This is a genomic window from Ekhidna sp., assembly GCF_040223195.1.
Taxonomy (GTDB): domain Bacteria; phylum Bacteroidota; class Bacteroidia; order Cytophagales; family Cyclobacteriaceae; genus Ekhidna.
This window is the reverse complement of record NZ_JAVKDX010000015.1, coordinates 56,825-287,510: the sequence shown is the minus strand read 5'-3', so window position 1 is coordinate 287,510 and position 230,686 is coordinate 56,825. Positions and strand designations below refer to the sequence as shown.

General features: G+C 42.5%; 190 protein-coding genes and 4 tRNA genes (2 of these 194 cut by a window edge). 91 read left to right on the top strand and 103 right to left on the bottom strand.

The window, feature by feature from the left end:
• Nucleotides 1-1,544: the 3' portion of an AAA family ATPase gene (locus RLN88_RS08520; protein WP_350220967.1), read on the top strand. It extends 682 nt beyond the left edge of the window; 1,544 of the gene's 2,226 nt are visible here — the last part of the coding sequence; the start codon falls outside the window, past its left edge; it ends in the stop codon at nucleotides 1,542-1,544.
• An 88-nt stretch (nucleotides 1,545-1,632) separates the two neighbouring features.
• Here the strand turns inward: RLN88_RS08520 and RLN88_RS08515 are convergent, their stop codons facing one another.
• From RLN88_RS08515 to RLN88_RS08500, 4 genes are all read right to left on the bottom strand, one after another.
• A complete protein-coding gene (locus RLN88_RS08515; protein ID WP_350220966.1) occupies nucleotides 1,633-2,163 on the bottom strand; it encodes a hypothetical protein in 531 nt (176 codons plus the stop codon).
• 501 nt (nucleotides 2,164-2,664) lie between these two features.
• On the bottom strand, nucleotides 2,665-3,456 hold the full coding sequence (locus tag RLN88_RS08510) for a hypothetical protein (RefSeq protein ID WP_350220965.1): 792 nt from the start codon (nucleotides 3,454-3,456) through the stop codon (nucleotides 2,665-2,667).
• Complete coding sequence (locus RLN88_RS08505) at nucleotides 3,450-4,145, bottom strand: AAA family ATPase (protein ID WP_350220964.1); 696 nt, start codon at nucleotides 4,143-4,145, stop codon at nucleotides 3,450-3,452. The genes RLN88_RS08510 and RLN88_RS08505 overlap by 7 nt, the downstream gene beginning before the upstream one ends.
• Nucleotides 4,142-6,100, bottom strand: a complete 1,959-nt coding sequence (locus RLN88_RS08500) for an integrase catalytic domain-containing protein (protein ID WP_350220963.1) — start codon at nucleotides 6,098-6,100, stop codon at nucleotides 4,142-4,144. The genes RLN88_RS08505 and RLN88_RS08500 overlap by 4 nt, the downstream gene beginning before the upstream one ends.
• A gap of 141 nt (nucleotides 6,101-6,241) precedes the next feature.
• Between RLN88_RS08500 and RLN88_RS08495 the strand changes: the two genes are divergently transcribed.
• Nucleotides 6,242-6,652 (top strand): helix-turn-helix domain-containing protein, encoded by a 411-nt coding sequence (locus RLN88_RS08495; protein ID WP_350220962.1) that lies wholly within the window; start codon nucleotides 6,242-6,244, stop codon nucleotides 6,650-6,652.
• Nucleotides 6,653-6,715: 63 nt separating this feature from the next.
• Here RLN88_RS08495 and RLN88_RS08490 read toward each other — a convergent pair whose 3' ends face one another.
• Entirely contained in the window at nucleotides 6,716-6,964 is a 249-nt protein-coding gene (locus tag RLN88_RS08490; RefSeq protein ID WP_350220961.1) for a helix-turn-helix domain-containing protein, read from the bottom strand.
• A gap of 236 nt (nucleotides 6,965-7,200) precedes the next feature.
• Here RLN88_RS08490 and RLN88_RS08485 point away from each other — a divergent pair, with 236 nt between their 5' ends.
• Nucleotides 7,201-7,665, top strand: a complete 465-nt coding sequence (locus RLN88_RS08485; protein WP_350220960.1) for a hypothetical protein — start codon at nucleotides 7,201-7,203, stop codon at nucleotides 7,663-7,665.
• A 20-nt stretch (nucleotides 7,666-7,685) separates the two neighbouring features.
• Here RLN88_RS08485 and RLN88_RS08480 read toward each other — a convergent pair whose 3' ends face one another.
• From RLN88_RS08480 to RLN88_RS08460, 5 genes are all read right to left on the bottom strand, one after another.
• Nucleotides 7,686-8,117: a hypothetical protein gene (locus RLN88_RS08480; RefSeq protein ID WP_350220959.1), complete on the bottom strand. Its 432-nt coding sequence runs from the start codon at nucleotides 8,115-8,117 to the stop codon at nucleotides 7,686-7,688.
• Nucleotides 8,118-8,350: 233 nt separating this feature from the next.
• A complete protein-coding gene (locus RLN88_RS08475; RefSeq protein WP_350220958.1) occupies nucleotides 8,351-9,274 on the bottom strand; it encodes a hypothetical protein in 924 nt (307 codons plus the stop codon).
• A gap of 134 nt (nucleotides 9,275-9,408) precedes the next feature.
• The gene (locus tag RLN88_RS08470) at nucleotides 9,409-10,191 is read right to left on the bottom strand and encodes a hypothetical protein (RefSeq protein ID WP_350220957.1); all 783 of its coding nucleotides are present in this window, start codon (nucleotides 10,189-10,191) and stop codon (nucleotides 9,409-9,411) included.
• 98 nt (nucleotides 10,192-10,289) lie between these two features.
• On the bottom strand, nucleotides 10,290-10,865 hold the full coding sequence (locus RLN88_RS08465; protein WP_350220956.1) for a hypothetical protein: 576 nt from the start codon (nucleotides 10,863-10,865) through the stop codon (nucleotides 10,290-10,292).
• Between the two features lie 21 nt (nucleotides 10,866-10,886).
• Nucleotides 10,887-12,788 (bottom strand): AAA family ATPase, encoded by a 1,902-nt coding sequence (locus RLN88_RS08460; RefSeq protein ID WP_350220955.1) that lies wholly within the window; start codon nucleotides 12,786-12,788, stop codon nucleotides 10,887-10,889.
• Between the two features lie 191 nt (nucleotides 12,789-12,979).
• Between RLN88_RS08460 and RLN88_RS08455 the strand changes: the two genes are divergently transcribed.
• The 5 genes from RLN88_RS08455 to RLN88_RS08435 all read left to right on the top strand — a co-directional run bounded on the left by RLN88_RS08455 (nucleotide 12,980) and on the right by RLN88_RS08435 (nucleotide 22,616).
• On the top strand, nucleotides 12,980-14,404 hold the full coding sequence (locus RLN88_RS08455) for an AAA family ATPase (protein WP_350220954.1): 1,425 nt from the start codon (nucleotides 12,980-12,982) through the stop codon (nucleotides 14,402-14,404).
• Nucleotides 14,405-14,409: 5 nt separating this feature from the next.
• Nucleotides 14,410-14,976: a recombinase family protein gene (locus RLN88_RS08450; protein ID WP_350220953.1), complete on the top strand. Its 567-nt coding sequence runs from the start codon at nucleotides 14,410-14,412 to the stop codon at nucleotides 14,974-14,976.
• A gap of 245 nt (nucleotides 14,977-15,221) precedes the next feature.
• Nucleotides 15,222-21,263 (top strand): P-loop domain-containing protein, encoded by a 6,042-nt coding sequence (locus tag RLN88_RS08445; protein WP_350220952.1) that lies wholly within the window; start codon nucleotides 15,222-15,224, stop codon nucleotides 21,261-21,263.
• Complete coding sequence (locus RLN88_RS08440; protein ID WP_350220951.1) at nucleotides 21,220-21,927, top strand: hypothetical protein; 708 nt, start codon at nucleotides 21,220-21,222, stop codon at nucleotides 21,925-21,927. Before RLN88_RS08445 ends, RLN88_RS08440 begins: the two co-directional genes overlap by 44 nt.
• 221 nt (nucleotides 21,928-22,148) lie before the next feature.
• A complete protein-coding gene (locus tag RLN88_RS08435) occupies nucleotides 22,149-22,616 on the top strand; it encodes a YHS domain-containing (seleno)protein (protein WP_350220950.1) in 468 nt (155 codons plus the stop codon).
• Nucleotides 22,617-22,669: 53 nt separating this feature from the next.
• Here RLN88_RS08435 and RLN88_RS08430 read toward each other — a convergent pair whose 3' ends face one another.
• The 7 genes from RLN88_RS08430 to RLN88_RS08400 all read right to left on the bottom strand — a co-directional run bounded on the left by RLN88_RS08430 (nucleotide 22,670) and on the right by RLN88_RS08400 (nucleotide 29,008).
• A complete protein-coding gene (locus tag RLN88_RS08430; RefSeq protein WP_350220949.1) occupies nucleotides 22,670-23,101 on the bottom strand; it encodes a DUF1801 domain-containing protein in 432 nt (143 codons plus the stop codon).
• Between the two features lie 2 nt (nucleotides 23,102-23,103).
• Nucleotides 23,104-23,487: a VOC family protein gene (locus RLN88_RS08425; protein ID WP_350220948.1), complete on the bottom strand. Its 384-nt coding sequence runs from the start codon at nucleotides 23,485-23,487 to the stop codon at nucleotides 23,104-23,106.
• A 5-nt stretch (nucleotides 23,488-23,492) separates the two neighbouring features.
• The gene (locus tag RLN88_RS08420) at nucleotides 23,493-24,764 is read right to left on the bottom strand and encodes an alpha/beta hydrolase (RefSeq protein WP_350220947.1); all 1,272 of its coding nucleotides are present in this window, start codon (nucleotides 24,762-24,764) and stop codon (nucleotides 23,493-23,495) included.
• A gap of 39 nt (nucleotides 24,765-24,803) precedes the next feature.
• Nucleotides 24,804-25,460 carry a hypothetical protein gene (locus RLN88_RS08415; RefSeq protein ID WP_350220946.1) on the bottom strand — a complete coding sequence of 219 codons (657 nt, stop codon included), beginning with the start codon at nucleotides 25,458-25,460 and terminating at the stop codon, nucleotides 24,804-24,806.
• A gap of 3 nt (nucleotides 25,461-25,463) precedes the next feature.
• Nucleotides 25,464-25,970: an RNA polymerase sigma factor gene (locus RLN88_RS08410; protein WP_350220945.1), complete on the bottom strand. Its 507-nt coding sequence runs from the start codon at nucleotides 25,968-25,970 to the stop codon at nucleotides 25,464-25,466.
• Between the two features lie 649 nt (nucleotides 25,971-26,619).
• Nucleotides 26,620-27,318, bottom strand: coding sequence for a LytR/AlgR family response regulator transcription factor (locus RLN88_RS08405; protein ID WP_350220944.1), 699 nt, complete (start codon nucleotides 27,316-27,318; stop codon nucleotides 26,620-26,622).
• Nucleotides 27,319-27,322: 4 nt separating this feature from the next.
• The gene (locus RLN88_RS08400; protein ID WP_350220943.1) at nucleotides 27,323-29,008 is read right to left on the bottom strand and encodes a histidine kinase; all 1,686 of its coding nucleotides are present in this window, start codon (nucleotides 29,006-29,008) and stop codon (nucleotides 27,323-27,325) included.
• Between the two features lie 151 nt (nucleotides 29,009-29,159).
• On the opposite strand from RLN88_RS08400, the gene RLN88_RS08395 reads away from it, so the two are divergent.
• The gene (locus tag RLN88_RS08395; RefSeq protein WP_350220942.1) at nucleotides 29,160-30,860 is read left to right on the top strand and encodes an alpha/beta hydrolase-fold protein; all 1,701 of its coding nucleotides are present in this window, start codon (nucleotides 29,160-29,162) and stop codon (nucleotides 30,858-30,860) included.
• A 231-nt stretch (nucleotides 30,861-31,091) separates the two neighbouring features.
• On the top strand, nucleotides 31,092-32,012 hold the full coding sequence (locus RLN88_RS08390; RefSeq protein ID WP_350220941.1) for a hypothetical protein: 921 nt from the start codon (nucleotides 31,092-31,094) through the stop codon (nucleotides 32,010-32,012).
• 346 nt (nucleotides 32,013-32,358) lie between these two features.
• On the opposite strand, the gene RLN88_RS08385 is transcribed toward RLN88_RS08390, so the two are convergent.
• Complete coding sequence (locus RLN88_RS08385; RefSeq protein ID WP_350220940.1) at nucleotides 32,359-33,228, bottom strand: hypothetical protein; 870 nt, start codon at nucleotides 33,226-33,228, stop codon at nucleotides 32,359-32,361.
• 596 nt (nucleotides 33,229-33,824) lie between these two features.
• On the opposite strand from RLN88_RS08385, the gene mraZ reads away from it, so the two are divergent.
• The 14 genes from mraZ (at nucleotide 33,825) to ftsZ (ending at nucleotide 49,951) form a co-directional block, all read left to right on the top strand.
• Nucleotides 33,825-34,268 (top strand): division/cell wall cluster transcriptional repressor MraZ, encoded by a 444-nt coding sequence (mraZ, locus tag RLN88_RS08380; RefSeq protein ID WP_350220939.1) that lies wholly within the window; start codon nucleotides 33,825-33,827, stop codon nucleotides 34,266-34,268.
• 98 nt (nucleotides 34,269-34,366) lie between these two features.
• Nucleotides 34,367-35,338 (top strand): 16S rRNA (cytosine(1402)-N(4))-methyltransferase RsmH, encoded by a 972-nt coding sequence (gene rsmH / locus RLN88_RS08375; RefSeq protein ID WP_350220938.1) that lies wholly within the window; start codon nucleotides 34,367-34,369, stop codon nucleotides 35,336-35,338.
• 66 nt (nucleotides 35,339-35,404) lie between these two features.
• Complete coding sequence (locus tag RLN88_RS08370) at nucleotides 35,405-35,788, top strand: FtsL-like putative cell division protein (protein WP_350220937.1); 384 nt, start codon at nucleotides 35,405-35,407, stop codon at nucleotides 35,786-35,788.
• Between the two features lie 153 nt (nucleotides 35,789-35,941).
• The gene (locus RLN88_RS08365) at nucleotides 35,942-38,041 is read left to right on the top strand and encodes a PASTA domain-containing penicillin-binding protein (RefSeq protein WP_350220936.1); all 2,100 of its coding nucleotides are present in this window, start codon (nucleotides 35,942-35,944) and stop codon (nucleotides 38,039-38,041) included.
• Complete coding sequence (locus tag RLN88_RS08360) at nucleotides 38,041-39,492, top strand: UDP-N-acetylmuramoyl-L-alanyl-D-glutamate--2,6-diaminopimelate ligase (RefSeq protein WP_350220935.1); 1,452 nt, start codon at nucleotides 38,041-38,043, stop codon at nucleotides 39,490-39,492. Before RLN88_RS08365 ends, RLN88_RS08360 begins: the two co-directional genes overlap by 1 nt.
• Nucleotides 39,493-39,595: 103 nt before the next feature.
• Nucleotides 39,596-40,771 (top strand): phospho-N-acetylmuramoyl-pentapeptide-transferase, encoded by a 1,176-nt coding sequence (gene mraY / locus RLN88_RS08355; protein ID WP_350220934.1) that lies wholly within the window; start codon nucleotides 39,596-39,598, stop codon nucleotides 40,769-40,771.
• Complete coding sequence (locus RLN88_RS08350; RefSeq protein ID WP_350220933.1) at nucleotides 40,771-41,139, top strand: hypothetical protein; 369 nt, start codon at nucleotides 40,771-40,773, stop codon at nucleotides 41,137-41,139. Before mraY ends, RLN88_RS08350 begins: the two co-directional genes overlap by 1 nt.
• Nucleotides 41,139-42,518: a UDP-N-acetylmuramoyl-L-alanine--D-glutamate ligase gene (murD, locus tag RLN88_RS08345; RefSeq protein WP_350220932.1), complete on the top strand. Its 1,380-nt coding sequence runs from the start codon at nucleotides 41,139-41,141 to the stop codon at nucleotides 42,516-42,518. The genes RLN88_RS08350 and murD overlap by 1 nt, the downstream gene beginning before the upstream one ends.
• Nucleotides 42,515-43,666, top strand: coding sequence for an FtsW/RodA/SpoVE family cell cycle protein (locus RLN88_RS08340; protein WP_350220931.1), 1,152 nt, complete (start codon nucleotides 42,515-42,517; stop codon nucleotides 43,664-43,666). Before murD ends, RLN88_RS08340 begins: the two co-directional genes overlap by 4 nt.
• Before the next feature lie 26 nt (nucleotides 43,667-43,692).
• Nucleotides 43,693-44,775: an undecaprenyldiphospho-muramoylpentapeptide beta-N-acetylglucosaminyltransferase gene (gene murG, locus RLN88_RS08335; RefSeq protein WP_350220930.1), complete on the top strand. Its 1,083-nt coding sequence runs from the start codon at nucleotides 43,693-43,695 to the stop codon at nucleotides 44,773-44,775.
• Nucleotides 44,772-46,172: a UDP-N-acetylmuramate--L-alanine ligase gene (gene murC, locus RLN88_RS08330; protein ID WP_350220929.1), complete on the top strand. Its 1,401-nt coding sequence runs from the start codon at nucleotides 44,772-44,774 to the stop codon at nucleotides 46,170-46,172. The genes murG and murC overlap by 4 nt, the downstream gene beginning before the upstream one ends.
• A complete protein-coding gene (locus tag RLN88_RS08325) occupies nucleotides 46,165-46,923 on the top strand; it encodes a cell division protein FtsQ/DivIB (protein ID WP_350220928.1) in 759 nt (252 codons plus the stop codon). Before murC ends, RLN88_RS08325 begins: the two co-directional genes overlap by 8 nt.
• Before the next feature lie 110 nt (nucleotides 46,924-47,033).
• The gene (ftsA, locus tag RLN88_RS08320) at nucleotides 47,034-48,329 is read left to right on the top strand and encodes a cell division protein FtsA (protein ID WP_350220927.1); all 1,296 of its coding nucleotides are present in this window, start codon (nucleotides 47,034-47,036) and stop codon (nucleotides 48,327-48,329) included.
• 71 nt (nucleotides 48,330-48,400) lie between these two features.
• Complete coding sequence (gene ftsZ, locus RLN88_RS08315) at nucleotides 48,401-49,951, top strand: cell division protein FtsZ (protein WP_350220926.1); 1,551 nt, start codon at nucleotides 48,401-48,403, stop codon at nucleotides 49,949-49,951.
• A gap of 117 nt (nucleotides 49,952-50,068) precedes the next feature.
• On the opposite strand, the gene RLN88_RS08310 is transcribed toward ftsZ, so the two are convergent.
• From RLN88_RS08310 to RLN88_RS08290, 5 genes are all read right to left on the bottom strand, one after another.
• The gene (locus RLN88_RS08310; RefSeq protein ID WP_350220925.1) at nucleotides 50,069-50,224 is read right to left on the bottom strand and encodes a hypothetical protein; all 156 of its coding nucleotides are present in this window, start codon (nucleotides 50,222-50,224) and stop codon (nucleotides 50,069-50,071) included.
• Nucleotides 50,225-50,582: 358 nt separating this feature from the next.
• A complete protein-coding gene (locus tag RLN88_RS08305; protein ID WP_350220924.1) occupies nucleotides 50,583-51,209 on the bottom strand; it encodes a hypothetical protein in 627 nt (208 codons plus the stop codon).
• Complete coding sequence (locus tag RLN88_RS08300; RefSeq protein WP_350220923.1) at nucleotides 51,206-52,273, bottom strand: GmrSD restriction endonuclease domain-containing protein; 1,068 nt, start codon at nucleotides 52,271-52,273, stop codon at nucleotides 51,206-51,208. The genes RLN88_RS08305 and RLN88_RS08300 overlap by 4 nt, the downstream gene beginning before the upstream one ends.
• Before the next feature lie 339 nt (nucleotides 52,274-52,612).
• Nucleotides 52,613-53,338: a lysophospholipid acyltransferase family protein gene (locus RLN88_RS08295; RefSeq protein WP_350220922.1), complete on the bottom strand. Its 726-nt coding sequence runs from the start codon at nucleotides 53,336-53,338 to the stop codon at nucleotides 52,613-52,615.
• A gap of 119 nt (nucleotides 53,339-53,457) precedes the next feature.
• Nucleotides 53,458-55,917 (bottom strand): ABC transporter permease, encoded by a 2,460-nt coding sequence (locus RLN88_RS08290; RefSeq protein ID WP_350220921.1) that lies wholly within the window; start codon nucleotides 55,915-55,917, stop codon nucleotides 53,458-53,460.
• A 179-nt stretch (nucleotides 55,918-56,096) separates the two neighbouring features.
• Between RLN88_RS08290 and RLN88_RS08285 the strand changes: the two genes are divergently transcribed.
• Nucleotides 56,097-57,260 carry a thioredoxin family protein gene (locus tag RLN88_RS08285; protein WP_350220920.1) on the top strand — a complete coding sequence of 388 codons (1,164 nt, stop codon included), beginning with the start codon at nucleotides 56,097-56,099 and terminating at the stop codon, nucleotides 57,258-57,260.
• Between the two features lie 28 nt (nucleotides 57,261-57,288).
• Here RLN88_RS08285 and RLN88_RS08280 read toward each other — a convergent pair whose 3' ends face one another.
• From RLN88_RS08280 to RLN88_RS08265, 4 genes are all read right to left on the bottom strand, one after another.
• On the bottom strand, nucleotides 57,289-59,697 hold the full coding sequence (locus RLN88_RS08280; protein WP_350220919.1) for an ABC transporter permease: 2,409 nt from the start codon (nucleotides 59,695-59,697) through the stop codon (nucleotides 57,289-57,291).
• A gap of 173 nt (nucleotides 59,698-59,870) precedes the next feature.
• Nucleotides 59,871-60,632, bottom strand: coding sequence for a succinate dehydrogenase/fumarate reductase iron-sulfur subunit (locus RLN88_RS08275; protein WP_502880103.1), 762 nt, complete (start codon nucleotides 60,630-60,632; stop codon nucleotides 59,871-59,873).
• A 7-nt stretch (nucleotides 60,633-60,639) separates the two neighbouring features.
• Nucleotides 60,640-62,649, bottom strand: a complete 2,010-nt coding sequence (locus RLN88_RS08270; RefSeq protein WP_350220918.1) for a fumarate reductase/succinate dehydrogenase flavoprotein subunit — start codon at nucleotides 62,647-62,649, stop codon at nucleotides 60,640-60,642.
• Nucleotides 62,650-62,661: 12 nt separating this feature from the next.
• A complete protein-coding gene (locus RLN88_RS08265; RefSeq protein WP_350220917.1) occupies nucleotides 62,662-63,330 on the bottom strand; it encodes a succinate dehydrogenase cytochrome b subunit in 669 nt (222 codons plus the stop codon).
• A gap of 213 nt (nucleotides 63,331-63,543) precedes the next feature.
• Between RLN88_RS08265 and RLN88_RS08260 the strand changes: the two genes are divergently transcribed.
• The 11 genes from RLN88_RS08260 to RLN88_RS08210 all read left to right on the top strand — a co-directional run bounded on the left by RLN88_RS08260 (nucleotide 63,544) and on the right by RLN88_RS08210 (nucleotide 74,798).
• Nucleotides 63,544-66,357, top strand: a complete 2,814-nt coding sequence (locus RLN88_RS08260) for a T9SS type B sorting domain-containing protein (protein WP_350220916.1) — start codon at nucleotides 63,544-63,546, stop codon at nucleotides 66,355-66,357.
• Nucleotides 66,336-66,752, top strand: a complete 417-nt coding sequence (locus tag RLN88_RS08255; protein ID WP_350220915.1) for a thiol-disulfide oxidoreductase DCC family protein — start codon at nucleotides 66,336-66,338, stop codon at nucleotides 66,750-66,752. Before RLN88_RS08260 ends, RLN88_RS08255 begins: the two co-directional genes overlap by 22 nt.
• 39 nt (nucleotides 66,753-66,791) lie before the next feature.
• Complete coding sequence (gene fabD / locus RLN88_RS08250) at nucleotides 66,792-67,670, top strand: ACP S-malonyltransferase (RefSeq protein ID WP_350220914.1); 879 nt, start codon at nucleotides 66,792-66,794, stop codon at nucleotides 67,668-67,670.
• A 145-nt stretch (nucleotides 67,671-67,815) separates the two neighbouring features.
• On the top strand, nucleotides 67,816-68,481 hold the full coding sequence (cmk, locus tag RLN88_RS08245) for a (d)CMP kinase (protein ID WP_350220913.1): 666 nt from the start codon (nucleotides 67,816-67,818) through the stop codon (nucleotides 68,479-68,481).
• Nucleotides 68,471-69,361, top strand: coding sequence for a 4-hydroxy-3-methylbut-2-enyl diphosphate reductase (locus tag RLN88_RS08240; protein ID WP_350220912.1), 891 nt, complete (start codon nucleotides 68,471-68,473; stop codon nucleotides 69,359-69,361). Before cmk ends, RLN88_RS08240 begins: the two co-directional genes overlap by 11 nt.
• Nucleotides 69,362-69,501: 140 nt before the next feature.
• Entirely contained in the window at nucleotides 69,502-70,860 is a 1,359-nt protein-coding gene (locus RLN88_RS08235) for a Na(+)-translocating NADH-quinone reductase subunit A (protein ID WP_350220911.1), read from the top strand.
• A gap of 8 nt (nucleotides 70,861-70,868) precedes the next feature.
• Nucleotides 70,869-72,059 (top strand): NADH:ubiquinone reductase (Na(+)-transporting) subunit B, encoded by a 1,191-nt coding sequence (locus RLN88_RS08230; protein WP_350220910.1) that lies wholly within the window; start codon nucleotides 70,869-70,871, stop codon nucleotides 72,057-72,059.
• Entirely contained in the window at nucleotides 72,046-72,786 is a 741-nt protein-coding gene (nqrC, locus tag RLN88_RS08225; protein WP_350220909.1) for an NADH:ubiquinone reductase (Na(+)-transporting) subunit C, read from the top strand. Before RLN88_RS08230 ends, nqrC begins: the two co-directional genes overlap by 14 nt.
• Nucleotides 72,787-72,789: 3 nt before the next feature.
• A complete protein-coding gene (locus RLN88_RS08220; protein ID WP_350220908.1) occupies nucleotides 72,790-73,503 on the top strand; it encodes an NADH:ubiquinone reductase (Na(+)-transporting) subunit D in 714 nt (237 codons plus the stop codon).
• A gap of 25 nt (nucleotides 73,504-73,528) precedes the next feature.
• The gene (nqrE, locus tag RLN88_RS08215) at nucleotides 73,529-74,140 is read left to right on the top strand and encodes an NADH:ubiquinone reductase (Na(+)-transporting) subunit E (protein WP_350220907.1); all 612 of its coding nucleotides are present in this window, start codon (nucleotides 73,529-73,531) and stop codon (nucleotides 74,138-74,140) included.
• A 106-nt stretch (nucleotides 74,141-74,246) separates the two neighbouring features.
• The gene (locus tag RLN88_RS08210) at nucleotides 74,247-74,798 is read left to right on the top strand and encodes a porin family protein (protein WP_350220906.1); all 552 of its coding nucleotides are present in this window, start codon (nucleotides 74,247-74,249) and stop codon (nucleotides 74,796-74,798) included.
• 214 nt (nucleotides 74,799-75,012) lie between these two features.
• Here the strand turns inward: RLN88_RS08210 and RLN88_RS08205 are convergent, their stop codons facing one another.
• The 3 genes from RLN88_RS08205 to RLN88_RS08195 form a co-directional block, all read right to left on the bottom strand.
• A complete protein-coding gene (locus RLN88_RS08205) occupies nucleotides 75,013-75,735 on the bottom strand; it encodes a DUF547 domain-containing protein (RefSeq protein WP_350220905.1) in 723 nt (240 codons plus the stop codon).
• A gap of 96 nt (nucleotides 75,736-75,831) precedes the next feature.
• The gene (locus RLN88_RS08200) at nucleotides 75,832-76,161 is read right to left on the bottom strand and encodes a CPBP family glutamic-type intramembrane protease (RefSeq protein ID WP_350221368.1); all 330 of its coding nucleotides are present in this window, start codon (nucleotides 76,159-76,161) and stop codon (nucleotides 75,832-75,834) included.
• Nucleotides 76,162-76,292: 131 nt separating this feature from the next.
• Nucleotides 76,293-76,457, bottom strand: a complete 165-nt coding sequence (locus RLN88_RS08195; protein ID WP_350220904.1) for a hypothetical protein — start codon at nucleotides 76,455-76,457, stop codon at nucleotides 76,293-76,295.
• Between the two features lie 126 nt (nucleotides 76,458-76,583).
• Between RLN88_RS08195 and RLN88_RS16745 the strand changes: the two genes are divergently transcribed.
• Nucleotides 76,584-77,801 carry a thrombospondin type 3 repeat-containing protein gene (locus RLN88_RS16745; RefSeq protein ID WP_502880102.1) on the top strand — a complete coding sequence of 406 codons (1,218 nt, stop codon included), beginning with the start codon at nucleotides 76,584-76,586 and terminating at the stop codon, nucleotides 77,799-77,801.
• A 307-nt stretch (nucleotides 77,802-78,108) separates the two neighbouring features.
• On the opposite strand, the gene sucC is transcribed toward RLN88_RS16745, so the two are convergent.
• Nucleotides 78,109-79,320, bottom strand: a complete 1,212-nt coding sequence (gene sucC, locus RLN88_RS08185; RefSeq protein ID WP_350220903.1) for an ADP-forming succinate--CoA ligase subunit beta — start codon at nucleotides 79,318-79,320, stop codon at nucleotides 78,109-78,111.
• Between the two features lie 195 nt (nucleotides 79,321-79,515).
• On the opposite strand from sucC, the gene RLN88_RS08180 reads away from it, so the two are divergent.
• From RLN88_RS08180 to RLN88_RS08170, 3 genes are read left to right on the top strand one after another with little or no spacing between them, the layout of a single operon-like run.
• Nucleotides 79,516-80,163 carry an ABC transporter ATP-binding protein gene (locus RLN88_RS08180; protein ID WP_350220902.1) on the top strand — a complete coding sequence of 216 codons (648 nt, stop codon included), beginning with the start codon at nucleotides 79,516-79,518 and terminating at the stop codon, nucleotides 80,161-80,163.
• A gap of 28 nt (nucleotides 80,164-80,191) precedes the next feature.
• Nucleotides 80,192-81,007 (top strand): DMT family transporter, encoded by an 816-nt coding sequence (locus RLN88_RS08175; protein ID WP_350221367.1) that lies wholly within the window; start codon nucleotides 80,192-80,194, stop codon nucleotides 81,005-81,007.
• Nucleotides 81,008-81,061: 54 nt separating this feature from the next.
• Nucleotides 81,062-81,772 carry a YebC/PmpR family DNA-binding transcriptional regulator gene (locus RLN88_RS08170; RefSeq protein ID WP_350220901.1) on the top strand — a complete coding sequence of 237 codons (711 nt, stop codon included), beginning with the start codon at nucleotides 81,062-81,064 and terminating at the stop codon, nucleotides 81,770-81,772.
• Nucleotides 81,773-81,958: 186 nt separating this feature from the next.
• Here the strand turns inward: RLN88_RS08170 and gap are convergent, their stop codons facing one another.
• Nucleotides 81,959-82,960: a type I glyceraldehyde-3-phosphate dehydrogenase gene (gap, locus tag RLN88_RS08165; protein ID WP_350220900.1), complete on the bottom strand. Its 1,002-nt coding sequence runs from the start codon at nucleotides 82,958-82,960 to the stop codon at nucleotides 81,959-81,961.
• A gap of 170 nt (nucleotides 82,961-83,130) precedes the next feature.
• Between gap and RLN88_RS08160 the strand changes: the two genes are divergently transcribed.
• The 5 genes from RLN88_RS08160 to RLN88_RS08140 all read left to right on the top strand — a co-directional run bounded on the left by RLN88_RS08160 (nucleotide 83,131) and on the right by RLN88_RS08140 (nucleotide 87,805).
• A complete protein-coding gene (locus tag RLN88_RS08160) occupies nucleotides 83,131-85,983 on the top strand; it encodes a M16 family metallopeptidase (RefSeq protein ID WP_350220899.1) in 2,853 nt (950 codons plus the stop codon).
• A 109-nt stretch (nucleotides 85,984-86,092) separates the two neighbouring features.
• Nucleotides 86,093-86,164, top strand: a tRNA-Glu gene (locus RLN88_RS08155).
• A gap of 121 nt (nucleotides 86,165-86,285) precedes the next feature.
• A complete protein-coding gene (locus RLN88_RS08150; protein WP_350220898.1) occupies nucleotides 86,286-86,642 on the top strand; it encodes a sll1863 family stress response protein in 357 nt (118 codons plus the stop codon).
• A 122-nt stretch (nucleotides 86,643-86,764) separates the two neighbouring features.
• The gene (locus RLN88_RS08145) at nucleotides 86,765-87,358 is read left to right on the top strand and encodes a hypothetical protein (protein WP_350220897.1); all 594 of its coding nucleotides are present in this window, start codon (nucleotides 86,765-86,767) and stop codon (nucleotides 87,356-87,358) included.
• On the top strand, nucleotides 87,359-87,805 hold the full coding sequence (locus RLN88_RS08140; RefSeq protein ID WP_350220896.1) for a hypothetical protein: 447 nt from the start codon (nucleotides 87,359-87,361) through the stop codon (nucleotides 87,803-87,805).
• Between the two features lie 304 nt (nucleotides 87,806-88,109).
• On the opposite strand, the gene RLN88_RS08135 is transcribed toward RLN88_RS08140, so the two are convergent.
• Nucleotides 88,110-88,183, bottom strand: a tRNA-Ile gene (locus RLN88_RS08135).
• Nucleotides 88,184-88,408: 225 nt separating this feature from the next.
• Here RLN88_RS08135 and RLN88_RS08130 point away from each other — a divergent pair.
• Together RLN88_RS08130 and RLN88_RS08125 are read left to right on the top strand one after the other, a co-directional pair.
• Complete coding sequence (locus RLN88_RS08130) at nucleotides 88,409-89,044, top strand: HAD family hydrolase (RefSeq protein WP_350220895.1); 636 nt, start codon at nucleotides 88,409-88,411, stop codon at nucleotides 89,042-89,044.
• Nucleotides 89,037-90,257 carry a site-2 protease family protein gene (locus tag RLN88_RS08125; RefSeq protein ID WP_350220894.1) on the top strand — a complete coding sequence of 407 codons (1,221 nt, stop codon included), beginning with the start codon at nucleotides 89,037-89,039 and terminating at the stop codon, nucleotides 90,255-90,257. The genes RLN88_RS08130 and RLN88_RS08125 overlap by 8 nt, the downstream gene beginning before the upstream one ends.
• Here RLN88_RS08125 and RLN88_RS08120 read toward each other — a convergent pair.
• From RLN88_RS08120 to RLN88_RS08090, 7 genes are read right to left on the bottom strand one after another with little or no spacing between them, the layout of a single operon-like run.
• Entirely contained in the window at nucleotides 90,254-90,553 is a 300-nt protein-coding gene (locus tag RLN88_RS08120) for a rhodanese-like domain-containing protein (protein ID WP_350220893.1), read from the bottom strand. The two genes, RLN88_RS08125 and RLN88_RS08120, sit on opposite strands and share 4 nt — an antisense overlap.
• Nucleotides 90,550-92,412 carry a T9SS type A sorting domain-containing protein gene (locus RLN88_RS08115; protein ID WP_350220892.1) on the bottom strand — a complete coding sequence of 621 codons (1,863 nt, stop codon included), beginning with the start codon at nucleotides 92,410-92,412 and terminating at the stop codon, nucleotides 90,550-90,552. Before RLN88_RS08115 ends, RLN88_RS08120 begins: the two co-directional genes overlap by 4 nt.
• Complete coding sequence (locus tag RLN88_RS08110; RefSeq protein ID WP_350220891.1) at nucleotides 92,409-93,260, bottom strand: PASTA domain-containing protein; 852 nt, start codon at nucleotides 93,258-93,260, stop codon at nucleotides 92,409-92,411. The genes RLN88_RS08115 and RLN88_RS08110 overlap by 4 nt, the downstream gene beginning before the upstream one ends.
• A gap of 34 nt (nucleotides 93,261-93,294) precedes the next feature.
• The gene (locus RLN88_RS08105; RefSeq protein ID WP_350220890.1) at nucleotides 93,295-96,234 is read right to left on the bottom strand and encodes a M43 family zinc metalloprotease; all 2,940 of its coding nucleotides are present in this window, start codon (nucleotides 96,232-96,234) and stop codon (nucleotides 93,295-93,297) included.
• A 7-nt stretch (nucleotides 96,235-96,241) separates the two neighbouring features.
• Entirely contained in the window at nucleotides 96,242-96,520 is a 279-nt protein-coding gene (locus tag RLN88_RS08100; protein ID WP_350220889.1) for a NifU family protein, read from the bottom strand.
• Between the two features lie 3 nt (nucleotides 96,521-96,523).
• Complete coding sequence (locus RLN88_RS08095; RefSeq protein ID WP_350220888.1) at nucleotides 96,524-97,618, bottom strand: Mrp/NBP35 family ATP-binding protein; 1,095 nt, start codon at nucleotides 97,616-97,618, stop codon at nucleotides 96,524-96,526.
• 30 nt (nucleotides 97,619-97,648) lie between these two features.
• On the bottom strand, nucleotides 97,649-98,959 hold the full coding sequence (locus tag RLN88_RS08090; protein ID WP_350220887.1) for a hypothetical protein: 1,311 nt from the start codon (nucleotides 98,957-98,959) through the stop codon (nucleotides 97,649-97,651).
• Between the two features lie 85 nt (nucleotides 98,960-99,044).
• Here RLN88_RS08090 and RLN88_RS08085 point away from each other — a divergent pair, with 85 nt between their 5' ends.
• Genes RLN88_RS08085 through surE form a run of 6 tightly spaced genes read left to right on the top strand, consistent with a single transcriptional unit; the run spans nucleotide 99,045 to nucleotide 104,122 of the window.
• Nucleotides 99,045-99,278, top strand: a complete 234-nt coding sequence (locus RLN88_RS08085) for a DUF433 domain-containing protein (protein ID WP_350220886.1) — start codon at nucleotides 99,045-99,047, stop codon at nucleotides 99,276-99,278.
• A complete protein-coding gene (locus RLN88_RS08080) occupies nucleotides 99,275-99,622 on the top strand; it encodes a DUF5615 family PIN-like protein (protein WP_350220885.1) in 348 nt (115 codons plus the stop codon). The genes RLN88_RS08085 and RLN88_RS08080 overlap by 4 nt, the downstream gene beginning before the upstream one ends.
• Nucleotides 99,619-101,547, top strand: coding sequence for a DNA primase (dnaG, locus tag RLN88_RS08075; RefSeq protein WP_350220884.1), 1,929 nt, complete (start codon nucleotides 99,619-99,621; stop codon nucleotides 101,545-101,547). Before RLN88_RS08080 ends, dnaG begins: the two co-directional genes overlap by 4 nt.
• 3 nt (nucleotides 101,548-101,550) lie before the next feature.
• Nucleotides 101,551-102,750: a bifunctional 3,4-dihydroxy-2-butanone-4-phosphate synthase/GTP cyclohydrolase II gene (locus RLN88_RS08070; RefSeq protein ID WP_350220883.1), complete on the top strand. Its 1,200-nt coding sequence runs from the start codon at nucleotides 101,551-101,553 to the stop codon at nucleotides 102,748-102,750.
• Nucleotides 102,747-103,349: a hypothetical protein gene (locus RLN88_RS08065; RefSeq protein WP_350220882.1), complete on the top strand. Its 603-nt coding sequence runs from the start codon at nucleotides 102,747-102,749 to the stop codon at nucleotides 103,347-103,349. The genes RLN88_RS08070 and RLN88_RS08065 overlap by 4 nt, the downstream gene beginning before the upstream one ends.
• Nucleotides 103,350-103,351: 2 nt before the next feature.
• Complete coding sequence (gene surE, locus RLN88_RS08060) at nucleotides 103,352-104,122, top strand: 5'/3'-nucleotidase SurE (protein ID WP_350220881.1); 771 nt, start codon at nucleotides 103,352-103,354, stop codon at nucleotides 104,120-104,122.
• Here surE and RLN88_RS08055 read toward each other — a convergent pair whose 3' ends face one another.
• From RLN88_RS08055 to RLN88_RS08045, 3 genes are read right to left on the bottom strand one after another with little or no spacing between them, the layout of a single operon-like run.
• Complete coding sequence (locus RLN88_RS08055) at nucleotides 104,123-105,649, bottom strand: carbon-nitrogen hydrolase family protein (protein WP_350220880.1); 1,527 nt, start codon at nucleotides 105,647-105,649, stop codon at nucleotides 104,123-104,125.
• A 45-nt stretch (nucleotides 105,650-105,694) separates the two neighbouring features.
• The gene (locus RLN88_RS08050) at nucleotides 105,695-106,393 is read right to left on the bottom strand and encodes a LytR/AlgR family response regulator transcription factor (RefSeq protein WP_350220879.1); all 699 of its coding nucleotides are present in this window, start codon (nucleotides 106,391-106,393) and stop codon (nucleotides 105,695-105,697) included.
• Entirely contained in the window at nucleotides 106,393-107,448 is a 1,056-nt protein-coding gene (locus tag RLN88_RS08045) for a sensor histidine kinase (protein WP_350220878.1), read from the bottom strand. Before RLN88_RS08045 ends, RLN88_RS08050 begins: the two co-directional genes overlap by 1 nt.
• A gap of 118 nt (nucleotides 107,449-107,566) precedes the next feature.
• On the opposite strand from RLN88_RS08045, the gene RLN88_RS08040 reads away from it, so the two are divergent.
• Nucleotides 107,567-108,301, top strand: coding sequence for a DUF3108 domain-containing protein (locus RLN88_RS08040; RefSeq protein WP_350220877.1), 735 nt, complete (start codon nucleotides 107,567-107,569; stop codon nucleotides 108,299-108,301).
• 126 nt (nucleotides 108,302-108,427) lie between these two features.
• On the opposite strand, the gene RLN88_RS08035 is transcribed toward RLN88_RS08040, so the two are convergent.
• The 3 genes from RLN88_RS08035 to RLN88_RS08025 all read right to left on the bottom strand — a co-directional run bounded on the left by RLN88_RS08035 (nucleotide 108,428) and on the right by RLN88_RS08025 (nucleotide 109,964).
• Entirely contained in the window at nucleotides 108,428-109,000 is a 573-nt protein-coding gene (locus RLN88_RS08035) for a hypothetical protein (protein WP_350220876.1), read from the bottom strand.
• Nucleotides 108,990-109,499, bottom strand: coding sequence for an RNA polymerase sigma factor (locus tag RLN88_RS08030; RefSeq protein ID WP_350220875.1), 510 nt, complete (start codon nucleotides 109,497-109,499; stop codon nucleotides 108,990-108,992). The genes RLN88_RS08035 and RLN88_RS08030 overlap by 11 nt, the downstream gene beginning before the upstream one ends.
• Before the next feature lie 105 nt (nucleotides 109,500-109,604).
• Nucleotides 109,605-109,964 carry a cupin domain-containing protein gene (locus RLN88_RS08025; RefSeq protein WP_350220874.1) on the bottom strand — a complete coding sequence of 120 codons (360 nt, stop codon included), beginning with the start codon at nucleotides 109,962-109,964 and terminating at the stop codon, nucleotides 109,605-109,607.
• Nucleotides 109,965-110,103: 139 nt separating this feature from the next.
• Between RLN88_RS08025 and RLN88_RS08020 the strand changes: the two genes are divergently transcribed.
• From RLN88_RS08020 to RLN88_RS08010, 3 genes are read left to right on the top strand one after another with little or no spacing between them, the layout of a single operon-like run.
• The gene (locus RLN88_RS08020; protein ID WP_350220873.1) at nucleotides 110,104-111,660 is read left to right on the top strand and encodes an NAD(P)/FAD-dependent oxidoreductase; all 1,557 of its coding nucleotides are present in this window, start codon (nucleotides 110,104-110,106) and stop codon (nucleotides 111,658-111,660) included.
• 51 nt (nucleotides 111,661-111,711) lie between these two features.
• The gene (locus RLN88_RS08015) at nucleotides 111,712-112,077 is read left to right on the top strand and encodes a hypothetical protein (protein WP_350220872.1); all 366 of its coding nucleotides are present in this window, start codon (nucleotides 111,712-111,714) and stop codon (nucleotides 112,075-112,077) included.
• A 2-nt stretch (nucleotides 112,078-112,079) separates the two neighbouring features.
• On the top strand, nucleotides 112,080-115,142 hold the full coding sequence (locus RLN88_RS08010) for a T9SS type A sorting domain-containing protein (protein ID WP_350220871.1): 3,063 nt from the start codon (nucleotides 112,080-112,082) through the stop codon (nucleotides 115,140-115,142).
• Between the two features lie 54 nt (nucleotides 115,143-115,196).
• On the opposite strand, the gene RLN88_RS08005 is transcribed toward RLN88_RS08010, so the two are convergent.
• Nucleotides 115,197-115,811: a DUF6252 domain-containing protein gene (locus tag RLN88_RS08005; RefSeq protein WP_350220870.1), complete on the bottom strand. Its 615-nt coding sequence runs from the start codon at nucleotides 115,809-115,811 to the stop codon at nucleotides 115,197-115,199.
• Between the two features lie 146 nt (nucleotides 115,812-115,957).
• Between RLN88_RS08005 and RLN88_RS08000 the strand changes: the two genes are divergently transcribed.
• The 4 genes from RLN88_RS08000 to RLN88_RS07985 are packed head-to-tail and all read left to right on the top strand — an operon-like array spanning nucleotide 115,958 to nucleotide 125,736.
• On the top strand, nucleotides 115,958-121,435 hold the full coding sequence (locus RLN88_RS08000; RefSeq protein ID WP_350220869.1) for a beta strand repeat-containing protein: 5,478 nt from the start codon (nucleotides 115,958-115,960) through the stop codon (nucleotides 121,433-121,435).
• A 2-nt stretch (nucleotides 121,436-121,437) separates the two neighbouring features.
• On the top strand, nucleotides 121,438-122,643 hold the full coding sequence (locus tag RLN88_RS07995; RefSeq protein WP_350220868.1) for a T9SS type B sorting domain-containing protein: 1,206 nt from the start codon (nucleotides 121,438-121,440) through the stop codon (nucleotides 122,641-122,643).
• Nucleotides 122,640-123,680: a PorP/SprF family type IX secretion system membrane protein gene (locus RLN88_RS07990; protein WP_350220867.1), complete on the top strand. Its 1,041-nt coding sequence runs from the start codon at nucleotides 122,640-122,642 to the stop codon at nucleotides 123,678-123,680. Before RLN88_RS07995 ends, RLN88_RS07990 begins: the two co-directional genes overlap by 4 nt.
• Before the next feature lies 1 nt (nucleotide 123,681).
• Nucleotides 123,682-125,736, top strand: a complete 2,055-nt coding sequence (locus RLN88_RS07985; protein WP_350220866.1) for an OmpA family protein — start codon at nucleotides 123,682-123,684, stop codon at nucleotides 125,734-125,736.
• On the opposite strand, the gene RLN88_RS07980 is transcribed toward RLN88_RS07985, so the two are convergent.
• Together RLN88_RS07980 and RLN88_RS07975 are read right to left on the bottom strand one after the other, a co-directional pair.
• The gene (locus RLN88_RS07980) at nucleotides 125,737-128,625 is read right to left on the bottom strand and encodes a CHAT domain-containing protein (RefSeq protein WP_350220865.1); all 2,889 of its coding nucleotides are present in this window, start codon (nucleotides 128,623-128,625) and stop codon (nucleotides 125,737-125,739) included.
• A 105-nt stretch (nucleotides 128,626-128,730) separates the two neighbouring features.
• Nucleotides 128,731-129,255: an NADPH-dependent FMN reductase gene (locus RLN88_RS07975; protein WP_350220864.1), complete on the bottom strand. Its 525-nt coding sequence runs from the start codon at nucleotides 129,253-129,255 to the stop codon at nucleotides 128,731-128,733.
• Between the two features lie 131 nt (nucleotides 129,256-129,386).
• Between RLN88_RS07975 and gldA the strand changes: the two genes are divergently transcribed.
• The 5 genes from gldA to dnaN all read left to right on the top strand — a co-directional run bounded on the left by gldA (nucleotide 129,387) and on the right by dnaN (nucleotide 135,032).
• Entirely contained in the window at nucleotides 129,387-130,286 is a 900-nt protein-coding gene (gene gldA / locus RLN88_RS07970; protein WP_350220863.1) for a gliding motility-associated ABC transporter ATP-binding subunit GldA, read from the top strand.
• A gap of 134 nt (nucleotides 130,287-130,420) precedes the next feature.
• Complete coding sequence (gldF, locus tag RLN88_RS07965) at nucleotides 130,421-131,149, top strand: gliding motility-associated ABC transporter permease subunit GldF (protein WP_350220862.1); 729 nt, start codon at nucleotides 130,421-130,423, stop codon at nucleotides 131,147-131,149.
• Nucleotides 131,146-132,825, top strand: coding sequence for a gliding motility-associated ABC transporter substrate-binding protein GldG (gene gldG / locus RLN88_RS07960; RefSeq protein ID WP_350220861.1), 1,680 nt, complete (start codon nucleotides 131,146-131,148; stop codon nucleotides 132,823-132,825). The genes gldF and gldG overlap by 4 nt, the downstream gene beginning before the upstream one ends.
• Complete coding sequence (locus tag RLN88_RS07955) at nucleotides 132,822-133,709, top strand: DUF4340 domain-containing protein (RefSeq protein WP_350220860.1); 888 nt, start codon at nucleotides 132,822-132,824, stop codon at nucleotides 133,707-133,709. The genes gldG and RLN88_RS07955 overlap by 4 nt, the downstream gene beginning before the upstream one ends.
• A gap of 198 nt (nucleotides 133,710-133,907) precedes the next feature.
• Nucleotides 133,908-135,032, top strand: coding sequence for a DNA polymerase III subunit beta (gene dnaN / locus RLN88_RS07950; protein WP_350220859.1), 1,125 nt, complete (start codon nucleotides 133,908-133,910; stop codon nucleotides 135,030-135,032).
• A 36-nt stretch (nucleotides 135,033-135,068) separates the two neighbouring features.
• Here the strand turns inward: dnaN and RLN88_RS07945 are convergent, their stop codons facing one another.
• The 4 genes from RLN88_RS07945 to topA form a co-directional block, all read right to left on the bottom strand.
• On the bottom strand, nucleotides 135,069-135,581 hold the full coding sequence (locus RLN88_RS07945; RefSeq protein ID WP_350220858.1) for a GNAT family N-acetyltransferase: 513 nt from the start codon (nucleotides 135,579-135,581) through the stop codon (nucleotides 135,069-135,071).
• Nucleotides 135,582-135,879: 298 nt separating this feature from the next.
• Entirely contained in the window at nucleotides 135,880-136,476 is a 597-nt protein-coding gene (locus tag RLN88_RS07940) for a DUF8845 family protein (protein WP_350220857.1), read from the bottom strand.
• A complete protein-coding gene (locus RLN88_RS07935) occupies nucleotides 136,469-136,945 on the bottom strand; it encodes an RNA polymerase sigma factor (RefSeq protein WP_350220856.1) in 477 nt (158 codons plus the stop codon). Before RLN88_RS07935 ends, RLN88_RS07940 begins: the two co-directional genes overlap by 8 nt.
• 49 nt (nucleotides 136,946-136,994) lie before the next feature.
• Nucleotides 136,995-139,325, bottom strand: coding sequence for a type I DNA topoisomerase (topA, locus tag RLN88_RS07930; protein ID WP_350220855.1), 2,331 nt, complete (start codon nucleotides 139,323-139,325; stop codon nucleotides 136,995-136,997).
• A 137-nt stretch (nucleotides 139,326-139,462) separates the two neighbouring features.
• Here topA and RLN88_RS07925 point away from each other — a divergent pair, with 137 nt between their 5' ends.
• Nucleotides 139,463-139,951 (top strand): SixA phosphatase family protein, encoded by a 489-nt coding sequence (locus tag RLN88_RS07925; RefSeq protein WP_350220854.1) that lies wholly within the window; start codon nucleotides 139,463-139,465, stop codon nucleotides 139,949-139,951.
• Nucleotides 139,952-139,954: 3 nt separating this feature from the next.
• On the top strand, nucleotides 139,955-140,965 hold the full coding sequence (locus RLN88_RS07920; RefSeq protein ID WP_350220853.1) for an agmatinase family protein: 1,011 nt from the start codon (nucleotides 139,955-139,957) through the stop codon (nucleotides 140,963-140,965).
• Here RLN88_RS07920 and RLN88_RS07915 read toward each other — a convergent pair.
• Nucleotides 140,948-141,523 carry a TlpA family protein disulfide reductase gene (locus tag RLN88_RS07915; RefSeq protein ID WP_350220852.1) on the bottom strand — a complete coding sequence of 192 codons (576 nt, stop codon included), beginning with the start codon at nucleotides 141,521-141,523 and terminating at the stop codon, nucleotides 140,948-140,950. The genes RLN88_RS07920 and RLN88_RS07915 overlap by 18 nt on opposite strands.
• 136 nt (nucleotides 141,524-141,659) lie before the next feature.
• On the opposite strand from RLN88_RS07915, the gene RLN88_RS07910 reads away from it, so the two are divergent.
• The 3 genes from RLN88_RS07910 to RLN88_RS07900 all read left to right on the top strand — a co-directional run bounded on the left by RLN88_RS07910 (nucleotide 141,660) and on the right by RLN88_RS07900 (nucleotide 153,507).
• Nucleotides 141,660-143,465 carry a hypothetical protein gene (locus RLN88_RS07910; protein ID WP_350220851.1) on the top strand — a complete coding sequence of 602 codons (1,806 nt, stop codon included), beginning with the start codon at nucleotides 141,660-141,662 and terminating at the stop codon, nucleotides 143,463-143,465.
• Nucleotides 143,455-143,886, top strand: coding sequence for a hypothetical protein (locus RLN88_RS07905; RefSeq protein WP_350220850.1), 432 nt, complete (start codon nucleotides 143,455-143,457; stop codon nucleotides 143,884-143,886). Before RLN88_RS07910 ends, RLN88_RS07905 begins: the two co-directional genes overlap by 11 nt.
• 117 nt (nucleotides 143,887-144,003) lie before the next feature.
• Nucleotides 144,004-153,507 (top strand): T9SS type A sorting domain-containing protein, encoded by a 9,504-nt coding sequence (locus RLN88_RS07900; protein ID WP_350220849.1) that lies wholly within the window; start codon nucleotides 144,004-144,006, stop codon nucleotides 153,505-153,507.
• 2 nt (nucleotides 153,508-153,509) lie between these two features.
• On the opposite strand, the gene RLN88_RS07895 is transcribed toward RLN88_RS07900, so the two are convergent.
• The gene (locus RLN88_RS07895; protein WP_350220848.1) at nucleotides 153,510-154,208 is read right to left on the bottom strand and encodes a 16S rRNA (uracil(1498)-N(3))-methyltransferase; all 699 of its coding nucleotides are present in this window, start codon (nucleotides 154,206-154,208) and stop codon (nucleotides 153,510-153,512) included.
• Between the two features lie 137 nt (nucleotides 154,209-154,345).
• Here RLN88_RS07895 and RLN88_RS07890 point away from each other — a divergent pair, with 137 nt between their 5' ends.
• On the top strand, nucleotides 154,346-156,508 hold the full coding sequence (locus tag RLN88_RS07890) for a glutamine synthetase III family protein (RefSeq protein ID WP_350220847.1): 2,163 nt from the start codon (nucleotides 154,346-154,348) through the stop codon (nucleotides 156,506-156,508).
• A 50-nt stretch (nucleotides 156,509-156,558) separates the two neighbouring features.
• Here RLN88_RS07890 and RLN88_RS07885 read toward each other — a convergent pair whose 3' ends face one another.
• Nucleotides 156,559-158,940: an ABC transporter permease gene (locus tag RLN88_RS07885; RefSeq protein WP_350220846.1), complete on the bottom strand. Its 2,382-nt coding sequence runs from the start codon at nucleotides 158,938-158,940 to the stop codon at nucleotides 156,559-156,561.
• Nucleotides 158,941-159,050: 110 nt separating this feature from the next.
• Between RLN88_RS07885 and RLN88_RS07880 the strand changes: the two genes are divergently transcribed.
• Both RLN88_RS07880 and RLN88_RS07875 read left to right on the top strand, forming a co-directional pair.
• Nucleotides 159,051-159,485 carry a peptidylprolyl isomerase gene (locus RLN88_RS07880; protein ID WP_350220845.1) on the top strand — a complete coding sequence of 145 codons (435 nt, stop codon included), beginning with the start codon at nucleotides 159,051-159,053 and terminating at the stop codon, nucleotides 159,483-159,485.
• Between the two features lie 104 nt (nucleotides 159,486-159,589).
• Nucleotides 159,590-160,354, top strand: a complete 765-nt coding sequence (locus RLN88_RS07875) for an MBL fold metallo-hydrolase (protein ID WP_350220844.1) — start codon at nucleotides 159,590-159,592, stop codon at nucleotides 160,352-160,354.
• Between the two features lie 324 nt (nucleotides 160,355-160,678).
• On the opposite strand, the gene RLN88_RS07870 is transcribed toward RLN88_RS07875, so the two are convergent.
• The 6 genes from RLN88_RS07870 to RLN88_RS07845 all read right to left on the bottom strand — a co-directional run bounded on the left by RLN88_RS07870 (nucleotide 160,679) and on the right by RLN88_RS07845 (nucleotide 167,513).
• On the bottom strand, nucleotides 160,679-161,761 hold the full coding sequence (locus tag RLN88_RS07870; protein WP_350220843.1) for an HNH endonuclease family protein: 1,083 nt from the start codon (nucleotides 161,759-161,761) through the stop codon (nucleotides 160,679-160,681).
• Nucleotides 161,758-162,816, bottom strand: coding sequence for an adenine-specific methyltransferase EcoRI family protein (locus tag RLN88_RS07865; protein ID WP_350220842.1), 1,059 nt, complete (start codon nucleotides 162,814-162,816; stop codon nucleotides 161,758-161,760). Before RLN88_RS07865 ends, RLN88_RS07870 begins: the two co-directional genes overlap by 4 nt.
• Nucleotides 162,817-163,065: 249 nt before the next feature.
• A complete protein-coding gene (locus RLN88_RS07860) occupies nucleotides 163,066-165,609 on the bottom strand; it encodes a zinc-dependent metalloprotease (RefSeq protein WP_350220841.1) in 2,544 nt (847 codons plus the stop codon).
• 140 nt (nucleotides 165,610-165,749) lie between these two features.
• Complete coding sequence (locus tag RLN88_RS07855; RefSeq protein WP_350220840.1) at nucleotides 165,750-166,088, bottom strand: hypothetical protein; 339 nt, start codon at nucleotides 166,086-166,088, stop codon at nucleotides 165,750-165,752.
• 9 nt (nucleotides 166,089-166,097) lie between these two features.
• Nucleotides 166,098-166,307, bottom strand: a complete 210-nt coding sequence (locus RLN88_RS07850; RefSeq protein ID WP_350220839.1) for a cold-shock protein — start codon at nucleotides 166,305-166,307, stop codon at nucleotides 166,098-166,100.
• Between the two features lie 18 nt (nucleotides 166,308-166,325).
• On the bottom strand, nucleotides 166,326-167,513 hold the full coding sequence (locus RLN88_RS07845) for a DEAD/DEAH box helicase (RefSeq protein ID WP_350220838.1): 1,188 nt from the start codon (nucleotides 167,511-167,513) through the stop codon (nucleotides 166,326-166,328).
• Between the two features lie 324 nt (nucleotides 167,514-167,837).
• Here RLN88_RS07845 and RLN88_RS07840 point away from each other — a divergent pair, with 324 nt between their 5' ends.
• Both RLN88_RS07840 and RLN88_RS07835 read left to right on the top strand, forming a co-directional pair.
• Nucleotides 167,838-170,705: a PD-(D/E)XK nuclease family protein gene (locus tag RLN88_RS07840; RefSeq protein ID WP_350220837.1), complete on the top strand. Its 2,868-nt coding sequence runs from the start codon at nucleotides 167,838-167,840 to the stop codon at nucleotides 170,703-170,705.
• Nucleotides 170,706-171,481: 776 nt separating this feature from the next.
• The gene (locus RLN88_RS07835) at nucleotides 171,482-172,219 is read left to right on the top strand and encodes a pentapeptide repeat-containing protein (RefSeq protein WP_350220836.1); all 738 of its coding nucleotides are present in this window, start codon (nucleotides 171,482-171,484) and stop codon (nucleotides 172,217-172,219) included.
• A 67-nt stretch (nucleotides 172,220-172,286) separates the two neighbouring features.
• Here RLN88_RS07835 and arsS read toward each other — a convergent pair whose 3' ends face one another.
• Entirely contained in the window at nucleotides 172,287-173,321 is a 1,035-nt protein-coding gene (gene arsS, locus RLN88_RS07830) for an arsenosugar biosynthesis radical SAM (seleno)protein ArsS (protein ID WP_350221366.1), read from the bottom strand.
• Between the two features lie 6 nt (nucleotides 173,322-173,327).
• Entirely contained in the window at nucleotides 173,328-173,663 is a 336-nt protein-coding gene (locus RLN88_RS07825) for an arsenosugar biosynthesis-associated peroxidase-like protein (protein ID WP_350220835.1), read from the bottom strand.
• Nucleotides 173,664-173,748: 85 nt separating this feature from the next.
• Here RLN88_RS07825 and RLN88_RS07820 point away from each other — a divergent pair, with 85 nt between their 5' ends.
• Nucleotides 173,749-174,762 carry a quinone oxidoreductase family protein gene (locus RLN88_RS07820; protein ID WP_350220834.1) on the top strand — a complete coding sequence of 338 codons (1,014 nt, stop codon included), beginning with the start codon at nucleotides 173,749-173,751 and terminating at the stop codon, nucleotides 174,760-174,762.
• 199 nt (nucleotides 174,763-174,961) lie between these two features.
• Nucleotides 174,962-175,417: a hypothetical protein gene (locus RLN88_RS07815; protein WP_350220833.1), complete on the top strand. Its 456-nt coding sequence runs from the start codon at nucleotides 174,962-174,964 to the stop codon at nucleotides 175,415-175,417.
• A gap of 7 nt (nucleotides 175,418-175,424) precedes the next feature.
• On the opposite strand, the gene RLN88_RS07810 is transcribed toward RLN88_RS07815, so the two are convergent.
• Nucleotides 175,425-176,663, bottom strand: coding sequence for a tetratricopeptide repeat protein (locus RLN88_RS07810; RefSeq protein ID WP_350220832.1), 1,239 nt, complete (start codon nucleotides 176,661-176,663; stop codon nucleotides 175,425-175,427).
• 108 nt (nucleotides 176,664-176,771) lie between these two features.
• Nucleotides 176,772-176,942: a hypothetical protein gene (locus tag RLN88_RS07805; protein WP_350220831.1), complete on the bottom strand. Its 171-nt coding sequence runs from the start codon at nucleotides 176,940-176,942 to the stop codon at nucleotides 176,772-176,774.
• 202 nt (nucleotides 176,943-177,144) lie between these two features.
• Here RLN88_RS07805 and RLN88_RS07800 point away from each other — a divergent pair, with 202 nt between their 5' ends.
• Entirely contained in the window at nucleotides 177,145-177,576 is a 432-nt protein-coding gene (locus RLN88_RS07800) for a DUF4920 domain-containing protein (RefSeq protein ID WP_350220830.1), read from the top strand.
• Here the strand turns inward: RLN88_RS07800 and RLN88_RS07795 are convergent.
• Nucleotides 177,573-177,944, bottom strand: coding sequence for a hypothetical protein (locus RLN88_RS07795; RefSeq protein ID WP_350220829.1), 372 nt, complete (start codon nucleotides 177,942-177,944; stop codon nucleotides 177,573-177,575). The genes RLN88_RS07800 and RLN88_RS07795 overlap by 4 nt on opposite strands.
• Nucleotides 177,941-180,388 carry a penicillin acylase family protein gene (locus tag RLN88_RS07790; protein ID WP_350220828.1) on the bottom strand — a complete coding sequence of 816 codons (2,448 nt, stop codon included), beginning with the start codon at nucleotides 180,386-180,388 and terminating at the stop codon, nucleotides 177,941-177,943. Before RLN88_RS07790 ends, RLN88_RS07795 begins: the two co-directional genes overlap by 4 nt.
• A 99-nt stretch (nucleotides 180,389-180,487) precedes the next feature.
• Between RLN88_RS07790 and RLN88_RS07785 the strand changes: the two genes are divergently transcribed.
• Together RLN88_RS07785 and RLN88_RS07780 are read left to right on the top strand one after the other, a co-directional pair.
• Entirely contained in the window at nucleotides 180,488-181,090 is a 603-nt protein-coding gene (locus RLN88_RS07785) for a sugar transferase (RefSeq protein ID WP_350220827.1), read from the top strand.
• Nucleotides 181,087-182,193 carry an aminotransferase class I/II-fold pyridoxal phosphate-dependent enzyme gene (locus tag RLN88_RS07780; protein WP_350220826.1) on the top strand — a complete coding sequence of 369 codons (1,107 nt, stop codon included), beginning with the start codon at nucleotides 181,087-181,089 and terminating at the stop codon, nucleotides 182,191-182,193. Before RLN88_RS07785 ends, RLN88_RS07780 begins: the two co-directional genes overlap by 4 nt.
• Here the strand turns inward: RLN88_RS07780 and RLN88_RS07775 are convergent.
• From RLN88_RS07775 to rpsA, 3 genes are all read right to left on the bottom strand, one after another.
• Nucleotides 182,190-183,047 carry a DUF6089 family protein gene (locus RLN88_RS07775; protein WP_350220825.1) on the bottom strand — a complete coding sequence of 286 codons (858 nt, stop codon included), beginning with the start codon at nucleotides 183,045-183,047 and terminating at the stop codon, nucleotides 182,190-182,192. The genes RLN88_RS07780 and RLN88_RS07775 overlap by 4 nt on opposite strands.
• Nucleotides 183,048-183,342: 295 nt before the next feature.
• A tRNA-Cys gene (locus RLN88_RS07770) sits at nucleotides 183,343-183,413 on the bottom strand.
• A gap of 66 nt (nucleotides 183,414-183,479) precedes the next feature.
• The gene (gene rpsA / locus RLN88_RS07765; protein ID WP_350220824.1) at nucleotides 183,480-185,582 is read right to left on the bottom strand and encodes a 30S ribosomal protein S1; all 2,103 of its coding nucleotides are present in this window, start codon (nucleotides 185,580-185,582) and stop codon (nucleotides 183,480-183,482) included.
• Nucleotides 185,583-185,770: 188 nt separating this feature from the next.
• On the opposite strand from rpsA, the gene RLN88_RS07760 reads away from it, so the two are divergent.
• The 3 genes from RLN88_RS07760 to RLN88_RS07750 all read left to right on the top strand — a co-directional run bounded on the left by RLN88_RS07760 (nucleotide 185,771) and on the right by RLN88_RS07750 (nucleotide 189,747).
• Complete coding sequence (locus RLN88_RS07760; protein WP_350220823.1) at nucleotides 185,771-187,450, top strand: amidohydrolase; 1,680 nt, start codon at nucleotides 185,771-185,773, stop codon at nucleotides 187,448-187,450.
• Nucleotides 187,451-187,517: 67 nt separating this feature from the next.
• A complete protein-coding gene (gene murB, locus RLN88_RS07755; RefSeq protein ID WP_350220822.1) occupies nucleotides 187,518-188,534 on the top strand; it encodes a UDP-N-acetylmuramate dehydrogenase in 1,017 nt (338 codons plus the stop codon).
• 316 nt (nucleotides 188,535-188,850) lie between these two features.
• Nucleotides 188,851-189,747 carry a sterol desaturase family protein gene (locus RLN88_RS07750; protein ID WP_350220821.1) on the top strand — a complete coding sequence of 299 codons (897 nt, stop codon included), beginning with the start codon at nucleotides 188,851-188,853 and terminating at the stop codon, nucleotides 189,745-189,747.
• On the opposite strand, the gene RLN88_RS07745 is transcribed toward RLN88_RS07750, so the two are convergent.
• From RLN88_RS07745 to RLN88_RS07730, 4 genes are all read right to left on the bottom strand, one after another.
• Nucleotides 189,707-189,997: a rhodanese-like domain-containing protein gene (locus RLN88_RS07745; RefSeq protein ID WP_350220820.1), complete on the bottom strand. Its 291-nt coding sequence runs from the start codon at nucleotides 189,995-189,997 to the stop codon at nucleotides 189,707-189,709. The two genes, RLN88_RS07750 and RLN88_RS07745, sit on opposite strands and share 41 nt — an antisense overlap.
• Nucleotides 189,998-190,048: 51 nt before the next feature.
• Nucleotides 190,049-190,789, bottom strand: coding sequence for a tRNA1(Val) (adenine(37)-N6)-methyltransferase (locus RLN88_RS07740; RefSeq protein ID WP_350220819.1), 741 nt, complete (start codon nucleotides 190,787-190,789; stop codon nucleotides 190,049-190,051).
• 151 nt (nucleotides 190,790-190,940) lie between these two features.
• A complete protein-coding gene (locus RLN88_RS07735; RefSeq protein WP_350220818.1) occupies nucleotides 190,941-193,559 on the bottom strand; it encodes an ABC transporter permease in 2,619 nt (872 codons plus the stop codon).
• Nucleotides 193,556-193,882 (bottom strand): PadR family transcriptional regulator, encoded by a 327-nt coding sequence (locus tag RLN88_RS07730; RefSeq protein ID WP_350220817.1) that lies wholly within the window; start codon nucleotides 193,880-193,882, stop codon nucleotides 193,556-193,558. Before RLN88_RS07730 ends, RLN88_RS07735 begins: the two co-directional genes overlap by 4 nt.
• A 298-nt stretch (nucleotides 193,883-194,180) precedes the next feature.
• Between RLN88_RS07730 and RLN88_RS07725 the strand changes: the two genes are divergently transcribed.
• Nucleotides 194,181-194,390, top strand: a complete 210-nt coding sequence (locus tag RLN88_RS07725) for an RNA-binding S4 domain-containing protein (protein WP_350220816.1) — start codon at nucleotides 194,181-194,183, stop codon at nucleotides 194,388-194,390.
• Between the two features lie 2 nt (nucleotides 194,391-194,392).
• On the opposite strand, the gene RLN88_RS07720 is transcribed toward RLN88_RS07725, so the two are convergent.
• The gene (locus tag RLN88_RS07720; RefSeq protein ID WP_350220815.1) at nucleotides 194,393-194,758 is read right to left on the bottom strand and encodes a VOC family protein; all 366 of its coding nucleotides are present in this window, start codon (nucleotides 194,756-194,758) and stop codon (nucleotides 194,393-194,395) included.
• 56 nt (nucleotides 194,759-194,814) lie between these two features.
• Between RLN88_RS07720 and RLN88_RS07715 the strand changes: the two genes are divergently transcribed.
• Nucleotides 194,815-195,444 carry a 2OG-Fe(II) oxygenase gene (locus RLN88_RS07715; protein WP_350220814.1) on the top strand — a complete coding sequence of 210 codons (630 nt, stop codon included), beginning with the start codon at nucleotides 194,815-194,817 and terminating at the stop codon, nucleotides 195,442-195,444.
• Between the two features lie 291 nt (nucleotides 195,445-195,735).
• On the opposite strand, the gene RLN88_RS07710 is transcribed toward RLN88_RS07715, so the two are convergent.
• The 10 genes from RLN88_RS07710 to RLN88_RS07665 all read right to left on the bottom strand — a co-directional run bounded on the left by RLN88_RS07710 (nucleotide 195,736) and on the right by RLN88_RS07665 (nucleotide 202,753).
• The gene (locus RLN88_RS07710) at nucleotides 195,736-197,283 is read right to left on the bottom strand and encodes an amidohydrolase family protein (RefSeq protein WP_350220813.1); all 1,548 of its coding nucleotides are present in this window, start codon (nucleotides 197,281-197,283) and stop codon (nucleotides 195,736-195,738) included.
• A 154-nt stretch (nucleotides 197,284-197,437) separates the two neighbouring features.
• Nucleotides 197,438-198,277, bottom strand: a complete 840-nt coding sequence (locus RLN88_RS07705) for a LytR/AlgR family response regulator transcription factor (protein ID WP_350220812.1) — start codon at nucleotides 198,275-198,277, stop codon at nucleotides 197,438-197,440.
• 47 nt (nucleotides 198,278-198,324) lie between these two features.
• The gene (locus tag RLN88_RS07700; RefSeq protein WP_350220811.1) at nucleotides 198,325-199,401 is read right to left on the bottom strand and encodes a serine hydrolase domain-containing protein; all 1,077 of its coding nucleotides are present in this window, start codon (nucleotides 199,399-199,401) and stop codon (nucleotides 198,325-198,327) included.
• 111 nt (nucleotides 199,402-199,512) lie between these two features.
• Nucleotides 199,513-199,854, bottom strand: a complete 342-nt coding sequence (locus RLN88_RS07695) for an avidin-fold protein (RefSeq protein WP_350220810.1) — start codon at nucleotides 199,852-199,854, stop codon at nucleotides 199,513-199,515.
• Between the two features lie 2 nt (nucleotides 199,855-199,856).
• Nucleotides 199,857-200,669 (bottom strand): PhzF family phenazine biosynthesis protein, encoded by an 813-nt coding sequence (locus RLN88_RS07690; protein ID WP_350220809.1) that lies wholly within the window; start codon nucleotides 200,667-200,669, stop codon nucleotides 199,857-199,859.
• Nucleotides 200,669-201,091, bottom strand: a complete 423-nt coding sequence (locus tag RLN88_RS07685) for a DMT family transporter (RefSeq protein ID WP_350220808.1) — start codon at nucleotides 201,089-201,091, stop codon at nucleotides 200,669-200,671. Before RLN88_RS07685 ends, RLN88_RS07690 begins: the two co-directional genes overlap by 1 nt.
• A complete protein-coding gene (locus RLN88_RS07680) occupies nucleotides 201,088-201,525 on the bottom strand; it encodes a DMT family transporter (protein ID WP_350220807.1) in 438 nt (145 codons plus the stop codon). The genes RLN88_RS07685 and RLN88_RS07680 overlap by 4 nt, the downstream gene beginning before the upstream one ends.
• Nucleotides 201,522-201,968, bottom strand: coding sequence for a GNAT family N-acetyltransferase (locus RLN88_RS07675; protein ID WP_350220806.1), 447 nt, complete (start codon nucleotides 201,966-201,968; stop codon nucleotides 201,522-201,524). Before RLN88_RS07675 ends, RLN88_RS07680 begins: the two co-directional genes overlap by 4 nt.
• Entirely contained in the window at nucleotides 201,962-202,354 is a 393-nt protein-coding gene (locus RLN88_RS07670; protein ID WP_350220805.1) for a rhodanese-like domain-containing protein, read from the bottom strand. The genes RLN88_RS07675 and RLN88_RS07670 overlap by 7 nt, the downstream gene beginning before the upstream one ends.
• 90 nt (nucleotides 202,355-202,444) lie before the next feature.
• Complete coding sequence (locus tag RLN88_RS07665) at nucleotides 202,445-202,753, bottom strand: NIPSNAP family protein (RefSeq protein ID WP_350220804.1); 309 nt, start codon at nucleotides 202,751-202,753, stop codon at nucleotides 202,445-202,447.
• A gap of 129 nt (nucleotides 202,754-202,882) precedes the next feature.
• Here RLN88_RS07665 and RLN88_RS07660 point away from each other — a divergent pair, with 129 nt between their 5' ends.
• On the top strand, nucleotides 202,883-203,782 hold the full coding sequence (locus tag RLN88_RS07660) for a LysR family transcriptional regulator (RefSeq protein WP_350220803.1): 900 nt from the start codon (nucleotides 202,883-202,885) through the stop codon (nucleotides 203,780-203,782).
• A gap of 886 nt (nucleotides 203,783-204,668) precedes the next feature.
• Here RLN88_RS07660 and RLN88_RS07655 read toward each other — a convergent pair.
• The 5 genes from RLN88_RS07655 to RLN88_RS07635 form a co-directional block, all read right to left on the bottom strand.
• Nucleotides 204,669-205,742 (bottom strand): hypothetical protein, encoded by a 1,074-nt coding sequence (locus RLN88_RS07655; RefSeq protein ID WP_350220802.1) that lies wholly within the window; start codon nucleotides 205,740-205,742, stop codon nucleotides 204,669-204,671.
• A gap of 8 nt (nucleotides 205,743-205,750) precedes the next feature.
• The gene (locus RLN88_RS07650; RefSeq protein ID WP_350220801.1) at nucleotides 205,751-206,275 is read right to left on the bottom strand and encodes a hypothetical protein; all 525 of its coding nucleotides are present in this window, start codon (nucleotides 206,273-206,275) and stop codon (nucleotides 205,751-205,753) included.
• Nucleotides 206,276-206,417: 142 nt separating this feature from the next.
• On the bottom strand, nucleotides 206,418-207,974 hold the full coding sequence (locus tag RLN88_RS07645; RefSeq protein ID WP_350220800.1) for an anti-phage protein: 1,557 nt from the start codon (nucleotides 207,972-207,974) through the stop codon (nucleotides 206,418-206,420).
• Between the two features lie 130 nt (nucleotides 207,975-208,104).
• Nucleotides 208,105-209,304 (bottom strand): BaiN/RdsA family NAD(P)/FAD-dependent oxidoreductase, encoded by a 1,200-nt coding sequence (locus RLN88_RS07640; protein WP_350220799.1) that lies wholly within the window; start codon nucleotides 209,302-209,304, stop codon nucleotides 208,105-208,107.
• 3 nt (nucleotides 209,305-209,307) lie between these two features.
• On the bottom strand, nucleotides 209,308-209,439 hold the full coding sequence (locus RLN88_RS07635; RefSeq protein WP_350220798.1) for a hypothetical protein: 132 nt from the start codon (nucleotides 209,437-209,439) through the stop codon (nucleotides 209,308-209,310).
• Between the two features lie 14 nt (nucleotides 209,440-209,453).
• Here RLN88_RS07635 and RLN88_RS07630 point away from each other — a divergent pair, with 14 nt between their 5' ends.
• On the top strand, nucleotides 209,454-210,260 hold the full coding sequence (locus RLN88_RS07630) for an aminotransferase class IV (RefSeq protein WP_350220797.1): 807 nt from the start codon (nucleotides 209,454-209,456) through the stop codon (nucleotides 210,258-210,260).
• Between the two features lies 1 nt (nucleotide 210,261).
• On the opposite strand, the gene RLN88_RS07625 is transcribed toward RLN88_RS07630, so the two are convergent.
• Nucleotides 210,262-210,846: an ABC transporter permease gene (locus tag RLN88_RS07625; RefSeq protein WP_350220796.1), complete on the bottom strand. Its 585-nt coding sequence runs from the start codon at nucleotides 210,844-210,846 to the stop codon at nucleotides 210,262-210,264.
• Complete coding sequence (locus RLN88_RS07620; RefSeq protein ID WP_350220795.1) at nucleotides 210,803-211,192, bottom strand: hypothetical protein; 390 nt, start codon at nucleotides 211,190-211,192, stop codon at nucleotides 210,803-210,805. The genes RLN88_RS07625 and RLN88_RS07620 overlap by 44 nt, the downstream gene beginning before the upstream one ends.
• A 168-nt stretch (nucleotides 211,193-211,360) precedes the next feature.
• Here RLN88_RS07620 and RLN88_RS07615 point away from each other — a divergent pair, with 168 nt between their 5' ends.
• On the top strand, nucleotides 211,361-213,979 hold the full coding sequence (locus RLN88_RS07615) for a T9SS type A sorting domain-containing protein (RefSeq protein WP_350220794.1): 2,619 nt from the start codon (nucleotides 211,361-211,363) through the stop codon (nucleotides 213,977-213,979).
• Between the two features lie 5 nt (nucleotides 213,980-213,984).
• On the opposite strand, the gene RLN88_RS07610 is transcribed toward RLN88_RS07615, so the two are convergent.
• The 4 genes from RLN88_RS07610 to RLN88_RS07595 form a co-directional block, all read right to left on the bottom strand.
• Entirely contained in the window at nucleotides 213,985-214,764 is a 780-nt protein-coding gene (locus tag RLN88_RS07610; protein WP_350220793.1) for a hypothetical protein, read from the bottom strand.
• Nucleotides 214,765-214,773: 9 nt separating this feature from the next.
• Nucleotides 214,774-216,093: a T9SS type A sorting domain-containing protein gene (locus RLN88_RS07605; RefSeq protein WP_350220792.1), complete on the bottom strand. Its 1,320-nt coding sequence runs from the start codon at nucleotides 216,091-216,093 to the stop codon at nucleotides 214,774-214,776.
• On the bottom strand, nucleotides 216,090-217,478 hold the full coding sequence (locus tag RLN88_RS07600) for a phage tail-like protein (RefSeq protein WP_350220791.1): 1,389 nt from the start codon (nucleotides 217,476-217,478) through the stop codon (nucleotides 216,090-216,092). The genes RLN88_RS07605 and RLN88_RS07600 overlap by 4 nt, the downstream gene beginning before the upstream one ends.
• 113 nt (nucleotides 217,479-217,591) lie before the next feature.
• On the bottom strand, nucleotides 217,592-221,482 hold the full coding sequence (locus RLN88_RS07595) for a putative Ig domain-containing protein (RefSeq protein ID WP_350220790.1): 3,891 nt from the start codon (nucleotides 221,480-221,482) through the stop codon (nucleotides 217,592-217,594).
• Nucleotides 221,483-222,337: 855 nt separating this feature from the next.
• Here RLN88_RS07595 and RLN88_RS07590 point away from each other — a divergent pair.
• Both RLN88_RS07590 and RLN88_RS07585 read left to right on the top strand, forming a co-directional pair.
• Nucleotides 222,338-222,748 (top strand): hypothetical protein, encoded by a 411-nt coding sequence (locus RLN88_RS07590; RefSeq protein ID WP_350220789.1) that lies wholly within the window; start codon nucleotides 222,338-222,340, stop codon nucleotides 222,746-222,748.
• A gap of 27 nt (nucleotides 222,749-222,775) precedes the next feature.
• A complete protein-coding gene (locus tag RLN88_RS07585) occupies nucleotides 222,776-223,993 on the top strand; it encodes a sensor histidine kinase (RefSeq protein ID WP_350220788.1) in 1,218 nt (405 codons plus the stop codon).
• On the opposite strand, the gene RLN88_RS07580 is transcribed toward RLN88_RS07585, so the two are convergent.
• From RLN88_RS07580 to purL, 6 genes are all read right to left on the bottom strand, one after another.
• Entirely contained in the window at nucleotides 223,983-226,946 is a 2,964-nt protein-coding gene (locus RLN88_RS07580) for a hybrid sensor histidine kinase/response regulator transcription factor (protein WP_350220787.1), read from the bottom strand. The two genes, RLN88_RS07585 and RLN88_RS07580, sit on opposite strands and share 11 nt — an antisense overlap.
• Nucleotides 226,947-227,087: 141 nt before the next feature.
• Nucleotides 227,088-227,645: an aminoacyl-tRNA hydrolase gene (pth, locus tag RLN88_RS07575; protein WP_350220786.1), complete on the bottom strand. Its 558-nt coding sequence runs from the start codon at nucleotides 227,643-227,645 to the stop codon at nucleotides 227,088-227,090.
• A 64-nt stretch (nucleotides 227,646-227,709) separates the two neighbouring features.
• The gene (locus RLN88_RS07570; protein ID WP_350220785.1) at nucleotides 227,710-228,357 is read right to left on the bottom strand and encodes a 50S ribosomal protein L25/general stress protein Ctc; all 648 of its coding nucleotides are present in this window, start codon (nucleotides 228,355-228,357) and stop codon (nucleotides 227,710-227,712) included.
• Between the two features lie 31 nt (nucleotides 228,358-228,388).
• A complete protein-coding gene (locus RLN88_RS07565; RefSeq protein WP_350220784.1) occupies nucleotides 228,389-229,318 on the bottom strand; it encodes a ribose-phosphate pyrophosphokinase in 930 nt (309 codons plus the stop codon).
• Nucleotides 229,319-229,413: 95 nt separating this feature from the next.
• A tRNA-Gln gene (locus RLN88_RS07560) sits at nucleotides 229,414-229,486 on the bottom strand.
• 84 nt (nucleotides 229,487-229,570) lie between these two features.
• Nucleotides 229,571-230,686: the 3' portion of a phosphoribosylformylglycinamidine synthase gene (purL, locus tag RLN88_RS07555; RefSeq protein ID WP_350220783.1), read on the bottom strand. 2,556 nt of this gene lie beyond the right edge of the window; 1,116 of the gene's 3,672 nt are visible here — the last part of the coding sequence; its start codon lies beyond the right edge, outside the window; the stop codon is at nucleotides 229,571-229,573.

The following is a 230,686-nucleotide window of genomic DNA, read 5'->3' as shown; positions in this document are numbered from 1 at the left end:
GTAATCAAGATGTAGAGGTTGCAAGGATGATTGACGAATTGAATCTGAGTTCGTGGGTAGATGAAGGGCGTAAACAACTCCCAAATGGTCAAAAGGTCTGTCCTTTTTGTCAAAAACAAACTATAGACGATAATCTATTAAAGCAATTTGAGAATTACTTTGACAAAACCAGAGAAACCAAGATTAATATTATCAAGGAATTTAAAGCTAAATATGAGCAAGCAGCAGATGTTATACTGGATGGCTTAGTTCAACTTGATGGTAGTGTTGAAAATCCAAGTGAGGTTAAGCACTTGCGAAGTGAGCTTCAGAAAATAAAAAATTCATGTGTAGACATGATTGAAAAGAAATGCACAAAGCCCAATGAACGATTTTCGCTGGAAAGTTGGAATGACTTCTTCCCTGCCTACTCAAGGCTACTGGAGGAAATCGAAAAGCACAATGAGGATGTTAAAAGGATTGTTGATATCAAAACCCTAATATCCAATAGTATCTGGAATCTGCTGGCGGCCAGATCTAAGGATCATATCATTAAAAAGGGTAACGAGAAGAAAACCTTGCAGTTAGAAAACGATAAAAAGGAGAAGGAACTTGTCGATTACAGAATTGAGATAAAAGAGCTTGAAGAGGAAATCTTAGACCTACAAAAGAAAACTGTAAACACTGAGCAAGCGGTGAATGAAATTAATGCTCTATTGGACCTATGCGGGTTTGTTGGATTTAAGATTCAGAAGCAGGACGTTTCAGAGGACAATATTGTTCGATACTTTTTGAAAAGAGAAGATTCGAACGATCCTAACGTTTTTAGAACATTAAGTGAAGGCGAGAAAAATTTTGTGGCCTTCTTGTACTTCTTCAAAACCTGTACTGGTAATACTCAACAAAATGAAGGACTAAAGAAGAGAATAATCGTTATTGATGATCCCGTGACCAGTATGGATAGCCAGGCAATGTTCACAGTTTCATCAATTATTCGACTTTTATTGAAACCAAATGGCCGAAAGAGTTCAGATTTTGAAAGACCTGATTTAGCCCAAGTTTTTGTACTCACTCACAATATGTATTTCTACAAGGAAGTGTCATTCTTTCAAAGAATAATCAAGGAACAGGCACATTTTCTGGTGACAAAAATTGATGGCCAATCAGAAGTGATTTCCAAAAAGAACAGAACGTTTATTGAAAGTGATTATGTTTTGCTTTGGACAGTTATTAAAGGAGCGTCTGATGATCCAACGATGAGTGAACGAATATCCATTTTGAATGCCATGAGACGTATCATTCATAGTTATTTGAGCTTTAATCGGCTGGATAGTGAATGGGGCGTATTGGAAAAACTAGACATTGATTCCGGCACTAGAATTATTTTGAATTCTTTGCTATCAGAATTAAACGAAGGCAGCCATGGAGTATCATCGAGTGATGATTTGTACTATTCTCGAATTGCTGATGAATCCCTAGAAAAAATACTCAGTGCTTTTAAGTTGTTTTTCAGCGAAATTGGAGCTGAAAAACATTTTGAGAGAATGATGGAGGAGGAATCTTAAATCATATCTTCAGCCCTTGTTGGTGTTTTCAGGTACCTTCATATACGTGTTCGACCAAGAAAGGAGGGCAGAGCTTTGAAGGCATTTCTTAGTTTTTTAAAGTGGTGGTCAAAGAGTCCGTCTTGGTTGTATCCGATTTCAAGATGGGAATTTCTTTTGACTTTTCTTGTGGCTTGCTTTGTTGTTCTTTCTGTGATTGGTTTAACACTCCTAATACTATATTAGCTATTAGGGAAAGAAGAGCTATTATGGCGGCTCCAACCGTTATTAGCTGGTTTCTTTTGAAAACACTATTTGTATCTAGTAGCAATTGAAGATTTTCTCTTGCTGTTTGGTTTACGATTCTTTCCTCTTCTTCTCTGTTTGCTAGGTACTGCTCGTATCCACCCTCTTCAATTGCTTGGTGTGCTTTAGGAGCTAATACTAGAATGGTTTTACGATCATTGTGCATAAGTAATTCTAATGTGTATATCATCTTATACACAAGTATTCTTTCCATTGGTGATTCTACACCTTTTTGGTTGCGTAACCATTCACATAATGGAGATTCACCCCTTCCGCCAGTTTTTATAAAATCATCCAATATCCATTGAATAACTTCATTTTCATTCTCAAGCATAATATGAAGTTAAAAAATGAATCTAAATCTAATCCTTCTTATTGGGTTGTTTTTTGGATTGACCTTTCTTCTTATCATCAACAGATGCTTTGATGATCTTCCCAGCCAGTCCTAGCATATACTAAAACTGGTTCAAGCCTGCCTTTGTCGGCAGACAGGCGTCCGCTTGGATCTTTTTTCTGAAACTCTAGTCGTCCAACCACATTGAGTGGTGGGACGACTTTTTGGCTGTTGGTGTTCCCTAAATCATGAATGTTTGTTGAGAATCCCAATGCCTCGGTTTTTGTCTTCTGTCCCTAAATGATTTGTGAAGACACAAACCATGGACAAAGGAGCGGAAGCACTACAATTTAAATGGTGATACACTACATTTTAAATTGTGCTCTACACATGAACGTAACAATATAAAAAGTCTTTCTTCTAGCTAAAAGCTTTGCTTAAATTGTAGGTTATCAAAAAAAATAACACTCCAAAAAGTATTATAGTGACTGTGAATATGGGTTAGGCTTTTAGAAGCTGATCATAAATCTCAGCAAAGAATGGGTTATTTCTATATTCTTTTTCATCATGCAGATATCCAAGTATTCCATTAAGGTTAATCCAGGCTTTTCTATCTAATGATATTCTAAAACTGAATGTTTTAAATATTAGATTGATTCCTTTAACTATTTGTGTAGTAGATAGTTCCCTAATGATTCGAAATGCATAGTCTTCATCTCTTCTGCCTATTTGAGTACACATCATAAGACTATATGCGGTCGCGACTAGCTCTGATTTATTTGAAGGCAGCTGTTCAAAAAGCTCGAATTTCTTGTACTCCAAAAGCTCTAAATGATCAGTTTTCAATATTCTATATAAACAGCAATAAAGCACTAATTCAAGAGCAAGGTCAAATGGGATAAAAATCTTAAGAGGAGAATCGTTCATTAACTTATCTAAAGCCAACTCGAAATAACCAAGATCAGTGATGTCTACCTTAATTTTTTGTCTATTAAACATGGCACTTTTAATGCTAATTTTTAGACTGTTTTTTCTAGTGAAATTGAAAAGTCCTACATCCCAACCTTTAAATAAATCTATATACATGTTGAAAAGCAGACTTTGATCTATACCATCAATATTGCTATCGAGAATAGTAAATCGAGGTTTTAACCCCTTCTTCCTTATCATCCTTGACCACACATAGAATTCTTGACTCTTCCTTACCTCTTTAGGGATATGACCATATCTTAAGGTTAGGGCCTTGATTTCATCCTCAATTGGACATTCAATCGCGAAAATTTCACCTAACATATGTTTATCCGTCCAGCTTTGAAATCATTCACAAGTATTTCCAGGTCACGTATGCTTTTGGAATTTGAATGAAAGTAATTAATCTCAGAAGGATCATGAATGTTACTTTCGGAACAGAACAATTCTGTATCACGTAACTTATGAGATTCGAGAGTTAAGATTCTGTTACCCACCCTGGATAGCATTTCATGAATTCCAGTTCTATTCTCCAATCTCCATTTTTTAAGGTTATACATAAAGGAGAGTGGACCTGCTACTAGTACACCACAGTTCTGGTTTATATTATCCCATAATTGTCTAATATGCGGAAGGTATCGACTACTAAAATTTCCAGCTTCATCAATTATTATTAACTCAATATGTTTCCTCTCATTGACTTCACTGGAACATCTATCAATCAGATAAGTCAAGTAGCTAGATTTTCTGAGTTTATTTAAATCAATGTCTTTATTACCGATTAAGTCAAGTAATACTCTTGAGTAGAATATTTTGGAAGGCTCCTGATAGCCAACACGATAATACTTGACTTTAGTATCGAGCCTTTCTTCGTTTTTGAATGTTGTGGTTTTTCCATATCCAGGTTCACCAAAAACAATACCCAAGGACTTTGAACTTCTGATGAAAGAACTGAATTTCCTGGTTTTTAAAAAATTGGATAAGGGTAGAGGATAATTATCTGTAGCTTTCATAATATCAGATTTGGCAATTCATGTACATCTAAAGAATCATCTTCTACCATCTCACCTTCTAAATAGTTCTCATGGAAGAACCTCTCAAATTGTTGATTGCTTATTGTCTTGCTAGGTTCATAAACAAGATCTACAACGGGATCATTGTACTCTAATTCTTTAAGCTGTTTCTTATTTTCTTGATACTTTTTATTTAGATATCCTCTGTACATTTTATTAGATCGAATCTTACCAAACTTGGATGGATCTTCTTCTGAGTAAATTTTTTTGAGTTTAGCCTTTTCAATAAATCGTAGATTATCGAACAGGAATATGAATTCTTGAACATTAGGATGATAATAGATATCGATTATCTTATTATTCCACTTTGTTCTATTGTCGAAATCTGTTATTTCATATTCTGTGTTTCTAAATCTTACTCTTGATTTATTGACCTTGCATCTAGAATGCTTCCAGCATAGTCTGGCGGTTGTTTCTGGATTTATCTTCTTGGCATCTTTTATTCTTCCTTGTAAATGCTTTTGAAGGGGGGACCCTTTCCGCTTTATTGAGGTGTTCCATTCATTAATAAGCCCATATGCGAAATGAACTAATTCCTTTCTGGTCTTAAGCTTATTTTTATTCCTCTTCAAAAACTTTATATGCTCTTTTTTGATCTTGAAGTCGTGACTTTTTACAGTTATTCCAAGACCAACATAATCCACATATTTTCTTGCAATCTGAATATGGAAGTTTCTGAAAAAATTCTCCACGGTGCCTTTGGCATTGGGGTAGTCAGGTAGATGCTCTCTCCATAAGGTTCCATAAAGCAAATTTGTTATCTCCTTAAATTCTGTGAATTTGTTAGATGTGATAGCGGTTGATTTATCTGATACTATGCATGCAGGCACAACCTTATGAATCTTAAAACACATATGGAAGGCTTCTAGAACCATCTCAGTTGTTTCTTCTTCACTCAGTGAAAATCCAAGAATCATAGATGAGAATACATCAAGGATAACAAAGATTTTTAGGAATCTAATCTTTCCACGTTCATCCAAATAGACCATTTGAAATCGGCTACCATCGATTTCTACTACCTGGTATTTATAGTCAGGTTTCTTTCGCCTTATGTATGGCTCTAAGTATTTTTTATAGAAATCATATCCATATCTTTTTTCTGCAGTGATATTCTCAATTTCTGGAGAAATATTATTGAGTAATGTTGTGTATGAAATTTTATCCTTTGGATTACTTTGTTCATTGATTTTGTCTAGAATGACTTTTTTCAGATAGCCTTCACCCATTAGATCCATAATTTTTAACTTGTGCCAATCAGTTATTTTTCTTGGTTTACCATTGTTTACGGCTCTGTGCAATATTTCCTCTGACGGATTAGACGAATGAAGGAATATTCTAAATTTTTTTCTAAAAGCATCAAGGTTAGAGTAGTAATAAATACTCAGCTTCCTAAGACTATAAAAAATCTTTTTGATGATGCCACGCTTGCATTTATTTTCAATATATATTTCTGCACATCTACTGAAAACAGCTAGTCTGCGAGCGTACTTGATCCTTGTCGATTCAGTCGTGATTTCTTTATAGTTGTAGAGGTAGTCCTTGTATCCGATTTCATAGGCGTGAAGAATATCAATCAAGTACCTCCCTTTCAAGACTAAAAAATTAGGGACTTCAACATCTTTAATGTTGGAATTCTTGAATGATGCTAGTAGAGTATGATACTCCGTTGGAATGCTGTTTACATCAATAAGCGTTTCCGAGTCTGCTCCTAGGTTTTTATACTGCCAATGATTAGTTAGGCCGTCAAGTCGCTCACAAATACCTTTCTCAATTGCCTGCTTCGACAATCCGAGTTTTATTAAGAAATCTTTGGAAACATATGAACTGATGCTATTGTAAGATGAGTGATTTGAAGTCGGGAGATTGACTTCATTGGTTGAGTGTGAATTGATCATAATAGTCGCATTTTAAAAAAAAAGAAATGCGACTAATGGCGACAACAATTAGTATAATAAAATCATTTTTGTCAAGTTTTTTACTAAAAAAAATTAATTATGGATGATAAATGAATATTTTTAATAATAAAATTATTAAAAATGAAACAGGAATTTGGGGTTTTAGGTGAGAGACTAGAGCGTATGAGAATAGCTAAGGAAATTAAAAAGGGAGAACTTGCTAAAGCAGTGGAAAGACCTTCTAGTTACCTAACCAACTTATTAAAACCAGGTATTCATAAAGCTAATGGTGACTTGATATATAGATTGAGTAGAGTTCTGGAATGTCGATCAGATTATTTGCTGGAACTTAGCGATGATCATCTCACATATTCTTATACACAGGTTTTGGATAAATACTTTGCCGAGCTTCCTAAAGAAGATCAAGATCTATGTTTGAAAGCTTGTATTAAAATTTGTGAAGTGCATATCGAGAATAACAGAATGAAGGGCGCCAAACCGCTACCAACCAATTCATCGAATTCTAAAAGAAGACCTTTTTACTACAATTGATGCAATGTGATTTTGCTGGCTTTCCAACGGTCACTTCCGTTCAATGAGGGGGGGAATCAAAATCTAACTTAGATCTACCAACTCAGGAAGAGGAATATTAAGAGATTTGGAAAGGACTTCCAATGTACTTATTGTAGTGTTTACCTCACCTCGCTCTATTCTTGATACCTGGCTAATAGTGATGCCTGATAAATTGGCCAACTTCTCCTGAGATATCCCCTTTTGAGATCTCAAGAATCTCACTCGCTCTCCAAATCTTTTTAATAACTGTTCGTTCCTGATGCCAATCACGACCTCAAATTCGTGACTCACGAGAAAGTGTATATAAGCATATATGCCTATATTGCTATTGAATTCAACTTCTGCTCAGGTTATGAATCAAATTGCTGAAGGGCATACTGCAATATATAAAACATGTAAAAGGCATTTTTCTGGAACAATACTTCATATTTCAGGATCAAGTGTAATGATCGCCAGGCACGGGATCTGGCAAAATGTTGAAGAACATGAGTCAATTCCTTTAAGTAGCATTATTGAAGTTTTACCATATGAGTAAGCTATTGAGTCGAGCAGTTTATACACTACTGATTCTATTTGCATTCTATGCTGCATCAAGTCAAAGTTGGAACCCAGAAGCAGTGCTTGAGAATGCGATTTCCATAGTGGGGGATGACTCTAAAGCCTTGGATGATTTTATGTTTAAATCAAATCTCAGTAAGACTGAGGATGATGGGGAGAGAATTGTTCAGGTTTACACACTGTCTGATTCTACATTAATTTATGCTCTAATTGAAAGGGACAGTCTTTCTTCAATTACGATTCTTTGCGAATCAGAAATGGCTAACTCTTTTGCTGATCACCTAGAGCTAAATTATAGACTCGTAAGGGTTAAGGCTCCAACCTTATATTTCCGAAACCAGACCAAAACGCATTTTATCATTATAAGTAAAATGCTATCTAAGCCAGTTTACAAGATTGTAATAAGAGAGATTGAAAATGTTGACAATTATTGAGCATTTTGATTCACAGTGTACTAATCAAAATGGGATAAATTTTCTTTGATATTCCACACAAGATATTTTCCTAAACTCCAGAAAAGAAATCCTGCTAGAACAATCCAGAAAGTAAGTTCTAGCCAACTAATTGTTTTTGATAAAGAATAGAAACAAGAGGAAATTGCAGTTAACCATACTAAGAAGTACTGAAGTTCATCACTAAACCCAAAACGGCTAGCCTTCCAAGAAGCCCATATTGCACCAACAAAAATGATTATTGAACCAATTAGTATATATGATTGAATGGAAAATAACATTGGGATAGTGATCCCTTCTTCAGAAAAAGTAAGAATGTTGTTCGTGATAAAGTAGGTTTTAATTGCTTCTCCAATTGAACTAAACACTACGCTTGCTATAGCAGCAAAAAACAAAAGTGTTTTAATTACAAATTTTAGGTAATCTAGAAGCATAATAAAATCTGTAATTATGTGACTTCTTTACTATTCTCCTCATCTGAATCTCTTGCGAGGTTCACCTTACGGTTAGTGATGATTAGATAAACCAAACAACCTCCAAAGATCAAAAACCCCAATGAAACAATATACCACAACATAATCTATTTCTTAGTGTAATCAATTTACTGAAATTGGGTATATGAAGTTGAATTTTAAAAGTGGTTTTTTCTTTTGCCAACAAAGGGCATTCATGATTTATTACTGTGCTCCAGTAATTTGTATTTAGCAAGAACCTTTTGTCTGATTCCATTTTCTTCCAAAAATTCTCTGAGGAAGCTATCACTTAAGTCATCTAACTTCCATTCTTTTTTAATTCTATCCTTTAGATATCCATAGACTCTCTTACTGTTGGAATGATGTAAATGATTAGCATCTAAAATGTTTTTCTTGATACTTGAAAGAATAAAATATGATTCACCAAGGTGAATGAGTATATGACAATTTATCTCTTTGGATATTCTATAGCAAACGTCAGAATAAGTTATAGCGTGATGAGGATTTAATTCGATATTACCTTTTTTATCTATTTCTGGAGGTGGAGATAGCTTACGATTCTCTTTTACTGTAGGCCAATTTTCAATTGCTTTTTTAAACTCATTGGATTTTGCAATATCTATTAGTTCTGTGCTAGCCTTTCCCATATTGTGCACAATACAATGTCTCATTAAAGAATAGTAATTATATACTATTTCTAGATACGTAATTTGTGAAATATCCCAGTTGTAAGTACTGAATAAATTTCTCAATCTTTTTGATTCTCTAGGAGTATCTTCAGCAAGGTCTATGCTTGATTTTCCGTTTTTTTGAGAACACAAACTGTGTACATGATTAAGAAACACATCAAATGCTGAATAAACCCACATGACCCCAGTTTTGGTAAGTTGGACTCTTAGTTTATTTAGTTCAAATACAGGTTCTGATATATGAAACCCATTCCACTTTTCTTTTGCATTTCTTACTAATGAGTCAAGCCTATCTATAAAATTGCTTTCATTGGACTCGTTAAGTAAATTATCAATTGCTGCGGCGGATAATTTTATGTAATAGTTTAATTCAATATGAAAGTTTTTATATTGAAGGTAGGGCGAGGATTCAAAGTGTTTATGTTTCATAACTTTCGTTCTCCTTGTTTAAATGAAGATTTCATTTCCGGTTATGGGTTCGAGTCCCGTCACTTCCACAAATTCTTTTTCCTTTGGAAGTGTAAGTCTCAAGGGTAGAGCTGGAAACTCATTTTGCTCACAACCTATTTTATATGACTAATATTCTTCAGCAATAAATCATAATGTTCATTCCAGAACATATTATCACTTCCGACGGAGGGCAAGTCATTCAAGAACTTGTTGAACTTATTTTTTAACCAGCCATATTTAACCTTTATATCTGGTTGCTCGAATCTTTGCCCTGCTACAATGAGTTTTCTTAATTGTCTGAAATAAGATACTAGTTTTTCATCACGAAATAAGGTCAAAGCGCCCATGAAGTAATCGATATAAAGCTTTTCGTCTGTATCCCGGGTCAATATTGACATTACTTTTGGATCAAAACGGTTTTGCCTAAGGCTGTCATGCACATTGTTTTGGTAGTTTGAACGCAATTGATCTACTGTACGTCTGTCCAAAATAATTCTTGGATAAAGTGCAGCTCTAGATTCTGTTTGGTATGCCTCTATCAATGCTGGACCAAATAGGAATTCATCTGAATGAAAAAGTTTCCCATGCGAAATTCCACCTCTACAAAGAATTCCATGGCTTATGAGGTTAGTCACTAGACGAAGGGTTTCTTTGAAAAAGTTTATGAATTCTCCAATATCATCTTCTCTAAATGAAACCACTAGAGAATCTGAAAATTGGGATACTACTCTTGACTTAGTTGCGGAATCTTCATTTTGAAATCTAATAAGAGATAAAACACTATAGAGACTAGCAATTTTCTCTTTGTCATCTACTCCTTTTTCAACTGTTTTTGATATTATCCCTTCGAAACCCAGGATATCTAAGAATAACACAATCCTATTTTCGTATTTCATATTAAACAACTGATATGCCATTATGAAGTTACAAAAAGGATGATGAACACTTAAATTTTGAAGTTCAGGAGTTTTAACTTTTGATTTGCCTAATGTAGTTAACTGATAGTAAATTTGTTTTGTAAGAAAATTCTAATGAGTTCATCTTCCTTTAGCATTCTAAGGATTATTTCCTCTGTAAGAACCCCATCTCTTTTCATAGCCCCAACAATTACGCCGGTGAATTCCTTCTGTTTCTTTAATGATTTAGCAATTGGATACTTTGATAACGATTGGGTTTGAAAAGTGACATATTTCAAAAAGTTAGGGTTGGATTTAGGGGAGCTTACTCCGAGCTGATTTGCCATTGCCTCTATGTTATGATCAGACCTCAGTCCGACAAATTTCTCTCCATCGGAGTATACTTTACCATCAAATATTAATCTAGCCTTAAATGCATTTTCTATGGCTAATCCATAGAATAAAATTCTTGCATTAGCCAATGCACCCCAGTGTCCGATAGAATTGTGAAAGTGTTGTGAATCATATTCCATCTTCTTTTGAAGCGAAATAACTTCGTGGTTAGCACGCTGAATATTTGAAAATAAGTCATCTCCAACCGACATGTTATGGCTAGAATAAATAACCCATCTTTTATAATCATTTGCAAGCTCTTTAAATCTCTCGTGATCCATAAAGGTGAATTGATTCTTTTACTAGAGAAGAAGGATTTCCCTTATTCCTTTACTCAGCTCAAGGCTATTATAATCCACCTTAGTATCATCAAATGAATAGCCTGACTTTTCTAAAAGTCTATATATTTCTTTTCCTGGCAGCCACTTGACCTCATCAATTTCAATCAGCCTTTTTACCAACGATATTGCACGATCGTTCAATTCAGACTCCGTTTCAGCGACTTCCATAGCAATAATAAGTTTCTCATTCATCACGCTAACTTTCTTTTGTAAATCATGTTTCTTATTGGGTCTTGGGTACAAGGCTTTGTAAAAAACTTCCAAAAACTCCTTCGATAGAAGTGATATGTTTTTCTTGAGTAGTTTATGGAGGATAGAATTAGATAGAACCTTCCTTTTGAGTTTCCAACAGTGTAATATTTCTTCCATCAAGTAAAGATTCTCGATCTCCCAAAAATTGAAATAGAAATGTGGGTTAGCCTCTCTTTTCTTTTTATCAATTCGGATATATAAACCCTGAGAACCTGTCAATAGTGATATGAATTCATTCAGTTCTATTCTGCCAGATAGATATTGAATTAGTCTATCTTTTACCCAGACATCCCCATCACGGATTCCTTTGGAATTAATATCGGATGACTTCAAGAGTTCTTGAAGCGTGTCAGAGAATGATTGACTTTGCTCAACACTAGCGCCACTACCTATAGGTATTATGTTAGGTTTGTTATTTGGGTCAAAAAACTTTCCGTAAAAGTCCTTATGACTTGTTTCTCCTTTTCCTTGATTCTCGATATATAGATTGAACCTTTTTGAGAGCATTAATGGCGAAAACCAAACTCCATTTCTATTTAGGGCATTTATAAGGTCAATATCCTTATTAGAATTGCTTACTTCTCTTTTGTCATTGAAGACTATCAAGTTGATTTTTTCATCTCCGTAGTAAGCCAGCTTTTCAATTAAACTCGTTGAGTGAGTGGCTATAAGAATTCGAGTACTAGGATGGCCATTGGATAGTCGAATGATTTCTTGGACGAAGACTGAGACCATGTCGTCATGCATGTGTATTTCAGGCTCGTCAAAAGAAAGAACATCATATTGATCAATATCAGAAGAGGATAATTCAAAAACTATGTTTAAAAGGGCACCTTCTCCTAAACTTATATTTTCAGGCTTTATTTCATTATCCCCATCAAATAGGATTGGTTTGATATGCAAATAGTTTCGGGTACTTTTATGAAGTCTTATTTTTTTGTTTGTTATGCCGAAAAATGATCTGAGTTTTTCATTTATCAGCAATTCAAGCTCTTGAATTTTATTCTCAAATTCTTCACTGTTAAAAAAATCCAGAAATCGATGGTAGACAAATTCGTTGACCATCCCTATAGGCTCTTCGATCATCGAACTTATGTCTCTGTCTCTATTAGTTGAGAGAACATGAGTATTAAATGATCCTCCGAAATTTAATTCCAAAGTTCTATGACTACTATGTATGGGCTTTATTTTGAAGGTAGGTCCCTGTTTGATATTATGTATTTGACCAAGACTTTGTTCTCCAGGTTGGATAATATTCTCTAGTACCCGATCATCAGTAGTATCTTTTAATGCAATTGAGATGTATCCGTTATTGTCATTGAATGAATATTTAACTAATTCCATTTCACCCCATCTCTCTCTAATATTAGTCGATTCCTTTTTTAAGATATTCTTGGCCTTTTTTCTGAAAAATGAAGATTCAATTTTACTCTTAATATCGATCTCTTTTTGTGATAAGGAATTAACAAGTTGAAGTAGGTTGGTTTTACCACTTCCGTTTCTACCAACTAACAGATTTATTCCGGGTTTAAAATGAAGTGGCTCTCCATCCTGGAGACGAATACCTGAATAACCTTCAAGTTTTGTAATGATTAGATCCTTCTTTGACATACTATGATTGCGGTGTGTTGAATAAATGTAATCAACTATCAGGCCAGTTTGTAAAAAGTCTCGAAATGACCTTTATCAAACTTTGTTTTTTCAAACTAGTTTTTCGAACTTACTGGAATCTGATTCGGCTGGGTTTTAGGATTGCTTATATGGATTCGAAAAAACGGTCGTTTATTCGAACTACCTCAATTATGAATATTAAGGAAATTCATATCAAGAATTTTAGACTGTTCAATGCAAATAAAGGATTGTCAATAGATAGTATCAATTTACCTGATGGATCAGAAGGTAGTGGGTTGTCTGTTTTTTTAGGTGAAAACGGTTGTGGCAAATCTTCTATTTTGGATGCTTTTGCCCTTCCATTTTTATCATACAAAGCAGACGCTGTAGAAATTGATGATTTTCATGATCCAAATCAAAAAATTGAAATAGATGTTTTGTCCAGTGAGGAATTCTCGGTTGATGGAACTATGCCTAAGTCTACATTCATGTCAGTTGGTTTTAGGTTCGAAGCTGGTATTAGGTCAAGAGCAACTAAGGCGTATTTATCTTCTATGATAGTTAGCGATCAAAAATTCATTAAACCGGTAGGACAGGATAAACCTAAAGATGGAAGTCCGGATTTGAGAGTTAATGTCAATAATCCATTTAAAGGAAAAAGGTTTGATGAAAACGATTTTCTCTTCTTAGATAAGAATCGAACATTTCAAACTCGCTCAGGAACATATAACTCTACTAGATTCGATAGATTGATGGAGGACTTTGATTACAAGTATGTTCAGGGTCAAGAAGATCTAAAGGATTTGAATTCTCTTTTCGGAGAAATTGAAATTCAGAACGATTTCCTCACTCAAGCATTGGAGCAATTCAAGGAATTAAGTGGACTTGATTTGAGACTAGACTTTATCGATAACTTCCGACCTTTTCTTAAGTCTTTTTTCTCTCAGATCAAGGAGAATAATCAACAAATTAAACTTAGTAATCTTGGTTCAGGTTATGAAATGATCTTTTCTCTTATCTATTCTTTTTACTTGTCACAGCAAAGCGGTAAACAATTAATTGCTTTGATAGACGAACCTGAGCTTCATCTTCATCCAAGTATTCAGGAGAAATTTGTGGAGTTTCTCATAGGAGCTTCAAAGAATAATCAAATCATTATCACTACTCACTCGCCCCTGTTGGTGAAGCAACTTTTATATAATGATAGGATAAAGATATTTGGTCTTAAAAAGGGTAGCGAAGAGGTAGAATTATTATCCAACAGGTCCTTACTGCTACCATGGATTTCAGCTAATGAAATTAATTATTTGGCCTTCAAACTTCCAACTGAAGAATATCATAATGAATTATATGGGTACGCCCAGGAACTTTTCGAATCATGGACTGAAAAGGACATTGAAGAGACTTTAGAAATATTTACAGTTGAAAAATCCAAGCGTTGGCAAAGAGAAAGGGGGGGTACAATTAACGGAGAGCCATATGATGTAACCCTTCCAACTTTTATCCGGAATCAAATCCATCATCCGGAGAACAAAACAATGCAGGAATATAGGTACTCAAATTACGAGCTTATTGAATCAATTCAAATTCTTCGAGACTTAATAGAAAATGGGTAAATCAAATGAAATTTGGATATGCTAGGGTAAGTACAAAGGACCAGAGTCTCGACCTTCAGGTTGATGCCTTGAAGAAAGCTGGCTGTAAAGAGGTCTATTCTGAGAAACTTTCCGGAAGAAGTGCGAAGAAGCCAAAGCTTGAAGAGATGTTAAGTAAGCTCCGAGAAGGAGATACAGTGATAGTCTATAGCCTAGATCGGTTAGGGAGAACATCAAAAGAGCTCATCAACTTACTAACCGACTTTAAAGAAAAAGGCATTCAATTTAAAAGTCTCCAGGAAGGGATGTTTGATACTACTTCTGCTATGGGAGAAGCGGTCTTTCAAATAATTGCAATTCTTAAAGCAATGGAAGTCCAAGTTTTAAGCGAGCGTACGAAACACGGATTAAGCGCCGCAAGAGCAAGAGGCAAGAAAGGTGGACGACCAAAAGGATCTTACAATAGAGGTAAGGCTGCAGCAGCAGTTACCTTATATGGTAAGCAGCTACCAATAAGTGAGATAACATCAACTCTTGGAATAAGTCGATCTACACTTTATGAGTATTTGAGAAGAGAGGGGGTGAAGGAATAATGGACCTAATAAAGGAGAATAACAATCTAGTTTCGTACTCCCGCGCAGGTGATGTATTTCACTACCGATGGGCTGCAAGACGCTGTTTGAGGTTGATACAACCAAAGTCAAGTTTGGAGCTAGTTGTAATAGAAGGGTCAAAAGAAAGTAAGAAAGCTGGAGAGTACGTCATTGATGTTTCAGAGTACCATGATAGCTCTACTAGTTCTAAAAGCATTGATTATTACCAATTGAAGCACTCCACTGTGCAAAAAGACAAGCCTTTTACGTTGAGTGGGTTAAAGGGAACGATTGAAGGTTTTTCTAAACGGTATAAACAGCATGATAAAGAAAATACTCTTGGAGGAGTATCATTTACCATTATCGCAAACAGGAAAATTGCAGAGTCTTTTAAGACGAACATTGAAAAGATTATCAAAGAAGATGTAGTAAGTAAGCAGTTTATTCAAACCCTGAAAAAGTACACGAAGCTATCCGGTAAAAAGCTCATTGAGTTTTGCAGCCTGCTAAATCTGGAAGATGGTGAAGGTGACTACAATGTACAGAAAGAAGACCTGAGGGTCGAAATGACTCATCTGCAACCTGGAATCATAGACCCGAGCCAATTGGACAGCATCGTTTCCATGGTTCAAGAAAGGGTCTTGCCCAATTCTGATGGAAAGATTGTAAAAGAACATGTTCTAAAGCCGTTTCGTGTAACATCCGAAAAGGAGCTTTTCCCTGCCCCACCGCTTTTTGAGAAGGTAGATAAGCTCACGATTAGAGATGTTTACAGTGAACTGATTGATGAGATCAATAAATCCAATCAACCTGTGATCATACATGCAGAAGGTGGTGTTGGAAAATCTGTCTTTAGTCAGTATGCGATTCAGGCTTTACCGGAAGGGTCACTTGGTATTTCTTATGACTGCTTTGGTTCAGGTAAATATCGCAGTAGAAGTGAACACAGGCATAAGCATAGAGAAGCGCTAGTGCAGATAGCTAATGAGTTGGCATCATTGGGATTTTGTGATCCCATGCTCGTTAACAACACCACGCAGGAGGATATGATTATGCGAGGTTTTTTGAGTAGGGTAGCTTCAACGCTCAAAGTGCTGAAACAATCAAAAACAACAGCACAATTATTCATTTTGATCGATGCTGCCGACAATGCCGAAATGGCTGCCAGCGAATTCAGCGATAGCTGTTTTGCAAATGAATTATTAAGGGAACAATTCCCAAAAGATTGCCATGTCGTTTTGTTATGTCGCCCAGAAAGGATTCATCTCTTGAAACCACCCGGAGGCATACCTCAAATCAGTTTGCCACCATTCTCCACGGAAGAAACTTATGAGAACCTTAAAAAGTGGTTTCCGGCAGCAAGTGAAGAGGAAGGGAGTGAGTTTCACCGTTTAACCAATGGAAACCCAAGGGTTCAAATGAATTCGATAGCAGCCGGTCACACCTCGGTGAAGGAATTGCTGAGTTACTTAGGGCCTTTCGGCACCACAGTAGAAAAGCAAATCGAAATACAGTTGGAGTCTGCCGTTCAAAAAGTAAAAGATGCCACAACTGTAGAATACCAGAATCAGGTGGATAAAATCTCCACAGGTTTGGCTAGCCTACCCCCAAATATTCCGATTGAAGTATTAGCAAAAGCCTCCGGAGTTCAGGAAGAGGATGTTAGGAGTTTTGTTGCCGATATCGGGCGGTCGCTTTGGTCCTTGGACTCTTCAGTACAGTTTAGAGATGAACCGACTGAAACCTGGTTTCGAAAAACCTATCTCGCAACCGAAGATCATTTTGCCCAATATATAAAGGTGTTAGAGCCTTTGGCGGCAAAGCTTACCTACGTAGCTGAGGTACTTCCTCAACTTTATCTGCAAGCGGGTATGTATGACCAGCTTATCGAAATGGCACTTTCTGAACAGCTCTTGCCGGAACATAATCCAATAGATAAACGAAATGTGATGGTTTACCGTCTACAGTTTGCTTTCAAGGCAGCCCTGCGATCACAGAAATATGAAGATGCCATAAAGCTGGCTTTGAGAGCAGGAGAGGAAGTAGCAGGAGATCGGCGACAACAAGATCTTTTTCAGGCCAATACAGACATACTGCCTTTGTTACAAGACAAGTCGAAGGTTCAGGAAATTGCCTTTAAGAGAGTCTTAAGGAGCGGTTGGGAAGGCTCTGAAAATGTGTACACGGCATCTCTACTTAGCGGAATAGCGGAATACAAAGGAGAAGCAAGTGGATACCTGCGGTCAGCGATGAACTGGTTGATGATTCACATCGAACAAGTGAAAAAGGCTGACGATCAGATACGGGAGAACAAGGTAGAGCATAGAGATATTATTGAAATTGCATTTGCCCATCTCAACCTATTTGGGGCAGGGAAGTGCCTAAAATTTCTAAATAGCCTTCAGCCTAAAGAATTTATATTTAAAGACATGAAAGGCTTGGTAAATCGACTAATAGATGCCGGCCGTTTTGAGGAAATTGAAGAAATTCTAAAATCTGCTAGGAGAAGTAAATTCTACGTTGTAGCTATTGTCAGTGAGCTTGTAGAAGTGGGACGATTTCCAGAGGCAGAAAACTTAGAAAAGTGTCTAGACACACTGACGAACCCAAAGCAACGAATAAAGAAACCGAGCGACACGTATCATGACAATCTTACCCCGTCAATTGTTGCTTTCTTAGAGGCCTGCTTGCATCGGAAATTGAGTCATGGTAAAATACTTCAAGCATTAGATTATTACGTACCAAAACAAGCTACCATTGGAGTTGGGGCCACTTATGATTCAAGGGAGCGCGTGGTTTTTTTGAAAGCACTAGCCATAAGAAATATCTTATCCAAGAAATCAGCAATGGATTTGGATGCTATGATTCCAGAGCGCTATAAATCAGATGATAAGAAGAGAAGGTTCACGGAAGAAATTAAAGAATTTAAAGAGGTAGTAGGTAGCCTGATTCCCTGGTATACCTTTAGGATCTCTCTGATCTCGGGAGAAAATCAAAAGTTCATTGATCATGCAGCTCAGGTTACCTCACAATCAAAAAAAGCTCACGGAGGAAGATATCGATCACACGATATTCTCCCTATAGAGATTGCAGAAATCATCTCTTCCATTTTGATTTACTGCACCCATATAGAAAGCCCGGCAATTAAGAAATTCTACCAAGGATACCTCAGCGATAACTCCTCATTTAATATCCAGCATCGAATAAACGTCCTGCGTGCTGGAAGTAGATCATCCCACCTTGACCCTATTCTCCCTGAAATCGAAAATTCTACATACCATAGAATAAAAGAACTTAATGATGTTGGGCCTGAAGAGATTGCAGACCACTATATTTCGTTGGCTCGGACGGTGCTTTTAGAAGCCCCTGACGATGCTGCCGTTTATTTCGAAGAGGCCATAGACATAGTTTCCAAATTTGGAGATGAAATCGTTGAGCGTTGGGAGGCAGTGGTTTCGTTGGGAAGACAAGCAGGTAGAAAAGCTACTGACGAAATTGCCTACAGGTTCATCCGGTGTGCAGAGCTAGTTGGAGGATATGTAGCCCGAGAAAAGCATTGGAATAGATCAGATGCAGTAATTACCTGCGCAAAGATGTCTCCCCCAATTGCTATATCTACATTAAGTCGTTGGCGTGATCGTGAAATTGGTCGGTTTCATTACCAGATAGAGGACCTTTTGATCTATCTGGTAAAGTCAAGAACGGTCAATCCCACGTTGGCATGGTCGATGACGAGGTTGTTCGGAGATCATGTATCGGATTCTCTACTAACGGCTTGCTTAAAAAATGAAGATGATGAAAGGCACCAAAAGGAAATATTTGATGATGCTGTCTCTTTGCTAAGAATGGAGGGGGTTAACCCCGATTATTGGGTGCAGTTAAAGGCTATTGGTGATGAATACGAGGTTAAATCAGATGAATTGAACAGTGTTGTTTCTGCGACTAGTAGCAACTCTAAACCAGCAATCCATAATCATCCAAGTAAGCGGGCAACAGATAAGTCTGAGACTAAGAAGGAGGCTCAAAAATGGACACGCGTTTTCAACGACATAGACATTCTGAAGACGGGAGGATTAGCGAAGGTTCACCAAAGATTCTTACAGGAGTTCAGTGACAATGAAGATGATCGTTTTTGGAGAGTCAGTGATCTTTATTCGAAAACACTGGAGCAGATCAAGCCTAATCAGATACATGATCTTATTGATGAATTGTTGGACTTTGAAAAAATAAGTCAATACGATTTTGAGCAAGTGCTAAGTTCGATACCTGATGCCTGGAAAAATAAGGTGAGTTTTAAGAAAAAATGGCCAACTGTTCTTTACCGGTTTGGTGTTAAGTACGCACATAGACTTGCTAGTACCTATTCATTTCGGTCAGTAGTCCAGACTCATGCAATAGATGGAGAATTGGTGAATAAATTGAAAGAAGGTGTGTTCTATGGTCTTTCACAAGGGCAGGAATTAACTGATGCCAGTACACTCTTCGGTTTTGTGAGGCATGCAGCATCATTTGTAAATGCAGACATTGCCTCAGATTTAACACACTATGCTCTATCAAGATTTGAGTTGCACATTGAAGATGATTTTGGAGATGGGCCTTGGGGTAAATGGTTGCATGTTTCGAGCGATATAAATAATAATATAGCGGGATTTATTTGGTCAGCACTTGGATCACCACTCTCTGAAACTCGTTGGAGAGCTTGCCACACAGTTAAGAAACTAGCTGATTTTGGTTGCACCAAAGTTTTAAATTCGTTGATTGAATGGATGGAACATGACCTGGTTGAAGCCTATGGTAGCAACCAGTACCCATTCTACAATTTACACGCAAGACAATATTTACTCATCGCACTTTGTCGAGTGTCTATAGATAACCCCGAAATACTAGTCGACTATAAGGAGAAATTTCAGAAGCACTCTCAATTTGAGTCTCATGTATTGATCCAAAAGTTTTCATCAGAAATTGCTTTGAATATTGAAAAAGCCACTCCAGGAACTTATAGTAGCGGAGAGATCTCCAGCTTTGAAGACGTTGGCAAGAGCAAGCATGAAGTTAGGAAAAAGGAATATGGATATCGAACAGATAGTTACTTGCATCAAAGTGGAGAGGTTGATACTGACATAGATCGTCATTTTGGCTGGGACTTTGATGAATATTGGTATAAACCTCTAGGTGAAGTTTTTGGGATTCCTGGTAAACAAGTTCAAGACTTATGCGCAGAAGTGATTGTTAAGGAATGGGGGCTTGGGACAAAATCAGGATATAATAATGATCCCCGTGTTGGTCTTTGGAACCGGTCTCAAGATAGGAAAACATGGCATGACCATGGTAGTTATCCAAAAACTGACAATTTGGATTTTTATCTTTCTTATCATTCAATGCTGGTCGTAGCAGCCAAGTTGGTTGAAAATATGCCTGTCATCTCTTCAAGAGACTATTGGGATGAAGAAGATCCATGGGACTATTGGCTGTCTAGACATTCCTTGACAAGAATTGATGGTAAATGGTTATCGGATAGCAGAGGTAAACTTCCATTGGAACGGCCAGATTGGATAACTAAAGAAAATAAAGATGAACTGTGGAGAACTGATATTCAAGAGATCGATTTTTTAAAGAGCATAAAAGTTCGAAATGGAGAAGAAACTTGGCTTAACATAAAGGGGGGATGGACTGAAAAGCATAATTCACGATATGAAACTCAAACAGTTTCATCATCCTTGGTTTCCAAAGAAACCTCAATCGCTTTGATGAGGGCTCTTGCAACAACAAGTGATTATCACGATTACAAATTACCGGATTTTGAGGAAGATAGGGTAGAAATTGATTCAGGCATATTTAAACTTCGCGGGTTTATTTTTAATCCCTATGTATCCAAAGGGATCGACGAATTTGATCCTTATGCAGGGAGTATAAGCTACCCACCATTTTCGTTAGGAGAGCCTTTCAACAAAGAGTTAAATCTTTCACCAGATGTGAATGGCCTAAAATGGTTTGCTAACGATGGCCAAATTGTTCTCGAATGTGATATTTGGAGTAGTGAGCCACGCGTTTATGATGAAGAACCAGAGCAATCTGGCATGCGCTTAAGTGCATCATTACCACTACTCAAAAGACTCTGTCAAATCTATGATAGCAACTTGATTATTGATGTCAATATTAGTCGAGACATAGAATACAAATACAGATCAGACGAAGAAAAATACAAGTATTTAACTCATAATAACATTTACTTATTCACACCAGATGGAAGACTTAGAAGCATCTCAAAAAATTATAGACTTAGGTAAATCCATAGTCAAGGAACTGGAACTCGACCCAGGTGTTGATACACTTTCAAAGTGGATGGCACATTATGTAGCTGAAAAGATAGAGTTGTCGAAAAAACTAACTGGAAGCAAGAAATCTAAAGCAGAGAAAGAATGCTTTGAAATTATTCTGAAACTCTGGGAAAATAGATGGTCAGTTCCCCCGCTCAAAGATCATTTGGAAGAATTTAAACCACTATTGGAGACTTTAAAAAAGCTTAACCCTAATAAGGAAGGGACATTCTTTTATCCTGAACGAGTTGCAATTTTTTTGGATGAAGAGAGCAAAGATGATAAGTCTGATGAAGTTAAAAATCATCTTGATGTTGCCTTGGAGGTGGATAAGCTTGCAAGATCTATAATTTCGGATTTATTATATCGCGCATCATCTGAAATAGAACTCAATAATGAAAAAGCGGAATATATAAGAAATGCTATTGACTTAATTGATTACCCAGACACTACTATCATAAGGCTCACTTCAGATTATGATGAATATCTCAAAGGTCAAGAAGATGAAGAGCTGGATGAGACAAAAGAAAAAGTAGAGAAGCTAAAGAAAAGAATAGCAAATATTGAAGCATTCAATTCAATTAGAGATTCAATCTTAGAAACATACCAAAAAGAGCTTGATAAGCTCGGTTGAGCGTTAATACCTGCTACACTACAATTTAAACGGTGATACACTACTGTCTTGAGTAATTGAAAATGTTCACTTTTTGGAATTATTGTCACTTAAAATGTTCACAAAGCTGATTTCAATGGTACCAATATGTTCACTTCTGTTTATGATTAAATATGATGTAGTATTGAACTAAATTCAGAGGTGATAATCAAACAAATCAGTCCTGAATTAATAAGTGCATCATGCGGAGTAGCAATTCATCCATTTTGAACAACAATGGGATAGCGCTTAAGGGGTATGACCCTGTTGCTTTCTTTACAATGAACAAAGCAATAAGGGGTTCCAAACGCTACATGATTCTAAGGAATGATTTAGAATGGCGTTTTGTAAGCGAAGCTCATCGTCAAGCTTTTACAAGAAATCCTGAAAAGTACATACCAAAGTATGGTGGATTTTGTGCCTATGGAGCTTCTGAAGGATATAAAGCAACAAGTAGTCCAGAAGCATTCACTATTTTTGATGATAAACTCTATTTCAATTTTGCCAATTATGTAAAGCGCAAATGGCTGGAAAAGAGATCCGCCAAAATTGATCAGGCTGATGCTAATTGGTCAACAATTAAATACGCAACGACTATTAAAGCCAATCCGAGTTTAATATTTGTTAAGTATAAATTCCTACTGCTTTTTGGAAAAAATCTTTTTGAATGAAGCGCCATTATTTACTTATCCAGACACTTGTGTAAAACAAGCATCTGGGATGGTTATTTAATTTTTGAGATGGTAGCACCCACAACCGACGGATCCTTTTTCATTCCGTCCTGAGAATGGTTAATGGCGGACAAAATCAAAGACTCAATCTCAGGCTTGCGATAGTCATCGGGACCTCTAACCGGAATGTGTCTGATCAACTTGCCTGTGCCTTGTAAAAGGTTTTTAGGATCCGGGAGACATGTGCCTTGATTGAAGCCAAGATTCAGGTGACTGGTGTAAATAGGGATCATGCAGAATGCATCGGAAAGTTTATCAGAGAGCGAAAAGACCGAAGTAAGTGCATGAGTATGGTATAAGATCTCATTGCATGTAGGAGCCACTTCAAAAATGTAGTCGCGAAGATCTGCAAATAGCTTCACCAGCTCCATCTCTTTTAATTCAAGATGAAAAAGAAAGTCGGGATGTATGGGTCGGTCTTCCATGATTAGGATGCATTGGGATCAGTTTCCATTGCACATACCAGGTTTCCCTCCGTATCCAGAAACTTGGCGATCCAGCCCACATGAGGAATAGCCGTCCTTGGCATCACTACCTTGCCGCCGCTTTGTTCCACTTTAGCGATGACCTCATCCACATTTTCTACACCAATGGTGCACTCAAAACCTAAAACATTACCCTCTACCGGTGAGTAGGTTCGTGATTGTAGCGCACCTATCAGTTCACCGTTTTCTGAATCTTCATCGCTGATTTGGGCAAAGTCTGAGGGCCCATATGCACGGAACCCCCAGTTAAAAACCTCTCCATAAAAACCCTTTGCCCTTTCAAGGTCTTCGGTATGTATTGCGAAATGAATGAGCCTGTTTTTCATAGTTGTTATTTTAAAGCTGTAAGAAATTCAGTGACTGCAGTCCAATATTCTTCTGCACCTTCCTGGCCGATCCAAAGTACTCGCGAACCATGAAAACCGTTGGATTCCGGGATGAAATGCATTTGATTGTTTTTCATCTCTACACTTTCAAATGATTTTTTGAGTGGTTCGGCTTCCGTTTTTGATGAGGTGACAAAGTATGGCTTGTCTACCTTACCAAAGGTATTAGCTAAAGTGACCGCCTGGTCTCCAAAATAGTCACCGGGACTGAATGCCAGAGCAGCTTTCACTTTTTTGTTTTCGGCCAACTCAAACAAAGCGAGGCTGGAAGAGTATGAGCTACCCCACACGACTACTTTCTGCTTATACTTTTTGGCCAGGTAATTAACGGCAGCTTTTAAATCCTGACGGGCATCCAGCATGGTAGGTTCCTGTCCCATCTCCATGGCCTTGCTTGCAGTCTCATTTTGTTGTCCTGCAAAAGCCCCACCGGAGCGCTGATCGATAGCCAGGCAATTGAATCCCATTTCATTGAGACGGGGAGCTATGTCAGTATATTCGGCCTTGTTATAACCCGCCTGATGGCACAATAGAATTACAGGTGCTTCTTTATCAATCTCATACAGATTACCACTGATCGTAACTCCGTCACTGGCTGGGATGGTTACTGAAATTGGTTGGTATTTTTCTACTACCTCATTAGTGCCCGGCTGCTGCACGCTGGCCTGCATTTGCTTGCGCTGCTCCATCTCCATTTTGATTAGGTTTTCGATGAGCTCCACACGAATGATCTTTCCGTCTGAGTCAAAGTGAATGGCGGATGTGCGCTCTCCCAACCCCTGAAATTCATACTTGACAGTGGCAGTGTTTTCAGCAGTTTCGATAAGCTCAAGACTTATGAAAGGCAGCTTTGTGACAATATTATTCAATATAGGTCCGGTATTTTCGGCCGGCATAGGATCAAATTTCAGCTCGCTGCTCAGGTGAGGTTCGATGTATTTTGTATCCTTATTTTCAAAGCTTTGCTTCAGTGCATCTACCTGCTTGCTGTAATCCTGAGCGGATGCCGGGAGCATGGCAAAGAACAAGAGCACAGCGGCGGCCTGTCTAAGCGCCCTCTTACTTCTCCATTTAGGAAATAGCCAGAGCGCCAGCCCCACATCAAAAAGGAGTACCTCATAGTACCACGGGTATTGTTCTGGTATTACTGCAAATGATATGAGCATGATCACTACACCAGTGATGGTCATAATTTTAACGAGACTTGAGTTATTCATAAGCTTTTTGTTTAGTAGGTTGCAGGGCCTCCTTCAGAATTACACTTTTTCAGAATTTTCTTCCAGCGACTGTAAATAACCCTCCAGCCTGCTCACATAGCGACCAAACTTAAGGTGCTGGGCATACCGCTGGAAATAGTAGCTGAACAGCCCGATAGCCACTGGCAGCACGAATAGCACAAGGGATCGTACATCCCAGCCTATTGCTTGGTTTTTGAATGCATAGGTGTAATAGATCCAGGTAATGAACACTGGTGACATTAGCGCATCTGAGTAGATGTTGAAGTTCATGGCCTTGCGCATGGAGCGGGTAAAATTGCTCAGACCCTGCTTCAGGTTAGATACGCTTTCGTTTAGCTGTTTGATCTGCTTGTATGCCCGATGATTGACAGCAATCATGGCGCCCAGAGCGAGGGTAATGATGATGTAAAAGCCTAACGATTCGCTATGACTAAGAAAGTTGGATAGCGGGTTGAAGTCCGGAGCGAAATACATAGCTGCTGTCATCCCTAGCCCGATTAGCATGGTGACTGTACCGATGATGAATTTGTAATGCATGGATCTCTTAATGCTTGATATCTCTGATTTTGACTTCTGGTGAATGGAATTACCGATTATAGTCGGTTCCACAAAATCGTTTTTTATGACATTGTCATTGAATAATTGCCAGGTAGCTTGTAGTTCCAATAGTTCCATGTCTTAGCTTTTTAGTTTTTTAGATAATTTGATTTTGATGCGGTTCATTTTTACCCGCACATAGTTGGTGGTGATGCCCACGATCTGCCCGATCTCTTCATTCCTATGCCCATCTAGGTGCAGTAGCACGATGGCTTTGTCCAGCTTGTCCAGCTGCCCGATGGCCTGGTGCATCGCCCGAAATTTTTCGCTTTCCATCTCCGCTGGAGGTGTGGGATCTACCTGCTCGCTAAACTCATAGGCTTCCAACACGAGCAGCTTGCGTTTTTTTACTTTCCGAAAATCCTGGATGGCGACATTGAGTGCCACGCGATACATCCACGAGGAAAACTGCGCCTCACCTCGGTAGGTGTGGTAGGACTTCCACAGGTTAATCAGGATTTCCTGGAATAGGTCTTTGCGATGCTCCTCATCGTCGCAGTAGAGCCGGCATACCTTGTGTATGATGCCCTGCGACTGGTTGACCTGCTCGAGAAATTCCGCTTCGTTGGTAGATTCCTTGGTTTTCAAATGATAGCGCTTTACCCGTAAGTGTAGTCAAACCCTTCATAATTACAGTTTTTCGAAATATTTATTTAGGTCGATTGTCGTCTGCGTTGGTCTTTTTGGCTGTTAGCTATTAGCCGTTAGCTATTTGGAGCTTGGAGTTTATTTGAATTTTGTGATTTAGAATTTGTCACACCAAGGAGGGCGGAACACGCGTTACAGTCACCCGTTCTAACTTACTTGAAAAAGAAAACCTCAAAAAGTGTAATTCTTAAAAGCAATCGGCAACCTACCAGATGTCTATTTCAAAAATAAAAGCATGATACTATCTATTAAAACAATTAAAACCAACGCTAGAAAGCGTAAGGGATGGATCGCTCTAGGCAATACGCTCATAATAACAGGGTTTCTTAGTTTCAGCAATCATCCCAATTGGGGAGCTTGGTGCTCTGCCATAGGGTTTATTATATCTGCTACAGCACTTTTGAAAAAATAAATACGGTCATCCATAGGAGTTCATGCTCTGTCGTCTTCCAGTACCGTCATTGCGAACCCGTATGTGCTGCATGTGTGATGAGGAGTGGGTGAAGCAATCTCAAGGTTAGTTGCAAGTGGCAGGCTGCAAGTAAGTCTCTATCTAAAGTCTATCGTACAGCATCTAAGCCTTGAAGTACTATATCCACTTAGCTTTTAAGCTTTTGTATTTTGTTCGACCAACGGGGATTTGCACTCCGTTTTTCAATACGGCTAGGTACTTGCTTCCTGTTTTAACCGCAATTTCTTTGACTTCAGAAGCTTTTACCAAGTAGGATCGATGGACACGCTCGAACAAATAGGCTAGCAGTTGTTCAAGTTTTTCGAGTGATTTATCATGAAGTTCTTTTGACCCATCGGTCAGATAAAGTTCTGTATAGGACCCAGCTCCTTTTATATAGAGCACATGCTCAATCGGTATGATCTGTATCCTATTCCGCTTTTTCACCGCCAGAAATCTGGCCGGATTGATAGCTTTATTATCTTTTCCAATTGCGCGACTGAAGGCTTGTTCCAGCCTTTCCTTGTTGAAAGGTTTTGGCACAAAGTCCAACACCCCGTATTCAAATGCTGCGATCGCTTTTTCTTTATAGGCTGAGACAATGATGGTATGAAACGACCCTGCGACCACCGATTTAAGCAAGTCAAATCCACTTTCACCATTTAGATTCAAATCAAGCAACACAATATCCAGGGGGTTCTTTTCAAGAAACTCCATCGCCTCGTGCAGTGTCTCAATATGCATTAGCGACTGTAGTCGATCCCCCAGAATATCCCGGGTCATTCGCTCAAGTCGACTGGCGATTCGCGCCTCATCTTCCACGATTAAAATATTCATCTCTTCATGCATATATTCTAATGACGCTTTTCCAGCCGTGATCGGTCGGTTCAGAGATCAGGTCCCATTTAGAATGGTAACTTTCCGTCAATCTGGCTTTAATGTATTTTAGTCCGGTACCTTCCTTCACACTTTTGCCTTCCCTTACACTACGGGCAAAAGTCAGTAAAGTATAGCTTGTACATTCCTTACTTGATTCATAAGTCAGTGTGAATTTTATGCTGTTATCTTCCAGTGGCAAGCTGTGTGTGATTCCATTCTCCAGAAGTGTATGTAGAATTCCCGGTGGTATTTTTTGTTGAAGATCTATCCCTTCTTCCTGCCATGCATAATCTATTTCTTTTCGGTATTCCATAATCTGGAGGTGGTTACGGCATAGTGCTATCTCCTGAGAAATGGGTATTAAAGTTTGATCCTCAATTTTATTAAAAAGATCAAACTCCTTGGCTAGCGCTTCTATAAACAGAACACCCTTCTTTGGTGACTCTTCCACCCAGTCTATAAGTGAAGTCAGCGTATTCATCAGAAAGTGTGGCTGAATGTTCTTTTTCAACAATTCCAGGCGCAGGCGAGTCGACTGAACCAATGTGTTTTCGTACGCCAGTCGTTGCGCCTTGATATTAAGTGTCAATAGGTACAACATACCCAGCAGAATAAGTCCCAGCCCAGTGTATAAACTGATGACAAACCCGGTAGCAAGAAATACCAAAACAGACAGAACCAAGGTCACAAGAACAAGGCGTGCCCCTCTTACATTTTTATACACCCCATATGCCACTATCCCAAAAGAAAAACACCACATACTCAGCACCATGCTCACTGTTTTGAAATCAAAAGCATGACCACCTATTAGCCAAAAGAAAATGAGTAACACCGCATATACAATTAATGACAGTCTACGCCTTGAATAGGGAAACTGCATTGAGAAGTAGGTTGGAATCAAAAATGTAATACCCAGCAAAAACGAGTTGATGATCTGCAGTCTTATGACATGCACGCTGTAATGGATGGGCACATAATCTTTGCTAAATACAGTTATTACAAGCGCAAAAATGAGAAAGCAGCACACACTAAAAATCAGTGTAGGATATTCTTTTCTGTTGTTTAGGAATAGAAAAAGAAAATAGATGGATATGATAAGAAATGCTCCTGCAAAAACGTGCATATAAGAAGTTTCGATAAGCAGGTCGTTGAGCAAATCCTCATAATCCGCGATCTCTAGTTCATATTGCCCCACATGATCCGGAAAATAATAGTTACTTAATCGTAAGGCCAGCACATGTTCTCCTTCTGTTGACAGGTGCATAGGAATGCCATGTGTTATCCATAGTTCACCCTCTGGAGGAAGCTCGGCTTCCTGCCCCGGGTTTCCGTTTCTTCCAATCAGTACCCCATCCCAAAAGATTTCATATTCCCCATACGCATCGATCCGAAGGCCGTATGGTCGAAATTCTTCAGGAGCTTTTAGTATATCAATGCGGGTTCTGGACCAGAAAATTTCGCCTTTTGGAATACGTTCTATTCTGCTTTCCCAATTGCTATCATTTAAGACCTTCTTCGACCAGGTGGGATTGTCACCCACTTGAAATACAGTGCGGTATTCCTTGAATATCGCTGGCTTTTGCTCGCAGGAAGAAGCCAGTAGCAGGATGCTGATCAAAAGAAGAAAATGGGACGATTTCAACTTCATTTTGACGTAGTTAAGTGGTGCAAACTAATTGATAAAAACAGGTTTGCGGAGCAGTTCATTTATACATAGAGCAGTTGGCAAGTTAAACGATGCGCATCAACAACGCTACGCCATCCTTTGAGGTATAACCCTAAAAATTCAATCGAGATTTATGATCAACTCTGTCCAATTTAAATGTTTATGTGTAACAAGCCTGTTACTGATTGCGACTATACTTCCTTTTGATGCAGCACTTGCACAAGGACAAAATGAACCTCAGAATACTTTCCCCAATTGGGAAAACACCAACATTCAGGTCATCCCAATACAAGATTCTAAAACTGGGAGAAACTATGAACTTTACGTAGAGTTGCCAGAGGATTACTCTGAGAACAATGATAAAACGTATCCTGTCCTTTATTATACAGATGCTGCATGGCATCTCGAAGTACTATCCGCCGGCCAGGAGTACATCTTAGAAGATGTCATTTTAGTTGGCATATCCTGGCAAAAGGATATCGATCCGGCGCTGGTTGAGGAACATGGAGAACATGTAAGCCGATTCCGCGATTACACAATACGTCCATCAAGCAAACCGGAAATTCAAGCCAAATATCAATTAGGGCAAGCAAGCAATCATCTGGAATTCATTCTCAAAGATGTAATACCGTATGTTGAAAACAACTACCAAACCGATCCTCAAAACCGATCCTATTTCGGCTATTCCGCGAGTGGTTTATTTGGAGCATACATTTTATCTGAACGTCCCAAGACATTTAAGAACTACCTAATTGGAAGTCCGTCACTACGAGGGAATATCTCGTATCTCTCAGAGCTGATTGCTGATAAAGACTTAAATGCCAATGTCTTCATTTCGAATGGTACGGAAGAAATAGAGTTAAATGAGCTTGTCAGAGAATTTGTTGCCCTTCTCGAAAACCAGAATAGCGAAACCCTGCACATAACTCATGAAGAGATTCTGGGCGATCATCAAACGGCCTTCCCACGAATGGCTGTTCGAAGCGTAGGGTGGCTGGCTGAATTGAACAAACCCGAATTTCCTGTACTGACGGGTCCTTTAATGGGGCAAGAGCCTCCAGGGTTGATTGCTGAACCCTTCGCACCCGGAATCATTTCGAAAGATGCATGGGAACTGGAGGGTGTGTTTGCTCCGGGCATGAAGGAATTTTATTTTACCCTCGATCGGGGTATATACTCCGGGCCTAATGAGACAGGATTTCGACCTACAGTTATTGGATTTCGCCAGGAAAACAACGTATGGAAAAAATTTACGGAGTTTTTACGAACAGGGGAAGTTACATTCTCACCGGATGGCTCGCGTATGCACATGGCAAAGGGTTATAGGGATCGCGTAGGGGATGGATGGTCTGAGCGTAAGAGCCTTGGATCCATGTTCGACAGGAAAGAATGGGGGATAATGCGCTTGTCAGCATCTGAGAACGGCACTTATGTGTTTGATGATTTTAAAAGCGGTGATGTCATCCGCATCTCAACATTAAAGGATGGCAAGCATCAAGAACCTGTTAAAATGAGTTCTGTGGTCAACTCCGGGAAAATGACTGCTCATCCCTTCATTGCGCCAGATGAAAGCTACCTCATTTGGGATAGTGAGAGAGAGGGAGGGTATGGAGAATCTGATCTGTATATCAGTTTTCGACAGGAGGGCGGTACATGGGGTCCGGCTATCAATATGGGTGATCAGGTCAATTCGGCGAATGATGATTTCTACGCGAGTGTGACTCCTGATGGCAAGTACATACTTTTTAATAGAAAGATGGATGATACAGGAGATAATATAGATATCTATTGGGTGGACGCCCGGATCATTGACCAGCTACGAACAAAACAATAAGAAACGATACCATTTGAAACCAATGAAGAAAACTTATTACTGATGTCCGAGAAAGATTTTTCGGTTCGGAGGAATCAGCCCAAATACACCCGTTCCACGTCGGCCTTTAATTCCCTAAAGGGACATTCTTTACAACTCCCTTTAGGGTGGGGGAAGTTCTGGATATTAAAGAAAAATCCTTTCTCGGATGATCTAAACGCAATTTTTTCAACAAACTAAAATTTTAGTCGGATGACAGTAAAAATTCACTTGATATCAATCATTGCCGGAACGCTAGTATTCAATGCTTGTGAAACCAAAACAAAAGAGTCAGATGTGCTTGATCTACCACCTTTATCCGATCGCTATTTCGGCGAGGAACCACCAGGATTAATCCCCAAACTTTTTGAACCTAAAATTGTCTCTCCGGATGGACTTTTTGAAGGAGGTGGACTTTCAACAGATGGAAGGGAATACTACTTCTCCAGGAAAAATGGGAAATATAAAGAACGCACCTTTTTTGTCATTCGATACGAAAATGGTAGCTGGGGAAACGAGTCTGAGACAGACCTAAAATGGCCTAAATTTTCAAAAGGAGGTGATACGCTATATCGCGGAAATAAATACAAAATCCGAACGGACACTGGTTGGTCTGAATACCAAAGCCTGGGCGCACCTTTTTCGGATAAGCATATTATGGGGCTATCGTTTTCAGATAATAGAACTGCTTACTTTGATGAAATAGAATTTGATGAAAATGGAAAACCTGATACAGTAGGAGCTATCAGTTATTCCCGCTTTATAGATGGCAAATATGAACCCCGACAAAAATTAGGCAAGGAGATCAATACCGGGACATGGATCGCTCATCCCACTATTGCTAAAGATGAATCCTATTTGATGTGGGATGTCAGAAGAGAAGATGGATATGGTAGATCTGATATCTACATTAGTTTTCGAGACAAAAATGATTCCTGGCTACTAGCAATGAATATGGGGGATAAGATCAACACCTCATTAAGTGAAAGTGGCGCACGGGTGTCAGACGATGGAAAATACCTGTTTTTTACCAGAGGACAGTGGGAGGTGAAAGAAGATGGAAGTGAAAATTGGGTAGGAAAATCCTATTGGGTAGATGCTCAGGTTATTGAGAATCTCAGACCCAAATATTAATCAACACAAAAGGAGATGTCATGCCGGACTAGATCCGGCATCTTCGACTGTTATTTATATTTCCCCCTTTGAAGGGGGTGAGTTAAGATTCTTTCCGCCCTCGTTGGTGTTGTCACCAATGAGTATTTTATCTACATGGTTGTTGGTCACAAGACCAACAACGGCAAAGAAGGTGAGTTTTCACTCTCATTGAGTGAAAAACGAAAATGTATAAATCAAAATTTCACCGTAATATTTGATTAGGTAATAGGGCAGCTTTGAACTCAACAAATTCAAAGCTAGCATGGAAGGATTTCATCAGTAACGCAAAGGCTGAAAGGTCTATTTCATTATGATCAGATTCTGCTTAATTGAACAGATCACTCCAAATTTCCTCAAATAGGGGGAACCTATTTTTGTTTTCAACAAACAGATCAATCATTAAAAAATGATTCCATCTTTCCTCAAATTGTTTTTTGTAAAAACTTTTCTTAAACCTTTTAAATTCTCTTAAATTTCTGTTGTAGTTCTTACCGGGTAAAAGCTCTCTTTCATTCTTGAACAAATCATCAAGTTGAGCTGCGATTTTATTGGCATTTAAAAACTCCTCCTTAATAGTATGCATAATTTGGTGTACGAATGAATCTGTAGTTCTCAGGATGTTTAGTGAAGTGATCTCCTGCATTTTTTCCATTGCCTTTCCAAAATCCTTGGATATCAATAAATTTTGATAAAAAGAGCTGAAACCATATTTAATCTCATTTGATCCGATTTGCTCTTGGGGGCTTATATTGATAGCATAAGGACATCTAGTTTTACTTCTAAACCGATCTGCAAGGTCGAGATTTATATAATGGCCTTTGCAAATACCAAGAGAAAGGGTAATATTATTTTGAGAAGCTATGTTTATTTCAATTAGATGATCATTTAATTCTGACCAAGAGATCTCTTCCGTTGATTTAGCAACTTCAAAGCCTCTCTCATCTCCATGTGCCTCGATATGAATTATAGGAAGAATGCCATATGAATTAATCTCTCTTCTTATTTTATTGAGAATTTGGAAGAATTCTAACTTACTCTTGAATTCAAAGTATTCGATTCTTAATACATCATCCCTATAAGAGAATGCGACTATGTCCTCATAAAGCCATTTTCCAGTTTTCGTTTCATCCTCTAAAGATTCGATAATGTAGACTGCATTGCTGTAGACTTGATAGAAATAGGGTTTTGATTTCAACACTTGAATATTTACTTCCTAGCTTAAAAATAGCTTTACCTTTTTGAAAGAAGTGGAGAGTTATATTTTTTGATTTAGAAGGTGGGAAAGATTTTATCTAGCTTCTGATGGTGTTTGTTACATATCCCCCAACCAGTCCTAGCATATACTAAAAGCTGGTTCAAGCCTGCCTTTTTCGTTGAGAATCCAAATGTCTCGGGTTGTGTCTCCTGTCCCTAAATGATTTGTGAAGACACAAACCATGGCCAAAGGAGCGAAACACTACAATTTAAATGGTGATACACTACATTTTAAATTGTGCTCTACACACAACATTCTCACATCCATTTTCAATTCCTTCCCACCATCTCCCACCAAATCCTCCAAATCACAAATGTCAAGCACCAATTTCCAAAAGTCTTCAAAAAAAGTAGTCTAATCGCCTCGTTTTCATAACTCACTCATTCACAGAACATTCATTTAAAGCTTAAAATCATCGATTTAATGCACAAATACGCATTTTTTAATATTTTGTGTATGAAAGTGGGAGAGAGTGGGGGAAAATAGGAAAAGTTGATTACATTTGTTCCGGTGGTTTATATTTTTCAAGGCTCAGTATGGCGTTTTTTACAAGCGAGTATGAGTGTAAGTTGGATACTAAAGGAAGGTTGGTCTTGCCTGCAAAGATCAAGAACAACCTTCCGGAGGTCTCCACTGCAGAACTAGTCATTCGGAAGGGATTCGAGCCGAACCTAATCCTCTACCCAATGGTGGAGTATAAAAAGATACACCACAAGATCTCATCATTGAGTGAATTCGATCCCGAACAGCGAAAGCTGAAAAGGACATTTTTCAGGAGCATCGCGCAGGTGGAGCTGGATAATGCAAACCGCATCCTGATCCCAAAACAGATGCTCGCTCATGCACAGATAGACAAGGAGGTACTCCTCATCGGCACGGGCAACTATATAGAAATGTGGAATCCTGAAGTATTTGACAAGCACATGATCAGTGACGATAGCGAATACTCAGAGCTGGCACAGAAGTTCTTAGATGAATAATAGAAAGCTACAAGGTTCGAGCTACAAGCTTCAAGACCTGAAGTTTAGAGCGGAGTGGAGCAAGGCAACTTGCAGCTTGCAGCTAAAAACTTGCAGCTATGTATCATAACCCCGTCATGCTGAAAGAGTGCCTGGACGGGCTGGACATAAAACCAGATGGAGTATACGTAGACGTGACTTTCGGAGGTGGCGGTCACAGCAAAGCGATACTCGATCAGTTGACAACCGGCCACCTCATTGCTTTTGATCAGGATAAAGATGCTGAGCAAAATGCACAAGAACTTATCAACACTCCCTTCTCCTCGGGGAGCGGTCAGACGCTTCTGAGGGAAGGGGATGAGGAGAAAAAAGAAGCGAAAAGTTCTTTCACATTTATTGAATCAAATTTCAGATACCTGAAAAAATTCCTCAGGCTACATGGCATCACGGAAGTGGATGGCATCCTGGCGGATTTGGGAGTTAGCTCCCATCAGTTTGATGAACCATCGCGTGGATTCACCATCAGGGCAGAAGGTGTGTTGGATATGCGCATGGATCAGGCCGCTGCAAAAAGCGCCAGGGAGGTAGTCAACGAATACGAGGAAAAGGATCTGATACATATTTTGAGTGCGTATGGCGAAATCAGAAATGCACGAACACTCGCAAGAGAGATTGTGAATTTCCGGATGAACCAGCCCATCGAGACCAACGAGCAATTGAAAGCCATCGCCATGAAGAACGCTCCAAAAGGTCGGGATCTCAAATACCTCGCACAGGTCTTTCAGGCCATAAGAATAGAGGTAAATGAGGAGATGGAAGCACTCAGGGAATTTTTGGTACAGGCAGGCGAGGTGCTAAAGGCAGAAGGCAGACTCGTAGTGATGAGTTACCACTCATTGGAAGACCGGCCGGTCAAGAATTTCATCAATAAAGGAAACATTAAAGGGGTCGATGAAAAAGACTTTTATGGGAATCCAATCAGGGTGTTAGACCCGGTAAACCGAAAGCCCATCGTTCCCACAGCGGCAGAAATTAAAGAAAACAGCAGAGCGAGAAGCGCTAAGCTGCGTATTGGCAAGAAAAGAAGCTGAGTCATTTGAAAGCCTTTATTCCCCTTCTGGAAGGGGTGTAGGGGTAGGTTGACCTAAAAATTTCAAATGACGAAGCGGAATAGAACTATGAAGAACACCTACAAATTACCCCAAAGAGAAGAGCGAGGAGGCTTATTCCGTCTCATCAGTCGCTTTCTACGCATGGACTCATCCATGAGCGAGGTGATACACGTGCGTTTTCTTCCCCAAATTTTATTTCTGGCCTTTCTATGTCTGTTGTACATCGGCAACCGCCACTACGCAGAGAAAAAAATTCGTGACATCAACGATCTGGAAACAGAAGTTGAAGACCTGAGAGCAGACTATACTACCCTGAAGGCAGATTTCATGTATGAAAGCAAGCAATCAGAGGTGGCAAAACGAGCCGCAGAGCTCGGTTTAAAGGAGAGCAAAGAATCACCGGTATTGATTAGGGAAGTTGAAAATTAGTCAGAAGCCATATTGCAAGACCGGATCTGTCATCTCGACCAGAGGGAGAGATATTTATCATTTTGAAACGTTGGTAAAGATTTCTCGCGATGCTCGAAATGACATAAAAAATACTTTCCCCCTCTGGAAGGGGCTAGGGGGAGGAGTTTTATCATGAGCATAAAAAGAGACATAGTACTGCGCGTTAGAATCGCCTTTTTGCTCACCTTTTTGGTGGCAGGAGCGGTGGTTTTCCGCATTGCCAAAATCCAGTATATCGAAGGAGACAAGTGGAGAAGCATGGGTGAGACGCTTGGTATGCAGGTGATGAACGTAAAAGCGACGCGTGGAAACATCTATGCAGATGATGGTAGCCTGCTAGCCACTTCACTTCCATTCTATCGATTGGCGATTGATCCTTACTTACCATCCAATGGCCTGTATAAAAACAATATCGATTCGTTGTGCTACCTGCTATCGCGCTACTATGGAGATCTGACCCCAACGCAATACAAACGCAAGATCGATGGTGCCCGGAAAGATGGTCGCCGATACTTGACGCTCAATCGAAAGGAAATTGGCTATCAAGACAAAAAGAATATGGAACACTGGCCGCTCTTCCGGGAAGGCCGGTTGAAAGGCGGGGTGATTTTCGAAAAGGTGGAGCAGCGGTTTCTGCCATTTTCTCATTTAGGGATTCGTACCATTGGTAGTGTGGATGCCAGCGACCGTGGAACCGTAGGGCTTGAGTACAGCTTCAACAAACAGTTGGCTGGAGTCAACGGCAAGGGATTGTACCAAAAGATGGCCGGGGGAGGCTGGAGGCCTATTTATGACGGCACAGAAAAACGTCCGGTAGATGGCTATGATATTCAGACAACCATCAACGTAGACCTGCAGGATGTAACCGAATCAGCGTTGCTGGATGAGCTACAAAAGCATGATGCGGACTATGGAGTAGCTATCGTGATGGAGGTGAAAACCGGAGAGATCAAAGCGATTTCTAATTTGAGTCGAAATGCAGATGGCGACTACTATGAAAGATATAATTACGCCGTAGGTAGCCAGGGTTCTCGAGAACCGGGCTCTACGTTCAAGCTGGCAAGCATGATTGCGCTACTGGAAGAAACAGACATCAAGCTTTCCGATACAGTTGATACCGGAGATGGCAAACTGGAATTTTTTGATAAAACCATGCGTGATCATACGCCTGAAGGATTTGGAACACTGACTGTTCAGGAAGTATTTGAAAAGTCTTCCAACATTGGTGTGGCGAAGTTGATTTCTCGCTACTTCGGCAATGAGCCTGAGAAATACATCAATTACCTGAAACGCATGAACCTTCACCAACCACTTGATTTTCAGATGGTAGGAGAGGGTAAGCCATACATTAAAGATCCATCTGATAGCACCTGGAGTGGCGTTTCCCTTCCGTGGATGTCACACGGCTATGAGCTGAAAATGACTCCACTTCAAATGTTGACCCTTTACAATGCGGTGGCCAACAATGGTAAGATGGTCAAGCCGATGATCGTGAAAGGAGTGATGAAAGCCGATCGAATGGTTGAAGAATTTGAAACAGAAATAATCAATGACCGAATCGCTTCAAAAGAGACCTTGCGAAAAGTGAAGCTGATGATGGAGGGAGTGGTGGAGCGTGGTACAGCCAAAAATATCAATCACAGTCACTATAAAATTGCTGGTAAAACCGGCACTGCCAAGAAGGTTAGAAATGGCCGATACGTAAAAGAATACTACACCTCATTCGCAGGTTATTTCCCTGCCGAAGCACCAAGATATAGCTGCATCGTAGTAATTGATAATCCGAAAGGTTATCAGATATACGGTAGCGATGTGTCAGCTCCGGTGTTCAAAGAAATTGCGGATAAAATCTATTCCCTGGAGCTGGATATGCACGAAATTGGTACACAGGAGCGTACCTATGTGACCGGAGTTTTCCCCTACATCAAGGCTGGAAAGCGAGATGAATTAACCATGATTTGCAATCAGCTTGGCATCTCCAATCACGCAAAAGCAGAAACCGAGTGGGTCACTACAGATGTGATCAATGATGCGGTATATTGGAAGGGTAATCCTGTAAAATACGAAGTAGTGCCGGATGTACGAGGTATGACGCTTCGCGATGCAATTTATGTGCTGGAGAATCTGGGACTTGAAGTGAAAGTAGAAGGAAGGGGACGTGTGGCTACTCAGTCCATTACGCCGGGCGGCAGACTAACAAAAGGTTCAACCATAAAACTACAGATGAGCTAATGCAGACGCTGAAAGACATATTATTTGGCGTTTCGCTCCAATCCATCACTGGAAACAGGGAGGAAGAGGTGACTGGAGTAGCTTTTGATTCCAGAAAGGTGGAAAAGGCATTCCTGTTTGTCGCAGTGAAGGGGCTCACCGTGGATGGTCATGACTTTATTAAAGCCGCAGTTGAAAAAGGAGCTAATGTGATCGTGTGTGAGAGTGCTCCTAAGAATTTAGATGAGAATATCACGGTTGTTCAGACGGACAATTCAGCGAAAGCCCTGGGCATCATCGCTTCGAATTTCTACGGACGACCTTCAGAGAAATTGAAGCTCGTAGGCATAACAGGGACCAATGGCAAGACCACTTGTGCCACCTTGTTGTATGAGCTTTTTCAAAACCTGGGGTATACGGTGGGCTTACTTTCAACAGTAGAGAATAAGATTAACCATAAGATCTTAGACACCAGCTTTACCACTCCTGATGCGGTGCAACTTAACCAGCTTTTGGCTGAAATGGTCGAGAGCGGTTGCACGCATGCGTTTATGGAAGTAAGCTCCCACGCCCTGGTTCAGCATCGTGTTGCTGGTATTCATTTTACAGGCAGTGTATTCACAAATATTACCCATGATCACCTGGACTACCACAAGACATTTGATGAATATATCGCTGCGAAAAAACTCCTATTTGATGGCCTTTCATCCGAAGCTTTCGCTTTGGTGAATGTAGATGACAAACGTGGCGCTGTGATGATGCAGAATACGAAAGCCACAAAACATCGAATGGGTATCCGATCGATGGCAGATTTTAAGGTTCGTATCATCCACAACACCCTCCAAGGTTTGGAATTGAATTTCGATGGGGTGGATGTCTGGTTCAAGCTCATTGGAGAGTTCAACGCATACAACCTGCTCACGACCTACGCAGTTGCCATACTGCTGGAAGAAGAGAAGGAGCACATCCTGAGCGGATTGTCTACAACCTCTGGCGCCAGTGGCCGCTTTGAAAAAGTAGAAAATGCCGCAAATGTGATGGCTATTGTGGACTATGCACATACGCCCGATGCGTTGGAAAATGTTTTGAAAACCATTGATAACCTGCGAACCAAGAATGAGATGCTGGTAACCGTGGTAGGATGCGGGGGCGACAGGGACAAAACCAAGCGTCCAAAAATGGCAGAGATTGCCGCCCGATTTAGCGATAAGATCATCCTGACCTCCGATAATCCTCGTACGGAGGATCCAAAACAGATTTTGGAAGACATGAAAGCCGGCATCCCAAAATCGAAAGAACGAAACGTGATGGTAATTGAGGATCGAAAAGAAGCCATCCGAACGGCCTGCAATCTGATAAGCGATCAGGACATCATTCTGGTAGCAGGAAAAGGTCATGAGACCTATCAGGAAATTAATGGAGTGAGAAATCACTTCGATGATAGAGAGGTCCTAAAAGAAATTTTGAATTAATGAGGATAAACAAAAAATATCATAAGCAATTTATTCCTCTCCTTGGAGGGGTTAGGGGTGTGTTAATCCTCAATCTAAAATCTTATAAATCTACAATCGAGCAATGCTGAACTACTTATTTGAATATCTAAATCAAATAGACTTCCCGGGGGCGGGATTGTTTCAGTATATCTCATTCCGGGCGGGAATGGCGGCAGTATTATCCTTGCTGATCACCATCACTTTTGGAAAGTACCTGATCGAAATGCTAAGAAAATACCAGTTGGGTGAATCCATTCGCGATTTGGGTCTGGCAGGCCAGATGGAGAAGAAAGGCACTCCGACTATGGGAGGAATTATCATCATCTCCGCGATAGTGATACCAACCTTACTCTTCGCTGATTTAAGCAACATCTACATCATCCTGCTGATCATCTCTGCGCTATGGATGGGGTCGATTGGATTTCTGGATGATTATCTGAAAGTAAAGAAGAAAAACAAAGAAGGCCTTCGAGGTAAATTCAAAATCATTGGCCAGATAGGCCTTGGACTGCTCGTTGGCTTAGTGATGGTTTTTCATGAGGATATCGTAATCCGTGATTTTTCCGGGGAGGCATTCAAGGATGAAAGCACCTTGCTTACTACTATTCCATTCGTGGCAAACAATGAATTTAATTACGAATGGCTGTTGCCGGAATTCCTGTCTGATTATTCGTGGATACTCTATGTTGCAGTGGTCATTTTCATTGTCACAGCTGTGTCCAACGGAGCAAACATTACCGATGGCCTGGACGGCCTGGCTGCCGGCACCTGTGCTATCATCGGGCTCACACTGGCAGTGCTGGCTTACCTGTCCGGTAATGCCATTTTCGCCAACTACCTGAATATCATGTTTATCCCAAACTCCGGCGAGCTGGTAATTTTCTGTACCGCTTTTGTGGGGGCGTGCATCGGATTTCTGTGGTACAATTCGTATCCTGCTCAGGTCTTCATGGGTGATACGGGGAGTCTTTCACTCGGCGGCATCATCGCAGTGCTAGCGTTTGTAATTAGAAAGGAATTATTGATTCCGGTACTCTGCGGAATCCTGGTCATTGAAAATTTATCAGTGATCATTCAGGTGTCTTATTTCAAATACACCAAAAAGAAATACGGGGAAGGAAGACGCATCTTCTTGATGTCGCCGCTCCATCACCACTATCAGAAAAAAGGATTGCACGAAGCGAAGATCGTGGCTCGCTTCTGGACGGTGGGAATCCTATTGGCCATTTTCACACTTGCAACGCTAAAAATCAGGTAATGACAGTAACACAAATTCATGAATTGAACGAGAAGTTTCAGAAAGGTGCGGTACAGCTTTCTGAACTTATCCCCTCCGGCACGTTGGTGCAGGCCACTTCCATGTTGATCAGAAGTGCCCGAAAAATTGACGAGCTCTTTTTGAAGCTGTTGAAAGCTCCCTCCGAAGGAGAGTTCACCCGCATCATGGGTAAACTAGAAGACGAGTCGGATGAAGTGCTTTTCATTCTGGATCAGCTCGAAATGGCCAACAAAAAACAGAAGATCGCTTTGATCAATGACTTCCTGAAGGAAGGTTACGACTTGATGTCTATGTACTCAAGATGCTTTGATTACATCATCGACCAAAAAATAAAAGACGAGGAATAATGAACGAACGCATAGTCATATTAGGTGGAGGTGAAAGTGGCGTAGGAGCCGCTATGCTGGCCCAGCAAAAAGGCTATGAGGTATTCTTGTCTGACGGTGGGAACCTGGCTCCAGATCGTAGGCGAACACTCAAAAGTATCAAAATTGATTTTGAGGAAGGAGGGCATTCGGAAGAGCTGATTTTGAATGCTTCATTGGTGGTGAAAAGCCCGGGTATTCCGGATTCAGCCGCTTTGGTACAAAAGATATTGGGCAAAGGCATCCCTGTCATTTCTGAAATAGAGTTTGCATACAGATTTATAGATAAAGCGAAGGTGATCGCCATCACAGGTACCAACGGAAAGACCACAACTTCTCTGTTGACATATCACCTACTAAAAACAGCCGGATTCAAGGTTGCTTTGGGTGGCAATGTAGGAAGAAGTCTTGCCGGGCTGGTAGCTGAGGGTGGATTTCACTACTATGTCGTGGAGGTGAGCAGCTTCCAGTTGGATGGAATAAAAAATTTCCGACCGGATGTGGCCGTGTTGCTAAACATCACACCTGATCACCTGGATCGATACGATTACAATTTCAACAAGTATGTCACGTCCAAATTCAGAATTGTAGAAAACCTGACCAGCGAGCAGGCTTTCATTTACTGTGCCGATTCTGAGCCGGTGACCGAAGAGATAAGCAGGAGAAAAATTGAGGCCAGCATGTTTGCGATGACGGCCTCTAACAACAATAAGCTGAGTGCTTACTTGAAAGAAGAACACTTGATTTTCAACTTTCAGTTCAAGCGTGATTCAGCTCAATATAAGATTCCGGTTTCGGAAATCTCACTAATAGGAAAACATAATATGGTCAACAGCATGGCGGCTGTGCTCAGTGCGCTGTGCATGGAAGTACCGATGGAAAAAGTGCTAAAAGGCCTCAAGAATTTCAAGAATGCACCGCACCGACTGGAGTTTGTGACAGAGATAGATGGTGCAGCCTATATCAATGATTCCAAAGCGACCAATGTGGATTCAGTCTATTACGCACTTGATGGAGTGAAGGGAGATATCGTTTGGATTGCGGGAGGTATTGACAAAGGAAATGACTACTCGCAGATAGAGAAGCTGGTGAAGAAGAAGGTGAAAGCGCTGATCTGCATGGGTACAGACAATCGTCCATTGACCAGCTTTTTTGGATCGAGACTGGAGAAAATTGTAGAGGTAGATTCTGTTAAAAAGGCTGTCCAGCAGGCACACGATTGGGCGGAAGAAGGTGATGTGGTATTGCTGTCTCCGGCATGTGCCAGCTTCGATTTATTCAGCAATTATGAAGACAGAGGAGATAAATTCAAGCGAGCTGTAAGCAAGCTCAGCAAGAAACTTAAAGCAAAAGAGGCATGAACGAGATAAAAGATTGGGCATATCGAAACCTGAAAGGCGACCCGGTGATTTGGTTCATCGTACTGATCCTTTCCCTGTTTAGCATCCTGGTGGTATACAGCGCTACCGGAAGTCTGGCCTACAAAATGATGGATGGCAACACAGAGTATTATTTGATCAAGCACTCGGTTTTGGTAGTGGTGAGTTTGATAGCTATCTGGCTCGCACACCGAATTGATTATCGTTATTACTCTAAAATTTCGCGCCTTGTTCTATGGCTCTGTGTGCCGCTTCTGTTGTTTACCTGGTTATTCGGATCAACCATCAATGAAGCATCCAGATGGTTAACCATTCCGGTGATCAATCAGGCATTCCAGCCGTCTGATCTGGCAAAATTGGCTTTATTGGTAACACTGGCCAGCATGTTATCCAAGCGTCAGCAGTCTATTGATGATTTTCAAAAAGCCATTGTACCCATGCTTTTCTGGATTGGGTTGATTTGCGGTCTCATCGCATTGACTAACTTCTCGTCAGCGATCCTGCTATTTCTGACCTGTACATTGGTGCTCTTTATTGGACGAGTACCGGTGAAATACCTTGCCATGCTCTTGGTTATCTGCATGTCCTTCGGTTCAGTGGCTTTCATGATCGGTCAACGGGGTGGAACCGCTATCTCACGGGTAGAAGACTTTTTGAATAACGATACCCCATACCAGGCTAAGCAGGCCTACATCGCCATTGCTTCAGGGGGTGTGATCGGCAAAGGTCCGGGTCAAAGTGACCAACGAAATTTCTTACCTCACCCATACTCGGATTTCATTTATGCAATCATTCTGGAAGAGTATGGACTTATCGGAGGTATCACAATATTGTTTTTGTATCTGGCTTTGCTCTATCGGGGGATGAAGGCAGCAGAGAAGAATGATCGAGCGTATGGAGGGTTGTTATCAGCAGGTCTCAGCTTTGCACTCGTCATCCAGGCTTTGGTGAATATGGGAGTAGCCGTAGGCTTGGGCCCTGTTACGGGTCTCACACTTCCATTCATCAGTATGGGAGGTACATCTCAACTTTTTGCGGGACTTGCGCTGGGGATCATCCTTAGTGTAAGCCGGGGAGAGATTGACAAATTCGGTGGAACTATAGGGAATCAATATAAAGAAGCAGCGTAATCGAACAGGAGCGAACATATCGCATTATGATTAGTGGTGGTGGCACAGGTGGGCACATCTACCCGGCTATTTCTATTGCTCAGGCATTGAAAGAGATGCTTCAGGATGTGGAGATTCTGTTTGTGGGCGCTAAAGGAAAGATGGAGATGAAGAAGGTGCCGGAAGCTGGTTTTGAGATTGAGGGGCTATGGATCAGTGGAATCCAAAGGAAGCTTTCTGCCGATAATCTGATGTTTCCATTTAAGCTTCTATCAAGCATTCGACAAGCGTCTAAGTTGATCAAGAAATTCAATCCTGACGTGGTAGTAGGCGTTGGTGGCTATGCCAGCGGCCCATTGCTGTACGTGGCTGGAAAGAAAGGCATTCCAACATTGATTCAGGAGCAAAATTCATACGCCGGGCTCACGAATAAGTGGTTGGCCAAATCAGCCAGAACGATCTGCGTTGCTCATGAGGGAATGGAAAAATACTTTCCTGCAGAGAAATTAGTGGTGACAGGCAACCCTGTGCGGAGCACAATCAAGTTAAATCCAAACCGAAAAGGTGAGGCTTACAGACATTTTGAACTGGAAGAATTTAAGCCAACACTGTTGGTGATTGGAGGAAGTTTAGGAGCACGCACTTTAAATGAAAGCGTATTGGGTGGTCTGGAGAAGTTGGAAAAAGAAGACATTCAATTGATCTGGCAATGTGGAGGCTACTATCATGATGAAATGAAGGAACGAGCAGAGGGTAAAGGAGGGAAAGTAGTCCTTAAGGATTTCATTTTCCAGATGGATTTCGCTTACTCCTGCGCTAACGTGGTGATCTCTCGAGCTGGGGCACTTTCCATTGCTGAACTGATGCTTACGGGTAAACCTTCCATTTTGGTACCTTCTCCAAACGTGGCTGAGGATCATCAGAGCATAAATGCGAAAGCATTAGTAGATAATGATGCTGCTGAAATGGTAAAGGATAATGAAGCCATGGAACGGCTGATAGATGAAGCCATTGCTTTATTGAAAGATAAAGACCGACAGCAAAAACTGTCAAAGAATATTGGAGACATGGCACATGAAAATGCAGCCATGGATATTGCAAACGAAGTAATGAAACTAGTTGACCAATGAATCTCAAAGAAGTAAATAAGGCTTATTTCATCGGTATCGGAGGTATCGGCATGAGTGCATTGGCCCGCTGGTTTCATGCGAATGGTACACCAGTTGCCGGCTATGATAAGACAGAAAGCGATCTGACCAGGAAACTGGTTGAAGAGGGAATGGAAGTTCATTATGAAGATCAGCTTGATCTCATTCCAGACAAATTCCTCGAGAAAGAAGGCACGCTCGTAGTTTACACGCCTGCTATTCCGAAAGATCATTTGGAGCTAAACTACTTTCAGGACAATGGCTTCTCGGTGAAGAAGCGATCCGAAGTATTGGGAATGATCACCGAGAATCACTTCACCATTGCGGTGGCAGGTACTCACGGAAAGACCACAACAACCTCCATGATCGCTCACCTGCTAAGCAGTACCCGCAAGGGATGCTCTGCGTTTGTTGGTGGCATCATGACCAACACTGGCACCAACCTGATCATTGGCGACAAGAATGCACCGATAGTGGTTGAGGCCGACGAATATGATCGGTCGTTCATGCGACTAAATCCGAACTATACCATCATCACTTCCCTGGATCCGGATCACCTGGATATTTACGGAGATGAGACAGCCATGCTGGATACCTATGAGGAGTTTGTGAAGAAGACACCTAAGGATGGAAAGGTATTGATGCACTCGGATGCCGGATTTAGAATCAACCCCGGAAACAAATATGTGTCCTATGCCATCCGAAATGGGGATGCAGTGGCTGATGCCCTTCGCATTGTGAATGGAGCATTCGTTTTCACCTATCGCTATGGCATGGAAAAAATCTCTGATATCCATCTGGAAGTACCAGGCTATCACAACGTAGAAAATGCCCTTGCTGCGATCACCGTCGCACTGGATATGGGCATGGAAGGCAAGGAAATTCGCAAGCGAATCAAGACGTATGCAGGTGTGAAAAGAAGGTTTGAGTATGTCTTTAGAAGCCCACATGCCACGCTGATAGATGACTATGCCCACCATCCGGAAGAGATTAATGCATTCTTAAAATCGGTGAGGTCTCTTGCGGGTAATCGTAAGATTACAGCGATCTTCCAGCCGCATTTGTATTCCAGAACAAACGACTTTAAGAAGGGATTTGCTGAAGCCTTGGACAAGGCTGACGAAGTGATCCTGCTGGATATCTATCCGGCAAGGGAGAAGCCGATCGATGGGGTTTCTTCCAAATCGATTTTTGATCTGATGGAGAATGAAAAGAAGGTGATGGTATCGAAAGAGAATCTGTTGGAAGAGCTGGATAAACACAACCTGGATATCGTGGTGACAATTGGGGCGGGAGATATCGACCGTGAGGTGCCGAAGGTTGCTGAGTACATGAAGAATAAGTTTAACCCTAAACCGATAAGCGAAGAAGATGAGTAAGGAAGAAAGGAAAAACATCCTGATCTATTCGTTTAGCGGACTGCTGTTGCTTTCGCTAATCACGTTTGCCGGGGTGAAAAACAATAGCCGAAAGGTGGAAGATGTGAAAGTGGAGATCACCGATCAGGAAGGAATCTTCTTTACGGATCAGCTGGAAGTGCTGGATCTGATGACGGACAAAAGCGCTGACTATGTGATTGGGATGGAGATGGGAGATTTGGATCCTAAGATTTTGGAAGAGCGTGTGGAAGCTAATCCTTTCGTAAAGGATGCTCAGGTATACAGAGACCTAAAGGGAAATTTGAAAGTAAAAGTGGAGCAGAGCAAGCCCATAGCCCGGGTGTTTGTAGATGGAAAGAAAGATAAGTACATCGATACGGATGGACGAGTGCTGCCAGTGAATGCCAAGCACACTGCGAGAGTGCCATTGATTGAGACAGCTTTTGATTTTGTGTGGAAAGAAAACATGAACGAAAGCAAATACGGAAAGCAGGTGTTTGAGCTACTTACTTTCATTGAGAAAGACAAATTCTGGAAAGCCCAGATTGCACATATCTACATCAAAAAGGATGGAGAGATAGACATGTATCCACAGGTAACGAAGCAGGTCATTGAGTTTGGGAAACCTGAGGATTTAGAACGAAAGTTTTCAAAGCTGATGACTTTTTATAAAGAGATTTTACCCAAGAAAGGCTGGAATACCTATGACAGGGTGAATCTGAAGTTTGAGAATCAAATTATTTGTGAATAAAAATACAGTTATGAGTTACGAGTTTCTAGTATCGAGTAAAATTTCAAAGTTGATTTTTGAATTAAATCAAGACTCGAAACTCTTCACTCAAAACTCGAAACTATAATATTATGGAAGATAAAATCATCGTTGGACTAGACATTGGCACTACAAAGATTTGTGCCATTGTAGGTAAGAAAAATGAATACGGAAAGCTGGAGATACTCGGCATGGGCAAGGCAGTATCCGATGGTGTGATCCGTGGGATCGTTACAAACATTGACAAAACCGTACGAGCGATCGAGAAGGCCATTGCTGAGGCAAGCGAGCAGTCGGGTATCGATATTGGCGTGGTGAATGTAGGTATTGCCGGGCAGCACATCAAGAGTGCGGTACACCATGGAGGTATTACCAGGGAGGATAAAGATGGGGAAATCACCATCGAAGACTTGGCTCGACTTACTAGCGACATGCACCGAATTGTCACTCCTCCGGGTAGCGAGATCATTCACGTGATGCCACAAGACTACATCGTAGACTATGAAGACGGCATCATGGATCCTGTGGGCATGACCGGGGTGAAACTCGAGGCAGATTTCCATATCATCACTGCTCAGACCAACGCAATCAACAACATAAACAAGTGTGTGAAGAAAGCTGGGCTCCAGATTGAGAATCTCATTTTGGAACCACTCGCGTCCAGCTTATCTGTTTTGTCAGAAGAAGAGAAAGAGGCAGGCGTTTGCCTGGTAGACATTGGGGGCGGTACTACCGATGTGGCGGTATTCTATGACAACATCATCCGTCACACTGCGGTGATTCCTTTCGGTGGCAACATTATCACTTCAGACATCAAGCAAGGATGTATGGTGATGGAACATCAGGCGGAACTCCTGAAAACGAAGTTTGGAAAAGCTATCTCGGAAGAGGCCAGCCCGAATGAGATCGTATCGATCCCCGGCTTGAGGAACAGACCTCCAAAAGAGATTTCTATCAAGAACCTTGCTCACATCATAGAGGCGAGGATGGAAGAGATCATTGAGCTGGTGCACACAGAGATCATCAGCTCCGGATTCAACAAGAAGTTGGCGGCAGGTATCGTGGTGACAGGTGGGGGTTCACAGCTGACCAATTTGAGCCAGCTATTCGAATACATGACCGGACTGGATACACGAATTGGTTATCCAAACGAGCACCTGGGCAGAAGCAAGGTAGATGCGGCAAAGAGCCCAATGTTTGCAACGACTGTTGGGTTGGTGCTTTCAGGATTTAAAGCGCTGGATATTCGACAGGCGAGATATTCGGAAACTACTTCCTTCAATGAAGGAGGAAAGAAAAAAATGAAGCAAGGCAACAAGTTCTTTTCCAATATTCTGGAGAAAACGAAAGGCCTTCTGATCGATGATTTTGATGATAAAATAAACTAGCTCTAGGCTGTTAGCCATTGGCCATTTGCATGAGCCAACAGCTAATTGCCAAAAGCCAAAAGCAAAATGTTATGGCAGAAAATATGTATCAATTCGACTTACCGTCACATCACAAGTCCATCATTAAGGTGGTGGGTGTAGGTGGTGGCGGCAGCAACGCTGTTAATCACATGTACAGCCTGGGAATCCGGGATGTGGAGTTTGTGGTTTGTAACACGGACCATCAGGCGCTGGAGAGCAGTGCGGTTCCAAGCAAACTGCAGATCGGAACAAACCTGACCAGTGGGTTAGGGGCAGGAGCTAATCCTGAACGAGGCAGAAATGCCGCTATCGAAAGCAAAGAAGAGATTCGTGACCTACTCTCGCAAGACACGAAAATGGTCTTCATTACCGCCGGAATGGGTGGAGGTACCGGTACTGGTGCCGCGCCTATCATTGCACAGGTGGCCAGTGAGCTCGATATCCTCACCGTGGGTATCGTTACCGCTCCGTTTGCTTTTGAAGGAAAGAAAAAAATGCAAGCTGCAGAGGATGGCATCAAGGAGCTGAAAAAGTACTGCGATACCGTCCTTGTGATCATGAACGACAAGCTGAGAGAGATTTACGGAAATCTTTCCATCAGCGATGCATTCGCGCAAGCAGACAATGTATTGACCACAGCAGCCAAAGGTATTGCAGAGATTATCACCGTTCCGGGTTATGTAAACGTCGATTTTGAAGATGTGAAAACCGTAATGAAAGGTGCAGGCCCGGCTGTGATGGGATCAGCTAAGACCATCGGTGACAACAGGGCACGCAGAGCTGCTGAAGAAGCACTCAACTCCCCACTGTTGAATCAGCAGGACATTTACGGCGCTGAGAAGATCTTGCTTTCCATCATCTCCGGTGAGGAAGCAGAGCTTCAGATGGATGAGCTTACGGACATCACTGATTACATCCAGGAGTATGCGGGTGACAATGCCGAGGTGATCTTCGGTCACGGTGTGGATAGCTCGCTTGGGGAAAACATCCGTGTGACGGTGATCGCTACCGGATTTGGCAAAGTAGATGATGAGGGTGTGTATGTATCCAAAGAAGAATCCAAACGATTTGACCTGGACTCACAGCGTGAGATCGATGAGACGAAGCAGCGAAACACTTCCGATTTCATGTTTGAAATAGAAAGTGAAGAAGATGCCGAAGGAGTGGAGGACTGGAGCTATGAGTTTACCTCGCTCAAAGATGAAATCAAGCGTGAGGTAGAAGAGGAGGAGCAGCGAAGGAAGAAGCCTGAGCAGCGCTCTTTTGAGTTTGACTTCACTAGTGCCTTTGATGATGAGGAGGAAGAAAACGTGCATGAAGAAGATGTGAACATTTTGGATGCCTTTCATGCGAGCCCAAGCTCCAAGCAGGTAAGACTGGCACAGGAGCGCGCAGAGCGTGAGGCGATGTTTGCAAGCAAGAAGTTTGATATGCCAACGGAGGAATTCAAAGAGCGACTGGATGTGCCTGCGTATGAGCGCAAGAAGGTGAAGCTTCAGAATGTACCTCACTCATCCGAGCGAAACATTTCCAAATACAACCTCAACGAGGAAAATCAGATTCTGGGAAACAATAAGTTTTTGCATGATAATGTGGATTAAGCTTGAAGTCATCCTGAACTTGCTTCAGGATCTAAGCTTAATTCCTATTAGACTCTGAAATAAATTCAGAGTGACAGTTAATACTGTCTAAAGAAAATGGTTAACAGTAGGTGTTAGTCATACATCGTCCCGATTCATTCGGGACATTCTGCCAAGAATAAGCCTCCCGACTTGTCGGGGGGCTTGATTTTTTCTAAACACAATATGCTCGCCTGACTCTCTGATACCCGGCGGAGCATCTCCAAGCCTCAGCGTTGAGTCTTTTATATGCATTGTTGAGTCTTATTACCTCTCGCTTGCATATCTGAGCCTCTCCGTTGCACCATTTATATGCGCGCTTGAGTCTTTTTTACTCACCGTTGAGTTTCTGAACCTCACGGGTGAGTCTTTTATATGTGCGCTTGCATATCAAACACTCAACGGAGCATATCTGAGGTGGGAGGGGGTACCTCAGAGGTGGGGGTGGTTTAACGCCACGCTAGCAGGAGTGGGGATTAGAATGCACTAATTTCTCGTCTCGCACATAGCCACACCTTGATTTAAATTTATTAATTGTGGAGGACTTTCCAATCCCCACTAAAATATCCTGACCGATGAAACCCCATTCATTCATAGCATTTGTTGTGATGCGTCATTTTAATTTGTCAGCCATATCTTCAATCAGGTCAAAAAATTCAAGAAGATGATATTTTGTTCGGTCAGCCCTTGCTGTTAAAACTAAATATTCACCAACTGATGGTGTCTTTAAAGGCATAGTTCTGAAGTAAACTCTAAGAATTTTTTTATACGCGCTTAAAGAGGTAGTTGAGTTATGAGCTATATGGTTTCTTAACTTTTTGTAATCGGACAGTTTAGACCGATTTGTTGTATAAGGAGTCTTTATTGGATACCCATCCTTAAGGTAAAGTTCAGATCGTTCAATTACGGTATCGGGAGAATTCCAATCTAAAAAAGGCATTGAAGATTGCATCATCTTCTCGGCATGAAAAAAATCAATTGGATTTAGATATGATACTACTTTACTACCGCTCGTTGTTTTCTTGCCTTGGGCATAAAGAAGGAAAATATCTCGAACGAAGTTTTCATATTCCCTAAATGCGGAGAAAAAACAGGATTCCGATAGAATGTGAATTTGCTTCTTTGAAAGTAAACCCTTATTGAAATTTAGTTGATTGGTACTGTCGAATGATCTGAGTCCATTTATAGTTTTAATGAAATCATTATAAGCAGCCGATATTTTTATGCGCTTCTTGCTCATCCATCGACTAATACACTGGCTATTTTTGCCACAACAAAATTAGATCTAGATATTCTTGCACCTGTATCTGTCGTCCCTCTTCTTGAATAGTTAATAAACTCTTTATAGTCAGAAGGTATAACGGCATCTTTATCATCTGTGTACTCATCATACTTAAGCGAGATTTCATCTAAGACGACTCGTATTTTACCTGTATTTTTATCATTAATTGTTGGCTTATTTTCAACTGCCAGCCCTTCCAATCCGAATAAACAATGCCCAATAGAGGTGAATAACGTATAAAATAATTGTGTTCTCTTCCAGTTGGTGCTTCTTAATTCCTCAGCCGGATATAAACTACCAACGTATGACATGATACTATCAAACTGTTCCGAAGCTTCTTCTAACGGCCCTTCGTCATCTTCATATTTCTTGTAATAATTTTCAATTCCTTTATTAGTCTTTACAGAGTCAATTAAGGAAACAAATAGATCTGCGGACATTTCGGCTTCTGCCATTCTAGTAACATTTGCTTTTGTCAGCACTCCGCCTTCAATGAAGTAGTTGACGTACCTCAGTCCATATTTGAATATGGTTTGTTTGAAGTAGCCGACATATCTCGCATTATAAATTTCTTGTGTTTTTAATTTTACAGTATATGAGTTAATCCTTGCGAAAATGTCCAATATGTCCTCATATGGCATATCAAATAGTAGATCAACACCGAGTTCATATTTTAAAAACTCATTCTGAATATCTTCTGGCAAAGTTTCAAATGTTTTTCCTGCAAATTCCTTATTGTGAACTCTGCTGATCTTGAAATCGCCATTATAAAAACTCAACATGGTTCTTAATCTTTGCTGCCCATCAACCACAATACGAACATTTTTTGAACCTTGGAGTCTTTGCGATATCAAAAGCTTTGGAATAGGCTTACTCCTTATTATTGTATCAATTAAATATGACTTTGCCTTCTCTGTCCAGACTGATCTTCTTTGGAAATCAGGGGACAATTCAAGTAGTCCATTTTCGTACCACTCAATGAAGTCTGAGATGTTATATGTTCTGGTATCAAAGTTTTTCATTACTTGTTAAAAAGTTAATAGACTAATCTACGAAATATGTTGGCTGCAGAAGATTAGAATTCATAAAATAAGTTCGTGGTACCAAGATGCATCACAACATTAATGCAACGCGCACTGTGCGCATTATCTACCTTTCAAATATACCGTTTCCCTGTTGTTTTATTTTATATGAATCAGTTCATATCCGAACCGAACCAGTTTCCCTCTGATATGAACTCACTTCGCTTTTATTCGAACTCACTTCCCTCTGAACCGAACTAGTTCATATCTTAGGTGGGAGGGGGTACCTGTTAGGTGGGTGTCGCTGCATCTGTTTGTCAGCTCATTCGCAAAGACGTGTCATGCATGCTCCTCTCCAATCGCCACCCCAATTTTTTTCATGAGTTGTTCTACTGTTTCATTTTCATAGTCGATCTGTAGTGGCTCTCCAAATTTCAAGTATAGTTCGGTTCCTTTTTTCAGTCGCTTCAGACCAGTCTTATCAAATGCGGTTCTAAAGCCATCTACCCTCACCGGTACTACCACTGGTTGGTGCTGCTTGATGATATGGGCTGTGCCTTTTCTTACCGGTGCACCTTGTCGGGTAGTCCCCTGAGGGAATGTCACCACCCAGCCGTCTTTGATGGCTATCCCAATGGACTTGGTATCGTCAGGGTTTACCTCCCGTTTGATCATCTCTTCGCCCTTTCTCCAGGTACGATCCACCGTTACCGCCCCGGCCAGGGCCAGTATTTTGGGCATTAGCCCCTTTTCCATGGTCTCACGGGCAGCTACATAGTATACATTCACCTTAGGGTTTTTGAGGTAGCTGCTATCCGCGATGGAATCTATTTGCCCATTGAGGGCTGCAAACATGGCATGAAACATGGCAATCACATCCGTGAAAATAGTTTGATGATTGGCTACAAAAAGTACATTCTGTTCCGGTATCTCGATCAATACTTTGCTTCCAGTAATAATGACTTTGTTAGGTTTCAAAAGATAGTATCGTACCAATCGTCCTACCGTCTGAAATATCTTCTTCTTTAGCCATATAGACTGACCGAATACATTTTTACTCGCCATCAAATACACATTTTAAGATTCGAAAATAGTGAACAATGCTAAGACAGTATCAAGATAAAGAAAAACCCCGCCGAAGCGGGGTTTGCCCTAGTAGAGTAAGTAGGTAATTGGGCGTTTCTTTATTCTGTTCGCAGGGACTTTACCGGGTTGGTTTTTACGGTGCTCAGCACTTTTGATGAGATGCTCAGCAGCGCCAGGCCTATCACAAAGAGGATTGGGATGACCGCAAACCACCAACCGATTTCGATACGGAAAGTATAGTCCTCCAGCCATTTGGACATAATCCACCATGCTGCAGGCAGGCTCACTATGCAGGCCGCACCCACCAGGGCCATGTATTCTTTGGAAAGTAAAACCATCAGGTTTTTGGCAGTGGCTCCCAGCACCTTCCTTATACCTATTTCTTTGGTGCGCTGCTGCACACTGAAAGAAGTAAGCCCGAAGAGTCCAAGGCAGGCGATCAGGATCGCAAGGGCGGAGAAGCCGGAGAAGATTTTGCCAAACCGAATGTCTTCCTTGTATTGCTCATCAAAGGCGCGATCAAGAAAGAAATAATCCATTTGATAGTCTGTGAACACCTGATCCCATTCGGACTTTACCGTAGCAACAAGATTGCTAAGTTGCTCACTTTTTGCCTCGTCACTATTCTCGTCCAGTCGGAGTTTGATAAAGTAAAACTCTGTCCATGAGCTCAGGATGTAAGCCATGGGCATGTAATCATTGTGCAGTGAGGTGTGATGGTGATTTTCCAGGACACCTTGCACCTTGAGTGTTGGACCATAAAATCCATCAATCTCAGCACCAAGCGCATCCTCCGGATTGGAGAATCCAAGTTGCTCAGCCAATTTTTGGTTAATGACTACATCGCCCCTGCTCCAGGGATCATCCCCATTTCTAAGTGCCCTCCCGGCAATCACATCTATACCAAAGAATTGAGGAAAGTCTACGTCCATGGAGATCAGTCCGGTATACACAGAGTTTTCGTCTGTCTCATTTTTCAATCTCAGATTGGCGCCCCAGCCTACTGGCTCTCCGGGAATTTCCCCAGCATTGGTGATCTCTTGGATGCTGGCATACTTCAGAAGTTCAGTTTTCAGGGTACTGAATCGATCCACATCCTCCCGTTCCTCAGAACTCACATCCCCCGGGGGCGATTCAATCACCAGGATATTCTCAATGTCAATTCCAAGATCAGCATCTCGCATGTAATTGATTTGATTATAGACCGTGACGGTTCCTGCAATTAGAATGAAAGTGATCATAAACTGAACGAAAACCATACTTTTTCGCATTTTCGATCCGCCCACTTTCCCCCGGTTTCCTACCAGAATGTTAACCATATTCATTGTCTTTAATAGAAGGAATGGGTAGAAACCGATCAGCATCGTGCCAACTCCAATTAGTCCTAATAACAGAGTCAATACCTTCAGATCCATCAATGCGGAAACGGGCAGTCCCGTTACTTCGATTAAGTATTTTTCACCCATCTGCTTGATTAGAAGCGCTAGTCCAAACGCTAATAAATTCATCACAAATGCTTCAAGAATGAACAGTTGGGTGATTTGCTTCATGGAAGATCCCATGCACTTTCGAATACCCATTTCCTTTAACCGTTCAATGGTTCGCACAAGCGAGAGGTTCATGTAATTGATCCAGGCAATCACCAGAATGATGATCGCAATGAAACTCAGCACGAACACAGTTTTGCTATTCACCCCTGCACTCTCGGCCCATTCAGTCTCCGCATTCAAATGAATGTCAGTAAGAGGCCGAAGGAAATAGTCCACTGCATATCCATTAGCAGCATAGGACTCTTTGGAGTTTTCTTCGTGCAGGCGGATCACATCCTCCATGACGACTGATTGCTGCGATGGATCGCTAAGTATCAAGTAGGTAGTTACGCTACTATAAGCCCAACTATTTCTGGCTTTTGTGTAATTATCCAGCGATGGATAGGAGAGTAGTAGCTCAAATTGAATGTGTGAATTTTCCGGGATATCCTCTAGAACACCAATCAGCTCATACTCGTGAGGGCCGTTGTTGCCACTCAGGGTAAATGATTTTCCGATCGCTTTTTCCGGATCGTCAAAATATTTTCGGGATGCCCCCAGCGTCAAAATGGCTTTTTGTGGCTCTCCAAACTTTGCAGGGCTGCCTGCGATAAATTTGAAATCAAACAGATCAAAGGCACCTTCGTCCGCCACATATACACCTGGTTGTTCAAAGCTGACTTTATCATTTCTATTAGTGTAGATGATAGAATTATTGGCGTAGTTGTAGTTGTAAAATCTGGCTACCTCTTTCACAATTGGGGACTGATCCCGTAGCGTCTCACCCATCATGGAGGGGGCATTGTAGGATTGGCCCAAAGATTCCCCGTTTTTGTATGCGTCAGATTCTAATCTAAATATCTGGTCTTTATTGGTGTGGAATGTATCAAACGAGGTGTGAAAGTTTACATACTGGGTGATAACCAGGCAAGCAGCCATACCCAATGCAAGTCCCAGAATATTGATCGATGAGAATACTTTGTTTTTTTGGATCTGTCTAAAGATCGTAATCAGGTAGTTCTTTAGCATGTCGATTTTTGGTTTTGGTATGTTTTGTTAGCCAATTGCCATGCCAGTGATTGTAAAAATCAATAAATCAGGCACTTACGTATTATTTGGGATTTTATTTCTGTGCGATATCGCACAATTGACCGTACACATTGAATGGATTTTGTGCAAATGCACGTTTATTTGATGAAATTTCCGGTATGAAGAAGCTAATCGTTATTTCATTGATCATTCCGTTTGCACTAAAGGCTCAGATCAGGTTTACGAGCTCATGGGATGAGGCCATTACACAATCCCGAATGACCGGAAAACCGATATTTCTGAATGGATATGCAGAGTGGTGCGAGCCCTGTGCGGAAATGGAAGAATACACCTTCAGCGATTTGGAGGTAACCAACTTTTTCAATTCAAATTTTGTGAACCTCAGCCTGGACATGGAGGACTATCCGGGAGTGGAGCTGGCTGAGCAATATGCGATCGGGGTGTTTCCTGCTTTTCTGTTTATCAATGGGAATGGGGAGGTGATCCATAGAGGTTGCGGGGCAATGGATGCTTCGCAGTTTCTGATGCTGGCTGAGGATGCGCTCACTGATAGCCTTAGGTTAATGTCGATCGAAAAGCGATACGATCAGGGGGACAGATCCACAGATTTTATGCTTAAATACCTGGCCCTGATCGATAATGCGTGCCTTGATGCGGAGCGATTTGCTTCCGACTATCTTAAAGGTATTGACCTGAAAAACCTGATGGAAAATACACCGTGGGAGGTTTTTGCCTTATATCAATGGGATATCTACAGCCGGGAATTTCAGTTTCTTCTAAAGAATAAATCAATGTTCGAGGAGAAGCTTGGTCAGCAAGTTGTGAATGCTAAACTTTACGACACCTATCTGGCTCAATATCAGGAAGTGTTTGAAGCCGAAGAGCTTCATGATTTTGGTATGAGGGCACTCTTGCATTCCATCAGGGATGTGACCTTCACCGGGTCAGACACCCTGAAGCTGATGATGAATTTGCACTATGCTGAGTTTACTGAAAACTGGACCGATTATGCAGACTATGCGGTGGAGCTGGTGGGAATGTCTGGTCTGGATGATCCTGAGGAGTTGAATGAGCTGGCATGGAAGTTCTACTTATTTGTGGACAATAAGAGCCAGTTGGAAGTAGCCGCATCCTGGGCTCAGCAGTCTGTAAGTCAGCAGCCTGAGCCATCCACCATAGATACCTATGCTTCCCTGCAATTCAAGCTGGGAAATAGGAAGAAAGCAATAGAGTTGGAAAGGAGAGCCCTAAAGCTAGCTCAGGAGCTCTATGAAGATACCTCGCACTATGAGCATCAGTTGAAGAAGTTTGAGGGACAATAAAAAAGCCTGCAAAAGCAGGCTTAGTCAACTATTCATCCCGCAAAGATTTTACAGGATTAGCAAGTGCTGCATTGATTGATTTGTAACTCACGGCTATCATCGCCACAAGAAGGGCACCTATACCGGCAAAAAGATAGATCGCCAGGTTATCTAACCCCCATAGATCTATTCGATATTGGAAATCACTGATCCATCCTTTCAGGAAGTAGAAAGCTATTGGCCAGGCAATGATGTTGGCGATCACTATCAAAGTCACGAATTCTTTCATCAGAAGCTGAACTATCTGTTTTACTGACGATCCCAGGACTTTGCGAACACCGATTTCCTTTTTGCGCTGCTCCACCATAAAAAAGGAGAGCCCGAATAAACCTAAAGCTGAAAGTACGATAGACAGAATGGTAAATACATTGACAAGGCTCGCGAATAGCTCATCGGAAGCGAAAATTTGATCAAACTCTTGATCAAAGAATTGATAATCAAACGGATAATTCGGGAATGAGGCAGCCCACTCGGCCTCCAGAAAATCCAGGGTTTCTCGCATGTTTGACGGACTCACCTTAAGCACCAGATTACTGTTCGGGCCAGGGTTATAAAAAATCATTAGCGGTTCAATTCTATGGCGCATACTCGAAAAATGAAAGTCTTTAATAACTCCCACTACTTTTCGGGTGGTGCTGTTGTCACCATTGCCAAATACCAGATTTTTGCCAATAGCCTCATCCCACCCAAGTGATTCCATCATGGATTCATTGATGATAATGGATTCTTGCTGGTCAGCACCATAGCTGGGGTCATAATTTCTTCCTGCTGCCAGCTCCATCCCCATTGCGCTGAGGTAATTTTCGTCGATGGACATCACACTTACTATCCATGGTTCTTCCTGATTTCCTCCTTCAATGTTTACTCCAGATCTTCCAAAGGTATTCCCGGGCATGTTGTTTGAGTACCCCGTACCAATAATGTCTGAGTAGTTATCCAGGCGTCCTTTGAAACTCTCCAAACCATGGGCTAATCCTGGGTCACCCACATTTATATTGATTACTTGATCTTTCTCAAAACCTAAATGTTTGTTTTTGATGTAATCAATCTGTTTTGATACAATCAGGGTAGTACATATCATCCCTACAGCAGCTACAAATTGAAGAACCACGAGTGTTTTCCTGAGCCAAATACCCTTGGAGCTAGTCTGAAATTTTCCTCTCAAAATATTCACAGATTTGATACTTGAAAGTATGAAAGAGGGATATACTCCAGCCAGGAGCCCCACAACTATACCAAGCAGAATGTAAGCTGCCATTAGACCGGGAGTGTTGCTCATGAGATTGAGAAAATCAAAATTGAGATTGAGCCCAGTATATGTAGACATGACGAAAACAAGAAACAAAGAAATAATTATTGCAATAGATGCGAGAAGCACCGATTCAATCATATGCTGACTAATTAGAAGGGCTTTAGAGCTACCAACTACCTTTCTGATTCCAACTTCTTTTGCTCTGGTCGTCGATTGGGCAGTAGTAAGGTTTATGAAATTGAAGACGGCAATGAGTAGAATAAACAGGGCAACCCCTGATAGAGCAACAACATAGACTTTATCTCCCTTGTTTTGATGATAATAATCAAAAAGCAATCCGGCAGATCCTAAATGTATTTCTTCCAAAGGCTGCAGCTGTGGAATCCAAAAATCATTTACATCATTTGCTAAAGCAATGGCAGCCATTTTTTCTTCAACTTCCTTCTCATCTGCTCCTTCGGCTAGCACGGCATATCCGAGCATTCCAAGACCTCCCCATGAATTTATATATTGCGAAAGTGACGAATCGGATTGAGCTGGATATAAGGACATTAAAGCATCATATCCAAGATGAGAATTTTGAGTGATGTCATCCATCAACCCAACAACTTCCCACGATTGATCATTGATGGTAAGAATTTGTCCCAGGGAAGATTGATTTGTTCCAAATACTTTTTCAGCAAAGGATTCAGTAAGGATAAGTTTGTGCGGTTGATTGAATTTTTCCAGGGTTTCTTCGCGATTCCTTACCGGCAGGTCAAAAATTTCAAAAAAATCATTCTCTACATAAAGTGCATATTGAGAATAGTATCCAATGTCATCTTTTTCCATTCGCTGTTCACCAGCATAGATCATTCTGGAAGCTATTTCAACCTCCGGAATCTCTTCCTCTGCAGCTTGTGGCATCCTGGGATTAGAAATAGCAACCTCATTGCTGGTTACCCCAAGTGCCTCATCAATCGTGGTGAAGCGATAGATTCTATCGGATTTCTCATGCCACCTGTCATATGAAATTTCATTATATACAAATAATGATAGTGTAATAAAAGTGGAGAATCCCAGTATCAGTCCTCCTGCATTGATAGCAGTCGATATTTTGTTCTTTCTGAAGCTCCTTAGAGCTACAAGCATAAATGTTTTTAACATAGTCTTTTGAGTTTTTGAGTGGAATTAAGCTAGCGACATTACTCAATTAGATCAATAATGGTTACACGAAAGGATTTGGGTTGGGATGAAGGGTGTTAAAAAAACGTTAAAAATATAAAAGCATAAAAAAAGCCGGTTAAAAACCAGCTTTGATAATGAGTTGAATTTGAGTTTTAACTAATGCTACTCTTCAGGTATTCCCTGTTCATTCGCGCGATATTATCCAAAGAAATTCCTTTTGGGCATTCTACCTCACAAGCTCCAGTATTGGTGCAGTTTCCGAATCCTTCCTCATCCATTTGCTTCACCATGTTTTGTACACGATCTTTTGCTTCTACTTTCCCCTGCGGTAGTAGTGCTAGCTGAGATACCTTGGCAGAAACGAACAGCATGGCCGAGGCATTCTTGCAGGTCGCTACACACGCACCACATCCAATACACGTTGCTGCATCAAATGCCGCATCTGCATCGTGTTTATTTATAGGAATAGCATTTGCGTCTTGTGTGTTGCCCGAGGTATTCACACTGATGAATCCACCTGCAGCCATGATTCTATCGAAGGAACTACGATCAACGACCAAATCTTTTATCACAGGGAATGCTTTCGCCCTCCAGGGTTCTACGTATATGGTGTCCCCGTTTTTGAATTCCCTCATGTGAAGCTGGCAGGTAGTGATTTGTTCACTGGGGCCATGTGCTTCTCCGTTTATAAACATCGAACAACTGCCGCAAATACCCTCTCTACAGTCGTGATCAAAAGCCACAGGCTCTTTATCTTCTGCAATAAGTTGTTCATTTAGAATGTCCATCATCTCCAGAAAAGAGCTGTCTGGTGAGATATCGGAAACCTGATAGGTCTCCATTTTTCCCTTGTCTTTGTTGCTTTTCTGTCTCCAGACCTTTAGCGTTAAATTCAATCCTTCTGTTGCTGACATATCTATGTTATTTGTAAGAACGAGTTTTCAACTCAATGTTCTCGTATTTTAATTCTTCTTTATGTAAAATGGCTTTGGATGGCTCTCCGGTATATTCCCAGGCAGCTACATACGTAAAGTTCTTGTCGTCACGCATGGCTTCACCTTCCTCGGTTTGATGCTCTTCACGGAAGTGGCCACCGCACGATTCTTCTCTTTCCATGGCATCACGCGCAAAAAGCTCACCTAATTCAAGGAAATCAGCCACTCTTCCAGCCTTCTCCAATTCCTGGTTAATGCCATCATTTGCTCCTGGTACGCTTACTTCCTTCCAGAATTGTTCGCGTATTTCTTTAATCTCATCGATCGCCTCCTGAAGACCTTTTTTGTTTCTGGCCATTCCTACCTTGTTCCACATCACCTTTCCAAGTCGCTTGTGGAAGTAGTCCACGGAGTGCTTTCCTTTGTTGTTGATAAAGAAATCAATTTTCTCCTGGACGCTTTTCTCTGCTTCGTCAAATTCTTTCGAATCCGTAGGGATAGCACCGGTACGGATATCATCAGCCAGGTAATCCCCAATTGTGTAAGGCAGCACGAAATAACCATCTGCCAATCCCTGCATTAGGGCAGAAGCACCCAGTCTGTTTGCTCCATGATCTGAAAAGTTAGCCTCTCCCAGGGCATAGCAGCCCGGAATAGTGGTCATTAGATTATAATCAACCCAAACACCTCCCATGGTGTAGTGAACCGCCGGATATATTTTCATCGGTGTTTCGTAAGGATTATCCGCCGTGATTTTTTCGTACATCTGGAAGAGGTTGCCATACTTAGCTTCTACCACCTTGGTTCCTAGCTTCCTGATGTCATCTTCAGAGGCATCATGCAAACCTTTTACATTGGCTTCTTCTCTTCCATATCTCATAATGGCTGAGCTAAAATCCAGGTAAACAGCCTCGCCGGTTTCATTTGTACCCACTCCAAATCCCGCATCGCATCGCTCTTTTGCAGCACGCGAAGCAACATCCCGGGGAACGAGGTTACCGAAAGAAGGATATCTTCTTTCCAGGTAATAGTCGCGATCTTCTTCTTTTAGATCAGTGGGCTTGAGTTTGCCAGCTCGTATTGCTTCCGCATCTTCTTTTTTCTTTGGCACCCAGATTCGCCCATCATTTCTTAGCGATTCAGACATCAAGGTCAGTTTAGACTGCTGATCTCCGTGCTGAGGAATACACGTCGGGTGAATCTGAGTAAAGCATGGGTTAGCAAAGTATGCCCCCTTCTTATGAATTTTCCATGCTGCTGATACGTTTGAGCCCATGGCATTGGTGGAAAGGAAGAAAACGTTTCCATAACCTCCTGAAGCGATCACCACGGCATGAGCCGAGTGCCTTTCCAGTTCACCGGTCACCAGATTTCGGGCAATGATTCCCCTTGCTTTTCCATCCACAATTACCAGCTCCATCATTTCATGACGGTTGTACATTTGAATTTTACCTTTTCCTATCTGGCGGGACATAGCTGAATATGCCCCAAGAAGCAGCTGCTGTCCAGTCTGTCCTTTAGCGTAAAAAGTTCTGGATACCTGCACTCCACCAAAAGACCGGTTATCCAACAGCCCTCCGTAATCACGTGCAAACGGAACTCCCTGAGCTACACACTGATCTATGATGTTTGTAGAAACTTCCGCAAGTCGGTAGACATTGGCTTCCCTGGAACGATAGTCACCGCCCTTTACGGTATCATAGAAAAGCCGGTAGGTAGAGTCCCCATCCCCCTGATAGTTTTTTGCAGCATTTATTCCCCCCTGCGCTGCGATGGAATGTGCTCTTCTTGGAGAATCCTGATAGCAGAAAGCTTTTACATTGTAACCTAGCTCAGCCAAAGTAGCTGCGGCTGAACCTCCTGCCAGGCCGGTTCCAACCACGATTACATCAATCAGACGTTTGTTCGCCGGGTTCACAAGCCTGATGCTGTTTTTATAACTCGTCCATTTATCAGCTAATGGACCTTCAGGTATTTTAGAATCTAATGTTGACATACCTATTATTTCTTAAAGGGAATTGATGTAATGAAAAACTGCAATGAAAATGAAACCAGCCGGTATTAAAAATGCATACAGTCGGCCGATTTTCTGAATCGCTGGAGTGTATTTGCTGTACCGTGCACCTATGGACTGGAACGCAGACTGGAATCCATGCAATAGGTGCAGGGAGAGAAATACAAATGATAATGAGTAGATGGCAACCCGCACCGGATTATTAAACATGTGTACAACCTCGTCATAGTAGCGAGTGGGGTCTTCCGGTTTCATTTCTATGTACTTATAATTCATTTCCGGGATCCAGAAATCGTAGAAGTGAAATCCTAAAAAGAAAAGGATGAATAGTCCGCTCCAAATCATATTTCTGGACATCCACGAAGAGTTGGCCGCACCATTGTTCATTGCATACTTCACTTCTCGTGAGCTTCTGTTCTTCACCTCAAGGACAAAACCCATGATGAAGTGAAATGCTACCCCAAACATCAGAATGGGTTGAAGCAAGAACTGGACAAGAGGGTTGGTTCCCATAAAATGGGACAGCTCATTAAACACGCCTTCACTTATCACAGAAGTGAAGTTGATCGTGAAATGCTGCAATAGAAATATGATCAGGAATAGTGCGGAAAGCGCCATCGCAAATTTCCTTCCTATACTACCTGAAAAAAGTTGCTTGCTCATTTATGTAAGGTTATTGGATTTGTACCAAAGGTAATTTCAGAATGGTTGTCAGACAATCTAAAATTTCTTTTTTGATTCTTTCTAAATAATGACTGATTTCGTAAGTATTAATTCTTTTGATCTTGTTTAAAATAACCAGTAGAGCACAATTCTTGTTTGGTTATTGTTCGTTGTGTTTTAAAAGGATTTAGATTTACGTCAGGTAGCAATTCAATGAGATATTTTAAGGTTTTCGTTTTTCTGCTTTCAGCACTAAGCTTTCTTTCTTCCCGGGCAACTCATATTAGAGCTGGGGAGATTATCGCGAAACGTGTTTCTCCGTTGAAGTATGAGTTTACTTTTTATGGTTATCGAGATGTTGAAGGGGTGCCATTCGGGAATGGGACATTTGATTTTGGAGATGACGAAGTATTTGGAGGACAAAACGGAGAAACAATCCCATGGACAAATATTGTCAATTTGGGTAATGGAGTAGAAAGGTGGGAGTTTACTTTGACACATGAGTACGACGGTGGCTCTACCTATCTGGTTAGCTACAAGGAAGAGAATCGAAATGCCAATATTCAAAATATCTCTGGATCAATCAACACTCCTTTTTATGTTGAGACATTGATCATTATAGATCCCCTCATTGTAAACAATACACCTTTTTTTACTGTACCGCCTATTGATCAGGGTGTGGTTGGAGGAATTTTTGAACATAACCCTGGTGCTTTTGATCCGGATGGGGACAGTCTTTCATACTATTTTGTGATTCCAAAACAAGAAAGAGGAATAAATGTAAGTGGTCATAGATCTCTTATCGATCCAGATTTTTATGATAATTTCAATCGAGGAAACCAGGCCAAGGATGGTCCACCAACCCTAACGATTGACCCTATAACAGGCACTATTGTATGGGATGCACCCGGAGGTGCCACTATACCGGATGAGGAAAACCGTGAATTTAATGTTGCTTTTGTTGTGGAGGAATGGAGGAGGATCAAAGGCCAATTAGTAAGACTTGGTTTTGTGACCCGGGATATGCAAATAATTATTTGGGATTTTGAAAATGAGCCACCTGAACTTGAAATTCCTGAAGACACATGCATTGTAGCGGGTGAAACAATTACAGCCATAATCGTAGGTACAGACCCGGATGGTGATCCAGTCAAAATTGAGGCTTTTGGTGGGCCATTTGAAGTTAATCCGTCAGCAACGGTAACTCCTGACCCTGCCCAGTTTCAGGGGCCTCCGTCCGTATTGAATTTTGAATGGGAAACAAGTTGTGGGCAAATAAGATCAGCTCCTTATGAAGTCCAATTCAAGGCTACCGATGATCCCACCATTCCAAATATTCAAAATCCACCCGGCCTGGTGAATTTTGAAACCTGGAGGATTACGGTAGTGGGGCCGGCACCAACCGGGCTCACAGTAGACACCCAGCCTGGAAGGCAAATGCAACTGAACTGGGATCCTTATTCTTGCCCAAATGCAGATTCAATGCAGGTTTGGAGAAGGGTAGGTGAATTCGAAATTAACCCAACTTGTGAAACAGGAGTTCCTGCAAATTCAGGCTATGAATTAATTGAGACATTAAGAATCAATCAAACGTCTTTCTTGGATGATAACAATGGGATAGGCCTCTCTCCAGGTTCAAAATATTGCTATAGACTTGTCGCGACATTTCCATCGCCGGGAGGAGGGGAGAGTATTGTTTCTGAAGAGGCTTGTGATAGCTTGTTGATTGACGTTCCGGTGATCACAAATGTGGATATTAGTGAAACAAGCGAGACCAATGGCCGGATTGAGGTTCGTTGGACGCCACCCTATCAAATTGATGAAATAGCATTTCCACCTACATATACCTACGAAGTATTGAGAAAGGAAGGACAGGGATTCGGAGGTACATTCACTTCCGTAAGAGGCCCATCCACAGATACTACCCTTATGGACACAGGACTTAATACCCTGGATCTATCTTATTCTTACAAGATTGTGCTATATGACAATACGGATACTCAGGTAGACACTTCTCAGCAGGCATCCTCGGTAAGATTGGAGCCCACACCGCTTGTTGGGGCTATCAGGCTCAATTGGGAGGCCAATGTTCCATGGTCAAACAACGTGCAAGCATACCCATATCATTACATTTTTCGGGATAATGTGAACGGCGGAGACCTATCAGAGATTGTCCTGATTGATTCCGTAGATGTAACAATGGATGGACTCAGCTACCTCGATGATGGCAGTTTCAATGGAATAGATCTCAATGAAGAAATCGAGTACTGCTATTACATCACAACTCAGGGCTCTTATGACAATGATTTACTTCCTGAGCCGTTGATTAACAATTCCCAAATCATATGCGCACAACCGAATGACACCATTCCTCCTTGCGCCCCGGTTTCAGTGACCTTCAATGCTTCGCTTTCATGTGAACAGCAATTGGCTTCCATACCCTGCGGGCTTGACAATCAATTTGTGAATGAATTTTCCTGGGAAATGGACGGTGATGCTTCTTGTGATGATGATGTCCAGTTCTACCGGATTTATTTTTCTGGAAGTGGTGAAGACGGGACATTTGAATTACTGGATCAAACTAGCGGAACGCAGTACACCCATGGAGGATTATCCTCGTTGGCGGGATGTTACTTGATTACGGCAGTAGACAGATCCGGCAATGAAAGCCCGCTATCCGATGTGGTCTGCAATGACAACTGTCCGCAATATGTATTGCCTAATGTCATCACTCCAAATGGAGATGGACGAAATGATACGTTCAGGCCATTAAAAGATGCAGACAATTGCCAGCGTTTTGTGGAGTCTGTGGTATTCAAGGTGTTCAACAGGACAGGAGCAGAATTATTCGAATATGATTCTACCGAGCCTGAAAAGACAATCCTCATCAATTGGGATGGAACAACTAAAGGTGGAAGGGAACTTCCTGCCGGAGTGTATTATTACTCTGCGGAAGTAAGATTTACCCGGCTGAACCCGGAGGACGCTGTTGAAGTTATTAACGGGTGGGTACAAATCATTCGATAAAAGAGCAGGTCATTTTTTTTGATGGGGTGTGCAACCTGTGCAACTCTTCTGTGCAGTTCATTATCAAAAGGGATAAAAGAGATCGCTTTAGGTTCGCTTCACTTCAATCCGAATTTGCTTTCGAAAACCTACCCGAAACGCTTTCTGATAAATCAGCACTCCAAAGCATCGTGCTAAAGAATGGTGATGGGATTAAGACCAAAAGCACGGCTGCATTGACGATCGCAAGACAGCTTTCAGGGCTTTGGCCAATACTTTATCTATTCATGATCGTTCCAAAATTCATTCGTGACTGGGTGTACGACATCATCGCAAAAAACAGATATAAATGGTTTGGGAAGGAGGATCAATGTATGATCCCATCACCAGAATTGAAAAGTCGGTTTATCGATTAAACTGATTGGCTACTTTTGTGCTAGAATAAAACATTACCTATGAGCAAAGCATACGTTTTTCCCGGACAGGGAGCCCAGTTTTCAGGCATGGGCAAGGAACTTTACGACAATCATTCATCTGCCAAGGAACTTATTGATAAATCAAATGATATCCTTGGTTTTAATATAAAAAACATCATGTTTTCAGGCTCTGATGAGGAGCTGAAACAAACCAAAGTAACCCAGCCAGCCATCTTTATCCACAGTGTGGTTGCAGCGCTTACTTCAGAAAATTTCAAACCAGACATGGTAGCTGGTCACTCATTGGGTGAATTTTCAGCACTTGTGGCAAATGGCACTCTGAGTTTCGAAGATGGACTTTCACTCGTGTCGAAGCGGGCGATGGCGATGCAAAAAGCCTGCGAAATGCAGGAATCTACCATGGCAGCAGTTCTTGGCCTGGAGGATGAAGTGGTGGAAAAAGTATGTGCAGAAACCTCAGGCGTGGTAGTGGCTGCAAACTACAACTGTCCCGGGCAGTTGGTGATTAGTGGTGAAGTAAAGGCGGTAAATGATGCCTGTGAAAAACTGAAGCTGGCAGGAGCGAAGCGGGCACTGGTACTTCCGGTAGGGGGAGCTTTCCATTCTCCATTGATGGAACCCGCACGCGAGGAATTGGCAGAAGCTATACAAAACACGATATTCAATAATCCAAAGTGTCCGGTCTATCAAAATGTGGATGCAAAAGGATACTCAGATGTGGAATCTATCAAGAAAAACCTCGTACTCCAGTTAACCTCTCCTGTGCGATGGACACAGTGTGTTCAACGTATGATTGCTGATGGTGCCACTAGTTTCACAGAGTGCGGTCCAGGTAAAGTATTGCAAGGCCTTGTGATGAAAGTAAACAGGGAAATGCAGGTTTCAGGCATCTCATGAGGTGGACTAAAGCCATATTGATTTTGCTTTTAGGGGCTATTCTGATCGGATCAGAAGGATGTAAGCAAGGCCCATCGACAACAAAAAAGAACAATAAGAAGATCAAAAAGGGAAAACCGATACCTTGTCCTATTAAAGACTGCTGATGAAGAAGATCGTTGTTGCCCTTGATGGCTATTCCGGAACCGGAAAAAGTTCAACTGCCAAACAAGTGGCATCCAGGCTTGGTTATACGTACATTGATAGTGGGGCTATGTATCGTGCTGTGACGTATTTTTTTCTTATCAACAACGTTGATTTTTCGAATGTGGGACAGGTAGAGAAAAGCCTTAAAAAATGTGATATTTCATTTTCAGGCACTTCAATCTATCTGAATGGAGCGAATGTGGACAATGAAATCCGCACAATGGACGTAAATAACCATGTGAGCCAGGTTAGTGCTATTTCGGCAGTCAGGGCCAAATTGGTAGAGCACCAGAGAAAGATGGGAGAAGAAAAGGGAGTTGTGATGGATGGAAGGGATATTGGCACAATTGTTTTTCCCAACGCGGAACTGAAAGTTTTCATGACAGCAGATATGGATGTAAGGGCAGAACGAAGGAGGAAAGAGTTGTTGAAAAAGGGAATAGATGAAAAACTTGAAGTAATCAAAGAGAATCTTAATCAGAGGGACCACATAGATAGCACAAGAGCGGATAGCCCGCTAAAGAAAGCTGACGATGTAAGGGAGATTGACACTTCTCATCTAACTTTGAATCAACAGATAGATAAAATTGTTGAAATGGCTGAATCTATAATATATGAAGGTTGAAATAGACGAAAATTCAGGGTATTGTTTTGGGGTCGAATTTGCCATTCAAATGGCGGAAGACGAGATGATAGAAGGGCAGGAGTTATATTGCTTGGGTGATATTGTGCACAATTCAATGGAAGTTGAGCGTCTTTACAACAAAGGCCTGCGAACAATAACCCGCGATGAGCTTAAAGACCTGAAAGATTGTAAAGTCTTAATTCGCGCACACGGGGAGCCACCGGAGACCTATCAAATAGCGATTGAAAACAATATTGAGCTGGTTGATGCATCATGCCCGGTCGTACTCAAGCTTCAAAACAGGGTCAAGAATGCATATGATCTAACCAAACATAAAGGTGGACAACTAGTGATTTATGGAAAGCCCGGCCATGCGGAGGTTATCGGGCTCACCGGACAAACGTCCAATGAAGCGATCATCATCACAGGTGTGGAAGACCTGGAGAAAATCGACTTTTCCAAACCAATCACGCTATTCTCACAGACCACCAAAAGCACTAAAGGTTTTTACTCCATTAAGGAAGAAATTGAAAAGCGCATAGAATCTGAGGGGCTCCTTTCCGTAGCTGATGATTTCAATGCGAATGACAGCATTTGCCGCCAGGTGTCTAACCGGGAGCCTCACATGGAAAAATTCTCTCAGAAACATGATGTGATCATTTTTGTGGCAGGCCGCAAGAGTTCCAATGGTAAAGCGCTTTATAATGTTTGCTTGACCAATAATCCAAGAAGCTATTTTGTAGAAAGCGAAAAGGAAATTGATTTAAGCTGGATGGAACCTGGGGATTCCGTTGGAATATGTGGGGCCACATCCACCCCTACCTGGCTGATGGAGCAGGTGAGGGATTTCCTTTTAAAAAGTGAACCAGCCACTGCCTAAAAAGCAAACCAATTGCCTTTCAAACGGTTTCATTTCCATTAGCTAATTAAACAGCTTTTTTATTGGAATTTTGATCGGGGTTAAATCCTATATTGATTAAGTTTGCCTCGTTTTTTTAGACGTTCTCCCAAGTAAGAAATATGTCTCAGACGATTAAGCTGAAAAAAGGTTTTGATTTAAACCTGGCCGGAAAGGCAGAAAAAAGAACCATAGAAGTACCCCAACCGGAAACTTTCGCACTGAAACCAACGGACTTCAGTGGAATAAGCCGACCAAAACTGGTAGTGAAAGAAGGCGACAATGTGAAAGCCGGATCACCCATATTCTTCGAACGAAACGTGGAAGATATTCTTTACACGTCTCCAGTGAGTGGTGAGATCGTAGAGATCAAACGAGGTGAAAAAAGAAAGGTACTCGAAGTGAAAATCCTTGCCGACAAGCAAGTTGAATTCGAAAATTTTAAAAAATATTCTGCATCCGATATCGGTAGCCTCTCCAAAGAAGATGCACTGGAGCAATTGAAAAAATCAGGAGGTTGGGCGAACATTATCCAGCGACCATTCGGATGCGTGGCAAATCCGTCAGATTCTCCCAAGTCCATTTTCATTTCTGCTTTTGATAGCAGTCCCCTTGCCACTGATTATTCTTACGTACTTCAGGGACAAGAGCAATATTTTCAGGCCGGGGTAGATATCCTCAAAAAATTTACTTCGGGCCCAATTCACCTAAATACCGATGGAAGGGCAGAAGTATCTCAGTTGTTTTCACAGGTTAAAAACGTACAACTAAACACCATTACAGGCCCACATCCTGCGGGTAACGTGGGCGTTCAGATTCATCACATTGACCCGATAGCAAAGGGAGATATTGTCTGGACGGTTAATCCGGTTGGAGTTGCCCGCATAGGCAAACTTTTCATTGAAGGAATCTATGATACTTCCCGATTGGTAGCTATCACTGGCTCTCAGGCTAAGGAAAGAGGGTACGCCAAAATGTTTGCGGGGGCCTGCCTCAACAAAATCGAAACAGAGGGTGATGATAATCGATTCATTTCCGGAAACGTGCTCACAGGTGAAGGTGTAGGAGCTGAAGGATATCTCGGCTATTATCACAATCAAGTGACCATAATTCCGGAAGGAAAGCACGAGGAGTTTATGGGATGGATTTTGCCATCTACCAAGAAGTTAAGTTTCCACAAAGCATTTGGAATGCTCACCTTCCTTAATGGAAAGGATAAAGAATTTGTGGTGGATACCAATACCCACGGAGAGGAGAGAAATTTTGTGGTGACTGGTGCTTTTGAGGAAGTAACGCCAATGGATATTCTCCCAACCTATTTGTTCAAGGCAATCATAGCTGAGGATTATGATGACATGGAAGCACTGGGTATTTACGAAGTGATTGAGGAGGATGTGGCGCTTTGCGAATTTATAGACGTATCCAAGAATCCAATTCAGGAGATACTCAGAGAAGGAATTGAATTAATTAAAGAAGGATAAGCAGGAATATGAAGTTTTTGCAGAAAAAATTTGATCAGATAAAGCCTCTTTTTGAGAAAGGTGGAAAATATGAAAAATTCCACCCGATCTATGAGGGACACAGAACCATCTTTTTTGCTCCTGATATAATCACAGGCAAAAAGGGCACTCAGATCAAGGATGCAACGGACCTGAAGCGTTTGATGATGACAGTGATCATTGCCATGATCCCTTGCCTGATCTTCGGGATGTGGAATGTAGGGCATCAGCACTTTATCGCCACTGGAGTAGAAGCATCTATGCTCGATAAATTCTGGATTGGCATACTGAAAGTAGTTCCGATCATCGTGGTATCCTACGGTGTGGGCCTATTCACAGAATTCACTTTTTGTGTGATCTATCAGCGCCCTGTGGAGGAAGGATTCCTTGTCACTGGAATGTTGATTCCCCTGATCATGCCGGCTACTATTCCACTCTGGCAGGTAGCTATGGCTACCGTTTTTGCAGTGGTTATTGGCAAAGAAGTATTTGGGGGTACAGGGATGAATATCCTCAATGTGGCCCTCACAGCAAGGGTATTCCTCTACTTCGCTTACCCTTCACAGATTTCCGGTGATGTATGGACATACCTGGGGGATAAAACCCCTGTTGATGGTTTTTCCGGGGCTACAATTCTGGCTTATGGAGCAGAAGCGGCCGCAAACGGAACAGACATGATGCAGGCTGTATCCAATCACTGGTATGCAGGCATGTTCGATTTCTGGAACATGTTCATTGGAATTATCCCGGGTAGTATAGGAGAAACATCTACACTTATGTGTCTGATAGGAGCAGTGATCCTGATTGCGACAGGTGTAGGAAGTTGGAAAATTATGTTGAGCGTGGTTCTTGGAACATTGGCCATGGGTGGTTTGTTCAACCTTACAGGAGGCAATAGCTTTATGGAGATGCCCGCTCATTATCACCTAGTGATTGGTGGATTGGCTTTCGGTGCGGTATTTATGGCCACCGATCCAGTGAGTGCATCCCACACTGAAGTTGGGAAATGGATATATGGCTTCCTTATAGGAGTGATTACCGTCTTGATCAGGGTCATCAACCCGGCATATCCAGAGGGTATCATGCTGGCGATTCTGTTCATGAATGTATTCGCTCCACTTATCGATTTCTATGTAGTAGAGGCAAACAAAAAAAGAAGATTAAAACGTGCGACAGTCTAATTTATATGTAATTCTATTTGCCATCGGGATCACGGTGGTTTTTGGAGGTGCACTATCCCTTACCTCAGTAGGGCTGAAGCCTTTGCAGGACAAGCAAGTAGAGCTGGATACAAAGAAAAAAATCCTTGGGGCAGTGATGGACATTTCGTCCATGACAGACCCGAATGAGATACTAAGCACCTACAGTCAGAAAGTGAGGTCGATTGTTGTGGATATAAATGGAAATGAAGTAACAACTGACGCCAAGGGCAATCCGGTAGTAGCGGAGAAAGTGAATATCCAGAAAAATTACAAGCTTGACCCACAAGAGAGACTGTACCCTGTTTTTATGTTTAGTGAGAGTGGCCAGGGAGTAGATGCGTACATTTTCCCAACTTTCGGAGCAGGCCTTTGGGATTGGATATCCAGCTATGTAGCTTTCGGGCAAGACCTTAATACCGTGAAAGGGATTGCTTTTGACCATAAAAGTGAAACCCCGGGACTTGGTGCCAGAATCACTGAAGCAACCGTTCAAAACAGGTATATAGGCAAGGAGGTTTACAACGATCAGGGAGAGTTGGTAAGCATCACAATGGTGAAAGGAGAAGGAAATACAGGACTGAGTGAGCATCAGGTAGATGGCATGTCCGGAGCAACCATGACAGCCAAGGGAGTCAACTCCATGCTGGAAAAATATTTGAAGTGCTATTCAGCATTTATTGAAAAGACTAAATCTCAAAACAGCTAAAATATGAGTACTGAAATTGCAGAAGTATCAGAAGCGTCAGCTGTAGAGCTAAAGACAAAAGAGGCCGCCGAGCCATTATTCTCGAAGAGAAGGAAGAGAATCGTCTCTGATCCATTAAATGAAGACAACCCGATTACTGTTCAGGTTTTAGGCATCTGTTCTGCGCTGGCTGTAACTGTGCAGTTTAAGCCAACCATGATCATGTCAATCGCAGTAATTTTTGTGATTGTTTTTTCAAACTTGATCACTTCGGTGATGAGAAAATTGATACCTAATAGGATCAGGATCATCGTGCAGTTGGCGATCATCGCAACCCTGGTAACACTTGTGAGTGAGGTATTGAAGGCTTACAGCTATGATATGTACAAAGTACTTGGAGCATATGTAGGCTTGATCATTACTAACTGCATCGTGATGGGTCGTCTGGAAGCATTTGCAATGGCCAACAAGCCGTATGATTCAATACTGGACGGATTTGGTAGTGGCTTTGGATACGCCTGGATCATTCTGGTAGTAGCGTTCTTCAGAGAACTATTGGGTGGAGGAACTGTATTCATAGGAACTCCGCTGGAATTTGATGTTTATGGTTCGATAGGAGGATTGCTGGGGACATCACTGCAAACCAATGGACTGATGGTTGACTCGATAGGGGCATTCATCATTCTTGGAGTAATAATTTGGGTTCAGAGAACGAAAAATGGATACGTAGAGCACTAATTGAAGTGCGCGAAAGACAATAATTATGGAAGCAATTAATATAGCAATCAAGGCGATTTTCATTGATAACATGATCTTCGCATACTTCCTGGGCATGTGTTCCTTTCTGGCAGTGTCCAAGAAGGTGAAAACAGCTTTTGGATTGGGAATGGCTGTTATTTTCGTATTGACGATCACCGTACCCATCAACTGGCTGATCCAGGAGAAGGTCTTGAAAGAGGGAGCTCTAACGTGGCTGGGTGCCGATTTCGCCAGCATCGACCTTACATTCCTTCAGTTCATCATTTTCATTGCTGTGATTGCCGCAATGGTACAACTGGTAGAGATGGTTATTGAAAAATTCTCACCCTCACTTTATGGGTCATTGGGTATTTTCCTTCCGCTAATTGCGGTAAACTGCTCCATTCTTGGATCATCTTTGTTTATGGTGCAGAGAGACTACACCATTGTGGAAGCTACAGCTTTTGGTTTTGGCTCAGGCACAGGGTTCTTTCTTGCCATTATAGCATTGGCCGCCATTAGAGAGCGATTGAAATATTCACATGTGCCAGACGGTTTGAAAGGTCTCGGTATTACTATGCTTATCACCGGATTGATGGGGTTGGCATTCAAATCCTTTATCGGGGTGGCACTATAAAATCAAAGATTTTGTTAATTAAAAGGGTGGTTTATCACCCTTTTTTTTATGGCATTATTTTGGGTGTTTTGCCCAAAGTATTTTACTAACAACAAACAAAAACATTATGAAAAAGACTTTACTTACATTATCACTTATATTTTTTTCAGTAGTTGCATTCAGTCAGGCCAGCGTCTCATTGGGAATCAAAGCTGGAGCAAACTTTGCAAATACGAACATCTCAGGATCTGAATCCATCACTTCGTTTCACGGTGGAGCATATGGATTGATAAAGCTTGCCAATATTGGCATTCAACCGGAAATGCTTTTCTCCAAACAGGGAGCCAGCTTTTCAACCGCCGATGTGGATTTGAGCTATTTAAATGTACCTGTTATGGTCAAGTTTTACCTTCCTATGGGACTAAACCTTCAGGCAGGTCCTCAGTTCGGTATCCTTACAAAAGCTGAAAGTGGATCTGTTGACGTGAAAGACGCTTACAAAAGCAGCGACATAAGTGCCGCACTTGGTGCGGGTTGGGATGCGCCTTTTGGTTTGCAATTTACTGCCAGATATGTTTTAGGATTGTCAGATATTAATGATTCTGGTGCTGGTGATGAAGTGAAGAATCGAACATTCCAGCTTTCGATTGGCTACAGCCTTTTTAAACTGGGCAAGTAAGCATCATAAGAGACTATCAAAGAGGGCCGGGGCACTTTGCTTCGGCTTTTTTTGTGAGGCTGGTGAAACGATAGAATCCCAATCTTTTGACCTCAGACCGGAGAAAATAAGGAGGAGTGCCAGGAGAATCCCACCTACAAGAATAAATAGTTGTTTTTTGTTTTTCACTGGTCAGGTTTCTATTATAAAAACCGGGCCACTCATTTCCCCTATACTATCTGTCATTTAAGGACCAGTCGTACTCCTGGAATTCGATAGCATAGTCATTTGGTACTTTATAGAAGCGATATTTATTCACATAGCTTATGAGTGAGCCGGCATTATCCTCAAACTGATCTGTATACCAGTCAAATACTTTGTTTAAGATTACTTTTTTTTCTTTCTCTACTACATAAACATAATTAGGCCTGTCTATGATCAGTTGAGCTCTGAATTCAAGCTGCTCCTGTAGCTTATCAGGGTAAAAAGCATTGTCATATAAAAATGGACAACTTCGAGCGCCACAGCCAAGCGCAAAATGGATTCGAGGGTCTTTGGTGGGTGCAAATAACTTAGTAAACTCAATGGCATCAAGGGTCAAGGTTTCCCCTGCTACGGTAAATGTTTTCACATTAAAAAATCCTTTCACATCCATTGGACTATTAATAGGATACCTATCAACTACTTGCTTGATCACAAGAATATTATATGAATTCAGGTAGAATGCAGTTTTATGATCTTGGGTAGCTCCCTTCAAATCGTAGTTTGCAATCTGATTTACCAGGGAATCCAAATTTTCGGGACTATCAGATAATCCAGCATAGTCCACCAATCCGAATACGACTTCTTTTGTGAGAAATTGGTTAAAGTGATCAAAGATGGAGGTTGGCAATATTTCTTGTGATACTAACCTGAACCCATTCAAAAAAATCACTGAAGACAATATTATTTTTTTCATAAGCCCATTCAATACCTTTAATTAAAACGATCATGGGAATAATAGTAGGTATCTGTGCTATTTTTTAGGATCGAATGTATTTTTTAAGACAATTGATCACATGGAAAGAATACCGAACACTTCCAGAAATGGATCTTTATCTACCACAGTGTAGTAGAAAATAGCCCCAAGCCATCCATGGAAAATCCCCAGAACATATAGGTTGCGATTTTTCAGATAGATATATATGTAAAAGACGGCCAGGGTGAATGTGCCAATAACCAGCCACCAGTAGGGATAATGAAGGAGTCCAAATAGTGACGCAGTTAGCATGATGATGGAGTATGTTCTGAATTTGTTCAGCTTTTGAAGGTTCCCTGCCACCAAGGCCATAAGTAGGAATTGCTGTAGTATGCCAAAAATTGGATAAAGTACAAGGATAGGGATGAGGTGCCAGTGAATGTTTAGCGTGTCCTGAGCATAACCAATTGCGAAGCAAGAAATGACGGCAATCAGTCCAAAAGGAAGGGTTTTCTTTAGTACTTCTGTAAAGTTATCCGTTCGAAAACCCCATTCCCTTAGTACCCCGTGATTCTTCCTGACTCGCTTGAAAATATAAAATCCCCAAAGACAAACATCAGGATAATGAAAACGAGTTGTTGGTGTAGCATGTCATAGAAAAGGAACTTGCCTGCTGCTGTCATCACTACCGCTGTGATTTCAAATGCTTGATGGTTTTTCATTTGCCTCCATTCTTTAGATTAATACAAATAGAACTCCATTTAGTACAATTATTGGAAAAGAATTTTGCATCTTTATAGATTATTTGGTGATAAATGTCACCAGCTACCGCTCAAATTTTTTTAGTCATGAAACGAAAAATCACCTTAAAATCTAAATCGGCTTTGCGATTACTGTTTCTGTTTGTGGCCATGTTTAGCCTTATTATTTTCATTTCCTGCTCCGAGGAGGAAAACCCACTGCCAGATACAGACGGAGATGGAATTGTGGATGAAGAAGACAATTGCGCTGAAGTGAGTAATCCGGATCAGGAAGACTCTGATGGGGATGGTATCGGGGATGCGTGCGATCCTACCACTGTCGCTCAGGATAAAATGAATATTCAGGCCGCTCTTGATGCAACGCTCGCATGTATCAAAACCTTTGAAAATGGAACTGCCATCGAAACTGTACTGACAGATTTTATGGGATTGTCCAATGGGGATACCCTGAATCAGGAATGGATGGAGGATCTTGTAAATGGTCTTGGTGAGGTGGCTCCAACAACCGAAGAGGCACGCTTTGATATGGATTTATTTGCCGGAACTTATCGCTATAAACACTCAAACGGCACATGGGCTCGGGACGAAGATCAAACTGACAAGGTAGTGATCAAGTTTCCTACTAGTCCGGCCGAGACAACAAACAATGGCATGATTCTCATTGAGAATTACTCCGACCAACTCGTAACCATCGATGAGAGTGAATTGTATCTACCACTCTCTGTGGATGTTTATCTGATGGTAGATGGAGACTATGTGATAAGCATCAACCTGAATAATGTGAAATATGCTAACAATTCTAACTTCCAGATTCCGGTTTCTATTGATTTGGGAGTTTATGTGAATCCATATTCACTTTCTCTGGTAGTGGATCGAAATTCTAATACTGAATTCACACTTGATTTGGATTTCTCAGATGATACAGATGCTTGTGCCACCGGTATTCATGCAGAGGTGGAGCTTGCAAGCAATGATTATCAGAATTTAGCAGAAGAAGATTTGTTGAAGCTAACTTTCGAGGTTTATAGCAACGATTTGTCTATTCAATCACCGGGAGGAATTGCCGAGATTCTTCAGATTGAAGATCCAACGGTTGCTCAGATCAACTCATTCCTAGATCTGGAGGTGCTGTATAAGGATTTGAAAATTGCTGACATTGTCTTGAAGGAAAACAATAATGAAGAACTTATCGTGTTGCTGGAATATAAGAATGGAAGCACGGAGAAAGCCTCAAACTATTACGATTCTTTTATAGAGGAGCTGGAAAGCCTACTCACCTTATATTTTGGTGAGTTTGGCGATTAAAATCAAATAGAATTAAAAAGGGAAGCCCGCTCGATTTCGAGCGGGCTTTTCTATTAGCGGTGATTATTTTGATTTTTCTTTTGATTAGCTCAGCATGACAAGCAAAACAATCACCGTTAATACAGATAGTAGGAATCTTACGTAACTCATAATTGATTTCATTTTGTTGTCATGAGTATGTCCAGCGGCAACTTAAAAACCCCCAATCGTTTCTTTGAATAGCACAATTAATTCGATGAGTGGCTCTTCTGGGAACAAAAAAACCTTGATGAGCCTCATCAAGGTTTTGTGTGTTGATGGATTGGGTCTAGGAAAGTACCTCTTTTACTTTTTCAGCAGCATCTTTCAATACGATCGCAGAAGTTACTTTCAGTCCAGATTCTTCAATGATTTTTGCGCCTTCCTCAGCATTGGTTCCCTGCAGCCTTACGATGATCGGCACTTTGATGTCTCCTATGTTTTTGTAGGCCTCCACAACTCCATTGGCCACTCTGTCACATCTCACGATACCTCCAAAGATGTTGATTAGAATAGCTTTCACGTTCGGATCTTTCAGGATGATTCGGAAACCTGCCTCCACAGTTTGAGCATTTGCTCCACCTCCCACATCCAGGAAGTTTGCAGGCTCACCGCCTGAAAGTTTGATGATGTCCATAGTAGCCATAGCAAGTCCGGCCCCATTCACCATACATCCAACATTGCCATCAAGTTTCACATAGTTAAGGCCGGATTTACCAGCTTCTACCTCCAATGGATCTTCCTCTGTGAGGTCTCTCAGCTCTGCAATATCCTTGTGCCTGTAAAGCGCATTATCATCAATATTCACTTTCGCATCCACGGCCAAAATCTTATTGTCAGAAGTTTTTAAAACCGGGTTGATTTCAAATTGAGATGCGTCTGTTGCTTCGTAAGCTTTATAAAGTGCGAAGATGAATTTTACCATTCCTTTGAACGCCTCACCTTCCAGCCCAAGTGCAAATGCCACTTTTCTTGCTTGGAATCCCTGAAGACCAACAGCCGGATCGATCCACTCTTTTACAATTTTGTCCGGGGTTTCTTCAGCCACAGTTTCGATATCCATACCTCCTTCAGTAGAAGCCATGATCACATTCTTCCCAGTACCTCTATCAAGTAGAATCGACAGATAATATTCTTTAGGATCTGATTCTCCAGGGTAGTAAACATCCTGGGCGATCAATACCTTATTCACTTTTTTACCTTCCGCGCCCGTCTGGTGTGTCACGAGTGTGCCACCCAAAATCGCCTTTGCTTTTGGAGCTACTTCATCCAGGCTTTTTGCCAAAACCACACCGTTTGATCCGGTCTCATTGATCTTACCTTTTCCTCTTCCCCCAGCGTGAATTTGAGCCTTGATTACGTACCATGACGTTCCTGTTTCTCTATTCAACTCTTTAGCAGCTTCCACAGCTTTATCAGGAGTATCGGCAACCACACCTTCCTGGATGGTCACGCCATATGATTTTAGAATTTCTTTGGCTTGGTATTCGTGAATGTTCATCTGTTCAATGGTTCTTAAATCAGCGGTTTGCTACAACTTCAATCATGGGCATCTGTCTTGCTCAGTGATTGGATTGAGCATCATGCTCATTCATGGAAAATAAATTTTTTGCGAAGCTAAACCATCGTGAACGTATAACCAAGTTGAAACAGAGCCAGATGGCGTATTCAGGATGATAGACATATCTTTGCCGCCATGTTGAAAGCTGAGAACATTCAGAAGTCGTACAATGGACTTGAGGTACTGAAAGGAATCAACCTTTCCATAGAAAAAGGGGAAGTTGTGAGCATTGTAGGCGCCTCCGGTGCAGGGAAAAGTACATTGCTACACATCCTTGGAACGCTGGACACTCCTGATCAGGGCAAAGTGATGCTGAATGACGTAGAGGTATCATCTCTTTCGCAGAAAAGGATGTCGAAATTCAGGAACGAGGAGATTGGATTTATCTTCCAGTTTCATAACTTATTTCCCGAATTCACAGCTCTTGAAAATGTGTGCATTCCTGCCTACATCAAAGGGTCAAAAGGTGCTGAAAAACGTGCGGAGGAACTTTTGAAAGTTTTAGGACTTGCTGATAGGAAAGATCACAAGCCTTCTGAACTTTCCGGAGGTGAGCAGCAACGGGTGTCAGTAGCCAGGGCATTGATCAATGATCCGTCCATCGTTTTTGCGGATGAGCCTAGTGGAAACCTGGATTCTCAAAGTGCAGATGACCTGCACAAGCTTTTCTTTGATCTAAGAAACAAAATCGGTCAAACCTTTGTCATAGTGACCCACAACATGGAACTCGCAGGAATGGCAGACCGAAAGCTCGAAATTAAGGACGGAATTATAACTTCTTGATACAGGATTGAGTCAGGGAGTCAGATACATGCTTTTTGCATCCTTCACTTTTACACTAATGAAAGTGTGTGTGAAGTTGGTACCACACATTCCGGCCATCGAAATCATTCTGTTCCGTTCCGTCATCTCTTTGATAATCAGTCTTTTCTTTCTGAGCCGACAAAGGGTAAATGTTTGGGGAAACAACAAGCCATACTTGATTGGCAGGGGTGTTGCTGGAGCATTTGCGCTGGTAATTTACTTCAGCCTGCTACAGCAAATCCCTCTAGCCACTGCTTCCACACTTCAATACCTGGCGCCAATATTCACGGCTGTTCTAGGCATTTTCATAGTGGGGGAGAAGGTCAGAAATATTCAGTGGCTCTTTTTTGCCATGAGCTTTGCTGGCATTTTGGTCATCCAGGGATTTGACCCACGGATATCATTTTGGCATGTGGTGATGGGAATCAGTGCCTCACTTTTTATGGGGTTAGCATACAATTTTATTCGCAAGCTCAAAACAAGCGAACATCCGCTGGTAATTATTTTCTATTTCCCATTGATCATGTTGCCTGTATCTGCAGTATGGTCTTCATTTGTTTGGGTTCAGCCTGTGGGCAATGATTGGCTGGTATTGATACTCGTGGGAATTACCACACAGATAGCGCAGTTTCTCATGACGAAGGCCTATCAGAAAGAAGAGCTTAATAAAGTGTCTATTCTCACTTATATCGGAATCATCTACTCATTAGCATTTGGTTTCTTCCTGTTCGATGAAACCTACAACATGGTTACCTATGGAGGAATGGCACTGGTGCTTTCAGGGGTTATTTTGAATGTAGTCTGGAAGAAACAGCCATCTTGATTTTAATTGGTCCTTCTGTTTTATTTGCACTCCTAAAATTTAAAAGTTTACCTCATGGGAAGAGCGTTTGAATACCGACGAGCAGCCAAAGAAAAGCGATGGGACAAAATGAGCAAAGTGTTCCCGAAGCTAGCTAAAGCCATCACTGTAGCGGCCAGGGATGGAGGGGCTGATCCAGAGATGAACCCCAAGCTTAGGACGGCCATTCAAAATGCCAAGGCAGAAAATATGCCGAAGGATAACATTGAAAATGCTATCAAGCGGGCTTCAGGTAAAGACATTGATGAAATCTCCGAGGTTACTTATGAAGGCAAAGGGCCGCATGGTGTACTTGTTTTTGTGGAGGCGGCAACAGACAATACCACGCGTACGGTGGCCAACGTAAAATCCTATTTCAATAAAGCAGGAGGTGCCTTTGTGCCATCGGGTTCCCTGGATTTTATGTTTAGTAGAAAGGCCGTTTTTGAGTTTGAAAAAACGGAAGGAATGGATATTGAGGAATTGGAGTTGTCGCTCATTGATGGTGGGCTGGAAGAGATCGAAGAAAATGAAGGCATGATCTATGCCTATGCAGATTACACCAATTTTGGTGATATGTCGAAGATATTGGAAGACCTGGGGATCGAAGTAAAAAAAGCCACGCTGAAACGAATTCCAACCAGCCCTATAGAGTTTTCTGATGACCAGTTGGAAGAAATAGAAAAGATGCTGGATAAGATCGAAGACGATGATGATGTGCAGGCGGTTTATACCAATATTGCCTAAGGAAGGAGAGCATAAAGGAAAAGAAGCTGTCTCAAAAGTGTCATTCTGAACGAATGTGAAGAATCTTTGAATTTTTTGAAAGCTTGAATATCAAATATTTGAGATTCTTCGTTCCTCAGAATGACAGGCCAATTAGGGCTTTTGGGACAGCTTCTTTTTATTTTATTATTTTGAATTGGGAGTTAATTACTTGCTTGCCATATACTCGATTAGCTCGGTCACTTTGGTAGAGTAGCCCCACTCATTGTCATACCAGCTCACCACTTTCACGAAGGTGTCAGTCAGTGCAATTCCAGCCTCTGCATCGAAAATAGAAGTTCGTGGATCTCCAAGAAAATCATTTGAAACCACCGCATCTTCCGTGTAGCCTAGGATTCCCTTCATCTCTCCATCAGCTGCTTTTTTCATTGCAGCTTTGATCTGATCGTAAGATGCGGGCTTTTCAAGGTTTACCGTTAGGTCAACAACTGAAACGTCCGCCGTTGGAACCCGAAATGACATCCCTGTAAGTTTTCCATTCAGTTCAGGAATTACTTTTCCCACAGCTTTGGCTGCCCCTGTAGACGAAGGTATGATGTTTTGATAAGCACCTCTTCCACCTCTCCAGTCTTTTGCGGAAGGGCCGTCAACAGTTTTTTGAGTAGCAGTTGCCGCATGCACTGTAGTCATTAGGCCGTCTTTTATTCCGAAGTTGTCATGCAATACCTTGGCTATAGGAGCCAGGCAGTTCGTAGTACATGAGGCATTGGATACAATATTCATGTCTGTGGTGTACTTCTCATGGTTTACTCCCATTACGAACATTGGCGTATCGTCTTTGGACGGAGCTGACATCACCACCTTTTTGGCTCCCGCATCGATGTGACCTTGGGCAGTTTCTTTCGTCAGAAACAATCCGGTAGATTCCACCACATACTCTGCGCCAACATCACCCCACTTTAAATCAGCAGGATTTCGTTCGGAAGTTACCCGAATGGTCTGTCCGTTTACGATTAGGCTTCCATCCTTAACTTCCACAGTGCCCTTAAATCGGCCATGCGTAGAATCATATTTTAACATGTAAGCGATGTAGTCTACATCGAGAAGGTCATTGATTCCAACTACCTGAAGCCCCGGTTTCTCCATAGCTACCCGAAACACCAAACGTCCAATTCGCCCAAATCCGTTTATACCAATTTTAGTTGACATGAGATATTGCTTTGATTTTTGAGGTGGCAAAAGTAAACCTACTTTTTGAGGTTGTCAATTTTATCTACCACTCCATTAAGGAGGTTTAACAAACCTTTCATGTGAAAAAACTTTTTTCTGCTCTTTTGTTTATTTAAAATGCAGTTAAGTAAAATCTCTAAACCTAAGCAATGAAAAATTTTAAGAACCTTTCATTCATCGCACTAACCCTGATAGCATGTCTTTCAGCCTGTTCCCCTTCTGGTGAGAACAAAAGCAGCGATGATCTATCCCTGGAATATGAAAAATTTACCCTTGATAACGGACTGGATGTGGTCCTGCATCAGGATGATTCGGATCCGATCGTGGCAGTATCCATTTTGGTGCACGTAGGGTCAAACAGAGAGAAGCCTGGTCGTACGGGCTTTGCCCACTTTTTTGAGCACATGCTTTTTCAGCGATCTGAAAACGTGCCCGATGGAGGTTTCTTTAAAAATATAAATGAATGGGGCGGCACCTTTAACGGAGGCACATGGACAGATGGCACGATCTATTATGAGGTAGTTCCTAAAGATGCCCTTGAGAAAGTACTCTGGATGGAGTCTGACAGAATGGGATTCTTTATAAACGCTGTATCTCTGGGTAGTCTCGAAGGGGAAAAACCAGTGGTACAAAATGAAAAAAGACAGAGGGTAGATAATCAACCCTATGGACATACTCAAAGTGTGATTTTGAAAGCCTTGTATCCCGAAGGCCACCCATACAACTGGACGGTGATTGGGGAGTTGGAGGATCTTCAAAATGCAACATTGGAAGATGTGAAGGATTTTTACGAGCAATGGTATGGACCTAATAATGCTACACTTGTGATTGCTGGTGATATCAATAAAGAGGAGGTGAAGCAACTTGTGGATAAATACTTTGGCGAGATTCCTTCAAGAGGAGTAGACACGCCAATGGATCCTCAGCCGGTATCGCTGGATGAGACAAAACTTTTTTATTACGAAGACAACTTTGCCCAACTCCCTGAAATCAGGATGACATATCCTACCGTTGAGCAGTATCACCCGGATCAATGGGCACTGGATGTCTTAGGCCAGATTTTGTCTGATGGCAAAAGAGCCCCCCTCTATAAATCAATTGTAGAAGAGGCAAAAGTTGCACCTGATGTATCTACTTACAATAGCTCCAATGAGCTGGCAGGAACATTCACTATTCGTGTGCGGGCCAATGCAGGCACTGATCTAGATACCGTGAGAGCGGTGATCAATCAGACCCTCGCTGATTTTGATAAAGAAGGGTTTGATATCAAAGACCTTGAAAGGATCAAAGCTGGATTGGAAACTAACTTTTATAATGGTATTAGCAGCGTATTGGGCAAAGCATTTCAATTGGCGAGTTACAATGAATATGCTGGAAACCCAGGGTTCATAGAGCAGGATATTGCCAACATTAAGGCAGTAACCCAGGACGATGTGATGAGGGTATTCAGAAAGTACATCCTCAACAAAAATCATATCGTGACCAACTTCGTGCCGAAAGGTGGATCTGATCTGGCTATGGAAGGTGCGCAGATGGCGGATATTAAAGAAGAAGGCATCAATGAGTATGGCCAGAGTGAGGTGATCGAAGATGAAGGTGATTTCATTATCACCAAAACCGAGTCTTCGTTTGATCGTTCCATCGAGCCAGATTTTGGAGAAGAGCCTTTGGTGACTCCCCCTGCAATCTGGACATCAAAAACGTCTAACGGTATTGATATTTACGGTGTGGAGGCCAACGAGCTGCCGTTGGTGAACTTCTCCATGAGAATAATGGGAGGACACTACCTGGATGATATGAACAAAGTGGGTGTGGCAAACCTCATGACCGATATTATGATGGAGGGTACAGCCAACAAAACCCCTGAAGAATTGGAAGATGCCATTGGCCAATTGGGAGCCAACATCAATATGTTTACTGCGGATGAGTACATCCAGATTTCAGGAAACTGTCTTTCGAGAAATTTTGAGGCTACAATGGAATTGGTGCAGGAGATTTTACTTGAGCCAAGATGGGACGAAAAGGAATTTGACCGGATTATTAACCAGACACTTCAGTCCATCAAACAACGGGAGACCAATCCAAATTCAATAGCAACTGTGGTGATGAACAAAAAACTGTTTGGAGAAAATCACATTCTTGGACATCCTGCTATAGGCTATGAAGATCATGTGAAGACCATCACGATTGATGACTTGAAAACTTTCTACAATAATTATTTCACACCAAATGTGACCAACTATCACATTGCGGGGAACGTGACTCAGGATAGAGCTATAGAGGCGCTTGGAAGACTAGGGACAGAATGGGGCCAAAAGGAGGTTAGCATGCCTTCGTATGATGTGCCAGCGGTACCTTCTGAGCCTGAATTGTACTTTGTGGATGTGCCGGAAGCAAAGCAGTCTGTTATAAGGATAGCCCGCTTGACCGTACCAGCAGTCGATCCAGCTTACAATGAAATTATGGTGGCCAATGATAGACTTGGTGATGGTTCATCAGGTAGGTTATTTCAGATTTTGCGAGAGGAGAAGCAATTCACCTACGGAGCTTATTCGTTTCCTGGAAGAAATGTGATGACCCCAGGTACTTTCACAGCTTTCTCAAGCGTGAAGTCCTCGACCACCAAGGATGCGCTGGATACTTTCAAGGAAGTAATAGGAACTTATAGTGAGACCTACACTGAAGAAGATTTGAACAAGACAAAGACCTCAATGATCAAAGAGAACGCCAGAAACTTTGAGACGTTGTTCAACCTTCTGGGAATCCTCCACAACATAAGTACCTATGGGTTACCTCAAGACTACATCAATGAGGAGCAGAAAACAGTTACAGGTGCCACCATCGAGAGCATTCAGGCTACTGCCAATGAGTACTTCGATCTGAATAACTACATTTTCGTGGTTGTAGGAGATAAGGCCACCCAGTACGATAAGCTCAGAGTGGAAGGAGCCGGTGACCCAGTTTTGGTGGATAAATACGGAAATGAAGAGGGGGTGATGTAATAAGGTTACTTTCTCAATCATAAAAAAGCGAAGAAAAAATCTTCGCTTTTTTTATTTCTGTTTTTGCAAAACTGGGGTGACATCCTATATTTGCACTCCCAAAACAAACGGTCCGTTCGTCTAGGGGTTAGGACGCCAGGTTTTCATCCTGGTAACAGGGGTTCGATTCCCCTACGGACTGCTTAAAGCCACTCAATTGAGTGGCTTTTTTGTTTCGATTCATATCAACAAATCCTCCTTAATCGAACTATTTGATATTCAGATTGTTATATAATCAACAACAACTAATTAAATCTCACAATATGAAAGAAGTAAAAATTTTGGAAGAAGCGAATGTTGATGAGAAAAACAAATACGAAGAAAGCATTAAGGCATTCGCAGATAAGCTTGAAGAAAGGATCGATTATTTAAAAGGTAAGGCCAGCGATGTTGAAACCTCAGCCAAGGAATCTTACCACAAGAAGATTGATCAATTGAAAGAAAAGAAGGAAGAGTTTCTGAGGCAGTATGAAAACATCAAAGAAACCAGCGAAGGTAAATGGGAGGAAATAAAAGGTGAAGTTTCTCTCAAGGTTGATAAAATCAAAGGAGAAACCGAAACTGCCTACACCGGAATAAGAAGCGGCTTCTCATATCTCTTTGATAAGTTCAAAAATTAAAAACTGGATATTCTACATAAGCCGGCATTATTGTCGGCTTTTTTTATGTTCACAAAATGATCTTTTGATCCCGCTAGCGCGCGTTTACAACGCGTGCAACAGAAGTGTTATATCTTTAGACCATGTCGGAGAAGTACAAGCTTGGCAATAATGAAGGGCTTTATTTTGTTACGAGCACAGTAGTACATTGGATAGATCTTTTCACTCGAAAAGAATTGAGACACATTATTACAAGTTCGTTAAAGCATTGCCAAAAGGAAAAGGGGTTGCAAACACGCGTTGCAAACGCGCGCCAGCAGGGGGGTGATCCCCTTCGTGGAGTTGCTTCAGTTAACTGGACATCTGTCGCACTATCAGGGTTAAATCCTACCGCAACATTCAAAAATGTAATTACTAACTCGACTTTGGCGAGTGCGTTCGAATTGAGAGCTGACGGAAGAAGTAATAATATATTTATTGGAAAAAGTGCAGGTGATATCGGTAGATCAGTAGCAGTATCATTAGGAGCTAATGGAGCATTTTCAGGAATAGCAAGTATTGGCAGGTATGGTGTAAACAGTTCAAATACTATGTCTAATTACTTATTCAATGCAGGCTTTAGTCCTGGAAGTAAAGCATTCGTTAGAAATGCACAGATAGGAGCAGCTTCTCATTTTGCTAGCACAACTGGATTTGTTTCAGCAGGAGTATACTTCTCTACGAATATCTTTGATTAAATGCTTCCAAAGGGATATCAACCAAGCAAGAGAACCGGAATCATATCTGGTATTATTTTGGCGATTTTTGCCATCTATTCTCTTAGTTTAGTTTCGAAGCGCAATAGGGCTTTTGACAGAGAGATCAGATTCACCATCGGTGAAATCACTGACATATATATTATAGCTTCTGGAAGAGAAATAGAATACACTTACAGCGTTAATGGAGTTGAGTATGAAGATGCGAGAGGTTATGCATATAACAGCGAAGCTCCGGGAGGAAAATATTGGGTAAAGTACTCCGTAGAGTACCCGGAGATCAGTGAGATCTATCAAAACATGCCAGTAGATGCGCGTATAGACACCATCCCACCAGATGGCTTCAAAGGGAGGTATGATTACGATCAGTTTTTACAATGGAAGAGGTGGGTGGCACAGGAGAGGAAGAAGCTCAATCATGAAGATTGATTTTTTGTTGTCGCCACTGTCCAGCTGGCGCAAGTCTTCCAGCGTTGGGTTTTGAGAGTTGGCGTGACTTGTGCCCGTAAAAGAGACCCGCTCAATCAGGAACGGTTGGGCTTTTTTGTTTTCAGAGGGTTTTGAGTTTAGCCGAGCAACCCCCCCCCTAACTCAATTATATGAGCAAGGGGTCACAAGTGTACTCTTGCTTCAGAGGGGAAACTATATTACTCGTTGCTCAAACGCATCCAAATTGCGTGCAAATAAAAAAGGAGCTACACCTAATATTGGTGTAACTCCTTGATTATCAATGTGGGCCCACCAGGGCTCGAACCTGGGACTTACTGATTATGAGTCAGTTACTCTAACCAACTGAGTTATAGGCCCATTTAAAAGATTTGGTAGGGACTTACTGATTATGAAGCTACGCGCTCCGGACAGTGACCCTAACCAACTGAGCCTGCCTGCCTGCGGTAGGTTATAGGCCCATCGTTATTTTGCTAATAAGCAGGATGTTTTTCCTGGCTTCAAAGCTAAATAATTAAAAGCTGTCTACGACAGCCTTTTAAAAGGGAGCGCAATATTACATATTTGCCGTTTAATACCCAACGAATGTCAAACCATCTGCAAGGCATTGACGCCATAATTTTTGATTTTGGAAATGTTCTGATTGATCTGGATTATCCACGTGTGATTCAGCGACTATCCGAGGTGGCTAAGAAGAATCAAGCTGAGATCGAAGAACTTGTCGTTACTGCTCCGGTACTCCAAAAATTTGAAATGGGTATGATTGGTCCGGATGAATTTCGTGCGAGAATCAATGCGCTTTTGGGCACACGGATGGGGGAGCGGCAGTTTGAAGACATCTGGAACAGCATGCTCAAATCCATCTCCAAGCAGCGGATGAACAAGCTGCTGCAAATAGGCAAGCGCTTCGATACGTTCATTCTCTCCAACACCAACATGATCCATGAGATTGCCTATGAGGAAATGATTATGGAGGTGACGGGCAGAGCCAGCCTTCGGGATTTTGTGAAGGAGGTGTACTACTCCCACGAAATTGGCATGCGCAAGCCAAACCTGAATTGCTACAAGTTTGTTATCGATGATATCGGTTTGTACCCCTCACGTATGCTTTTTCTGGACGATCGGCTGGATAATGTGGAGGCAGCCAGAAAAGCAGGCCTGAAGGCACTGCAAATCTTTGATCCGGACGTACAACTAAACGAAATCTTTGGGCTTGGATAGAAAGCAAAAAACACAGCTGATTCAGCTGGTCTTATTCACTGTAACCATCATTACCACCACCTTCGCTGGGGCTGAATGGACCATCGGTAAATACCTGTATTTTGGGATGACATGGGACGATTTCCTCTTTGGTTTCCAATTCTCCATACCATTTTTACTCATCCTCACCGTCCACGAGTTTGGACATTACTTTACCGCACGATATCACAAGATCAACGTCACGCTACCTTTCTACATCCCCATTTGGTTCGGATTCATTGGGATGGCTTCCATTGGCACCATGGGGGCATTCATTCGAATTAAAGAAAATATCCTGAGCCGCATTAAGTACTTTGATGTAGGTGTATCTGGACCTATAGCCGGGTTTGTGGTTGCAGTGATCATGCTGGTGTATGGCTTCACCCACCTTCCGGAAACAGAATACATCTATGAGATTCACCCGGAGTATGAAATCTTCGGCGAAGGGTTTGAAGAGAAAATGACGGGATTGGATACGATCATCCTGAAGAAAGACCTGAACCCAGATCGGATGGCGTATGAGACACTGCCCGATACCATCTATACCGGCAGAGTAGGGTCGGTATATTTCGGGGATAATATCCTGATGAACTTGGGACGAAAATACCTCGCACCTGATGATCGATATGTCCCCAGCTCTAAGGAGCTGATGCACTACCCCATGCTACTGTCGGCTTATCTCGCATTCTTTTTTACTGCACTAAATCTCTTGCCTATCGGTCAACTCGATGGCGGACATGTACTTTTCGGCCTGTTTGGCGCAAAGAATCATGCAATCATCTCCCGGGTGCTTTTTTCTGGGTTTCTCTTTTACGCCGGCCTGGGGTGGGTCACCACTGCTGACCTGATCAACACCTCCATGGAATCAATCGGTAGCTTCCTGATCAACATTGGTGCATACCTGTTTATTGTTTACTGGTGCGCGTTTAGTGTTTTTAAGGAAAAAAGGGATCGACTGCTTTATGCCACAGTGCTCCTCACGGTTCAGTTTTTTGTGTCTTCTATTTTCGAAGTGGAAGGGTATTCCGGCTGGTTGCTGTTCTCGTTGATCATCGGTCGGTTTATCGGGATTGATCATCCACCGGTGGTAGACAATAGCCCGCTCACTACCGGCCGCAAAATACTCGGATGGGTGGCGCTCATCATTTTTGTGTTGAGTTTCAGTCCTCAGCCTTTGGTGGCAGAGGGATTTTAAAGCTCGAGGTAGGCCGTGATTCCGCCTTCCATATTTCGAACATTGGTGAATCCCTGAGCGCTGAGGAATTTTTTGGCTCGTCCGGATCGTGCGCCTGACTTGCAGTGGATGATGATTTCTTCCTCTTTTAGGTGCTCAATTTCAGAAATTCGTGCGGGCAGGTCGCCTAATGGGATCAGAGTAGCCCCGATGTTTGCTTCCTCATATTCCCACTCCTCCCTCACATCGATGAAGTGAAATGTTTCTCCGTTTTCCAATCGTTGCTTTACCTCGTTGCAAGTGATGTCAAGATTCATTTCTTTATGACTTTTAGTGTTTGGTTACCTTCTCTGCGGTGAATTGTGAGCAAATATAAACCCGCACGGAGATGTGAAAGATCATGAGACGCTAATCTTCCTTCATGCATCAGCACCTTACCGGAAAAATCACGTAAGGTCACCGATTCGTATGCCCCCTCAATCCGAACCACTCCGCTTGTGGGGTTGGGGTAAACTTTGATAGTGGCTTTTACAGATTCCGCACCCAAAATCAACGAGTCCACTTTGGCGAAAACCGGTCTGATCATAAGTGCGCCTTTCAATCGCTCATTCCGTTCCCATTCCCCTGTCTTGTTTTCATAGATGTAAGAGGCTGCTTGCGGATTGCTCCGGTCAAAGCCAACTCCGATGTATTCGTTTTTTTCCTGCTGAAATCCGACATAAAAAGTGTCAGCCGGAAGGATGAGCTGGCGGCTCAGCGTATACCTGTGAAATGCATTCAGCCCCTGGCCGTTTACCACTGTCACGTTTTCTGTTCGGATCGGGTCTTTGTTCAGGTCGGAAAAAACACGCAACTCGATTGGGCTGCCGTTGCTCACAGGATCAATGTTGGGGAAGTGAATATCAATGGCAGTAAGGGTATCTTGCTCCTCCAGCCAAAACTTGATCGCAATCTGACCCCCGTCTATGTTGGTTCCTGCAGCGTATTCCGCAGTGCCGTCATCAAAAGCGTAGTAGTTGTGGAGGAGGTATTCCGATCTTATGGTATCATTAACTTTTAAATTGATTTGAGATCCGTCCAGAAAATCGTCATCAGAATCCTCAAAGAAAAGCTCAGAAGTAATAACAATGGAATCGCCATTAGATATTGAGGATAAATCATAACCATCAAAAACCAATTCCTTTTTTCCTGAGTGTCTGAATGGGTCTGGATTGAAATCCAACAGACCCTGATCAGTAAATACTACTGAATCAATGGTGCTTACAGATTTCTCTCTGATCACAAGAACATAATTTGCAGGCGGACCAATATTATCCGGCTCTGGTGCAAGGTTTGATCCACCAGAAAGAATTGGGCCTGCTAATGTTGGATCATTTTTGAATCGACTGACTGGTAATGATCTGAACGGAGAAAAGGGGGAGGTGATGCTGGCATTAATGCTCTGATCATCATAGAAAAAATCATCATCCTGCCTATTCTCATTCAGATAAATGTAATCCACATGCCAGGCATCAAAGGGCCCGTCCTTGTCTCCCCAGGCCTGAAACCTGAAAACGAATTTCTGGGTCAGGAATTCAGACTTTACCTTGATCGCTTCCTGTGTGAAAACCGAATCCTGATCGGATTCCAAATCACCTCCATCCATGAGCCAGACCGTTTCCCAACCGTCATTCGTCGGGACATTTGGACTGTAAAATTGGAGCACCAGGGAGTCTCCTTTTTCCGGTATCTCCACGAGTCCGCCTGCCTGCCAGTAAAACGATAGAAAAACGTTGGCCTTTCCTTGCAAATTGATAGTATCTGAAACCAGCTGGTCTGCCAGCCCAATATCAGACCCTACATGAAAAGCACCGTTGGAATCCAGGCCATCAAATGTGGCTACTTTGTAGCTGGGAGGATTGATAGCGAGCGTGGCATTTACATAGACATCCTTGCTCAAGCCATAATTCCATTGAGAGGCCGTGTCTCCTTCCCATATGCGCATGCTGTCCGGGGAACTTCCACGAGTCATGGAAAAATCATCCCAAAAAGGGAGTGTCGCCGGATCCACTAATTTGTTAGTCAGAGCAATTCTTGCCCGCTGATGGTTTTCAGTTTTCAGAATGGGTTTTACGATCAGTTGGGAATAGCCAACCTGATAGCAAGCAAGCAATATGATGAGAGAAATAATCCTCATTGATTGTCCAGTATTGTGGATGTATTACTAATCGAATCAGGCTTATATATCCAGATGTCAATCGGGTCCCCGATTTGTACCCGTTTTTCCGGCCTTGGATACTGATTCTGTACGGTTCCCGGAGCAATATTCCTATATTCCATCTTATCATTTCCCAGTGAATCCACCGCACCGAATCCAGCCAGGGATTTATCTGAGATCTCAATTTTCCCAATTTTCAGCCCTGATCCAATGATAGCTACCTCGGCTTCTTCCTGCTCCAGGCCAATCAAGTTGGGGGCCTGGAAAATGGTGTTGCCATAGCCATCTCCGGCCACAAGATCAATCACCGATCCTTTTTCAATTCGCTCCCCTTCCAATACCACTCGGCCATTCATGCGTGCCTCATGAACAACTCCAAAGAACACATCCGGAACATAGCGGACATCACCCAGCTTCAGGTCGTAGGATCTGAGCACCATCATTGCGCTTTTCAGGGAAAGGTCTTCAACTTTAGGCATTCGTACTTTGGGCGGACTCTCTGCATTGAGTGTAACGTAGATTTTCCGGTTTTCTTTCACTTTCGTGTTGGGAGCGGGCACCTGCCGCAAAACAGCCAGTGGCGGGTAGTCCGCAGAATAGCTGGAATCAGCAGTTGGCTCAAATCGTAGGTTCCTTTTCCCTAGAAAATCATCCAGCTCATTTACCGTCATTCCTTGAATATCCGGCACGGTAATGGTTTCGCCATGATTGGTAGATATGGGCAGCCAGATGTAAAAAACGATGATAACGATCAGGACAAAAGCTCCGAGGAGTACTCCAAGATGAGTCAAAAAATCTTTTATGCTGCTTGGTTTTCGAAATGACATAACACTTTTAAAATGAAGGGATAAACCTAATCAATTAGCGACTAATAAACAGTTTTTGCGAGGTTTTGAATTTGCTGCCGGTCACACTCAGGAAGTATAGCCCTTCCTGTCCGGGGGCCCGATATTCCAGGATTTGATTCAGTGCATTTTCTACCACTTCTTCAAAAACAATCCTTCCGCTGATATCAAGCAATCGGATGGTTACCGACTCTTTTTGAGGCAGATTTAGCCCCACGTAAAACCGATAGACGGCCGGGTTGGGGTAAGCTCGTACCAGGTCTTCATACGCCTGAGGTTCATTTCCCCTCACGCTTATATCGTCAATATATAGATCGTTTCCACCCCCCGGGGTAAAGACAAAGGCGATCCGAATTTCATCATCAAAGACGAAGGAGTGGGGGAGATTGAGCCGGTACTCTTTCCAGTCTGACGCTAGCGATGGAACCCACCTTTCCGTGGAGGTGGTTACTGCCAAAGAATCGGAATCGGCATCCAGGAGCGGTTGGGAAATATTGTATGATTCTCCGCAATCGGTTGATAGCAGCACTTGTAATCGGTCGTCAAACCCTGATCTTGATGCATAGGATGCCCGGAAATATAATCCTGCACTATCCAGTCCTCCAGTAGATAATTTCGGGCTAACAAACCAGTGCCGCTTCCCGAGCTCATTTGCTGAAAAGCCTTTTGCCCTGAGCAAACCATTTGATTCCAACGAATTTCTTACCCAAAGCGTATCCAGGCCTTCCACGGCAATACTCCAATTATCATTGCTTTCAAAATCTACAATCAGTGGGTACTCATCCTTTACCTCATCACGTTTCAGAGTTGCATCAATGGAGTTTTCGATAATGGACTCATCGGCTACACCATTGACCAGTGTTATTTCAGCTCCTATTTCATTTTCACCCTCCAGAAGGTTATTGGCCGGGATTTCAAATGTGGCGTATTCCTTGGAGGAAATTCCTAACCCATCAAAAAGCGTAGTTGTGGTATCTCCATTAACGTGATATTTCACTTCGAATGAGGTGATGATCTCCGATCCTACATTTCTGATTCGCAGCTTTAGCTCAGAGTTTTGAGCACAGGTAATCAGTGGTCCGGTGAGGCTTGCTGGCGCAATATCATTTTCGAGCAAGTTTGTTTCCACCACCTCAATTTCATCGATGAAGATATTATTTCCCCCACCATTGATCCCGACAAAGGCAAACTGGACTCCATCAATGTTTCTATAATCTGTGATACTTATCAGGGTATCCATCCACTCCAGTTGATTGGCTGGGGTAAAATATGAATCGACTTCCGTGGCAGTGGCCAGATTGGGACCAAAACTGGAGAATATGATATCTGGAAATGTTTCCCCACAATCGAGGCTGGCTTTGATCATCAGGCCATCATAAAATGCATCAGGCGGATTGGCATGCGCATAACTGAAGCGGATTTCGCCTGAGGGAAGCCCCGTAAGATCAAAAACAGGTGTTTTGAAAATGGTTGCTTCGCCGAACCATTCGGTGTTGTTATGAGATTTAAAAATGAATGCATTGTTGGTGGGCAATTCCTTTGGAGCATTCACAACCTCCCATGGAAAATCGGCACCAAAATCACCCAATGTCTCAATCGAACCCTCGAAATTTTCAAAAAATGGTAAGTTTCCTGAGCTTGTGGCGGTTAAAGTTTTTGTTATGGAATTATTGGACAAGTCGCCATCCGTTCCTCCATTCACATTGCTAAGTTGAAAGGTGATATCTACAGGCGCATCGTTGATCAGTTGTGCAGAAAATGTCACCGTATCTGAAGCTAATGGAGCCAAAGTGGTCACAATGCTTTGGGGTGCCCCAATCGGGCTCCCATCGATCAGTAGCTGAACATCATACGTGGTGACTTCAGTAGTTCCGTAGTTTACAATTCTTACGGTCGGGCTCACACTCGTTTCGCATTCCACTGTTTGGGGCTCCAAAATGTTTGTAGCAGCCAGGTCATCCGCAAATCGGGTAGGCTCGGTTAAGCCTGGCGAAGTAGTCAGTGAAAGACGATTGGGAGAGTTTTCAAGGATTGTTCGCATCCTCGTCTTTTGGCCTTCAGTAAAAAGGTTCATGCAGATATCATCGGTATAGTCCATGTAGTTTTGGAACATTTCGGGTTCACCTGGAGTACAGATAATGTCATCGTCGGGATTTGGAAAGGTACATGGCGAAGTATAATTTCCATTATCTGAGTTTGCCAGAGGAGTGTCATCCACAAAATCATCTACGGAACAATTACCATCTCCCCAGATGTGCCTTAGTCCTAGATAGTGCCCTACTTCATGTGTAAGTGTTCGTCCATAACTTTCAAAATTCTGTGCAGAAGGATTAACCCCAAAATATTCGTAATCGATGAGTACCCCATCAAAAATATAGTCATCCGTCTCATTGATGATACCTTCAAAATCGTACAATGGAAATGAAGCATACCCGATAAAAACTTCCAAATCTGTCACGACAATGTTGAGGTAGTGTTCGGGAGGCCAGTAGCTTTCTGACCTTAACAATGGACGGTGCGAATTGGCCCGATAGCTATTGCGAGACCCCTGAAGTCTTACAATCCCATTGGTAGGATTGCCGGCTGGATCTTGTTTGGCTAGTACAAACTCGACCTCTACATCGGCAGCTACCGGTAGAAAGGCAGCCGGGGTATTTACGGCATCTGCATTTTGTCGTCTAAAGTCGGCAGTAAGCGTGTCAATTTGTGCTTTGATTCGTTCCTCGGAGAGGTTTACCCCTGTGCCCACCGGCTCACCTTTATGGAAAATGTGTACTACAACAGGAATTTGGTAAAGCGTGGCTAAGGGTTGGTGTGTTTGCTGTCGTCTCTGGGCAATTTTAGTGCTCAGCCAATTTTCAAAAGCTCCTGTATCCGGTGCTTTGGTGCCGCACTTTTCCTGTGCCTGAATGTTTTGGCAGATCAGCAGAAAAAGAAGTGCCCACCCAATTCGCATGGGCGTGTTAGTTGATGAATGGAAGTTTTGCGTTGGGATCGTCCGGTGAGGTGACGTTAATGGCGTGCACGCTTTTGATTTCTGGTACTTCACGTTTAATAGCTTCCTCTACGCCAGCTTTTAGGGTCATGGTAGACATGGGGCATGAGCCACAATTGCCCATCAGTTCAAGCACCACATTCATATCCTCATCCACTTCCAACACCTTCACATCACCACCATCAGCTTCCAGATAAGGCCTGATGGTATTTAGTGCTTTTTCTACTCTTTCTACTAATTCTGACATATGCTAAACGGTCACTTCTACTTTTTTAGTCTCTGCAATGGATGCATTTCTGATCGCCACCTGTCTGGCTACATTTTCAGCCAATTTTTTGAACGAGTCTCCAATATCCCCATCCTTCATTGCGACAGGATATCCACTATCCCCGCTTTCTCGAATCGACTGTACAATTGGTATCTGCCCAAGGAGTTCTATTTCATTCTTTTCAGCCAGCTTCATTCCTCCACCTTCACCAAAGATAAAGTATTTATTATCAGGAAGTTCTTCCGGTGTAAACCAGGCCATATTTTCTACCAGCCCCAGAATTGGCACATTGATTTGTGGCTGCTTGAACATGGAGATACCCTTCTGTGCATCTGCCAAAGCCACTTTTTGCGGGGTGGTCACCACCACTGCTCCCGTAACCGGCACAGCCTGAACTAGAGTTAAATGGATGTCACTAGTGCCAGGAGGCAGGTCGATCAGCAGGTAATCCAAATCTCCCCACTTTGCATCAGAAATAAATTGCCTCAAAGCAGAGCTGGCCATGGGGCCTCTCCAGACCACAGCATCTTCACTATTGGTAAGAAAGCCAATGGAGATCAGCTTCACACCGTACTGCTGGATGGGCACAATCTTATTTTTGCCATCTTCCTGCACGATTCCCGGCTGTTCAAACTCACAGTTGAACATGGTAGGGATAGATGGCCCGTAAATATCAGCGTCAATCAGTCCGACATCTGCGCCTGTTCTGGCCAGCGCCACAGCCAGGTTTGCTGCTACGGTAGATTTACCCACACCACCTTTTCCGGAGGATATCGCTATGATGTTTTTTACGCCAGGAAGCACAGGCCCTTCATCACGCTTTGTGGTGACATTGGAGGTCATGTTGATGATGAGTTTCACCTCATCCCCCAGATGTTTGCGTATCTTTTCTTCGCAATCTTTTTTGATTACTTCTTTCAGCGGACAGGCCGGTGTGGTAAGCACCACATCAAAGGCTGCCTTATTACCGTCAATATGAATATTTTGGATCATGCCCAATGAAACCAGATCCTTTTTTAGGTCCGGATCTATTACTTCACTGAGTGCTTTTAGTAGGTTTTCCTTCGTCAATTCCATTCCACGCGCAAGTTAAGATTTATCCTGCAATTAGCTCTCCCTGAGGTAGCCCCAGGCGTGCAGCTTGTCACTATCTTCAAACCAACGATTTCCTATATCAGTTCGGTAGTACATGTTTGGAATCATAATATTTTTGATGCGGGTATAAAGCTGCTGCTGGGCTTGCTTCATCGTAAGCCCAAGCCCGGTGATGATCAAAGCCACACCACTGCCTCCGGTGATCAGCCATTCATTGTTCACCATTTTTACATCTTCAATATGTACGCCTTCAAGAGTTGGCTTTTTGAAGATAATGGCTGCATTTTTTGAGAAGGCCTCAAAGGTCTTAGGGTCTTTGTATGGAAAGGGTGGCACCACAATGCGGGCTCCAATCTGGAATCCACTTTTCACTTTAAGGATTGGCTTTTCGCCTTTTGCTAGCTTGTGAAAGAAATCCCCGATTCCGTTGAGCATTCCATCGGCTTGAATGGAAATAGTAGGGTATCCAAATCTGGAAGTAAACTCCAAAGGATAGATGCCATTCCCATTGACAATGCAGTTCACATCTATGTAGCCAACATAGCCTTCTGTCTTTAGTGTCGGCTCCATTTTCTTCAAAGTGGAATTGAAAATCTTATTTGGGCCACTCCAAAACATGCTGGTCCCCATTTCACCGGTAGCTACACCCAGCTCTCCGGGAAATAATTTTTTATGCTCGAAATTGATGTTGATGGGATAGATGAATTCATTTCCATTGAAAAATGCACCAACCCCCACCTCAACGCCCGTATCTACTTTCTTTTGGAGCTGGTAAATTTTCACTTCATCACTCCACGCATTTTTATAGGCACTGAGTATTCGCAGCACATCACTACCATCTTCTTCCATCCCCACAAACAATAGTCGTTTGATGTTTTGTGCTTCACCGCTTGGCTTCAGTACATACTTACCGGGATTGGCCTTGATGTGCTCAATGCCTGCATCAAAGGAGTGAAACTCATGATAGTTGAGGATGTTTACCTTATGCTTCTTCAGTTCACTCTGACCAAACGATCGATCATCTTCAAGTTTGTCCGTGTAGGGTGTTCCGCCAACCACATATTTCCCCTGCTCCCGCAGTTTCTTTGCTTTTTCACCTTGGCCAAGCACATCATCAAACACAATTAAATCGGCCCAATCCACTTCGGCTTCCCAGTCATCCACCTTTTCAATAAAGCCGTTCCCAATCTCCTGCTCGCTTTCTTCTTCTATAAAATACTTTACGGAGTGTCCTTCCTTCACACATTGCCAGGCTATATCACTGATTAAGCCTGAGATAGAGACGAATAGAATATTGACTGGATTGGAAGTTTGTTTAGTCATCTTTTCTTTTTGGTTAAAAGTATAATGAATAAGCATCCATTTTGTATCTTTTTATTAAGGTAATTTTGTGTAAAACAACAAAGGTATGGACTATACGAGTAGAATTACCACCGATCCTGATGTTATGCTTGGAAAACCAATAATCGTTGGCACTCGCATCACAGTGGAATTAATTCTTCGGAAACTATCTGAAGGACTTACCATAGATGAGGTGCATGCAGCGTATGATCATATCACAAAGGAAGATATTTATGCCGCATTGACTTATGCCTCCGATCTCATTGCGAATGAAGAGGTAATAATAGCCGGTAATAGGTGATCCTGGCCGATGAAAATATAGATTCAAGGCTTGTCTCCTTCTTAAGGGAAAACGGGATCAAAGTGGCCCATGTCAAGGAAGTAAGACCTGGCATATCAGATAAAGAGGTGATTGAGATTTCGAAAAACACATCTCAGATAATATTGACTGAGGATAAGGATTTCGGAGAGTGGGTCTATGCGCACAAGGAAAAGAGCATAAGTGTAATTCTCCTTCGCTATTCTTCTCAGGCAAAACTGATTAGTAAAGTCCTGGTTGATTTGATTAAGTCTAAGAATGAAGATTTAATTGGAAAATTCAGCATAGTTACAGCTAATAAGATTCGAATACGCTCCATCAAATGATCCATCCTTCCACCATCGAAGAAATAAAGAACCGTATCGATATCGTCGAGGTGGTAGGGGACTATGTTACCCTTAAGCGATCGGGCTCAAGTTATAAAGCATTGAGCCCATTTACCAATGAAAAAACGCCTTCCTTCTATGTAGTTCCGTCAAAGGGGATTTTCAAGGACTTTAGCTCGGGAAAGGGCGGTGACGCTATTACTTTCATCATGGAAGTGGATGGACTGAGCTATGTGGAGGCACTCAAATACCTGGCCGGGAAGTACGGGATTGAGATAAAAGAGGAGCAGCAATCGGATGAGGAGATGCTCGCTCAAAACAAGCGGGAGAGCCTGTACATTGTGCTGAATTTTGCCAATGAGTACTTCCAGCGAGTGCTGCATGAAACGGATGAGGGCAAATCCATCGGGGTTTCCTATTTCAAGGAGCGGGGATTTACAGAGGAGACCATCAAGAAATTTGAGCTTGGATATTCGAAAGAATTATGGGATGGCCTGATGGATGAGGCCGTGAAGAAAGGATACAAAAAGGAGCTACTGGAAGAGGCAGGCTTGATCATAGATAAGGATGGAAAAAGTTATGATCGCTTCCGTAGCAGGGTCATGTTTCCGATCCACAATGTGTCTGGAAAAACCATCGCCTTCGGTGGACGAAAACTTTCCAGCACTGATAAATCAGCTAAGTATATCAACAGTCCGGAGACTGAGCTCTATCACAAGAGTAAGGTGCTCTACGGGATGTACCAGGGCAAAAATGATATCCGAAAAGAGGACAACTGCTACCTGGTAGAAGGCTACACTGATGTGATTTCCATGCACCAGGCCGGGATAGCTAATGTGGTGTCCTCATCGGGCACGGCCCTTACTGAAGATCAGGTAAAGCTGATTCGACGATACACCGAAAATGTAACCGTCATTTTTGATGGGGATCAGGCAGGAATCAAAGCTTCCATGCGAGGTATTGATATGCTGCTGGAGGGAGACCTGAACGTGAAGGCCGTGGCTCTTCCTGAAGGAGAAGACCCAGATAGTTACGCACGGCAGTTGGGGGCTTCCGGATTTAGGGACTATGTGGCAGAAGAGGCGCAGGATATCATCCGGTTCAAAACCAAAGTTCTCCTGGATGGAACCGGAAATGATCCGGTAAAGAAAGCCGGTGTGATCAAGGACATTGTTTCGAGTATCACTAAAATCAATGATCCGGTAAAGCGGACAGTTTATATCAAGGAGTGCAGCGATTTGTTGGGAATAGCCGAGACGGTGCTGGTTGCAGAGCAGAATAAGATTCTAATACAGAATCGAAAATCCAAGTGGACGGAAGAGCCTCAGGTAGTGGAGGAGATACCGCCCTTTCCGATGCAGCAGGAGGAACTTATCGATAAGCTGGATATCAGCAAGATCATTGAGTTTCAGGAGCGGGAAAGCGTGCGAATTTTGGTGAACTATGGCAAGAATAAGATTCAGACCAGGGAGCTCAATGATCAAGGGTTAATTGATTATTTCCTGAACGAAGCGGATGAAATTCAGTTTACCAATGAAACGTACCGAAAAATTGTTCAGGTTTTTCAGGAGAAGTTAAAGGATGGTGAAGTGATAGATGGAGAATATCTGCTTCAGCATGAAGATGAGGATGTGAGAAAAACCGTGATTGATTTAAGTGCTGAAAAGTATGAGCTTAGCGAAAACTGGAGCGAAAAATATAAGATTCATGTCCCTCGAGAAAGGGATTTTTTAAGGGATGTGACATACACCAATGTGCTGAGGTTGAAATTTAGAATTGTGCAGCAATTGGTACAAGAGGAAACAGAAAAGCTGAAACATGCCACAAGTGATGCTGAGGTAGATGAACTTTTAGACGATATTAATGAGTTAAAAAAAGTGTCAAAGGATCTTGGTGAAAGATTAGGAATTGTAATAGTCGGATAACGAATGCTAGATAAAATAGAAGAAGCCATTGAGGCGATTAAAAACGGGGAAGTGATCATCGTGGTGGACGATGAGGACAGGGAAAATGAGGGGGACTTCATTTGTGCTGCGGAGAAAGTCACGCCTGACATCATCAACTTCATGTCCAAAGAGGGCAGGGGACTGATATGCGCCTCCTTGCTGGAGGATCGATGTAAGGAACTGGATCTGGATTTGATGGTGGGCAAAAATACCGCTCAATACGAGACGCCCTTTACCGTTTCCGTGGATTTGATCGGGCATGGAACCACTACCGGCATTTCTACCTCTGATCGTGCGAAAACGATTCAGGCGTTGGTGAATTCGGAAACCAAACCGGAAGATTTGGGTCGGCCCGGACATATTTTTCCATTGAAAGCCAAGCAGGGGGGTGTACTCAGGAGAGCAGGTCATACAGAGGCTGCTGTTGACTTTTCAAGATTGGCTGGGCTAACTCCAGGTGGAGTTCTTGTTGAGATATTAAAGGATGATGGCACCATGGCACGTCTTCCAGACTGCCGCAAGATTGCGGATAAGTTTGGTCTAAAGCTGGTTTCCATTGCTGACCTGATCAAATACCGAATGGAGAAGGAGTCTATGATTGAAGAAGAGATAGAGGTGCAGATGCCCACAGCCTGGGGGGATTTCCAACTGAAGGCTTTTAAACAAAAAAATACCGGAGAGGAGCACCTCGCCCTGATCAAAGGCACCTGGAAAGAGGGTGAACCCGTGATGGTGCGTGTGCATAGCTCATGCGTCACTGGAGATATTTTTGGTTCATGCCGGTGTGATTGTGGTGGACAGCTACATGGTGCCATGCAGATGGTAGAGAAAGAAGGAAAAGGTGTGGTCCTCTACATGAATCAGGAGGGCAGAGGTATTGGCCTAATGAACAAGTTGAAGGCTTACAAACTACAAGAAGAAGGAAAGGATACCGTAGAGGCCAACCTGGAGCTGGGCTTTAAATCGGACCAGCGGGACTATGGTGTTGGAGCCCAGATTTTGCGCAAGCTCGGCATCACTAAATTGAAGTTAATTACCAATAACCCTAAAAAGCGGGTAGGGCTGATGGGCTATGGTCTGGAAATTGTAGAAAATATTCCGATCGAAATCGCCCCCAATGCTCACAACCAGAAGTATTTGGAAACCAAAAGAGATAAATTGGGGCACGAAATATTGAAATGAGATACTCACTCACTATCATGCTAGTTTGCCTGGGGCTTGGCCTCCACGCGCAGCAGTTTTCATCCGAAGTTTTTCACGAAGGTTTTTTGGTGACTACTGACAAAGACACCATTAAGGGTAGCCTGAAGTATGATTTGGATGCCAATACCCTGATCGTATTCAACAAAGGAAAGACCATTACTTTTTCGAGTCACAAGGTTTTCTATTTTGAAATTTTTGACTCTATCCTGGACAATTACAGACAGTTTTATTCCATTCCCTACACTGTCAATATCAATTACAAGATTCCGGTTTTCTTCGAGTTGGTCTACGAGGATAAGCTTTCATTGCTGGCACGAGAGCACATTGTCAGCCAGACAGTTAACAGTTCATCAGCCTATTGGGGAGGTGGAAATACTACCCGGTTGATCATAAAGTATTCGTTTTATTTTTTGGATAGCGAGGGAAAAATCACCTACTTCTCAGGGAAGAAAAAGGAGCTATTGGAATTTATGAGAAAGAAGCAATCAGATGTGAAAAAATTCATGAAAGACAACAAGCTTGACCCGGATGAGATGGCTGACCTTGTTCGTATTACTGCATTTTTTAATTCAATCTAACCATGGCAAAACCCCTAATACTTGTAAGCAACGATGACGGCATCACTTCGCTTGGTATCCGAAAGCTGGTACATGTGGTGAAGGAATTGGGGGAAGTGGTGGTGGTGGCGCCAGACAGCCCACAGTCCGGGATGGGACATGCCATTACGGTGGGTGATACACTCAGGCTGAAAAGAAGCGATCTGTTTGAGGGAATAGAGGCGTATGAATGCACAGGCACTCCGGCAGATTGTGTGAAGCTGGCCAAGCACTATGTACTTAAGGGCAGAAAAATCGACCTGATCGTTTCCGGGGTAAATCATGGTAGCAATAGCTCCATCAGTGTGCTTTATTCAGGCACTATGAGTGCAGCGATTGAGGGGGCAATTGAAGGACTTCCGGCCATTGGTTTTTCGTTGTGTGATTACGATCCTTCTGCAGATATGGATCACATCGATCAGTATCTGAAAAAGGTGACGCAGGAGGCACTCAAGAATGGAATCCCTAAAGGTATAGCCCTAAATGTGAATTTCCCTGTCAAACAAAAAGAGCCCATCCGGGGCATCAAAGTGTGTCGGCAGGCCAATGCCAACTGGGAGGAGCAGTTTGACGAGCGAAAAGATCCCTATGGAAGAACTTACTTTTGGATGGTAGGCAACTTTGTAAATCACGATAAGGGGGAGGATAATGACGAGTGGGCATTAGCCAACAACTATGTATCAATCGTTCCTTGCCAGTTTGATATGACAGGGCACCATGCTATCGCCCAGATCAATGAGGGGTGGGATATCTGATCACTTCCTTTTTACCTCGTACACATCCTTACGGCGATCTTTCAGGTTTCTCACGCTTCCCACCTCGTGGAGTTCAGTGAGCAGGTCAATATCCACATCGGCAATCAGGATCATCTCTGTATTGGGAGTGGCCTCAGCTTTTATTCCATTGGTTGGGAAGGCAAAATCACACGGGGTAAACACCATGGACTGGGCAAACTGAATGTCCATGTTGTGTACGTTGGGAAGGTTCCCCACACTTCCTGCAATCGCCACATAGCACTCATTCTCAATAGCCCGGGCTTGTGCACAATGGCGTACCCTGGAATAGCCGTTTTGAGTATCGGTAAGAAAAGGAACAAACAGGATATCCATGTCTTCCTGTGCAAGGAGCCTGCTTAGCTCAGGAAACTCCACATCATAGCAAATGAGCACCCCAATCTTCCCACAGTCCGTATCGTAGGTTTGTATTTTGGAGCCACCTTCCATCCCCCAGATTTTAGACTCATCGGGGGTCACGTGTATTTTCTCGAACCGGTCGATGGAACCATCCCGCTGACAGATGTACCCCACATTAAAAAGGCGATCATTTTTGATCTCCGGCATGCTTCCCGTGATGATATTGATGTTGTAAGATACAGCCAGCTTTGCGAATCGGCTCACGATTTCCTCGGTATGAACCGCCAGCTCCCTGATGGCATCTGGTTCTGACAGGTGGTTGTTTTCTGCCATGAGAGGGGCATTGAAAAACTCGGGAAAGAGAGCAAAATCCGACCGATAGCCAGACACTGCATCTATGAAGTATTCGGCCTGTTGCATTACATCATCCAGATCTTTGTATGGCCGCATCTGCCACTGGATGAGCCCGAGTCTTACTACTTTCTTAGTAGTGGTCGCTTCCTCCGTTTCTTCCTCATAGTAGATATTGTCCCACTCCAGCAGCACCGCATAGTCTTTGGATTCCACATCGCCCGCCAGGTACCCTTTCAGGATTTTTGAAGGGTGAAAATCATTGGAAATCTGGAAGTTCAGCACCGGATCATCAATCTCTTTCTTCTTTACTTTATCGATGTACTGGCGAGGGGTGAGATTCTTCGCATACTTATAGTAGTTTGGAATTCTTCCCCCAAAAGCCACCCCTTCCAGGTTCATCCGTTCGCACAATTCCTTTCGGTAATCATACAGCCTCCTGCCTAGTCTAAGCCCTCTAAATTCCGGTGTGACGAATAGGTCTATGCCGTACAACAGATTGCCATCCGGCTTGTGGGTAGTGAATTTATAGTTTCCGGTTATCTGCTTATAGGTATGTCGCTTTTGTGCCATTTTCGCATCCACGATGATTGATAGTGCGCATCCGGCAATCTTGTCATTGACCTTGACAACCACCTGACCCTCAGGAAAAAGATTGATCAGTCGCTCGAGCTCATGATATTCCCAGTAGGCATCTTCCAGCTTGGCATAGGAAACCATCATGGCTTTTTTCAGCTCATCGTAATCTTCAAGGTTGAGGTAGGTGAGTTCAATATTGTCTATGTCAATGTCTTGCATAGTGCAAAGGTAGGGTGGGAAAGAGTAAAGAATAAGGTGTATTGCCTATTTTGAGATGGCGCTTAAAAATTCTTTAACCGCGTATTTGTATGATTGGCTCACCGGAAACTCTTGCTTATCAATGCGAATTTTTTCAAGAGAAATAGAGGAAATGTGATGAGTATTGATCAGATATGATTGGTGTATTCGTAAAAATCCTTTAGGAGATAAATCTTTTTCTAGATCCTTCATATTCATTAGACTCATCACTTTTCTATCTGCAGTAGTGAACTGAACATAGTCCTTTTGGCCCTGGATGAACTTTATGTCTTTCAAATTCAGACGTACTGTATTTCGGCCTTCTTTAATAAATAAGAACTCTTCATGAAAGCCCAGGGGCTGAGTTTTTATAAAATGCGACTCTGCTTTGTTTACAGCTTTTAAAAAACGAGCCAAATCAAATGGTTTCAGCAGGTAGTCTATGGCGTCTAGTTCAAAACCGTCTAGTGCGTACTCAGCAAATGCGGTGGTGAAAATAACTTGCGGTGGATTTTGTAGCGTGCCTAACATACCAAGCCCTGTAATGTCCGGCATTTTGATATCAAGAAAGATCAGGTCAACTTCATGTTTATTTATGAATGATGCAGCATCCATTGCATTGGAAAAGTCACCTATTACCTCTAAAGAATCCACTTTTGCACAGTACTCTAACAATAATTTCCGTGCATACGGCTCATCGTCTACTATGATGGATTTTATTTTCATTACAGTTTTAAAGATAAGTCAGCGATAAATTCTTTGTCTGTCTTTTCTATTTGTAATGAGTGCGCTCCCGGATAGCTAAGCGAAAGTCGGTGTTTTAGGTTTCTTAAACCAAAGCCGGATTCCGCTTCCTCAGCCAACTGATTGCTCTTCAAACTGTTAACTACTTGAAAATGAAGGGATTTTTTATCACACTTCAATGAGATTTCGATTTTGCTATCAGGTTGCCGGTCGCTCACTCCATGCTTAAAAGCATTTTCTACCAATGGGATGAGCAGGAGTGGAGCAATCTGAGTTTCAGGGTCAATATTGTCAATGTTGAATTTCAATGAAAAGGCATTGTTTAGTCGGATAGACTCAAGATCGAGGTAATCACGGATATAGTTTATTTCCCGCCCTAAAGCGACGTACGTCTTGTTTGACTCATAGATCATATATCGCATGATGTTGGACAGTTTAATGATCACTTCGGATGCCTGCTCACTTTTTACTTGTGTGAGGTAGTTAAGGTTGTGTAGGGTGTTGAATAAAAAATGAGGATTGATCTGAGCTTTCAGGTAATTGAGTTCGGCATTCAGTTTCTCATTTTCCAGAGCCTTTTTTTGACCCTCCAGAACGAATCGATCTACGGTGAACCTAAGCATCGCAATAAAAAGGATGAAGGAACCAGTGCCGAAAAGCATACTCAGGATTCGGCCGGTAGTCCAGGTATTGTAATAGTTTGTCTGGAATATTTCTCCGAGAAAAATTGATTCTGTATACCCTCTCGTCCAGATGATGATAGCCAGCATTCCCAACAGAATAAGAAAATAATGAGGCCACTTGCTTTGAAGCAATACTGGTAGCAGGAAAAAATAATGAATGTACGCAGCTACGATATTAAATGTATTGGGCACAACCACCAGCGTGGCAGCTCGACTGTAACCGATATTGGTGCTGTAGTCCGCAAACTTAAAGGCAAAGAATACAAGCCAAAAGGCGATATGCAGGAATACAATGTTTCGTTTCACCGTCCCAATTTCTTTAATTCTTCCCAAAGAAGCCCACAGCATCGACATTTCGTGGTTTTTGATCGACAATCGTGAGGTGTAGTTTTTTTAAGAATAAATAGCGGATTTGGAGGTCAAAGGATCGATTTTGGAAAAATAAGTTTAGTAGATCACCCAAATTGGCGCCATGAAAACATTTACAACAACGTTATGCATACTTTCCTACTCATGGATATTAGCACAAGAGATTGATACCATTCGAATGGGTCAAACATTTGAAAACTATGATGACCTAGAAATGGGGACTATGAAGGAAGTGATCTACACAGAAGTGAATGGAGCTACAAGGTTTGGAGCAATGAAAATCAAATCTGTAAAAGAGGTGGAAATTGATGGGAAGAAATACCTTGAGTTCAAACATACCTGGATGTCGGGAAATACTGATTTCAATGGGGACTTCTATTACCTATGTGAACCACAAACCCTGAAGCCTGTATTGCATATCAGAAACACCAAGCAAAAAGGAAAAGAAGGGTTTCGATTTACTGATACAGCCATTATTCCCCTTGACACGGTTCAGGACAATGTGGTGAAGGATTTAGACATTCAACTGGAAGTGCCAACTTATGCATGGGAGATTGACCTGGAAACGTACTCGTTGCTTCCCATGAAAAAAGGCTATCAGGCTGTGATGAATTTTTACCACCCGGGTGGTCCAGCGCCAGCATACTACACACTCAAGGTAGAAGGAGATGAAAAGCTGGTATTGCCAAGCGGAGAAACGATGGATTGCTGGGTGCTATTTACAGATTATGGAGGTACGCAACCGTCAAGGTTTTGGTATACGAAGAGGGGTCAGAATTTTGTGAAAATGGAAGGTAACTATGGGCAAGTGAAGATCAGGAAAAAGCGATTGTATTGAGGAGTACGCTCAGGTAAATTGCGAGAGGCTTCATATCTAAACAAAAAATTATTCCTGTCAGGAATTAATCATAGAGGACTTTGGGTTTACTCTTCTCAACGTCCGATCTCACTTCCCCATCCCGCATCACTCCTCCATCAGCTTCCGCTTCAGTGAAAGCAAACGCTCCTTTCTGGGGATGTGCATCTTTTTGCGCTCCCATTGTACAAGGAAAAAGGCAAGGGTGTAAAGTCCCACGATTAGTAGCCAGCGTTCCAATGAAGCTCCGGAGTAAATCATTTTACCAAGCGAGTAGAAACCCACAGGAAGGAGGTACCAATACACCATAGTGGTAGCTATCTGCAAAATAGAATGGGTATTGGCAATGGCATGATCCAGCTCTCCAAGCATGGATCGGTCATATTTGTTTGCCTCTTTTTTCCTTCTATATCGGAATGCAACCAGGAAAACCACGGTGAGCATCACAATGAACGCTCCGGCATAGTCCCAAAATCCTTCTTTATCCACTATTGCATCCACTAAAAGGATAATAGAAACAAGCGAATTGATAATGATCAGGCCGATTTCAACCTTATTGATACGCCTGCTGGCAGCATTCTTTTTCCGTGTAATACTTTGGTGCAAAGCACTTTCATTTATTGCGTACATAGTTTCTCCTTTTTGTTCGTTCCAGATTTTTTGCATTTCCTCAAACTCCATAGTCATACTGTTTTGAGTTTTCTATCAATTGTTTTTTGATTCGATGAATTTTCACTCCGATGTTGCTCTCTGAGATACCCATCATCAGAGACATCTCTTTGTAACTGTATCCATCGAGGAGGAGGAGCGTGAGCGAGCGATCAATCTCGTTGAACTTTTTGATTTCAGAGTATAGCCAGGCCACCCGTTCATCTTTCGGTTCATCACGAATTTCCAACACTTGTGTCATCGTGCCGATTTCCTGGTGTCCATCCGCATGCTTCTTTTCCTTTGTGCTCCACTTGATTGCTGTATTTAAAGCAATCCGGTAGAGCCAGGTTGAAACCGCAGACTCAGCTTTGAAATTGGGAATGGACCGGTAGACCTGCAGGCATACATCCTGAAACAGATCGTTCTGATCGTCGGTGTTGAACGCATATGCTCTGATTACTTTGAACAAGAGAGTACGGTAACCGTCAAGCCAATCGTTGAAAATCTGTCGCTGTTCGCTTTCCTTCATTTTCGAATCGTTACCCCACTAGTCCGGGACAGAGGAGATTTCTTACAAGCAGGTTAAAATAATGTCAGCCTGAGCCTGTAGAAGATCCGACATTAGTGGCGGATGTTACTTTAATTGCTCCTCAATACTTCTGGTAACCTGGGATTCAACCTCGCCTGTATGAGCTGTGGATTTGTTCTCAATGAGCATAATCTGGCATTCTTCTTCAGAGGATACTCGGTGATTGACGCCTTTTTTTACTACGTAAAAATCTCCTTGCTTCATGGTAAATGGTTCTTTCCCTTCTTCCTCGAAAAGCAGCTCCCCATGCAGAATGAAAAAGGCTTCATCCTCATTCGTATGATTGTGCCATGGGATATCTTCCCCTTTGATCTTGGCCACTTTTACATACACATCATTCACTTCTCCGATGACCTTCGGTGAAAAGTATTCATGGACTCTGGATAGATGATCTTGGATATTCATTGGTCAAAGATATTTACTTACCGTGGAATAGACCCTTCTCCGCCAACTGGCGGATCAGGATGACATTTCTATGTTGGCTAGGCATAAATATAGATGTCAGGCTGACGAAGGAAGCATCTCAATCTCCTACTTTTGTACCATGCCGATTCACGATCTTGTCGTATCCCCTGAAGTAGGGTTTGACTCTCAAAACCTCGAAACTTATCTTAAGCAGTCAGGACATCTAGGAAAAGGACAGTTTGTGGATATCCTGAGAAGGTCTGTAGATGCCCGTCAGAAAACCATTAAAGTAAATCTTAGGGTTGAAATCAGAGATACTCCACCGGAGGTTGAGTATGTAGAGTATTTCAAACGTGAACACGATGTGAGAAATGCTAATCCGGTGGTAATTGTGGGAGCTGGTCCTGCGGGACTGTTTGCTGCTATCAAAGCGATTGAAGGAGGCTTGAAACCAATTGTATTGGAGCGAGGCAAGGATGTACAGTCGCGCAGGAGAGACCTGGCCGCCATCAATAAAGACCATTTGGTAAATCCGGAAAGCAATTATTGTTTCGGGGAGGGAGGAGCAGGGACTTATTCCGATGGCAAGCTCTACACCCGATCAAAGAAGCGGGGAAGTATCCGGCGGATATTCGAGATTTTGGTGGCCCATGGTGCTACCTCAGAAATATTGTTTGAAGCCCATCCACACATTGGCACAAACAAACTTCCTAAGCTGGTAACGGCTTTACGCGAAACCATCGAGCAGGCGGGTGGTGAAGTCCACTTCAACACCAAAGTGACAGACTTCATCATTGAAGATGGGGAGATGAAAGGGGTGATTACTGAGCAGGGCGAAGTTAAAGGCGTTGCAGTAGTTCTTGCCACAGGTCACTCTGCAAGAGACATATTCAGGCTTTGTAAGAATCGTCATGTCAAAATAGAGGCGAAACCCTTTGCACTCGGCGTGCGGATAGAGCATCCACAGCAACTCATCGATCAGATTCAGTATAAGTGCGCAGATCGGGGTGAATACCTGCCGGCATCAGCGTATTCGCTGGTTTCCCAATCAACTTTGAAAGGAAAGGAAAGAGGTGTATTCTCTTTCTGTATGTGCCCGGGAGGTTTCATTGTGCCTGCTGCTACTTCTCCGGGAGAGTTAGTGGTCAATGGAATGAGCCCGTCACGCAGAGACAGCAAATATGCGAACTCAGGAATCATAGTAGCGGTGGAATTGGAAGATATTCCTGAATTCACTAAACACGAAGAATTAGCGGCCATGGAGTTTCAGGCTGCAGTAGAAAAGCAAGCATGGAAGTTGGGAGGGGAGACTCAGGTAGCCCCGGCCCAGCGCATGATCGATTTTGTGGATGGAAAAGTCTCTGCAAGTTTATTGGATACTTCTTATCAGCCCGGCCTTCAATCTGTGGATATGATGGAGGTTTTACCTCATTTCATAGGGAAGCGCCTGAGGCAGGGATTTCAATATTTTGGACAAAAAATGAAGGGCTACCTGACCAATGAAGCTCAAATCGTTGGGGTGGAAAGCCGGACTTCTTCTCCGGTAAGAATTCCGCGGGAAAAGGAAACCTGTGAACATGTGGAAGTGAAACGATTATTTCCCTGCGCAGAAGGAGCCGGATATGCCGGTGGGATCGTATCAGCTGCCATGGATGGTGAGCGGTGCATGGAATCAATTATCAGGATATACAGATAAGACTTTCGAAGTTGCAAGAAAAGGGTATTTTTGAAGGCTAATTTCACCCTAATGAAATCTAAATCCATATTATTCCTCATATTCGGTCTGTCTTTACTAATCAGTTGTAAATCATCAGATCAAAGTACTTCCCAGGCCAGTACGGAACCAACCAGTCTAATCATACTGCTACAAGAGGGCATCACTCCGGGATCCATAGACCTTTTCAGTTCAATTAAAAAAGAGGATATGAAGAGGATAAGCAGGTCTCAGAATCTGTGGATGGTAAAACTATCAGATCAAAAAATGGCGACCGATTTGAAAAACCAGCTGGAGCAGGATGAGCGTGTCATTGAGATTTCCATGGGAGATAAGCAGGAAACCGAAACAACTAAGAACACTAAATCAGGGAAATCAAGCCCAATTAAGGATAACTAAGTATGAAGCAGAAATTATTACTCCTCATTTTTGGAATAGCGGTACTTACCGCATTCAGCCAAAAAACCGAGAAACTGGAAAACGTCAAGGTGAGTTCCTCCAAAGCCATTATGGTAGGGAAGACCAAACCGATCAGGGAGTTGATCAGAGTCTCCTCCACAGACAGGAACAAAAAATCTGAAACCAAGAAAAGAGTGACCGCCGCTCCTCCAAACTTCATAGGAAGGGGTGCCAGCAAGGCAATCATTCCTGCCCTGGAGCACCAGGGCGTGGATCCACTTTGGCAAAAGGAAATCCCGAAAACCAGACTTGCTCCCATAGCACCAAGTGTAAACATTGACGGGCTTGCCAGTTCCTTTGGTTCACCCAATGACCCCACAGGAGATGTAGGGCTTGACTACTATGTGCAGGCAATCAACGCTACAGACATAGCTGTTTTTGATAAGTCCGATGGAACTTTGATCGATGAATTTGCTGCAAATACCCTGTGGACTTCCATCGGGGAAAGCTCAGCCGGAGATCCGATCGTATTGTTCGATCACGATGCAGAGCGGTGGATCATCACCGAGTTTACCAGCCCTAATGGATCAGCAAACTTATTATTTGCAATCTCTGATGACAGTGATCCGTTTGGGGAGTACAGCGTGTATGCCTTTTCACCCCCTAATTTCCCCGACTACCCAAAATGGGCCATCTGGAATGATACGTACATGGTGACCACCAACGAGCAAGGCCCGGGCAGCCTGCACCAGTACTTCTTTGATCGGGCTGCATTTTTAGCAGGAGATTCGGAAGTTGATATGCAGCGGGTAGAAATCACAGGAAATTCAAACACAGAAGCAGGGTTTTATGTGACCACCCCTGTAAGCTGGATAGGCAACACAGCACCTGCCGACAACAAGCCCATTGCCGTAAAAATCAATGATTCTTCCTGGGGACAGGTGGATGAGGATGCCATTGAGGTATTTACTTTTGATATTGACTTTGAGAATTCAGCAAATACATCCGTTGTTACCACCACCATAGAAACGGCCCCTTTTGATAGCTATCCATGTGATGCCGAGACCGGAGGATTTGCCTGCCTGGCTCAGGGTGGTTCATCGTCAGGAATTGATGCTATCCCAGAGGTAGTGATGAACTTACCTCACTATCGAAATTTTGGAACCCATGAATCCATTGTGTTAAGTTTTATCACGGACGTAACTGATGGCGAGAATCTTTCCGGAATCCGATGGGTAGAGCTTAGACGAACCGACGGTGATTGGGAACTATACCAGGAAGGCACCTTTGCTCCGGAAGATGGGTTGCATCGGTTTATGCCTTCCATTTCCATGGACTTAGACGGAAATATTGGTTTGGCATACAATACCACCAGTTCAGAAGAATTTGCTGGCATCAAGTACACAGGCCGATATGCGGAGGATGAGCTTGGAACAATGACTGTGACGGAGTATAACGTCATAGATGGTACGGGCTCAGTAAGTGGGGATCGTTTCGGTGATTATGCCCAGATGGGTATTGATCCGGTGGATGGACGTACTTTTTGGTATACCTCTGAGTACGGTGCTTCAGGTGGATCGAAAACCAGGGTTGTTGCGTTCAAGCTGGAAAGTTCCAGTGATGATTTGGCCTTAATGTCTATAGATGAACCAAGCACCGGATCGGGGCTATCTGCTGCAGAGTCAGTCACTGTTTCTGTGAAAAACATCGGTGAGAATGCAGCAACCGGATTCAATCTTGTTCTTTCATTGGATGGTGAGGTGGAGGAGACATTCCTTTACGAGGAAAGCCTGGCGTCTGAAGCTATGTTGGAGCACACTTTTTCAACTACAATGGATTTGTCAGAATTAGGTGACTATGAGATCGCTGTAGCAATTGACTACTCGGCGGATGTTAATGCAGGCAATGACAGCCGGTCTAAGTTGGTAAGAAACCTTGCGGAAAATGATGTATCGGTTCAGGCATCAGCATCGGAATCCGCCTGTGTGGATGATGTAGATGTGGAGATAACCATCACCAATGAAGGCGGGGCTACATTAACCTCCGCGGATATAGTTATTAATTTGAACGGATCGGAAGCAGAAACAATCAACTGGATCGGGTCGCTCGAAACCGGGGAGTCTGCAAGTGAAATAGCTAGCCTTTCTGGTCTATTGTTTGGAGATAATAACATAGTGGTAGAGGTACAAAATCCTAATGGAACCAGTGATCAACTTCCTGACGATAATGAAGAGTCCATAATGATAAACACAAATTCAGCTTCGTTTACTTTTATACTCAATGCTGATAATTTCCCAGTGGAAACAACATGGGAGCTGTTTGATGATGAAGGTGAATTATTGGTTAGTGGTGGTTCATATTCCGGCTCAGTTCAAGAGGAAATTTGTGTAAGGGCAGACGAATGTTATGAGTTTGTAATTTATGATTCATATGGAGATGGAATTTGCTGTGGAGAGGGTAATGGATCTTATTCACTAATCAATTCAGTTGGAGATGTAATATTTTCAGGTGATGGAGAGTTTGGGAGTTCGGAAAGCACAGAGTTTTGCCTTGACTTCTTATGTAATCTATCGGTTGAAGTCTCCACAGTGGATGCCGGAAGTCAAGGACTTGGATCAATAAGCTTGGAAGCTTCTGGTGGATTTGGTTATCAGTTCAGTATAGACGGAGGAGATACTTTTGGGTCAATTTCATTATTCGATGACCTTGAAGCAGGTAATTATGATGTTGTTGTAACGGCGAATGAAGGTGAATGTATTTTTGAAGAAACTGTTGAAATCAACTTTATTCTTGGCTTGGAATCGGATCAACTGGAGGGCCTGAAAGTCTATCCTAATCCTACAGATGGAGTATTTAGGATTTCGTATGCCAATTCCAATATGAATGGATTCCTGAGGGTAGATGTTGTGGATATCAACGGCAGGATTTTACAAAACCACCGGTTTAGCAAGTACGATGAAGCCTTCGAAGGAACGATTTCATTATATGCTTATCCCAATGGAGTTTACTTTTTGCGGTTCCGTGATGAGGAGAAATTGAGAATCGTAAAAATCATCAAGCAATAAAAAAGGGGAGCCAACTGGCTCCCCTTTTTTTGCCCTTTTTTTGTGATAAATTTCTTACATCTCCGCAGGGCTTGCATTGAAACTGCCTTCAGTTACTTCTACAGTAGTCTCGTCGTTACCCTGAGCTGAGAAGGTAAAAGTTCCTTCATAGCTATCCCCATTCTCGCTGACCTCCACACTTCCTGAAAGGGCGGTAAAACTCAAATTCTCAAAGTCTGTAGGATTTGAAACATCAACAGTAGTTTGAGAAAATGTTGCTGTATTCCCTGTTGTAATTCCAAACTCATAAGTACCTGGCCCATCATAGGCCCCAATGGCAATATTAATCTGGTTGGTAGTAGGAGACCCTCCGTCATTGCCAACAATGGAAAGTACAGGTGAATTTAACTGTGCAGTTACTAAATTTTGTCCCCCAAGTGAACCGGATGCGCTGAAGTTAGTGCTTACGGTACCGCTGATTTTGGCAGACATAGTTCCTGACCCACTTGGTCCGGCATCATCATCCCCGTCTCCACCACAGGAGAAAATCAAAAATGATGAAATTAATAAGGCGAATAAATTGAATTTTTTCATGACTATGTTTTTGGAGCTAAGTTCACGGTCATCCAAGACGGATTCAATACCAGCCACATCTGATTTCGTATCCGTGTAAGTGGGTATTTTTTTCACATTTTGCCGTAAATGGGGTTTTGTTAAGGCAAATAGCTGACATATCCCTGAAATGGGGGACTACATCGAATTGATTTTTAAGGGGGTATTTTCAAAGGTTTAATACTTTATTTTTGGAGGTAATCCACTAGTTAAAGTCCTTAGTCATGAAACTATTCAAGAAACCCCATCTGATTGGAGCACTGGTATTTACACTGGCTCTTGGAAATCTCAATGCGCAAGAATTCACCGCAGGTATTAATACCGAAACCCCAAATGCAAATGCCGTATTGCACCTGGTTTCACCAAATGGCGATCAGGGATTATTGATTCCGGCTATAAGTGATAGAGCAGCCATGGCTACCGGGCTGGGTGCAGCCGACAATGGGTTGCTGATTTTTGACACCTCGGTCGATGGATTCTATTTTTGGAACGGAACTGCCTGGGTTGCTCTGGCCGTTCCTGCTAATATCGCCGATGGGATTGATTGGAGTGAAATAACAAGTATCCCAGCCGGCTTTTCCGATGGAATCGACGATGGAATTGCCACTGAGACCGACCCGACCGTGTTGGCAAGTGTTAAAGACGGGGTAGACTGGGCAGAAGTAACAAGCATCCCTGTAGGCTTTGCCGATGGGATCGATGATGGAATAGCTACAGAGACCGACCCGACCGTGTTGGCAAGTGTAAAGGACGGAGTAGACTGGGCTGAGGTGACGAGTATCCCGGCTGGCTTTGCCGATGGGATCGATGATGGAATAGCTACAGAGACCGACCCGACCGTGTTGGCAAGTGTGAAGGACGGAGTAGACTGGACGGAAGTAACAAGTATCCCCGCTGGCTTTGCAGATGGGACGGATGATGGTATTGTAGCAGAAGTTCAGGATTTAGGCGCAGTGATTGCTTTGGGCAATGATGCAGGCGGTTCCACCATCGTCAACGTGGCAGATCCGACAGCCGCACAGGATGTGGCGACAAGAAATTATGTAGACACACAAGGCTTTATCACTGGCGAAGTTCAGGACTTGGGAGCGGTGATCGCTTTGGGCAATGATGCAGGTGGTTCCACCATCGTCAACGTGGCAGACCCGACAGCCGCACAGGATGTGGCGACAAGAAATTATGTTGACACACAAGGCTTCATTACTGGCGAAGTTCAGGACTTGGGAGCAGTGATTGCTTTGGGCAATGACGCAGGCGGTTCCACCATCGTCAATGTGGCAGACCCGACAGCCGCACAGGATGTGGCGACAAGGAATTATGTTGACACGCAAGGCTTCATTACCGGCGAAGTTCAGGACTTGGGCGCAGTGATTGCTTTGGGCAATGATGCAGGCGGTTCCACCATCGTCAACGTGGCAGACCCCACAGCTGCACAGGATGTGGCGACAAGGAATTATGTTGACACGCAAGGCTTCATCACTGGCGAAGTTCAGGATTTAGGCGCGGTGATTGCCTTGGGCAATGATGCAGGCGGTTCCACCATCGTCAACGTGGCAGACCCGACAGCCGCACAGGATGTTGCGACAAAGAATTACGTAGATGTTAATCTTCCAGCTCCGCTACTTTCTGGCAATGGTGTCACCATCAACGGAAGTAATATAGACCTTGGGGGAAACTTATCTGCACCATCTACCATTACTACAGGTGCAGGAAGCAGCGATTTGATCATTGATGGGGCTGGAAGGTTTATCACCAATACCGCCATAGAAACAAGTCTGAATAGCCCTGTCATTAACCTGGGGGATGCGGGTAGTGACAATATCAATGTTATTGGTCAAATGGTGTTTGAGGCCGGGCCTAATGATGTAACGCTCTCGGTAAACACCCAATCTAACCCCACGCCGATTTTACGTATTCCGGATTTGCCAACCAGTGATGAAACACTGGCGTTGGCGAGCCAGCTGGGTACTTTGACCCTTCCATTCTCAGATACACAGGCCAATGCTTCAGATTTGTTTGCAGTGACTCAGACAGGAGCCGGACGAGCAGGAGCATTTATTGTAAGTAATCCTGCCAGTACACTCCCTGCCTTGGAGGCTATCTCCGATGGCGCACTTAATTCATATGCCTTGTTGGCACAGAGCAATGGAGGTGGTGATGCGGCTCGTATCTCATACGACAATGCAGCAGGTACCGCACAGGCGATGAATGTGTTTACTTCCGGATTAGGTAAGACCGCCACATTTTCATCAAATAATGTGGGCAATACAGATGCAATTCTTGATTTACAGCATTTGGGTTCTGGTCCCGCAATCACTTCTAACGCACCTATTACAACCAATGCACAAATTGGAATTGGAGTAATTAATCCTGCCGTTTCGTTGGATATTGCCACCACAGATGCCATTAAATTCCCGGTAGGAACCACCGCTGAGCAGCCGGGTTCTCCATTGGATGGAATGATGAGATACAATACCGACATTGGCGATTTTGAAGGATATATTTCTGGAGCATGGACGCCTATTGGTGGCGCTAATTTCCAAATGGGATTGAATGAGGATTTAGAAGATGTTGTGTTTGGAACATCATCAACACCAGTATTTGAAGCGGCAGGTGCGAATAAACACCTGGGAATTGAATCCGAAACCGCTCAGGCAATTCTTAATGCATCTTCCTTTGGATTCCCTTCAGAATTAAGATTATCCAGAGGTAATGGTACCAAAGGAGGGGCTTCACCAATTTCCAATGGTGACAGGTTAGGAGAGGTTGCATTTGCCGGGCGTGACAATGTTCCGCTTTATCCGGTTAGCGCCTCCATAGCTGCCGAAGCAACGGAAAACTTTACTGGAAGTACAGGAACTGATTTAATTTTCAGTGCCACTCCTTCCGGTACGAATGGAGCTGTGGAAATGATGAGAATAAGGAATGGGAACATTGGTATAGGCACCAATAATCCAGCCGTCTCGTTGGATATTGCCACCACAGATGCCATTAAATTCCCGGTAGGAACCACCGCTGAGCAGCCGGGTTCTCCATTGGATGGAATGATGAGATACAATACCGACATTGGTGATTTTGAAGGCTATATTTCGGGTGCCTGGACGACACTGAGCAGTGGATCAGGATTGGTTTTTGAGCCCAACGCCAGTTCAATCGTCGGAGGAACGGGGGCGGGTCCATCCGTCACTGGAAATGCCAATACCATTTATGGGGTAGATGCCGGAAGCGTACTATCTACTGGTGCGAATAACACATTTGTTGGAAATACAGCAGGACAGAGTGCCAACGGCTTTGCAAACACATTTGTAGGTGAAGCTTCCGGGTCTGGTACCACTGGAAACGAAAACGTATTTATCGGTCAGACATCCGGAAATATCAACACATCTGGTAATTTCAATACATTCATCGGAACCGGAACTGGAAACGGCAACATCGGAACCGGGAACACCAACGGATCTCGCATAACTTTACTTGGATTCCAGGCTGATACAGGTGCTGATGGATTAGTAAATGCTACGGCAATAGGAAACAGGGCGGTGGTTAATACCAGCAATTCTCTTGTACTGGGAGGAACTGGTCCTAATGCAGTCAATGTCGGAATTGGGACGACCTCACCTCAAATTCCCCTTCAGGTAGGAAATCAATTTGGATTGGCATATTTTCAGAATGCCACCGAAGCTATCGATGGGGATGCCATTCTCTCCAATCTTTATCCGGACTATACAAGCCCAACAGATAATGAATTGAGAAGAACTAACACGGATTCTGCCAGCTTCATCTTTATGGATGATGGCGAAATTCTCTTTATGAATGTGGTAAATGGGGCTGCAAATTCGCAACTTAACCTTTCTGGGGGTGACGTCAGAAGCTGGATGGAAATGCGCAATGATGGAAACATCCACATCAGCGAGGGATTAAGACTTGGGTCACCTGATCCTGGAGACGAAAGGGATGGAATGATTCGGTTTAATGGTTCCACTTTTGAAGGGTATTCCTCTGGCGCATGGAGCGCTTTGGGTAGTGGCCTCACACTTCCATTTGTGCAATCCCAATCAGATCCTGGTGCTCTTTTTGAAGTTCAAAATACGGGAGCAGGTCAGGCGGCACGATTCAGAAGCAATGGTGGAGACGCATTAGAGCTAGAGGGCAATATCAGTTTTTTTGATCAGGCAGACCGGTCAATAGCAATATACCCTAATGGAACTGGCCAGGGAAATCACATGTCCCTAAGTGCCGGAAACTCAGTGAGTGGTAGTCCGGATAATGGAGGTAATCTGTATTTGAATGCAGGGATTGGTGATGCTTCAGGTGGAAACGGAGGTGATGTAGTAATTTCAGCTGGAGCGCCAGGAGGAGGGGGTTTCAATGGGATTATTGAAACACATGGAGTGATTCGCGTAGATAATCCGGCAAGTGGTTTTGGTGGCACCATAGAATTGGAAGATGATGGTGGGGCTAATGCGTTTGTACTACAGGCCCACCCTTCCAGCAACGCCTATGGAGTAGTTCTTCCGCAAACGCAAGGTTCCGGTGCACTTACAAATGATGGCACGGGTAATTTATCATGGTCAGCAGTTGGAGGAGGATCATTCATTGAGGATGGAAATAGTAACCTGATTGGTGGCAGCACGGCGGGAGGATCGCTTGGAGTCGGAACCAACAATATTATTATAGGATCAACCGCTGGATCAAGTGTAAATGCCGGTGGGGGAAATACTGTTATTGGATTAAATGCAGACATCTCAGATGATAGCGGAACCAATGTGGTTATTGGTGAATCCACGGATGCAAATGGAGGAGCGGCTGTTGCTATTGGTAATCAGGCAAATGCATTTGCCAACGCTTCTGTTGCAGTAGGCAGGCAGGCAAATGTTACTGGGGGTAGTACCAATTCAATTGCAATCGGAAATATTGCATCGGCTTCTGGCTCAAATGCTGTTGCAGTTGGAGGTAACTCCAATGCAGTAATAGGTGGAACTGCAGTTGGAAATGGATCTACCGCAGGAGAGTCAGGATCACTTGCCTTAGGTATTGGTGCTTCTGTTTCAGGGGGCTCTACTAATTCTGTGGCTATAGGAAATAGTACATTTGTAAGCACACCTAATGTAATTGCGTTAGGAGACGGAACAAACAACAGCTTAAATGTCGGTATTAGAACCGCTACACCAGCATCTGAGCTGGACGTGAATGGAATAGTCACAGCAAATGATTATACCTATTCAGCACCGGTAAATCGTACTACAACCATTGGTGTTCATCATTTTCAAGTTGAATTTCTAACTGGGGATGTGAATGATTTGAAGATTAATCATGGAAATGGCACAAGTGCGGCCCCAAGTACCGGCTCCATAAGCGTGGAAGAAAACCAGCATTTAATGGCCCCACTAATTTTGCCTGAAGGAGCAGTATTGACGCAGATGGAGGCACAAATGTGGCGGGATGTGGTATCCACAAACGATCCGAGAGTTGAATTATTCAGAAAAACACTTGGAGGTGCGCCCGAGTTAGTTGCTACGATTATTTATACTGGAGGAGGTGGAACAGCTGTAATTGATGCCACAAGCACCTTTGGTAACCCTGTAATTGACAATGCGAATTATCAATACTGGTTAAGGTTTACAGGGGATGCCGGTCCTAGTGGAGCTCTTTACAGTTACACTTCAGGTGTTCGTCTTATCTACACAGTACCAAACCCGGATTAATTATGTTAAGATTTCAGGCACTCTTAGCTCTTTTTACTTTTTCTGGCCATGTGCTGTCCCAGTCCGTCACCTTTGGTGATCAGACATCCCTATATCTTGGACAGGGCACGATTTTTTTCTTTGGAGGAAACACCACCCTGGATGGCACCCTTTCAAATAGTGGTACCATTGTTAGTTATAGTGATATAGACTTGGTATTGAACACTGATATCGGCAACATTAAGTTTACAGGGAGGGCAGATCAGAATATAAATGGAGGTGTATTGGAGGTAGGTGATTTCATTGTAGACAAGCAGGGGAAATTGACTCTTTTGACTGAACAAATCATCGTTTCGGGATCCTTAGTAACGGAAAATGGCGTAATTGACGCAGAAGAAGATGATGACATTTTGGTGAGCGGAAGTAGCCAGGGAACCGGCCAGGGTTATGTGGAAGGGAAGCTTGTTGGGATTTCCAGGGGCAATCCCGTAACCTTCCCAATGGGGGTGAACGGATCACCTAATTATGTAACCATCTCCAATCTCCCTAACAATGCTATAGTAAGCGTGGAATGCAAAATCCCGGATGCCAACCAGCTTTTTCCCGATGAGGACATAGTTGGGATCAGTGATGAAGTGGAGTGGGTGCTCAAAGTGACCGGAGACTCAGTTCAGGCACAGGTTTCGGTCTCCTTTTCCGGTGTAGACCTTCAAAATCTCTCAAACGGGGAAAATATCCGGGCCTTTGACTATGAGCCGGCAATCGTTTTGTTTTCTAAAACAGACACGCTCTTTCATGCATTGAATGGCGTGGTACGGGATACTGATGCTTCCTTCTCAGAGGGTGCGATCACCTCCGACCAATCCATCTGGATCACCAATGAAGGAAGAAGAATGGCCATTGCATTGGTTCCAGTAATAGTAGAGCCTACTTTTTATGTCCCTAATGCTTTTTCACCCAATGGCACAATAGAGGATAATAGAAGGTTTAGACCTTACTTCGCCGGAGCAATCGTGAGTTCATTTTCCTTTTCTGTGTATGATTCATTCAATAAGGAAGTATATAGCGCCAATCAATCCAACGATGAGGTAGATATTTCTCAGTTTGGCTGGAATGGAATATTGAATTCTGGGCAGGAAGCCCCGGAAGGTGTCTACTATTACAAGGTTCGGATTGTGGCTGACTCAGAGGAGTACACTAAAACAGGGTCTGTGCTTTTGGTAAAATGAAAAGGATTCAACTATTCATATTGTTATTCGCCATAGGCCTTTACTCCACAGGCCAGGAAGGACAGTTTTCACAATATTTTGCTAGTTCTACCGTCCTCAATCCGGCGTTTTCGGGAATTACCCCCACGATTTCTTTCAACTCTAATTATAAGCGTGGCGGGTCACCCAGCACCGATTCCTTTTTAGAGTTGATGCAGGTCACATTTACCTATCCATTCAAGAAAACCACAAGTAAGGACTTTCAGGTGGGTGGAGCAGGCCTCACTTTTTTTCAGGAAAAGCGAGGTTTTGAAGGCATTTACTCCTCAAAGAAGATTTTACTGACGGGCGCATATTCGTTCCGATTGAGCCGATTAAACAACAATACGATTGTTTTCGGCTTACAGGGTGGCATTGTGGAGCATAGAATCGATGGTTCCAGATTGACCTGGGGGTCTCAATTCAATAAGTACATTGGCTTTGACGATACCCGGGTTGGAGAAACGGTGGGAGCTAATCCGGTACTTTACCCCACATTCAATTTCGGGGTGGTCTATACGGCATTTGACAATGAAAACAGGTTGGTACGTGACAAAAGCCTTATTCTGGGAGTAAGTGTGGATAATCTCAATCGGGCAAGAGTGGCCATTGATGGACTGGAAGGTGCTCAAAAAAGTTTGCTTTTTAAAGCATTCGGATCATCCAAATTGCCATTGTCCCCACGATGGTACATTCACCCATCTGCTTATGTGCTTTATTCTCAGGGACAGGAACAGATCAATGCCGGTCTTTATTTTTCCACCTTCGTGAGTTCGCCAAGATCAAATACTGCAGTGGAGTTGCAGGCGGGCTCCTGGTATCGGTTTGAAGATTCGGTTATCGTATTGGCAGGATTTGAAATTCAAAACCTGCGGATCGGTTTCAGCTTCGATCTGAATACTCAATCATTTGACATCAACAGTGAACTGGGTGCTAATCTCCCAACCTATGAGATTTCATTAACTTATAACCTGGATTTGTCAAATTCCATGAGAAACATTTCAAGCCCGATATTCTAGCATGAGGAAATTCTGTTTGGTCATTCTCACACTTTCAGCAGCACTGATGCTATCTGCGCAATCTGTGCCTCGGCTATTGACAATGGCGGATGAGCTGTATCAGAATGACAGATACCTGGAGGCGATTGAATTTTACGAAAAAGCGGTTGGACTTGATAAACAAAACTACTTTGCCCGCTTTCAGCTGGCTACCTGCTATCACAAAACCTTGCAATATGATAAGGCAAAAGAGACGTTCTTGAGGCTTAGCAATATCGAGGGGCATGATTATCGGGCCAGATCGCTTTACAATTATGCCAATTTACTAAAGCAGGAAAGCAGGTTCAGAGAGGCTGATTCTTTGTACTACTTTCTGATCTCCATACCGGATGCAGAGCCCTATCTGGTAGAATTGTCACGAAAGCAAAGGGAAGGATGTCAGCTGGCATTGAGGCAGGAAAAGGTAGACAGAGGATTCAGCATACAGGCGATGGACGAGATCAATTCGCGCTTCCATGATTTTGGCGCCACCATCAATCCTTCCAACAAACAGCTAGTGCTGGCGACCACTCGAAATCTGCGTGGTGTTCAGTATGAAGGAAGTCAATATGAGGGGTTACTTCCGGATTTGGTAGCATTTGAAAATAGGGATGGCAGCCGATGGCGGCTTTCTGCCTCGGATCAGGATTTTTCAGATTTAAATACCCAATGGGCAGAGGGCTCAGGAAGCTTTACCAAAGAGGGCTCAGTTTTTTACTTTTCATCATGCAGTGGGGAAAATGGTTCGGACTGTGGAATAATGGTTTCTTATTTGGAAGAGGATAAATGGAGCGATCCGGTTCGGTTGAATGAGTACATCAATGAGCCCGGCTCAGAGAACAAACACCCGGCCATTTCTGCGACTGGAGACACCCTGTTTTTCATTTCCAACCGCACCGGAGGGATAGGCGGTTCAGATATTTGGATGAGTTTGAAGGGGTTGGAAAAGGAATCGTGGACGCCAGTCATTAACATGGGCGCAGTGATCAATTCACCGGAGAATGAAATCACACCTTACTATTCCTCAGCATTCCAGTGCCTGCTTTTTGCCAGCGACGGGCATGTGGGTTACGGAGGATACGATATTTATGCCGCTAAAGGGGAATCTTTCTTTGAGCCTCAAATCTATAATCTGGGAGACCCCTTCAACTCGACCTGGGACGATACCTACTTCAATATTTCCGACACAGTCGGGTTTATTGCCACAAATCGGGCTGATCATGAAATATTGAACATCAGTTCGTTTGAAGTCAGCAATGAGCGATTGTTTTTGTCACTTCTGATATCAGGTGAGTCATTGATTGATTCTCGTTTGGCTTCCAAATTCAAAGATCTTCAATCACTCGATCTTGTCACGTTCAGAATTGAAGACTATGCGGGCTATGACCTGTATGAACCAATCAGACCCTCCAAGCCAAAACCGAAAATACTCAGTGACGGTCGTGAGGGAGCATCACAGGAATTTGCTTTTGAGCGATTATTTTTTGAATATGGAATTGCTTCTTTGAGACCAGAAGCCAAAAGGGCGTTGGAAAGTGTAATGGATCAGATAGTGGGCAAGAGTGTGGTGTCGATTGATATACTGGCGTACACGGACAGCATTGGCCCCACTCAGGCCAATCTGCTTCTGAGTAAAAACAGGGGAGCCGCCGCGAAAGAATATCTGGTTTCCCTGGGAGTGGATTCATCAAGCATCAATGTATTTCCAAGAGGGGAGCTGCCATCAGAGGGAGCCGGAGATCACTGGTTTAAGCGCATTTTGAAGCGCAGGGTAGAGATCGTCATAAAAGCTCAGGAACCATTAAATTTGAAATCTGCGACACCCTACATCATTAGAAAGGCTTTAAGTGTGGAGGAGATTGCCAATGCTCTGGGTGTCACGGTAGAAAAACTCAAGGAATGGAATGGAGATATAAGCGGAACGTTCATGGCAGGGGAGACCATTCGTGTGATGGAAGATGAGGTCCGCGATACACCTGTGAAACTCCTGGTGGGAGAGGAGGATTTCTCACTCTTCGTGACCCATACAAATGGCTAATTATCCTTTGGATACCAGGATATAAGCCCCCCAGTTGTATGGATTATCATCCACTTTTCTGAATTCCGCCCTGGCATTGAAAAATGCCTGCTGTGGGTCCTTCTCAATCAAAAGCTGTTTGTAAAAGAGGTTCATGAAGTTTCGGGCAGCTTCATCGTTTATTTTTACCAGGGAAAGCAACACATTCTTTGATCCGGCTACCAGAAAGGAGCGTTGCAATCCAAATACGCCTTCACCATTCTGAACCTTGCCAAGCCCTGTCTCGCATGCCGCAAGCACCACCAGATTAGTTTCATCCAGCACCAGGTTCATTGCCTCATAGGCTGAAAGCAGCCCGTCATTTTCGCTGTTGGCGGATTTGCTTAGGAAAAGACCGGAGCTGTGCAATGGGTCTGTATAGTTTGGGTCATCTATGAAATACCCGTGCGTCGCAATATGAATCACGCCGGGATTTGCAAAGCTTTTGATTTTGTCTTCGGTAGCTTCAGAAAAATAAAATGTCTCGGTCTCCCATTTTCTCACATTCAATATCTCTGTTATATCGCTTGCTTCCCGCTCTGCCCCGGGCAATTGGTTCAGGGAATAGCCCTCAATCCGTGAGAAATCAGGATTTCCGAAGATCTTGGCCTCTGTAATGAATCGTGGATTTTCACGGTACAGTAAATCTTTCCCACTCGTGATATTGATAATGTCATACTTATCAGCCATGAACTGATCGGTAGTCTGATCATAGAAAACCACCGGGTTTATTTTATGATAAATACCATCTGGAGAGAGGTATATTTTGTTAATATCCGAGAGCTCATTATCCACAGGCTCCCAGAAAATGCCATAGCTTAGTTTGTCTTTCACGCCGAACTTCAATGAGTTTCGGTAGGTGGCAAAGCCCTTTTCAAACTGGGATACATCCATACGAACAGGGGTGAAGACACTGTCCTGCTTGATGATGAAAGCCACATAGTGCGATTCCTCTTCAAAACCCTGATCTATTGTTTCGTTGAGCACCTCTACCGAATAATTTCGGTATTGGATGATGTCTATCATGGCCGTGCTGTCTTCCAGTGAGTTGCTGATTTCCGCCCAATGATGATAGGTGGCTCGCTCCTGGTCGGCAAACACTTTAAACTTCCTTGCCAGATCTTTTTCCAGTTGTGCACACTCTTCCTCCAGATGAGTAATGGAAATACCCTGCTTGATCCGATCCTCTTCAGTCAATAGATAGGCCTGTGCCAGGCTGTACTTTTTTTCCCGCCATGTGTTGTAATCCTGCTTGATCTTATTATCAGAGCTGTTTTGGATGAGTTTCCGCATCTTCTCCGAGGCATAGAACAGAATTCCGCGAGTATTCAAAAAGTGATTGAGGGCATTTTCTGCATACTCGGTGTAGATATTATTTTCTTTGAATGCAAGCGAGCAGAATCGTTCGATGTTGTATCGGGTCTCATCAAAATAGAGCTTGCGCTGCTTATCGGTGAGCACCGGGAAGATATCCTGCATGTGTTTGATTTCAGCCGCAAGGGCATGATCAAAAGCCTCCATAGCGGATTGATAATCTTTGACGATCATGTAATACAACCCCAGGTCATTTACGGTTTTGATGTAGAGCGGGTGATAGTTCCCAAGCGTATTAGCCCGAATGCGCTTGGCTTCCGTAAGGAGCTTGCCTGCCAGCGAAAAATTCCCAAACTGTAGATATAAGAGTGCAACGTTGTTTAGTGAGGTGGCATAGTTGGCATGCTCGGTTCCGTAGATCACCTTATCCATGTCCAGCACCTTCATGTATAGGTCAAGCGATTTACCCAGTTCACCTTTTTCTTTGTGGATACTTGCCAGGTTGCTCAGGCTGCTGGCATAATCCGGATTCATAGATCCAAAGAGGTTCAGAAAGCCCTGCGAGCTTTCGCGAAAGCATTCTTCCGCTTTTTCAATCTCACCCTGCCGCATGTAGATGGTGCCCAGATTATTAATCATGTAGGGTCGGATGGTGCGGATATCTCCTGCCAGGTCCAGCGCCTGATCCATGTAGTTGTTGGCAGAGCGAAGGTCGTTTAGCCGATAGTAAAGGACGCTTAGTCCATTGAGCGTCTCGAGTAGCATCACCGGATTGTCTGCATATTTGTTTGCTTTGTTCTCCAGATTATAGAGCAGATAGTTTTCAGAATCCGAATATTCTCCCTGTTCAATCTTCAGGGCCGAAAGCCGGTCTATGGCGCGGAAGTACTGGATTTCATCTTTTCCTTTGGACAGTTCCAAGGCTTTTAGGAGTTCGGTCTCGCTTCTGTTCAGATCCCCGAAGTGGCGATAGGTAGTGCCAAGCTCAATTTGTAAGGCTATTGTGGTAGAGTCATTGAACTCTCTACCGGCGCTGATTGCATCATTCAAGGCTGTGAGGCTTTTGTCAAAGTTTCCCACTTCTCTGTGATAAACTCCTTTTCGATATAAGAATCGGATTTGGGCTTCTTTATTATCGCTCAGGGTTTTATTTGTCACCCTTCCGGCCAGGTCAAGGTACCTTCCGGCTTCCTCAAATTTGCCAAGTTCCTGATACAATCCGGAGAGGTTGTAATAGATACCCAACAGGTCTTTTCGGATAGAATCTTTCTGAGCTACCTGGGAGCTTAATCCACTGTGAAAGGCATTTAAGCTTCGTTGCTTATCGTTTACTTCCCACAAAATAAGGCCCACATTGTTGTACAATCCGGCAATGCCTATTTCCGACACGCACCTCCCAGAATCCAGGTCTGTCAGCAGGGAGTTGGCATAAAATTTTGCTTTAAGCGGGTAGTCATATTTGAAAAGCTCAGCACTATCCAGCTTTTGCAGACAGCTCTGCGCTGAAAGAATACCATTGCAAAGAATGAAGAATATAAATGCCGCTTTTCTCAACATCAGGGATGTAAGCTATTTCATGTTGAATTTAGCAAGGATAATGTATTCTGAAGTGAAGAAGATATTTTTCTTACCAATGCCACTTGAGAAAAGATGAAGATTGGATCAAAACTCAATGATTGCCTGCGCCTGCTCCTTCAATCTCCTTATGTAGGTTTCATCTGTGATCTGGCCGCTTTCCATTTTGCCATTGATGCGGATAAGCTTGGGTTTGAGGGCAAGCACATGCATACCCAGGTAGTTGAAAATATCGGTCAGGTGACTCATTGCCATTACCCCTCCTTGTATACCTGAGGAAAGTCCAACCAGGGCGCATTTCTTTCCTTTAAGGGTGCCCGGAAATTCGAGTGCGTCCAGAAACGTTTTGAGCACCCCGGGAAATGATCCATTATATTCAGGAACGATAAACACGTACTTCTGAGCTTCTTTCATGTGCTCACGGATCGGGTTGAAGTCTACATTTGTGCCCTGATTTTCATAGAGGGCAGATGCGATGAAATCGGCGGGTAAATGCTCCAAGTCTACAATGGTGGATTCAACCTCATTCTCTTTCAGTATTTCCTGATAGAGAAGGGCCACTTGCTTGGAGATGGAATTTCTTCTGTTGGTGCCGCTAACGATTGTGATCATACAGATTTTCTAAATCAATATTGTAGTTGTGGACGCATATAAGAATATTTGCCCGATAATTGCGTTTCTGGTCTATTGAGATCGCAAAGAAACACAAACCTGTAAACCATCAGAACGGCTTTTAGTTCAAAATGTCCATCACAGTAGATCACCTGACCAAAGTTTACGGCACACAAAAGGCGCTGGATGATATTTCATTTGAAGTTCCACGGGGGAAAATCACGGGTTTTTTAGGGCCCAATGGTGCCGGCAAATCTACTACCATGAAAATAGCGACCGGCTACATTGGACTAACATCCGGATCAGTAGCGGTGGACGGAATCAACGTTTCGAAGGAGCCATTGAAGGTGAAGAGGCTGACCGGCTATCTGCCCGAGCACAATCCGCTTTACCTCGAAATGTACGTGAAGGAATACCTCGGATTTATTGCAGCAGCCTATGCGTTGAAAAGACGTTCCTCCCGAATTGCAGAAATGATTGACAAGTGCGGCCTGGAAAGGGAGCAACACAAGAAGATCGGGGCCCTTTCGAAAGGATACCGGCAAAGGGTAGGGTTGGCTCAGGCACTCATCCATGATCCGCAGGTATTGATATTGGACGAACCCACAAGTGGCCTGGATCCCAACCAGCTGGTCGAAATCAGAAAGGTGATCAAAGAGGCCAGTCAGGACAAAACGGTGATCCTCTCCACGCACATCATGCAGGAAGTGGAGGCGCTGTGTGATAAGGTGGTGATCATCAACAAAGGAAAAATCGTGGCAGATGATGAAGTGAAGAACCTCAAATCGATGAAGTCTGATGTGATTACCTATCTGGTTGAATTTGAGGAAGCCATTGATGTACAGGTCTTTGAAAAGGAAGGACTGTTGGTTTTGGGCAGAGAGGGAAGTATTTACCAGATTTCCTCAAAAGAAGATCCAAGGAAGACTATTATGAAAGTGGCGGGTGAGCATGCATTGCCGTTGCTCAATATCTCGAAGGAAGAGCAATCATTGGAATGGGTTTTTCAGGAATTGACACAGGGGAAATGATTATATACCATAGCGATATCACCCACCTAACCTCCCTCAATGGAGGAATTCGTCCTATTAGAGATTGGATGTTCGATGGAAGTGAATATCCCCTTGAGGGGATTATAGGGGGTGTCATTAACAAGTAAATGTTCATGATCACCATCCTAAAAAAAGAAATAAACGAATTCCTCGATTCCCTGATCGCCTATGTGGTAATCGGGATTTTTCTGACTGGTATCGGATTGCTCGCGTGGGTATTTCCGGATACCAATGTGCTGGATTATGGCTATGCCAGCATGGAGACCCTATTTTCGTTAGCTCCCTATGTGTTCATGTTTTTGATTCCGGCTATTACGATGAAGGCTTTTGCCGAGGAGAAACGAAGTGGTACTATTGAGTTGCTATACACGCTACCATTCAGAGATATAGAAATTGTTATTGGGAAATTCCTGGCAGGCTTCCTTCTGGTAATTTTCTCCATCCTCCCGACTCTGGTTTACTATTTCTCCTTGTCCTACCTGGGCAATCCGGTAGGCAATCTGGATACCGCGGGAATCATCGGCTCGTACATAGGACTGATGCTGCTGGGAGGCATTTTCACAGCCATCGGCATCTTGTCATCGGCCCTTACCGGCAACCAGATCGTATCCTTCATTCTGGCAGCATTTCTATGCTTCGCCTTTTATGCAGGGTTTGATTCGATTGCTTCAATTAATATCTGGTCTGAGACTTCCTACATCATTGAGCAAATTGGGATCCTGTCGCATTATGAGACATTAAGCAAAGGGCTGATTGATCTGACCGATGTGGTTTACTTCCTTTCCATGATTGTGCTGTTTTTGTATGTGACACGAATCATTTTAAATGTGCAGAAAGGATGAGTGAAGCCAAAAAAATAGTATTGCTTCAAACACTCGTGGTGTTGCTCTCGGTTTGGCTTGTAAACCAATTGGCCGACCGATATCGCATCCAGTTTGACCTAACTGAGGAGAAGAGATACACCATCTCTGACGCTACTAAAGAACTCCTAAAATCCCTGGATGAAGAAGTATATTTTGAAGTCTACCTGGCCGGCGATCTTCCATCCAATTTCGAGCGTTTCCAAAAGTCCATCGCTGAGATGCTGGAGCAGTTTTCTATTGAAAGCGGAAACAGAATCCAATACAAATTTACCGATCCGGCTCAGGCTACAAACCTGCAGGCAAGAAATCAATTCTACCAATCCCTGATCGATAAAGGTGTTCAGGCTACTAACCTCAGCTATAAAAATTCGGATGGAGACAAGATGGAGAAGCTCATTTTTCCTGGAGCACTTGTTTCGAAGGGAATCAATGAAATCCCAGCCAACCTGCTGAAAGGCAACAGTGCCGCAGGGCCTGAGGGTATTTTAAATCAAAGCATCGAAGGATTGGAATACGAACTAGCCTCTGCAATAGCTCAGCTAATCAATGGAGGCACAAAGAGGATCGCATATATCACCGGGCACGGATCACCAGATTCTCTTGAAATCGCAGGCTTTCGAAGTGCTGTTCTCTCCAGATTTGAATTGTTCAATGTGTCATTAGATAACCGTTCTGAGCTCAGTGGATACGATGCAGTAGTCATTGGTAAGCCAACCAAGCCATTCACCGAGCAGGAAAAATACCTGGTGGATCAGTACCTGATGCGTGGCGGAAATCTCGTTTATTTCATCGATGCGCTGAGTGTCAATATGGATAGTGCTTCGGGTGAGGGCACGGTAGCGATTCCATATGAAACGAACCTCACCGACCAGCTTTTTAAGTATGGCGTTCGGGTCAACCAGAATTATGTGCTGGATGTGAACAGTGGACAGTTTCCGGTGGTGGCTGGCAACATGGGGAATCAGCCACAGATCCAGATGATCCCATGGCCATTTTTTCCTGTGCTTACAAATTTTAGCAAACATCCGTCTGTGAGGAACCTGGATGCTATTCTTGGAAGATTTGTGTCGGAAATTGACACAGTGAAGGCAGCCGGGATTACCAAGACGCCACTCATCAACACCAGCCAATACACCAAATTGCTGGGGCCACCTGTGCGTGTGGCTTTCAATGATCTACGGGATAAACTTAGACCTGAAAGGTTTACAGATGGGCCGAAAACTGTGGGTTATCTGCTGGAAGGAAAATTCACTTCCCTTTATGCCAATCGCATCGTGCCGAAAGGGTTTGATAAGACTCAGTTTATAGCGAAGGGGGAGTATGGAAAAGTGATCGTGATTGGGGATGGTGATATCATCCGAAATGATCTGGATCCCGAGACAGGTGAACCGCTAGGACTTGGCGTAGAGCCTTTCACCAAGACCACCTATGCAAACGAGGAATTCATTCTCAATATTCTAGACTACATGGTAGACGAGTCAGGGTTGATTGAAACCCGGTCAAGGGAAGTAAAAATCCGTCCGCTGGACCGGGTAAAAGTGCAGCAGGAGCGAACCCGCTGGCAGCTGATAAACCTCGTGCTTCCGGTTATTTTGGTCTTACTGATCGGTGGAGTGAAATGGTATGTCAGAAAAAATAAATTTGCCAGGTCGTGAGTAAAACTACCGGATATATCATTGCCATTATTGTACTGCTCGGTGCTAACCTTCTGCTGTTTTTTGGTAAAGAAACAAGCACTACCAAGAATGCTGAGAATTACTTTCAGGTAGAAGACTTGGAAAGGGTCAGCCGATTTACTTTTTCAATGAATGGAGACAGCACGGTGATTGAGCGAGCTGGAGAAGAGTGGAAGTTGAATGCCAAGTATAAGGCAGACGAAGGCTTTGTGAATACCCTGATTTCGATCCTGGAGCGCGTGGAGGCGGGTAGGACAATTGAAAACTGGGATCGTGAAACGCTGGGAAATGTAGAAGTGGAATTTGACTTTAATTCCAGATATAGATTTGAAATAGGCACCAATGCCACCAAAACCAAATCTTACTTCATTGCAAATGGAGAGGCTAAGGAGGTGGCCGTTCCCGGCTATCGCGACAATGTGGTGGATATTTTCCTCCTTCACCCGGATCAGTGGCGAGATAGAAATATCCTTGATGGCAGCTGGCGCACCATTCAGCGACTGACCGTTGAAAACAAGCAAGCGGAAGATTTTGAAATTTCCTTCAATGATTCATTCTTCCTGGTGAATGGAACCACTCCGACAGATAGCTCGGCAGTGGTCAGTTACCTAAACCAGTTTCAGCAGTTTCAGGCCAATGAAATGATCTCAGAAGGTCGTTTTCCAGCGTTGGACAGCCTTTCGTATACAGAACCTTTGGCTATTGTCACCATCGATGATATAAAATATGATAGCCCTGTCAGATTGGAAATTTTTCCGAATTTGGTAGGCCAGCCGTATCATTTGGTGAGAATGCAGACCGGGGAGCGGATGGTAATTGATGCCAGAAGAGTGGCTCAAATCCTGACAAATCCTGACAATTAAGCTTTTAATTTTAAGCCTGATTCCTCCCTTGAGAGAAGCAAGGAGGGTGTCTATTACATTAATCTACAGGAGCACCCCTATAGTCCCCTAAAGGAGACATTCCCAATTACAATTAGAACTGCTTATCTCACAAATTGTGATTAAATTAGCCACCCGAAAAATGGGGGCAAACGCTCCATCTACTAAGCTTTATATACAATGAAATTTATAGTATCATCATCCTACCTTTTAAAGCAACTTTCAGCCATTAATGGCGTGATCACAACAAATCCTGTTGTGCCAATTTTGGAAAACTTCCTTTTCGAGATCAACGATGGAAACCTAACAGTCACTGCTTCTGATTTACAGACCAGCATGATCACTGAGCTTCAGGTAGAGGCAAAAGAAGATGGAAGCATCGCTATCCCGGCAAAAATCCTTTTGGAAACCCTAAGAAACTTACCAGAGCAGCCTGTTACTTTCTCGATCGACAGCAACACCTACAGCATCGAGATCAACTCCGACAATGGACGATACAAGCTTGCCGGAGAGAATGCTACGGACTTCCCCAAAATCCCGACGGTATCCGACGGTTACTCGGTGAACATGTCCTCTGATGTACTGGCCCGAGCAATCAATAACACGATTTTTGCCACATCTAATGATGAGCTAAGACCTGCCATGACAGGTGTGTATGTAAAGCTGGATGAGACAAATACCACGTTTGTTGCTACAGATAGCCACCGGTTGATCCGATACCGAAGAGTGGATGTAGCTGCCGATATGAGCCACAGCATGATCATCCCCAGAAAGGCGCTTACGCTATTGAAGGCTACACTTCCCTCAGAGCTTACCAATGTAAATGTGGAGTTTAATGCTTCGAATGCATTTTTCAATTTCAATCGCGTAAAGATGATCTGTCGCTTGATTGATGAGCGTTTCCCGGATTATGAAAACGTAATTCCGCTAGACAACAATAACCTGGTTGTGGTGAAGAAAGATGAGTTGCTTAGTTCACTAAAGCGGATTGCCATCTACGCAAACAAGACCACTCACCAGGTAAGATTGAAGATTACGGGCAGTGAGCTGATGATTTCCGCGGAAGATCTTGACTTCTCCAATGAGGCGAATGAGCGACTATCTTGTGAGCATGACGGGGAAGATCTGGAGATCGGATTCAACGCCAAGTTTTTGGTAGAGATGCTTGGAAACATCGATTCTGATGACATTACCATCAAGCTTAGCGCTCCAAACAAGGCAGGGATCATCACTCCGAATGACAAGGATGATGAGGAAGACATCCTGATGCTTGTGATGCCTGTGATGCTCAATAATCAGGTTTAAGAACGATGAAAATTTGTTTTGAAAAGGTGGCTAAAGTCACCTTTTTTGTTTGGCGAAAAGTATAACTTCTTCCCCGCCTGGTTGCTTTATCATGCCCTTCAGATAAAAGCCAAGTTTCCTTAATGTCGCCTGGGATGCGGCATTGTCATCAGAGGTGATAGCCAATACTTTATCAAGGCCCTGGTTTTGAAAGGCATCATCCAAAATGCAGGTGCCGGCCTCCTGAATATATCCTTTGCCGGTAAATTCCGGAAGAAGAGCAAAGCCGAGATCAGGGTGATCCAGATAGTCACGTTTCAAGAGCCCACATACACCAATCGGTCTTTCCTCAATCGGTCTTTCCTCAATCGTGATTGCATAGAGACCATACCCATTGGATTCGTGCCCTTCATTTAGGCTGGAGATGTATTTCAGGGCATCATCCCGGGACCTGATTCCCCGATCTCCTATGTGCCTCAGCCAGCCCTCTGAATTCATTAGCTCAAAGAAGAACGACGCATCAGAAGATTCCGGTGTTCGCAAGCCCAGCCTCTTTGTCTTAAATATCATAAGGCTAAAATAGTGTGAGTTCGGAATAAGAATAAAAAGGGAGACTCCTAAAATCCCCTCCTTGGAGGGGTAGGGGTGGGTTATAAAAATAGTTTCCCTTTTTGATCAAATTTTATTCAAAAATGACTGGCTTTATTCTAACCCACCTCTCCCTCCGAATCGTCGGACCGCTCCCAAGAGGAGACTATTTGTGTCATTTTTGAATAAAATTTAGAGTACTTATCCTGAACTCAAGTTAAAATAGTGTGAGGATAACTGCAATTTCAGCATTGCCCTGAAACTGGAACGATAGGCTAGCTTAATCCAGCGACCCCAGTTCCTGAATCATTTTCTTCAATCGCTTGATTTTTCTTCCATAAATCAGGTAGATAAACAGGTGGAATAAGCCACCGACAATTGCAAAAAGCACGATCCATACGATGATCATAATGATCCACTGTTTCAACGAATCTACCTTATCCAGCAGGTCTTTATTTTCAGGATCCATCATGCCATAGATAAACCCGCAAAGCAGTGAGAGCCAGAAGACTACTTTATAGTGAAGCAGGTAAAACCGTAAGTATCCATGGATTTTTTTCAAATTTTCCAGCACGTTGCGGTCATAGCTGAAAGTGCGGATCTGACGAATGAGAAACTGATAGTAGACAAGATAAATGAGGGTAATCATAAAATAGCTAAGGGTAAACCATCCGGAAACCTCCATATCCCGAAAATAGATGAACATAACTGGCAGGGCGATGATGCTAAGCCAAAACTCGATCCATAGAATTGTCTTTATCCAATACAGCGTAGTTCGAGTACCTTTCCTCTCCAGCTTTTCAAGCGGCGGAGAGGAACGTTCCTGCCTTTCCTTACTTTTATTCCAGACTGATCGTATGTCAAACTCTTCAGCCATTTATTATGCTTTTTAATTTTTCTTTTAGTCTGTTCACTTTTACCCCTACATTGCTCACGGTGATACCAAGTATTTCACTCATTTCTTTATAGCTCTTGTCCTCCAGGTAAAGAAGAATAATGGCACGCTCAGCCTCGGGCAACTTCCTAATTCCCTGATACAATTTTTCAATTTGTTCCATTTCAGGATCAGCTTCATCTATCGCATCTGTTTTCCACTCGATAGGTACCGTTTCAACCTTCCTTTTTAGTCTTTTGGAATGCGATAAACAAACGTTTAATGTGACGCGATAGACCCAGGTAGAAAGCTGAGAATTGCCTTCAAACGATTGGTGAGACCGCCATAGCTGCAAAGTGACCTCTTGCACAAGGTCTTTGAGTGTCTCATGGTCACGCGCATATGCTCTGCATAGGTGCATGATGATAGACATGTGCTCTTCTACGTACGTCTTAAAGAAATCTTCCGACACATTTGGAAGGGTTAGTATCTAATTCGGCCGATTTATTTCAAATCAGCCACTATTTCTTTTTAGCAGGGGCTTTTCTGCCGCCGCGCCCTTTCTTCTCTGGTGTTTTTTCAGCCAGCTCTTTGCACTCTTCGAATGTGAGCTCTTCCGGCTGTTTGTCCTTCGGGATTTTCACATTTTTCTTACCGAATTTGATGTAGGGGCCATATCTCCCATTTAGCACCAAAACCTCAGGGTCTTCGTCGAAGGTCTTGATAAACTTATTCGCGTCTGCCTCTCTTTTATCAAGAATCAATTGGACAGCCTCATCTTCTGTGATCGTGAGCGGATCCTGCTCTTTTTTGATGGACACAAACTTGCCGTCATGACGTATGTATGGGCCAAATCTTCCAACCGCCGCAACCATGGGTTTGTCCTCGAAAGTGCCTACTTCCCTTGGCAATTTGAATAATTCCAGAGCTTCTTCCAGCTTGATCGTATCCATAAATTGGCCATGCTTCAGGCTTGCATATTGAGGCTTTTCTTCCCCCTCGATCAATTCGCCTTTTTGAACATAAGCACCATACTTTCCATGTCTGGCATATATTTTCTCGCCGGTTTTCGGGTCTTCTCCAAGTTCTCGCACCTGGTTCACCTCCGATCGATCCAGATCTTTTGACTTTTCTACGGTAGAGTGAAAGCCTCCGTAGAAATTGTCAATCATTTTGTTCCAGATAGTCTTTCCGTTTGCAATGTCATCAAACTGCTGCTCTACATCCGCAGTGAAGTGATAGTCAATCACGTTTGGGAAATGATCCACTAAGAAGTCATTTACAACCATGGCGGTGTTGGTAGGGAAGAGCTTATTCTTTTCCGCACCGGTTATTTCCGTGGCTTCCACACGATTGATCGATCCCTTTTCAAGCATACACTCAATGGAGATTCTTTCATGCCCTTCCCTCGAATCTTTCTCCACGTAGTTTCTTTTCTGAATGGTAGAAATGGTAGGCGCATAGGTAGACGGACGACCAATCCCCATCTCCTCTAGTTTCTTCACCAGACTAGCTTCCGTGTATCTTGGCGGGTGCCTGGTGAAACCCTGCTTGGCTAGCATATTCTTAAGATCCAACGCCTGCCCCACACTCAGCGGTGGAAGCATATTTGCATCTTCCTCTTCGCTATCATCGTCGGTTGATTCAATGTACACTTTCAGGAATCCATCGAATTTTACTACTTCACCCTTGGCAACCAACTTCTCTTCTGTAGTGGAAATGCCGATGGTTGCGGTTGTTTTCTCTAAACGAGCCTCTGACATTTGCGAAGCAATCGCCCGTTTCCAGATCAGGTCGTAAAGCCTTCTTTCCGCATCATCTTTTCCTGCACTCTGAGTGCCAAAGTCCGTTGGTCGTATTGCTTCGTGAGCCTCTTGCGCACCTGAGCTTTTGGTTTTGAAAACCCTGCGGCTCGAGTATTCTTTTCCGAAATTGGATTGGATGGCTGAAGCTGCGCCGCTCAGGGCTTCCTCAGAAAGATTCAGGGAGTCTGTCCTCATATAGGAGATCTTACCGGCTTCATAGAGTTTTTGTGCTACTGACATGGTTCGTGCCACAGAAAATCCCAGCTTTCTGCTTGCCTCTTGCTGCAAGGTGGAAGTGGTAAATGGGGGTGCAGGTGATTTTTTAGCTGGCTTGGTTTCCAGGTTTTCAATGGAAAAATCAGCGCCATTGCACTTCTGAAGAAAAGCCATTGCTTCGTCTTCGGTCTTAAATTTCCTTGGCAGCTCTGCTTTTAATTTTTTGCCGCCCTCCAGATTGAATTCCGCAGTGACCCTAAAGGAGGACTCAGGTGTGAAGCCGGCAATCTCTCGCTCACGCTCCACCACAAGCCTTACGGCAACTGACTGCACCCGTCCAGCGGAAAGACCACCCTTAATTTTTTTCCAGAGAATGGGAGACAGCTCAAAACCAACCAGCCTATCCAGGATACGTCTGGCCTGCTGGGCATTCACCAAATCAATGTCAATTCCCCGTGGATTCTGTATAGCATTTTGAATAGCATTCTTGGTGATCTCCCTAAATACAATGCGTCGGGTCTTGGCAATGTCAAGGTTGAGCGCTTCTGATAGGTGCCATGAAATAGCCTCTCCTTCACGGTCATCATCCGATGCTAAGTAAATCATCTCAGCATCCTTCGCCAGCTTTTTTAGTTCTTTTACAATTTCTTTCTTGTCTTTAGAAATTTCATACGTGGGGGCAAACCCGTTTTCAATGTCAATAGCAGAATCATCCTTGGGCAAATCCCTCACATGTCCATAGGAAGATTTCACTTCATAATCTTTCCCCAGGTACCCCTCAATTGTTTTTGCCTTTGCCGGCGACTCTACGATTACAAGATTTTTTCCCATGATTTATGTTCTATCAGATTTCATCTGCCAAATCCCAATTGGCGCGTAAACATAACACGTCTATTTTATTCCTGTTCAAAACAAAAATGAAAAACTTATTTCCATGACTTATCTTTAAGAGCAAACCAACCCGGCCAATGAACAGAAAACTCTATCTGATCAGACACTCCTACGCAGAGGACGCAAATGGCAAAAAAGACATTGAACGACGGCTCACTCATGAGGGTCAAAGTATTGTGCGTGCGCTAGGCCGTCACCTGATCAATGCCAGTTTCAATCCCGATATAATTCTTTGCAGTACATCTGAGCGTACGAAGGAAACCGCCATGAACCTGGTGGAAGAACTGGATATGAACCACCATATAATTGAATATAAGGAAGTGATATATAATGCTTCCGTTCGCGAAATGCTGGAAGTGCTCAATCACATCCCTGATGATCATAAAGAGGTGGCCATTATTGGGCACAACCCGGCCATTACATTTTTTGGTGAATACCTTTCCGGTGCAGCGATCGGGAACATGCAACCCGCGGGAGTAGTAACCATAAAATTTGAGAAGCTGAAATGGAAAGAAGTCTCGCAGGGGACTGGTATTTTTGAGGGATATTATCATCCAAAACATTAATACATGTACGACCCAAGCCAGGTAGGAAAAAAAGGAAGCATTTTCGGTCTCCCTTATAATCTGGAAGAATCAGATTTAGTGCTATTGCCTGTTCATCTGGATGTCACGGTCTCTTACGGGCAGGGCACATCTAAAGCTCCGGATTTGATTTTGGACGAATCATCCCAGCTGGATTTATCATTGAGGAGCATATCAAATCCCTGGGCACTGAAAATGGCGATGTTTGATCGGATTGTGGCGGGGATCCAAAACGAAATTCATCGTGGCAGGGCCATCAATGTGATTGATGCGTTGGAAGCAGGGAGGGAACCTGAAAAGGATCAGCTTGCGTTTGTGAATGACTTTTGTAAATCAACGCATGATAGGATTGCGGAGGTAGCTCAATCCTTCCTCGAGCTTGGTAAGATGGTGGGCGTAATAGGGGGGGATCATTCCTCTCCACTTGGTTTGATGAGAGCACTGGCAAAGCAGCAAGATTTCGGTATTCTTCAAATTGATGCGCACATGGATCTCAGGAAGGCCTATGAAGGATTCAAGTTTTCACATGCCAGCATCATGTACAATGCGATGCAGGAAAATGGAATCACCTCTTTGACCCAGGTGGGTATAAGGGATTTTTGCGAAGAGGAAGAAAACTTCATCAGCACGTGTGATAAACCCATCCATGTGTTTTACGATGAGGATATCTATCGCCAGCATCTTGAGGGGAAGCCATGGAAGAAGCAGGTCGAAGAAATAGTGAAGACTCTACCTGAAAATGTCTACATCAGTTTCGATATGGATGGACTTGATCCATCCCTATGCCCTAATACGGGCACCCCGGTTGCCGGTGGTTTGCAGTTTAACCAAACAATTTACCTGCTGGAAGAGGTGGTGAAATCGGGGAAGAAAATCATTGGGTTTGATGTGTGCGAGGCAGGTAATGACCCCTGGGATGCCAATGTGGCTGCCAGGGTAATCTACCGAATTGCCACCCTGGTCGGAGTGTCCCGAGGATTATTGAGCTTCGACTAGCCCGGAGAGCATCTCCCTGAACTTACTTGTATTGTACTTTGCCATTCCCTGGTTTTCCACCTTGATCCTTCCTGTCTTATCCAGCACATAGGTGGTGGGAATGGAATGGGTATCATAGGAGGCGGGTAGGTTGGAGCGGAGGAAATAGACAGGAAAGTCAAACTCTTTTCGTTTAACAAACTCTTTTGCTTTTTGCTCATCCCGATCAAGTGAAATCATCACGAACCTTACGACAGGATCAGTTTGCTCATACAAATTGTGAATGTCCGGCATCTCAGCAACACATGGAGGACACCAGGTAGCCCAAAAATTCAAAAACACGACTTCTCCTTTAAAGCTCCTGAAATCAACCTGATTGCCATCAATATCTTCTAACCAAAAGTCATAGGCGGCCAGCTTTTCCTCATCTGAATAATCAGGCGAAATAATGCCCGTTGAGAGCACCACCTGTTGCATTCTCCCGATCACTTCCGTATGCCAACCACCTAGGTAAATCACACCAATGACCGTGAGTAATACGGCCCACTCGATGATCTCCTTTTTGATTTTTCGCTCCATTATTAGGGGTTTGAATTTCTAATACACCCAAACAAACCAAAAGATTCCCATTCACATGCCTTAAGGCATCTCAGTATTTTTATAAAACCACTTAGTATTTTTATAAATTAGCGTGTCGATAAACTTCACCAAAGTCATGAACATTAAATCATCAGCTATTTTTTCAATCTTATTTATTTTAATTTCAATAGGCGCACAAGCCCAAAAAATTAAATACAAGGATCTTTTTCCGCTACTTTCTGCAAAGAAATATGATGAGGCCGGGCCCCAACTCATTCAATTCCTATCCGATCCCAAAAACGCTGAAGAAGCCAATGCCAATTTGCAAATGGGCATGTGGCTGGAAGATCGCTTCCTGAAATACGACGTGGTGGCTGATTCATCCCTAGTGTATCAGGTTGGGGATTCGGCAGTTTTCTTTCTTGAGAAAGCAAAAGGCCTGATTGATGAAAAAGAGCTCAAAAAGCAGGATGAATATTATCAGGCTTTCTTCCGAAGAGACCTGCGAACGGGGGAATTTGGCATCAAAGTTTCGGATGTTCACCTGGACATTGAAAAGAAAGTTGAAGGCATTGAAAAGCGAATCGCCGATGTGAAAGAAATGCATCGCAGGGTGGTGAAAGTGGAAAATAATCAGAAAGCTGCGATGGATAAGTATAGAGATATTACTACCAAATTCACTGCTTACAACAACATGCTTATCGGTGCAGATCAGGAAATCCAGGCCATGCTGGCCGATATCGAAAGCAATGGAAGAAAGGGTGTTGAAAATGCAAAAGGAGTTCAGGAATTGGCAGAAAAACTGGGCTCGGACAAATATCGTGAAGAGGTAAACCTCAAAAGTATAGAGCAGTTTGGTGTGGATGGCATGAATGCTTCCAACATTCGCTCAGGGGTGATAGAAATCTGGAATTTTGAAGAGTGGGCAAGGGATGCACAGTCGGAGATCATTGGCGGAGTGGCTCTTTTTAAAACCATGGTAAACAAGTATGCGGAGGAAATCCGAACCAAGAAGGAGCAGGTAAAAAACAGTCAGGATGTTGAGGTTGGTTACTTTCCGGATGATTTGCAGCAGCAGTTTAACAAATACGACCCGGAATCGACAGTAGAAAAGCTGTTGAAAATAGAGATGTATGAAGCCAGGATCACAAAACAGGTAGATATCCAACTAAATCCGGCACTAACGGATTCATCTCTGATAGGACCTCAATTGGAAATTTTCTCAGCCGCCTATGAGGATGCGAAAAACATGAATGTGCTTGTGGAGTCCATTACTTCGGATGATCTGGAAACCGCCAAAAAGAAGTACAAAGACTATATAGAAAGCTTCTTCAAGAAGTATGTGACGGCATCAAAATACGTGCAAGATATGCAGGCATGGTCCAGAAGAAATGTAGAATGGCTTGGAAATTCCGTTGAATACTGGACGGAAAAAAACAGATGGGGTAGTGACTCAGAGAAAGAAGATGTAAAATATCCTTTGTTTGTTCAGGGCACTCCAGAGGCAGGTTTTATGACATTGGATGTCCCTGTAAACACAGCAGAAGAAATAGTTGCATATGGTGCAAATATCAATTCAAAGAAGGGCTATGTGGCTTCTTTTGGGCCTGATCGTATAGCAAAATGGAAGGTGGAATTCGACTTGCCGGGAACAGAAGCAACGAAATACGAAAGCGATTCCATCCCAACCATTTCCGGCTCCAATAGCTTTTTCATATACAACCCAGCGGCTGCTGAAAACAACTTCGTGGTGGTGAGCTATACACCTTCTGGTCAGTTGAATTGGGGCACGGTAGTGACGCTCAATAAGAGACCGGTCGATTTTAAGTTTGATGATTTGACTCAAGAGCTGACCATTTTGCTATATCCGGAGGAGCAGCTTCCGCTTGATTCGGATGAGCTTGGATATGTGGTGATTGATCGAACAGGAAATGCCAGGTAGACTATCAATTGTTACAATTATTTTATCTGTTCTTAGTTGTGCCGAAGCGGACGTTTCGGCGAAACTTTATGACTATCAGGTAGAGCGCTTGCTCTCCGGTCAGTTGGGAAGTAAAACGTGGAATCAAATCGTTGATTCTGAAAACTGCGCAGATTCCATCAAGCTATTCATTGAGCTGGTAAACTCTTCAGGGGATGCAGATGATTCCCTGGATATATCTGAGCTAACCCCCATTAGCAATTGCACTTCATTTGATACTGTGTATCTGGGGAGGGCAGATGCATCGAGCTTTTCCGGAGGGGATTTGTTTACAGACTCACTCATATTCGCATCAGGGGATTTCTGGATTGTGAGCCAGATTACATCCACCTTTTTTACTACAGAAGAGTCAAATATTCAATCAAACTATCAGTCATTCTAGCATAATTATAGGTCTTTGACCCTCGCCCATCGCAAAAAGGGCTTTTTTGAGCGAAAAATTATCATTTGATGATATGTTTTGGGTATTTTCGTCGATGGTAAAATAGCGGGTTTCTTCATGTTGAAAACTATGGTAACTAAGTCGTTTATTGCTCTTTTGGGCTTTTGTCTATTCACATCCTTGTTTGCTCAAAATGAGCCTGCAGGAGTTGGTACTAATAATATCATCTGGCTGGAGGCCAATGACCTCACCGGGCCACTCGCAGATAATTTCACATGGGCTGATAAAACAGCAAATGGATTTGACGCAGTTGAGGTTTCAGGCGGTAGCGTACCAACACTGGTCACTATTGGAGGAAATCAGTATCTGAGGTTTGCAGGATCTTCCGGGGAGCAGCTGATCATTGCCGATGATGATGCTACCACAGATTTGCTGGACAATGCTTCGGAATTTTCCGTAATCGTCGTTTTCAATACCGGATCTACTGACACCCGTGCACTGATATCCAAGAGATTAAACTCAGGAGGAGGTGTAAGATCATGGACCATGTTTTACAATTCCGGTTTCAACATGTTTGGCTATGCGGGAGCTACGACCGTGGGCGGGTCTGGAAGTGTGGCCTCAGCCGGCAATCCCTACATTGCCACAATGACGGTGGATGCATCTCTCTCTGGTGGATCGGTCAAAATGTTTGTTAACAGTGATAACGAAGGAAGTACTGGATCCAACGTTTCTATTCCCGATCGCACAGAAGATATTTACATTGGGGAATTCAATAGTGGAGATGGAAGGTATTTTGACGGTGACATTGCCGAGATCATAGTTTATAGGGATGCCCTCAATGGTGGAGAGCGAGTCGTGTTAGAAAACTACCTGGCTGAAAAATATGGAATCACCATTTCAGCTGATTATTTCGGAAACTATGCAAACTACACCGCATCCTACAATGATGACATGAGAGGGATTGGCACAGAAGACGGTAGCGCCGTTCATGCCACCTCAGGATTTAGTAGCGCATTCCAGATAGAGGCTACTAATGGACTTGACAACCTTGATGAGTTTGTGCTTTTTGCTCACGATGCTGGAGTAGCGCATGCAGATAATTCAACAGCCAACACGGCAGATGTAGACATTTTTGATAGATGGCAAAAGGATTATTATGTAGAGGCCAGCCAAAGTGGGGTTATAGATGCGGCTTCCATTGAAACTACTTTTAGATTCGATTTTGGCGATGCGGGACTTACCAGGACCGGTAGCGTCACAGACTATGTGCTTTTATACCGATCTACTTCTACCGGGGAATTCTCACGGGTATTCGCAAACAGCTACACATTCGAAGGCGGTGATCAGGTAGCTGTATCTGTGCCTGCGAGCCGCTTAAGATCAGGATATTATACCCTGGGAAGGGGAAATCAGATAACCAGCCGCACCTGGTATGTATTGCAGAATGGAAACTGGTCCAATCCAAACACCTGGACCCTGGATGCCGGTACCGCACCTATCCCAGATAATGATTTGAATGAAACGCCGGGAAATGAAGATGAGGTGATTATTCGGAATGGTAAGACGGTGACCATCCAGTCTACCACCAACAATTTGAACCTGTCCAGCATTACAGTAGATGGAACACTTGATCTTACAACATCTTCTGGTCATGATTTTGGAATCATCAATGGACAGGGAACTATCAGAATGCAGGGAAATGGAGGAGTGAGCAATTTTCCAGATGGTATCACTACCACTTCAGATGGTTTTGGCAACCCCGCCAATGGAGGTCTTCTACTGGTACAGGGTACGGGTTTGACTTTTGATGAAAGCGAATCATTCAAAGATGTTAGGATATCACTTACCAATCCAACAGATATCGTTTCGCTGGGTGCAGACCTAACCATCAATGGGGATATGAATGTGAGGTACGGAACACTCCGCTTTGGAGATGGCACAACAAACAATCGGACATTGACCGTAATTGGAGACTTTTCAGTAGAGAGTAATGGTGGTTCTCAGGATGGAAGGGTATCCACCGCTGTGGCCAGCAACACACGACACGAGTTCAACCTTTATGGAGATTTCCTCAATGAAGGTACAGCCCAGTTTTCAGACCGGACCACCCCTACCTATGGCAGTGAATCAACGAATGGAGTAGTTGATCTTAATCTAATCTCCACCACTCAAAGCCAGCGAGTAGATTGCAATGGGTTAACCTACTTCTATCGAATAGAAATAGTAAAGGGATCTACGGATTTTGTGGCAGACATTCAGGCAGACGATCCTGGCAATTTTATCTTGACCGGATTTGCCAATGACAATGTCGATTTGGATGTGGACGACCCATCTGATAATCAGAATGCCCTTGCAATCATAACAGGGACGGTGAGTTTGGGTACAAACGTAAGTGTGCGTCTCAACACCACAGGCAACTACTCAATAGGAAGTGAAGCAAAGCTTGTAGTAAGTGGGGGCGAAGTGACCAAAACCGGAGGTGCAGCAATCACACCATACGGTATTTTGGAAGTGACCGCTGGCATTTTGGAAGTTCCTTCCGGTAGTGGCATCACCACCAGGGATGCCGGACAGATCAATGTATCAGGAGGGGAAGTTTGGGTTTCTCAAATCCGAACCTCAGTTCAGGGTTCAGCGGCTCAGGGCGGCTACCAACAAACCGGTGGCACGGTAAACGTTTGGGATTATTCTGCTGCTGAAAGCCCAATTTTAGGACAAGCAGCAGGATCAGCCAATGCAACATACGCACGATTTTGTCTTACCTATGAAGGCAATGCATTCACCATGACTGGTGGAATATTGAATGTGAAGGATGCTACTGCTGTAGGGCTTCTTTTCATCAATTCAGATCCTTCTAACATCAACGTAACCGGAGGCCAGGTCAACCTTTATTCCAGCACCACAGGAAATTCTATCGTGGCATCTGACGCACCTTTCTGGGATTTGAATATCGTAAATGAGGACGCTGGAGCTACTGGTAGAATAACTTCCGAAACTACAACCTGTGGGCCTGGCGGTGCAGATGATCGTACTATCACAGACCCAGATTTGAAGGTTTTGAATGACTTAACCATTGAGACTAGTACCACCCGAACATCAGGTTCAGATACTTATGGAGGTTATTTGGATCTCTGTCCAAGCAATAATTGTGTTAATCTGGAAGTTGGTGGTGACCTATATATTGAAGATAGTGGGGTATTGGATGTTTGGGCATGGGACGGTAGTAGCAATGCCGGTAGTGCTACGGTTACAATGAACGGAGATGAGAATTCAGTTCTTTACGTTGGTGACATTACCACATACACCAATGCATTGGTAGAGTTTGAATATCCTGATACCGGACCATGGCCATCCGGGTTTGGTAGTGGCGATGAAACCTATGGAGTGTATACACTTCCATTTTACAATTGGGTGATAGATAAAAATGATGCCATCCTTTATTTGGCAGCAAAACTCCCAAGCAAAGGAGATGGGAGTCCTGGTGGAACAGCTAGTCTTTACAAAACATCCAATGGAGGAAAAAACTTAAGTAGGTACGCAGTGCGGTTGGTAGTTGTTACTAATGAATTTCAACTGCTAAGTGGCACGCTGAATCAGGTAGACCCATTTAGTACGTTGCAATTGACCGAGAGTGATGGTACAGCGTTTGGAAATGTGGGGGATCCGGTCGGATATGGAATGTATCTGCTAGGGACAATCACCAATCAAGGAGATTGCTTTGTCTACGAAGATGGAGTGACAAGGAAAGAAAGTACGGTCAATATAAGGGCAGAAAATGACGTCACAATTTCCTCAATTGAGGGTGCTACCTTTGGAAATCTTGAAATTAATAATCCAGGTTTTGAAATAGCTCTAACTAGCGATATAGAAGTCGGTCGTTTGCAATACGCTGCTGGGATCATTGATATTGGCACACACAATTTGAAGGTTGATGTATTTGAGTTTTTGGATTTATCCTCTAGTGGCTTCATTACGGAAGTAGGGGGGCAGGGTGTTTACTCTACGGCGGATTATATACGAATGGCCGGGAATGTCTCCGACGGTGGCCTCTCCATTAAACTTCCAAGATCGCTAACACTTTACGAAAGCAGCACGCCTTCATTTCCTGATGCTAATTATACAGAGGAATATAACATTGTTGACCGGGCTACTTACTATGTAGATGGTCAGGTTTACAATACCCCGGACAGGCTTTGGTTCCCAATTGGAACAGACGCAAATGCTGTGGAGAGATATACACCGGCTGTGATGCACGTGGTGGATGATGCTGGGGTGACTTACAGCGGGGACGAATACGTGACTGTAAGAATAGCAGATAGCGAACTACAAACGACTGACTTGGCAGGTGGAGATGTGTTATCCTACTATTGGAATGTAAGCATGGAGGGGTTTGACGGAGGAGTTCCTGATGTTTCATGGATATTTCAGTACGATGATTCGGATATAGATGGAGGTGATGAGACACTTTATGTGCCAGGAAAAGTACTTAATTCTGGTGCCTACACCCGTTCAAATGATGGCACAGATCAGGCAGTGAAAGATGGAGGTGCTGCGGGGAATAGCGGCAACATTGTTGGCACTGACCCGGCCAATATCATCATGTTTAATGGCGTGAATGTAGATGCGGTTGGTGATGATGCAAACGATGAAATTGATGCAGGTACCGGTGACGGTGTTTATAATCAAGGGAATGTAGATAATAACTGGACTACACCTTGGCCGGGAACAGGGCTTCCTTTGGAGGAAGCCAACTATACAGCCGGTGAATCTACCAGATTTGTTGGTGCTCCAACGGTTTATTATAGCCGGGCTATTGATGGAAACTGGTGGGAGTGGCAAAGCACAAATAACTGGTCAACTGATCCTGTAGATAGGCACATTGGAGCGCCGGCAGGAAGTGTACCTGGGCCTGGGGATGTGGTGGTTGTAGGTAGTGAGTATGTAAATACTTTAACTGGCGGACCATTTAGCAAAACAGGAGATGGAAGGCACCAAATAAGAATTGATGGTTCGCAGGGTGATACTGAGGTTGCAAGAGTAGAATTTGATTCTCAAGCAGGAGGAACAGCCCTCAATGTAACAGATATGTCCAGGATTCGTGTTCGTTCCGGCATCACGTTTACATCCGGGGAAATTACAGGTCGGGGTGAAATGGTACAGGATGTAGGACCTAATCCAGCAGATTTCGGAACCATCATAGCGGACATTGGAGATTTTGCAGAAGATCCTGATAATGGATGGTTTTTCTGGCTTCAGGCAAACGGAACCACGGTTGTGAACGATTTTGATGAATACCCAACGTTCAGAACTTTTGGTGGAAATGGTAGTAGGTTTTTCCAGTTTGGAAAAGAGGTCAGTGCTAAGAACATGCTGATTGACAATAATGTTATTTTTCAGCTTGCCAACAATTTAACAATAGACTCGGCAATACTAGTAGGCTCTAATCAGGAAGGGTTCATTGAATTTATTGATGTAGGTACCAACCTGACTTTAGAATGTGAAGATATCCATATGTTTGGTGGAGGAGATTCAGATCCAAATAGTATAAGCGTAGAAAATTCAGGATCAGATGTACATACTCTAAAGGTCAATGGCAACATCACCTTTGATAACGCAACTACTTTTGACCTTTCCTCAGCTGGAAGCAATGTGATATTGGAATTGGGAGGTAGCTCCGGAAATCATAGTGTTACTGACAATGCAGGAATTACAATGGATTTATACAAGATTGTAATGAATAAAGGGTCAGACACAACTAGTACATTCACCATTCCTGATTTGTTTACCATTCCAGATCCGGCCACAAGTGGCATCCAGCCCATCGAAATTATTAATGGATTATTAATCATTGATGCTCCGGTGGATATTACACTAACAGATGCTTCTACCGGCGATTTCTATTTACCAAATACGCTTGATCCTGAAGCATCTTCTGGTTCTGGAGGATTAGAACTTGCGGCAGGTACAGCCAGGATCAATGGGGATGATACAGGTATTATTCTTGATGGTCTCCTGAGAATATCAGGAGGCACACTGGACATGAGCGATCCGGGTGATAACGGTAATAACTTTATTCAATATGGAGCCTCTGATCAGGCAGTCATTGAGATTTCTGGTGGTTCTCTCCTGGTGGGTTCTCAAGTGCGAAGGCCGGTATCTACCACCGCTGGTTTGCTCAATTATAATCAAACCGGGGGGATTGCAAGATTTGGTCTTGAAGCAGCACCGACAAGTACCCGTGGGGTGTTTGAACTCCTCAATGACGGAAGTGAGTTTACCCATACAGGTGGGGAATTTACAATCGTGAGGGAAAATGGATCTGCTACTGTGGGCTCTCTGATTATCAAGCCAGACCCAGCCGATATAGACGTTGCAGGATCTACCATTACAATAGGTAGTGCCTCCACTCCTGCCAACCAGGATGATGTTGGTATAGATGCAGATGTTCCTCTGGGTAATATCCTGGTAACAGGAAACAATAACCCAACAGCGAAAATCTATAATGTTCAGTTGGAGATCACCAGTCTGGAGATTCAGTCGGGAGGTACGTTTGATGCGAATGGATTTGACTTTACCGTCAATTCAATTTTTGATAACGATGGTACTTATTTAAATGGAGGTACAGACATAAATCAGCAAACTACGTTTTTCCCAACTACTGGCGCTCAATTCATTTTAGGCGCTGGGACTACCGATTTCTTCAATCTTGAAAAAGGCGGAAGTGGTACCCTTACTGTTAGTAAGGACATCACCATAGAAAACGATTTGAGCATTTTAGATGGCACAATTAGCACAGGTACCTCCGCCGTGAATGTAGAGGGGGATATGCAACATGATGCCATCCATCAAAGCGATCCAAATGGGCCAGGAATAGTATTTAGTGGCACAGACCTTCAAAACCTGGATACCTCTACCGGAACTGCGGAGTTTGGAGTTCTCACATTGGACAATTCAAACGGACTGGAGATACCTGGTGACGGAAGGATATTTGAAATAAATGACAAAGTAATATTAACAGCCGGTGTATTTAATATTGGAGGAAACCTGCTGATAATGGATGAGGATGCGGTGTTCGAAAATGGAGTAGGTGGGCAGACCCGAGCCGACTTCAACGTCAATAGCATGATTTCGGTAAACGCAAGCATTACTGACAATGGCGTGAGAAAAATATATGCCGATGATTTTAGCGGCACGTATTTATATCCTGTTGGATTGAATTACTACACGCCGGCAGAAGTCAACGTAACTGACTTGAGCGGCTCTACTGGTGACGACAATCAGATAACCATCAAGCCAATTGAAGATATCGCAGGTGGTATTCCTGATGATGCCGATGAAGTATGTGGAGCCTTCACGCAGGACTATGTGGATGTGGACAACATTCTTCAGTTTTACTGGTCTATCCGCTCTGAGAATATCGAAGACTTTGATGGATCAATCTTCCTGTACCATGTGGATGAACTTGAAGCTTTTGATAACACCGAAGGCCTTGACCTTACCAACTACGCACCAGCCAGATTATTGAATGCCAGCTCATCGTGGGACAAAGGTTATGGTGCGGATCAATTTGATGAAGTAAACAATATCATTGAATTCCGACTCATCGGTGGGGGCGATTATACAGGCTTCACGAGTACAGATATTGCAGGTACGTATACTGCGGGTATCTATGTGCAGTCAAACTCCAACACGCAACTGTGTGGAGGAGCTATCCCTGATGTGGTGCCAGAGTATGTCACACTTTCAACTTCAACCACAGGCGATGTGGATCAGGGCGGCTCATTTGTCGGCGGCATTCCACCAAGTTTGGGCGAGTCTCCAGACCTGAGAGTGGCTGGGGATTTTACACTAAACCTTACAAATCAATTTTGGCGGTTTAGAAAAGTAACCATCGAGTCTGGTGCTACCTTGACAATCTCCGGGGCTGGGGTAAACCTTGGAACACTGGAGGGAGATGGTACTTTGAAGTTGGTGGATACAAACACACTTCCGGCAGGGGACTATGCATCGTTTGAGGCAGACGGAGCATGTACGACAGGTGGAGGTTTTGAACTGGAGGTGACTATTGGAAATTCTGTTGATTTGGCCTTGCCATTCAGTAGGCTCAGAAGACTAATCCTCTCCGGAGCTGGCGAAAAAGTACTGACCAATGGATCAACATTCAATATTTGCGAAAACCTTGAAATCCTTGACGATGGATTGTTGACAATGGGTGATAACACCACGCTTAATATTAGGGGAAATATTATCAAATCAGCCGCTGCAACGTTTGACGGGGACTTTACTAATGCGCGCATTGTAATGGAAGGAACCACTACCCAGCAAATAGATGGAGACTTTACCGGCCTGGAAGGAATAAAGTCACTTGAGGTGGATAATGCTGCCGGGCTAACCGTTTTAAATGTCTCGAATGATAATGTGGAAGTAGAAAACCTGATCATGACTGACGGTAAAATTTTCACTGATGGTAATAACTCACTTATTATCATCAGTACCGGAGATATTACCGGCAATTTCAGTAGTACCACGTTCGTTGATGGCCCGCTCGTGAGGAGACTCGAAACTTCTACAGACAGACAATTCTTCCCCGTAGGGGATGGTACGGTTTATCTGCCATTCGAAGTGAGCAACACACAAGGATATGTGGGTACCAAAGACTGGACAGTGCGGTACCATGATGCGGATCCAGGCTCCAATGCGATTATGACTGGCGAAAATGCCACGTATGATTTTTCAACATGGGGTGGTGAATCAAATACGGTGAACTCTGTTTTGTTCAGGGAAGATTTGTTTGAAGTAGATGTTGCCTCGCCAGCCACCGCTGATGTGAGGCCTTACTGGGATGGTGATTCTAATGTGGGTGCCAATTCCAGCTCCTGGCAAAATCTCCGGGTTATGGTTTGGGATGCAGTAGATGGAACCTGGGAAAGTTATGGAAATGCAAACGCCAACTATAGCGGAATGTCAGCTAGCAGCGGGTCTATCGTGTCAGATACGGATTTGAGTTTTAGTACCAATTTTATCACCTTGGGATCGAATGAGCCCGTGCCGCTTCCGGTGGAGCTGTTAATGTTTGAAGGGAAAATTGAAGACAATAAAACTTATCTGACCTGGCAGACTGCCTCTGAGGTCAATAATGATTACTTTGAGGTGATGCACTCAATTGATGGTGAGAATTTCAAGACTGTAGGTACGGTTCAGGGTAGCGGCAATTCAAACGAAGTGTTGACTTACAATTTTGTTCATAGTTCGCCAGCCATCGGAATAAACTATTATCGATTGAAGCAGGTGGATTTTGACGGAACAACGGAATTCCATGAGATCATTCAGCTACAAAACAATGCGGACAGGCTTGCCAAAGGAATGGAGGTTTCTACATATCCGAACCCGACCGTCCCTGAAAATCTCAACCTGAGAATACTCAGTGGAGACAATCAATCACAAGTGAATGTGAAAGTGATGAATCTTTCCGGACAACTATTTATTGACAGTCAGTTTGAAGGTGCATTTGTGATAGATGAAAAGCTAGTGCCATCCAGAAAGATGATCCCGGGAATTTACTTCATTCTTGTGGAGCAGGGAAAAGACGTGCAAAAACACAAAATTGTGATCAAATAAGATCAAAACAGGTTTTTGAAATTTACCATACAGCAGGCCACAAGGCCTGCTGTTTCTGTTCTTAGGGTATTGTTCCCCAAAGAGACAGCCATAAATCCTGACTGACTAGCCATGTCTACTTCCTCTTTTGAGAAGTCCCCCTCCGGCCCGATAAGGATAGTGATGGATTTTTTTGGTTCAAGAACATCGGCGAGGTGCCGATGAGCATTATCCACATGAGCAATTACTTTTTGCTGGCTAGTACAACCTGAGATAAACTCTTGAAAATCTGTAAGTTCATTTAGCTGAAGTAAAAATGGATTGCCGGATTGCTTCATTGCGCTAATCGCCTTCTTTTCCAGTCTATCAAGGCGCAGTTTTTTCCGTTCGCTATGTCGGGTAGAAATCAGGGTGACTTTATCTACACCGATTTCACAGAGCTTTTCAATCATCCACTCCATCCGGTCGGCATTTTTGGTGGGGGCAATAGCCAGGTGAATGGAAAAAGGTTTTTCAGGAATTTGTTCAGATGACAAAATATCGAATTCACAGAATTTCTTGGAGACTTGAGTCAAAACAGCACGGTATTTACCCCCTTTTCCGTCGAAAAGCATGATCTGATCCCCTGACTGATGCCTCAGAACCTGAAAACAATGTTTTGCTTCTTCTTCATCCAGCCTGTTTGGGCTATTGACTAAGTCTTTTTTATAAAATACTGTCATATGGATACAAAATTTAGTCTGAATAGAAGTTTTTTATGTAAATGTCTTTTGATCTGGTATGATTTTAGTGCAAATATGACATGATTTGCAAAAATAGATTACTTTTGGGTATCAAAAATATCTGAAAACTATAAACCATGGCACAGCTAAGACATCAGGCTCTTAATTTAGTTCAAACCAGGAAGAAGGTAGACGTACAAGCACCTTCCAAGCGCATTTCCGACTATTTCGGAGAGATGGCCTTCACAAAGGCTCAAATGCAAGCCACACTTTCTCCGGAGGTGTATGAGCGAGTGACTGATTGCATAAAGAATCGAAAAAAAATTGATCTGGAGACAGCTGATGCCGTAGCAGTGGCAGTAAAAAACTGGGCAATGGAGCGAGGTGTCACACACTATACGCACTGGTTTCAGCCATTGACTGGCGCTACTGCTGAAAAGCACGATTCCTTTTTTGACCCAAGCAAAGGCATAGAGAAATTCAAAGCGGAGGCACTGGTGCAGCAAGAGCCTGATGCATCTTCGTTTCCAAACGGAGGGATCAGAAGTACATTTGAAGCAAGAGGATACACAGCTTGGGATCCTTCCTCGCCAATTTTTATTTATGGTAAAACCCTGTGTATCCCTACCATCTTTGTGGCCTATACTGGTGAGGCGTTGGATCACAAAGCTCCGTTATTGAAGGCATTGGAGGCAGTAGATAAGTCCGCTGTGAAAGTGTGTCGCTTATTCGATAGAAATGTATCGAAGGTGAATGCTTCCCTTGGATGGGAGCAGGAATATTTTGTGGTTGACAAGGCATTGTACAATGCCAGACCGGATTTGGTGATGGGTGGCAGGACACTCTACGGGCACAATCCGGCCAGAGGTCAGCAGTTGGATGATCACTATTTTGGCTCAATCCCAACCAGGATTTACGATTTCATGAAGGACTATGAAATCGAAGCGCATCGGTTAGGGATACCTTTGATGACCAGGCACAATGAAGTGGCTCCTGCACAATATGAGGCGGCACCTATGTATGGTCTGGTTAATGAAGCCACGGATCAAAATCAACTCCTCAAAGACGTGATGGAAAAGGTGGCAAATAAGCATGACCTGCGGGTGTTGTTTCATGAGAAGCCATTTGCCGGCTTGAATGGAAGTGGGAAACATAACAACTGGTCTTTGATCACGGATACAGGGGTAAACTTGTATCAGCCCAGTTCCAGTGCAAAAGACAACCTGTTGTTCCTGACTTTCTTTGTAACCACCATCAAAGCAGTACACGAGTATGCTGATCTGTTGAGATCAAGTATTGCATCCGCTGGAAATGATTTCAGACTTGGAGCTAACGAGGCACCACCAGCAATCATTTCGGTATTTATTGGTTCCACGCTTACCAAAGTCCTGGATAAGCTGGAGAAATCGGGTGATATCCTCGTAGAGAAAGGGGAGAACCTGTACATGAAGTTGGGTATCGATCAGATTCCTTCTATTATCCTTGACAACACAGATCGAAACAGAACCTCGCCGTTTGCCTTCACTGGAAACAAATTTGAATTCAGAGCGGTAGGATCAGATGCTAATGTTTCTGATCCGATGATGGTGCTGAATACGATCATGGCTGACCAGCTTTCAGATTTTTACAAAAAGGTGAATAAACTGATTGATAAAGGAAGAGAGAAGCGATTGGCAATCATCGATGTGTTGCGAGATTACATCAAAGAATCAAAGCATGTGCGTTTTGAGGGTGATGGGTACTCCGATGAGTGGGTCAAAGAAGCCAAGAAGCGCAAGCTTTCGAATGTAAAAGATACTCCTCGTGCACTGGATTTTTCAGTTACTGACAAGGCGATCAAGCTCTATGAAAAGCACAAGGTGATGAGTAAAGTGGAGATAGAAGCTCGCCATGAGATACGATTGGAGAATTACATCATGAAGGTACAGATCGAGTCCCGAATGATGGCTGATATGGCTAGCAATATGATTATTCCGACAGCTACTAAATATCAGACGAAGCTTATTGAGAATGCCAAAGGCTTAATGGAGCTTGGACTTGATGCTACTGAAATTAAAAAGACTATTGAGGAAGTTTCCACACACATCAATAATGTAAGAAGGCTGTCTCATGAGATGACTGAGGAGCGCAAACGAATCAATTCAATCAAAGATATCCGTAAGCAAGCTGTTGAGTACTGCGATAACGTGAAAGGAAAGTACTTTGAGCCTTTGCGCTATGCGGTTGATAAGCTGGAACTTCTCGTAGATGACGAAGATTGGCCGCTTCCAAAATATAGAGAATTGTTGTTTTTAAGGTGATTTTTATAAGGTTAGTAAAAAGCCCCGATGATTTCATAGGGGCTTATTTTTTACTCATATTTCAGATTTTCTGAAGGATTTGCAGAAGCAGCCTTATATGCCTGGAATCCTGTGGTGAGCATCACAAATACTCCCACGATGAGCAGCACAGCAACAAATACGAATATGTTGATTTCTGTATGGTACTCGAAATCACCAAGCCAGTTGTTCATGATTTTGTAGCCAATAATAAATGCCGGAAATGCTCCGACCAGCACCAGCCAAATGAAGTCTTTTACAAGCATGATCACTAGTTCTTTCACATCTGCACCCAATACTTTTCTCACGCTGATTTCTTTGGTACGCTGCTCAGCAGTAAAAGATGCTAACCCTAGCAGGCCAAGTCCGGAGATGATGATCATCATCAGTGCAAAACCCAAAAAGAGTTGCCCTCTCAATTGGTCACTTTCATAGTCTTGCATGAAGTTTTGATCCAGGAATTGATACTCCAGCGGAGTGTTGGGGAAGAGCTCATTCCAGGAAGCCTCCAGGTGATCCAACCCTGCCTCCAGGTCATCACCTAGTTTCACCATTGCCTGGCGGTTGTTAAGGTTGGGAAAAATCATGAACGACTCGATAGGGTTGTATAGCGATCGATGATGGAAGTCTTTCACAATTCCAATTACCTTATGATAGACTGTACTGTCCTGATCAAATTGAAATCGCTTGCCGATCGGGTTGTCCCATCCAAAACGTTCAACCATCGATTCATTAATTAAAACAGATGATGCTGTATCGCTGGGGTAGTTTCGGGAAAATCCGCGCCCTTCCACGATCTCAATGCCAAGCACATCTATGTAATCATAATCCACTCCGTACCAGTCCACCCCATAATCTTCCATCACGCCCTCATTGGTTTCCACTTCCATTACGTTTTTTCCAAATCCATTCCCAGGGATATTTGTAGCGGTAGCAGCATTTTTGATATTGGGATTTTGCAATAGCTTGGTTCGCAGTGTTTCCCATTTTTCGCTGGTGTTTCGGTTTAGGGTAAAGTTGACCACCTGGTCCTTATCAAAACCCAGATCCGCATTTCTTACAAATTGCATCTGCTGGTAGATGACCATGGTGCCAATGAGCATGAAAATAGAGATGGAGAATTGAAGCCCTACCAGCACTCTGCGTAACCATACATTGCCGGTACGCTTGCTTCCCGATCCACCTTTGATGGCTTTGATAGGGCTAAACCCTGACAGATAGAAGGCCGGGTAAGACCCGCTAAGCAGGCCGGTAAATACCAGGATGCCAACCAGGGTCCAAATGATTTTTTGAGAGAGCAGATCACTTAACATCAATGTGGTGCCCAATTGAGAATTGATCACCGGCACCACGATGAGCAGGAGTAGCAAACTAATCAGCATGGAAACCAAAGCGATCAAAACAGACTCTACGATAAACTGTCGTATCAGGGCGGTTCTTTGAGCCCCCATCACTTTTCTGATTCCCACCTCCAGCGATCTGCGCATGGATCGGGCAGTGGCCAGGTTCATGTAATTGATGCAGGCAATTAGCACAAGAAAAATGGCCACCGCAAGGAAAATGTAGACATAGTCAATATTGCCCAGAGCAGTGGGTTCGCCCTCAAAATCTGAGTGAAGGTGAATGTCCTGAATGTTGATCATCTCATACTTGACTTTGATGTCGAACTGGTCAAAGATGGTCGCAACATACTTCGTGATAATTTCCTCATTCAGTCGCTTCTCCACATACGCCGGATCTACTCCGTCGTTCAAAACCACATAGGTATAAAGCCCAAAACCACCCCAGCTTTGAGAGTTGGCGTATTGCTCATTGGTGCTAAAAGATGCCATCGCATCCGGTCGGATGTGCGAGGTGACAGGGATGTCTTCATAAATCCCTGTTATTTTGTAAGAGAATCGCTCTGTTTCCAGGAGTTGGCCCATGGGATTTTCCCCTTTAAATACTTTATCGGCCAGGGTTTTGCTTAGCACCACGCTATTTGGCGCATCCAGTGCTGTTTCAGGGTCTCCCTGTAGGAATTTTACTGTGAAAACATCAAAGACCGTAGAATCTACGAGGTACCAATTTTCTGCCTCATAATTATTATCTCCAAAACGGAAGCGGGTATCTCCACCTCCCGCAAACCGGGTAAACTGATTGATTTCCTGGAATTCCAGATTCACCGTTTTCCCCAAAGGAGGCTGGGTCACCGCCCACCGGAATGCATTATCCGGCTCGGTGATATCAGCAGAAATCCGATAGATATTTTTAGCATTTGCATTGTGCTTATCGTAGCTGGTTTCCTGGTTGAGGTATAGTACGATAAGCAGGGCTGAAGCAATACCAATGGTCAGTCCGAGGATGTTGAGTAGCGCATAGCCAGGCTGGCGCTTCAGATGGCGAATGGCCACCAGAAAGTAGTTCTTTAGCATAAGTTTTGAGTTTTGATCCTGATATGAAGATAGATGTGGTATGAAAAAAGTTGTATACCGTCTATCACAATTAAGACTTTTTAACAGATGGATTAACTTTACTGCTGATTATGAAAACAGCAGAAATCCACACCAAAAAGGGGGTAATGAAAATTGAGTTCTTCGAGGAAGACGCCCCGAATACAGTAAAAAACTTTATTGATTTGGCTAATGACGGATATTACGATGGGCTCACGTTTCATCGGGTCATCCCAAACTTTGTGATTCAGGGAGGATGCCCTAAAGGAGACGGTACCGGTGGTCCGGGATATCAAATCGATTGCGAGTTGGATGGAGACAACCAACGGCACGACAGGGGAGTGCTTTCCATGGCACATGCGGGACGAAATACCGGAGGCTCTCAATTCTTTATTTGCCACAATAGGGACAATACCGCTCACCTGGATCGAAACCACACCGTGTTTGGCAAAGTAGTAGAAGGCCTGGACGTGATTGATCAGATCAGGGAAGACGATGTAATGGAGAAGGTGGTGATCAATGATTAAGTATTGCAATGAATAAGAATCGATGCTCGCTTTTAGCGAGCCTTTTTTGTTTCCGTCCCTAACATCTTTAACTTGAATGGGTTGATAAATAAAAATTCGGGATCATGAAGCATCTACTCACCCTATCATTCATTCTGGTATTAATTTCAGCTAAAGCTCAGCGCGCAACTCCTGATACTTTCGAAACCAATGATGGCGACCTAACGATTCAACCGATTGTGCATGGAACCCTGGCTTTGGGCTGGAAGGATCAGACCATTTATGTGGATCCATATGGCGGAGCGGAGAAATTTGACGGATTGAAAGCTCCAACACTCATTCTGATTACCGACATTCATGGTGATCATTACAATGAGAAAACATTGGAAGCTCTGGATACCAAGCGAGCGAAGTTCATTGTCCCTCAGGCAGTATATGACAAGATGCCTGAAAATATACAAGCTCAATCAATAGTACTTGGAAACGGGCAAACGATAGTGTTTGAGGGGATGGAAATATTGGCCATGCCAATGTACAATCTACCCGAAGACGAAGAATCCCGACATACCAAAGGTCGAGGCAATGGCTATGTGCTCACGATTGGAGGGAAGCGTATCTACCTGTCCGGTGATACGGAGGACATTCCTGAAATGCGCAACCTGCAGAACATCGACGTGGCGTTTGTCTGCATGAACCTTCCCTATACCATGAGTGTAGACCAGGCGGCCAGTGCAGTGAATGAGTTCAAACCCAGGATCGTCTACCCGTATCACTATCGCGGACAGGGAGGCCTCAGCGATGTGGAGTCCTTCAAAGCTCAGGTGAATGCCGAAAGTCCGGAAGTGGAGGTGAGGTTGAGGGATTGGTATGGGGAGAAGAGCAATCAATAAGCAAAAAAAACTGATTTAAGTGTAGATTGGATTTTGCTAGACCAGTTTGCCGGATTTATTACGGCATCTTTCGAAAGGATGTGACAAATAGACGAACTTCAATGTCATGCCGGACCTGATCAGGCATCTTCAATGGGGGTTGTATCTCTGCGGCAAATGAGGGGGACAAAGGGGTGATTGAGATCATTTCCCTGGAGAGGAACACAGTTTTTCTTACGACATCTCCCCCTGGAGGGGGACGAAGGGAGTGATTGAGATGGAGGTGCTAAGCCGGAATCTTGATCATTTGGTTTTAGCACAAGCGGACGCTTGCGCCAGTTGGGGTTATTTTCCAGATTTTCGCCTGTTGTCGTCCTTACAGAGCATTTGGCAGTTCTCAGCGGATGTTTTCCCACCTTCATGCCAAGGTGTTATATGGTCGCCTTCCATTTCTTCAATTTTATATTCTTCTGTACAAACGGGACAAATTCCTTTTTGGCGTTCGTAAGCTTCACGCTTTTGATTGTCGCTAAATGCTCGGATATTTAGAAACTTTTCTTTACGAGTTAGAACATACTCATAAATGCCTTTTTTATTAGTAACATCCTCATCTTGCATCAGTTCAGTAATCTCCTCTTCAAGTTTTTTGTGGTCAAATTTCTTATCCTTAAAATCATTGTAAAGAAGGCCCCACTGAATGCCTTTCATTTCTTTACGATACTTTGGAAACACCACCTTAACCCAGTTGATGACGCTTTGAAAATACAACCATAAATCATTAGCATTTGGCTCGTGCTGTTGCTTAGCCATATAATTCTCAATGTTGTCCTTACTAATCCATTTTATTGTTGTTTCCAAATAATCCTGTCTTATAGCTGTTCCGTTCAAATAGTCTCCGCCTAAGCCATAGGCAGCACAACCATTTTTACTGAAATATCTTTTTGCATCAGAAACCCAAGAGCCTGAATAGACTGCATTTCTTAGTTCTTGATCGGTTAGTTTCTCTCCTGAAATATTGATGGTTTTAAACCATTCCAATTTTTCACTATCCGTCCCACTGCATAAATAGACCATAATCTTATAGTTCAAGATTTGCTCTCGTTCGTCTTTTTGTAGGTTATGGAAATATCTGCTTTTGTAAGCAAAATCACCTTCAACGAACTGGCTTATTGAAATTGTTCGTTGTTGACCGTCGATAACTTCAAAATTACCATCATCACGAACCGCCCAATACATAACATTTAAAGGGAAATCCTTTATAAGAGTATCAATAACAGCCTCACGTTGCTTGTCTTTATAAATGAATTCACGTTGGTAGGGTGGACGAATATCTAACTTGCCATAATATCCGACAACACCACCTTCTTCATTATCTTCATATCCGTTTGTCAGTTCGCTAACGGTAATTTCTTTAAGTTCAATTTTCATTTCTGCACTTTCTTATTTCTGATTATTATTCGAGAGTACGGAACTGTGACAATCCCATCAACCATCATATACAAATCACCGTCAACTGCTCCACGTTTCTGAACTTCCTTTCTGTATTTCTTATGTTCAGGTTTGTATGGTTCGATTCCCATTTCAAGACCTAAATTTGCAATACCTACACCAATAATCTCGAATTGGTCAGGATTGTATTTGTCCATAAAGGTTATTGGAACACCCATAAAACCTTCATAGTCCATTGGAATGTCTTTTGTTACGTCAACATTGATTGCATCAAAATTTTCATACTTTGGATATTCTTCTGGTGTGTATTTTTTGTAAAGGATTAAATCTTCATGTCTTTTATTGATTTCAAGATTGGTAAACCAGTGAACCCCTGAAACTCTAATCATTCCTTCCTTACGGTCAGTTGCAGTTGCATAATCTTCATAATGTTCATTAATAAAGTGACCAGCACCACCTTTAAATCCGTAACCCAACCACAGCTTATTGTCACGAATTAAAGGAAAAATTTCTTTGTACTTGATTGCGTTCTGATGACCTACGATGACAAATTTTTTATCGTATTCAATCAATTGTGAAACGTACTCTCTAAATAGCGAGAATGGTGGATTAGTAACTATTATGTCTGCTTGTTTTAATAGCTCGATACATTCTTTGCTCCTAAAATCACCATCTCCTTTAAGTTGTTTTATCCCAATTTCATTTGGGTCAGGAACCATATTCCCGTTCTTATCGCCATTATATTCTAGGTAAATAGCTTGTTCAGAGTCATTTTGACTAAACAAGTCCATATTCTGGTTTTTGTAGCAAGCTGCAATTAGCTTTTTGAGTCCAAGTTTTTCGAAGTTATAGGAAAAGTAGTGGAAGAAGTTGCTAACTCTTGGATCGTCACAATTGCAGTAAACAACTTTGTCTTTGAAATGCTTTTTGTAATACTTTAATTCTCTTTCAATGTCAGACAGTTGAGTGTAGAACTCATCCTTTTTGTTGGTCTTTGCTTGATTTAAGTTCTTGTTTTGAGCTTGTTCTGTCATTTTCCAATTCTTGATGAGTTAAAGTTGCTGATTCTCTACGCTTTGCACAAATGGCATACAACATTAATGTAATGCGCACTGTGCGCATTATCCACCTTTCAAATATAGTCAGAGTGCGCGTTATCCCTCATATATGGAGGTAAACGCGCACTTTCATTCTGTCAGCCAGACTCTGTCCGGTTGTCGCTTTAAAACAAAAAACTCCTTCCCATTACTAAGAAAGAGTTTTTGATTTTGCTTTTTCAAGTCTTAATCCTCATCCATTGCTTGCTCGATCAGGTAAGCGAGGTATTCTCTGTGACCTGCCGTCGTGCTGTCCGGAGATTTTGCTTTAGCCAGCATTTTATCTATTGATTTTAGCTGTCGGAATGATTCCGCTTTGGATACATGGTTGTATTCATCTCCCATTAATATACCCACCAGCCGATTCACATATTCAGTCTGCAGGTTTTGCCTGCGGTAGTTCACACTTCCGGAGATGTCTTCGGAAAAGATACCGTCGGTCATATCTGTTGCATACTCAGATAATTTGTAGGTATTGCCATACATCTCAGTATCTATGATCCTCTGCCACGTTCTGGCATGCATCATATGGTTCAGGATGTTTTGCTGAAAGGCCAGTATCCGATCATGGATTTTGGGATCTTCCGTCTGTCCCCAAAAGTCGAAACCACGTCGTTGATTTTGAAGATAGTTGTACACCTCAGAAGGAGTTTTCATGGCATTCGGACTGAACCCATACGTGTTGATGGCTTTCATGGCACGCTTTTGCAGCGCATACGGCACAGGCGTAAATGGTTTGGTGGCACCTTCCTGCCCTATAAAGGCCCTGTCCACATACACGCCACCGGGGTAGCGGCTGATTGCTGTGAGCCCCACCCACCAATCACGTGTGAGAAAGTTGTAGCTGTTGTTGAAATACTGGTAGGAGGCGTTCTCTTTGGCCACCTTTTCCATCAGCCCTTTCAGGGATTGATCTATCAGCTTGAATCGGTCTATTGCATACTCAATCGGCTGGCTGGTCTGATCCCAGGTTTGCGCACGCGGATCTATCCCCCGGCCAGGCGCACGCATGTCATCAGCATCATTCCCAAACAGTAGTTCCGGCTGGGTGGAGCGGGACAAGATCTCGTTTAGTCCTGCTTCCTCTTCTTTCGGGTCAAACACTTTGTACCCGTACTCGATGGCCCACTTGTCATACGGGCCGGGAGTCACCTCATAGTAAAGGCCTTGCTTTTTTGGATCTAAGGCAAGATTTACCCCGGAGTAATCCATCACCGAACCGGTCATTCCGTTGGTGCTGGTAAATTCCTTATCGTGGATCTTCTCATTGTCCAGAAAGTGGCTAGCCTTAAAGTTGTGGTTCAATCCCAATGTATGACCCACTTCGTGCAGGGAAAGCATCATTAGTGATTGATTGATCAGTTCTTTCTCCTCTGCTTCTCCTCGTCCCAGTGCCTGGATCATGGTGCGTCCGGCATTGAAATTTGCTGCCAGCTCGGATGCGAAAGCGCAATGCTTCGCATTGAAGCGTTCGGGTGCCGATGAGGAACTACTGGAGTAGATGTCGTTCTCTGTGATCTGAGCACGAATAAATCCGTAATACATGATCACATCAGCTCCCAGCATTTGCCCGGTTCTTGGATTGAAAAAGCTGGGGCCAAAGGCACCCCCGTACAATCCGCGCGGTAGAGATACCCAGCGAATGACATTGTAGCGGATGTCATCTGCATCCCACTCGGCATCATCGGGTTGTATTTTCACCACCATGGCATTCTTAAATCCGGCCTGCTCAAATGCCCGGTTCCACCGAAGAATACCCTGCTTAATCGGTTCCCTGAAATCCTCAGGAGTCGTGTTCTCAATCCACCAGACGATTGGCTCCACTGGCTCAGATAGCTCAGCATTTGGATCTTTCTTTACCAGGTGCCAACGAGAGATCATATCCCTGAATGGTGTGGCGGAACGATCGACCATATCCGTGACGCGCTGGCCAAAGTAGCCAACCCTGGGGTCATCAAACCGAGGGCGATAGTCATTCTCAGGCATTTTGATAATGGTGTTATACACTTTCACACTTAAGAAGCGAGGGTCAGTAAGATCATCATCCCAAACAGGCCAAAACATACCGGCTGATGAATTTTCATAGACCATCTCTACCCTGAAGTCTGTGTTTTCGGCAAAGCTTTTGATTTGCAAAAACTTAGTCTTGCTGTCACTAAGACTGCCAAGCTTCAGGGCGTTTGGATCATTATTTCTAGGATCAGGCCGAGGGGTGATTTGAACAAATGCTTCTTTTAGAAAAAGTGGCTCTGCTTTAATGAGGTAAGTTTTGCCATCTTTGGATGAAGCTTCGATTTTTTCCGAATAGATGATTGGTCGATTCAGGTTGGCATCTTTCGCCCGACTCAGCGGATCGTTTGGATCGAAGTAGGCAGTGATGTTTTCGAGGGTAATTTCCATCCGCTCGTAGATTTTGCTGATTGTGAATACTTTCTCGTACCCATAGCTGCCTCGTTCGTAGAAGTCGAGAGGGGCATCCATGATTTGAGAAAAATGAATGTACTCGGTGTTCAACTGATCTTCGCGTACTTCGAGATATACACTACCATTGGCAGTATCCTGATATACTTTGAAGAGACCTTCATAAGCGACACAGGACTTTGTGATTTCGTCAATGGTCTTTTCTGATTTCTCTTCTTTCTTGTCTTCTTCTTTTTTCTTCTTGGTTTTCTGGGCGTGAATGGGAGCTACCAGTCCCATGCATAGCAATACAATAGCGATCTTTTTCATGTGTGGAGGTGTTTGTTATTCTGTTAAGTTACTAATTGGATGCTATATTCTTAGGAAATCTTGAGATTGGGGACTTATGCAAACAAAAAAACTCCTTCCCATAGTTGAGAAGGAGTTTCGTCTTATAGATAAGTTTTAAATCAGTCCACCTGCTTCACTTCCAGCACAAAGTTTTTATCCATTTGAAATAGATACTTATGTGCGGATGTCAGTTCTTCAGACTTGCTCGAAGATCGAATTATACTTAAAAGATCCAGAGCTAAATTGGATTTTGGATTGTTTTGCTTCTTGTTTTCAAACACCTCTAGTGAAAAAGTATACCCTGTTCGCTTCTGGTTGTTCAGATCTGCAAACTCATGTCGCTGAAATTGGTAAGTCTGTGGCCCCTGCTGTGCATCCACCATCAGTTTTATTATCACCGGCTTATATTTCATCCAAAGGTGCGTGTATTTTCCTTCGAAAGTTGCTTCCCGTATCATCTTAATATCCTATTGTTTCGGTTCGTTTTTTTTCACTGGCTCCTGTGGCGGCTCATCCACTATGTTTCCAAACTCATCCACATAGGCGATCATGTCATCCAGTGAACCGCTGGTTTCCTGGTCCTTCTTATCGAATTTCTTTTGGAGTTTCTCCTGACGTTTCTTTTTCTTCTTCTGTGCTTTCTGATTTTTTATAAAACTGTTCTGGGATCTTGCCATAAATACTTTTTAAATGAATTAATCGATTAATGTCACAGCTCGGCCGGTTTTACCTGCACGGCCGGTTCTGCCTATTCGGTGCACATAGTCGGTGTAGTTTCTCGGAGCTTCATAGTTGATCACCAGCTCCACATCTTTTACGTCGATTCCCCGTGCCACTACATCAGTAGCCACCAGCACGTGCACTTGTCCACGCTTAAATTTACTCAAAGCAATCTCGCGAGCCCGCTGTGACTTATCTCCGTGGATTGCATCGGCAGCAATGCCTGATTTTTTCAATAGCTCAGAAATCTGCTCGGCTTTACGCTTTGTCTCAGAAAACAGGATCGTACGGGTTTTTAGTTCCGAATCGATCAGGTTCTTTACCAACTGGATTTTGTCCTGTCCTTTCACATGACACACTTCCTGCTCTATGGCGTTGGTGTCCTGAGTGGATTGCTCAGCTTTCACATTGATCGGATCGTTGGTCATCTCTTCCACCAGTTTCTTCTGGGTAGGGTCGAGTGTCGCAGAGAAAAGCAGCGTCTGATCTTTGGATTTCATCTCCTTATTGATCTGCTGAATTTCCTTGGAGAATCCCATATCGAGCATTCTGTCAAACTCATCCAGTACCAATACGCTAAAATCATCCAGCTTCAGCAACCTTCGTTTCATCATATCACCGATACGTCCGGGTGTGCCAATGATGAAGTGGTTTGTTCGTTTCAGGGCCTTGATGTTTTCACCTACGGATGATCCACCGATCAAACAAGTAGAGAAAATGTTGAGTCCTCTTGCTAATGTTAGAAATTCGTCGTTGATCTGGGTAGCCAGTTCACGGGTAGGGGCGATAATCAAGGCGTAATTTGCCTGCTTATGCTCAATCATGTGCTGGATAATTGGGATCAGGAAAGCTGAGGTCTTGCCTGTGCCCGTGCCTGCAATACCCACAATATCTTTTCCCTCCAAAGCAGGAAGGATCGTTTTGTCCTGGATTTCGGAAGGAAGCTTAAAGCCCTTTTCCTTGATCTTGGCAAGCAGTTTATTGTCTAGTTCAAAATCTTCAAACGTATGCTTGTTTACATAGGCTTTACGTTCGTTGTTTACCGACCCCTTATTGGTAAACCTTGAGATATCCACCTTCTGGTTAGACTGTTGATTTCTGCGAGAAGGTTTTCTCTTACTGTTAGAGAAGTTTCTCTTTTTTCTTGTTTGTGTCTTATACATATAATTTTATCACGCTGTAAAAAGGAGGGTCCTTTCGCATTGATAAAATCGAGTCTCCATTATCGGATAGACAATGTGGTTGTTCGGCTTTACAAAATCGGGGACTCCCCATGTCATTCAAAAGCCGGAAACAATTAGAAATACTTGTGTTAGAAGGATTGCTAAGCGAGAACGCTCGTGAATAGAGCCGCAAATGTAGTATGTTATTTGTTATTAAGCTAAAGATTTTATTGATCTCCAAATTATTTTCGGTTTAATTACTTTTTTTCAAAACAGTAATTATTGACGGATCAGGAATTTGATGGAATTAATTAACCTTGTCACATGGCCTTTCTTTCCGACGTTGCAGATCATTTATTAGCCAATCATCGCGATCATTTAGGTGACTGCACGGTGGTATTTCCCAACCGCAGGGCGGGGTTGTTTTTGAAGAAGCACCTTTCTCAGAAAGTGGTCAAGCCCGTCTGGTCTCCTGCTACCCTCAGTCTGGAAGATTTCCTGTTTACGTTCACCAATACGAAGAAGACAGATCCGCTCTCACTTATTTTCGAGTTGTACGAAGCGTTCAGGTCGCATCAGGGTAGAGATGAGGGGTTTGAATCATTTTACTTCTGGGGTGAGATGCTACTTCGGGATTTTGAAGAGGTGGATCATTACCTCGTTAATCCGGAGCAGTTGTTCACCTATGTGAGGGATGATCGCCAGTTGGCAGAGGACTTTTACTTCCTCGATCCTGAGCAGGAGGCTATCATCAAAAAATTCTGGCAAGAGTTTTTACCCACGTCAACAAAAACTCAGGAGCAGTTTGTGGAGACATGGAAGATTTTACATCCGGTGTATCAAACCTTCAAAGAACGGCTGGAAAAGCAGGGGATTGGCTATACTTCGCATGTCTATCGCCAACTGGCTAGGGCTACTAATCAGATAACCTATGATTCTTCCAGGCGGCTGATTTTTGCCGGGTTTAATGCACTGACACCCGCAGAGGAGGTACTGATCAAGCACTTCATTTCTGAATATCAGGTGGAGGTCTTGTGGGATGTGGATGCTTATTACCTGGAAGATGATAATCAGGAGGCAGGAGATTTTCTAAGAAAATATCGGAAGGACCCCATTCTGGGCAAGAGCTTTCCCAGCCCACTTCCTGCCCGGGTGACCAAGCCTAAAGATGTGGATGTGACCGGGGTTTCGCTGGAAGTAGGGCAGGCCAAGCTGATCGGTGAGGAAATCGATCGATTGATGGAGGCAGGAGCAAAGAAAGAGGAGATTGTGGTGGTGCTCCCTCAGGATTATATGCTGTTCCCAATTCTCAATGCGATACCTGAAAGGGTGGACAAATTGAATGTGACGATGGGCTATCCTTTGAAGGACACTCCACTGTTTGGATTGCTGGAGGCTGCCGTGGAGTTGCAAGAGCATGCCAGCCTTTCGCCGGAAAATGGCCTTTCTTTTTATCATAAACCCGTGGTAGATATTCTGAGTCATCCTTATCTATATAAAGAGGATAAAAATCCGCTGGACAAGCTTATTGGGGATATTAAGAAAGCGAACCAGATCAGGGTGTTTCAGCAAGAAATACTGGAGATTCAATCAACGATACTGAATACGATCTTTCGTCAGGTTGGTGAAAAGGAAAGTCTGGCGGGCTACCTTCAAAGCATTGTTTCTGTGCTGGGCGATCAGGTGGTGGAGCGGTTTGGGCTGGAGCGAGAGTACCTGTATCACTTTCAGCAATTGCTATCAAGGTTGCGAGAGATTCTGGACCATCAAACAGCTACCATTGATATCAAGACTTTTAAAAGCTTGTTTCGAAAAGCGACCCGATCAGTGAAGATCCCATTTAGCGGAGAACCAGTGGAGGGGTTGCAGGTCATGGGAGTCTTGGAGACACGAAACCTGGACTTTAAGCATGTGCTGATGCTGAATATGAATGAAGATATTTTCCCCGCTTCACAGCGGGCTGGATCGTTCATCCCATATCGTATCCGAAAAGCATTTGACCTCCCAACGTTTGAAACGCAGGATGCTATTTATGCATACCTCTTTTATAGACTGTTCCATCATGCAGAGCAGTTGTCGTTCTATTATAATATGTATGCAGATTTTGGATTGAGTGGAGAGGTGAGCCGATTCATCCGACAGGTTGAGTTGGAAAGTGGGCTGGAGGTGAAGCGAAAGAAATTGAGCAATTCGGTGCAAGTCCATGAGATCAAACCGATCACTATTGAGACTACTCAGGAGGTGCTGGATAAGTTGGCCATCTATACCGATGCAGTTCTAGAGAAAGACCGGAAGAGACTATCCGCTTCCGCCTTAAACATTTATTTCGATTGCAAGCTAAAGTTCTATTTCCGCTATGTGCTCAGACTTTTCTCCGGGGATGAGATGAGTGATGACCTCAATGCCCGTCATTTTGGAAATGCCCTTCACCGCACGCTGGAGTATCTGTACCAAGATACCATGAAGGAGAAAGGCACTCGGATTATTGATGAGAATGACTTTTTACGACTGGAAGGTTCTATTGATGGGGCGATGGAAAAGGCCTTTAAGGAGGAATTTGGGATGAAGGGGAAAAAGCGATTTGAGTTCAAGGATCGAAACGTGGTGATGGCAGAGATCATCCGAAAGTTTGTGAAGCAGGTGGTTGAGATGGATAAAGCCTATGTTCCGTTTGAGATCGTGAGCTTGGAGGCTGAGGATAATTACGCACACTATCTGGAGATTCATCCGGATGGGAAAAAAATGAAGGTGAAGCTCGGTGCGGATATCGATCGGGTAGATCGTAAGAATGGCACGGTTCGCGTGCTAGATTACAAAACAGGAAGAGATGAGACAGAGATTGGCTCGTTTGATAACCTGTTTAGTGAAGAGGTGAGTTATAGGTATAAGGCTGGTAGGAAGGCTGGTTATCAGACTTTTTTCTATGCCTGGCTTTATGCTTCCAAGTATGGACAGGAAAACACAATTGTTCCCGGACTGGTCAATATCAAGCAGTTCTTTCAGCCAGATTTTGACTTCCGGTTGAAGACGGACGGTGTACGAATTGCAGATGCGAGAGGTTACCTTCAGCGGTTTGAAGAAAATATGAAAAAGCTTCTGGAAGAGATCTTTAGTAATGAGCATCCGTTTGACCAGACAGAAGATGTTACCAAATGCATGTTTTGTGATTTCAGAGGTATCTGTGAGCGTTAAGAAATACACTTTTCACCAGACTAATTTCAGAGTTCATCGAAATAGTTTTTGGGTTACTTTCCTGATTGGATTTGGCCTTTAATCCAACTTACAAAATCTAATTCTTCAAAATAAATAAATCAGAATATAATTCTAATATTTATTCATTATTATGATCTTAATAATTTATTATTTTGTAATAATGAGCTTATTAAGAATTTATGAATAATTCTATTTGTGCTGCAACTTTCCAAACCTTATGATCATCTTTGTAGTATAATCACACTAAAACGAACGAATCGCCATGGAACTTTCAAAGTCTTTATCTATAAAAATCAGGATTGGAATGCTGGTTTTGATAGGACTATTTATCCTTAGAGCATACTCTGATATTCTAATGTAATCAGGTTGCTTTCAGCATATTAATATTTAATTCTCTTCATACTATACATACTAAGTCCTCACTGAAAAGTGGGGATTTTTTGTTTGTCTTCCTGGGTATTTTGCCATAGATCATTAGGAAATGGTCAGGCCAATTAGTAAATTCAAATTAGATTCAATCCATGGGTTGAATCTATATGGTGGTTAGATTGGATCTTTTGATTTTATATCTCTGGGCCACACCAACCCAAAGGCGAGTAACCCTCGCCTTTTGGATTTTTACCGTTAAGCTCGCCAATTTACCTATCTCTTTGGATTTTGTAACCAATGCCTCTGTCCGGGGTATTATCATAGTCGGTGCAACCTTTTCGGATGCTTTGCATCACTATTAAAACAAACACCAGAAACTAAATATCATGGAAATATCAACTTCACTATCTACTAAACTGAGAATCGCGATGCTGATCTTGTTCAGCATGTTTGTGATCAGGGGATTTGCACAAACTACGGTGCAGGCGTCTCAAATCACGAAAGATATTCGAGAAGGGAAAAACATCTCATACGAAAATGCAACTATAGTAGGTGATCTGGATTTTACCTATATGGACGATAAGCTGCCCGATCTCCCGAGAAAATCCAAATGGTGGAATAACGGTGGGGACAATACGGTTGATGAGTCAATTGATGTAAATATCACCTTTAAGAATTGCACATTCAAAGATGATGTTTTGGCCTACATTCATGATGATCCTTCTGGTTATACGTTTATTGCTGACTTTGATAAAGATGTGATTTTTAAGAATTGTGAATTTCTGAAGGATGCCATGTTTAAGTACTCAGACTTTGATGGAGCGGCTGATTTCTCCGGAACCAAATTCCGAAGAGAATCAACCTTCAAGTATGCAGAGTTTGATGAAAAAGCAGACTTTTCAAATACGCTTTTTGATGACGATGCAACATTTAAGTATGCGCAGTTTGATGAGGGTGCGAGTTTTAAGGATGCAGTATTTGATGAATCATGGAATATTAAATACATGAAAGCCAGAGGGGACTTTGATATTGCCGGGCTAAAAGTTGGAGATGATATCGATGCGAAATACACCAAAATCAACGGCCGCAGCTTCACCAACTATCTGATAGAATCTAGAAATTAATTCTCTCTTCATATATACACGAAACCAACTCGTGACTTAAGTCTCTGATCATTTATCAGGGGCTTTTTTATGTTGTAGCACCTCCACAGCTGGAGCCAGCACCGGCTGTGCAGCCATAGCAGTGCTGATTGATTATGATCTCACGGCTTGTAAGGGCAGCCAGGTCAAAATCCCGGATGTGATTTGGTGCGTTCACCTTTAGCTCCAGCATCTGATTAAAATCACAATCGTAGAGATATCCATCCCAACTTACACTCAAAGTATTTCGGCACATGACCCCCTCTGCAGCCGCCGGATTAAAGGCATTCACCAACTCGTGCATATAGTCTTCATACTTTTCTGTCTTTACCAGGTATTCGAGGAATCGACTAATTGGCAAATTAGTGATCGTAAAAAGGTTGTTGAATTCGATGTTGTAAGCTCGTAGTTTATTCTTGAATTGCGTCTCAAGGGAGAGTTGGTCCCCGGGCAGAAAGGCACCCGCCGGATTATAGACCAGATCGAGTTTGAGGCCGGTTTCTTCCATCCCATAGCCTACTTCATTTAGCATTTGCAGGGCTTTGATGGATTTTTCAAATACACCTTCTCCGCGCTGTGCATCTGTTCTCTTAGCAGTAAAATAGGGTAGGCTCGATACCACATTCACCTTGTGTTTTTTAAAGAATTTCGGGAGGTCACTGTATTTTGGATTTGCCAAAATGATCGTAAGATTACACCTTACAATGATGTGCTTTCCAAGTGCGGAAAGTTCCTCAACAAACCATCGGAAATGAGGATTCATTTCAGGTGCTCCCCCAGTGAGATCCACGGTCTGTATATCCGTCCCCTTGATTGCATCCAGGCACTGTTGCATGGTTTCTTTGGTCATGATTTCCTTCCTGTCAGGGCCTGCGTCCACATGACAATGCGAACATACCTGATTACACATCTTTCCTACGTTTACCTGGAATATTTCAATATTGGTGGGCGTGAGTGGCGATAGGCCTATATCGGAAAGCTTGTCTTCAAATGAGGGGATATCTATAGCTTCTGCATCATCCAGTATTTCTATCTGACCCTCAGGTGACGAAAGTTTATGATTTAGTTTCTTCAGAGATTTCAGCATCATTTACATTAATTTATCATTCACATGATTCATCATTTGAACACCATGTACCAAAGAGGCCCCACCCCGGATGGCAGCTGCTACATGCACCGCTTCCATCATTTGCTCTTCATCCACGCCTTTAGCAAGAGTATCTGATGTATACGCTTCAATACAATAAGGACATTGAATGGTGTGGGCTACAGCTAACGCAATCAGAGACTTCTCTCTGGCCGTAAGCGCACCTTCAGCAAAGACACTTCCGTAATAATCAAAAAACTTGTCTCCTAGTTCTTTTTGCCACTTTGTGATATCTCCAAATTTCTTGAGGTCTTCGGTATTGTAGTATGTTTCTTTCATAGTTTAAAGATTATTATGTCGTTAAGTTAAAGCATTAAATTACCCTCCTATTGCTTAATCATATCAAACGTCAGATAAGTTACGAATGAAGGTATATCAATTACGAAAAACAGGGAAGCCGCAGATTTTAAAAATGGAAGATATTCCTGAACCTGATCCGAAAAGGGGAGAGGTCAAGGTAAAAATTGAAACAATTGGAATTAATTATGCGGAGATACTCTCCCGAAAAGGGCAGTATAGTTGGGCTCCAAAAAAGCCATATGTAATGGGCATGGAATGCTATGGTGAAGTAGTGGAGGTTGGAGAAGATACATCTACCTATAAGCCGGGGGATAAGGTGATTGTGGGACAGCAGTATGGTTCTTATGCCGAGTTTGTATGCGCTCCTGAGCATCTATGTTTTCCTGCATTTAAAGAATTTTCCCCGGAAGAGAATGCGGCCTATTTGGTAAATTTTATGACGGCCTGGGTCGGGTTGAAAAAACTCTGTCGGGTAGAAGCTGGAGAGCGCATTTTGATACAGGCTGCAGCAGGCGGGGTAGGTACTGCGGCGGTGCAAATAGGAAGGGCACTTGGATGTATGGTGTATGGAACAGCGAGTAAGGATTATAAGTTGGACTTGATTGAAAAATTGGGAGGGAAGCCGGTCAACTATGCAACGACTGATTTTTATGAAGAGATTATTAAGGATGGAGGAAAGGTCGATTGTATCCTTGAGACCGTGGGAGGGGATGTCTTCAAAAAAAGTATGAAGTTGTTGAATTCATTTGGTCGGATGGTAGTTATTGGTTTTGCGAGCATGAATTTGAAAATCTGGAATCCAATATCCTGGATCAAAACGTATATCGACGCTCCGAAAGTAAATATGATGAAAATGGCCATGGAGAGTAAAGGTATTTTTGCTTCACATATTGGCTATCTGACCACCAATGAAGAGCTGACAAGTGAAATTTGGGAAGAACTGTCAGCATTTACTTCAAAGAACAATCTTAAGCCTATCGTTGGAAAAGTTTTTAAGTTTTCCGAATTACCGATGGCTCACTCATTTATGGAATCAAGGGATTCGGTGGGCAAGATCGTTATCAGATTAGGTGATTAAGCGATACTTAATGTAAATACCTCTTTTGCATTATCATTTGATAAAAAAAATTCTAAAATTCTTTGCTTGTAAAGCAAAACGGTATAAATTCGAAAAATAGATAGTGAGTATCTATTTTCCATAGCTGGTTCTTAATGATGAAGGGTTGCCTACTAGCAGCCCTTCTTTTTTATTTCAGAAGTTTTGTTAAATTTATCACATGATAAATGATCGTATCTATAGATTGATCAGGGTTCTTGATATGAATCCTACCTCATTTTCAGATAGTCTGGAGGTTAGTGTTACGGTTATTTTCAATATTATCAAAGGACGGAGAAGCAAGCCCAGCTTCGATTTAATTCTGAATATCCTTAAAACATACGATAAGCTTAATGCAGAATGGTTGATTAAAGGAGAGGGGCCAATGTGGAATGATGACATTGTTACTTCTGCTGAGATCGCACCCAGCCATGTCAATCTGCAAGCGCGTATAAGGGAATTATTTGTAAAAATGAGGCTACAACGACCTGACTCTCATGAAGTGATGGAGCTGGAAGAACTAGTAAACTACCTAATTGAAGAAAGTACTGAAGAAAAGAATAAGTTAATTCTACTTCACGAGCGTCAGGAAGGTATGTTGAAAGTATTGAAAGATAAACTCAAATTGAAGATATAATCTTCAGCTAATCCACCATTCGGTAAGCAGCCAATTCTCTGGTAATTGTTCTTCTAAGTCTTACTCTTTCATATCTGTTGTATCCGATAACCAGTAATAGAACTGCCAAAAGGCTACCAGAAGTTAGTTTTGAATAAAACAAGATGGAGGCAATTCGTTCTTGCTTTTCTACTTCGTCAAAGTATCTCTTGGTAATCAGATCCATGTTATATCTTCGGTCGGTTTCCTGGATTTGCTCTTGAGTAATTAAGTACTCATTGAGGGCGGAGGAATACAAATCCTCATATTTCTTTGATTGGTTGAAGTCTTTGAGATCAAAGAGCGCATTGGCCTTTACCTTAAAAAGCTCAAATTGGCTAATGTCCTGCGTCTTATCCAAATACTTTTCAGCCATATTAAAATAAGCAAGTGACTGTTTTACCTGTCCTTCTTTATAAATTAATTCACCGAGTTCTTTGTAAGAAGAAAAGAGGGGGCTTTTATCTTCAAGAAGTTTTTTCTTTTCTATCGCATCATTGAAGTGAGCAATGGCTTCTTCACTTCTACCCAATGCAGCATAGCTCCTTCCTATGTTGTGCGTAGTATAAGCATCCAATTCATTGGAAAGCTTGTCAAAAACTAAAGAATTAAGGTGAGCCTCTATTGATAATTCGTAATATCCTGCTTCAAAATAAGCAATACCCAAACGGTTATTATACTTCCAAAAGTTTTTCGAAGTGTTGTCTGATTTGCTGATTAGATCACTTAAAATCTCAATTGCTTCATCATATCTTTTTTGATCCATGAGCAATCCGGCCTTGTTGAAATTAATACTATGCGTCTCACTATCGTTTGGAAGCATGGAAGCATATGAAAGTGCCTTGTTATAATATTCCTCTGCTAAATCGTAGGATTTAAATTTCCTGAAAATAACTCCACAGTTCTTATACAGGGAGGTGAGGGTCTTTCCAACTTCCGGATACCTGGCCTTTTCAGCATATCGAATTGCCTCCAGATAGTAAATTATTGCTTTGCCGTATTCCGCCTTTATGTTGCCATGTACATAAGCCAAAATGAAATTTGTTTGTACAATACCGTAATCATCTCCCTCTTCAATAGATTCGTCCAATAGATTTATTGCCAGTGAATATGCTGAATCCGGATATGAGTCGATTAATTGAGAAATTGACTCAACTCTTTCCTTTACAGGATTTGCGTGATTTAGAAGTGCAGTAAATAAAAGGATTAACGTTAGGAATATTTTCACTCCAAATAACTGTTTCTTTCACGCAATATAAAGAAACGCTACCAAACTATCATGGTAGCGTTTCTTATTTTTAGATGAAGCGGTCTATTAATTCTTTCTTAGTAGGAATTAATTGGACGATCCAGGTTTATCTGTGTCATCTTCATCTCCATCTCCTTCACCCTGAAGTGAATTCAATTCTGTGTCTTGAAGTAGTTCTTCCATAGCTGCATCTTCCTGACAAGCAGTAAGTGACAATGCTCCAACGATAACGAGGGCTGTAAATAGTTTTCTTTTCATAACTAATAAGGTTTTAATGATGGTTCAAATATACACAATAAAAATTATTTTACACATAACTAAAATATTTTTTTTTATAAATTATTTTTGTTTTGTATCCATCTGGCAATAAGTCAGTTATGTATGAATATTTATATATTAAGCAACTCAATTATCATTTGAAATGCATTGTTTTATCTTCGCCAGAAAAACATAGAAATCGATGAGATATTTACTGATCTTGCTAGTTGCTTTTGGTTGTAATACGAGCAAAGAGAAATTTGCCAGCTATGGAGGAGAGATATCCTCAGGTGATGCCATCACCACGATCGACTTTTTGTCTAAAGTGAGTGAGGAGGAATCTACTTTTAAAGTGAGAGGGGTAATTGAAGAAGTTTGTCAGATGAAAGGTTGTTGGATGACACTGAGAAATGAAGAGGGCGCCAATATTCGTGTGACTTTTAAGGATTATGGTTTCTTCGTCCCCAAAGACATAAGTGGGAGAGAGGTAATTATCGAGGGGGTCGCCATTAAGGAAGTACTGGATGAAGATGTGGCCCGGCACTACGCTGAAGATGGGGGTAAGGAATATGATGAGTCTATGAGAAACTCCATCTCCTTTGTAGCGGAGGGTGTTTTGGTAAAGGAAGGCTAATTATAAAGGCTTCTCTTTTTGGTTTTAGTGAAGAGCTGTCTAAACGAAGAGCCGGAAAGAGAAGCAAAACCTCCCGCTAGTCCACCTACCAAACCTGTCGCAAAAACCAAAAGAATGGGATCGCCTATTTGCATTACCTCAGCAATTGTGCTACTGAATACTGATTCATTTTTGACGTCAATGTTCCAGGCATGACCCATCCAAACTAACCCCACACCAAGGAATCCGGCCACAAAAGCATTTAATCCTGACGATGGGGAAACGTAGCAGACAACAAATGCAACAACCATTGCTGCCCACCATACGGACAATGGAGAGATGAAATAGGTTAATGCCCCAATAATAATTAGTCTAACGATTAGCTTCATTCCTGTGGTTTTAATGTTATGCTGTGCGTGATTTCTTTACTCGAGGATGACATTGAGTTCTCGAAATAGAGTTGGTTATATTGCCCACTTGCCCAATCATCAATCATGTGACCATAGGTAGGATTGCCGGGATTGCCGGATTGGCTGCCGGGATATACACCCCAGGCATTTACTTCACCATCCCCAAGCTCTACCACCATTCTCCAGGAAGGACCATGACTTGCAGATGCAGCATTCACGATGGAGCTATTTCCACCAATCTTTACCTTGCCACGACTAAATGGAACTATCCTCAACAGGTGCCTGATGGTCGTATTTTTAAATTGATACCAAAGCAGTGAATTCCCTTCATCTTCCAGATATTCCTCTAATTCAGCTATGGTTTCTTTGAATGTTTGTCGGAATAGGTCACCTGCGCTTTCTTTTATTCCATCAGTCCCTTTATTATCAATCATGAAGAAATCAGTTTGATTTTTGAGAATAGAGACTGTGTTGTACCAATTGGGTCTGTACACCGCTACATCACTGCTGTCAATTTCATCCCAAAGTTTATCGTTGACCTTATCCCACCATACATCATAGATGGTAGGAGCCTGCAGATCAGTTTCGTTGAAATAGTCCCAGTTTTGGAGCTTGCTGTAATAGCTCCACTCCAGGTCGGTGAAGGAAGCTGAGTCCAGGCTGTCCAGCATCATGGGAAGCGCTTCGGACGCATTATAGTTAAAATTGTCATGCTGAAGGGCCATCATATCTTCCACCTCAATATTGTCCATTACCCTGAGCCGGTCATTGATCCTTCTTCCCCGGTAGTACTCATAGTTATAGTCATATTGATAGTACGGATATAAGGTATCTGCTGCATGCTGATTTGCTGAGCTTACGAAATTTTGTGGTGGGTTTTTTACATGAAGATTGTGGGATTGTGGCATAAAGGCCTGCCACTCATGATCAATGTTGCTTCCATCCATCAAAAATTTGCCCTGCTCTTCCCATTTCACAGGAAACTTCCCATTGATCCAAAGCGCAATGTCCCCATTGACGGATGCAAAGGAATAATTCTGTGGTGGTCCTGCGAAGTAACTGAAAGCCTTTACCCAATCATCATAATTCACAGCCTTATTCCCTAAATACAGGGCCTTAATCTCCTTACTTGCATCGTGGGCGGTCCATCTCATTGCAAGATTGGTGGCTTCACTTCGACCGGTATTGAAATTCCTGTCATATACCACCGGGCCATGATGGGTGTAGATAATGGTATCATAATAGCTAAATGATCCTCGGGCTTTGATTTCTTCTACTACCTTTTTAGTGGGAACCCAGTTTCCATTATACAGGTATTCTTCACGAGTTTCGTCTTTAAACTGAATGTAATACCAATCTACCAGGTCTCGTTTCGCATTGGTGTTTCCCCAGGCTATGGAATCATTGAATCCGATGATGACACCTGGCCCGCCTGGCAGGGTGGCACCCATCACGTTGATCCCGGGGGCATTTAGTTGCATTACATACCAAATGCTGGGGAGATTCAGGCTTAGGTCTGGCTCATTGGTCAAAATCACTTTTCCGTTTGCAGTCTTTTCACCATTTACCACAAAGCTGTTACTACCATTGTTCGGATCTGGCTGTTCAATGAGCGGATCACTAAAAACAAGCGGAAAATCTACGTCTGGCTTATCAACCTGTATAGGATCGAAATCAAATGCTGTTCCGATTGGGATTACCGGATCAACAATATCGGGTCTCTCCGGATACAGGATCTCAAATACTTCTCGACCCCATTTTTTCAAGGCATTGGTATGTTCCAGGTCTCTTTCACCCCGTGAGAGCATATTATTCATGTTTGAAATCAGCAAGAAGCATTTGAATGGAGTCCATGCTTCCGGTTTATAATCTAGCAATTTGTATTCTATTGGTAGATCCGCATAGGAGAGGGATTCAATGTAGGCATTTACCCCTGCAGCATATGATTCTATAAGAGCATAAATATCCGGTTCTTCTTTCTTAAAAAGCTCCTCGGATTTTTGAGCTCCATATTTCAGGCCAATTCTTCGCATCTGTTTGTCTACATCTACAATACTGTTGTTCCCAATTTTCGGTCCTAAAATTTCCGCCAACCTTCCTTCAGCAGAATAGAGCTGAAACTCCATTTGCCAAAGACGATGGTATGCGGTGATGTAGCCTTGCGTAAAGAATAGGTCCTTTTCATTGCTGGCAAAAACGTGCGGAATCAAAAGCTCATCAAAATAGATGTTTACACTATCGGCCAGATCATTCTCTAGGGTTTTCGACTCAATAGTGATTGGTTCATTTTCAGCATTTTGCCAAAACCCATGAAATGGACTTAGGAATTTGCCCAGGGGTGGGATAGAATCAATCTTAGTGTTGAGTGTAATCCCAAGGGCAAGGGTGATACTAAAGGAAAGAACGAATCGAAGAGTTTTCATTGGCTGGTACTTTCGGCTATTTTCTTTAGCTGGTTGGTTAATAAAGTATAATTGACTTGAAAAATATCAAATAAATAGGGTAATGCCTATTTTTAAGCAATGTGGGGACGCAATTTTTATGTAGGGGTGCTTAAGCCTGTGTGTGATTGGCTCTTGGCTTTTTTTTTGTTGATTTTGATATCACCATTTTTCCTGTCGGTCACTTTAGTTCTCTTTATTCATTTCTTACGAAATCCTTTTTTTGTTCATCAGCGTGCCGGTAGAAATGAGCGTCCATTTTATCTTTTGAAATTCAGAACCATGAAGGTTGACTATGAGGAATTATCGATGACCGGGTTAGGCAAATTCATGCGGTCATTTTCGTTGGACGAACTACCTCAGTTGATAAATGTCCTCAAGGGGGATATGTCGCTTGTTGGCCCAAGACCACTTTTGATGGAGTATCTCCCATATTACAACATTACAGAACGATCCCGGCATAATGTAAAACCCGGGATAACCGGATGGGGGCAGGTGAACGGCAGGAATAAAATCGATTGGGGTGAGCGAATGAGATTGGACATTTATTACGTTGAAAATATTTCACTCTCATTGGATATGAAGATTCTTATTAAGACTCTCGTTGAGGTTTTCAAACGGGATAAAACCTCCTACGTGCAGGGGAAAACAATTAAGTTTAGTGAATACGCAGCTAACCGGTGAATAAGCAAAGAATATATCTATCCCCACCTAATTTAGTAGGAAATGAATACCAAAAGATAAGTGATGTTTTGGATAGTGGCTGGATTGCGCCTGTTGGTAAAGCCATTGATGAGTTTGAAAATCAATTGGCCGCCAGCTATGAAAACAAAGCAGTTGTGGCTTTGAATTCAGGTACGTCAGCCCTGCACCTTGCATTGATACTTTCAGGAGTTGGGAAAGGGGATCATGTGCTTATTAGCAGTTTCACTTTTGCCGCATGTGCCAATGTAGTGCTTTATCAGTCTGCCAATCCGATTTTTATTGATAGTGAAACACAAACCTGGAATTTGGACCCAGATCTATTGGAGGCATATTTGAAAAAGGCAAAGAAGATCCCGAAAGCTATCATCGTGACCCATCTTTATGGTATGCCAGCTCAAATTGATCGCGTATGTAGCATTGCAAAAGAGTATGGGATCATCGTCATTGAGGATGCAGCCGAAGCATTGGGATCTACCTTCAATGATCAGTATGTTGGGGGATTTGGTGAATTCGGGGTGCTGTCGTTCAATGGGAATAAGATCATCACTACAAGTGCGGGAGGAGCACTTATTTGTAGGGAGCAGGATAGGAAGCGAGCGGTTTATCTAGCCACTCAGGCCAACTCCGGCACTTTAGGATATGATCATATGGAGGTCGGTTACAATTATCGGATGAGCAATGTCCTGGCTGGTCTTGGTGTTGCGCAACACGAGCATCTGAGTGATTTCATATCCCGAAAGAGAGCAATCCATACCAGATATCAGGAAAGGTTGTCTGAACACTTTGATTTTTTGGCTGAACCTGTAGGCTGCTTTTCCAACCGATGGCTAACCACTGCAACATTGAGGGATTCAAATCGGAATATAGAAGAGCTGATTCAGTTTTTGGATGGTCAAAATATCGAGACCCGAAGGTTGTGGAAACCACTTCATCTTCATCAGGCTTATTCCGGTTACCCGTTTATCGGGGATAAAGTAGCGGAGGATTTATTTAATAGAGGGATATGCCTGCCTTCAGGAACGGGCCTACCAATAGAAGATCAGGATTTCGTAATTGATAAAATCAAGAATTGGCTATCCTAATAAGCTGAAGGTTTTTTGATAATTGCTTTGTTCTTTCTGCTAAACAAGTCAGGTGGGAGGTAGATTTCGGCTTTCAGGCTGATCTGCAAAAAGCTGTCATTATTGCCTGGATTTCCACGCTGAGCGCCGGGCTCAATCTGATCGTAGAATTCTGGATTTACCACACCAACTTCATCTTTCCGATCACTTAATAGCTGGGAGGTAGTGTTTCGAAACTCTGTGCCGTAAGTATTTGAGACGTCATCCAGGTAATCTGTAAATGCAAAGTGATAGGAAACTTCCAGATTTACATTTAAAAACTCATTCACCTTAAACTTTCCGCCCAGTCCAACTGGAACTGTAGTCACCCACTTCTTATATTCAACACCCTCTGTTTGAGCTTCTCTCAGCGCATATCTTTCTCCTCCTAATACCGCCGTAGGATTGTATTTCATATACCCAACACCACTAAAAAGGTAAGGATCAAAGTTCCATCTTTTATAGTAGTCACCCTGATAGGGTTTTAGATAGTAGATGGCGTGAAATTGAAAATGAAGGTTTCTTGAATCAAATGACAGATTTCTTTGTCGCTGAAACGAGCTATCGGCAGCATTCTTATCGGATCCATTAAAAGAGAAATAAGAAGCTTCAATTCTGGCACCAACTCGATTCAAGAGTCGAGCTTCAATGCCCACATTAAACAGGGAAAGTTCATCATTGATGCTGTTCCTGGAGTTTAGTTCGCCAAAATATGTGGAAGCCCCTGTGCCGATTGTAAATGAGAAATACCTGTCAGAATATTGCCAGGAGAGAAAGTTCTGTGAATAAATGGCAGAACTAAGAAGTGTAAGTAAGACTGTGAGGAATTTTCTCATTAGGATTCAAAAATATTGCAGAAAAGTTTCCGACCCTTCGGTCGGAAAACAATTTCTACAAATAATCACCCTAATCGTTTGCTTTTGCGTGTAAACCACATTTGTTCTGTTGCTACAAACACGGTTACTAATATCAATGAGAAAATTAATGTTGCCATAACTAATATGTACAATGCAATATTACGTCTGATGCTACCCCTGAAATGCTAGGGTAAAATCGTAAAAGCGATTAGGTATAATGCTTATCAAATGATAATGTGGGAACAAAAAAAGCGACCTTGAGATCGCTTTAATGAGGCGCTAAGCGGATTCGAACCGCTGTAAAAGGTTTTGCAGACCTCTGCCTAGCCGCTCGGCCATAGCGCCATATATTGATTGTAAAATTATGAAAAAACGAGTTGCCAACCAGAGATTGACAACTCGTTTAATGAATTACTTATCTTCTTCTTTAGCCTTCGCTTTAGAAGCTTTTTTTCCAGCATCTTCCATCTTGTCTTTCAGTGCTGATAGGGCATCAAGATCACCAAGCGTTGACTTCTCAACTTCCTTATTGATCTTATCAAGGGTGTTACCCTTTTTGCCTCCACCAGAAGACTTCTTAGAAGCAGCTTTTGGTTGCTCTGCGTCTGCATCCCAAACCGAAGTATGAGATAGAACGATTCGCTTATCATCTTTTGAGAACTCCAATACTTTGAACTCTAATGTTTCTCCCTCAGCAGCCTTAGATCCATCCTCTTTCTGAAGGTTTTTGGGTAGTACCTGACCTTCAAGTCCGTATGGAAGCTCTACCGTGGCATTCTTATCAGTTACGCTAGTGATCGTACATTTATGCACAGATCCTTTTGTAAATACTGTTTCGAATGTATCCCAGGGGTTTTCCTCAAGGTGCTTGTGGCTAAGGGCTAGTCTTCGATTTTCGATATCAAGCTCCATTACTCTCACCTCAAGCTCATCACCAACTTTCACAAATTCTGATGGATGCTTGATTTTCCTAGTCCAGGAAAGATCAGAAACGTGAACCAAACCGTCGATTCCTTCTTCAAGCTCGATGAACAAGCCAAAGTTGGTAAGGTTTCTTACGGTTCCTTTATGCTCAGTTCCAATTGCATAATTGGTAAGCACATCTTGTTTCGTCCATGGATCCTCAGTAAGCTGCTTGATACCAACAGACATTTTTCTTTCTTCTCTGTCTATAGTTAATACTACTGCTTCTATTGTGTCACCTACATTGATAAAATCAGAAGGATTTCTCAAGTGCTGAGACCATGACATTTCAGAAACGTGGATCAGGCCTTCTACTCCTGGGATGATTTCAAGGAATGCGCCATAATCAGCCACATTCACAATCTTACCTTTCACTTTAGAGCCCACCTCTATATTTTTATCCAATGAATCCCAAGGATGATCAGTAAGCTGCTTCATACCAAGAGAAATTCTTTGCTTATTATCATCAAAATCGAGTACAACCACATTTACTTTCTCATCAAGGTTGAGCACCTCTTCCGGGTGATTGATTCTGCCCCAGCTGATATCAGTAATGTGTAGAAGTCCATCCACACCGCCAAGGTCGATGAATACACCGAAGTTGGTCATGTTCTTGATCACACCTTCTAGTACCTGACCTTTTTCAAGGTTATTGAGGATTTCAGCTTTTTGCTCTTCAATATCCTTCTCGATGAGGACTTTGTGCGATACTACCACGTTATCATTCGTGTAGTTGATTTTCACCACTTTCACCTCCATAGACTTACCTACGAATATGTCAAAGTCCCTGATTGGCTTCACATCGATTTGGGATCCTGGAAGGAACGCTTCTACCCCATATACATCTACAATCAAACCACCCTTGGTTCGTCGCTTCACAAATCCTTCAATCACTTCATCATTGTCAAGAGCTCCCTGGATAGATTCCCAAGCCTTAACAATTTTCGCTTTTCTTCTAGAAAGAACAAGCTGTCCGTTTGCGTTCTCTTGCTCTTCAATATATACCTGTACTTCGTCACCTGCTTTTAGGTTAGGCATATCTCTGAATTCTGATAGAGACACCAAACCATCTGATTTGAAGCCGATGTTTACGATAACTTCTCTGTCAGTAATACCTACTACAGTACCGGCGATTAGTTCTTTCTCGGTGATTTCAGTAAGTGTGTCTTCATAAAGCTTTTCCATTGCTTTACGATCAGCTTCTGAATACTCATCGTCGAAACCGTCATTGTCAAAATCAAAGTCATCCACAGGCTCTGGAGCCGGAGCTTCTTTTTTGATTTCTTTCTTTTCTGCTTTAGGTTCCTCAGCTTTTACCTCTTCAGCCTTCGCTTCCACTTTTTCCTCCTTCACCTCTTTTGTTTCTGCTTTCTCAGCCTTTGCTTTGGTTTCTTTTTTTGCAGTTGTTTTGGAAGCTTTCTTTTCGTCTTTTACTTCCTCTTTTTTGTCATCTGCTTTTTTCGTAGCTGCTTTTTTGGTTGTAGTTTTTTTAGCAGTTGTTGCTTTGGTTTCTTTTTCCTCAGCCTTTGCAGTTTCTTCTTTCTTTGCCATAATAAAAAATGACTCCCATTCGGTACACTGGGTCAGTTGGAGTCAGTCCTGACCAGCATTTTGGTTTAACATTCCCTGGGTTTGTCCCAGGACCTTCCATTTTGGAACGGAGCGCAAATTTAGGGAATTTGACTTATAAAACCATTCTTGAGATTAACTTTAAGCACTATCCTCAAAACCCTTCAGAAATGAAACAGAACTGGATCATCGTAATTTCAATAGTCATTTTCTCTTGTCAGCAGCCTGAGTCGAGAGTTATGGCCGATACAATAATTTATAATGGCTTCATTTATACTATGGATGAAGCTAACCCACAGGTCGAAGCTGTGGCGATAAAGGCGGATACAATACTTTTTTCGGGCACACTCAATAAGGTTGAGACTTTCAAAGGGGACTTAACACAGATGATTGATTTAGGAGGCAAAACTATGACTCCAGGTTTTATTGAGGGGCATGCTCACTTGATGGGTGTGGGTTATAATCTAATAAACGTCGATCTAATGGAAGCTCAATCTTACGAAGAAGTGATAAGCATGGTAAAAGAGCGAGCAAAATCAACTCCTAAAGGGCAATGGATTCTGGGAAGAGGATGGCATCAGGATAAATGGACAAATAAGCCTGAAAGGATGTTTCGAAACCTCCCCACTCATCATGATCTATCCGCTGCTGTTCCGGATCATCCGGTTTATTTGAGTCATGCCAGTGGGCATATGGCACTCGCCAACGCAAAAGCCATGGAGATGGCAGAAGTCAGCTCTGAAACCACCCAGCCGGAAGGGGGTGAAATTTTTATCGGTATAGACGGTCCTACAGGGATTTTTAATGAGACAGCTCAAGGTAACATAAGGAAGGTAATCCCTGCAACGACAAAGGAAAATGCTTCACAGGCGCTCAAACTTGCAATTGACGAGTGCTTAAAGTACGGAATCACCTCATTCCAAGACGCAGGCTCTGGGCGAGTGGTAGATCTTTTTAAAGAGTTTGGCGAGCAGGACAAACTCAAGATTAGACTGTATGTGATGTTAAGAGGTGATTTGAACCTGATGAATGAATATTTTCAAAAGGGACCAGACATAGGATTGTATGATGATCACTTAACCATCCGAGCCGTCAAGATGGCTTCTGATGGCGCTTTGGGAAGTAGGGGAGCTTGGTTACTTGAAGAGTATTCTGATGCAGCAGGTGAATTTGGTCATCAGGTGCAGTCCATGACACACATTGACTCATTAACTCAAAAAGCTTATGAGGCTGGATTTCAGGTGTGCGTGCATGCAATTGGAGATAGAGCAAATAAGGAAGTACTTGATCTCTATGAGCGAACTTTTGAGAAAAACCTTCAGGATGATCCTCGCTTTAGAATTGAGCATGCCCAGCATATGCGGGCGGAGGATATTCCTCGTTTCGCTGAACTAGGTGTCATTCCCACCATGCAGGCTATCCACATGTCATCTGACCGTCCTTGGGCGATAGATCGATTGGGCAAGCGTAGAATTGAGGAAGGTGCTTACATGTGGCAGTCACTACTTCAAAGTGGAGCTCGTGTTGTAAATGGTACAGACGCACCCGTAGAACCACTTGATCCGATTCCAAGTTTTTATGCATCTGTATCGAGAAAGACGTTGAAAGGGACTCCTGAGGAAGGGTATGAGCCCGACCAAAAAATGACACGAGAGCAGGCGCTGCGTTCATATACCCTGGATGCTGCATATGGGGCTTTTATGGAGGATATCGTCGGATCAATTGAAGTTGGTAAATATGCTGACTTTACTGTTTTTGATCAGGATATCATGACCATTGCTGAAGATGAAATTTTGAATACCACAGTGACCATGACAATCATAGGCGGAGAGGTTGTGTACCAAAAATGAGATAAGAATCGGAATGGTATGTCAATAATCCATTCATCAGTTACTTTCGTATGAAATTGATTGCATTTTGATCGTACAGCAAAACGTATCTTTAAAACCTTACAACACCTTCGGTCTGGACGAGAATGCCGGCTTTCTGGCTATCGTCGATTCCATAGACGATCTGGATGAGATTTTCCAAACCGGCAGATTTCGCGCCCAGAAAAAAATGATCCTGGGGGGAGGATCTAATGTGCTCTTCACTCGGGGATTTACCGGGGTGGTGGCTAAGAATGAGATTAGGGGCATCCAGATTCAGAATGAAACGGAGGAGGATGTGCTGGTATCTGTTGGCGGAGGGGAAAACTGGCATCAGTTTGTGCTTTGGTGTGTGGAACGAGGCTATGGGGGAGTGGAAAATCTTTCACTTATTCCAGGAACGGTGGGTGCTGCCCCCATGCAAAATATAGGAGCTTACGGAGTGGAGCTCAAAGAGGTCTTTCACTCACTGGAGGCCTATGAGATCAAAAGTGGGAAGACCGTCCCTTTTTATAAGGAGGACTGCAAGTTTGGCTATCGCTATTCCATTTTCAAAGGAGAACTCAGAGATGAGTATGTGATTACCAAAGTCTTTTTCAAGCTGTCAAAGAAACCTGTTTTCAATATTTCGTATGGTGCCATCAAGGAAACCCTGGAAGCAATGGGAGTTGGCGAGCTTACACTAAAATCGGTGAGCCAGGCGGTGATCAACATCCGTCAGTCTAAGCTACCCGACCCAATGGATATAGGAAATGCGGGAAGCTTCTTTAAAAACCCGATCATTGAAAAACTGCACTATGAGGCTTTGGAGGCACAGTTTCCGGACATCCAAAGCTACCCGATGGATGAGGATACGGTGAAGGTGCCCGCAGGCTGGCTCATAGAAAAAGCCGGATGGAGAGGCTACCGCGATGGTGACATAGGGGTACACGATAAGCAGGCGCTGGTACTGGTAAATCACGGACAGGGAAGAGGACGGGATATCTTCAAACTCTCCAACGAAATCATGAAATCCGTACAGGGAGCTTTTGGAATAGACCTGGAGCGTGAGGTGAATGTGGTGTAGAAACTTCAAGACAAATACTTACAATTGCATGTATTAAATTTGGGTGAGATATTTTAGGCTATGAGCAGTGGGACTTAGTACTGTTTAATTTTATTGTGGATTAGCTTTTAGGTTGGGTAATACTAACAGATCATAGGAGGAACCAAATAGAATACAAATCCCAAATAGTAAAACCTATAAATAAGTAAATTCCAAATCTCAGATACATTGCCGGGGGGGGTGGATGAGTACGGGTGCTAAATATGAGAAGTTTCAGTAACAGAGGTTCCATTTTGGTTTTGTAGCCAAAAGTCACAAAAAAGCTGATTTATTGCGTATGAATTACTGGCAGCTCATACAGGAGGCATACAGCGGCTATGCCCGATACTTGTGGCAGGAGATTACCCACCCGGGGTGGCACAGCTACTTCTACTGGCTCATTGGCGTGTCAGCTTTCTTTTTCATTCTGGAATGGGTGAAGCCGTGGCGTAAAAGCCAGGCCAGGTTTAGAAAAGACTTCTGGCTGGACTTTTTCTACATGTTTTTCAATTTCTTTCTTTTTTCCCTTATCGTCTTTAATGCGGCATCCAATGTAGTTGTGCATTTCTTTAATGACCTGCTGGCCCCCATTGGGATCACCAACTTGGTAGCTTTTGAGGTGATGAGCTGGCCTACCTGGGCTCACCTGTTACTGGGATTTTTCGTGCGGGATTTTGTGCAGTGGTGGACGCATCGCCTACTGCACCGTGTGTCGTTCCTATGGGAGTTTCACAAAGTGCATCACAGCGTGAAGGAAATGGGCTTTGCTGCCCACTTGCGATTTCACTGGATGGAGACGGTGGTGTACCGTACCATCGAATACTTACCGCTTGCCCTAATAGGGATCGGACTCAGGGATTTTTTCATCATCCACATTTTCACCCTTGCCGTTGGCCATTTCAATCATTCGAATTTCAGACTAAACCTCGGCCCGTTGAAGTATATCTTCAACAACCCTGAAATGCACATCTGGCACCATGCCAAAGCACTTCCCAAAGATCGCTTCTATGGTGTCAATTTCGGGTTGACGCTTAGTATTTGGGACTATCTATTCAAGACCGATTACATACCTGAGAGCGGAAAGGATATCGAATTAGGATTTCCGGGTGATGAGGAATTCCCGCAGGATTTCACCGGTCAAATCACCCATGGGTTTACTCGTGCTGCTGAAGCTTCATCCAACCGCCACCGTTGACCACCTCAAATCCGTTTGTTTTGAGCATACGCTTGGCCAGGCCACTACGCATGCCTGAAGCACAGCAGGTGATTATAGGTTTGTTTTTATCAAGTTGTCCCAAATGTTTTGGTAAACTATCGAGTGGAATATTCACAGAATTTCGCAAGTGACCGCCTTCAAATTCCGTCTTCGTCCGCACATCCACAATGGTAGCCCCCTGTTGCAAGTATTCCTTTATCTTTTTTTTATTGGAGAATAATCCTAGCATGGTTGAAAATCTTAATGGTATTAGATAAAGATAGTTAACCAGGGTGAAATATTATTTGTTCATTGTGTTAGGTGAATTATACTCAAGCAAATAATCTTTCAATAGCTCCCAACTTTCTGGGGTGTACTTTCGATCATCATTTCGGATGATCAATTCTGAAATGGATATTGCCCGATCTTTCAAGCAGAATTGAACCATTATCCTAAAAATTGGCTGGCTGATTTGATTTCGCACGAATACTTTTTGAATTGGGAATAATCCTGCTTTCACAGCTAGCTCGATAAATGTATTCATCTCCCGCTCCGGGTAAAGAAGGTAGAAACTACCTCCCGAATCCAGCAGATCAAGGACATGATGAAGCAGGTCGCTTGCTCGCAGACTCTCCGAGTGGATGGCTTGGTTTTTATTGGTGTCAGACCCTTTTTGGCTGCCTTGGAAAAAAGGAGGATTGCAGATAAGCAGATCAAATTTCCCTGACCTAAATTCTTGCAATGATGTGTGAATGCAGTCCAATCTCTCTGACCATGGTGATTGCGCAAAGTTTTGCCTAGCTTCAAGATAAGCTGCCTTGTTTATCTCAACTGAGGTAATCTTCGTGTCTTTTGTCACCTGAGCCAGCATGAGGGAGAGGATCCCGGTTCCTGCACCAATATCAAGTATTCGCCTGTGTTCAGCACTCTTTATTTCATTGGCAACCCAGCTGCCAAACAGGCAGGCATCAGTGGTTACTTTCATGCCGGATTGTGCCTGTTCAATGCGGAATTGCCTGAATTGGAAGTAGGTGTTGGGCATGGGGCGAAGATATAATCAAAGAATCTCTCTCACTCTCTTAAGGTCATTCTGAATTTATTTCAGAGTTTATTTCAAATCATATAGATGCTGAAATAAGTGCGGACGGCTAGTCTCAGCATGACTCAGTTTTGGTTAAAGACATCTTTAAATTCTACTCATACCTCAGCTTAGTGGCAGGATTTGCTTTGGTCACCCTGGAAGTCTGCCAGTAGATGGAGGTGATCCCCACCAAGAATAGGAAGGTAATGCTGACGAATATTTCCAAAACGCCTAAGCCGGTTCCATATCTGATTAAGAAGTATAAAAAGAGCTTATCATAGAAAACATAGGATACCGGGATGGCAATCAATGCAGAGATAAGAATGAGTTTGATAAAATCTTTGGTTAAAAGATAATATAAGCTCCCATCGGTAGCTCCCATGATTTTTCTGATGGCGATTTCCTTCGTTCGATTCTCAGTAGTGTAGGAAACCATGCCAAGTAGACCTAAGCAGGAGATGGTGATAGCCAGGGTGCTGAGCACACTGAAAAACTTAATCTGTACACGTAAAAAGTAGTAAGCATCTTCGATCTCATCATCCAAAAAAGTAGCTTCAAATTTCACATTCTGATCTATTCCTTGCCAGATAGCATCCAGTTCATTAATCGTTCGCTTGATATTGGTAGAGCTAACGGAGAGTAGTGCATATTGACTTTCCTCCAGTGAATGACGAAAGATCAAAGGATTGATTTGCTCGCTGAGCGGCTCAAAATTGAAATCCTTCAGGATTCCAACGATTCTACAGTTCGTTCCATTTTCCAGTGTAAATCTAAGAGTGTCTTTCTGAACATTAAACACCTTCTGGGATCGAATGAATTGTTCATTTACGAGAACCAGCTCTTCGTTTTGATTGGATCGCTCCATGGATTGGCTTTCTCCCCAACTGAGCTTCATTTTCATATTCTCGATAAAGTCATCTCCAATGAAAACTTCATTTACTTCAATAGTATCTTGTTGATTGGAGGTAGCTTTTATGGCCTGTCCCAAAAAAACACCGGGCAGGTTTGAAGAGGTGGTGATGGCCTTTACGTCAGGATGGCTGCCTAATTCATTGATGGCAATCTGCTTATCTATTCGCTCGAAAGGAACAGCCAAAATATTTTCTGATTCGAACCCATGATTTTGATTCAGCACATATGCATGCTGTCTCGCGATGGCCACTACACCAATGACGAATACAAGTGAAAGGAAAAACTGGAAGACGAATAGCCCTTTCTTAAATCCTGACACATTGCTTTTGCCATTTTTAATTTCTCCCTTCATGGTTTGGATAGGGTTGAGTCGGGCAAAATATTGTGCTGGGAAAATACCTGCAAATATTCCTACTGTGATTGCAAATAACAAGAAGGTAAGTATCTGTGATATGCTGGGATCAGTATCCAGTACCTCTGCAGCAATGATCATATCCAGAAATTCAGCTTTCATTGGGTAGAGAATCAGAAGGGAACCTATCAGAGCCAGTACGGATAGTATGATTGTCTCCACTATAAACTGTGCTTTGATCTGAAACTTCTCAGCACCTACAACTTTTCGGATGCCTATTTCCTTGGCGCGCTTCAATGCTCTGGCAATCGATAGGTTGGTGTAGTTAAAGACGGCAGGGAGTAACACCAGCAAACCAATAACCATGAAGAATATTAAGCTAGGCTGATCCCAGCCAATCCCTATGGCATTGCTAATATTCCAGCGGGGCACCACATTGTCAAGGCTTATATATTCTAGCTTTATCTCCTTCTCAGGATTAAATAAACCAGCCTTTTCTGAGCTCTGTCTCAGAGCCTCAGCCAGCTGGTCATCCGTATGGCCTTCTCCTAATAGCGCATAGACGTAATTATTTCGATAGGAGACCCAGTCATTTTTAAGTTTATCATCCTCAAGTTGTTGGTATGTGTTGAAGGATGCAAGTACCTGATAGTAGAAGTGCGTTTGCTTAGGATTCTCAATTACTCCTGTCACATTCATTACACCATAATTGGTTTCCAGCGTTTTACCAATAGGATCTTCATCGCGGAAAAGTGTTTCGGCAACTTTTTCAGTTATTACTATGCTAAATGGTTTGGAAAGAGCACTTCGCTGATCCCCCTTAATTAACCTGAAGCTGAAAACCTGAAGGAATGAATTGTCAGCAAAGTACCCATCAAAGTTCATCTGGTTTCCGTGGTGATTAATTTCCGGCTCAAACCCGGATTTCATTTTTACAACCTCCTCAATGAATGGGTATTTTTCTTTGATGTGATAGCCAAGTGCATGAAAAGTGGATGCGTAGGTTTTATCCTGCGCTTCATCACTTACATAGGTGTTTATCTGATAGATTCGATCTTTGTTTGCCTGCCAGCCGTCGGTTTCGTAGATAGCAACACTCATAGACAGCCCAAGTAGACAAATGCACATCCCGAGAGAAAGTCCGAGGATATTTAGTCCGGTAAATAGCCGATGCTTGGAGAAATTACGGATCGCGATTTTGAAGTAGTTTTTAAACATAGCAATTGAGTTTTTGTGATAAAATGGAGAATAGGCGGCCTTTGATTTCCGCTTCTTTAGTCCATAAGAAAAGAGGAGGGAGAGCACTTGCATCCAATAGTTGCAGTCAGCCCTCAGCTTGCCAGAATCTTCAAGGGTTAGTCCATAGACCTCATCCAGGTCTCCTTGAAGGTCTTCCAGATCTGCTCGTCCGGCATACCATTTTAGCAGCCTTTCTGCCAGTTTCGGTGGGCTTGAGGTGTGTTTCATTTGATAGAAAGATTAACTTTTGATCCAGCCCAAAGCTGATCTCTTAGTGCTTTCATATTACTGAGTTCTGCTTTTGCACTATCGGTGATTTCGAAATAGCGCTTGCGTCTGCCACCACGTTCGTTTGTTGGCTCACCAAGGTAGGAGGTGATGTATCCTTTCTCTTCCAGGCGGGTGAGGGTTGAGTGAAGTGCCCCGATGCTCAGCTTCCGATTTGCTCTTTCGGAAATGTCATTGAGGATGGCCACACCGTAGGCATCTTTTGCCAGGTTGGCGATGGTCAATAAAACCAGTTCCTCAAATTCTCCAATGTATCCTTTCATAGTTTGTTGTTTTAAAACATCCCCCAACCTTCGCTTTTTCCAGCACACGCCCCCTTCAAAGGGGGAATTATCCCCTTGAGGGGATTATAGGGGTCTATTACTTTCTACTTTTAAGAATTAATAATACGGCAAGGCTAATAGATATGTTTCTGTTTTTAAGAATAAATACTAAAAAAATCAAATTGTGATTACGATGTGCGGTCATGTACCCTCTTTGGAGTCGATGTGGAACAGGGGGTAGGGAGAGGACTAAACAAAAAAACGGCACATCTTAATCAAGATGAGATAGCTTTGCAACATGCAAACATTTGAACTGGAAGGATTCGATTTCATAGAGCTGAACAAGCTCCTGAAAATCATGCAATTGGTAGGCTCGGGAGGGGAGGCCAAGCAGTTCATTGATGAAGGTCTGGTGCAGGTAAACGGGCAGATTGAAACCCAGCGTAGAAAAAAACTACGGACGGGGGATGTGGTCCTTTTCGAAGGGCAGGAGGTAAAAATCCAGTAGGATTATTTATTGAACTCGCCAATGTGCCACAGAACCCCTGAAGGATCATAGATAAACCCTTCTTTTCCCCATTCAAACTCTGTGGGTTCCACCAGTTTTACACCCTCAAATTTCTTTTCCAGGTTCTTGGCTTTCAGCACTTCCCAATATTCTGATAGTTTCTTCACTTCCAGAAAAAGCATGGAATTTTCAATCCAGCTTTTCAGGTAATAATCCTGAAGGTAGAACCCAAATTTGCCGGATGAGAAGAAGGACATTTTAGGTGAGTTAACTATTTCTTCAAAGCCCCATTCTTTATAAAATTCTCTGGATTTGAGATAGTCCTTGGCTCCTATGAAGGGTCGGATAGACTTGAGGGCTGATTTCATTGCATTGGCGGTTTCTATGAAGTTAGGTATTTTCACCCACTTTTTCTCAATTGATAATGAATTTCCACGCCGAAGAAAAATGGATCGACTGGGTTGATCAGCTTTCATTGAATGATTTTGTGGTCATTGATGATTTCCTCTCCGAAGAGATATACCAGCACATCCGATCGTTTTTTTTGTCGAAGCTGGAGGAGGATAAATTTGACCGGGCTGGCATTGGATCTTCCCTGAACAATACACTCGACACCACTATTCGGGGGGACTTCACCTATTGGCTGGATAAATCCAGGGACAAGCAGCTAGCTGATACGTTTGGGATCATTGAAGAGACGAAGGATGTACTCAATCGCTTCTGTTTTCTCAGCTTATCGGGGTATGAGTTTCACCTGGCGTACTATCCTGCCGGCACCTTTTACAAGCGCCATGTGGATCAGTTTCGTGAGCGGAGCAATCGCATGATCTCGATGATCATTTACCTGAACGAAGGCTGGAAAAAAGGAGATGGAGGAGAGCTGAAAATCCTCAAAGAGGATGAAGAGATCATGGTAGATCCGATAGCCCGGAGGTGCGTGATGTTTAAGAGTGCTGATGTGCCGCATGAAGTGATGAAAACCCATGTAGGCCGCTACAGCCTTACCGGATGGCTACTCTATCAGCCAAGTGGGGTGGGGTATTTGTTGGGGTGAGGTTCAGCTTATAACTTTTGGAAAGTTTGGAACTTTCCAAAAGCTGAATAACGACTAGCTATGATGAGTTGGGATTAGAAAGCACTAACCTCTCGTTTTGCACATGCCACGCCTTGATTTAAATTTAAAACTTGTGGCGGACTTTCCAATCCCCACGAAAATATCCTGACCGATAAAACCCCATTCATTCATAGCATATGTTAGCCTTCGTTAACCCAAATTATAACTCCAACTTAGGAACTACCAAATGTTTTCTATTCACCTGAGTAGTATCCTACCAAGAGCTAAGTTCTAATGGTTATGTCCACGACTGCCAGAAGTATAATGATCGATTGATACTTTTCTACTAGCATCATTTGCCTTTTTGACAGCATCCAACATTTGATCCAGTCGGGTTCTATCCAATACTTTTCCATTCAAGAAAACCGTGTTTATTTTCCGTGTATTTGAAATATTATCCAGAGGATTTGTCTCCAGCAACACAAGATTTGCCTTAAATCCCTCTGCAATTTTTCCGGAATTGTGACCCATTCGATTGGCTGGAATTGAGGTGGCTGATTGCAATACTTGGGCGGGTGTCATTCCAGCATTATTCATTGAGATAAGCTCATCATGAAGCGAAAAACCAGGAACAGTAGGGGGCAAATTAGTATCAGTTCCTGCGAGAATCTTTATTCCTGTCTCGGCTAATTTAGTAAGGATTACCTGGCAAGCATCTCCGTATGTAGTCCAAAATATCTTTATCCACGCACGATCTTCATCACTTAAGCCATCATTTAATTTGTATCTGTTGACTTCCGGAAGCCAGCCAAGTCCCTGAGGAATCATTTTATCCCATTCGCTAATGCCTGGATTCTCATGTACCAATTCTACTTCTTCCAGAATTTTATCTAATTCGAATTTTTGGCGAACGAAGCTTTTGGTCAACCAAAGAGTAGTGGTAACACTAATGTCATTTTTGATCAAAAGAGGAGCAATCTCTTCCGTGCGCTTAGCAGCATACTCAATGAATTTATCAGCTCCTTCTTGATTTTCTAAATCTCCATATTCTCTTCTAAATGCATTCATCAACTCCTCCAGATGAGCAATGTCGGATTGATTGGAATTTAATACATCCATAATGGTCAAGCCAAAAGGTACATGACCTACTACATCTAATCCTTCTTCAATCGCTACTCTGTTGACAGCTTCAAAGGCTTCCTTATTTAGATAGCTGTAAATCTTCACAGCATCATATCCTTGCTGTGCATACTCCTTTACTTTTGATTTAGCTTCCTCAGTATCTCTTATGTTATTGAATCCTTGAGACCAACTCATAAAAAAACCCTCTAGTGCTCCGAAACTTCCCAATCTTGGCGAGGCAATGTACATGTCAGGGCCAATTCTTCCATTTCTAATTTCCTCTCTCCATTCCAAGTGAGCTTCTTCTCCGATCAACTCTCGAATTCCTGTTACTCCATTGGCAACATAAAGCAACAAGTCATTTTGACTTTTGAATAAATGGACATGAGAGTCAATCAGTCCTGGAATTAGGAATTTACCCGTTCCGTTGATTTTATGAATCTCTTTTGATTGCATTGTAAGCGTATCAATAAGGGTGATAATGCCGTTCTCGATGAGTAGATTTTGGTTTGGGATGAATGCATTTCCGTCCTGTGAAAGAATGTTGACATTGTAAATCCAAACATCATTGGATTTCACCTTAAATTGGTTATGATCAACTACCTCGGTAAGTCCACCATAAATCTGTGTCATGTTTCTGTTTGCAAGTATGACGAGTACCACCGTACCAATGATCATCACCATTAAGGTGTACTTGAGTATTTTTTTCCAGTTCATTTTTTTATTGTTTTGGATGAATAATGAACCAAAAGTGTATGGAGGATTTAGCATTAACAATCACTATGTGACCAATTACAAGAACAGGTACGAAAAGCAAAGAGAATGTGACCAGTTACTTTAGGCAGGGACGAATAACAAGGTGATCGTGTCCCTATTTGCTCCTAAACAAATCAACATAACTCCTGGAAACTGGGATGGATCGGTCACAATCTGATAGTTCTAATAGCAAGCCCTGGGCATTGCCGGATATATTAATGATGTCATTCACATTTACCAAAAATGAACGATGAGATTTAACTACCGGACTACCTGAAGTTGCTTCCTCTATATTTTTAATTGTAGCTCGCTCTGTTATTTTCTTGAATTGACCGTCATTATCCAAATGTCCGATGTATACATAATTTTGAAGGGATTCTATGTATTTTATTCTATTTAGCGGTATTTCGAAAAGGGTTCGGTCTTCATTGGTGTTACTTTCCTGTAGAAGCGCCTTTTGTTGATTAATACCCTTGGCAATGCTCTGATATTTCCTCTCTTGAATTAGAATTGAGATTCCACCAAGTACAGTGATAGGGATGATGCCAACCATAAAGGTACCATAGACCATTTGTGGCAACAACGACCAATCGATAAAACCGATGATCAAAATGCGAGCAAATAGAAAATTGGCGAGGCTTATGACAAGCATAGCGCCAAGGTTATAGAGAATCCATTTTCCGAAGGTCCACTGATCCAGCTCACCTTTGAGCTTAAATACTTTCCCAACAATTATGTCAAAAAAGAGTGCAGCTAAAAATGTCATTAAGCCAAAACCCGCACAAATAAGAAATGTATTTGATTCAAGCAGAGCAATACCGAAGGGACGAAAAATGTACAAGAAGAAAACAATGAACGCACTAATGATTAGATTGATTTTAAGCAATCCAAAACTGCTTTCTTGTTCAGGAAAGGTTTTTTTTAGTACAGCAATGATGGTATTGAAAAATCTCACTTCTTAAGACTTTGTTTTTTTGTGAATTAGCAAGATTACTACTTATTTCATTCTTTGTTTTCACTCAATAGTTTCTTGAGTATTTGCACAGCAAATTTTTTGATATTGCTATCTGGTGTTTCAGAAGTATTGGAGAGCACTACAATAGTCGATTTGATTTTGGGAATAATAATGAGCTGGGTGTTTGCTCCATATTGACCACCTTCATGCCCGAATATCATATGCTCTTGCCCTTTTGAACCATACAGAAACCAACCTAATCCGTAGGGATTACCTTGCTCTAGAGGAAATCCAATTTTCATCATTTCATTGTGAGAAAATTCTGTAATGAATTTATAGTCCAACACCGCATTCCCAAATTTCATTAAGTCTTCCACAGTAGAGTATAATCCTCCTGCTGGTGTTCTATTGCTCAGATTATTTGGTTCAGGTAGTATTACCTCACCTTTCTCCATATGATAAAGAACAGACTTATTCACATACTTTTCTCCGTACTTTTCGATCCCAGTATTTTTCATATCAGCGATATTAAAAATGTTTTCTTGCAAGTATGCTGCATAAGACTGTCCTGATACTTTCTCGATGATTAACCCTAAGACAACATATCCATAGGTGGTGTAGAGAAAATCAGAACCTGGGTCAAACTTCAGTTTTCTGTCCCTAAATAATTTCGTCACATCTTCTAATGTGGGGTATTCGACTGTGTTAATGGCTTCCTTCGAATTTTTGTACCCATCAATTCCTGAGGTGTGAGTTAATAATTGACGAATAGTTATAACAGATTTTCCCTTTTTTGGATAATCAGGTATGTACTTAATTATTTCATCGTCGAGATTCAACGCTCCTTTTTCCTTGAGTTGCATGATGCAGATGGCGGTAAATGGTTTGGTGATGGAGGCAATCCTAGTCAGTGTTCTATCCGTGAATTCCATTTTCAGGTTTGCATTAGCATACCCTTTGGAAGCCGTCCATTGAGTTTTTCCATCTACGGAATAGGCGGCACTTACACCTACGTTTTTATATTGAGTTACTAGGTTTTGAAAGGACGAATCAATGTTTACTAGTTGTTGTCCAAACAATCCAAAACAGATAAGTTGCAATGAAATGATGAGGTATTTTTTCATAGTAATGTATTCATTATTGATGGTGCTTTTAGGTTTCAAGGATTACCAGAGGTCATTTTTTACACTATCGTTGAGTAATTCTTTTACATATTATTTCTTTCAGCAAATGGTTTAAACTTCTTCGAGTGTTGAGAATCCCTCAGAAAAATCTCCAGAAGTCCATTTCCAGCTTTCGTTAATCCTAATTTTTCCGCTAGATAGTATTTCAGGCTTAGAGTGACAGATTCCAGTTTTCAGTTCATTGGCGACATTGATTTGATGGTAAGAAATATCAAGGCTATCATCGTCATTCACTATTCCTAGAATATGTCCTGAAAGGATGTTAGTGTTGCTATAGTTGCTGGTAAGTACGTTTCCTTTTTGCAGGTAGACGAATATCTGATTTTCTGATAATTCTCCATTTTCTGAATTGGAAACGATTTTAAATTTTCGATTGTGGTAATTGATGCGCATGTTTAGATGTTTAGTTGTCCTTCCAAAACTGAAATGGCTTTGCCTCGAATAAAAACAGTGTTGTGATCACTCAACTCAACCTCCATAAAACCACTCCGTTCGGAGCACTGGAAGGATTGAAGTATTCTCTTATTAAGTTTATCGGACCAGTATTTGGCTAAAAAGGTGTGTGTGCCACCTGTTACGGGATCTTCATTGGTGCCGCTCCACGGCCAAAAGTAACGGGAGTAAAAGTCATATTGTTGGTCATCACTTTTTGCAGTTACCAATACGCCATTAATAGTGTCATGCGATGCGATCAGCTTTTGAAAATCAGGGATGAGGTTTTTGAGTGTATCTGTGCTCGAAATTTCAAGCAGTAGAATATTTGTTTCCGAATTATATTCTGAATTGATGCACCGTGAAATACCTAATGCATTCATAAGGGCATGTGGTGCATTCATTTTTACTAATTCATACACCGGAAATTCCATTTCAATCAAATCGCCCTTGAGATGAATTGGTAAAGTTTTAGTCTCGATGGTTTCGAAGGTCAAGCTAGATCTCCTGTCTAAATCAAAAAGGACTTTTGCAGCTGCCATGGTGGCATGACCACAGAGTGGAATTTCCATTTTTGGAGAAAAGTATCGAATCTTATAATGATCCGCGGACTCATTCAGGAGGATAAATGCGGTCTCAGAAAAACCAAGTTCTTTTGCTATCGAGCGCATTGTTCGCTCATCGAGTTCAGACTCTAGCAAGCAAACTCCAGCCGGATTTCCTTTAAATGCTTCATCTGTGAATGAATCGACAATGTAGGTTTTGATTGTTTTCATTATTGATTCCTTTTATTGACAATGTATACCCCAGAGATGGCAACCAGTCCACCAATGATAAGCAATAAAGATGGAATCTCCTTTACAAGCAGAAAACTAAGAACCACAGAGACTACTGGCACAAAATACAAAAAGGAAGTGGCCTTAGAAGCTGAAAGTTGTGAAAGCACATATGCCCAGATCACATGCCCTAAGGCACCAACGACTATTCCTAGATAAAGTAATGCCAGCATAGATTCGCGTGAAGCATTTGTAACCTCAAAAAGGTCTTTTGAAAACGGCAATAGAAATAGGGTACCTAACCATACGCTATAAGAAATGACAGTTAGTGGAGAATATCTAGTTAAGAGTGGTTTTTGAATTATAAAAAACAGTGCCTGACTGAATGATGCTATGAGTAAGAGAATGATGCCTTGATTCAAATTGAACTCCTGGCTCTCTCTGAAAGCGTGATTAGTCCAACTCCGACCATGCTAATTGCAATTCCAAAGACAGTTCTAAGAATTAGTTTTTCCTTAAGGATTAGAAATGAAAGGATAGTCGTGAAGATCGGAACCGTATTTATTAGGAAGCTGGCAGATCCTGCAGAGATGGTTTGTTGTCCGTAGTTCAAAGCTACGTTGTAAAGCGTGACACCAAAGACACCTGCAAGTACAAAACGGAATTGATCTTTTTTAAGGATTCTTTTTGGCCTCTGAATCAGAGCGATTAATCCTAAGCCAATGGAACTAATTATGAACCTAACGAGCGTGAGATTGATCGGGGTGATATCCTGAAGACCTACTTTGATGGCCACAAAGGAGCTTGCCCAAAAAAAGACTATCAAAGCGATAGAGAAAGATACTTTGCTGCTCATAGCGCCCAAATGAATCTTGATTTACTCAGTTCATTCACTGCCAGTTTAGTGTAAAAAGCAATGGCAGCATGATTGGAAGAAGGCGTTTGCCATTGGATTTCAGAAATGCTGTTTTTAATTGCAAAATCGGCAATATGTCTCATAAAGGCTGATCCAGTTCCCAATCCTCGGGCCTCTTGTTTCAGAAAGAGACAGTCCATATAGAGGTAGGTAGATGCTGTCCATGTAGCATACTGCGCTGTGCATGTGGCGTATCCAATAATTCCTTTTTCATTCTCGGCTACCCAGCACGTCAGTTTGTTTTTAGCAAAAATCAAAGAAGCCAAATTGTCTTTGGTTTGATTTGAAAATGACAATTCAGCTCCTTCATATTCAGCATGCTGTCTGCACATGAGCCAGATTTCATCCATGTCAGCAGGTATTGCATCACGAATTTTCAACATGCACACTTGATTTGTTCGCCATCTTTTGCATGACTCCCAACAGTAGCGTATCCATCAAATTTCCACCACTCCAATCCTCCCATCAGTTCCTTTACTTTGAAGCCCAGTTTAGTCATATTTAAGGCGCCTTTGGTGGAGGCATTGCATCCAATTCCATCACAGTAAACCACATAGGTTTTTGATCTATCTAAGTGACTTGTTGTTTTTTCACTCATTTCTCTGTGTGGTAGATTGATAGCAGTTGGGATATGCTCCTTTTCATACCCAAAGTTCTGTCTGGCGTCAACTGCTATCACATTTTCATTATTTTCAAAGGCAGCAAATAGATCTGATGGATCCATTTCATAGGCTAACTTTTGCTCGTAAAATTTAATTTGTTCGTTCATGAGTTCATTCTTTTTTTGCTAAAATCATTGGTTCTTTTGGTGTTTGATGAGTTTGGTGCTGAGGAATTTTTGAGGGTACCTGAAAAATTATCAGCTTGAAAGAATCGGCCGCATAAAGCTCCGCTCATAGCTGATGATACATTTAGTTTTCACAGCATAGGCATAGGCTTTCAGGCATGCTGGGTCTTGCATACTTTCTGATCGGTATTGTTCGTATGATGCCAAAGAAGGAAAATTGAATAGTGCCAATGCAATATTGTCAGAACCTTCATGTGGGAGGTAATATCCCAGGTGTGTACCACCGAATTGATTAACTAAAGGAATCCACATTTTCGCATAGGTCTCGAATTCGGCGGATTTATAAGGGTCTATGGTGTACTTGATGTAGCATGTGATCATAAGAAATCGTTTGAGTAAAGGTTTCTTGAATTGACCTCACTATCTATTTATTGATTTGAAATTTTCTAATTTTAAACTGAAAAGGTTTCACAATGAGATTTCCTAAAAAGATAGTATTTATGCAAGGACATGGAAGTGAAGTATTTCAGACTAGTAAAGACAATTGCCGAAGAGGGAAATATTGCTAATTCTTCTGAAAAGCTATTTCTCACCCAATCGGCATTAAGTCACCAATTGAGGGAATTGGAGGAGCAGTTAGGTTTCAAAGTATTCCTTCGAAATCGAGGAAAATGGGTATTGACGGAAGAGGGGAAAGAACTTCATGAACTGGCAAATCAGGTGCTCAGTTCAATGTCAATCGGTTTCAGTAAAATCAAGAACCTTAGGGAAAACTCTGCTGGCACCATACGAATGAGCATGGAGTGCTATTCATTTTATCAAGGCATTTCCTCATTCATGCAAAAGATGTGGATGCTCTACCCTGAAATAAAAATTGATCTTTTATGGGAGGGCACGCATCATCCAGTTTCCAAACTAATATCTGCCGAAATTGATGTTGCGGTGGTAACGCAAAAGCCCAAAAATCCTGAATTGACCAGTATTAAAATTTTCGAAGATGAAATTCTAGCGCTCGTACATAGCGAAAACCCTTTAGCAAATAAGGAATACTTAACTGCTGAGGATTTTCACACGGAGCATTTAATTATCCACTCCTATCCTATGGAGACGGTTTCTGTACATGAGTATTTTCTAAAGATTCAGAATGTAGTTCCCAGAAAGATAACAGCTATACCCTTGACTGAGGTATCTCTGGAGATGGTAGGCGCAAATCAAGGCATCATGTGTTTGCCAAAGTGGAATCTAAAATCATTTAAAATTTCAGACGCTATCCAATTCAAGAAGTTGGGAACTCACGGCTTGAAGCGTGAGCACTATCTAATACTTCGTTCTTCGGATTTTTCTAAGAAATACATGGCTGATTTCATTTCAAATTTTGCTGAAAGTTTTGAGGATAGGTCTGAGATATGAAGGCTAACGTCCAACTATCATCCGTAAGCTGGACTTTTCAAATATCTATAAAAGTATCTGATCTCACCAGCCTTTGCAAATAGCTCTGTAGGCTTATGGATGATAGTGTCTGTTAGCGGCTTTAGTGTGTCCTGCGATGGGTTGGGACACTTTCAAATTTAGTTCTTTGAAATGACCCATCATAACTTTAGATGAGATGAGAGTCATTTTCGATGATTTGGATACGAGCCGAGCCCTTTAAACGGTTAACTCGGAGGCCTCACAAAGAAGCAGGAGGAAATGGTTGGACTCTCGGATACGCTTTACTGGAAGTGTTTCCAATCCACTGCACGGTGCTTTCCTTTCAAGGGGTGGTGCTGAACGGATGCAGAAAAGGGGGGAGATATACCCTTCAGGAGAGAGCATAGAAGCTGAACGAAAGTGAACCTACCGATGAGGTGTCGTAAATAACTCTGTTGATACTGAAAACCAATTGGTCGGAAGCGCAATTGGGATAAGAACTGAGATTACCAGTTTATTGACAGTTCCGGTATCCGGCATAAAGGAGGCAGGAGCTATGTTTTGGCTCATCTAAGGAACAGGAGAACCTACCTGTTGGTGCAAAGAGAGAATGCCGAACAGGATGAGGCAGAGAGTATCAATACAACAGAGTAGGGGCGGATCAGCCCGTAGTAGTGCCAGTGTCAAATAAAAGCATGGGAAACCATACTATAGTGAAGGGGCTGACGAATCCAGGAAGCTTTTCCAACTTTGGAGGTTATCACTTTCAAAGGACGAGCATTTATTGCTTTTCCGAAACCTTAACTGGTTTCACGGGTTCGAAGAGCCGTGTGACGGGAGACTGTCAAGCACGGTTCTGTGAGAGGTTTGGGGGCGAGATTCCCCCTTACCTACTCGACGATTTATTGACTCTATACAATAGATAGGCAATATTTATAAAGTATAGAATACCTATAAACTTTAAGAAGTTTCTAAAACTTAAGATTGGATCAATCCATGTGATGCTCTTCTTTAATTTAAATGATTGGGAATTAATTCCGATCGTTTGATTGTTCGATTTTTCAATGAACCCTTTACGATATACTTCATTATTAAATAGACAATCTGCCCAAAGTTCACTTTCATCGATAAGCTCTACCTCAGCAGATTTTTTTATGTCTTCCGTAACAAGTATGTACTCACCACCCTTTTGAGAAAGTTCTATTCTATCTTCATTGAGCAAAATTGCTTGAATGTAGAATGAAGATGCCATGTCAAATACTGGGAAAATGATGGATCGATTATGGAGTTTAAAATCCTTCTCTATTTTCAACTCTTTCGCCAATGTTTCAAGTTCATCTTGTTTGGAGGAAAGAGCATATCGAGGAGATGCGGTATACAAGCGTGAATAGTCAAGTAAGTGTTTCGCAGGTATTAACTTGTCATGATAAATTGTCATAAAATAAGGCAACACCGCGTTTTGACTTTCAATTACGATTTGACAAATCCCCACATTTCCATCGGAGCACATAAGTGTTACTTCTTCCACTGGTATTATTGTTGGAAGTTGGTATTTTGGGAAATCAGAAAAATCTGCGAACTTATAACGGTAGGTATTCAATTGAATCGTTGTAAGTTCCTCTTCTGGAACGATAATAGAACCTGTTGATAAACCAAATTCCCCAAACTCCCTAACCAAAGCCCACCTCCCTTTTTTCTCGTCTAACTGCCCTTTAAATACTGCCTCAACTTTAACCAAGAAATCCTTATAATATAATCCTTTTGAATTGTTCTGGAATTGGTACGGATACTGCACAATCTCCCAGTATCTGCTCACTTTATTTACCTTAACTAAGAATACTCTATCCACCAATTTACTTTCCACAGGGGTTAAGAATTCATCAAGAAAATCAGATTTCTGTTGAGAAAATAGTGAAGATGATACTGTGAATAATATAATAACCAAATGTATTTTGTTCATATAGTGTATTATCTAGGTGGTAGATCCAGTGCGATGGCTATTGAGGAAAAAAACGATTTCGAAATATGAAAGAAATCTCTTCTATTTCTTCTTAAAGTCATATTGAACAGGCCAACTGGAATGTCTATGATTATAAGCCCAATGCCTACGGAAAGGATCAATAAATTTGACACTAGCCATCCTGTAGCAAAATATACTTCAAAGTTACTTGGTGTATAGCCAAATAAGTTAAGTTGGATGAAGCTGTCTGGTTGAATAATGTTTTCATAGTGACCTCCAATTGAGAAAAAACCTAATATCAAAAATGTGACAGTCATGAAGAAGAAAAAAAGGCTAGCCCCAAGTAATCCAGAAACCTTTTTATTCCGTAAACCATTTTTTGAATGACCCCATCTAAAACCTAGAACAAATATTTGATATACCTCCAATAAGAACAGACCTATTGTAATCTTATAGATTATGCCTACCACGAATTTAAGTAGACGTGTCAAGCCTTCTCTTCGTTTAATAATTAAGACATAATAATTACTCATAATATAATTTTTTCATATTGCACATAACGCTCAACTAAAATGAGTATGCGCACGAGTGGCTAAAAGCACCGAGGTTTCTAGTTTGAAATGTCCTTTCAGATGACTCAGTTCGCATATTCATTTTTAGTGTCTGTTATCAGCATCATTTCTTTAATTCAAGCTTGTTTTCTAGGCAGTAAACAATTTTGGGATCTTTGATTTTGTAAGTAGCAAATCCCTTATCCTGCCCAATGTTCTCAATTAACCCAATTCTCTCCATAGCAACGACATAGTTATGTATTGAGCTTCCGATACCTGCAGACTCATTCAACTTATTCTTGGAAAACTCAGGAGAATCTAGTTTAAGTAGGTGAGTTGCATATGAATAAATATCCATCGAATTAGCTCGTGCGTTAGACTTTCTCGGGTAGTATTCATAGTAATTAAAGTCCAAAACGTACCTTTTTAGTGACTTTTCTAAAGCTTCACTCCCAATATTAGGCGTTTTAGGATTTAGCCTATATTGCTCCTCAAACAATATTTTGAATATGTGAATTAAGTCTCTGGGATTAAAGTTTGATAATGCAAATACTTGATCTATCTCAGATGATGATATTTCAGAAGCAAAAGTCTGTTTAAAACCTTTGATGGATTCCTTGGAATAAACGGACAATCTTTGATTAATCAAATTTTCCAAATCTTCCTTTCTCCAACTTAGGTTAGGACAGTAATATTTTTGCGTTCTTACCTTTTCGGAAATGAAGCGAAATGGAGTAGACCAGACAAATATTACGAGCTGAAATTCTGATATGCTAAGAAGATTAGTGTTCGTTAATATAGGTGTTAAAAATATCGAAATCTTATCGGCATCATTTTCAAAACGGTTGTCTTCGTCTAGTCTGTCTAGTAAGATTGTTGGTTTACTATAGCCCATTTTGGTAGCTATTTCTCCTAAACGTTTGAGCAGGCGAAATGAAATGTCTTGATCAAAAAAATCATATTCTACCCCTAGCTTTAATTCTGGGAAATACTCTTGTATTTGATTATCGTTATCAAGTGGTGGTAAAAATGAATAGTGTTTTAGTAGATATTGATAGGTAAGATTCTGACCTATTGTACCAGTAAAATTTAATGGCTTACGAATCAAATTATAAAATCCATTCGCCAATCTTGTCCACGGTGGTATTTGAATAGAGGAAATGCGGTCTTTCAGATTGTTTAATGAAACCGTTGGAACAAATGAGGCAAGAAAGTAAGATAATATCGTTCTGCTTTCCTTATTTAGTTTTAATAGCTTTAATGGATTCCTTCCAACTCGAGCAAGTAACTCTACGACAAAGTTGGATATCAGAAGTTTATAAACTTCTTCATTTGACGGATTTTCAGAAATTTCCGAGAAATCATTTACGATCGTGAATGGTTTGTTTGCTTCTGATAAATTCCTTTTAAAATCCTCCAGTATTGCCGTTTTACCAATTCCACGTTCACCTAGAATAACTATGTTTCTACCCTTTTTAAAGGAGTCAAGGATTGGGTCGTATTCCCCTTGAGAAACAAAAATCTTCTTGGCTATATCTATTTCATCTTCAGTAGTGAAAGTATTAAATGGAAATTCTTTTAATCCAAAAGACTCATAAAACTCTTTATATGTCATATCTCTTGTCCCGTCCTTTTTGCTGATAACTATAATGTAACACGCACTGTGCGCATTATTTTTCATATATATTTTCAGGCGCTTTTTATTCTAACTGGTTGATGCTCAGCTTTGAAAACGACATTTAGTCGTTTGTAGTCGTTTGTAATCGGGTATAATGCGCACACTTTACCCTTTCAAATATACCGTTTCCATCTCAAACACTCTCACTTATCACCCACCCCGCACTCCAGCAGGCCTGAAAGTTGAAACCACCGGTAAGAGCGTCTATGTCCAATACTTCCCCTGCCAGGTACAGGCCGGGGAATCGCCGGGCTTCAAATCGGCTCAAATCTACCTCGGACAGGCTCACTCCTCCGGCAGTTACGAATTCTTCTTTGAAGGTACTCTTACCATCTACCGCATATCGTCCCTGACACAGTTCTTCCACCAGTTTGTTGAGTTGTTTTTTAGAGAGCTCTCCATAGGGTGTTTGTTCACTCACCTCACAGTATGCAAGCATTCGCTCCCAAAATCGCTTGGGCAGATCAAACAAGGGATAATTGATGACCTTACGTTTTGGATTTGCTTCTCTGTATTTCAATAGATGTACCCTTGCATCATCCGGGCTCAGTTCTCCCGGGAAGTTCACCAGGATATCAAATTTGTACCCCAGCTCATTCAGCTCATAAGCTCCCCAAGACGAAAGTTTGAGTATTGCGGGACCACTCAAGCCCCAATGGGTGATTAGGAGTGGCCCTTGCTCCACCAGTTTCGTTCCAGTCACTTTTACTGTGGCATGTTCAAAGGATATTCCCTGCAGGTCTTTGATCCGATTGTCTTTGATGTTGAAGGTGAAAAGAGAAGGAACAATCTCAGTAATATCCAATCCTACTTTTTGAAGCATACTCCACGTAGCAGGAGAGGCACCCGTGGCAACTACCACCTTATCGGCTTCCAGAGATTCATCTGCAGTTTGGATGATCCATTTATTTCCGGACTGCTTCAGCTCTTTCACCACCTGATTGAGCTTTATTTCCACTCCAAACTTTCTGGCTTGATCCAGAAAGCAATCGATGATGGTTTGGGAAGAGTCCGTGGTTGGAAACATCCGTAGGTCGTCTTCCGCTTTGGTAGACACGCCTCTGGCATTTAGCCAGGCCACCATGTCCTCCGTAGAAAATTGCTTGAAGAGGGGATGAAGTTTTTTGTTTCCGCGAGGATAGAACTTCACCAGTTCGGATGGCTGAGTGCGGGCGTTGGTCACATTGCATCGTCCACCGCCGGATACCTTTACTTTTTGCAGCAGCTTCCCGGTTTTTTCCAGAATAGTTACTTGATAGTTCGGGTGCTTCTCCGCAATATTGATGGCGGTAAAGAAACCGGCTGCTCCACCCCCGATGATGATAATTTTCACGAGTCAAATAAAGTCAAAAAATGATGACTCTGCTAGCATGTCATCTCCACGATAGGAGAGATATTTCTTCATGGAAGCAAAGAAGTAAAGATTTCTCGTTGCACTCGAAATGACATATAATAAGATTATCTTCATATCAAATTTTAACCATGCCATATTGTTATTTCGATGGTGCACTGTTGGAGGAGTCCAAGGCACATATCTCCATTCATAATCTGGGTTTGCAGCGTGGATTTGGGATATTCGATCTATTCCGCGGAAGGAGTGGGAAGCCTGTTTTCATGGAAGATCACCTGGATCGGTTTGACCGGTCTCAGGCATTTCTGGGCTTGGATCGGATTATTTCCAAGGAGGAAATTCGGGATGCGGTAAATGGATTGCAGGAGTGGAACGGTTTTCGGGAGTCGGCCTATAGGCTGATGCTGCTGGGGGATGGCAGTGAGGCAGAGGCAAGGCTCAAACCCCTTTTCTATATCACCCAAACAGACCTCTCATTGCACACGAATCCCGACTCGGCCGGGGTGATCCTGTATGAGTATGTGCGTGAATACCCAACGATCAAATCCATCAACTATCTCACAAGTAATCACCTTCATCGAAGAAAAATGGAGGCATCAGCGGTTGATGTAATCTATCATTCGAATGGCTTGATTAGCGAGGCTTCCCGAAGTAATGTTTTCATCGTAAAAGATGGTGCGGTTAAGACACCCGGAGAAAATATACTAGAGGGGATTACCCGAAAACATGTGCTGAGTTTCTGTGGGGAGATCGCTCCCTGCGAAGTGGGGGATGTTACCCTGGATGAATTTTTGGAAGCCGACGAAATCTTTATTTCCAGCACATTGAAAGAAATTTTACCTATTGTAAGTGTGGATCGAAACAGGGTTGGAGATGGTCGAACCGGAGCGATCACTGATCAAATTCGTGAACGTTTTCTCGACTATCTCCATCAATAGTTTACTCGTCTTTCAGACACTTGGCTGGGTTGACATTTGCTGCTCTTAGCGCTTGTGAACTTACCGTCAGCCAGGCAATCAGTAATGAGATCACTGCTGCTCCCACAAATATCCATGGGCTCAGGTAGATTTTGTATGCAAAGCTCTGCAGCCAGATATCCATCAGGTAATATGAAACAGGAATGGCAAGAATGGTAGATACCAGCACCAGTCTGGTAAAATCCTTGGACAACATCATGACGATATTGGAAGTTGTTGCTCCCAGTACTTTTCTGATCCCAATTTCTTTGAGCCTGCGTTCGGCTGTAAAGGCGGCTAACCCGAATAGGCCAAGACATGAAATCAATATGGCAAAGCCTGCGAAATATGTTGAAAGTGTCCCAATTCTTTTTTCTGAATTGTAGAGTCGCTGATATCGCTTGTCCAGAAATTCGTATTCGAAAATGAATCCCGGGCTAAACTGATTGTACAGATCTTCGATGGCGATCATTGTTTCCACTTCTTTGCCAGCCTCCAGCCGCACCGCCACATTCCAGGTGCTTCTAAGCCAGAAGAAAGCAGGGTTCACCTCTGTGTGGATTGACATATAATGGAAGTCTTTGATCACACCCGATAATCTCCAGTAGGGCTGGATTAATCCAAGTGGTGGTTGCTGCATATTTGATATCCGGAGTGTCCAACTTTAAATTCTGTCCCAGAATCCCTGGTGTTGAATTGGTTGCGAATGTTTCATTGTAATAGGTCTGAAACTCCATCACCCGGAAAAGTTGGTCGTCCTTCTCGTGGAATTTGTTGATGGAGAACTCATCCTGCACCCACAAATAGATGAAGAAAGCACATGTCAACCCAGTGGTTAGCCCTACCAAGTTGATGAGAGAAGAAACCTTGTGGCGCAGGAAATTGCGCAGCGTGATCTTTAAGTAGTAGCGCATAAGTAGTTGAGTTTATTTAGAGAGTGGTTGCTGCAACTGAAAGTTGCATTTCCAATGAAATACTTGCCTTGAGGTCAATGGTTACACATATGTTGAGATTTGGGAGAATACTGATAATGGGAGTGGAGCCAATTGCGATAATTTTAGAAGATGAATAATTTACTTTTTATGTCTAAGAAAAAAACATCCAAAAAAGCTCGACTTTATCAGCTAATAATAGTGGTTACAATAATTGCATTGACCTCCCATGCATTCAGCATCCGAAAGATTGCCGCTGACCCGTTGAGTAATCCAATTCTGTTTACACTAGTAGTTCCCCCGATAGCAAGTAGTGGGTCATTTGGTCATCAGCTCGAAACCTTTGGAAATCACCTTACGGGTATGGACGCTGCTCCACGAGGTGGCGATCTCTGTATGATGAGTACAGATGGAACGATCCGCTTCTTGACTGCTGAAGCAGGTTTTGGAGTTGGATCAGGAGCTATTCAGGGAGTTGATGGAATTGCCGTACGGCAGCCTTCCGTTCATTGGAATGGAAGTAAGGCGCTTTTTTCCATGGTGATAGGTGGGCCCACCCAAGCTTTTGATCAGTCATACAGATCCAATCGCTGGCAGATTTATGAGATTACCAATTTGACGGAAGTCGTTAGTGGTATGGCTCCTATCATTCAAAAAATTGCAAATCAGCCTGCATACAACAATGTTTCACCCATTTATGGGTCTGATGGCCAGATTATATTTACATCCGATGTGCCACTCTTCGGAATGGAACATACGTATCCTCAATTCGATGAGTATGAGTCTTCCCAGACCAATACGGGTATTTTCAAGCTTAATCCATCTACTGGCAAGGTTGTACATCTCACCCATTCGCCAAGTGGTGATTTTGATATCCACCTGGCAAAGGATGGAAGAGTGATCTCTACCCGGTGGGAGCATCTCAAAAGAGATCAACAGGCAAGTAACCATAGAGCTGGCAACACCCAATGGCAACCTGTAAACTATGAAAGTGAAGCGCCTAACGCGGCGATTGTAAATGCATCAGCCATTATAGATGGCAAACCTTATGCAGATGCGGATGGTACTCCTTACGAAATATTCCCGGAAGCTTTTGTGCACATAGAAAATGGAATAAACGTTGAGCCTAATCGAGATACGAATGAACCTTTACATGATTTTAATGAGTTCTTGCCATGGGAAATTACCGAAAACGGTGAACGTCATCAAACGATGAATCATGTGGGGAGACATGAATTTGGAGGGGTGTACCAGGAAGGTTCTAAGATCGATGATCCAAACCTTGTATTTGGACTAGGGAATTATTCATCCAATGCATACCGTGAAACTGTTGGATCTGATGCCGGTATTTTTCAGATAAAAGAAGATCCACGACCGGGCAAAGAAGGAACTTTTTATGGTACCTGGTCGCGCGAATTCAAACGCTTTGCTTCTGGCCGAATCTTTGAATTTTCCTTACCAATTGGTGCTAATCCGCAAGATATGGAAGTGGTTGACTGGTCTAGCCCAGACATTGATAATGTGGCAAATGCCGGGAAAGGTCATTTTAGAAATCCGATAATGACCATGGATGGCGTTATGCTTGTTTCACACGCTACTGAGGATGCCTTGTTTGACCAATCACATCCTTACACTTTTAGAATTTGCAAGATGGTAAAGAACACTGCGGATGCTTCGGACACAGAGCATATTCCAGGAAGCTACCTGACAGGAGCTGGGTTGACCAAGGATATTGTTTATTGGGGGGATTCATCTGACCCCATTACAGTAACGGTGCAATTGTCTGAGGTGGGTATTGCAGAGATAGTGACCAAAGATGCTCCAGTGGCATTGCCAACATATGAAGTAGACCCTATTGAGAAATCCGTGTTGGATGAGGAGGCTATCGATCTCGAGGAATTGAGAGCCTGGATGATTGAAAACAATTTGGCAATCATAGCAATCAGAAATGCAACTGAAAGGGATCAGGGAGAAAGCCAACAACCTTTTAATCTAAGAGTGCCCGGAGGGGTGGAATCTATTCCATCTTCTGGAAAAGTTTATGATATATCACATTTTCAAATTTTTCAAGCTGACCTGATACGAGGTTATGGATTGAGAAACTACGATGGCCGGAGGCCGATTGCTACACCGATTCATGATACGGATCAAAGTCCGGTTATTGAAAAATTTAATTTGCTTGATCCACAAGCACCTGAGGGAAGCGTAAAAATTGGTTTGGATGGCTCTATTGCGGCATTTGTGCCTGCAACTCGAGCTCTTTCCTGGCAAACGCTTGCGCCTGATGGTGAGGAGGTTGTACGTGAAAGGCAATGGCTAACCTTTAGTCCTGGCGAGATAAGAACCTGTGAAGGATGTCATGGGATCAACAATAAAACCCATCTGGGTAATGATAAACCGATAAACAAACCCGAGGCACTGAGGGATCTGGTGAAGGCATGGAAAAGTAAAATGGACGGAACCACATTGGGATTGTTGAGTTCTGCGCTGGGCAATGAAATTACGATTGAGAAAATTTTTCCAAATCCATTCAGTAATGAAACGTTGATTCGTTTTTCTCTAAAAGAATCGCAGCTGATCAATGTTTCTATCTATAATATCCAAGGTAAACTCGTCAGAGAATTATCTAACGATGTTTTGAAGCATGGTGAGCACACGCTGATTTGGAAAGGTGAGAATGATTTGGGCGGCAGATGTACGTCTGGTATTTACATGTGTAAATTATCCACAGAAAATGGTGTACACACAAGCAAAATTGTTTTGAAATAGTAACTCTATTGCCGAGTCTTACTTACTCCAATTAGATAAATAATTACACCAGGGCCTGACTTGATCTTACCAATTCCCCAGTCATATAAATAGCTGTTTTTGACATGCAAAAGCATCTTATCCATTTCGTTAATGGAGTAAGTGCGCAAGACTGACACAATGCCATCCCACCAAACAACTAATGGTACAATGGGAATAAGATAGGTGAAAATAATTCTCCCCACCTTAAATGGTCTGAAAAAAGGAGTGGTAAGTAATACAGTAACAGGAGAAAGAAACATGGCCAGGAGGCTGGAAAAGCTGCGCTCTTGAGCTTCAAAAATTGCGATAGGCTGATCCGAAGTGACAGCATTTTGCAAAATAGTTATTGCATCTTCCTCCTTGAAATGATGAAGCGATAAAAACAGTGTCCTGATTCCTTTTAGCTCGTAAGACATTTTTCTGGCATCTACAGGCACATCAATTGAGTCAATATTATCTGCCCTTGACTTGCTGTATTCGAATGCTTTATAGTTGGGATATAGGTCAGTGAGAATAATTTTTAAATCAGGATAGGTCTTTCTAAGCTCCTTATTTATTCTGAGTAGTCCACCGCCACCACCAGAGCCCAGGTCAATGATTTGACGAGCATTGGATCTTTGAATCAAGTCATCTAATAGTGGGATGACCGGTTCATACATTTTCGTTTTGTTTGCTAGAAATTGTAAAAAATCGGTTTCATAATCTCTTAAGAAATCTGGAAACCATTTCTGATCTCCAAACTCGAATAAATGAAGTCTTTTCATACTGCAGAATTAATTGATGGTAATTTTGTCATGATATACCTTTTGCTGGGAAGTGATCTGAATAAAATACGTTCCCGATGGAAGCCCTACCAATGGGATGATCTCCTCTGGCTGGTAGTACTCCTGGATTTTCCTTCCGTATTGATCCAATAAAACGACAGACACTATTTCTGAAAGCCCGATTATGCGTATGTAATCGTTGACCGGATTGGGAGCTATAATCAAATCGCTCATAAAATCATTTTCGAGATAAATGATTTCGTATGATCTTGATTTACCATCAAAGTCCATTTGGATTAATCGGTAGTAATAGCTTCCGGGAGAAATGCTTTTGTCTCTATAGGAATAGTTGGTCATTAAAGATGAATTTCCATTTCCTTTTATTTCTGCGATTGATTTGAAGTTCAGACCATCTTTACTTCTGAAAAGCACAAACTTGTCATTGTTCACTTCTGATGCAGTAGCCCATTGAAGTAGCATACCATCAGTATAGGCTTCTCCTCTGAAATAAATCAATTCGACAGGCAATGGATTGCTTATGTCCGAGAGCGTAAAAGTCGAAAGTTGGGAAAGCCCATTAATCTCAATCCAATTATTTGTAACATCCGAATTTGTGCTTCCTAGTTCTATCCAATCAACTCCATTGTCTTCCCATATAGAAAGGTTGTTTTCTACCTTCCCATTCAATTCGCTATCCAGATAGTACATCCTAAGAGAAGCATTCAATGCAGTATTGTTGGTAGGGGCGATAGTGATGAGGCGATTGATCCCATCGTATGATCCATTCACAGCAGGTGCATGTGATCGGGTAATTGTGGTGCTTCCCAGGTTAGCGGTCGAGGTTATAGCTACTCCGATATTACCGGGATTGACCTGACTGGGTGCATTTAGTGTTTGCGTAATAGTCACGGTTCCGGTGTTGCCGGAGATATAGTTGGTGCTGTTTTCGTTTAGAATAGAAGCATTGTTGAGCAATAAATTGTGTCCATTGAGGTTTAATTGGCCACTTTGCAGGTTAATAGAGTTATTGATGGTCAGTCCAGAGGCCATCGTGATACCATTAATGCTTTTGTTTATCTCTAAATCGTAAATGGTTAAAGCACCGAAGAACTTGTTGATGGTCGTTGAGGCTGTAGCTGCATTGCCGGTGATCGTAAGGGTCTCACTGGCTGATTGCCAGTTTCCAAATGCAACAAATGAAGTATTGTTGAGAACTATGTTTGGATTGCCCTGATTTACCCAGGGGGTACCAGATCCGAGAAAAACTCTGCCTTGCGACCAAAGGAAAAAGGGAGCATTGATAAAACAAAGGATGATGAGACATTTCATTGTCTTTTGTCTTGATTTACCAGTTCACTTGTAGGTAATCTTAGTTGCTCAAGCTGGACTATTCGTAGGCTCAGTTCATTTATCAGACGTTGCTGTTCCTGAATGGCTTTGACTAATGGCACAACGAATTTGCTATACCTCAGTCCATAATGTTCATTGTCACTATTTGGAGTCACAACACCACTAAAATCGAATCCGATTTGATTGGCTACCATTTCAACTTCCTGCGCCATAAATCCGGTAATCCTTTCTTGTCGCTCATCTTCCGCATCAATTCCGAGAAATTGATTAAGTGTTGGTAGATCTATTTGATAGGTGACAGGTCTAAGCTTGAGAATAAAATCAAGTCCAGGCACATCGTTAAGAATATTTCTTTTGAATCGGGCGTCACTCAAATCTGTCCAGGAAGCATAACCACCAATATCTGTGACACTTGTATTTCCGATTCTCACCTGGTTGGATGCCGTGGTTTTAGCATTGTACCCAAGTGCCATACTGTTGGCAAGGGTGGAGCCCGCCAATGTTTGGTCTGCCTCTCTTCCGATATAAGTCGAATTGGTGCTAGTGAGTACATTATACCCCGCCAAATACCCTACAGCGGTATTGTAACTACCGGTTGTAAGTTGATTGAAAGAGAGGGATCCCAGGCTTGAGTTATAAATACCTGTAGACGAGGTGGCCTGAGAAGATCTCCCAATAGCCGTATTATCACTTCCAGTTGAGGACTGCAGATTATTATTACCTATAGCTACATTATAATCTCCCGAAATATTGGCATTTAAAGAGTTAAACCCAATGGCGACATTGTAGTTGCCATCCACGTTTGATTCCAGGGTACTGGTGCCGAGGGCTGTGTTGTTTAGTCCTGTGGTATTAGAATTACCTGAGTTATATCCAATAAAAACGTTTTGGTTGAGTGTAAGGTCATCACTAGCACCTGCATTTTCGCCGATAAAGACTGAAGATCCCGTATTGTTTGGCCAAAGTCTGCTCGCCTCCATCACCCATCTTTCACTACCTGCCAGATCAAATCGGATAATATCTTCGTCGGGGGCTTCCTCTACTTGTATTCGGGTATCATCATCATCATCGGCCATCGTGGTTATGTTTCCGGCAACTAGTTCAATCCAACCAAATGTTTCCATAAACCAAAAAGACTCTGTGTCCGAATCGAAAACCAAAAGCCCGGTCGCTGGCGAAGCAATAGCGCTTCTTTGTACTGTTGTCATTCGGGGAACCAAAAGACCCCTGGTAGTAGATTGGACATGCAACATGGCTGATGCATTAGGGAATGAGCTGTCATCGTTTATCCCCACATTCTGCGAGAAAACAGGATTGGACAAATAGCTCATAAAAAGCAAGATCAGAAATCTATCATTTTTCATCTGAGTTGGATTTATGTCATATAGAAGTTTTATATAAAAGGGACGGCCCCAGCCGCCCCCTTAAACTACCTTAGTTTAGGTAGCCGCCTTAGTTACTCTACTACTGTCAGGCATCATTTCTTTATGAATTTGCGATTGACAATTAGATTATCGGAGATCACCTGCAGGATATAAGTTCCTCTTGCGATATCCTGAATGTCTATTACCCCGCTCTGTATGCTCACCTCTTTCATTAATTGACCCTGAAGATTCAATATCCGAGCTTTTTCAAATTCATTAACCACCTCTTTGGATAGTTGTATGGTAGATCGGACAGGATTAGGATAAAGAATAAAGACTGATCCCTCTGATACATTGAGTGGTTTTAAAACTTCCAAAATAAACTCGTCGCTTATTGACAGATCATCCATATCAGTAGCAGTAATCGTGATATTTATTGATCCAATATGTGTTTGTTGCGGTGTACCTGAAAGCATATTGGTCTGAGCATCAAAAAGTAACCAGCCCGGAAGTGCGGAGTTATCCGAAAGTGTTGCAGTAAGTATTAATGCATCTCCCACATCAATATCGCTAAATGTATTTGCCGGTATTTGATAGGAAAACTCCAGGTCTGCATTAGCACTTTGGTCAGGAATAGGATTTGCCACTGTGGGTGTATCGTTGGTATTGTTAACCATGATCGAAAACTCCGTTGAGACAGAGGCATCCCCTTGATCTGTAGCAGTCACCATTATAGATGCAGTGCCAACATCTGAATTTCCTGAAGTCCCTGAAAGAGTACGTGTATCGGAATTTATTGATATCCATGCTGGAGCTGAGCTCAATGAATAGGTCAGTGCATCACCAGCATCCGGATCGCTGAAAGTATTTTCAGCGAACTGGAAAGAGAAAGGGACATCTTCATCTGTCACTTGATTAGGGATTGTATTGTCTACTACTGGCGCATCATTAGTATTGACTACTGTCAGATCAAATTGATCAGTTGCATTCCCACCTTTACCATCATTTGCTGTAAGCTTAATGGTAATGATCCCTACATCTTCATTTAGTGGTGTGCCAGAAAATGTTCTTGTAGCACTTGAAAAACTTAGCCATAAGGGAAGAGGGGAGTCATCCTGTAGGCTGGCCGTATAGCCTAGAGGGTCTCCATTGGGATCGGAGAATGTATTTCCTGGAAACTGAAAACTGAAGATCGCATCTTCTGTTGCTGACTGATTAGATATAGCATTATCAAGTTGCGGAGGATCATTCGCTACAATGTCAACTAAGAAATCATCAAAAGCCGATAGTCCTCCTGGGTCTGAAGCTGTCACACGTATGCTATACTGATTTCCATCCTCTGCTGGTGGAGGAGTCCCTGAGAACGTTCTGGTTGATCCATTAAAACTCATCCATGCCGGTAACCCTCCTCCAGTCGTTTGATCAGCTTGATAGACAAGGGTTGTTCCAATATCCGGATCTTGGAATGTATTTGCAGCAAACTGAAATTGAAATGATATTCCTGATGAAAATACTTGATCAGGAATGAGATTTGAAACAATAGGAGTGTCATTGGTATTCGTTACCGTCAGTTGGAGATTGCAACTTACAGAGGCATTACCTTGATCAGTCGCGGTGATTTTATATTGATTGATTCCGACATCTTCATTTAGTGGAGTTCCTGTGATAGTTCCTGATCCATTTGCTGGATTTATGGTTAGTGTGAGCCAGCTCACTGGTGTGTCATCCTGATTTGTTACTGAGTAACTCAGAACATCTCCAGGATCCTGATCTGTAAAATATGCCGGAAGAAATATTACGTTGCTTGTATATGAAGCATCCTCAGTTGCATTTGGAGATACCAGAATAGTAGAAGTGGACACCTGAGGTGGGTCATTAACGTTTTGAACGTTAAAAGAGAAAGCATTGGATGCTACCGCACTGTTAATTCCATCCGTCACATGAATGTAGTGAACTGCACTAGTTCCAACGTTACTATTACCAGGCGTGCCTGTTAGTGTTCCAGTAAGTTCATCAATAGTTACCCAGCTGACAGGAGGATTCTTAGTCGGAGGCTGTGATGAATAAATCGAATAGAAAAGAGGGCCGTTTTCTTCGTCTTCAAATAGGTCTGTCGGTAGTTCATAAGTGAAAGTTTCGTCTTCTGTCAGATTGATAGGATTAGGAATACTGACAGTAGAGGATAAGACAGGAGCGGCATCAACATCTATTACTTCAATGGTGAATACTTTTTCAATGAAATGACTGGCATTATCTGTCTCGGTGCTTCTTACTCTAATACTGTAAGAACTCTTCACATCATAGTCAAAAGGTGCTACAGCTCTCGATAAAGCCCCTGTAGCACTTGAAACGGTAAAAGAGCCATTGTCATCACTACCTGTGCCACTTACTTTAGTGTATGTAAATGTCTCTCCCGAGTTGGCATCAAAGGTTGAAAAGAAGCCGATTGCCGTATTAGCGGTTCCTTCAGCTTGCTGGTTATTATTCAATGTGATATCAGATGGCGCAACATCAAGAGCTGTAACGGTTATTGTGAAAGCCTGATCATGAGTTTCCAGATTGTCGTCAGTCGTTCTTACAAGGATGTCATATGTGCTTTTTACATTCTCATCAAATACCTCTGCACTTAATAATTCCCCATCTTCAGATATTGTGAAAGATGCATTATCAGCCCCACCACTTTGAAGTCGGTAGGAGTGAATGTCATAGGTATCGGCATCAGAAGTTGAGAATGTTCCGATTACAGTTCCAATGGCCCGTGATCCTTCAATGATATTATTACTCAGCAAAATTTCGGTAGGTGGTGAGTTCTCATACTTGAATACTTTAATCACCAGATTCTTATTTGCATCATCGGAAAGTTCGGTATGCATCGAATACAGTTGGTCTGTCGTTGGATCAACCACCAGATCATTTCTTGTAGAAAAGCCACCTATTATCTGCCCGGTATATCCGTTGACTGGAAAGGTAAGCGAGTTGGTATAACCCATCCGTCGGAAAGGCTCATCTTTTGGCTGCTTATAAGTAAGTAGATCAAATCCCTGATTGATAGAATTACCTACAGTGTTCATGACATGAGGAATGGTGTCATTTAGCGTGTAAGCTAAATGGCCAAGATTTGAAAAAGGTGCTCCGTTGAGTGCCCATGAACCTGAACCGACACCTCTTAGCACGTAGTATTTTCCACCGGTGATCTGGCGGAACTTCAGATATCTTCTTCCATTCTTAGCGAAAGAAATTTCAAGGTCAGTTGCTGATCCTCCGTAGGCTTGTGTTACGCCGGCGGTACCCGTACCATAGCTCCAATTAATGCCATCAGATGAAATAAAAATACTAGCAGCAAACCCACCACCTGTGGATTGAGTTTGATCCCTGGCGGCCACTATCAGATCTCCGTTGTTGGGATCAATCTTAAAATCCATCCCAGAGGAACCAAGAGCATTTGGAATATAGGGGGTAGCCGAAGGTACGGCATTCACCCAGCTATTTCCATCAAAACTCATTGCTGACAGTTGGATTAGTCCTGGTGCAGTCCTTCGCTCAAATACCACATAAGGTGTTTCAGTAGTAGGATGTATAGCTATTCGAGTCTCTTTACCTTCAAAGGACTCCTCGAAATCTTTACTTCCTACATAAACCCATGCCACACCATTGAATCGCATGACAGAAATATGAGGAATAGCATCCAGGCTAATAAAAGAAACGTATGGTTCACCAGTAGTAGGATGAAAAGCCATATCTAAGCCATATGCTCCAATATCTGTAAACTGTGGACTTCCAACGGTCGTCCAGCTTCCAGAGGTAAACCTTCTGACGGTGGGACGATTGGCTGTAGCTCCGGTTGTTAGATCAAGACCTATCACATAGAGTTCACTTGTGACAGGATTGATTTGAATTTGCTGGAAAACTGGTGGTGAGGTCTCATCATACGTTGATGGGGCACCAAGGTCCATTGCCACTCCGCCCACTTGCGACCATTGGGCATTGAGATTTAGAGTTGTCAATAAGACAAAAACTGATATCAGTTTTAGGGTAATTAATTGTTGATGCTTCATAATGGTAATAAATCGTTTATGCTGATTTAAAATCCTCAGGAACCAAACACGATGAGATTAATTTTGCCACGGTAATCCCATCTTCTTTGTGTTTGATTCCTTTGGATTGCCTTAGTATAGAAGCGAATGTAGGAGTATGAATAAGTGTTGAATGACAGAGATTTCCCAAAAATTCTCACGTATGTAACATGTACTTTTAGGACTATTTAAAGCTATTTTTTCACTATATAAAGTTGATTTTTTTTCTAAGGAATTACGATGATTTTGAATTTGTCACGTTATCGATACTTATCTCAAATAGTATGGGAAGGCACTAGTGACTTAGATGGTTGTATTGTTTCGGTAGATGACTGAACTATTGTTTCAATCACGTGGCTTTGCGTAAGAGAATCCCGCCTATAAAGAAATGCCCAGCCCACCTCAAGAACATAACCATTGCTACCACCAAAGAATCAATGTTTCTGAAGGCGTGCCGGGCATTAGACTGAAATGAGCCTGAGGCTCATATCCGCTAGGTCAAACTAAGAGCATATTCGTAAATTGTTTTATTTCATACTTCCCATTCTGTACTAGTTATGTAACATCTCTGAAAAACTCCATTGATCTGTATTGAACCCTTAATCCTAATCTCTAATAGTTTTTATTGATAAGATCCATTTGGTTTTCTGTCTTGGAAAAGTGAATTCCATTAGTCAAATATTCCTAGTTACATGAGTAGGAGAAAATGGGATATGTGAGTTAGGTCCAAGTTGTAAGACTCACTAGATTCATTGCATTATCTAACACCTAAACGATTGCAATAAAATGAAATTGGAAGATTATTTCAGCATCATCAGTTCAAAAGATCAGATATTGCATTTCAAACTAAATGGATTTTGGACGAAAGCCATTGTGGATGAAATTGGATCTGACATGGTTCGAACCTTTAAGGAAAAAGTAGATTCATATCAAGGGAAGCCATTTTTCATACTGGTTGATTTGACGGAATTTAGCCTCCCATCTGATGAGGCTAAGCGTTACATAAAGCAGACGATGGACTATGGATTTCGAAACCATTTGGTGATAGCTATTGAAGTGGCTCCTAAAGCTTTGGTGAAAATGGGAATTCAGGATGCGGCTTCAAAATCCAAAGTGGATAAGCAGAGAGTTCAGGCCATGTCTGTGGTAGAAGCCTATGAGATAATTAGCAAGTACAGAGCTCAAAATCACATTTAATAGTCGGAATAGCTTAAACATATAGCAATGGGCAATACCAATATTTTTGAGTTACTAGAGAACTCTGGTTTGTTGGTAGGAGTCTTTGATTGCAACAAAAAGCTGATTGAGTATAATCCACCATTTGCCTACTATGCGGAGATCATTGGAGGGATCAAATTGAAAAGCGGTGTGGATATTATGAGTAAGCTTGATGCTAAGCTAGAATTAAGGTTTAGTGGGTTTCTTGATCGGTGTTTGGCGGGTGAAAAGGTTAGGGAAATAATTCAGTACCCTTTCAGATCACTGACATTACACCTTAGACTTTTTCTAAGCCCCATTAATGATGAAACTCATCCCAAAGCATTCATGCTGCTGGAAGATGTAACTGATTTTTGTGAGATGCAAAATCAGCTGGACTTATATAATAGAGAGTTAGAAAAACTGGTACTGGAAAGATCAAATCAGCTGGCTTTAGCTAATACCGAATTATTAATAACCAATTTGAAGCTCGAAGAATCCATTGCGAATTTGAAATTGACTCAGGAGCAGCTGATCAGGCAAGAGAAAATGGCCCAGCTGGGCACCCTTTCAGCAGGTTTATGTCATGAAATCAACAATCCCTTAAATTTTATAAATGGGGCAGTGGAGCTACTAAGAAGATATGATGGTCAGAGAGACAATTTTGCTGATAGGAAGGAGTATTTCAGGATAATAAAAGCAGGGATTGTTAGAATATCGGAAATAGTCAGCAGCCTTAGCCTCTTTAGCAGGAATAGTTTCGATCTCAATGAAATGTGTGATGTAAAGAGAATTCTGTCAAACTGTATTAGCATCCTTAGAAATAAATTATCAAAAGAGATTAAGCTAACTCTCAAAGCTCAAACCAAATTTTCATTGGTGTTGGGCAATGTAAGTGAATTGCATCATGCCTTTTTTAACATACTTAACAATGCGCAGCAGTCAATTATTGGTGAGGGCACCATAGAAGTAAGATTAAAGCATGTGGAAAACGAATTGCTAATTGAGGTAATTGACAGTGGTGATGGAATGTCACAGACAGAGCAAGAGCGAGCACTTGACCCTTTTTTTACAACCAAACCGCCAGGCGTGGGAGTCGGCTTGGGTTTGTCTATTAGCAATAAGATCATAGAGCAGCATGGTGGTAGACTAAAAATCACATCTATCTTAAAAAAGGGAACACAAGTGAGCATATTGCTCCCCCTTTTTAATGATGAATTTCATAATAGACTAACTAAGAGTTGACCTTCTCTGCACTCATGTATTCAGAAGGGTTCATCCCGAAATGTTCTTTAAAACATTTAGCAAAATAGGAGAGGTTATTAAACCCGGCGCTATAGGCCGCTTCAGAGACGTTGACTCCTTTTGTTCGTAAAATCTGCGCAGCTCTCTGCAGTCGGATCGTTCGTATAAATTCACTCGCCGAAGAGTTGGTCAATGCTTTCAGTTTTCTATGCAAATGCATGCGGCTCATTCCTATGAGGTGTTGAAATTCTTCAACGGTGAAATCGAAGTTATTCATATTCTCTTCGACTGTACGCATTGCTTTTTTCAGAAACACCTCATCAGGAGGAGTAATGCTTATTCTGGTGGGTTCCAGGGTCATGCTGGATCCAAAGATCATTCGAAGCTTTGTTCGTTGATCAATGAGGTTAGTTGCTCGGGCAAGTAACTCATCCTGATCAAAGGGTTTGGTCAGATAGTCGTCGGCACCAGTATGAAGTCCTTCAATTTTGCTTTCGATGCTCGCCTTAGCAGTCAATAAAATCACTGGAATATGGCTCGTGAGTTCATTTGTTTTGATACTGCGACAAAATTCTACGCCATCCATATTAGGCATCATCACATCTGATATTATCAAATCAGGAATGATTTTCCTTCCTATATCAAGCCCTTCCAGGCCATCATTTGCATAATGAATCTGAAATTTATCTTTAAGAACATCACCAATAAATCTTCGTACATCTGCATTGTCTTCCACAATTAGTGCAATAGGTAAGGAAGAAGAATCTATGATGGTTTCTTCCTCCAATATATTATCAATATTAAACTGATACTGGTCTGGAAGGAGTGTTGAAATATCCGTTTTGACTAATTCATCCGAGGAGTAGACGTTTTTTGATGAAGGTATAGAAACGATAAATGTAGTCCCTTTCCCTTCATCACTTTTTACTTGAATCGACCCTTTGTGCAGGTCAATCAACTCTTTGGTAAGCGCAAGCCCAATGCCTGTCCCTTCATGAGTATTTTCGTCAAGTTGATGAAATCTTTTGAAGATACTGTCCAGTTGATTTTGCTGCATTCCCTTTCCGGTATCTGAGATTGCGATGATGTAATGCTCGTCATCATTGTGGCAGCAAATAGAAACAGTTTCTCCAGCTTCTGTAAACTTGAAGGCATTCGATAGCAGGTTAGTCACGATTTTTTGAATTTTATCCGCATCGAAGGGGATGCTAATTTCTTGATGCGGAATTTCTCTAATGAATACAATTTCTTTTTCAACAGCTAACGATTCGAAAGAACATGACAGATGTGTGAGAAACTGGTTGATATTTTCCTGCCTGAGCTGAAGTTTCATTTGGCTGGCATCCAGTTTTGCCAGATCAAGCAATTGATTGATGAGCTCCAAAAGCCTCTCAGCATTGCGTATGATCACATCGAGAAATAATTTTTCAGAAGCGCCGGAGATTTTATCAAGTCTTGACTTTGCAGGTCCCAGGATCAGTGTAAGTGGTGTTCTGAATTCATGGGAAATATTCGTGAAAAACCTGGTCTTGACAATATCCATTTCTCTTAATTTTCTATTTGCCTTCACTTTGGTTTTGTATTGGCTGTATAGAACAAATACCAGAACCAGTATGATTGCTGCTATCATGATCAGATAGTTTCTTAGGTTTTCCTGTCTTTGCAGCTTCAGATCTGTTATTTGCTTCTCAGCATTTAAAAGACTGATCTCCTGTTCTTTCCTATCATTCTCATACTTTGCTTCCATGTCGAGAATCTGTTCACTCTTGGTAGTATTAAATATGCTATCCTGAAGTGAGGAAAACTCTTTCTGAATGATATAGGCCTCTTCAAATTGATCATTTAATGCATAAATTTCACTAAGCAATTTCATCCCTTCTGCATGTTTTGATGGGCTCTGTATTTCTTTGGCTAGATCGATCAGCTTTTCCGCAGAGTTTTGAGCATTTAGTAATTCATTTTGTTTCAGGTATGCATTTGTGATTCCAATGAGGGCATATCCCTGATTCGATAACTCGTCTGAAGGCTGAGTATTCTCCAAACTGGTCTTAAACATTTCAATAGCCCTATCTAGTTTATCCTGCTCCAGATAGATGTTGCCAATATTTGTATTTAGTAGGAGTTCTTCTCTTCGGTTGTTAAGTTTCTGAAAAAGGTCTTTAGATTGATTGTAATAGGTAAGAGCTTGCTCATGATATTTTTGCTCTTTAGCGATCATTCCAAGTTTTTGTAGGTTAAATGCTTTTAGCCAATCCTCATTTATGCCTTCAGCTAACTCTATACCTTTCTCGAAGTATTCTTTCGCCAGTTCAATATTCTTCAGTTCATAATGTACCAGTCCGATGTTGATTGTCACAATTGATTTCACTCTATTATCATCGGAAAGAATGCGAGCACATACAAGGTAATGCTCCAGCGCTTTTTCAAATTGATCTCTATCGAGATAAACATTACCAATATTGTTGTTTGCATCAGCGAAAAGTAGGTTATAGTCATGAGCCTTGGCAAGCTCCATTGCTTTGGAGTAGTAATAAATTGCACTATCAAGCTCTCCCTGTATTCTTTTGGCGGAACCATCTCCAAGTAGCCCATCAAGTTGTCCCTTGATATAGTCTATTCCTTTAGCCCTGCGATAACCTTTATTATAATATTCGAATGATTTCTCACCATCTCCCATCACTTCATAAGCATAACCAAGGCTGGTCTGTACTTCCACAAGGGTTTCAAAATTTTGAATCTTTAGTGCTAATGCTTCAGCCTTCAAACCATATTCGATTGATTTCTCAGGATCTTCATAGGTTAGGTCGTATAGAAGTTGAAAGTAGGCTTTTAGAAGCGTAAGATCATCATCAATGCCAGGTAAAACCGAAACGATAGAATCAGTCTTGGTCTGTCCGATTGTGAATACTGGCAGTAGTGTTATGCCTAATAACAAAAGATACTTTTTGATCATGGTGGTATACAATTATAGCTGATTGTAACTCCATAATCCTTGTTTTCCTCTCAATCCGTGGCTATTGGATGAATAAGGATTAGCAATTGATAAAATTAGAGAATTTTAGCCTATTTCAAAAAGCTACTTGGAGCATTTGACCTAGTTAAACTGATTCATCGTTCGCTCCATCCCGATAGTACAAAATGACTTAATGGCGTCTATCGCACGATCCATGTTCAGCACCAATTCTTCCAGCTCCTGTTTGGTGAACGGACTCAACACATAATCTACTTGTCGGCCTTTAGGAAAGTCATCTCCAACACCGAAGCGGAGGCGTGGGTAATCTGCTCCGCCACATACTTGTTCGATGTTCTTAAGTCCGTTGTGGCCTCCGGCTGAGCCTTTGGGTTTTAAACGAATCTTGCCATAAGGGAGGGCAATATCATCCGTAATCACCAGTAGGTTTTCTTTCGGGATTTTATGCTGCTTCATGTAGTGATTGACTGCTTTGCCACTCAGGTTCATGTAGGTGGTGGGTTTAATAAGGATAAGCGTTCGACCTTTGTATTTGAGCTCCGCAGTGTAGGCCAATTTATTCATCTCGAACTTAACCCCTTCTTCATCGGCCATACGGTCCAGCACCAGAAATCCGATATTATGACGGGTGAGTTCGTATTCCGGACCAATGTTTCCAAGTCCTGCGATTAGATACTTCATATTTTATCGAGCAAAAAAAATCCCGACACGAAGGTCGGGATTAATGGTTAAGTTCTGAAATATTTTAAGCTTCAGAAGACTCTTCCGCTGCTGGTGCATCACCACCTCCAGCTTCTGCTTCTTCCAGTTCTTCTTCTTCAGCTCCCGTTTCTTTTCCTTTCAGTGCTCTTGGTACTTCAATACCTGCAAGTGTTACAAGCGGGCTGTTTAGGATTTCATAATCGCCAGTTTGTAGCTCACCTACTTTAATTGACTTTCCAAGACCAAGTCCTGATACATCTACTTCTATGTACTCTGGCATGTTCTTAGGTAGGGCTTTCACCTGCAAGTATTTTACTTTTCGGATCAGCTTACCTCCTTGCTGCAGACCAGGGGCATTTCCTACCGGATGAACAGGAATGTTCATTTTGATAGGAGTTCCTCTAAATAGCTGAAGAAAATCAGCGTGCATAATAATTTCACTTACCGGGTGAAACTGAACATCTTGAATAATAGCTTCAAATGGTTCTGGTTCCCCTTCGATAGTTAGCATAGCGAAGTGCGCTTCATCAGTATATACAAGGTCTCTAAACAAGATCATTGGAGCGTAGAAGTGAATCTGATGATCACCGCCGTATACAACGCACGGAACCATTCCTTCTTCTCTTAAGCGCTTCGCTTCTGTCTTGCCGAGATTTGCTCTTTTATACCCTATAATCTCAACAGTTTTCATAATTGTTAAATATTTAAAAAATTAAAATTGATTACTTAATAAACAATGAACTGATTGACTCGTGATCGTGGATCTTTCGGATCGCTTTTGCAAACAAATCTGCCACGGTCAACACTTTAATTTTGGATGATCCTTCTTTTTGAGGGATCGTGTCCGTGATGATCAGCTCCTCAAGGGCGGATTCATCAATGTTTTTATATGCATTCCCGGAAAGCACACCGTGTGTAGCGATAGCTCTGACGGAATTCGCCCCCTTCTCTTTTATGATTGTGGCGGCTTTACTGATTGTTCCTGCAGTATCCACCATGTCATCTACAAGCACCACGTCTTTTCCTTCCACATCTCCAATCACTTGCATGGATGCAATTTCATTTGCACGCTTTCTGTGCTTGTCGCATACCACCATGTCCACCTCAAAGAGCTTGGCATAGGATCTCGCTCGCGCAGTTCCTCCCACATCCGGTGATGCAAAAATCAGGTTGTCAAGCTTCAGATTTTTCAGGTAAGGATAGAAAATGGCTGACCCATCCAGGTGATCTACCGGGATGTCGAAGAATCCCTGAATCTGGCCGGCGTGCAAATCGCACGTCATAATTCGGTCTGCCCCGGCAGAGGTGATCACATTGGCAGCAAGTTTTGCCGCAATAGAAACCCTGGGTTTGTCCTTTCTGTCTTGGCGCGCATACCCAAAGTAAGGAACTACCACTGTCACATACTTGGCACTTGCCCTTCGAGCAGCGTCGATCATCAAAAGTAGTTCCCAGATATTGTCTGCGGGAGGTACGGTTGGTTGAATAATGAAGACATCAGAACCACGAACCGACTCGGTGAAATAGACACCCATCTCGCCATCACTAAAGGTCTGTTTTTCACTTTTCCCCAGGGGCTTGCCGTACTGGTTAGCAATTGCGTTTGCTAAATCCGGGTGCGCCGAGCCTGAAAAAATCTTTACTGATGACATTGTTTGTCTTTTAAAAAAAATGTCATTCCGAGTGAAACGAGGAATCTTTCAACAATGGAGATTTCTCCCTTCGGTCGAAATGACAAATCATAATGTTGGCCTACTAGGGCTCGAACCTAGACTCTTCTGAACCAAAATCAGACGTGTTGCCAGTTACACCATAGGCCAATACCGGAATGTTTTTAAAGTGTTTTCCTCCACTTCCGTTTAAATGGACGGCAAAATTAGCCGAATATTTTTTAAATCAAAAGACTATACTTTGTCTTTTATCCAACTAAATGCATTCGCAAATGGCTCCATCCATGGTGATACTTCAGCATGTTCCAGCCCCTTTTTGTATGGCCAGTTCCATGCGAAAAGGGACCGCTCCAAGTGTGGCATGATTGCTAAGTGCCTTCCATCTTTTGAAGATAAAGCAGCCGTGTCAAAATCACTGCCATTGGTGTTACCGGGAAATCCGGAATACGAATACTTCACTGGGATTTTGTAGTCAGATTCATTCTCAAGAATAAAACGTCCTTCTCCATGTGCCAGCCATATTCCAAGCGTTGAACCAACCATGGACTGCAGCATAATAGAATTGGTTTCTTTGATATCAACACTCACAAATCCGCATTCAAACTTTCCGGAAGTATTGTGATGCATTTTAGGGTGTTGATCTCCCATTTCTGGATAGATCAGTCCCAGCTCCATCATCAGCTGGCAGCCATTGCAAACGCCAAGACTCAAAGTATCCTCTCTGGCATAGAATGTATCCAGAGCAGCTTTTGCTTTTTCATTGAATAGAAATGATCCTGCCCAACCTTTCGCTGATCCCAATACATCTGAGTTTGAGAAGCCGCCAACAAATACAATCAGATTTACTTCGCTCAGGTCTTCACGACCGGTGATCAGATCGGTCATGTGTACGTCTTTCACGTCAAATCCAGCCAGCCACAATGCGTAAGCCATTTCTCTGTCGCTGTTAACCCCTTGTTCGCGGATTATTGCAGCCTTCACGCCGAACTTTCTCTTGCGGTTAAAGTCTAAATTGTAAGTCGAAGCTTTGCCGTCAAAGCGCTTTGGAAACACGTAGGATAGTGGTTGATTGAATCGGTTATCTTTTCTGGCTTCCGCTACCTCAGGCTTTGTTTGTTTCAAATCAAGGAGATGGGAAGTTTGGAACCAGTGATCCCTTGCCTCATTAATGTCAAATGCATGCCTGAAGTCGCCATTTTGAACTAATATCTTCCGTTCACCTGATAGCTTTCCGATCTCAAACCAGCTCACATCTGACCCTTCCAGTGCGCTCAGGGCTGTTTCTTCTACCTGTAGAACTAAGGCGGGCTTCTCAGCGAAAAGAACCTTGACGGGATCTGCTTCTTTTAA

Excerpts from the sequence above, each read along its gene's own strand:
- RLN88_RS08515 (WP_350220966.1), bottom strand. The coding sequence starts at position 2,163 with ATGCTTGAGAATGAAAATGAAGTTATTCAATGGATATTGGATGATTTT.
- RLN88_RS08510 (WP_350220965.1), bottom strand. The coding sequence starts at position 3,456 with ATGTTAGGTGAAATTTTCGCGATTGAATGTCCAATTGAGGATGAAATC.
- RLN88_RS08505 (WP_350220964.1), bottom strand. The coding sequence starts at position 4,145 with ATGAAAGCTACAGATAATTATCCTCTACCCTTATCCAATTTTTTAAAA.
- RLN88_RS08500 (WP_350220963.1), bottom strand. The coding sequence starts at position 6,100 with ATGATCAATTCACACTCAACCAATGAAGTCAATCTCCCGACTTCAAAT.
- RLN88_RS08495 (WP_350220962.1), top strand. The coding sequence starts at position 6,242 with ATGAAACAGGAATTTGGGGTTTTAGGTGAGAGACTAGAGCGTATGAGA.
- RLN88_RS08485 (WP_350220960.1), top strand. The coding sequence starts at position 7,201 with ATGAGTAAGCTATTGAGTCGAGCAGTTTATACACTACTGATTCTATTT.
- RLN88_RS08480 (WP_350220959.1), bottom strand. The coding sequence starts at position 8,117 with ATGCTTCTAGATTACCTAAAATTTGTAATTAAAACACTTTTGTTTTTT.
- RLN88_RS08475 (WP_350220958.1), bottom strand. The coding sequence starts at position 9,274 with ATGAAACATAAACACTTTGAATCCTCGCCCTACCTTCAATATAAAAAC.
- RLN88_RS08470 (WP_350220957.1), bottom strand. The coding sequence starts at position 10,191 with ATGAAATACGAAAATAGGATTGTGTTATTCTTAGATATCCTGGGTTTC.
- RLN88_RS08465 (WP_350220956.1), bottom strand. The coding sequence starts at position 10,865 with ATGGATCACGAGAGATTTAAAGAGCTTGCAAATGATTATAAAAGATGG.
- RLN88_RS08460 (WP_350220955.1), bottom strand. The coding sequence starts at position 12,788 with ATGTCAAAGAAGGATCTAATCATTACAAAACTTGAAGGTTATTCAGGT.
- RLN88_RS08455 (WP_350220954.1), top strand. The coding sequence starts at position 12,980 with ATGAATATTAAGGAAATTCATATCAAGAATTTTAGACTGTTCAATGCA.
- RLN88_RS08450 (WP_350220953.1), top strand. The coding sequence starts at position 14,410 with ATGAAATTTGGATATGCTAGGGTAAGTACAAAGGACCAGAGTCTCGAC.
- RLN88_RS08440 (WP_350220951.1), top strand. The coding sequence starts at position 21,220 with ATGGAAGACTTAGAAGCATCTCAAAAAATTATAGACTTAGGTAAATCC.
- RLN88_RS08435 (WP_350220950.1), top strand. The coding sequence starts at position 22,149 with ATGCGGAGTAGCAATTCATCCATTTTGAACAACAATGGGATAGCGCTT.
- RLN88_RS08430 (WP_350220949.1), bottom strand. The coding sequence starts at position 23,101 with ATGGAAGACCGACCCATACATCCCGACTTTCTTTTTCATCTTGAATTA.
- RLN88_RS08425 (WP_350220948.1), bottom strand. The coding sequence starts at position 23,487 with ATGAAAAACAGGCTCATTCATTTCGCAATACATACCGAAGACCTTGAA.
- RLN88_RS08420 (WP_350220947.1), bottom strand. The coding sequence starts at position 24,764 with ATGAATAACTCAAGTCTCGTTAAAATTATGACCATCACTGGTGTAGTG.
- RLN88_RS08415 (WP_350220946.1), bottom strand. The coding sequence starts at position 25,460 with ATGGAACTATTGGAACTACAAGCTACCTGGCAATTATTCAATGACAAT.
- RLN88_RS08405 (WP_350220944.1), bottom strand. The coding sequence starts at position 27,318 with ATGAATATTTTAATCGTGGAAGATGAGGCGCGAATCGCCAGTCGACTT.
- RLN88_RS08400 (WP_350220943.1), bottom strand. The coding sequence starts at position 29,008 with ATGAAGTTGAAATCGTCCCATTTTCTTCTTTTGATCAGCATCCTGCTA.
- RLN88_RS08395 (WP_350220942.1), top strand. The coding sequence starts at position 29,160 with ATGATCAACTCTGTCCAATTTAAATGTTTATGTGTAACAAGCCTGTTA.
- RLN88_RS08390 (WP_350220941.1), top strand. The coding sequence starts at position 31,092 with ATGACAGTAAAAATTCACTTGATATCAATCATTGCCGGAACGCTAGTA.
- mraZ (WP_350220939.1), top strand. The coding sequence starts at position 33,825 with ATGGCGTTTTTTACAAGCGAGTATGAGTGTAAGTTGGATACTAAAGGA.
- rsmH (WP_350220938.1), top strand. The coding sequence starts at position 34,367 with ATGTATCATAACCCCGTCATGCTGAAAGAGTGCCTGGACGGGCTGGAC.
- RLN88_RS08370 (WP_350220937.1), top strand. The coding sequence starts at position 35,405 with ATGACGAAGCGGAATAGAACTATGAAGAACACCTACAAATTACCCCAA.
- RLN88_RS08365 (WP_350220936.1), top strand. The coding sequence starts at position 35,942 with ATGAGCATAAAAAGAGACATAGTACTGCGCGTTAGAATCGCCTTTTTG.
- RLN88_RS08360 (WP_350220935.1), top strand. The coding sequence starts at position 38,041 with ATGCAGACGCTGAAAGACATATTATTTGGCGTTTCGCTCCAATCCATC.
- mraY (WP_350220934.1), top strand. The coding sequence starts at position 39,596 with ATGCTGAACTACTTATTTGAATATCTAAATCAAATAGACTTCCCGGGG.
- RLN88_RS08350 (WP_350220933.1), top strand. The coding sequence starts at position 40,771 with ATGACAGTAACACAAATTCATGAATTGAACGAGAAGTTTCAGAAAGGT.
- murD (WP_350220932.1), top strand. The coding sequence starts at position 41,139 with ATGAACGAACGCATAGTCATATTAGGTGGAGGTGAAAGTGGCGTAGGA.
- RLN88_RS08340 (WP_350220931.1), top strand. The coding sequence starts at position 42,515 with ATGAACGAGATAAAAGATTGGGCATATCGAAACCTGAAAGGCGACCCG.
- murG (WP_350220930.1), top strand. The coding sequence starts at position 43,693 with ATGATTAGTGGTGGTGGCACAGGTGGGCACATCTACCCGGCTATTTCT.
- murC (WP_350220929.1), top strand. The coding sequence starts at position 44,772 with ATGAATCTCAAAGAAGTAAATAAGGCTTATTTCATCGGTATCGGAGGT.
- RLN88_RS08325 (WP_350220928.1), top strand. The coding sequence starts at position 46,165 with ATGAGTAAGGAAGAAAGGAAAAACATCCTGATCTATTCGTTTAGCGGA.
- ftsA (WP_350220927.1), top strand. The coding sequence starts at position 47,034 with ATGGAAGATAAAATCATCGTTGGACTAGACATTGGCACTACAAAGATT.
- ftsZ (WP_350220926.1), top strand. The coding sequence starts at position 48,401 with ATGGCAGAAAATATGTATCAATTCGACTTACCGTCACATCACAAGTCC.
- RLN88_RS08310 (WP_350220925.1), bottom strand. The coding sequence starts at position 50,224 with ATGCATATAAAAGACTCAACGCTGAGGCTTGGAGATGCTCCGCCGGGT.
- RLN88_RS08305 (WP_350220924.1), bottom strand. The coding sequence starts at position 51,209 with ATGAGCAAGAAGCGCATAAAAATATCGGCTGCTTATAATGATTTCATT.
- RLN88_RS08300 (WP_350220923.1), bottom strand. The coding sequence starts at position 52,273 with ATGAAAAACTTTGATACCAGAACATATAACATCTCAGACTTCATTGAG.
- RLN88_RS08295 (WP_350220922.1), bottom strand. The coding sequence starts at position 53,338 with ATGGCGAGTAAAAATGTATTCGGTCAGTCTATATGGCTAAAGAAGAAG.
- RLN88_RS08290 (WP_350220921.1), bottom strand. The coding sequence starts at position 55,917 with ATGCTAAAGAACTACCTGATTACGATCTTTAGACAGATCCAAAAAAAC.
- RLN88_RS08285 (WP_350220920.1), top strand. The coding sequence starts at position 56,097 with ATGAAGAAGCTAATCGTTATTTCATTGATCATTCCGTTTGCACTAAAG.
- RLN88_RS08280 (WP_350220919.1), bottom strand. The coding sequence starts at position 59,697 with ATGTTAAAAACATTTATGCTTGTAGCTCTAAGGAGCTTCAGAAAGAAC.
- RLN88_RS08275 (WP_502880103.1), bottom strand. The coding sequence starts at position 60,632 with ATGTCAGCAACAGAAGGATTGAATTTAACGCTAAAGGTCTGGAGACAG.
- RLN88_RS08270 (WP_350220918.1), bottom strand. The coding sequence starts at position 62,649 with ATGTCAACATTAGATTCTAAAATACCTGAAGGTCCATTAGCTGATAAA.
- RLN88_RS08265 (WP_350220917.1), bottom strand. The coding sequence starts at position 63,330 with ATGAGCAAGCAACTTTTTTCAGGTAGTATAGGAAGGAAATTTGCGATG.
- RLN88_RS08260 (WP_350220916.1), top strand. The coding sequence starts at position 63,544 with ATGAGATATTTTAAGGTTTTCGTTTTTCTGCTTTCAGCACTAAGCTTT.
- fabD (WP_350220914.1), top strand. The coding sequence starts at position 66,792 with ATGAGCAAAGCATACGTTTTTCCCGGACAGGGAGCCCAGTTTTCAGGC.
- cmk (WP_350220913.1), top strand. The coding sequence starts at position 67,816 with ATGAAGAAGATCGTTGTTGCCCTTGATGGCTATTCCGGAACCGGAAAA.
- RLN88_RS08240 (WP_350220912.1), top strand. The coding sequence starts at position 68,471 with ATGAAGGTTGAAATAGACGAAAATTCAGGGTATTGTTTTGGGGTCGAA.
- RLN88_RS08235 (WP_350220911.1), top strand. The coding sequence starts at position 69,502 with ATGTCTCAGACGATTAAGCTGAAAAAAGGTTTTGATTTAAACCTGGCC.
- RLN88_RS08230 (WP_350220910.1), top strand. The coding sequence starts at position 70,869 with ATGAAGTTTTTGCAGAAAAAATTTGATCAGATAAAGCCTCTTTTTGAG.
- RLN88_RS08220 (WP_350220908.1), top strand. The coding sequence starts at position 72,790 with ATGAGTACTGAAATTGCAGAAGTATCAGAAGCGTCAGCTGTAGAGCTA.
- nqrE (WP_350220907.1), top strand. The coding sequence starts at position 73,529 with ATGGAAGCAATTAATATAGCAATCAAGGCGATTTTCATTGATAACATG.
- RLN88_RS08210 (WP_350220906.1), top strand. The coding sequence starts at position 74,247 with ATGAAAAAGACTTTACTTACATTATCACTTATATTTTTTTCAGTAGTT.
- RLN88_RS08205 (WP_350220905.1), bottom strand. The coding sequence starts at position 75,735 with ATGAAAAAAATAATATTGTCTTCAGTGATTTTTTTGAATGGGTTCAGG.
- RLN88_RS08195 (WP_350220904.1), bottom strand. The coding sequence starts at position 76,457 with ATGAAAAACCATCAAGCATTTGAAATCACAGCGGTAGTGATGACAGCA.
- RLN88_RS16745 (WP_502880102.1), top strand. The coding sequence starts at position 76,584 with ATGAAACGAAAAATCACCTTAAAATCTAAATCGGCTTTGCGATTACTG.
- sucC (WP_350220903.1), bottom strand. The coding sequence starts at position 79,320 with ATGAACATTCACGAATACCAAGCCAAAGAAATTCTAAAATCATATGGC.
- RLN88_RS08180 (WP_350220902.1), top strand. The coding sequence starts at position 79,516 with ATGTTGAAAGCTGAGAACATTCAGAAGTCGTACAATGGACTTGAGGTA.
- RLN88_RS08175 (WP_350221367.1), top strand. The coding sequence starts at position 80,192 with ATGCTTTTTGCATCCTTCACTTTTACACTAATGAAAGTGTGTGTGAAG.
- RLN88_RS08170 (WP_350220901.1), top strand. The coding sequence starts at position 81,062 with ATGGGAAGAGCGTTTGAATACCGACGAGCAGCCAAAGAAAAGCGATGG.
- gap (WP_350220900.1), bottom strand. The coding sequence starts at position 82,960 with ATGTCAACTAAAATTGGTATAAACGGATTTGGGCGAATTGGACGTTTG.
- RLN88_RS08160 (WP_350220899.1), top strand. The coding sequence starts at position 83,131 with ATGAAAAATTTTAAGAACCTTTCATTCATCGCACTAACCCTGATAGCA.
- RLN88_RS08150 (WP_350220898.1), top strand. The coding sequence starts at position 86,286 with ATGAAAGAAGTAAAAATTTTGGAAGAAGCGAATGTTGATGAGAAAAAC.
- RLN88_RS08145 (WP_350220897.1), top strand. The coding sequence starts at position 86,765 with ATGTCGGAGAAGTACAAGCTTGGCAATAATGAAGGGCTTTATTTTGTT.
- RLN88_RS08140 (WP_350220896.1), top strand. The coding sequence starts at position 87,359 with ATGCTTCCAAAGGGATATCAACCAAGCAAGAGAACCGGAATCATATCT.
- RLN88_RS08130 (WP_350220895.1), top strand. The coding sequence starts at position 88,409 with ATGTCAAACCATCTGCAAGGCATTGACGCCATAATTTTTGATTTTGGA.
- RLN88_RS08120 (WP_350220893.1), bottom strand. The coding sequence starts at position 90,553 with ATGAATCTTGACATCACTTGCAACGAGGTAAAGCAACGATTGGAAAAC.
- RLN88_RS08115 (WP_350220892.1), bottom strand. The coding sequence starts at position 92,412 with ATGAGGATTATTTCTCTCATCATATTGCTTGCTTGCTATCAGGTTGGC.
- RLN88_RS08110 (WP_350220891.1), bottom strand. The coding sequence starts at position 93,260 with ATGTCATTTCGAAAACCAAGCAGCATAAAAGATTTTTTGACTCATCTT.
- RLN88_RS08105 (WP_350220890.1), bottom strand. The coding sequence starts at position 96,234 with ATGCGAATTGGGTGGGCACTTCTTTTTCTGCTGATCTGCCAAAACATT.
- RLN88_RS08100 (WP_350220889.1), bottom strand. The coding sequence starts at position 96,520 with ATGTCAGAATTAGTAGAAAGAGTAGAAAAAGCACTAAATACCATCAGG.
- RLN88_RS08095 (WP_350220888.1), bottom strand. The coding sequence starts at position 97,618 with ATGGAATTGACGAAGGAAAACCTACTAAAAGCACTCAGTGAAGTAATA.
- RLN88_RS08090 (WP_350220887.1), bottom strand. The coding sequence starts at position 98,959 with ATGACTAAACAAACTTCCAATCCAGTCAATATTCTATTCGTCTCTATC.
- RLN88_RS08085 (WP_350220886.1), top strand. The coding sequence starts at position 99,045 with ATGGACTATACGAGTAGAATTACCACCGATCCTGATGTTATGCTTGGA.
- dnaG (WP_350220884.1), top strand. The coding sequence starts at position 99,619 with ATGATCCATCCTTCCACCATCGAAGAAATAAAGAACCGTATCGATATC.
- RLN88_RS08070 (WP_350220883.1), top strand. The coding sequence starts at position 101,551 with ATGCTAGATAAAATAGAAGAAGCCATTGAGGCGATTAAAAACGGGGAA.
- RLN88_RS08065 (WP_350220882.1), top strand. The coding sequence starts at position 102,747 with ATGAGATACTCACTCACTATCATGCTAGTTTGCCTGGGGCTTGGCCTC.
- surE (WP_350220881.1), top strand. The coding sequence starts at position 103,352 with ATGGCAAAACCCCTAATACTTGTAAGCAACGATGACGGCATCACTTCG.
- RLN88_RS08055 (WP_350220880.1), bottom strand. The coding sequence starts at position 105,649 with ATGCAAGACATTGACATAGACAATATTGAACTCACCTACCTCAACCTT.
- RLN88_RS08050 (WP_350220879.1), bottom strand. The coding sequence starts at position 106,393 with ATGAAAATAAAATCCATCATAGTAGACGATGAGCCGTATGCACGGAAA.
- RLN88_RS08045 (WP_350220878.1), bottom strand. The coding sequence starts at position 107,448 with ATGTCGATGCTGTGGGCTTCTTTGGGAAGAATTAAAGAAATTGGGACG.
- RLN88_RS08040 (WP_350220877.1), top strand. The coding sequence starts at position 107,567 with ATGAAAACATTTACAACAACGTTATGCATACTTTCCTACTCATGGATA.
- RLN88_RS08035 (WP_350220876.1), bottom strand. The coding sequence starts at position 109,000 with ATGGAGTTTGAGGAAATGCAAAAAATCTGGAACGAACAAAAAGGAGAA.
- RLN88_RS08030 (WP_350220875.1), bottom strand. The coding sequence starts at position 109,499 with ATGAAGGAAAGCGAACAGCGACAGATTTTCAACGATTGGCTTGACGGT.
- RLN88_RS08025 (WP_350220874.1), bottom strand. The coding sequence starts at position 109,964 with ATGAATATCCAAGATCATCTATCCAGAGTCCATGAATACTTTTCACCG.
- RLN88_RS08020 (WP_350220873.1), top strand. The coding sequence starts at position 110,104 with ATGCCGATTCACGATCTTGTCGTATCCCCTGAAGTAGGGTTTGACTCT.
- RLN88_RS08015 (WP_350220872.1), top strand. The coding sequence starts at position 111,712 with ATGAAATCTAAATCCATATTATTCCTCATATTCGGTCTGTCTTTACTA.
- RLN88_RS08010 (WP_350220871.1), top strand. The coding sequence starts at position 112,080 with ATGAAGCAGAAATTATTACTCCTCATTTTTGGAATAGCGGTACTTACC.
- RLN88_RS08000 (WP_350220869.1), top strand. The coding sequence starts at position 115,958 with ATGAAACTATTCAAGAAACCCCATCTGATTGGAGCACTGGTATTTACA.
- RLN88_RS07995 (WP_350220868.1), top strand. The coding sequence starts at position 121,438 with ATGTTAAGATTTCAGGCACTCTTAGCTCTTTTTACTTTTTCTGGCCAT.
- RLN88_RS07990 (WP_350220867.1), top strand. The coding sequence starts at position 122,640 with ATGAAAAGGATTCAACTATTCATATTGTTATTCGCCATAGGCCTTTAC.
- RLN88_RS07985 (WP_350220866.1), top strand. The coding sequence starts at position 123,682 with ATGAGGAAATTCTGTTTGGTCATTCTCACACTTTCAGCAGCACTGATG.
- RLN88_RS07980 (WP_350220865.1), bottom strand. The coding sequence starts at position 128,625 with ATGTTGAGAAAAGCGGCATTTATATTCTTCATTCTTTGCAATGGTATT.
- RLN88_RS07975 (WP_350220864.1), bottom strand. The coding sequence starts at position 129,255 with ATGATCACAATCGTTAGCGGCACCAACAGAAGAAATTCCATCTCCAAG.
- gldA (WP_350220863.1), top strand. The coding sequence starts at position 129,387 with ATGTCCATCACAGTAGATCACCTGACCAAAGTTTACGGCACACAAAAG.
- gldF (WP_350220862.1), top strand. The coding sequence starts at position 130,421 with ATGATCACCATCCTAAAAAAAGAAATAAACGAATTCCTCGATTCCCTG.
- gldG (WP_350220861.1), top strand. The coding sequence starts at position 131,146 with ATGAGTGAAGCCAAAAAAATAGTATTGCTTCAAACACTCGTGGTGTTG.
- dnaN (WP_350220859.1), top strand. The coding sequence starts at position 133,908 with ATGAAATTTATAGTATCATCATCCTACCTTTTAAAGCAACTTTCAGCC.
- RLN88_RS07945 (WP_350220858.1), bottom strand. The coding sequence starts at position 135,581 with ATGATATTTAAGACAAAGAGGCTGGGCTTGCGAACACCGGAATCTTCT.
- RLN88_RS07940 (WP_350220857.1), bottom strand. The coding sequence starts at position 136,476 with ATGGCTGAAGAGTTTGACATACGATCAGTCTGGAATAAAAGTAAGGAA.
- topA (WP_350220855.1), bottom strand. The coding sequence starts at position 139,325 with ATGGGAAAAAATCTTGTAATCGTAGAGTCGCCGGCAAAGGCAAAAACA.
- RLN88_RS07925 (WP_350220854.1), top strand. The coding sequence starts at position 139,463 with ATGAACAGAAAACTCTATCTGATCAGACACTCCTACGCAGAGGACGCA.
- RLN88_RS07920 (WP_350220853.1), top strand. The coding sequence starts at position 139,955 with ATGTACGACCCAAGCCAGGTAGGAAAAAAAGGAAGCATTTTCGGTCTC.
- RLN88_RS07915 (WP_350220852.1), bottom strand. The coding sequence starts at position 141,523 with ATGGAGCGAAAAATCAAAAAGGAGATCATCGAGTGGGCCGTATTACTC.
- RLN88_RS07910 (WP_350220851.1), top strand. The coding sequence starts at position 141,660 with ATGAACATTAAATCATCAGCTATTTTTTCAATCTTATTTATTTTAATT.
- RLN88_RS07905 (WP_350220850.1), top strand. The coding sequence starts at position 143,455 with ATGCCAGGTAGACTATCAATTGTTACAATTATTTTATCTGTTCTTAGT.
- RLN88_RS07900 (WP_350220849.1), top strand. The coding sequence starts at position 144,004 with ATGTTGAAAACTATGGTAACTAAGTCGTTTATTGCTCTTTTGGGCTTT.
- RLN88_RS07895 (WP_350220848.1), bottom strand. The coding sequence starts at position 154,208 with ATGACAGTATTTTATAAAAAAGACTTAGTCAATAGCCCAAACAGGCTG.
- RLN88_RS07890 (WP_350220847.1), top strand. The coding sequence starts at position 154,346 with ATGGCACAGCTAAGACATCAGGCTCTTAATTTAGTTCAAACCAGGAAG.
- RLN88_RS07885 (WP_350220846.1), bottom strand. The coding sequence starts at position 158,940 with ATGCTAAAGAACTACTTTCTGGTGGCCATTCGCCATCTGAAGCGCCAG.
- RLN88_RS07880 (WP_350220845.1), top strand. The coding sequence starts at position 159,051 with ATGAAAACAGCAGAAATCCACACCAAAAAGGGGGTAATGAAAATTGAG.
- RLN88_RS07875 (WP_350220844.1), top strand. The coding sequence starts at position 159,590 with ATGAAGCATCTACTCACCCTATCATTCATTCTGGTATTAATTTCAGCT.
- RLN88_RS07870 (WP_350220843.1), bottom strand. The coding sequence starts at position 161,761 with ATGAAAATTGAACTTAAAGAAATTACCGTTAGCGAACTGACAAACGGA.
- RLN88_RS07865 (WP_350220842.1), bottom strand. The coding sequence starts at position 162,816 with ATGACAGAACAAGCTCAAAACAAGAACTTAAATCAAGCAAAGACCAAC.
- RLN88_RS07860 (WP_350220841.1), bottom strand. The coding sequence starts at position 165,609 with ATGAAAAAGATCGCTATTGTATTGCTATGCATGGGACTGGTAGCTCCC.
- RLN88_RS07855 (WP_350220840.1), bottom strand. The coding sequence starts at position 166,088 with ATGATACGGGAAGCAACTTTCGAAGGAAAATACACGCACCTTTGGATG.
- RLN88_RS07850 (WP_350220839.1), bottom strand. The coding sequence starts at position 166,307 with ATGGCAAGATCCCAGAACAGTTTTATAAAAAATCAGAAAGCACAGAAG.
- RLN88_RS07845 (WP_350220838.1), bottom strand. The coding sequence starts at position 167,513 with ATGTATAAGACACAAACAAGAAAAAAGAGAAACTTCTCTAACAGTAAG.
- RLN88_RS07840 (WP_350220837.1), top strand. The coding sequence starts at position 167,838 with ATGGCCTTTCTTTCCGACGTTGCAGATCATTTATTAGCCAATCATCGC.
- RLN88_RS07835 (WP_350220836.1), top strand. The coding sequence starts at position 171,482 with ATGGAAATATCAACTTCACTATCTACTAAACTGAGAATCGCGATGCTG.
- RLN88_RS07825 (WP_350220835.1), bottom strand. The coding sequence starts at position 173,663 with ATGAAAGAAACATACTACAATACCGAAGACCTCAAGAAATTTGGAGAT.
- RLN88_RS07820 (WP_350220834.1), top strand. The coding sequence starts at position 173,749 with ATGAAGGTATATCAATTACGAAAAACAGGGAAGCCGCAGATTTTAAAA.
- RLN88_RS07815 (WP_350220833.1), top strand. The coding sequence starts at position 174,962 with ATGATAAATGATCGTATCTATAGATTGATCAGGGTTCTTGATATGAAT.
- RLN88_RS07805 (WP_350220831.1), bottom strand. The coding sequence starts at position 176,942 with ATGAAAAGAAAACTATTTACAGCCCTCGTTATCGTTGGAGCATTGTCA.
- RLN88_RS07800 (WP_350220830.1), top strand. The coding sequence starts at position 177,145 with ATGAGATATTTACTGATCTTGCTAGTTGCTTTTGGTTGTAATACGAGC.
- RLN88_RS07795 (WP_350220829.1), bottom strand. The coding sequence starts at position 177,944 with ATGAAGCTAATCGTTAGACTAATTATTATTGGGGCATTAACCTATTTC.
- RLN88_RS07790 (WP_350220828.1), bottom strand. The coding sequence starts at position 180,388 with ATGAAAACTCTTCGATTCGTTCTTTCCTTTAGTATCACCCTTGCCCTT.
- RLN88_RS07785 (WP_350220827.1), top strand. The coding sequence starts at position 180,488 with ATGTGGGGACGCAATTTTTATGTAGGGGTGCTTAAGCCTGTGTGTGAT.
- RLN88_RS07775 (WP_350220825.1), bottom strand. The coding sequence starts at position 183,047 with ATGAGAAAATTCCTCACAGTCTTACTTACACTTCTTAGTTCTGCCATT.
- rpsA (WP_350220824.1), bottom strand. The coding sequence starts at position 185,582 with ATGGCAAAGAAAGAAGAAACTGCAAAGGCTGAGGAAAAAGAAACCAAA.
- RLN88_RS07760 (WP_350220823.1), top strand. The coding sequence starts at position 185,771 with ATGAAACAGAACTGGATCATCGTAATTTCAATAGTCATTTTCTCTTGT.
- RLN88_RS07750 (WP_350220821.1), top strand. The coding sequence starts at position 188,851 with ATGAATTACTGGCAGCTCATACAGGAGGCATACAGCGGCTATGCCCGA.
- RLN88_RS07745 (WP_350220820.1), bottom strand. The coding sequence starts at position 189,997 with ATGCTAGGATTATTCTCCAATAAAAAAAAGATAAAGGAATACTTGCAA.
- RLN88_RS07740 (WP_350220819.1), bottom strand. The coding sequence starts at position 190,789 with ATGCCCAACACCTACTTCCAATTCAGGCAATTCCGCATTGAACAGGCA.
- RLN88_RS07735 (WP_350220818.1), bottom strand. The coding sequence starts at position 193,559 with ATGAAACACACCTCAAGCCCACCGAAACTGGCAGAAAGGCTGCTAAAA.
- RLN88_RS07730 (WP_350220817.1), bottom strand. The coding sequence starts at position 193,882 with ATGAAAGGATACATTGGAGAATTTGAGGAACTGGTTTTATTGACCATC.
- RLN88_RS07725 (WP_350220816.1), top strand. The coding sequence starts at position 194,181 with ATGCAAACATTTGAACTGGAAGGATTCGATTTCATAGAGCTGAACAAG.
- RLN88_RS07720 (WP_350220815.1), bottom strand. The coding sequence starts at position 194,758 with ATGAAATCAGCCCTCAAGTCTATCCGACCCTTCATAGGAGCCAAGGAC.
- RLN88_RS07715 (WP_350220814.1), top strand. The coding sequence starts at position 194,815 with ATGAATTTCCACGCCGAAGAAAAATGGATCGACTGGGTTGATCAGCTT.
- RLN88_RS07710 (WP_350220813.1), bottom strand. The coding sequence starts at position 197,283 with ATGAACTGGAAAAAAATACTCAAGTACACCTTAATGGTGATGATCATT.
- RLN88_RS07700 (WP_350220811.1), bottom strand. The coding sequence starts at position 199,401 with ATGAAAAAATACCTCATCATTTCATTGCAACTTATCTGTTTTGGATTG.
- RLN88_RS07695 (WP_350220810.1), bottom strand. The coding sequence starts at position 199,854 with ATGCGCATCAATTACCACAATCGAAAATTTAAAATCGTTTCCAATTCA.
- RLN88_RS07690 (WP_350220809.1), bottom strand. The coding sequence starts at position 200,669 with ATGAAAACAATCAAAACCTACATTGTCGATTCATTCACAGATGAAGCA.
- RLN88_RS07680 (WP_350220807.1), bottom strand. The coding sequence starts at position 201,525 with ATGAGCAGCAAAGTATCTTTCTCTATCGCTTTGATAGTCTTTTTTTGG.
- RLN88_RS07675 (WP_350220806.1), bottom strand. The coding sequence starts at position 201,968 with ATGTTGAAAATTCGTGATGCAATACCTGCTGACATGGATGAAATCTGG.
- RLN88_RS07670 (WP_350220805.1), bottom strand. The coding sequence starts at position 202,354 with ATGAACGAACAAATTAAATTTTACGAGCAAAAGTTAGCCTATGAAATG.
- RLN88_RS07665 (WP_350220804.1), bottom strand. The coding sequence starts at position 202,753 with ATGATCACATGCTACATCAAGTACACCATAGACCCTTATAAATCCGCC.
- RLN88_RS07660 (WP_350220803.1), top strand. The coding sequence starts at position 202,883 with ATGGAAGTGAAGTATTTCAGACTAGTAAAGACAATTGCCGAAGAGGGA.
- RLN88_RS07655 (WP_350220802.1), bottom strand. The coding sequence starts at position 205,742 with ATGAACAAAATACATTTGGTTATTATATTATTCACAGTATCATCTTCA.
- RLN88_RS07650 (WP_350220801.1), bottom strand. The coding sequence starts at position 206,275 with ATGAGTAATTATTATGTCTTAATTATTAAACGAAGAGAAGGCTTGACA.
- RLN88_RS07645 (WP_350220800.1), bottom strand. The coding sequence starts at position 207,974 with ATGAAAAATAATGCGCACAGTGCGTGTTACATTATAGTTATCAGCAAA.
- RLN88_RS07635 (WP_350220798.1), bottom strand. The coding sequence starts at position 209,439 with ATGAAGATAATCTTATTATATGTCATTTCGAGTGCAACGAGAAATCTT.
- RLN88_RS07630 (WP_350220797.1), top strand. The coding sequence starts at position 209,454 with ATGCCATATTGTTATTTCGATGGTGCACTGTTGGAGGAGTCCAAGGCA.
- RLN88_RS07625 (WP_350220796.1), bottom strand. The coding sequence starts at position 210,846 with ATGTCAATCCACACAGAGGTGAACCCTGCTTTCTTCTGGCTTAGAAGC.
- RLN88_RS07620 (WP_350220795.1), bottom strand. The coding sequence starts at position 211,192 with ATGCGCTACTACTTAAAGATCACGCTGCGCAATTTCCTGCGCCACAAG.
- RLN88_RS07615 (WP_350220794.1), top strand. The coding sequence starts at position 211,361 with ATGTCTAAGAAAAAAACATCCAAAAAAGCTCGACTTTATCAGCTAATA.
- RLN88_RS07610 (WP_350220793.1), bottom strand. The coding sequence starts at position 214,764 with ATGAAAAGACTTCATTTATTCGAGTTTGGAGATCAGAAATGGTTTCCA.
- RLN88_RS07605 (WP_350220792.1), bottom strand. The coding sequence starts at position 216,093 with ATGAAATGTCTCATCATCCTTTGTTTTATCAATGCTCCCTTTTTCCTT.
- RLN88_RS07600 (WP_350220791.1), bottom strand. The coding sequence starts at position 217,478 with ATGAAAAATGATAGATTTCTGATCTTGCTTTTTATGAGCTATTTGTCC.
- RLN88_RS07590 (WP_350220789.1), top strand. The coding sequence starts at position 222,338 with ATGAAATTGGAAGATTATTTCAGCATCATCAGTTCAAAAGATCAGATA.
- RLN88_RS07585 (WP_350220788.1), top strand. The coding sequence starts at position 222,776 with ATGGGCAATACCAATATTTTTGAGTTACTAGAGAACTCTGGTTTGTTG.
- RLN88_RS07580 (WP_350220787.1), bottom strand. The coding sequence starts at position 226,946 with ATGATCAAAAAGTATCTTTTGTTATTAGGCATAACACTACTGCCAGTA.
- pth (WP_350220786.1), bottom strand. The coding sequence starts at position 227,645 with ATGAAGTATCTAATCGCAGGACTTGGAAACATTGGTCCGGAATACGAA.
- RLN88_RS07570 (WP_350220785.1), bottom strand. The coding sequence starts at position 228,357 with ATGAAAACTGTTGAGATTATAGGGTATAAAAGAGCAAATCTCGGCAAG.
- RLN88_RS07565 (WP_350220784.1), bottom strand. The coding sequence starts at position 229,318 with ATGTCATCAGTAAAGATTTTTTCAGGCTCGGCGCACCCGGATTTAGCA.